The organism is Enterobacter cloacae complex sp. 402C9 (assembly GCF_050030745.1).
Taxonomy (GTDB): Bacteria; Pseudomonadota; Gammaproteobacteria; order Enterobacterales; family Enterobacteriaceae; genus Enterobacter; species Enterobacter intestinihominis.
This window is the reverse complement of the sequence record NZ_JBLGUW010000001.1, coordinates 1,782,249-2,006,525: the sequence shown is the minus strand read 5'-3', so window position 1 is coordinate 2,006,525 and position 224,277 is coordinate 1,782,249. Positions and strand designations below refer to the sequence as shown.

224 protein-coding genes, 2 tRNA genes, 1 other RNA gene, 5 pseudogenes and 1 other annotated feature (2 of these 233 running past the window's edge) are annotated in these 224,277 nt (G+C 55.0%); of the genes and pseudogenes, 95 read left to right on the top strand and 137 right to left on the bottom strand.

What is annotated here, in order from left to right:
• Positions 1-371, top strand: the 3' portion of a protein-coding gene (gene gloA, locus ACQG1K_RS09620; RefSeq protein WP_022647898.1) for a lactoylglutathione lyase. The gene continues 37 nt to the left of window position 1, outside the view; only the last 371 of its 408 coding nucleotides appear in the window; its start codon lies off the left edge, out of view; it ends in the stop codon at positions 369-371.
• 96 nt (positions 372-467) lie between these two features.
• Entirely contained in the window at positions 468-1,127 is a 660-nt protein-coding gene (gene rnt, locus ACQG1K_RS09615) for a ribonuclease T (RefSeq protein ID WP_003857625.1), read from the top strand.
• Between the two features lie 78 nt (positions 1,128-1,205).
• Here the strand turns inward: rnt and grxD are convergent, their stop codons facing one another.
• Positions 1,206-1,553, bottom strand: coding sequence for a monothiol glutaredoxin 4 (gene grxD / locus ACQG1K_RS09610; RefSeq protein ID WP_003832760.1), 348 nt, complete (start codon positions 1,551-1,553; stop codon positions 1,206-1,208).
• A gap of 338 nt (positions 1,554-1,891) precedes the next feature.
• Between grxD and ACQG1K_RS09605 the strand changes: the two genes are divergently transcribed.
• Together ACQG1K_RS09605 and sodB are read left to right on the top strand one after the other, a co-directional pair.
• Entirely contained in the window at positions 1,892-2,650 is a 759-nt protein-coding gene (locus tag ACQG1K_RS09605) for a C40 family peptidase (RefSeq protein WP_023299947.1), read from the top strand.
• Between the two features lie 122 nt (positions 2,651-2,772).
• Positions 2,773-3,354, top strand: a complete 582-nt coding sequence (sodB, locus tag ACQG1K_RS09600; protein ID WP_017693553.1) for a superoxide dismutase [Fe] — start codon at positions 2,773-2,775, stop codon at positions 3,352-3,354.
• A gap of 37 nt (positions 3,355-3,391) precedes the next feature.
• Here sodB and ACQG1K_RS09595 read toward each other — a convergent pair whose 3' ends face one another.
• Together ACQG1K_RS09595 and ACQG1K_RS09590 are read right to left on the bottom strand one after the other, a co-directional pair.
• Positions 3,392-4,558 carry an MFS transporter gene (locus tag ACQG1K_RS09595; protein WP_022647896.1) on the bottom strand — a complete coding sequence of 389 codons (1,167 nt, stop codon included), beginning with the start codon at positions 4,556-4,558 and terminating at the stop codon, positions 3,392-3,394.
• 161 nt (positions 4,559-4,719) lie between these two features.
• The gene (locus ACQG1K_RS09590; RefSeq protein ID WP_003857632.1) at positions 4,720-4,809 is read right to left on the bottom strand and encodes a YnhF family membrane protein; all 90 of its coding nucleotides are present in this window, start codon (positions 4,807-4,809) and stop codon (positions 4,720-4,722) included.
• 297 nt (positions 4,810-5,106) lie between these two features.
• On the opposite strand from ACQG1K_RS09590, the gene purR reads away from it, so the two are divergent.
• Positions 5,107-6,132, top strand: a complete 1,026-nt coding sequence (purR, locus tag ACQG1K_RS09585) for an HTH-type transcriptional repressor PurR (RefSeq protein ID WP_006809011.1) — start codon at positions 5,107-5,109, stop codon at positions 6,130-6,132.
• Between the two features lie 17 nt (positions 6,133-6,149).
• On the opposite strand, the gene punR is transcribed toward purR, so the two are convergent.
• Positions 6,150-7,061, bottom strand: coding sequence for a DNA-binding transcriptional activator PunR (gene punR / locus ACQG1K_RS09580; protein ID WP_022647895.1), 912 nt, complete (start codon positions 7,059-7,061; stop codon positions 6,150-6,152).
• A 112-nt stretch (positions 7,062-7,173) separates the two neighbouring features.
• On the opposite strand from punR, the gene punC reads away from it, so the two are divergent.
• Complete coding sequence (punC, locus tag ACQG1K_RS09575; protein ID WP_023299943.1) at positions 7,174-8,373, top strand: purine nucleoside transporter PunC; 1,200 nt, start codon at positions 7,174-7,176, stop codon at positions 8,371-8,373.
• A 298-nt stretch (positions 8,374-8,671) separates the two neighbouring features.
• Positions 8,672-9,820 carry a cyclopropane fatty acyl phospholipid synthase gene (gene cfa / locus ACQG1K_RS09570; RefSeq protein WP_022647893.1) on the top strand — a complete coding sequence of 383 codons (1,149 nt, stop codon included), beginning with the start codon at positions 8,672-8,674 and terminating at the stop codon, positions 9,818-9,820.
• Positions 9,821-9,850: 30 nt separating this feature from the next.
• Here cfa and ACQG1K_RS09565 read toward each other — a convergent pair whose 3' ends face one another.
• On the bottom strand, positions 9,851-10,492 hold the full coding sequence (locus ACQG1K_RS09565) for a riboflavin synthase subunit alpha (RefSeq protein WP_367075233.1): 642 nt from the start codon (positions 10,490-10,492) through the stop codon (positions 9,851-9,853).
• Between the two features lie 225 nt (positions 10,493-10,717).
• Between ACQG1K_RS09565 and mdtK the strand changes: the two genes are divergently transcribed.
• The 3 genes from mdtK (at position 10,718) to ACQG1K_RS09550 (ending at position 12,402) form a co-directional block, all read left to right on the top strand.
• Entirely contained in the window at positions 10,718-12,091 is a 1,374-nt protein-coding gene (mdtK, locus tag ACQG1K_RS09560) for an MdtK family multidrug efflux MATE transporter (RefSeq protein ID WP_032622176.1), read from the top strand.
• Between the two features lie 153 nt (positions 12,092-12,244).
• Positions 12,245-12,321 (top strand) — tRNA-Val (locus ACQG1K_RS09555).
• A 4-nt stretch (positions 12,322-12,325) separates the two neighbouring features.
• Positions 12,326-12,402, top strand: a tRNA-Val gene (locus tag ACQG1K_RS09550).
• A 303-nt stretch (positions 12,403-12,705) separates the two neighbouring features.
• On the opposite strand, the gene ACQG1K_RS09545 is transcribed toward ACQG1K_RS09550, so the two are convergent.
• The 13 genes and pseudogenes from ACQG1K_RS09545 to tssB all read right to left on the bottom strand — a co-directional run bounded on the left by ACQG1K_RS09545 (position 12,706) and on the right by tssB (position 22,015).
• The gene (locus tag ACQG1K_RS09545) at positions 12,706-13,176 is read right to left on the bottom strand and encodes an Hsp20 family protein (protein ID WP_026080712.1); all 471 of its coding nucleotides are present in this window, start codon (positions 13,174-13,176) and stop codon (positions 12,706-12,708) included.
• Positions 13,177-13,348: 172 nt separating this feature from the next.
• Positions 13,349-13,549: a cell surface composition regulator GlgS gene (gene glgS, locus ACQG1K_RS09540; protein WP_026080713.1), complete on the bottom strand. Its 201-nt coding sequence runs from the start codon at positions 13,547-13,549 to the stop codon at positions 13,349-13,351.
• A gap of 179 nt (positions 13,550-13,728) precedes the next feature.
• The gene (locus ACQG1K_RS09535; protein WP_254909560.1) at positions 13,729-13,851 is read right to left on the bottom strand and encodes a hypothetical protein; all 123 of its coding nucleotides are present in this window, start codon (positions 13,849-13,851) and stop codon (positions 13,729-13,731) included.
• 54 nt (positions 13,852-13,905) lie between these two features.
• A complete protein-coding gene (locus ACQG1K_RS09530; RefSeq protein WP_426721001.1) occupies positions 13,906-14,307 on the bottom strand; it encodes a hypothetical protein in 402 nt (133 codons plus the stop codon).
• A 322-nt stretch (positions 14,308-14,629) separates the two neighbouring features.
• Positions 14,630-15,073 (bottom strand): type VI secretion system baseplate subunit TssE, encoded by a 444-nt coding sequence (tssE, locus tag ACQG1K_RS09525; RefSeq protein ID WP_367075276.1) that lies wholly within the window; start codon positions 15,071-15,073, stop codon positions 14,630-14,632.
• The gene (gene tssJ / locus ACQG1K_RS09520; RefSeq protein WP_176587439.1) at positions 15,073-15,597 is read right to left on the bottom strand and encodes a type VI secretion system lipoprotein TssJ; all 525 of its coding nucleotides are present in this window, start codon (positions 15,595-15,597) and stop codon (positions 15,073-15,075) included. The genes tssE and tssJ overlap by 1 nt, the downstream gene beginning before the upstream one ends.
• A pseudogene (locus ACQG1K_RS09515) lies at positions 15,578-16,051 on the bottom strand (type VI secretion system baseplate subunit TssG); the annotation flags it as partial. The pseudogene ACQG1K_RS09515 and the gene tssJ, both read right to left, overlap by 20 nt.
• Positions 16,050-17,012, bottom strand: a pseudogene (gene tssF, locus ACQG1K_RS09510) (type VI secretion system baseplate subunit TssF); the annotation flags it as partial. The pseudogenes tssF and ACQG1K_RS09515, both read right to left, overlap by 2 nt.
• Before the next feature lie 13 nt (positions 17,013-17,025).
• Positions 17,026-17,766, bottom strand: coding sequence for a hypothetical protein (locus ACQG1K_RS09505; protein ID WP_320683836.1), 741 nt, complete (start codon positions 17,764-17,766; stop codon positions 17,026-17,028).
• 56 nt (positions 17,767-17,822) lie between these two features.
• Positions 17,823-18,003 (bottom strand): annotated as a pseudogene (locus ACQG1K_RS09500) (type VI secretion system protein TssA); the annotation flags it as partial.
• Between the two features lie 37 nt (positions 18,004-18,040).
• Positions 18,041-20,644: pseudogene (locus ACQG1K_RS09495) on the bottom strand (ImcF-related family protein); the annotation flags it as partial.
• A gap of 20 nt (positions 20,645-20,664) precedes the next feature.
• Positions 20,665-21,489: pseudogene (gene tssC, locus ACQG1K_RS09490) on the bottom strand (type VI secretion system contractile sheath large subunit); the annotation flags it as partial.
• 34 nt (positions 21,490-21,523) lie between these two features.
• A complete protein-coding gene (tssB, locus tag ACQG1K_RS09485) occupies positions 21,524-22,015 on the bottom strand; it encodes a type VI secretion system contractile sheath small subunit (protein ID WP_023300236.1) in 492 nt (163 codons plus the stop codon).
• Between the two features lie 595 nt (positions 22,016-22,610).
• Here tssB and ACQG1K_RS09480 point away from each other — a divergent pair.
• Positions 22,611-24,206, top strand: coding sequence for an FAD-NAD(P)-binding protein (locus ACQG1K_RS09480; protein WP_317578995.1), 1,596 nt, complete (start codon positions 22,611-22,613; stop codon positions 24,204-24,206).
• 28 nt (positions 24,207-24,234) lie between these two features.
• Here ACQG1K_RS09480 and ACQG1K_RS09475 read toward each other — a convergent pair whose 3' ends face one another.
• Both ACQG1K_RS09475 and ACQG1K_RS09470 read right to left on the bottom strand, forming a co-directional pair.
• On the bottom strand, positions 24,235-24,870 hold the full coding sequence (locus ACQG1K_RS09475; protein WP_022647889.1) for a carbonic anhydrase: 636 nt from the start codon (positions 24,868-24,870) through the stop codon (positions 24,235-24,237).
• Positions 24,871-24,942: 72 nt separating this feature from the next.
• On the bottom strand, positions 24,943-25,725 hold the full coding sequence (locus tag ACQG1K_RS09470) for an MBL fold metallo-hydrolase (protein WP_045622819.1): 783 nt from the start codon (positions 25,723-25,725) through the stop codon (positions 24,943-24,945).
• A gap of 125 nt (positions 25,726-25,850) precedes the next feature.
• Here ACQG1K_RS09470 and ACQG1K_RS09465 point away from each other — a divergent pair, with 125 nt between their 5' ends.
• On the top strand, positions 25,851-25,991 hold the full coding sequence (locus ACQG1K_RS09465; protein ID WP_003857665.1) for a hypothetical protein: 141 nt from the start codon (positions 25,851-25,853) through the stop codon (positions 25,989-25,991).
• Between the two features lie 56 nt (positions 25,992-26,047).
• Here ACQG1K_RS09465 and ACQG1K_RS09460 read toward each other — a convergent pair whose 3' ends face one another.
• From ACQG1K_RS09460 to ACQG1K_RS09435, 6 genes are all read right to left on the bottom strand, one after another.
• A complete protein-coding gene (locus ACQG1K_RS09460; RefSeq protein WP_063200881.1) occupies positions 26,048-27,454 on the bottom strand; it encodes a DUF1996 domain-containing protein in 1,407 nt (468 codons plus the stop codon).
• Positions 27,455-27,598: 144 nt separating this feature from the next.
• Positions 27,599-27,766 (bottom strand): hypothetical protein, encoded by a 168-nt coding sequence (locus ACQG1K_RS09455; protein ID WP_022647883.1) that lies wholly within the window; start codon positions 27,764-27,766, stop codon positions 27,599-27,601.
• A gap of 117 nt (positions 27,767-27,883) precedes the next feature.
• Complete coding sequence (fumD, locus tag ACQG1K_RS09450) at positions 27,884-28,093, bottom strand: fumarate hydratase FumD (RefSeq protein WP_003857676.1); 210 nt, start codon at positions 28,091-28,093, stop codon at positions 27,884-27,886.
• 108 nt (positions 28,094-28,201) lie between these two features.
• Positions 28,202-29,014 (bottom strand): MetQ/NlpA family ABC transporter substrate-binding protein, encoded by an 813-nt coding sequence (locus ACQG1K_RS09445; protein WP_367075238.1) that lies wholly within the window; start codon positions 29,012-29,014, stop codon positions 28,202-28,204.
• Between the two features lie 23 nt (positions 29,015-29,037).
• Positions 29,038-29,706: a methionine ABC transporter permease gene (locus tag ACQG1K_RS09440; protein WP_017384621.1), complete on the bottom strand. Its 669-nt coding sequence runs from the start codon at positions 29,704-29,706 to the stop codon at positions 29,038-29,040.
• Positions 29,699-30,721: a methionine ABC transporter ATP-binding protein gene (locus tag ACQG1K_RS09435; protein ID WP_023299939.1), complete on the bottom strand. Its 1,023-nt coding sequence runs from the start codon at positions 30,719-30,721 to the stop codon at positions 29,699-29,701. The genes ACQG1K_RS09440 and ACQG1K_RS09435 overlap by 8 nt, the downstream gene beginning before the upstream one ends.
• A gap of 400 nt (positions 30,722-31,121) precedes the next feature.
• Between ACQG1K_RS09435 and ACQG1K_RS09430 the strand changes: the two genes are divergently transcribed.
• From ACQG1K_RS09430 to lpp, 5 genes are all read left to right on the top strand, one after another.
• The gene (locus tag ACQG1K_RS09430; protein WP_324286375.1) at positions 31,122-32,492 is read left to right on the top strand and encodes a cystathionine beta-synthase; all 1,371 of its coding nucleotides are present in this window, start codon (positions 31,122-31,124) and stop codon (positions 32,490-32,492) included.
• A 12-nt stretch (positions 32,493-32,504) separates the two neighbouring features.
• Positions 32,505-33,650, top strand: a complete 1,146-nt coding sequence (locus ACQG1K_RS09425) for a trans-sulfuration enzyme family protein (protein ID WP_426760320.1) — start codon at positions 32,505-32,507, stop codon at positions 33,648-33,650.
• An 88-nt stretch (positions 33,651-33,738) separates the two neighbouring features.
• Positions 33,739-34,020 (top strand): hypothetical protein, encoded by a 282-nt coding sequence (locus tag ACQG1K_RS09420; protein WP_419394464.1) that lies wholly within the window; start codon positions 33,739-33,741, stop codon positions 34,018-34,020.
• Positions 34,021-34,027: 7 nt separating this feature from the next.
• Positions 34,028-35,449, top strand: coding sequence for a pyruvate kinase PykF (gene pykF / locus ACQG1K_RS09415; RefSeq protein WP_015570703.1), 1,422 nt, complete (start codon positions 34,028-34,030; stop codon positions 35,447-35,449).
• Between the two features lie 312 nt (positions 35,450-35,761).
• A complete protein-coding gene (lpp, locus tag ACQG1K_RS09410; RefSeq protein WP_001082307.1) occupies positions 35,762-35,998 on the top strand; it encodes a murein lipoprotein Lpp in 237 nt (78 codons plus the stop codon).
• Between the two features lie 60 nt (positions 35,999-36,058).
• Here the strand turns inward: lpp and ldtE are convergent, their stop codons facing one another.
• The 7 genes from ldtE to sufA form a co-directional block, all read right to left on the bottom strand.
• Positions 36,059-37,072 carry a L,D-transpeptidase LdtE gene (ldtE, locus tag ACQG1K_RS09405; protein WP_276170378.1) on the bottom strand — a complete coding sequence of 338 codons (1,014 nt, stop codon included), beginning with the start codon at positions 37,070-37,072 and terminating at the stop codon, positions 36,059-36,061.
• A 97-nt stretch (positions 37,073-37,169) separates the two neighbouring features.
• Complete coding sequence (sufE, locus tag ACQG1K_RS09400) at positions 37,170-37,586, bottom strand: cysteine desulfuration protein SufE (RefSeq protein WP_154051183.1); 417 nt, start codon at positions 37,584-37,586, stop codon at positions 37,170-37,172.
• A gap of 14 nt (positions 37,587-37,600) precedes the next feature.
• A complete protein-coding gene (gene sufS, locus ACQG1K_RS09395; RefSeq protein ID WP_045622808.1) occupies positions 37,601-38,821 on the bottom strand; it encodes a cysteine desulfurase SufS in 1,221 nt (406 codons plus the stop codon).
• Positions 38,818-40,089: a Fe-S cluster assembly protein SufD gene (gene sufD / locus ACQG1K_RS09390; protein WP_155025352.1), complete on the bottom strand. Its 1,272-nt coding sequence runs from the start codon at positions 40,087-40,089 to the stop codon at positions 38,818-38,820. Before sufD ends, sufS begins: the two co-directional genes overlap by 4 nt.
• Entirely contained in the window at positions 40,064-40,810 is a 747-nt protein-coding gene (gene sufC / locus ACQG1K_RS09385; RefSeq protein ID WP_022647874.1) for a Fe-S cluster assembly ATPase SufC, read from the bottom strand. The genes sufD and sufC overlap by 26 nt, the downstream gene beginning before the upstream one ends.
• 9 nt (positions 40,811-40,819) lie before the next feature.
• Positions 40,820-42,310: a Fe-S cluster assembly protein SufB gene (sufB, locus tag ACQG1K_RS09380; RefSeq protein ID WP_003857739.1), complete on the bottom strand. Its 1,491-nt coding sequence runs from the start codon at positions 42,308-42,310 to the stop codon at positions 40,820-40,822.
• Between the two features lie 8 nt (positions 42,311-42,318).
• Positions 42,319-42,687 carry a Fe-S cluster assembly scaffold SufA gene (gene sufA / locus ACQG1K_RS09375; protein ID WP_022647873.1) on the bottom strand — a complete coding sequence of 123 codons (369 nt, stop codon included), beginning with the start codon at positions 42,685-42,687 and terminating at the stop codon, positions 42,319-42,321.
• Positions 42,688-43,183: 496 nt separating this feature from the next.
• Between sufA and ACQG1K_RS09370 the strand changes: the two genes are divergently transcribed.
• Positions 43,184-43,777, top strand: coding sequence for a DUF3828 domain-containing protein (locus ACQG1K_RS09370; RefSeq protein ID WP_367075246.1), 594 nt, complete (start codon positions 43,184-43,186; stop codon positions 43,775-43,777).
• Between the two features lie 110 nt (positions 43,778-43,887).
• Here the strand turns inward: ACQG1K_RS09370 and ACQG1K_RS09365 are convergent, their stop codons facing one another.
• Complete coding sequence (locus ACQG1K_RS09365) at positions 43,888-44,616, bottom strand: MerR family transcriptional regulator (protein ID WP_320680237.1); 729 nt, start codon at positions 44,614-44,616, stop codon at positions 43,888-43,890.
• Between the two features lie 188 nt (positions 44,617-44,804).
• A complete protein-coding gene (locus ACQG1K_RS09360; RefSeq protein WP_367075248.1) occupies positions 44,805-46,025 on the bottom strand; it encodes a diguanylate phosphodiesterase in 1,221 nt (406 codons plus the stop codon).
• Positions 46,026-46,364: 339 nt separating this feature from the next.
• Between ACQG1K_RS09360 and ycgZ the strand changes: the two genes are divergently transcribed.
• The 4 genes from ycgZ to fdhF all read left to right on the top strand — a co-directional run bounded on the left by ycgZ (position 46,365) and on the right by fdhF (position 49,581).
• Positions 46,365-46,604 carry a regulatory protein YcgZ gene (gene ycgZ, locus ACQG1K_RS09355; RefSeq protein ID WP_058677990.1) on the top strand — a complete coding sequence of 80 codons (240 nt, stop codon included), beginning with the start codon at positions 46,365-46,367 and terminating at the stop codon, positions 46,602-46,604.
• 4 nt (positions 46,605-46,608) lie between these two features.
• Complete coding sequence (locus ACQG1K_RS09350) at positions 46,609-46,929, top strand: hypothetical protein (RefSeq protein WP_058677989.1); 321 nt, start codon at positions 46,609-46,611, stop codon at positions 46,927-46,929.
• A 29-nt stretch (positions 46,930-46,958) separates the two neighbouring features.
• Positions 46,959-47,237 (top strand): biofilm/acid-resistance regulator YmgB/AriR, encoded by a 279-nt coding sequence (locus tag ACQG1K_RS09345; protein WP_022647868.1) that lies wholly within the window; start codon positions 46,959-46,961, stop codon positions 47,235-47,237.
• 193 nt (positions 47,238-47,430) lie between these two features.
• A complete protein-coding gene (gene fdhF, locus ACQG1K_RS09340) occupies positions 47,431-49,581 on the top strand; it encodes a formate dehydrogenase subunit alpha (RefSeq protein ID WP_367075251.1) in 2,151 nt (716 codons plus the stop codon).
• 52 nt (positions 49,582-49,633) lie between these two features.
• Here fdhF and ACQG1K_RS09335 read toward each other — a convergent pair whose 3' ends face one another.
• Genes ACQG1K_RS09335 through ACQG1K_RS09310 form a run of 6 tightly spaced genes read right to left on the bottom strand, consistent with a single transcriptional unit; the run spans position 49,634 to position 55,638 of the window.
• Entirely contained in the window at positions 49,634-50,287 is a 654-nt protein-coding gene (locus tag ACQG1K_RS09335; RefSeq protein ID WP_032624380.1) for a helix-turn-helix transcriptional regulator, read from the bottom strand.
• A gap of 41 nt (positions 50,288-50,328) precedes the next feature.
• The gene (locus tag ACQG1K_RS09330) at positions 50,329-50,841 is read right to left on the bottom strand and encodes a fimbrial protein (RefSeq protein ID WP_022647865.1); all 513 of its coding nucleotides are present in this window, start codon (positions 50,839-50,841) and stop codon (positions 50,329-50,331) included.
• Positions 50,842-50,852: 11 nt separating this feature from the next.
• Positions 50,853-51,800, bottom strand: a complete 948-nt coding sequence (locus tag ACQG1K_RS09325; RefSeq protein WP_058677986.1) for a fimbrial protein — start codon at positions 51,798-51,800, stop codon at positions 50,853-50,855.
• A gap of 1 nt (position 51,801) precedes the next feature.
• The gene (locus tag ACQG1K_RS09320) at positions 51,802-54,345 is read right to left on the bottom strand and encodes a fimbria/pilus outer membrane usher protein (RefSeq protein ID WP_367075253.1); all 2,544 of its coding nucleotides are present in this window, start codon (positions 54,343-54,345) and stop codon (positions 51,802-51,804) included.
• Between the two features lie 27 nt (positions 54,346-54,372).
• Positions 54,373-55,050 (bottom strand): fimbrial biogenesis chaperone, encoded by a 678-nt coding sequence (locus tag ACQG1K_RS09315; RefSeq protein ID WP_058677984.1) that lies wholly within the window; start codon positions 55,048-55,050, stop codon positions 54,373-54,375.
• Positions 55,051-55,107: 57 nt separating this feature from the next.
• Complete coding sequence (locus ACQG1K_RS09310) at positions 55,108-55,638, bottom strand: fimbrial protein (RefSeq protein ID WP_367075255.1); 531 nt, start codon at positions 55,636-55,638, stop codon at positions 55,108-55,110.
• 354 nt (positions 55,639-55,992) lie between these two features.
• Here ACQG1K_RS09310 and ACQG1K_RS09305 point away from each other — a divergent pair, with 354 nt between their 5' ends.
• Both ACQG1K_RS09305 and ACQG1K_RS09300 read left to right on the top strand, forming a co-directional pair.
• A complete protein-coding gene (locus ACQG1K_RS09305; protein ID WP_022647860.1) occupies positions 55,993-56,652 on the top strand; it encodes a winged helix-turn-helix transcriptional regulator in 660 nt (219 codons plus the stop codon).
• Positions 56,653-56,729: 77 nt separating this feature from the next.
• Positions 56,730-57,359: a helix-turn-helix domain-containing protein gene (locus ACQG1K_RS09300; RefSeq protein WP_023299922.1), complete on the top strand. Its 630-nt coding sequence runs from the start codon at positions 56,730-56,732 to the stop codon at positions 57,357-57,359.
• A gap of 46 nt (positions 57,360-57,405) precedes the next feature.
• Here ACQG1K_RS09300 and ACQG1K_RS09295 read toward each other — a convergent pair whose 3' ends face one another.
• The 3 genes from ACQG1K_RS09295 to ydiJ form a co-directional block, all read right to left on the bottom strand.
• Positions 57,406-57,600, bottom strand: coding sequence for a YdiH family protein (locus ACQG1K_RS09295; protein ID WP_003857766.1), 195 nt, complete (start codon positions 57,598-57,600; stop codon positions 57,406-57,408).
• Between the two features lie 85 nt (positions 57,601-57,685).
• The gene (gene menI / locus ACQG1K_RS09290) at positions 57,686-58,096 is read right to left on the bottom strand and encodes a 1,4-dihydroxy-2-naphthoyl-CoA hydrolase (RefSeq protein WP_023305978.1); all 411 of its coding nucleotides are present in this window, start codon (positions 58,094-58,096) and stop codon (positions 57,686-57,688) included.
• Positions 58,093-61,149 carry a D-2-hydroxyglutarate dehydrogenase YdiJ gene (gene ydiJ, locus ACQG1K_RS09285; RefSeq protein WP_426720874.1) on the bottom strand — a complete coding sequence of 1,019 codons (3,057 nt, stop codon included), beginning with the start codon at positions 61,147-61,149 and terminating at the stop codon, positions 58,093-58,095. The genes menI and ydiJ overlap by 4 nt, the downstream gene beginning before the upstream one ends.
• Before the next feature lie 199 nt (positions 61,150-61,348).
• On the opposite strand from ydiJ, the gene ydiK reads away from it, so the two are divergent.
• Both ydiK and rprA read left to right on the top strand, forming a co-directional pair.
• Positions 61,349-62,464 (top strand): AI-2E family transporter YdiK, encoded by a 1,116-nt coding sequence (ydiK, locus tag ACQG1K_RS09280; RefSeq protein ID WP_022647856.1) that lies wholly within the window; start codon positions 61,349-61,351, stop codon positions 62,462-62,464.
• Positions 62,465-62,673: 209 nt separating this feature from the next.
• Positions 62,674-62,781: antisense sRNA RprA (rprA, locus tag ACQG1K_RS09275), an RNA gene on the top strand.
• A 401-nt stretch (positions 62,782-63,182) separates the two neighbouring features.
• On the opposite strand, the gene ACQG1K_RS09270 is transcribed toward rprA, so the two are convergent.
• From ACQG1K_RS09270 to ppsA, 4 genes are all read right to left on the bottom strand, one after another.
• Positions 63,183-63,389: a hypothetical protein gene (locus ACQG1K_RS09270; protein WP_022647855.1), complete on the bottom strand. Its 207-nt coding sequence runs from the start codon at positions 63,387-63,389 to the stop codon at positions 63,183-63,185.
• 358 nt (positions 63,390-63,747) lie between these two features.
• Positions 63,748-66,123: a glycoside hydrolase family 3 N-terminal domain-containing protein gene (locus tag ACQG1K_RS09265; RefSeq protein ID WP_367075257.1), complete on the bottom strand. Its 2,376-nt coding sequence runs from the start codon at positions 66,121-66,123 to the stop codon at positions 63,748-63,750.
• Between the two features lie 3 nt (positions 66,124-66,126).
• Positions 66,127-67,527 (bottom strand): MFS transporter, encoded by a 1,401-nt coding sequence (locus tag ACQG1K_RS09260; RefSeq protein ID WP_032624388.1) that lies wholly within the window; start codon positions 67,525-67,527, stop codon positions 66,127-66,129.
• 234 nt (positions 67,528-67,761) lie between these two features.
• Positions 67,762-70,140, bottom strand: a complete 2,379-nt coding sequence (gene ppsA, locus ACQG1K_RS09255) for a phosphoenolpyruvate synthase (RefSeq protein WP_046620285.1) — start codon at positions 70,138-70,140, stop codon at positions 67,762-67,764.
• Between the two features lie 335 nt (positions 70,141-70,475).
• On the opposite strand from ppsA, the gene ppsR reads away from it, so the two are divergent.
• The 8 genes from ppsR (at position 70,476) to ACQG1K_RS09215 (ending at position 78,606) form a co-directional block, all read left to right on the top strand.
• Complete coding sequence (gene ppsR / locus ACQG1K_RS09250) at positions 70,476-71,309, top strand: posphoenolpyruvate synthetase regulatory kinase/phosphorylase PpsR (RefSeq protein ID WP_017384644.1); 834 nt, start codon at positions 70,476-70,478, stop codon at positions 71,307-71,309.
• 150 nt (positions 71,310-71,459) lie between these two features.
• Positions 71,460-72,506, top strand: a complete 1,047-nt coding sequence (gene aroH / locus ACQG1K_RS09245) for a 3-deoxy-7-phosphoheptulonate synthase AroH (protein WP_023299917.1) — start codon at positions 71,460-71,462, stop codon at positions 72,504-72,506.
• Between the two features lie 209 nt (positions 72,507-72,715).
• Positions 72,716-72,904 carry a hemin uptake protein HemP gene (gene hemP / locus ACQG1K_RS09240; protein ID WP_022647850.1) on the top strand — a complete coding sequence of 63 codons (189 nt, stop codon included), beginning with the start codon at positions 72,716-72,718 and terminating at the stop codon, positions 72,902-72,904.
• A 76-nt stretch (positions 72,905-72,980) separates the two neighbouring features.
• Positions 72,981-74,963 (top strand): TonB-dependent hemoglobin/transferrin/lactoferrin family receptor, encoded by a 1,983-nt coding sequence (locus ACQG1K_RS09235; protein WP_367075261.1) that lies wholly within the window; start codon positions 72,981-72,983, stop codon positions 74,961-74,963.
• Positions 74,964-74,998: 35 nt separating this feature from the next.
• Complete coding sequence (gene chuS / locus ACQG1K_RS09230; RefSeq protein ID WP_367075263.1) at positions 74,999-76,027, top strand: hematinate-forming heme oxygenase ChuS; 1,029 nt, start codon at positions 74,999-75,001, stop codon at positions 76,025-76,027.
• A complete protein-coding gene (locus ACQG1K_RS09225; protein WP_032624390.1) occupies positions 76,024-76,842 on the top strand; it encodes a heme/hemin ABC transporter substrate-binding protein in 819 nt (272 codons plus the stop codon). Before chuS ends, ACQG1K_RS09225 begins: the two co-directional genes overlap by 4 nt.
• Positions 76,842-77,834, top strand: coding sequence for a FecCD family ABC transporter permease (locus ACQG1K_RS09220; RefSeq protein ID WP_023299913.1), 993 nt, complete (start codon positions 76,842-76,844; stop codon positions 77,832-77,834). The genes ACQG1K_RS09225 and ACQG1K_RS09220 overlap by 1 nt, the downstream gene beginning before the upstream one ends.
• Positions 77,827-78,606, top strand: a complete 780-nt coding sequence (locus ACQG1K_RS09215; RefSeq protein WP_063150472.1) for a heme ABC transporter ATP-binding protein — start codon at positions 77,827-77,829, stop codon at positions 78,604-78,606. The genes ACQG1K_RS09220 and ACQG1K_RS09215 overlap by 8 nt, the downstream gene beginning before the upstream one ends.
• Here the strand turns inward: ACQG1K_RS09215 and selO are convergent.
• From selO to thrS, 14 genes are all read right to left on the bottom strand, one after another.
• On the bottom strand, positions 78,603-80,045 hold the full coding sequence (selO, locus tag ACQG1K_RS09210; RefSeq protein ID WP_063150471.1) for a protein adenylyltransferase SelO: 1,443 nt from the start codon (positions 80,043-80,045) through the stop codon (positions 78,603-78,605). The two genes, ACQG1K_RS09215 and selO, sit on opposite strands and share 4 nt — an antisense overlap.
• Before the next feature lie 61 nt (positions 80,046-80,106).
• On the bottom strand, positions 80,107-80,820 hold the full coding sequence (locus ACQG1K_RS09205) for a cyclic di-GMP regulator CdgR (protein WP_063149520.1): 714 nt from the start codon (positions 80,818-80,820) through the stop codon (positions 80,107-80,109).
• A gap of 292 nt (positions 80,821-81,112) precedes the next feature.
• A complete protein-coding gene (locus ACQG1K_RS09200) occupies positions 81,113-81,577 on the bottom strand; it encodes an NlpC/P60 family protein (RefSeq protein ID WP_015570730.1) in 465 nt (154 codons plus the stop codon).
• Between the two features lie 72 nt (positions 81,578-81,649).
• A complete protein-coding gene (gene btuD / locus ACQG1K_RS09195; protein ID WP_367075267.1) occupies positions 81,650-82,405 on the bottom strand; it encodes a vitamin B12 ABC transporter ATP-binding protein BtuD in 756 nt (251 codons plus the stop codon).
• Positions 82,405-82,956, bottom strand: a complete 552-nt coding sequence (locus tag ACQG1K_RS09190) for a glutathione peroxidase (RefSeq protein WP_022650905.1) — start codon at positions 82,954-82,956, stop codon at positions 82,405-82,407. The genes btuD and ACQG1K_RS09190 overlap by 1 nt, the downstream gene beginning before the upstream one ends.
• Before the next feature lie 33 nt (positions 82,957-82,989).
• Positions 82,990-83,970, bottom strand: coding sequence for a vitamin B12 ABC transporter permease BtuC (btuC, locus tag ACQG1K_RS09185; RefSeq protein WP_200521107.1), 981 nt, complete (start codon positions 83,968-83,970; stop codon positions 82,990-82,992).
• A 103-nt stretch (positions 83,971-84,073) separates the two neighbouring features.
• Positions 84,074-84,373, bottom strand: coding sequence for an integration host factor subunit alpha (ihfA, locus tag ACQG1K_RS09180; RefSeq protein ID WP_003857805.1), 300 nt, complete (start codon positions 84,371-84,373; stop codon positions 84,074-84,076).
• Positions 84,374-84,377: 4 nt separating this feature from the next.
• The gene (pheT, locus tag ACQG1K_RS09175) at positions 84,378-86,765 is read right to left on the bottom strand and encodes a phenylalanine--tRNA ligase subunit beta (protein ID WP_038415896.1); all 2,388 of its coding nucleotides are present in this window, start codon (positions 86,763-86,765) and stop codon (positions 84,378-84,380) included.
• Positions 86,766-86,780: 15 nt separating this feature from the next.
• Positions 86,781-87,764: a phenylalanine--tRNA ligase subunit alpha gene (gene pheS, locus ACQG1K_RS09170; protein WP_022647837.1), complete on the bottom strand. Its 984-nt coding sequence runs from the start codon at positions 87,762-87,764 to the stop codon at positions 86,781-86,783.
• 62 nt (positions 87,765-87,826) lie between these two features.
• Positions 87,827-87,951, bottom strand: a sequence feature (Phe leader region).
• Positions 87,902-87,946 (bottom strand): pheST operon leader peptide PheM, encoded by a 45-nt coding sequence (gene pheM, locus ACQG1K_RS09165; RefSeq protein WP_001386830.1) that lies wholly within the window; start codon positions 87,944-87,946, stop codon positions 87,902-87,904. Its footprint overlaps the feature before it by 45 nt.
• Before the next feature lie 117 nt (positions 87,952-88,068).
• On the bottom strand, positions 88,069-88,425 hold the full coding sequence (rplT, locus tag ACQG1K_RS09160) for a 50S ribosomal protein L20 (RefSeq protein ID WP_000124850.1): 357 nt from the start codon (positions 88,423-88,425) through the stop codon (positions 88,069-88,071).
• A 50-nt stretch (positions 88,426-88,475) separates the two neighbouring features.
• The gene (gene rpmI / locus ACQG1K_RS09155) at positions 88,476-88,673 is read right to left on the bottom strand and encodes a 50S ribosomal protein L35 (protein ID WP_001124225.1); all 198 of its coding nucleotides are present in this window, start codon (positions 88,671-88,673) and stop codon (positions 88,476-88,478) included.
• A gap of 97 nt (positions 88,674-88,770) precedes the next feature.
• The gene (infC, locus tag ACQG1K_RS09150; RefSeq protein ID WP_059443439.1) at positions 88,771-89,313 is read right to left on the bottom strand and encodes a translation initiation factor IF-3; all 543 of its coding nucleotides are present in this window, start codon (positions 89,311-89,313) and stop codon (positions 88,771-88,773) included.
• Between the two features lie 3 nt (positions 89,314-89,316).
• Positions 89,317-91,245 (bottom strand): threonine--tRNA ligase, encoded by a 1,929-nt coding sequence (thrS, locus tag ACQG1K_RS09145; protein ID WP_367075269.1) that lies wholly within the window; start codon positions 91,243-91,245, stop codon positions 89,317-89,319.
• A gap of 323 nt (positions 91,246-91,568) precedes the next feature.
• On the opposite strand from thrS, the gene yncL (ACQG1K_RS09140) reads away from it, so the two are divergent.
• The gene (gene yncL, locus ACQG1K_RS09140; protein ID WP_071785204.1) at positions 91,569-91,661 is read left to right on the top strand and encodes a stress response membrane protein YncL; all 93 of its coding nucleotides are present in this window, start codon (positions 91,569-91,571) and stop codon (positions 91,659-91,661) included.
• A 98-nt stretch (positions 91,662-91,759) separates the two neighbouring features.
• Positions 91,760-91,867, top strand: a complete 108-nt coding sequence (gene yniD, locus ACQG1K_RS09135) for a small membrane protein YniD (RefSeq protein ID WP_003857815.1) — start codon at positions 91,760-91,762, stop codon at positions 91,865-91,867.
• Between the two features lie 149 nt (positions 91,868-92,016).
• On the opposite strand, the gene ACQG1K_RS09130 is transcribed toward yniD, so the two are convergent.
• The 3 genes from ACQG1K_RS09130 to ACQG1K_RS09120 form a co-directional block, all read right to left on the bottom strand.
• Entirely contained in the window at positions 92,017-92,250 is a 234-nt protein-coding gene (locus ACQG1K_RS09130) for a hypothetical protein (protein ID WP_032622263.1), read from the bottom strand.
• A 264-nt stretch (positions 92,251-92,514) separates the two neighbouring features.
• Positions 92,515-93,273 carry a DUF481 domain-containing protein gene (locus ACQG1K_RS09125; RefSeq protein WP_022647833.1) on the bottom strand — a complete coding sequence of 253 codons (759 nt, stop codon included), beginning with the start codon at positions 93,271-93,273 and terminating at the stop codon, positions 92,515-92,517.
• A 5-nt stretch (positions 93,274-93,278) separates the two neighbouring features.
• The gene (locus tag ACQG1K_RS09120; RefSeq protein WP_022647832.1) at positions 93,279-93,551 is read right to left on the bottom strand and encodes a hypothetical protein; all 273 of its coding nucleotides are present in this window, start codon (positions 93,549-93,551) and stop codon (positions 93,279-93,281) included.
• A gap of 17 nt (positions 93,552-93,568) precedes the next feature.
• On the opposite strand from ACQG1K_RS09120, the gene pfkB reads away from it, so the two are divergent.
• The 3 genes from pfkB (at position 93,569) to ACQG1K_RS09105 (ending at position 95,849) form a co-directional block, all read left to right on the top strand.
• The gene (gene pfkB / locus ACQG1K_RS09115; protein ID WP_022647831.1) at positions 93,569-94,501 is read left to right on the top strand and encodes a 6-phosphofructokinase II; all 933 of its coding nucleotides are present in this window, start codon (positions 93,569-93,571) and stop codon (positions 94,499-94,501) included.
• A 91-nt stretch (positions 94,502-94,592) separates the two neighbouring features.
• Entirely contained in the window at positions 94,593-94,883 is a 291-nt protein-coding gene (ghoS, locus tag ACQG1K_RS09110) for a type V toxin-antitoxin system endoribonuclease antitoxin GhoS (protein WP_426720875.1), read from the top strand.
• Positions 94,884-94,988: 105 nt separating this feature from the next.
• A complete protein-coding gene (locus ACQG1K_RS09105; RefSeq protein ID WP_022647830.1) occupies positions 94,989-95,849 on the top strand; it encodes a fructosamine kinase family protein in 861 nt (286 codons plus the stop codon).
• A 32-nt stretch (positions 95,850-95,881) separates the two neighbouring features.
• On the opposite strand, the gene ACQG1K_RS09100 is transcribed toward ACQG1K_RS09105, so the two are convergent.
• Positions 95,882-96,418 carry a YniB family protein gene (locus ACQG1K_RS09100; protein WP_015570741.1) on the bottom strand — a complete coding sequence of 179 codons (537 nt, stop codon included), beginning with the start codon at positions 96,416-96,418 and terminating at the stop codon, positions 95,882-95,884.
• Positions 96,419-96,559: 141 nt separating this feature from the next.
• Between ACQG1K_RS09100 and hxpB the strand changes: the two genes are divergently transcribed.
• The 4 genes from hxpB to tcyP all read left to right on the top strand — a co-directional run bounded on the left by hxpB (position 96,560) and on the right by tcyP (position 100,326).
• Complete coding sequence (gene hxpB, locus ACQG1K_RS09095) at positions 96,560-97,231, top strand: hexitol phosphatase HxpB (RefSeq protein WP_022647828.1); 672 nt, start codon at positions 96,560-96,562, stop codon at positions 97,229-97,231.
• Positions 97,232-97,359: 128 nt separating this feature from the next.
• Positions 97,360-98,121, top strand: a complete 762-nt coding sequence (gene kduD, locus ACQG1K_RS09090; protein ID WP_426720876.1) for a 2-dehydro-3-deoxy-D-gluconate 5-dehydrogenase KduD — start codon at positions 97,360-97,362, stop codon at positions 98,119-98,121.
• Positions 98,122-98,216: 95 nt separating this feature from the next.
• Complete coding sequence (locus ACQG1K_RS09085) at positions 98,217-98,807, top strand: metal-dependent hydrolase (RefSeq protein WP_015570742.1); 591 nt, start codon at positions 98,217-98,219, stop codon at positions 98,805-98,807.
• A 127-nt stretch (positions 98,808-98,934) separates the two neighbouring features.
• Complete coding sequence (tcyP, locus tag ACQG1K_RS09080; protein ID WP_022647826.1) at positions 98,935-100,326, top strand: cystine/sulfocysteine:cation symporter; 1,392 nt, start codon at positions 98,935-98,937, stop codon at positions 100,324-100,326.
• 48 nt (positions 100,327-100,374) lie between these two features.
• Here the strand turns inward: tcyP and cedA are convergent, their stop codons facing one another.
• On the bottom strand, positions 100,375-100,614 hold the full coding sequence (cedA, locus tag ACQG1K_RS09075) for a cell division activator CedA (protein ID WP_022647825.1): 240 nt from the start codon (positions 100,612-100,614) through the stop codon (positions 100,375-100,377).
• 201 nt (positions 100,615-100,815) lie between these two features.
• Here cedA and katE point away from each other — a divergent pair, with 201 nt between their 5' ends.
• Both katE and ACQG1K_RS09065 read left to right on the top strand, forming a co-directional pair.
• Positions 100,816-103,065, top strand: a complete 2,250-nt coding sequence (katE, locus tag ACQG1K_RS09070) for a catalase HPII (protein ID WP_022647824.1) — start codon at positions 100,816-100,818, stop codon at positions 103,063-103,065.
• Between the two features lie 102 nt (positions 103,066-103,167).
• The gene (locus ACQG1K_RS09065) at positions 103,168-104,325 is read left to right on the top strand and encodes a DDE-type integrase/transposase/recombinase (RefSeq protein ID WP_023305267.1); all 1,158 of its coding nucleotides are present in this window, start codon (positions 103,168-103,170) and stop codon (positions 104,323-104,325) included.
• A 130-nt stretch (positions 104,326-104,455) separates the two neighbouring features.
• Here the strand turns inward: ACQG1K_RS09065 and chbG are convergent, their stop codons facing one another.
• The 7 genes from chbG to osmE form a co-directional block, all read right to left on the bottom strand.
• Positions 104,456-105,205, bottom strand: coding sequence for a chitin disaccharide deacetylase (gene chbG, locus ACQG1K_RS09060; RefSeq protein WP_038415892.1), 750 nt, complete (start codon positions 105,203-105,205; stop codon positions 104,456-104,458).
• 11 nt (positions 105,206-105,216) lie between these two features.
• A complete protein-coding gene (locus ACQG1K_RS09055) occupies positions 105,217-106,572 on the bottom strand; it encodes a 6-phospho-beta-glucosidase (protein WP_022647822.1) in 1,356 nt (451 codons plus the stop codon).
• A gap of 108 nt (positions 106,573-106,680) precedes the next feature.
• Positions 106,681-107,526, bottom strand: coding sequence for a transcriptional regulator ChbR (gene chbR, locus ACQG1K_RS09050; RefSeq protein WP_255248587.1), 846 nt, complete (start codon positions 107,524-107,526; stop codon positions 106,681-106,683).
• Between the two features lie 2 nt (positions 107,527-107,528).
• A complete protein-coding gene (chbA, locus tag ACQG1K_RS09045; protein ID WP_022647820.1) occupies positions 107,529-107,876 on the bottom strand; it encodes a PTS N,N'-diacetylchitobiose transporter subunit IIA in 348 nt (115 codons plus the stop codon).
• 47 nt (positions 107,877-107,923) lie between these two features.
• Positions 107,924-109,282, bottom strand: a complete 1,359-nt coding sequence (gene chbC, locus ACQG1K_RS09040) for a PTS N,N'-diacetylchitobiose transporter subunit IIC (RefSeq protein ID WP_017384664.1) — start codon at positions 109,280-109,282, stop codon at positions 107,924-107,926.
• A gap of 80 nt (positions 109,283-109,362) precedes the next feature.
• A complete protein-coding gene (gene chbB / locus ACQG1K_RS09035; protein WP_225303350.1) occupies positions 109,363-109,686 on the bottom strand; it encodes a PTS N,N'-diacetylchitobiose transporter subunit IIB in 324 nt (107 codons plus the stop codon).
• 275 nt (positions 109,687-109,961) lie between these two features.
• Positions 109,962-110,306, bottom strand: a complete 345-nt coding sequence (gene osmE / locus ACQG1K_RS09030) for an osmotically-inducible lipoprotein OsmE (protein ID WP_022647818.1) — start codon at positions 110,304-110,306, stop codon at positions 109,962-109,964.
• Between the two features lie 231 nt (positions 110,307-110,537).
• Here osmE and nadE point away from each other — a divergent pair, with 231 nt between their 5' ends.
• Positions 110,538-111,365, top strand: coding sequence for an ammonia-dependent NAD(+) synthetase (gene nadE, locus ACQG1K_RS09025; RefSeq protein ID WP_022647817.1), 828 nt, complete (start codon positions 110,538-110,540; stop codon positions 111,363-111,365).
• A gap of 115 nt (positions 111,366-111,480) precedes the next feature.
• On the top strand, positions 111,481-112,359 hold the full coding sequence (gene cho, locus ACQG1K_RS09020) for an excinuclease Cho (RefSeq protein ID WP_032624399.1): 879 nt from the start codon (positions 111,481-111,483) through the stop codon (positions 112,357-112,359).
• Here cho and ves read toward each other — a convergent pair.
• The 7 genes from ves to astC all read right to left on the bottom strand — a co-directional run bounded on the left by ves (position 112,337) and on the right by astC (position 119,915).
• Positions 112,337-112,894 carry an environmental stress-induced protein Ves gene (ves, locus tag ACQG1K_RS09015; RefSeq protein ID WP_022647815.1) on the bottom strand — a complete coding sequence of 186 codons (558 nt, stop codon included), beginning with the start codon at positions 112,892-112,894 and terminating at the stop codon, positions 112,337-112,339. The two genes, cho and ves, sit on opposite strands and share 23 nt — an antisense overlap.
• Before the next feature lie 166 nt (positions 112,895-113,060).
• Positions 113,061-113,555, bottom strand: coding sequence for an ATP-independent periplasmic protein-refolding chaperone Spy (gene spy / locus ACQG1K_RS09010; protein WP_206227710.1), 495 nt, complete (start codon positions 113,553-113,555; stop codon positions 113,061-113,063).
• 337 nt (positions 113,556-113,892) lie between these two features.
• Positions 113,893-114,858, bottom strand: coding sequence for a succinylglutamate desuccinylase (gene astE / locus ACQG1K_RS09005; protein ID WP_206227711.1), 966 nt, complete (start codon positions 114,856-114,858; stop codon positions 113,893-113,895).
• A gap of 9 nt (positions 114,859-114,867) precedes the next feature.
• On the bottom strand, positions 114,868-116,193 hold the full coding sequence (gene astB / locus ACQG1K_RS09000) for an N-succinylarginine dihydrolase (protein ID WP_146877105.1): 1,326 nt from the start codon (positions 116,191-116,193) through the stop codon (positions 114,868-114,870).
• On the bottom strand, positions 116,180-117,667 hold the full coding sequence (gene astD / locus ACQG1K_RS08995; protein ID WP_045307970.1) for a succinylglutamate-semialdehyde dehydrogenase: 1,488 nt from the start codon (positions 117,665-117,667) through the stop codon (positions 116,180-116,182). The genes astB and astD overlap by 14 nt, the downstream gene beginning before the upstream one ends.
• Entirely contained in the window at positions 117,664-118,698 is a 1,035-nt protein-coding gene (astA, locus tag ACQG1K_RS08990; RefSeq protein WP_367076272.1) for an arginine N-succinyltransferase, read from the bottom strand. The genes astD and astA overlap by 4 nt, the downstream gene beginning before the upstream one ends.
• Positions 118,695-119,915 (bottom strand): succinylornithine/acetylornithine transaminase, encoded by a 1,221-nt coding sequence (gene astC / locus ACQG1K_RS08985; protein ID WP_032624403.1) that lies wholly within the window; start codon positions 119,913-119,915, stop codon positions 118,695-118,697. The genes astA and astC overlap by 4 nt, the downstream gene beginning before the upstream one ends.
• Before the next feature lie 433 nt (positions 119,916-120,348).
• On the opposite strand from astC, the gene xthA reads away from it, so the two are divergent.
• From xthA to ACQG1K_RS08955, 6 genes are all read left to right on the top strand, one after another.
• Positions 120,349-121,155 (top strand): exodeoxyribonuclease III, encoded by an 807-nt coding sequence (gene xthA / locus ACQG1K_RS08980; RefSeq protein WP_023299900.1) that lies wholly within the window; start codon positions 120,349-120,351, stop codon positions 121,153-121,155.
• 6 nt (positions 121,156-121,161) lie between these two features.
• Positions 121,162-121,845, top strand: coding sequence for a TVP38/TMEM64 family protein (locus ACQG1K_RS08975; RefSeq protein WP_032624404.1), 684 nt, complete (start codon positions 121,162-121,164; stop codon positions 121,843-121,845).
• A gap of 6 nt (positions 121,846-121,851) precedes the next feature.
• Positions 121,852-123,021 (top strand): ABC transporter substrate-binding protein, encoded by a 1,170-nt coding sequence (locus tag ACQG1K_RS08970; protein WP_426720877.1) that lies wholly within the window; start codon positions 121,852-121,854, stop codon positions 123,019-123,021.
• A complete protein-coding gene (locus tag ACQG1K_RS08965) occupies positions 122,994-124,523 on the top strand; it encodes a thiamine ABC transporter permease (protein ID WP_426720878.1) in 1,530 nt (509 codons plus the stop codon). The genes ACQG1K_RS08970 and ACQG1K_RS08965 overlap by 28 nt, the downstream gene beginning before the upstream one ends.
• Positions 124,523-125,143 (top strand): ATP-binding cassette domain-containing protein, encoded by a 621-nt coding sequence (locus ACQG1K_RS08960; RefSeq protein ID WP_063137549.1) that lies wholly within the window; start codon positions 124,523-124,525, stop codon positions 125,141-125,143. Before ACQG1K_RS08965 ends, ACQG1K_RS08960 begins: the two co-directional genes overlap by 1 nt.
• Positions 125,144-125,216: 73 nt before the next feature.
• Positions 125,217-126,524 (top strand): sulfurtransferase, encoded by a 1,308-nt coding sequence (locus tag ACQG1K_RS08955; protein WP_367076267.1) that lies wholly within the window; start codon positions 125,217-125,219, stop codon positions 126,522-126,524.
• Here the strand turns inward: ACQG1K_RS08955 and ACQG1K_RS08950 are convergent.
• Positions 126,521-127,138, bottom strand: a complete 618-nt coding sequence (locus ACQG1K_RS08950; protein WP_063163249.1) for a CDP-alcohol phosphatidyltransferase family protein — start codon at positions 127,136-127,138, stop codon at positions 126,521-126,523. The two genes, ACQG1K_RS08955 and ACQG1K_RS08950, sit on opposite strands and share 4 nt — an antisense overlap.
• On the bottom strand, positions 127,128-127,700 hold the full coding sequence (locus ACQG1K_RS08945) for a carboxymuconolactone decarboxylase family protein (RefSeq protein WP_038415879.1): 573 nt from the start codon (positions 127,698-127,700) through the stop codon (positions 127,128-127,130). The genes ACQG1K_RS08950 and ACQG1K_RS08945 overlap by 11 nt, the downstream gene beginning before the upstream one ends.
• A 75-nt stretch (positions 127,701-127,775) precedes the next feature.
• On the opposite strand from ACQG1K_RS08945, the gene ACQG1K_RS08940 reads away from it, so the two are divergent.
• Positions 127,776-128,192 (top strand): pyrimidine (deoxy)nucleoside triphosphate diphosphatase, encoded by a 417-nt coding sequence (locus ACQG1K_RS08940; RefSeq protein ID WP_022647800.1) that lies wholly within the window; start codon positions 127,776-127,778, stop codon positions 128,190-128,192.
• On the opposite strand, the gene ACQG1K_RS08935 is transcribed toward ACQG1K_RS08940, so the two are convergent.
• Positions 128,152-128,424 (bottom strand): YnjH family protein, encoded by a 273-nt coding sequence (locus ACQG1K_RS08935; RefSeq protein WP_022647799.1) that lies wholly within the window; start codon positions 128,422-128,424, stop codon positions 128,152-128,154. The genes ACQG1K_RS08940 and ACQG1K_RS08935 overlap by 41 nt on opposite strands.
• Before the next feature lie 225 nt (positions 128,425-128,649).
• On the opposite strand from ACQG1K_RS08935, the gene gdhA reads away from it, so the two are divergent.
• Positions 128,650-129,993, top strand: a complete 1,344-nt coding sequence (gene gdhA, locus ACQG1K_RS08930; RefSeq protein WP_022647798.1) for an NADP-specific glutamate dehydrogenase — start codon at positions 128,650-128,652, stop codon at positions 129,991-129,993.
• 115 nt (positions 129,994-130,108) lie between these two features.
• Here gdhA and ACQG1K_RS08925 read toward each other — a convergent pair whose 3' ends face one another.
• From ACQG1K_RS08925 to ACQG1K_RS08915, 3 genes are all read right to left on the bottom strand, one after another.
• A complete protein-coding gene (locus tag ACQG1K_RS08925; RefSeq protein ID WP_150312602.1) occupies positions 130,109-132,031 on the bottom strand; it encodes a DNA topoisomerase III in 1,923 nt (640 codons plus the stop codon).
• Positions 132,032-132,035: 4 nt separating this feature from the next.
• Positions 132,036-133,079, bottom strand: coding sequence for a selenide, water dikinase SelD (selD, locus tag ACQG1K_RS08920; RefSeq protein WP_022647796.1), 1,044 nt, complete (start codon positions 133,077-133,079; stop codon positions 132,036-132,038).
• A gap of 116 nt (positions 133,080-133,195) precedes the next feature.
• Positions 133,196-133,747 carry an NAD(P)H nitroreductase gene (locus ACQG1K_RS08915; RefSeq protein WP_367076265.1) on the bottom strand — a complete coding sequence of 184 codons (552 nt, stop codon included), beginning with the start codon at positions 133,745-133,747 and terminating at the stop codon, positions 133,196-133,198.
• 167 nt (positions 133,748-133,914) lie between these two features.
• Between ACQG1K_RS08915 and sppA the strand changes: the two genes are divergently transcribed.
• From sppA to ACQG1K_RS08895, 4 genes are all read left to right on the top strand, one after another.
• Complete coding sequence (gene sppA, locus ACQG1K_RS08910; RefSeq protein WP_023299888.1) at positions 133,915-135,771, top strand: signal peptide peptidase SppA; 1,857 nt, start codon at positions 133,915-133,917, stop codon at positions 135,769-135,771.
• 62 nt (positions 135,772-135,833) lie between these two features.
• Positions 135,834-136,850 carry an asparaginase gene (gene ansA, locus ACQG1K_RS08905; protein ID WP_023305945.1) on the top strand — a complete coding sequence of 339 codons (1,017 nt, stop codon included), beginning with the start codon at positions 135,834-135,836 and terminating at the stop codon, positions 136,848-136,850.
• 9 nt (positions 136,851-136,859) lie between these two features.
• Positions 136,860-137,501 (top strand): bifunctional nicotinamidase/pyrazinamidase, encoded by a 642-nt coding sequence (pncA, locus tag ACQG1K_RS08900; protein WP_023305944.1) that lies wholly within the window; start codon positions 136,860-136,862, stop codon positions 137,499-137,501.
• Positions 137,502-137,725: 224 nt separating this feature from the next.
• Complete coding sequence (locus ACQG1K_RS08895) at positions 137,726-138,979, top strand: glycoside hydrolase family 18 protein (RefSeq protein WP_022647792.1); 1,254 nt, start codon at positions 137,726-137,728, stop codon at positions 138,977-138,979.
• A gap of 51 nt (positions 138,980-139,030) precedes the next feature.
• Here ACQG1K_RS08895 and ACQG1K_RS08890 read toward each other — a convergent pair whose 3' ends face one another.
• Positions 139,031-139,303: a YeaC family protein gene (locus tag ACQG1K_RS08890; protein WP_165715758.1), complete on the bottom strand. Its 273-nt coding sequence runs from the start codon at positions 139,301-139,303 to the stop codon at positions 139,031-139,033.
• Positions 139,304-139,344: 41 nt separating this feature from the next.
• Positions 139,345-139,758, bottom strand: a complete 414-nt coding sequence (gene msrB / locus ACQG1K_RS08885) for a peptide-methionine (R)-S-oxide reductase MsrB (RefSeq protein ID WP_022647790.1) — start codon at positions 139,756-139,758, stop codon at positions 139,345-139,347.
• Positions 139,759-140,099: 341 nt separating this feature from the next.
• Here msrB and gapA point away from each other — a divergent pair, with 341 nt between their 5' ends.
• Together gapA and ACQG1K_RS08875 are read left to right on the top strand one after the other, a co-directional pair.
• Positions 140,100-141,095, top strand: a complete 996-nt coding sequence (gene gapA / locus ACQG1K_RS08880) for a glyceraldehyde-3-phosphate dehydrogenase (RefSeq protein WP_006809136.1) — start codon at positions 140,100-140,102, stop codon at positions 141,093-141,095.
• A 74-nt stretch (positions 141,096-141,169) separates the two neighbouring features.
• Complete coding sequence (locus tag ACQG1K_RS08875; protein WP_022647789.1) at positions 141,170-142,054, top strand: D-hexose-6-phosphate mutarotase; 885 nt, start codon at positions 141,170-141,172, stop codon at positions 142,052-142,054.
• Between the two features lie 66 nt (positions 142,055-142,120).
• Here the strand turns inward: ACQG1K_RS08875 and ACQG1K_RS08870 are convergent, their stop codons facing one another.
• Entirely contained in the window at positions 142,121-142,867 is a 747-nt protein-coding gene (locus ACQG1K_RS08870) for a MipA/OmpV family protein (protein WP_023299885.1), read from the bottom strand.
• A 432-nt stretch (positions 142,868-143,299) separates the two neighbouring features.
• Here ACQG1K_RS08870 and yeaG point away from each other — a divergent pair, with 432 nt between their 5' ends.
• The 3 genes from yeaG (at position 143,300) to ACQG1K_RS08855 (ending at position 147,207) form a co-directional block, all read left to right on the top strand.
• Complete coding sequence (yeaG, locus tag ACQG1K_RS08865) at positions 143,300-145,234, top strand: protein kinase YeaG (RefSeq protein WP_006809140.1); 1,935 nt, start codon at positions 143,300-143,302, stop codon at positions 145,232-145,234.
• An 89-nt stretch (positions 145,235-145,323) separates the two neighbouring features.
• Positions 145,324-146,607 (top strand): YeaH/YhbH family protein, encoded by a 1,284-nt coding sequence (locus ACQG1K_RS08860; protein WP_017384692.1) that lies wholly within the window; start codon positions 145,324-145,326, stop codon positions 146,605-146,607.
• Between the two features lie 99 nt (positions 146,608-146,706).
• Positions 146,707-147,207, top strand: coding sequence for a YbaK/prolyl-tRNA synthetase associated domain-containing protein (locus ACQG1K_RS08855; protein WP_022647787.1), 501 nt, complete (start codon positions 146,707-146,709; stop codon positions 147,205-147,207).
• A 20-nt stretch (positions 147,208-147,227) separates the two neighbouring features.
• Here ACQG1K_RS08855 and yoaI read toward each other — a convergent pair whose 3' ends face one another.
• On the bottom strand, positions 147,228-147,329 hold the full coding sequence (gene yoaI, locus ACQG1K_RS08850) for a small membrane protein YoaI (RefSeq protein ID WP_017384693.1): 102 nt from the start codon (positions 147,327-147,329) through the stop codon (positions 147,228-147,230).
• Between the two features lie 285 nt (positions 147,330-147,614).
• On the opposite strand from yoaI, the gene ACQG1K_RS08845 reads away from it, so the two are divergent.
• The 3 genes from ACQG1K_RS08845 to ACQG1K_RS08835 all read left to right on the top strand — a co-directional run bounded on the left by ACQG1K_RS08845 (position 147,615) and on the right by ACQG1K_RS08835 (position 151,551).
• Positions 147,615-148,946: a glycoside-pentoside-hexuronide (GPH):cation symporter gene (locus tag ACQG1K_RS08845; protein WP_023305891.1), complete on the top strand. Its 1,332-nt coding sequence runs from the start codon at positions 147,615-147,617 to the stop codon at positions 148,944-148,946.
• Positions 148,947-148,961: 15 nt separating this feature from the next.
• Positions 148,962-150,998 (top strand): glycoside hydrolase family 31 protein, encoded by a 2,037-nt coding sequence (locus tag ACQG1K_RS08840; RefSeq protein ID WP_367076258.1) that lies wholly within the window; start codon positions 148,962-148,964, stop codon positions 150,996-150,998.
• 106 nt (positions 150,999-151,104) lie between these two features.
• Complete coding sequence (locus tag ACQG1K_RS08835; RefSeq protein WP_003857881.1) at positions 151,105-151,551, top strand: DUF441 domain-containing protein; 447 nt, start codon at positions 151,105-151,107, stop codon at positions 151,549-151,551.
• Here ACQG1K_RS08835 and ACQG1K_RS08830 read toward each other — a convergent pair.
• Positions 151,535-152,326: an AraC family transcriptional regulator gene (locus ACQG1K_RS08830; protein WP_367076255.1), complete on the bottom strand. Its 792-nt coding sequence runs from the start codon at positions 152,324-152,326 to the stop codon at positions 151,535-151,537. The genes ACQG1K_RS08835 and ACQG1K_RS08830 overlap by 17 nt on opposite strands.
• A gap of 99 nt (positions 152,327-152,425) precedes the next feature.
• On the opposite strand from ACQG1K_RS08830, the gene ACQG1K_RS08825 reads away from it, so the two are divergent.
• Positions 152,426-153,613 (top strand): CynX/NimT family MFS transporter, encoded by a 1,188-nt coding sequence (locus ACQG1K_RS08825; protein WP_367076253.1) that lies wholly within the window; start codon positions 152,426-152,428, stop codon positions 153,611-153,613.
• Between the two features lie 31 nt (positions 153,614-153,644).
• Here ACQG1K_RS08825 and ACQG1K_RS08820 read toward each other — a convergent pair whose 3' ends face one another.
• A complete protein-coding gene (locus ACQG1K_RS08820) occupies positions 153,645-154,352 on the bottom strand; it encodes a CTP synthase C-terminal region-related (seleno)protein (RefSeq protein WP_032624456.1) in 708 nt (235 codons plus the stop codon).
• Between the two features lie 150 nt (positions 154,353-154,502).
• Here ACQG1K_RS08820 and ACQG1K_RS08815 point away from each other — a divergent pair, with 150 nt between their 5' ends.
• Positions 154,503-154,847: a DUF488 domain-containing protein gene (locus tag ACQG1K_RS08815; RefSeq protein WP_045621401.1), complete on the top strand. Its 345-nt coding sequence runs from the start codon at positions 154,503-154,505 to the stop codon at positions 154,845-154,847.
• On the opposite strand, the gene ACQG1K_RS08810 is transcribed toward ACQG1K_RS08815, so the two are convergent.
• Positions 154,848-155,153 (bottom strand): hypothetical protein, encoded by a 306-nt coding sequence (locus ACQG1K_RS08810; RefSeq protein ID WP_022647778.1) that lies wholly within the window; start codon positions 155,151-155,153, stop codon positions 154,848-154,850. It abuts the gene before it with no gap.
• 80 nt (positions 155,154-155,233) lie between these two features.
• On the bottom strand, positions 155,234-155,488 hold the full coding sequence (locus ACQG1K_RS08805) for a putative hemolysin (RefSeq protein WP_022647777.1): 255 nt from the start codon (positions 155,486-155,488) through the stop codon (positions 155,234-155,236).
• A 312-nt stretch (positions 155,489-155,800) separates the two neighbouring features.
• Between ACQG1K_RS08805 and ACQG1K_RS08800 the strand changes: the two genes are divergently transcribed.
• From ACQG1K_RS08800 to yoaJ, 3 genes are read left to right on the top strand one after another with little or no spacing between them, the layout of a single operon-like run.
• Positions 155,801-156,829: a sensor domain-containing diguanylate cyclase gene (locus tag ACQG1K_RS08800; protein WP_367076251.1), complete on the top strand. Its 1,029-nt coding sequence runs from the start codon at positions 155,801-155,803 to the stop codon at positions 156,827-156,829.
• A gap of 45 nt (positions 156,830-156,874) precedes the next feature.
• Complete coding sequence (locus tag ACQG1K_RS08795; protein ID WP_015570793.1) at positions 156,875-156,973, top strand: YoaK family small membrane protein; 99 nt, start codon at positions 156,875-156,877, stop codon at positions 156,971-156,973.
• Positions 156,974-157,048, top strand: a complete 75-nt coding sequence (yoaJ, locus tag ACQG1K_RS08790; RefSeq protein ID WP_071785224.1) for a protein YoaJ — start codon at positions 156,974-156,976, stop codon at positions 157,046-157,048.
• A 53-nt stretch (positions 157,049-157,101) separates the two neighbouring features.
• On the opposite strand, the gene ACQG1K_RS08785 is transcribed toward yoaJ, so the two are convergent.
• Complete coding sequence (locus ACQG1K_RS08785) at positions 157,102-157,350, bottom strand: GlsB/YeaQ/YmgE family stress response membrane protein (RefSeq protein WP_022647775.1); 249 nt, start codon at positions 157,348-157,350, stop codon at positions 157,102-157,104.
• A 370-nt stretch (positions 157,351-157,720) separates the two neighbouring features.
• Here ACQG1K_RS08785 and yncL (ACQG1K_RS08780) point away from each other — a divergent pair, with 370 nt between their 5' ends.
• Together yncL (ACQG1K_RS08780) and ACQG1K_RS08775 are read left to right on the top strand one after the other, a co-directional pair.
• Positions 157,721-157,813 carry a stress response membrane protein YncL gene (gene yncL / locus ACQG1K_RS08780; protein WP_071524166.1) on the top strand — a complete coding sequence of 31 codons (93 nt, stop codon included), beginning with the start codon at positions 157,721-157,723 and terminating at the stop codon, positions 157,811-157,813.
• 123 nt (positions 157,814-157,936) lie between these two features.
• Positions 157,937-159,436 carry an EAL domain-containing protein gene (locus ACQG1K_RS08775; protein WP_023305887.1) on the top strand — a complete coding sequence of 500 codons (1,500 nt, stop codon included), beginning with the start codon at positions 157,937-157,939 and terminating at the stop codon, positions 159,434-159,436.
• 4 nt (positions 159,437-159,440) lie between these two features.
• Here ACQG1K_RS08775 and ACQG1K_RS08770 read toward each other — a convergent pair whose 3' ends face one another.
• A complete protein-coding gene (locus tag ACQG1K_RS08770) occupies positions 159,441-159,686 on the bottom strand; it encodes a DUF2543 family protein (RefSeq protein ID WP_022647773.1) in 246 nt (81 codons plus the stop codon).
• 76 nt (positions 159,687-159,762) lie between these two features.
• Positions 159,763-161,013 (bottom strand): NADP-dependent isocitrate dehydrogenase, encoded by a 1,251-nt coding sequence (icd, locus tag ACQG1K_RS08765; RefSeq protein ID WP_003857898.1) that lies wholly within the window; start codon positions 161,011-161,013, stop codon positions 159,763-159,765.
• A 117-nt stretch (positions 161,014-161,130) separates the two neighbouring features.
• Between icd and rluE the strand changes: the two genes are divergently transcribed.
• Genes rluE through purB form a run of 5 tightly spaced genes read left to right on the top strand, consistent with a single transcriptional unit; the run spans position 161,131 to position 165,466 of the window.
• On the top strand, positions 161,131-161,793 hold the full coding sequence (rluE, locus tag ACQG1K_RS08760; RefSeq protein WP_022650805.1) for a 23S rRNA pseudouridine(2457) synthase RluE: 663 nt from the start codon (positions 161,131-161,133) through the stop codon (positions 161,791-161,793).
• Positions 161,793-162,266 carry an NUDIX hydrolase gene (locus ACQG1K_RS08755; RefSeq protein ID WP_367076246.1) on the top strand — a complete coding sequence of 158 codons (474 nt, stop codon included), beginning with the start codon at positions 161,793-161,795 and terminating at the stop codon, positions 162,264-162,266. The genes rluE and ACQG1K_RS08755 overlap by 1 nt, the downstream gene beginning before the upstream one ends.
• 40 nt (positions 162,267-162,306) lie before the next feature.
• Positions 162,307-163,419 carry a tRNA 2-thiouridine(34) synthase MnmA gene (gene mnmA, locus ACQG1K_RS08750; protein ID WP_032103856.1) on the top strand — a complete coding sequence of 371 codons (1,113 nt, stop codon included), beginning with the start codon at positions 162,307-162,309 and terminating at the stop codon, positions 163,417-163,419.
• Between the two features lie 27 nt (positions 163,420-163,446).
• Positions 163,447-164,076, top strand: coding sequence for a high frequency lysogenization protein HflD (hflD, locus tag ACQG1K_RS08745; RefSeq protein ID WP_006809213.1), 630 nt, complete (start codon positions 163,447-163,449; stop codon positions 164,074-164,076).
• Positions 164,077-164,095: 19 nt separating this feature from the next.
• Positions 164,096-165,466 (top strand): adenylosuccinate lyase, encoded by a 1,371-nt coding sequence (gene purB, locus ACQG1K_RS08740; protein WP_105322650.1) that lies wholly within the window; start codon positions 164,096-164,098, stop codon positions 165,464-165,466.
• An 84-nt stretch (positions 165,467-165,550) separates the two neighbouring features.
• Here the strand turns inward: purB and ACQG1K_RS08735 are convergent, their stop codons facing one another.
• A complete protein-coding gene (locus ACQG1K_RS08735) occupies positions 165,551-165,943 on the bottom strand; it encodes a hypothetical protein (protein ID WP_022647769.1) in 393 nt (130 codons plus the stop codon).
• Positions 165,944-166,418: 475 nt separating this feature from the next.
• Here ACQG1K_RS08735 and phoP point away from each other — a divergent pair, with 475 nt between their 5' ends.
• From phoP to ACQG1K_RS08720, 3 genes are all read left to right on the top strand, one after another.
• Positions 166,419-167,090, top strand: a complete 672-nt coding sequence (gene phoP / locus ACQG1K_RS08730) for a two-component system response regulator PhoP (protein ID WP_026094318.1) — start codon at positions 166,419-166,421, stop codon at positions 167,088-167,090.
• The gene (gene phoQ / locus ACQG1K_RS08725; RefSeq protein ID WP_023299812.1) at positions 167,091-168,554 is read left to right on the top strand and encodes a two-component system sensor histidine kinase PhoQ; all 1,464 of its coding nucleotides are present in this window, start codon (positions 167,091-167,093) and stop codon (positions 168,552-168,554) included.
• Positions 168,555-168,645: 91 nt separating this feature from the next.
• The gene (locus tag ACQG1K_RS08720) at positions 168,646-169,767 is read left to right on the top strand and encodes a cupin domain-containing protein (protein WP_022647767.1); all 1,122 of its coding nucleotides are present in this window, start codon (positions 168,646-168,648) and stop codon (positions 169,765-169,767) included.
• A gap of 92 nt (positions 169,768-169,859) precedes the next feature.
• Here the strand turns inward: ACQG1K_RS08720 and ACQG1K_RS08715 are convergent, their stop codons facing one another.
• Both ACQG1K_RS08715 and pepT read right to left on the bottom strand, forming a co-directional pair.
• On the bottom strand, positions 169,860-170,351 hold the full coding sequence (locus ACQG1K_RS08715; protein WP_022647766.1) for an REP-associated tyrosine transposase: 492 nt from the start codon (positions 170,349-170,351) through the stop codon (positions 169,860-169,862).
• Between the two features lie 97 nt (positions 170,352-170,448).
• Positions 170,449-171,672, bottom strand: coding sequence for a peptidase T (gene pepT / locus ACQG1K_RS08710; RefSeq protein ID WP_023305881.1), 1,224 nt, complete (start codon positions 171,670-171,672; stop codon positions 170,449-170,451).
• A gap of 237 nt (positions 171,673-171,909) precedes the next feature.
• Here pepT and potA point away from each other — a divergent pair, with 237 nt between their 5' ends.
• From potA to potD, 4 genes are read left to right on the top strand one after another with little or no spacing between them, the layout of a single operon-like run.
• Positions 171,910-173,058, top strand: a complete 1,149-nt coding sequence (gene potA / locus ACQG1K_RS08705; protein ID WP_165838634.1) for a spermidine/putrescine ABC transporter ATP-binding protein PotA — start codon at positions 171,910-171,912, stop codon at positions 173,056-173,058.
• Positions 173,042-173,899, top strand: coding sequence for a spermidine/putrescine ABC transporter permease PotB (potB, locus tag ACQG1K_RS08700; RefSeq protein WP_022647763.1), 858 nt, complete (start codon positions 173,042-173,044; stop codon positions 173,897-173,899). Before potA ends, potB begins: the two co-directional genes overlap by 17 nt.
• On the top strand, positions 173,896-174,687 hold the full coding sequence (potC, locus tag ACQG1K_RS08695) for a spermidine/putrescine ABC transporter permease PotC (protein WP_015570805.1): 792 nt from the start codon (positions 173,896-173,898) through the stop codon (positions 174,685-174,687). The genes potB and potC overlap by 4 nt, the downstream gene beginning before the upstream one ends.
• Positions 174,684-175,718, top strand: coding sequence for a spermidine/putrescine ABC transporter substrate-binding protein PotD (potD, locus tag ACQG1K_RS08690; RefSeq protein ID WP_022647761.1), 1,035 nt, complete (start codon positions 174,684-174,686; stop codon positions 175,716-175,718). The genes potC and potD overlap by 4 nt, the downstream gene beginning before the upstream one ends.
• Before the next feature lie 34 nt (positions 175,719-175,752).
• Here the strand turns inward: potD and cobB are convergent, their stop codons facing one another.
• Genes cobB through lolC form a run of 5 tightly spaced genes read right to left on the bottom strand, consistent with a single transcriptional unit; the run spans position 175,753 to position 180,691 of the window.
• Positions 175,753-176,574: a Sir2 family NAD+-dependent deacetylase gene (gene cobB, locus ACQG1K_RS08685; RefSeq protein WP_022647760.1), complete on the bottom strand. Its 822-nt coding sequence runs from the start codon at positions 176,572-176,574 to the stop codon at positions 175,753-175,755.
• Positions 176,575-176,588: 14 nt separating this feature from the next.
• Entirely contained in the window at positions 176,589-177,500 is a 912-nt protein-coding gene (gene nagK, locus ACQG1K_RS08680) for an N-acetylglucosamine kinase (RefSeq protein WP_045622612.1), read from the bottom strand.
• A gap of 53 nt (positions 177,501-177,553) precedes the next feature.
• Positions 177,554-178,798: a lipoprotein-releasing ABC transporter permease subunit LolE gene (gene lolE, locus ACQG1K_RS08675; protein WP_367076240.1), complete on the bottom strand. Its 1,245-nt coding sequence runs from the start codon at positions 178,796-178,798 to the stop codon at positions 177,554-177,556.
• The gene (lolD, locus tag ACQG1K_RS08670) at positions 178,798-179,499 is read right to left on the bottom strand and encodes a lipoprotein-releasing ABC transporter ATP-binding protein LolD (protein ID WP_022647757.1); all 702 of its coding nucleotides are present in this window, start codon (positions 179,497-179,499) and stop codon (positions 178,798-178,800) included. Before lolD ends, lolE begins: the two co-directional genes overlap by 1 nt.
• Complete coding sequence (gene lolC, locus ACQG1K_RS08665) at positions 179,492-180,691, bottom strand: lipoprotein-releasing ABC transporter permease subunit LolC (RefSeq protein WP_017384712.1); 1,200 nt, start codon at positions 180,689-180,691, stop codon at positions 179,492-179,494. Before lolC ends, lolD begins: the two co-directional genes overlap by 8 nt.
• Positions 180,692-180,947: 256 nt before the next feature.
• Here lolC and ACQG1K_RS08660 point away from each other — a divergent pair, with 256 nt between their 5' ends.
• From ACQG1K_RS08660 to ldtC, 3 genes are all read left to right on the top strand, one after another.
• On the top strand, positions 180,948-182,021 hold the full coding sequence (locus ACQG1K_RS08660) for an acyltransferase family protein (RefSeq protein WP_022647756.1): 1,074 nt from the start codon (positions 180,948-180,950) through the stop codon (positions 182,019-182,021).
• A gap of 145 nt (positions 182,022-182,166) precedes the next feature.
• A complete protein-coding gene (gene mfd, locus ACQG1K_RS08655) occupies positions 182,167-185,613 on the top strand; it encodes a transcription-repair coupling factor (protein WP_063199438.1) in 3,447 nt (1,148 codons plus the stop codon).
• 144 nt (positions 185,614-185,757) lie between these two features.
• A complete protein-coding gene (gene ldtC / locus ACQG1K_RS08650) occupies positions 185,758-186,723 on the top strand; it encodes a L,D-transpeptidase LdtC (protein WP_022650791.1) in 966 nt (321 codons plus the stop codon).
• Between the two features lie 76 nt (positions 186,724-186,799).
• On the opposite strand, the gene bhsA is transcribed toward ldtC, so the two are convergent.
• On the bottom strand, positions 186,800-187,057 hold the full coding sequence (bhsA, locus tag ACQG1K_RS08645; protein ID WP_006809234.1) for a multiple stress resistance protein BhsA: 258 nt from the start codon (positions 187,055-187,057) through the stop codon (positions 186,800-186,802).
• Positions 187,058-187,302: 245 nt separating this feature from the next.
• Between bhsA and comR the strand changes: the two genes are divergently transcribed.
• Positions 187,303-187,938, top strand: a complete 636-nt coding sequence (gene comR / locus ACQG1K_RS08640) for a TetR family copper-responsive transcriptional repressor ComR (protein ID WP_022647753.1) — start codon at positions 187,303-187,305, stop codon at positions 187,936-187,938.
• Positions 187,939-187,997: 59 nt separating this feature from the next.
• On the opposite strand, the gene ACQG1K_RS08635 is transcribed toward comR, so the two are convergent.
• From ACQG1K_RS08635 to hinT, 8 genes are all read right to left on the bottom strand, one after another.
• Positions 187,998-188,537 carry a glycine zipper 2TM domain-containing protein gene (locus ACQG1K_RS08635; RefSeq protein ID WP_017384715.1) on the bottom strand — a complete coding sequence of 180 codons (540 nt, stop codon included), beginning with the start codon at positions 188,535-188,537 and terminating at the stop codon, positions 187,998-188,000.
• 194 nt (positions 188,538-188,731) lie between these two features.
• Positions 188,732-190,036: an NAD(P)/FAD-dependent oxidoreductase gene (locus ACQG1K_RS08630; protein ID WP_017693633.1), complete on the bottom strand. Its 1,305-nt coding sequence runs from the start codon at positions 190,034-190,036 to the stop codon at positions 188,732-188,734.
• A gap of 236 nt (positions 190,037-190,272) precedes the next feature.
• Positions 190,273-190,815 (bottom strand): alpha/beta hydrolase YcfP, encoded by a 543-nt coding sequence (ycfP, locus tag ACQG1K_RS08625; RefSeq protein ID WP_367076235.1) that lies wholly within the window; start codon positions 190,813-190,815, stop codon positions 190,273-190,275.
• 31 nt (positions 190,816-190,846) lie between these two features.
• Positions 190,847-191,872, bottom strand: coding sequence for a beta-N-acetylhexosaminidase (gene nagZ / locus ACQG1K_RS08620; RefSeq protein ID WP_367076233.1), 1,026 nt, complete (start codon positions 191,870-191,872; stop codon positions 190,847-190,849).
• A gap of 11 nt (positions 191,873-191,883) precedes the next feature.
• On the bottom strand, positions 191,884-192,708 hold the full coding sequence (gene thiK, locus ACQG1K_RS08615) for a thiamine kinase (protein ID WP_048966196.1): 825 nt from the start codon (positions 192,706-192,708) through the stop codon (positions 191,884-191,886).
• Positions 192,689-193,333, bottom strand: coding sequence for a penicillin-binding protein activator LpoB (gene lpoB, locus ACQG1K_RS08610; RefSeq protein ID WP_085929697.1), 645 nt, complete (start codon positions 193,331-193,333; stop codon positions 192,689-192,691). The genes thiK and lpoB overlap by 20 nt, the downstream gene beginning before the upstream one ends.
• Before the next feature lie 13 nt (positions 193,334-193,346).
• Positions 193,347-193,721, bottom strand: coding sequence for a YcfL family protein (locus ACQG1K_RS08605; protein WP_022647747.1), 375 nt, complete (start codon positions 193,719-193,721; stop codon positions 193,347-193,349).
• 1 nt (position 193,722) lies between these two features.
• Complete coding sequence (gene hinT, locus ACQG1K_RS08600) at positions 193,723-194,082, bottom strand: purine nucleoside phosphoramidase (protein ID WP_006809243.1); 360 nt, start codon at positions 194,080-194,082, stop codon at positions 193,723-193,725.
• A 353-nt stretch (positions 194,083-194,435) separates the two neighbouring features.
• Between hinT and fhuE the strand changes: the two genes are divergently transcribed.
• Entirely contained in the window at positions 194,436-196,625 is a 2,190-nt protein-coding gene (gene fhuE, locus ACQG1K_RS08595) for a ferric-rhodotorulic acid/ferric-coprogen receptor FhuE (RefSeq protein ID WP_426721003.1), read from the top strand.
• 103 nt (positions 196,626-196,728) lie between these two features.
• A complete protein-coding gene (locus ACQG1K_RS08590; RefSeq protein WP_023305267.1) occupies positions 196,729-197,886 on the top strand; it encodes a DDE-type integrase/transposase/recombinase in 1,158 nt (385 codons plus the stop codon).
• Positions 197,887-198,060: 174 nt separating this feature from the next.
• Here ACQG1K_RS08590 and ptsG read toward each other — a convergent pair whose 3' ends face one another.
• From ptsG to yceD, 14 genes are all read right to left on the bottom strand, one after another.
• A complete protein-coding gene (gene ptsG, locus ACQG1K_RS08585) occupies positions 198,061-199,494 on the bottom strand; it encodes a PTS glucose transporter subunit IIBC (RefSeq protein ID WP_006809245.1) in 1,434 nt (477 codons plus the stop codon).
• Positions 199,495-199,792: 298 nt separating this feature from the next.
• Complete coding sequence (locus tag ACQG1K_RS08580; protein WP_367076496.1) at positions 199,793-200,587, bottom strand: metal-dependent hydrolase; 795 nt, start codon at positions 200,585-200,587, stop codon at positions 199,793-199,795.
• Positions 200,588-200,597: 10 nt separating this feature from the next.
• The gene (holB, locus tag ACQG1K_RS08575; RefSeq protein ID WP_367076498.1) at positions 200,598-201,602 is read right to left on the bottom strand and encodes a DNA polymerase III subunit delta'; all 1,005 of its coding nucleotides are present in this window, start codon (positions 201,600-201,602) and stop codon (positions 200,598-200,600) included.
• Positions 201,599-202,240, bottom strand: coding sequence for a dTMP kinase (gene tmk / locus ACQG1K_RS08570; RefSeq protein ID WP_045622620.1), 642 nt, complete (start codon positions 202,238-202,240; stop codon positions 201,599-201,601). Before tmk ends, holB begins: the two co-directional genes overlap by 4 nt.
• The gene (gene yceG, locus ACQG1K_RS08565) at positions 202,230-203,252 is read right to left on the bottom strand and encodes a cell division protein YceG (RefSeq protein ID WP_367076500.1); all 1,023 of its coding nucleotides are present in this window, start codon (positions 203,250-203,252) and stop codon (positions 202,230-202,232) included. The genes tmk and yceG overlap by 11 nt, the downstream gene beginning before the upstream one ends.
• A gap of 2 nt (positions 203,253-203,254) precedes the next feature.
• Complete coding sequence (gene pabC / locus ACQG1K_RS08560) at positions 203,255-204,064, bottom strand: aminodeoxychorismate lyase (RefSeq protein WP_193132080.1); 810 nt, start codon at positions 204,062-204,064, stop codon at positions 203,255-203,257.
• A 120-nt stretch (positions 204,065-204,184) separates the two neighbouring features.
• Positions 204,185-205,426, bottom strand: coding sequence for a beta-ketoacyl-ACP synthase II (fabF, locus tag ACQG1K_RS08555; protein WP_022647740.1), 1,242 nt, complete (start codon positions 205,424-205,426; stop codon positions 204,185-204,187).
• A gap of 91 nt (positions 205,427-205,517) precedes the next feature.
• Positions 205,518-205,754 carry an acyl carrier protein gene (gene acpP, locus ACQG1K_RS08550; RefSeq protein ID WP_003857954.1) on the bottom strand — a complete coding sequence of 79 codons (237 nt, stop codon included), beginning with the start codon at positions 205,752-205,754 and terminating at the stop codon, positions 205,518-205,520.
• 154 nt (positions 205,755-205,908) lie between these two features.
• Positions 205,909-206,643 carry a 3-oxoacyl-ACP reductase FabG gene (gene fabG / locus ACQG1K_RS08545; protein WP_022647739.1) on the bottom strand — a complete coding sequence of 245 codons (735 nt, stop codon included), beginning with the start codon at positions 206,641-206,643 and terminating at the stop codon, positions 205,909-205,911.
• 12 nt (positions 206,644-206,655) lie between these two features.
• Positions 206,656-207,585 carry an ACP S-malonyltransferase gene (fabD, locus tag ACQG1K_RS08540; RefSeq protein ID WP_022647738.1) on the bottom strand — a complete coding sequence of 310 codons (930 nt, stop codon included), beginning with the start codon at positions 207,583-207,585 and terminating at the stop codon, positions 206,656-206,658.
• Between the two features lie 15 nt (positions 207,586-207,600).
• Positions 207,601-208,554, bottom strand: a complete 954-nt coding sequence (locus ACQG1K_RS08535; protein WP_003857960.1) for a beta-ketoacyl-ACP synthase III — start codon at positions 208,552-208,554, stop codon at positions 207,601-207,603.
• A gap of 6 nt (positions 208,555-208,560) precedes the next feature.
• Positions 208,561-209,595, bottom strand: coding sequence for a phosphate acyltransferase PlsX (gene plsX / locus ACQG1K_RS08530; protein WP_152811225.1), 1,035 nt, complete (start codon positions 209,593-209,595; stop codon positions 208,561-208,563).
• 81 nt (positions 209,596-209,676) lie between these two features.
• Positions 209,677-209,850: a 50S ribosomal protein L32 gene (rpmF, locus tag ACQG1K_RS08525; RefSeq protein ID WP_003857964.1), complete on the bottom strand. Its 174-nt coding sequence runs from the start codon at positions 209,848-209,850 to the stop codon at positions 209,677-209,679.
• Positions 209,851-209,866: 16 nt separating this feature from the next.
• Positions 209,867-210,388, bottom strand: coding sequence for a 23S rRNA accumulation protein YceD (gene yceD, locus ACQG1K_RS08520; RefSeq protein ID WP_003857966.1), 522 nt, complete (start codon positions 210,386-210,388; stop codon positions 209,867-209,869).
• Positions 210,389-210,528: 140 nt separating this feature from the next.
• On the opposite strand from yceD, the gene ACQG1K_RS08515 reads away from it, so the two are divergent.
• Positions 210,529-211,113, top strand: coding sequence for a Maf family protein (locus tag ACQG1K_RS08515; RefSeq protein WP_032622147.1), 585 nt, complete (start codon positions 210,529-210,531; stop codon positions 211,111-211,113).
• 79 nt (positions 211,114-211,192) lie between these two features.
• Here the strand turns inward: ACQG1K_RS08515 and rluC are convergent, their stop codons facing one another.
• Positions 211,193-212,140, bottom strand: coding sequence for a 23S rRNA pseudouridine(955/2504/2580) synthase RluC (gene rluC, locus ACQG1K_RS08510; RefSeq protein ID WP_302214984.1), 948 nt, complete (start codon positions 212,138-212,140; stop codon positions 211,193-211,195).
• A gap of 570 nt (positions 212,141-212,710) precedes the next feature.
• Here rluC and rne point away from each other — a divergent pair.
• Positions 212,711-215,818: a ribonuclease E gene (rne, locus tag ACQG1K_RS08505; protein WP_023299794.1), complete on the top strand. Its 3,108-nt coding sequence runs from the start codon at positions 212,711-212,713 to the stop codon at positions 215,816-215,818.
• A 40-nt stretch (positions 215,819-215,858) separates the two neighbouring features.
• Here rne and ACQG1K_RS08500 read toward each other — a convergent pair whose 3' ends face one another.
• A complete protein-coding gene (locus tag ACQG1K_RS08500; RefSeq protein WP_280005152.1) occupies positions 215,859-216,797 on the bottom strand; it encodes a LysR family transcriptional regulator in 939 nt (312 codons plus the stop codon).
• A gap of 109 nt (positions 216,798-216,906) precedes the next feature.
• Between ACQG1K_RS08500 and ACQG1K_RS08495 the strand changes: the two genes are divergently transcribed.
• The gene (locus tag ACQG1K_RS08495; RefSeq protein ID WP_367076506.1) at positions 216,907-218,118 is read left to right on the top strand and encodes an MFS transporter; all 1,212 of its coding nucleotides are present in this window, start codon (positions 216,907-216,909) and stop codon (positions 218,116-218,118) included.
• A 75-nt stretch (positions 218,119-218,193) separates the two neighbouring features.
• On the opposite strand, the gene flgL is transcribed toward ACQG1K_RS08495, so the two are convergent.
• The 6 genes from flgL to flgG form a co-directional block, all read right to left on the bottom strand.
• On the bottom strand, positions 218,194-219,147 hold the full coding sequence (gene flgL, locus ACQG1K_RS08490) for a flagellar hook-associated protein FlgL (protein ID WP_023299791.1): 954 nt from the start codon (positions 219,145-219,147) through the stop codon (positions 218,194-218,196).
• Positions 219,148-219,163: 16 nt separating this feature from the next.
• Positions 219,164-220,804: a flagellar hook-associated protein FlgK gene (flgK, locus tag ACQG1K_RS08485; RefSeq protein WP_367076508.1), complete on the bottom strand. Its 1,641-nt coding sequence runs from the start codon at positions 220,802-220,804 to the stop codon at positions 219,164-219,166.
• Between the two features lie 75 nt (positions 220,805-220,879).
• Complete coding sequence (gene flgJ / locus ACQG1K_RS08480) at positions 220,880-221,833, bottom strand: flagellar assembly peptidoglycan hydrolase FlgJ (protein WP_426720879.1); 954 nt, start codon at positions 221,831-221,833, stop codon at positions 220,880-220,882.
• On the bottom strand, positions 221,834-222,931 hold the full coding sequence (locus ACQG1K_RS08475) for a flagellar basal body P-ring protein FlgI (protein ID WP_426720880.1): 1,098 nt from the start codon (positions 222,929-222,931) through the stop codon (positions 221,834-221,836).
• A 12-nt stretch (positions 222,932-222,943) separates the two neighbouring features.
• Positions 222,944-223,642 (bottom strand): flagellar basal body L-ring protein FlgH, encoded by a 699-nt coding sequence (gene flgH / locus ACQG1K_RS08470; RefSeq protein ID WP_023299788.1) that lies wholly within the window; start codon positions 223,640-223,642, stop codon positions 222,944-222,946.
• A gap of 57 nt (positions 223,643-223,699) precedes the next feature.
• Positions 223,700-224,277 carry the 3' portion of a flagellar basal-body rod protein FlgG gene (gene flgG / locus ACQG1K_RS08465; RefSeq protein ID WP_000625853.1) on the bottom strand. The gene runs 205 nt beyond the window's last position, so the window shows 578 of its 783 coding nt (coding positions 206-783); its start codon lies beyond the right edge, outside the window; its stop codon occupies positions 223,700-223,702.

The following is a 224,277-nucleotide window of genomic DNA, read 5'->3' as shown; positions in this document are numbered from 1 at the left end:
TGCAACGTTCCATCGATTTCTACACTAACGTTCTGGGCATGAAGCTGCTGCGCACCAGCGAAAATCCGGAATATAAATACTCTCTGGCGTTTGTCGGTTACGGCCCGGAATCTGAAGAAGCGGTCATCGAGCTGACCTACAACTGGGGCGTGGACAGCTACGAGCTGGGTACGGCTTACGGCCACATCGCGCTGGAAGTGGATAATGCGGCTGAAGCCTGCGAACGTATCCGCAGCAATGGCGGTAACGTCACCCGTGAAGCCGGTCCGGTTAAAGGCGGCACCACCGTGATTGCGTTTGTTGAAGATCCGGACGGGTATAAAATCGAACTGATCGAAGCTAAAGACGCTGGTCGCGGTCTGGGCAATTGATCCCGCAGGGCGCACTATGCGCCCGTTGTTTTGCTGCATCCCCTCTCAAAATTTGCCATAATGCGCACTGCTTTTTCCCCCTTGTAAGAGACCCTGATGTCCGATAACGCTCAATTTACCGGTCTGTGCGACCGTTTTCGTGGTTTTTATCCCGTTGTCATTGATGTAGAAACAGCCGGATTTAACGCTAAAACCGATGCGCTGCTTGAAATTGCCGCCATCACGCTGAAGATGGATGAACAGGGCTGGCTTGTACCGGACACCACGCTGCATTTCCACGTTGAACCCTTTGAAGGGGCAAACTTACAGCCAGAGGCGCTGGCCTTTAACGGTATCGATCCGACAAACCCGCTGCGCGGGGCGGTAAGCGAATACGAGGCGCTGCACGCCATTTTCAAAATGGTGCGCAAAGGCATGAAAGAGAATGACTGTAGCCGCGCCATCATGGTGGCCCACAACGCTACGTTCGATCACAGCTTCACCATGGCTGCCGCCGAGCGCGCCTCGCTAAAGCGTAATCCATTCCATCCGTTTGTGACCTTCGACACCGCCGCGCTGAGCGGCCTGGCGCTGGGGCAAACCGTGCTCTCTAAAGCCTGCATCACGGCGGGTATTGCGTTTGACGGCACTCAGGCGCATTCCGCGTTATACGATACCGAGCGTACGGCGGAGCTGTTCTGTGAGATCGTCAACCGCTGGAAACGTCTGGGTGGCTGGCCGCTGCCGATGGGCGACGAGGCCGATCTTCAATCGTAGACTGGGTAATCAACAGCCCCACAGGACAAAAAAAAGCGACCAACATAATGTGGTCGCTTTTTTATATCCGCAGAAAACTTATTCTGCGTCCGGCTCTTCGGTTTTATACTTCGCCGCAGTCTCTTTGATCAGCTGTTGCAGTTCGCCGCGCTGATACATTTCAATCAGAATATCACAGCCGCCAACCAGTTCACCGTCAACCCACAGCTGTGGGAAGGTCGGCCAGTTTGCGTATTTTGGCAGCTCAGCGCGGATGTCCGGGTTTTGCAGGATATCAACGTAAGCAAAACGCTCACCACAGGCGGACAGCGCCTGAACCGCTTGCGCGGAGAAGCCGCAGCTTGGCAGCTTCGGAGAACCTTTCATGTACAGGAGAATCGGGTTTTCAGCGATCTGGCGCTGAATTTTTTCAATAGTGGTGCTCATGTCTTGCTTCCTTTAACTTCTGTTACGGCATCAGTCTGACATTGTAGCGGGTCAGGCCGACATCGGAAAATAACATTTTTGTCACGTCTCATTATTTTATCCGCTATCGCGTAAAGTTGCATTGATAATGACGTTTAAGGCTGCGCGCCTTGCGGTTTTGCTTAAGGAGCGAACAAGACTGCGACAGAATGGTGAATTTTTTTGCACTTGCTAACGAAACACAATTTTTGAATGAAAAATGCTATTAACTTATTCCGATTTTATGGATTAGAATCGACTGGTTTTGTAAATCTCATGCGGGTATGTATTTTGGCTCGCACTTATCAGGGGACTGCCCAGTGGCGCGGATAACTAAAATCTCGATGACGCTCTGTGCTTTACTGTTTACCACACTCTCATTTACGCCAGCGGCGAACGCCTCCGAACAGGCGCGGCATTCTGCTGTACAAAAAACGCATCTGGCAAAAACCACAGAACGTAAGAAAAAAACCACCAGCAAAACAGTAAAGAAGAAAACCACCGCTCACACCAAAAAGACCGCCTCCAGTAAAACCAAAACTCTCCGTTCCGGCACGCACAAAACCACTCGCACGACCGCCAGCCTGGTGAATGATAAATGCACCGTGCGCAAAGGCCATAAAACGAAATGCGCCAAAGTGACGAAGCTGGCTGACGTGCATAAAGCGCGTATGCAGAAAGCGCAAAAAACGGCGATGAATAAACTGATGGGGCAAATAGGTAAACCATATCGCTGGGGTGGCACCTCTCCGCGCACCGGTTTTGACTGTAGTGGGCTGGTTTATTATGCCTATAAAGATCTGGTGAAGTTTCGCATTCCACGCACCGCCAATGAGATGTACCATCTGCGCGACGCCGCGCCTGTAAACCGTGGCGAACTGCAAAATGGCGACCTGGTGTTCTTCCGCACCCAGGGACGCGGCACGGCCGATCACGTTGGGGTGTATGTGGGTAACGGTAAATTTATCCAGTCACCGCGCAGCGGTCAGGACATTCAGATCACCTCCCTCAGTGAAGATTACTGGGTGCGCCACTATGTGGGTGCGCGCCGAGTGATGACGCCAAAAACCATTCGCTAGACCCTGCCCTGCCGCCTCCGTGGCGGGGTAAGTTCCTCTTTTGCATACCCTTTCAATTTGCTATTCTGTCCTTGTTGTCTGTAGGGTTATTGGCAACGTATAAAACTATAAGGAGAGTAGCAATGTCGTTCGAATTACCTGCACTACCGTATGCAAAAGACGCCCTGGCTCCGCACATTTCTGCGGAAACCCTGGAGTACCATTACGGCAAGCATCACCAGACCTATGTCACCAACCTGAATAACCTGATCAAGGGCACCGATTTTGAAGGCAAAACGCTGGAAGAGATTGTGCGCAGTTCAGACGGTGGCGTATTCAACAACGCCGCTCAGGTGTGGAACCACACCTTCTACTGGCACTGCCTGGCTCCAAATGCAGGCGGAGAACCTACCGGTGAGCTGGCCGCAGCGATTAACGCCGCGTTCGGCAGTTTCGCGGATTTCAAAGCGAAATTTACTGACGCAGCCGTTAAAAACTTTGGCTCCGGCTGGACCTGGCTGGTAAAAGAGGCTGATGGCAAACTGGCTATCGTTTCCACTTCTAATGCGGGTACCCCTCTGACCACCAGCGCAACGCCGCTGATGACCGTGGACGTATGGGAACACGCCTATTACATTGATTACCGTAATGCGCGCCCGAACTACCTGGAACATTTCTGGGCACTGGTTAACTGGGAATTTGTTGCGAAGAACTTCGCCGCATAAGGGACACGCAGAAGGGGCAACCCTTCTGCGTTTTTATTTATTCCGCCGTACACACCGCTTCTGGCTGTTTACGCCCGGACATCAACACCAGCAGCAAGCCGAGTGCGGCAATGATCGCCCCCATCACCGGCACAAAGCTGTAACCCAAACCACCCGAAATCACCGCCCCACCCGCTGCGGCTCCCAGCGCATTTCCCAGGTTAAACGCACCGATATTCACGGATGATGAGAGCCCCGGCGCCTCATGCGCAACACGCATCACGCGCATCTGCAACGGCGGCACCACGGCAAAGGTTGCGGCGCCCCACACCACCATGGCAATCGCGGCACCCACTTCGTTACGTGCCAGCCACGGGATCGCCACCATGATGACAATGAGCAGAGTTAAAAAACCTTTCAGCGTCCCGCTGACGGAGCGGTCGGCAAATTTCCCGCCGAGATAGTTGCCAATCGAGAACCCGACACCAATCAGCACCAGCATCGCGGTAACAAAGAGTGGCGTTGCGTGGGTTATGTCGTGCAGCACCGGGGAGATATAGGTGTAGAGCGTAAACATCGCCCCTGCCCCCAGCACCGTGGTGAGCAGCGCGGACAACACCTGAGGACGCATCAGCACCGCCAGCTCTTTACGTACTTCCGGACGTTCTCCCGCACTTCCTTTCGGCAGCGAGAAGAACAGCGCGACCATCGCGACCACGCCCAGTCCGGCGGTTGCGAGGAAAGACATACGCCAGCCGATGGCTTCTCCGAGCCAGGTGGCAGCAGGAACGCCGCCGATATTAGCGATAGTGAGGCCCATAAACATAGTGGCTACCGCGCTGGCCTGCTTATGTTTTGGCACTACGCTTGCGGCAACAACCGAGCCCAGCCCGAAGAAAGCGCCGTGGTTCAGGCTGGTCAGAATACGGGAAAGCATCAGCGTGGTGTAATCCGGCGAAATCGCGGAAAGCACATTTCCGAGAGTAAAAATTGCCATCAGGAAAATCAGCGCATTGCGTCGCGCGCGGTGCGAAAGCAGCAGCGTCATCAGCGGTGCGCCCACCATCACGCCGATCGCATAGGCGCTAATCAACATACCGGCCGCAGGGATAGAGACGTCCACACCCCGGGCGATAACAGGCAATAACCCCATCGGGGAGAATTCAGTGGTGCCAATCCCAAAGGCGCCAATCGCCAGGGCCAGCAGGGGAAAATTGATTTTCATGAAAAGACTCCGGATACCGTGCCGTTACCCGGCACAGAACAAAGAAGGCAAAAGCATGACATCAATCACAAAAAATGAGAAGTTAACATTTTGGCAAAAGATTTTTGCCGGAGAGGTAACAATAGCGGCAAGAGAGGGAGAAGACTCTCCCCCCTCCTGAATCAGTGCAGCGCAGCGGTTAAACCACCCGCAACAATCAGGGCAAGAACAACAATGGTGGTAAACAGCGAAAACTTCAGATCGGTACTCATCAATTTTTCTCCTTTTATTCACCCTACGAAAAGTGAGCTTGCTCATTTTTACACAGTTCAGGTCAAAAATCTTCCAGGATTTAAACGGATATCCACTTTACCTCTTCCCCTTTTCATCAAGATAGGACAAAATTCCACGCTAAATTTATTAGCGTACCGGCCACTGACCCCCTCCTGACGTCCTGTGTCGTTTTCCCGGCGTGTCGCAACTCATGTTTGCGTAATAAGGGTGAGAGAAGGCAAACGTTTACCTTCATTTTTTTCAGGAGCTTAGGATATGGTCTGGAGTGACATTTAATGGCAACAATTAAAGACGTAGCAAAACGCGCAAACGTTTCCACTACAACCGTATCACATGTTATTAACAAAACGCGTTTCGTCGCAGAAGAGACGCGTAATGCCGTTTGGGCGGCAATCAAAGAACTGCACTACTCGCCAAGTGCGGTCGCCCGTAGCCTGAAGGTTAATCACACCAAATCGATTGGCCTGCTGGCCACCAGCAGTGAAGCGGCTTACTTTGCTGAAATCATCGAAGCCGTTGAAAAAAACTGCTTTCAGAAAGGCTATACCCTGATTCTGGGCAACGCGTGGAACAACATTGAAAAACAGCGCGCTTACCTGTCGATGATGGCGCAAAAGCGCGTCGACGGCCTGCTGGTCATGTGTTCTGAATACCCTGAGTCGGTGCTTTCCATGCTGGAAGAGTATCGCCACATTCCGATGGTAGTGATGGACTGGGGCGAGGCGCGCGCAGACTTCACCGACTCTGTTATTGATAACGCCTTTGAAGGCGGCTACATGGCCGGGCGTTATCTGGTAGAACGCGGGCATCGTGAAATTGGCGTGATCCCGGGCCCGCTGGAGCGTAACACCGGTGCTGGCCGTCTGGCCGGTTTCATGAAAGCGATGGAGGAGGCGCTGATTACCGTGCCAGAAAACTGGATTGTCCAGGGCGATTTCGAGCCGGAGTCGGGCTATCGCGCCATGCAGCAGATCGTCTCCCAGCCGCATCGCCCTACCGCTGTGTTCTGCGGCGGCGATATCATGGCAATGGGCGCGCTCTGCGCGGCGGATGAACTCGGCCTGCGCGTTCCGCAGGACATCTCGGTGATCGGCTATGACAACGTGCGCAACGCCCGTTTCTTTACCCCGGCGCTGACCACCATTCACCAGCCGAAAGATTCGCTGGGTGAAACGGCCTTCAATATGCTGATGGACAGGATCGTCAACAAGCGAGAACAGTCCCAGTCCATTGAAGTCCACCCGCGCCTGATTGAACGCCGTTCCGTTGCCGACGGTCCGTTCCGCGACTACCGACGTTAATCTCTTTACGGGGCCAGCTACGCTGGTCCCCGCAACCACTCCCGGTTAAGCGTTTCGCTGTCTCCCAGATAATCCAGCAGCCAGGCCATGGCGGGCGAGACGTCGTTTTGCTGCCACGTCAGACAGCATGCAGCATCCGGGAAAGGATTTTCCAGCGTCAGAGCCACCCACTCTCCCGCGTCGATGCGCGGGCGCGCAAAATGCACCGGCACCATGCCAACGCACAGCCCCGCGCTCAGACAGGTGGCTGACGACTCCCAGTCCGGCGCAACCACGCGGCGCTGATTATCCAGCAGCCAGGTAATGCGCTTGGGCAGCGAGCGGGAGGTATCTTCCAGCACCAGCGAGGGCCAGTTGCGTAAGGTGTCATCACTCAGCGGCCCGTCCAGCGCCGCCAGCGGGTGATCGCGCGCGACCACGCAGGTCCAGCTCAGCATGCCCATGTCGCGAAACGCGTAGCGCCCGCCAACCGGGATCGCCTGGGTTGCACCAATCGCCATCTCCGCCCTGCCGTCCGCCAGCGCATCCCATACGCCGTTGAACACTTCCTGCGACACACGCAGTTCGACGTCGGAAAAATGACGATAGAAATCGACGATCATCTGCCGGGTCCGCTCCGGCTTAACGATGTTATCCACCGCGATAGCGAGATGTCCGCGCCAGCCGTTGGCGATCTGCTGGCACTGCTCACGGGTGATCTGCATTTTTTTGATAACAGACCGACCTTCCTTCAAAAACCACGCGCCGGCAGGCGTGAGCTCCACGTCGCGATGACGCCGCTCGAACAGCGGGACCGCCAGCCACGCCTCCAGCTGGCGCACCGTATAGCTGATAGCCGAGGGAACGCGGTGCAACTCCTGGGCGGCACCGGTAAAGCTGCCGTTACGCGCCACGGCATCAACCACTTCAAGGGAATAATCTGACCACATCTTTAGCCTGCAAATTTTTTGAATGCACCCACCAAATATTAGCGTTTCACAAGCCGCTTTGCACTCCCTACACTCTGCGCCAACGTACACCTGCCTCCTCAGGAGAAAAAAAGTGCAACCCAGGAAAGGATTTTTAGTCTGGCTCGGCGGCTTAAGCGTGCTGGGCTTTTTGGCGACCGATATGTATCTGCCCGCATTCGCCGCGATGCAGGAAGATTTGCAAACCCCTGCCGCCGCCATCAGCGCCAGTTTGAGTTTGTTCCTCGCCGGCTTTGCTTTTGCGCAACTGCTCTGGGGGCCGCTCTCTGATCGTTTTGGCCGTAAGCCCGTCCTGTTGCTGGGACTGGCGATTTTTGCCGTAGGCTGTCTGGGCATGCTGTGGGTCCGCGATGCCGCCTGGTTACTGGTGTTGCGCTTTATTCAGGCGGTCGGCGTCTGTGCCGCAGCGGTCACCTGGCAGGCGCTGGTGACCGATTACTACCCCGCCTCACGCACTAACCGCATTTTCGCCACCATCATGCCGCTGGTCGGCCTGTCTCCGGCGCTCGCTCCGCTGCTGGGCAGCTGGATCCTGGCGCATTTCGACTGGCAGGCCATTTTCGCCACGCTCTTTGCGATCACGCTGGTCCTGATGCTGCCCGCGTTCGGGCTTAAACCTGCGCATAAAAAAGAGACGCATCCGGACGCGAAGCCCATCACCTTTACCTCTTTACTGCGGTCGAAAGCCTATCGCGGTAACGTGCTGATTTATGCCGCCTGCTCTGCCAGCTTCTTTGCCTGGCTGACCGGTTCGCCGTTCATTTTGCATGACATGGGCTACAGCCCGGCGGCTATCGGCCTGAGCTATGTACCACAGACCATCGCCTTCCTGGTGGGTGGCTATGGCTGTCGCGCCGCGCTGCAAAAATGGGAAGGCCAGCAGATGCTGCCCTGGCTGCTGGTGCTGTATGCGCTAAGCGTGATTGCGACCTGGGCTGTCGGCTTTATTCCCGGCGCCGGGCTTGCAGAAATTTTGATTCCGTTCTGCGTCATGGCGATCGCTAACGGGGCCATTTACCCTATTGTTGTAGCCCAGGCGCTGCGTCCATTCCCTCAGGCGACAGGCCGCGCTGCCGCGCTGCAAAATACCCTGCAACTTGGCCTGTGCTTCCTGGCAAGTCTCGTGGTCTCTGCATTGATTGCAACCCCGCTGCTCACCACCACCAGCGTGATGCTGGTCACCGTTGTGCTGGCAGGATTGGGTTATCGCATGCAGTCCTCCGCCCATCGCGAGCAGAGTGAAAACGCGCAGACAGAAACGTCGCACGCCTGATTACGCGGGAAACTATGTTAAAAACCAGTGATTAGGTTGCTAACAATTTTCTGTTGAATCACCAAATTTTGCGGCCTATACTGAATTTGGTTCGATTAAATACGATAAATATTAAGTGTTAACGGGAGCCGGAGCGCTCCCGTTTTACCATGGAAGGCATTTCGGCAAGGGTTATCTCCCTTCCTCTGTTCTACGTCGGATATTAGCCTCGCGGGCATTTACCGTGAGATTTCTCACAAACCAAAAAAGCGTCTACGCTGTTTTAAGGTTCTGATCACAGCAAGGTGATGGAGAAGCTATGAGTTCATCGTGTATAGAAGAAGTCAGCGTTCCGGACGATAACTGGTCCCGGATCGTCAGTGAACTGTTGGGACGTGCGGGCATTACGATTAATGGCTCATCCCCCTCCGATCCCCAGATTAAACATCCCGATTTTTTCAAACGCGTGTTACAGGAGGGATCGTTAGGGCTGGGTGAAAGCTATATGGACGGCTGGTGGGAGTGTGAGCGGCTGGATATGTTCTTCTCCAGCGTTTTACGCGCCGGTCTTGAAAATCAGCTCCCTCGTCATTTCAAAGATACGTTACGTATCGCTTCCGCCCGCCTGTTCAATCTGCAAAGTAAAAAGCGCGCGTGGATCGTCGGTAAAGAGCATTATGACCTGGGCAACGATCTTTTCAGCCGTATGCTCGACCCGTTAATGCAGTATTCCTGCGGATACTGGAAAAAAGCGACAACCCTGGAAGAGGCGCAGCAGGATAAGCTACAGCTGATTTGCGATAAGTTGCAGTTGCAGCCCGGCATGCGCGTGCTGGACATCGGCTGTGGTTGGGGCGGCCTTGCCTGGTTTATGGCGAAACATTACGGTGTCAGCGTAGTCGGCGTCACGATTTCAGCTGAACAGCAGAAGATGGCACAGGAACGGTGTCTGGGTCTGGATGTCGATATTCGGCTTCAGGATTACCGCGACCTGAATGAGCAGTTCGATCGGATTGTTTCCGTGGGTATGTTCGAGCACGTGGGGCCAAAGAACTACAAGACTTATTTCGACGTCGCCGACCATAACCTGAAGCCTGACGGAATTTTCCTGCTACACACCATCGGCTCTAAACGCACCGATAACAATGTGGATCCCTGGATCAACAAATATATCTTCCCGAATGGTTGTTTACCCTCTGTTCGCCAGATTGCGAACGCCAGCGAACCGCATTTTATTGTGGAAGACTGGCATAACTTCGGCGCAGATTACGACACCACGCTGATGGCCTGGCATGAACGTTTCCAGGCTGCATGGCCTGAAATCGCCGACAACTATTCGGAACGATTCAAACGGATGTTTAGCTATTATCTGAATGCCTGCGCGGGTGCGTTCCGCGCGCGGGATATACAGCTGTGGCAGGTGGTGTTTAGTCGTGGGATTGAGCACGGCCTGCGCGTGGCCCGCTGAAAAATAACCCCGGGTAACCGGGGTTATTTTTTATTCTTCTTCCACGGCCTTTATTATCGCCGCCTCTTTCGCCGCCAGCACGCGCTCAACGGTATCCACGACCGCCTGGGTCTGCGGATCAATTTCGATATTTACGCGCTGCCCCAGTTTTTTTGCGCCAAGCGTAGTACGATGCAGCGTTTCAGGAATTAAATGCACGCAAAAACGCGTTGGAGTCACTTCACCGACGGTCAGACTAATCCCATCGATGCCAATAAATCCTTTATAAAGGATGTATTTCATTAATGACGGATCCTGCACTTTAAACCAGATTTGACGGTTATTTTCCGAGGTCACGATTTTCGCCACTTCTGCGGTGGTCATAATATGGCCCGACATCAGATGCCCGCCAATCTCATCGCTGAATTTCGCCGCACGTTCAACGTTGACGGTATCCCCCACCACCAGCTCACCCAGGTTAGTGATGCGCAGCGTCTCTTTCATTAAATCAAAGCTTATCTGGTTACCGTTAATTTCGGTCACCGTCAGGCAGCAGCCGTTATGCGCTATCGACGCCCCGGTTTCAATGCCGTCGAGCATATATTCAGGCAGCTCAACTACGTGAGTGCGGAAATTCGGTTTTTCATCAATGGACACCACTTTGGCAGTGCCCTGCACAATACCAGTAAACATGCTTACAGCTCCTGTTCATTCCGAACGGCGATGACACCGTATAATCCCACCACAATAACAGTTGAAAAAACAGGTTGCCAGTGATGCGCAATTTCTGGCGATTTTTTCACTAGATAATTAGTTAAACCCCGCTACAATAGCTGGCATCCCTCTGTTTTTTCTTCTTGCTGCCAGTAACGGCGGCCTTTTTAGTCTCTCAAATAACTACAATACAAAGGTGTTCACGTGCAGAAGTATATGATCGAAGCGCGTCAGTTATTGGCACTGGCCATACCGGTGATCGTCGCGCAGGTAGCCCAAACCGCAATGGGATTTGTGGATACGGTAATGGCCGGTGGTTACAGCGCCACCGATATGGCCGCCGTGGCGATCGGAACCTCAATCTGGCTCCCGGCCATTCTGTTTGGTCACGGCCTGCTGCTGGCGCTGACGCCCGTTATCGCGCAGCTTAACGGCTCCGGTCGACGCGACCGCGTAGCCCATCAGGTGCGCCAGGGCTTCTGGCTGGCCGGGGGTGTCTCCGTCCTGATTATGATCGTCCTGTGGAACGCCGGGTATATTATTCGCGCCATGCATAATATCGACCCGGCGCTGGCAGATAAAGCAGTCGGTTATCTGCGCGCCCTGCTCTGGGGCGCGCCCGGTTATCTCTTCTTCCAGGTGGCTCGTAACCAGTGTGAAGGGCTGGCAAAAACCAAGCCGGGCATGGTGATGGGCTTTATCGGCTTGCTGGTGAACATTCCCGTGAACTACATCTTCATCTACGGTCATTTTGGCATGCCGGAACTCGGCGGCGTGGGTTGTGGCGTGGCGACGGCTGCGGTGTACTGGGTGATGTTCGGCTGTATGCTCACCTACGTTAAACATGCGCGATCCATGCGCGACATTCGTAACGACACCGCCTTTAGCACGCCTGACTGGTCGATGATGAGCCGCCTTACCCAACTGGGTCTGCCCATTGCGCTGGCGCTGTTCTTTGAAGTGACGCTGTTTGCCGTTGTCGCCCTGCTGGTCTCGCCGTTAGGGATTATTGACGTGGCAGGCCACCAGATCGCCCTGAACTTCAGCTCTTTGATGTTCGTCCTGCCGATGTCCCTGGCTGCTGCGGTGACGATTCGCGTGGGCTTCCGTCTGGGGCAAGGTTCGACGCTGGATGCGCAAACGGCAGCCCGCACCGGGCTGGGCGTCGGCGTCTGCATGGCAGTCTGTACCGCGCTCTTTACCGTGCTGTTGCGTGAGCAAATTGCCCTGCTCTATAACGACAACCCGGAAGTAGTGACCCTGGCCTCGCATTTGATGCTGCTGGCGGCCATTTACCAGATCTCTGACTCCATCCAGGTAATTGGCAGCGGCGTGCTGCGTGGGTATAAAGATACGCGTTCCATCTTCTTTATCACCTTTATCGCTTACTGGGTTCTGGGCCTGCCGAGTGGGTATATTCTGGCGCTCACGGATCTGGTGGTGGATCGCATGGGGCCAGCCGGATTCTGGATGGGCTTTATCATCGGCTTAACGTCTGCAGCCATTATGATGATGCTGCGCATGCGCTTCCTGCAACGTCAGTCGTCTGCGGTAATTTTGCAACGCGCTGCGCGTTAATGACACAGTAGCCGCCGGCTGGCGGCTACTTTCTCTTCACTTTGCGCGGTAATGAAGCAATCGCGTGAAATCAGAGAGAAAAATGCATTTTCCCTCTTGCCACCTTGGGGCTGTGCCGCTAATATTCGTCCCCGTTGTCACCGACAACACAATGCGTTCATAGCTCAGTTGGTTAGAGCACCACCTTGACATGGTGGGGGTCGTTGGTTCGAGTCCAATTGAACGCACCATTATGCGTCTGTAGCTCAGTTGGTTAGAGCACCACCTTGACATGGTGGGGGTCGATGGTTCGAGTCCATTCAGACGCACCAATCAGTTTCCTCGCACATTTCATTCCCGTTCAGCCTCGTGCAGGGGCAGCAAACTCTTTAAACACATCGAAATTAACCTCCAGCCCGCGCGTGCCGGGAAAAGCGGAATGGCATATGACATTTTTTATCCGTCCAGGCAAAGCATTGACGACTTCAAAAAATGGAGCTGGAGGCGGTCCTGGTGCAGCAGCAAGAAACCGTTACAGCATTCGCGACTTAAATAGCCAGTAGCCAGAAAAGCGCCCCATCAGGTTAGCAAAACGCCCGGCGTTTGCCGGGCGTGAAAACAACATCAGTCAACGATTACGGCTTATGTTCAATCGCCGGGTTGTTGTTGATGGCGATTCGCTGCGGTTTCTCTTCTTCCGGAATATCCTGGTGTAATTCAATCGCCAGCAAGCCGTTTTCCAGCGAAGCGCCGGTTACTTTCACATGTTCCGGCAGACTATAGCTGGCCCGGAAGTCGCTGCGGCTGATACCCCGATGGATCCACCCTTCTTCGCCGTTTTCGGTTTTCTCCTCTTCACGTTTACCGCTGATATTCAGCTGACCGCCAACGGTTTCAATTTCCAGTTCGCTCTCTTTCCAGCCCGGCACGCTGAGCGTCAGTTCATAGCGGTTATCACCCACCCGCCGGATATTGTAAGACGGCGTGGAGGGCAACGGCGTACTGCCGGTTAGCTGGCTAAAAAGGCGATCGATACGGTTAAAACGGTCCGCAAACAGAGAGTCGGAGAGATCGTTCAACATGGGAAAAGCTCTTAGAGTCATCATGTACCTCCTGAACAGTAAAAAAGAATATTCAAAAAGTTCATGTCTTACGGGCAGGTATTCCTTACCCGCTTTCTATATGAGGTTACCGCACAATATTTCAACCTCAGGAGCCTGCAAAATGTTGCTGGAACCTAAAAAACGCAACGGGCCGTTAAGCCCGTTGTTCGTTACATCATCGCAGTTCTATTACTCTCGCCCGCTCAGCCTGCTTTCGGTAGTGGTCGTATCGCTCCCGGAACCATGCCTGCTGTTCATTACTCATATTACCGGTCACGGCATCGATATCAACTGGCTGGCCCAGGGCGTACATACGGGCAAAACTGCGTGCCAGAAAATCAAAATTCTTTAATGCGTTTATATCTTGTCGCTTCATTAGCATATCCCTCCAGTCATTGTGATTCCTGTTCAAGGTCATATGCTTTTCTAATCTCAGTATCCGCCTGAAAAAGATCGTTTTTTGAGCGATGTGTGCGCATCACTCTGCCAGTGTTCACATTTCAGGAACGACAAAACTCTTCAGCCCTGGTCATGATTTTCCCTCCCTTTTATCACTCACGCAGAAAACATAAACGCCAGCCATGCAGTAAGTTCGCCATGTAGCCGGAAGGTGCGAACGGCGTGCTTTAATGCCAGACGCTGTAACAGGTCGCCCAGCGCGTTCAGGTGGGTTTCCACCTGCAAGCGTCTTATCAGTTCGAATAACAGACAAAGGACGTTTACACTGGCGGATTAATACTGATTTCCTGAACAAATGGGTAAATGGGTGAATCCGGGCTTGTTGGCCATATAGAGAGGGGCGCATGTAGGTTGCCGCGGTTGTGTATCGAACTGCGCATTGTTATCTACAACACGCTGCTCCTGGCCTTGCACGGCTATTCTTTTTTTCGTCTGCGCTTTCCTGGCGGAGGGGGAGGGTTTTACCTGTCGCGGCAGTTCGGAGGCACCATAACCTGAACAGAATCGCTTCGACTGACTCAGACTTCCGTCATTGCAGACAAAACGGCCATCCGATGTACAGTGTGCTATGCCACCTTTTGAGCCAGAGCAGGGCTGTCTTCCACGGGCGGCATCAGCCTGCATGTTAAAAAGTACACTTACCGTAAGAAGGAAAATTTTCATATCTGTATCCATGATTGACGTCAACATACTCAGGGTATATCCCCTCAGCCATTGACCTTTTTGCCAGATAAAATGTAATGATTCACGGCTAAGAAATAAATTATTAATATTTCAGTACCCGCCACAGCACAAGTGCTAAATCAATCCACTGAAAAATAACTCTTTAATGTATCTTTTCTGACCAGGATAAAATAAATGTCCGGTCGTTCATGTTGCCTGCCCGCCCAATTTACCTGAAGTGGATATTTTCGCAGGCGAAACTCTGCAATAGGCATCCTTACGATGTCGGTAAAAGATGCGGAGGTGGTTTTGCGTGCTGAATTTCAAAATTGGCTCACACTCTGGCGGTATTATCCAGATACTGCTGTTGTTTCAGATGACGGATTAATACCCTGCCCTCGGGCATAAATTCCGTGCCGTAGCGCACCAGCCCCACCCCCTTCAGCTCCGCATCAATGGCGTAGCGGAGTTCTCCGGGCTGAATCTGTTCCTGCATCACCACGTTAATCCGGCTCAGGCGCGGCTCATATTTCAGCAGCACGGCCGACAGTGTGGTAATCAGCTGGTGGGCGGTCCCGGGCATTTCCTGGAGGATTTTTGTCATATCCGGCAGGCCGTAGTCCGGCAGGTGGGTCAGCGTACCGGCGCGACAGTTGAGGATATGCTGCATGTTATCCAGCACCGACATAATCAGCTGGTTCTCCTCGCTTACGCTGTGCAGGTCAAGCCCGCCGGCGAAGTTGCCGTACAGCATGTCATACAGGGACGGACGCGGCATCATTCCCCCTCCAGCGGTTTCAGCGTCAGGCGGTTATTACTGACTTCAATAACCCGCGCCTTATCCGGGTCAAGGTCGTCACGGGTCAGGGTAATACGCCAGGTATCGTTTACCTGATCCGGTGCCATAAACATCCCCGCCACCGCCACAACCTGCGCGCTCTCTTCCATCGGCATATCCAGCGTCACCGATTCGCCAGGGCGCAGGCGAATATCCTTTTCCGCCACCAGGTCGGCTTTAATAGCCTGACTGTCACTCGCGAACAGTGACGGATAATCAGTACTGTCAAACGCCTTACGCTCTTTAAGCTGGTAAATACGCACCACCGTTGCCAGCGACGCCCCTTTCGCGTTGTTGTTCACCCCTTCGCGCGTCTGAATATCCAGATGCAGGGTTTTCACCTGTCTGTAAAAAATGGACTTCGTGACGGCGACGGTGCCGTCCGTCACTTTCTGCGTCAGCCCGCAGCCGGTTAACAGGGTCGCCAGCGTGAGAGCCAGAGTCTTACCAGCGGTAATCGCCATCTTCATCGTTCTTCCTTCGCTGAATGTTTTCACGGACGCGCTGAAAGCGTCCCAGGTGAATGGTGATAATGTTGTTTCTGTTCTGTTGCGCATTAAGGGGACGCAGCACCGCCGTGCGCCCGACCTGCGCGGTCTGTTCCGCATTGCAGGACAGCCGCGCATCCGGCAGCAAATGTCGGGCAACGCATAACTGCATCCGTACATCCAGGTGCGCCCCCAGCCACACATGTAGCAGCGCCATCAGGTCGGCATGCAGGTCACCGCCCGGCAGCCAGCCCCGGACCTCTTCAGGGTTGTCGGTGGAGAGACGCAGCAGCACCTGGCCGTTCACATCCGTGGCGTGCGTGCCCATCACCGGTCGGTGCTTCAGGCTGACCAGCTGGCATGTACTCATCGCAACCGGCTGCTTCAGCGGGATACGGCAGCGGTCGTGGTGGTACACCGTTGCGCGGGTATTCACTCTCCAGCCCGCTAATGGTCAGCGGGTCAGCTTCCAGGGTGAACAGGTTTATCACCGGCACGCAGTGCAGGCGCAGGCTGCTGTCTGTTACCGGTAAATCGCTCTGCCATACCTGGCTGAACACCACCTCGATATCGAAGTACGCCGTACCCGCCGGGAGCGTGATATTTTCCAGCCCGTTAAGATGGACGAACATAAACTTTTCGCGAAAGGTGAAATACTCCAGCAGCAACTGGTAACCGCTGAAGGCGCTGTCGCCCTTCGGCCACAGCCGGTCTTCCTCAGCAAAACCGCCCGGGGAGAAATAACCATCCAGTGCGATCCGCTCCGTCTGCCCCGGCAGGCGAATGTACAGCGCCGCCTGACGTTTTGTCAGCCAGAGGTGCAGGCTGCTGCCCGTCACCCTATCTTCGCCAAGATACAACGGCAGATGCCGGAGGTCAGTCTGCGGCCAGTCCGCCTGCGTACTACAGGCAAAACGCACCCGCAGGAGCGAACGCCCGTCAGGCTCCGTGGTCATAATGACCTTCTCCACCGCGAGCGGATTAAGCGTCAGATCCCGGGTGGTGCGGTAGCGGCAGACAGTGTTTTTAGGACCGACCGGGCGGGAGCTGATTTCCAGCCCGGCGGACAACGTTTCCGCCATTTTCATCGCCGGCACATCCGGCGACAGCACCACCACCGACAGGGACGGGATGGTACGCAGGTAGTGCGGCCACAGCATGCTCACCAGACTTTCGGTCAACTCCGGCAGGTCGTCATCTATCTTTTCGCGCAGACGTCCCATGGAGAAGGCGAAGCCCTCAAACAGCCGTTCAACATACGGGTCAGGTGTGCCCGCCTTGTCCAGGTCGAGCATTGCCGCCCGGTCGGGGTGCGTCTGCGCGAACTCTTTCGCCGCCTCGCGCAGGTAGCGCATTTCAGCGTCAAAATAACGCAGGGTTAAATCTTCCATAATTTTCCGGCTATTAATGTACAGGAGGATGGGTGATGAGCCCTAATACACGCAGTGATATTGGGAAAAATACAATATCCGCAACGGCCGTGAAGGGTGTTAACACGATGTTTGTTGCCAGTCGCAGAGGATGAAAGTAAGTTGAGTCTTCTGTAGAATAAAATTCCACATTATGTTTTTTAACCAATTTCTCGCTATTATTAAACAGACTGTCGTTCTTATCTCTGGGAATAATTACCCCTTCCAGGCGTATTTGCTTAACATACCTTCCACCCTCATTCCAGAACCCCGTTTTTTTAAGGTCATCAATATCCTGAGTGGTAAGGTTGCTGTCGCTTTCATTAACCTGCAGTACAAGCGCATCGGAAAAATGCATGACAAGGTCATTTCCATGCGGCATATCCAGTTTTAGCCTTAAACCATCAAATTTCTCATAACCGGTAACCAGCGTTACCTGTGTGGATAGTTTATCCAGCGCAAGTAACTCTTTTGCCCCTGTCGTTAATATATAGATGTTTTTTTCTCCCTTGAAAGCGACACCATCCCGAGGTATTTCTACCCTGACCTGTGTCTTTCCCTGAATAGCCGAAGCAGAGAGATTTTCATAATAAAACGCAGCGGTAACCTCGTCTGAAATCAAAGTACGTTCTTTTATCTTTGTGTCAGCAACACTGTTTTCTCCCCAAAGAATTGCTGTACAGCCTGAAAGCTGAATAAATATAACCGACAATATTATTTTCATAATCAAATGCATGATTGTTGTATATCCCTAATAATAATTTTTTTGTTACGTTTGTTTAATTATCCGCACTACACGGTAGCTCTGGCAGCGTCAGTTGCAATCAGCCCCGCCAGCAGATGTTCCATCTCCGGATTCAGGCGTGCTTTATATGTTTTATTACGTCCGGCCCTTCATACGGAGCAGCTTCAGGCGGTGGGCTTTGACCTCAAACAGCAGTTCTGGCGCCCACTGCGTGAGCGTGATGGCGCGGCCTGGCAGGCTGTAATCAGTGTATGAACGGATGCCATCAGTACGTTTCCGTGGGGTCGGGGTCATCAGCCAGGGGGTCAGCGGCAGGCTCGCTGACGGTGAATATCTGCAACGGCAGGTTGAAGTTTCGCAGCTTCAGCAGGGCCAGCGGGCCCTCTCCCGCCTCAGTGCGCAGGGTGTAGTTTAGCGGTCTGCCATCCTGCGCCTGCCACGTGAGACTGTAACTGCTGCCCGTGCCGGGGTAAGCGCTGACTGACGCCTTGTCCAGCAACCTTATCCATCCCCATGTCCCGGACATATCTGCATACTGCCGGGTGCCGGCCTGGGTGCTTATCCAGCTTAATGCCGCACCCGGCGCTTCGGTGTCCGCAGGCCAGTTAAAACGCTTCCAGGCAGGCATCTGGTTCATATAAGTCAGCTTCTGGCTGTCGATAACCAGCCGCGTCTCCATGATGCCATCCGCCGTTCCCGGGCGCAGCTCAAAGGACAACCCCGCCTCCCCGCGGGTGAACACCACATCGGAAATATGGCTCAGGGTATCAACCGCCCTGAGGAAAGCCGGATTGAAAGTCAGCCCCTGGGCGTTGATGCTGTCCGGCACCCAGTGACTCCCCTCCCTGTGCAGCACGCCGTTAAGACGAGTCTGCAGAAACCGGGTGATGCGCCCGGAATCGGCATTGAGGTATCTGGCCAGCAACGGCAGGGAGACCTCGCTGCTGACATCTTTAAACGGATACCGCCCGCCAAAGGCGCTGTTCCAGTCATCCACCACGGCGGTCTGCCACTGTGCATTCAGGCTTTCAGCGGCGGGTTGCAGCACCTGCTGCCAGGCCTGCTCCATGGGCCGCACAAACATCGTCTGCCCGAAACCGCTCCATTCCTGCCCGAGCCCCGCTGCCACCAGACTGCCGTAGTCGCGGGTCTCGGTTAAGTCTACCGCCTTTCCCTGAAACACCGTCTGCGCCAGCGCCTGGGTCATGGCCTGCGGATCAGCGGCGTTGGTCACCTGCTGTAGCCGCAGGCGCACCTGGGTGACGCGGGTCAGAAACGTCTGCAGGCTCAGGTCGGTATTTCCGCCGCCTTTCTGCTGGCTGTTAATCAACGCCAGTGCCGGGCCGAAGGTCGCCTCCAGCGGACCGCGCGCGCCGCCGCTCTGGTCAATGGCCGGCTGTTTATCGCCACCGAGCAGATTTTTTGCCGATTTCACCAGCGAATCGGATATCGCCTCGCCGGTCTCACCGGTACGCCCCTGGATATTCAGGGTGTTCATCAGTGCCACCAGCGGTGACTGGCGCACATCCGCCATCAGGGTGAGCTGGTCAATGGCGTCGGACAGGGTCACTGCCCGTTGCCAGCGCAGACTGTTGAGAAAATCGAGCCAGGCGGTACTGAAGTCGGCAAAATAACGTGCGGTGAGTCGCTGCTTCAGGGCTTCCGGCGAGGTCTGCTGCTTGGCGGGCTGTCTGCTGTCGCTCAGCACCCAGTCCATCTCCTCGCGACGTTCATTCACCACCTTATCAATGGCAGGCTGTACCGCCTCCTCCCACGCCTGACGGGTGAACATCCCCGGCACCACCTCATCGGTGCTGAACAGGCTTGCGGCGTCGGTGTCGCCGGTCATGTCCGTCAGGCGCATATCGGCATACTGGTTCGACACTTGTGAGAGCATTTTCTGATAGAGTGTGGATTCACTGTTTCGCACCCCCATCTGGCGAACCAGCAGCGTACGCGTCTGACTGACCAGCATATCGTCAGCATGTAAGCGCCACTGCGGGTGTGACACCAGGCTCGCGGCATAAAAAGCGTATAGTGCCGGGCCGCTGCCCTGCCAGAGACCGTTTGCCACACCAGCACGCCGTGGCCAGTCGCGCATCAGCGTGGCGGAAAACCAGGCCGCATCCATTTTCTCCGGCCGCGAGAGCATCAGGTAGAGCCTGAGCCGGTCGTAAACCGATTTTGCCATGCGCTCACGTAACGGACTGTCCGGTGGCAGCTGTACAAAGGCCTGGAGCTGTTGAGTGAGGTGTTCCGCCGCCGCATCGCGCAACAGCGGCAAGGCGCTTTCACTATAGCGCGGGAAGAGCGCCGCCAGCAGGGCATCGTTCTGGCTTAAGCCGCCGCGTACGTACCAGGGCACGCCGTGTTGTGTACGGTACTGTAAACGAGCAAGGGTTTTCTGGAGTTCAGACAGAGCGTGCAGACGCTTGCTCAGCGGCTGTTTCTCTGACACAGACTGCTGAACCTGCTCCTGCGCCGTCGTCACCAGGTCACGGTTGGCGACAAAGGAGACGGCCATGGATATGCCCCACAGCGCCATCAGCGCCGCCACGCCCACGCCCGCCATCTGCGTCCAGCTGATTCCGGGTTTACGCGGGCGCAGACCTGCCGGTAAGGCCTGTGTAGACGCCGGGATGGCATCCCAGCGGTTGTCTTTGCCCCAGTGATGAGCAACACTGCGACCTGCCCCTGCTGAAGGCGGGCTGAACACCACGCCAGCCAGAGGCAGCGGGCGGTACGGGTTAAGTAATACTGATAAGGGTCCGGTCAGCGATTGCGGCTCGCGGATTAGCTGGTCAGCCAGGGTGAGTAAAAAATTCTGCTGTGGTTTGTCGCAAATCTGCTGAATACCCTGCGCGGTGAGGGGCGGGATCAGGTCGGTTAGCTGTCCGGGCCATACGGCAGACGCCCCAGCACGCGCGGCATCACGAGGCCGATGTAGCGGGCGTCGTCGGTGTCGCGGAAAGATTTCCACTTGATGTACTCGGCGCGGTCGAAGTAGTTGCCGATATCCTTAATCGCAGCAACCTCTTCCATAGAGTCTTTCAGGAAGAATTTCGGCCCGACAGAGCCAATAAACGGCATGTGTGCGGCGGCAGACACTTTCGAGATGTTGCGCAGCAGCGCCACATCCTGCGGACTGGCGTCAAATTCATAGGATGAAATCACTGAGCCAATCGGCTCGCCGCCCGGGGTGTCGTATTCGGCGGTATAGGTGTGCCAGTAGAGGCCGCTCTGGATCAGTTCCGGTGCATCCTCAAAATCCTGGCGCAGGTCATCCTTGGAGACGTCCAGAATTTCGGTTTTCACATTCTGGCGGTAGTCGGTGTTGTCCACCAGCTGCTTCAGGCCGCGCCACATGGACTCCACCTTCTGGAACGCCTGGTGATGCATTACGGCATCCAGCTGACGGCTGATCTGGAAATCCAGTTCGGCGATATGGTGGTCAATCAGCGTTTTGTCGAGCTTCTCCACGGGCTGACCGGATTTGCGGATGCAGTCCATAAACACCTGCATCGCCGCCGTCAGGCGTTCACCCGCCGGCGCGTCAGAAAGCGCGGCATCATCCAGAAACGCATTGATATCACCCAGGCTCGAGGCCGGAGTCAGGTTGATTTTTTCAAACAGGGAGGCGTAAACGCCCTCTTTTTCCAGTACGATGGTCTGCCCCTGCGCGGAGGCGGTTTCACTATTCACAGACATCAGCATATTCCCGGTTAATCCATTAAATTACACATGCCGCTTATTTCGGGGCCAGTGCACTCATTTCGTCGCGTAATTCCTGAGACAGCGCCGGGTCCTTAAGAATTTTCTCGAGTTCTTTTCTGAAAGTGGCGTTATCAAGAAGATTGGATTTGAGGTCGCGTAATAAATTACGCATGGCCAGCATGGCGCGGAGCTGAGGGATCTGGCGGGCAACCTGTTCAGGTTCGAAATCCTTAATATCGGAGAAATTCAGTTTTATACTTTCCTCCGAACCATCGACAGCCATGGTGTTAGGCACCGTCAGATTAACCTCCGGGTTAAATTCCGAAAGTACGCTATTAAAGTTATTTTTGTTGACGTTGATTTTCTTCCTTTCGGACAATGGACGATTCTCTTTTCCATTACTGAAATCACCGACGGTGAGAAGTTTAAGCGGCAGTTCGACTTTCTTCTGCGCGCCGCCTGTATGCAGCGCCAGCTTTAAATTTATGCGTGCCTTGGGCACCTCATTCTGAAATGAATCGGCCATAGCAGTCCCTTTCTTTGCAAGAAATACGAGTTAAGTGAGTGACGGGTCTTTACAAAACCATATTAGAGCAAAAGCCCATTCATGATCAACTTTTCAGATCAAAGATCTGCATATGGATTTTTCTTAAGAATTTTCTACTGATAAGGGTAAAAAAGAGCGCCACGCAGCACTTGCCTAAACGTCCTCACGACCCTTTTGTGAGTCTCACAGAAAGTTGTTTTAAAAGCTGGAAATCAGATTATTTTGTTACTTTATAGAAAGCATGGAATAGTCCAATTCTGGACTATTCCATCACTCGCCATTATAAAAACACGAATAATATTGGCTCGCCATATATTCAAAAATCTATCTCTTGTTAAAATCCCCGGCCTGCATATTATCGATAAGCCTGGAACCAAAACAATCTTTCCTTTCACCATATCAGGCAGAATTATATCTACTCAACCAGGCGATAACAGCATATAACTTCCCCCTAAGTTCAGGAGGGGGTACGCCATGCCCTCTTCAAAACGTCTTAATTACTCCCTTAATTAAACGGCTTAACCTTTCTCCTGCTACGCTTGTTGTATGGTTCAGAAACGCAGGAACGCTTTCGATGAAAAAAATCGCCATTATCGGCTCAGGCCCAACAGGGATTTACACCTTTTACTCACTTCTTAACAACGCAGCACCGCTGTCGGTCACCGTGTTCGAAAAAGCAGACCAACCCGGCGTAGGGATGCCCTACAGCGACGAGGATAACTCCCGGCTGATGCTGGCGAATATCGCCAGTATCGAAATCCCGCCCATTTTTATCACCTACCTCGACTGGCTCAAACAGCAGAGTGAAGCCCATCTTGCCCGCTATAACGTCGACAAAGACAGACTGAATGACCGGCAGTTTCTGCCGCGTATTCTGCTGGGTGAATATTTTCACGACCGCTTTCTCGCCGTCGTTGCCGAGGCGAAAAAGGCTGGGTTTCATATCGAGGTTCATCCCAACGCAGAAGTAACGGATATCAAAGCAGATGCAGACGGCGTGGCCCTGTCAGTGAACGATGCGCCTTTCTCCAGAAGATTTGACCTTGCCGTGGTCGCCACCGGTCACGTCTGGCCTGATGAAGATGAATCCACCCGCGACTATTTCCCAAGCCCATGGTCGGGACTGATGGACGCGGATATCCGAGCCTGTGAGGTGGGGATTATGGGTACCTCCCTCAGCGGACTGGACGCTGCTATGGCGGTAGTAATGCAGCATGGTCGGTTTAGCGGGGAGCAGTTCGTTGTCAATAAAGGTAGTGAGGGGCTAAACATCACGTTGATGTCCCGCTCGGGCGTTCTTCCGGAGGCCGACTTTTACTGCCCTATCCCTTATGAACCGCTGTCGGTGTTAACGGAGTCTGTGGCAGAAAGCGAAATTGCCAAAGGCCCTGACGGGCTGCTTGACCGCATCTTTGCACTGATGGTGAAAGAGCTTGAGCTGGCCGATCCGCGCTGGTGCCAGGCGATAACGATCGGCACGCTGAATGCTGACACGCTTCGTGATGTCTGGTTTGAGGATCGTAAAAAGCATGGTCCTTTCACCTGGGCCGAAGCGAATCTGAAAGAAGTGGAGCGCAATAAGTGCGAGAAACGCACCGTTGCCTGGCGCTATACCGTGCTTCGTCTGCATGAAGTAGTTCAGGCCATTGTCCCTTCACTCAATGAACGTGACAGAGAACGGTTTAAATCCGGGCTGGAGCGTGTGTTTATTGATAACTATGCCGCCATTCCACCGCAGTCTATCCGCCGGTTACTGGCACTGCGCGAGGCAGGGATCATTAGCGTAGTCGCACTCGGTGATGATTACGACCTGGATATCGGCAGCGATCAGACCGTCATCACCACGAAAGAAAAGCGTTATCGCTTCGACGTCTTTATCGATGCCCGCGGGCAGAAACCGCTCAGAAATAAGGATATTCCCTTCCCGACGCTGCGCAAACAGCTTGAGGAAACGGGGGATGAAATACCGGACGTGGGGGAAGACTACACGTTGCTGTCACCTGCGTCTCTGCGCGGACGTATCGCTTTTGGGGCGATCCCCTGGCTGATGCACGATCATCCGTTTGTTCAGGGGTTGTCTGAGTGCGCTGAAATTGGTAAAGCGATGGCGAAAGCGGCGGGGAATCCTGCATCTGGCGTGCGACGGAAGTTACCTTACACGGAGTTTTAACAGGGCTTCCCTGCCCTGCGGTGTCGGATTACTCGAAGAAGACTTCCGGGTTTTCCGACAACGACACGAAGGATTTAGTGTTCTTGTCCAGGGCAAGGATTTTGCCGCTTTCGATGTCATATACCCAGCCGTGCAGGCGAATGGCGTTGTTGCGCAGGCCTACCGCCACCGACGGATGGGTCTTGATGTTGCTCAGCTGAGCAAAGACGTTCTCCTGCACCATCGCATTCACTTTATCGATTGGCTGATCCCAGGTTTTCTTCTCAACCACCGCTTTTGCCGCATCAGAATAGCGCAGCCAGTGGGAAACGGCTGGCATCGGCTCCAGATCGGCGTTGTCAGCAATCGCCTTCATCGCGCCGCAGTTGGAGTGGCCGCAAATAACAATATCGGTCACGCCAAGGGCCACTACCGCGTATTCGATGGTTGCAGAGACACCGCCAGGCTCCGGCCCGAACGGTGGCACAATGTTGCCCGCGTTTCGAATGACAAAGAGCTGTCCTGGCTCCTGCTGCGTGACCAGTTCCGGAACCAGACGGCTGTCGGAGCAGGAGATAAACAGCGCTTTGGGATTCTGACTGGACGCTAAACTACGAAAAAGCTCTTTACGTTGCGGGAAAATCTCTTTTTGAAAGCTGAGAAAACCTTCAATGATATGTTGCATAGCCATTTCTCTTTTATCTGTTTTAGTTTAGGTATGATCGCGATCACACTCGTAAAATTTAACCACCGTGCCTTAGCGGAGACAAGCAATATATTTCTGGCCCGACCGCTGCACAATCTCATCTGCGTTCGCCGGGATGTTTTGCCCTTCAAAGGCCCCGTACAGTCGCTGGTACGTTTTCCCGGTCAGTCGACCGATCACCGCCTCAACGGTGCGGGCAGGCAGCGGCAGCATATTCGGATAACTCCACATAAACGACACGGCGTCCTTACCAGGCGTAACCTGCAAAATATCACCGGCCAGCAGCACGCCGTCGCCTGACTGCCAGTGCAGCACCGTGCCGCCTGCAAAATGCCCGCCCAGACGCAGCAGCGTCACCGACGGCATAATCTCCAGGGCGTCCTCCTCCCAGAAGCGTATCGCCGGACTGTCACGCATCACCCACTGCCGATCGCTGGCGTGCAGATAGATCGGCGCGTTAAACGCGGCGGCCCACTCCTGCATGGTGGTGTAGTAATGCGGGTGCGAAATCGCGATCGCGCTGATGCCCCCGAGCGCGTCAACTAACGCTCTGGTCGCCGGATCGAGGTTGGCGATGCAGTCCCACAGAACATTGCCCTGCGGCGTACGCAGCAGAAGCGCCCGCTGGTTGATGGCAAAAGCGGGAACGGTTTTGATGCTGAACAGCTGCGGCTCCAGCTGTTGCCATTTGTTGGTGTGCGTGGTCGTAAGGCTGTCGAAGTCCGTCCATGCCTGGCCCGTCACCGGGACATACTGGCGCTCATCGTCGCAAATCGGGCAGTTTTTGGGCTGTTCATCGTAAGCGGTACCGCAGGTTTTACAGAGTGTAATCATCGGCTTTCCTCAGCAATAAAGCACTGAGTATGGCAGGGATTATCCATATGTGCTGAGGGGTGCCTGGCCCGCTTTTTTTGACTTATACTGTGCCAGTATCAAAAACTGAATAACGCAGGTGGCACATGGAAATTGATCTCGATAACTTAGTCTTTAACGGGCTGGATGAAGCAGAAGAGCGCAACGCGGAACGTCTCGACGATGCGGATAAAAAAGCCCAGGCGATTGTCGCCGATGACGACTGCGGCGATGCCTGCAAGATCTGAAGAAAAAGCACCGGGCTCCCCGGTGCTTTTTTTATGAATACATTTGCTACCCGCTATCAGATCTCCGGCGTTTTGCTAAACCCGGTCAGCATCAGGATCAGGCTTTGTTGAGATGACCCCGTCTCAAACTGATAGTGATTTCCCTGACGATCGCCACCGATATACCACGAAATTTCGGTTTTCCCTTCTGCCAGCGCCTTGCGCACCGCTTTATCCACGTCCACCATCCGGTATTCGCGGGAGTGGTTCAGGTAAAGCACCGCATCCGAGCGATAGTTGCAGGGCGGCCGTGAATGCCAGCTCACGGTGGCCGGATCCCAGTCGTTGCTCGCCGGATAGAAGAAGATTTGATCCGCGCCGTTGGTTTCCACTTTCCCGCCATAAATTCTCACGCGGTATTTAAACTGGGCAGGATCCTGTCCGGCAGGCAGCGGAGGAATGTTGAACTTCACCAGCGACAATGTTTCGCTGTTTTTCGTGCGTCCACCGTTCTTCCAGTTATCCTGCACCAGTAAGACCTGGGGATCGGGCTGTGAAAGTGCGGGTTCCATGCTGCTGAGCCAGACGTTGGCCTTCGCTTTTGAATAACCATACGGCACGGTGGTGCCGCAATCCATTCCGCGGTTCATGCACAGGTCGGTCATAAAGCGCGCGGCATCTTCCGTCCAGCCGTTCATGAAGTCAGCATGCGCCGTATACAGGCTCCCCCATCGCTCTTCACGTTCACTGCCATGCATGGTGGGGTCGAGGGAAAGCTGGACTTTACTGGTATCCAGAGAGCTAATTGTCGGAAGCACGTACGCAATATTCATGTTCACCGTCGGGATCTTCACCGGGAAGGCGGACGGACACTGTCCTTTCGTATCGTAGGTGGCGTTAGCCAGGCCGTGGGCGGGCTTCAGGTTGACCCCGTCCCAGCAGTTCGGGAACTGAACGCCGATATTAAACTGCACGGCATCCTTCGCCTTGCGTAAGCCGCAGACTTCACCCGTTCTGGTGGTGTAGCCCTTGCCGTTGGCGCATAAAAAGGTGATATGTGGATTTGGCGCGGTGCCGTGATGATCGCCTGCCAGCAGCGACAGCCCCGCCGGGAACGGGTGCAGCGGCCAGGCGTCAACGTTCGATGCCTGATAATAGGTTTTTTGATAGGCGGGTTTGACCACCGTTCCGTCCGGTAATTTTAGCGACGGAGCCCAGTAGGCCGAGCTGTCTGCTTTGTTATCGCAGGTGGTCTTTTCCTGGGTACGCAGCGATTCACGGCTGGAGTAAGCATCCGTTTGCACGTTACCAAAAAAATCGTGCAGCATGGCCTCGTTGGGCATGCCGTACATCATAATGGCATCATCGCCGAGGGTATGGGAATAACTGCATACAACATGCGCCTGTGGACCAGCGTGTGCCGCCTGCATGGCAAGCAATAGCACGGTGGCAGAAAGCGCGGGGGTTAATACTGTCCGTTTCATTATCATCTCCAGCTGAGAAAGGAGATAGTGGTAACAAAACGGCTATCGTTTACCGAGGATTAGCCAGGGCATTTTTCCCTTCATTCTCACTTTACACGCATCACGCACAGCTCATTCCAGTACATTTCGCGCGTCCGGCGAAGTTCAGCGTGACGTTTTAACATAGAACCACTCCGGGTCGATGTTGGCTACGTCCACGCCATAGAGGCTGGCGACAGGCAGTATTGACTCAAGAACACGTTGCGCGCTGTTCTCCGCATTCGCTGGTCGGGGCGCAAAAAACCGCCGTAACGTGCTTATCCATTTTTTCATCGTCATTACCCTTCTCGCTTAACCTGGACTCAGTTAAACACGCCTTCATCATGAAGAGGAAATAACAATAATGACTGTTGATATGCGGGATCTGAAAAACTCGCGAGACGCTTCGTCCTAACCGGCCAGCGCTTTAACCACCGTTTCCATCGCTTTGGTGGTCAACTCACTGCGCTTAACGCGCTGGTTCGCCAGCGCGGTACGTAGTACCCCAGCAATCACGATATGCTTGGGCTCCTGCCCTAAGTCACGCATCTCCAGAACGACCTTGCCTACCACCCGACACATCTCCTGGTACAGCGCTTCGTCTTTGGTCACATTGCCCATTGCCATCACTCCGTTGCCCTAAACCGTCAGCTTAAATCATTCGTCGGCTGGATACAAAAAAGAAGCCCGGCGTGTTGTTCGCCGGGCTTCGTCTGGAAAATCAGGCGATTAGTTGTTTACCGGGATGACCGCGCCTTTGTATTTGGTGCGGATCCAGTCCTGAATCTCTTTGGAGTGCAGCACGTTCACCAGCGCGACGATATCCCTCTTCTTCTCATCACCGCGATGAACGGTAATGATGTTGGCGTACGGGTTATTCTCACCGCTTTCAACCGCAATTGGATCGTGGACCGGATCCAGACCAGCATCAATTGCGTAGTTGGCGTTGATCACCACCGCAGCACCTTCGTCGTTGTTGTACATCTGCGGCAGCAGAGATGCCTCGACGTTAGGGGTGAATTGCAGCTTTTTCGGGTTCTCCACAATATCACTGATGCGCGCGGTCACTTTATCGATGCCTGGCTTCAGCTTGATCACGCCCTCTTTTTCGAAGATGGACAGAATACGCCCTTCCTCGGAAACCGCATCACGCATGATGATTTTGCCGCCTTCCGGCAGATCCTTCAGCGATTTGTATTTTTTTGAATAGATACCGATCGGCTCAATGTGGATTGCGCCTGCACTGACAAAATCATAATCCTTATCGCCCGCATGATCTTTAAGCACGCTGTTCAGGTAAGGGATGTGCTGGAAATAGTTGGCATCAATATCATGCCCTGCCAGCGCCGTGTTTGGCAGAATGTAGTCCTGGAACGGTTTAATCTCCAGATCAATACCCTGCTTCGCCAGAATCGGCTTAGCCTGCTCCAGAATTTCCGCGTGCGGGGTGTTGGACGCCCCCACGGTGAGCGTGTCCGCCCAGGAGGCAAAGCTCAGGGCGCTCAGGGTGGCTGCGGCGATCAGTGTCAGTGTCTTTTTCATGATGTGGTTCCTGTGTGTATTTATTAGCGTTTATCTAACAGTGAAGTAATGGCATCGCCGCAGAACTGGATAATGAACACGATGATCAGAATGGTCACCGTTGCCACCAGCGTGACGTCACCATGGTTGCGCTGGAATCCTTCCAGATAAGCCAGATTTCCCAAACCGCCGGCACCTATCACCCCCGCCATTGCGCTGTAGCTCACCAGCGCAATCAGCGTCACCGTCATACCTGAAACCAGTGCGGGTGAAGATTCCGGCAGTAAAACCCGAAACACTAACGTGCTCAGCCGTGCGCCCATCGAACGCGTGGCTTCAATTACCCCTTTATCCACTTCCCGCAGGGCAATCTCGACCAGACGGGCGTAGAACGGCGCGGCGCCCACAATCAGGGCGGGCAGCGCAGCGTTAGCGCCGAGAATGGTCCCCACAACGGTCTTGGTGAACGGGATCAGCAGAACAATGAGAATGATGAACGGAATCGAGCGGAACACGTTCACCACAATCGACATCACGCTGTAGACCGTGCGGTTGTGGAATAACCCGCCGCGGGCGGTTAAAAACAGCGCCAGACCGAGCGCGATCCCCAGAACAAACGTCGCCACGCCGGAAAGCGCGGTCATGTAGAGCGTCTCCTGGGTTGCAGCCCAAAGTTGATCCCACTTCAGGTGCGGAAAGAGTTCTTCAGCCATGCTTGATTACCTCGCCTTCAATATCGCTTTGCTTCAGGTCGGCGAGGATATTGTTCAGTTGTTCATCCGATGCCACCACGTGCACCCAGAGCTGCCCGAAAACACCGTGGGCGGTTTGCGTCATTTTGCCGTGCAGGATGTTAAACGGCAGGCCGTAGCGCAGGGTCAGTTCACCGACGATCGGCCTGTGCGTGCTGTGCCCGGTGAAGGTGAGCTTGATGACCGCGCCCTCCAGCTCATTTGCCAGTTCGGTATTGAAGGTCTCTTCCTCCGCGTACTGGCTCACCTGGCGGACAAACTGCCGGGTGATCGGCTGCTGAGGATGCGTAAACACGCTCAGCACCTCCCCCTCTTCCACCACCTTGCCGTTCTCCATTACCGCCACGCGGTCGCAGATTTTGCGCACCACATGCATCTCATGCGTAATGAGTACGATGGTCAGGTTAAAACGACGGTTAATGTCCAGGAGCAGATCGAGGATCTGATCGGTGGTCTGCGGATCCAGCGCCGAGGTGGCTTCGTCACACAGCAGTACGTCCGGATGATTGGCCAGCGCGCGGGCAATGCCCACACGCTGTTTTTGCCCGCCGCTCAGCTGGGACGGGTAGGCATTCTCGCGCCCCTTCAGGCCGACCAGCTCCACCAGCTCGGCAACGCGAGCCTGAATTTGCGCTTTTGGCACACCGGCAATTTGCATTGAAAAGGCGATGTTTTCCTTCACCGTGCGCGACCAGAGCAGATTAAAGTGCTGGAACACCATGCTGATTTTCAGGCGTGCCTGACGCAGCGCTTCTCCCTTCGCGGCGGAGATATCCTGACCGTTAATGGTGACGCTGCCGGCGCTGGGCTTTTCCAGACCGTTCAGCAGACGGATAAGCGTACTTTTCCCGGCCCCGCTGTAACCAATGATCCCGTAAATCTGTCCCTGCTCTATCGTCAAATTGACGTTATCAACGGCTGTCAGCGCCAGCTTCCCGTTGTCAAAAACCTTCGAAATATTACTGAGTACGATCATTCTTATTCGTTATCCGTTACGCATATAGCGGTTTAGCAGTATGGATGTCCAAAAGATAGTAAACAGCTGTTATCAGCTTTTAAATGACCAAAAAAGAATTTCTTATAATGCGGCGGAATAAGCAGCGAACTGGCGGGTGAAAAGCATTTAGATGAATATCTGCAATAATTATCTGCCTTTTGCATATCAGGTCTCATTCATCCGACGAAATTGGTTAATTTTGCAGCACTATGTACTGATATAGCCATCCTCACATCCGGACAACTTTACGTCTTGCTGTCTTTCCACCCAAAAAACATAAGGATTATTCCTTTCTGTTCTAAAACCCAGTGAAACGTTCTTTATTGAGAAAATTTCGTGGTCCTATCATCCGGTCATCACCTCTTCACAGGACATGACCATGACGCTTTACCACTCCGTCACCGAACTAATTGGCCATACGCCACTCATCCAGCTGCACAAGCTGGATACCGGCCCCTGCTCGCTGTTTCTGAAGCTGGAAAATCAGAATCCAGGCGGCTCGATTAAAGACCGCGTCGCGCTGTCGATGATTAACGAGGCCGAGCGTATGGGGCAGCTACGGCCTGGCGGCACCATTATTGAAGCCACGGCGGGGAACACCGGCCTGGGGCTGGCGTTGATTGCGGCGCAAAAGGGATACTCGCTGATCCTGGTGGTGCCGGACAAAATGAGCCGCGAGAAGATTTTCCACCTGCGCGCGTTAGGGGCGCAGGTCGTGCTAACCCGCTCGGATGTGAATAAAGGGCATCCGGCCTACTACCAGGATTATGCCCGGCGGCTGGCGAACGAACTGCCAGGCGCGTTTTATATCGACCAGTTCAATAACGCGGCCAATCCGCTGGCGCACCGCACCACTACCGCACCGGAACTGTTTGAGCAGCTTGACGGCCAGATCGATGCCATCGTCGTCGGCGTCGGCTCCGGCGGTACGCTGGGCGGCTTACAGGCGTGGTTCGCCGAGCACTCACCGCAGACGGAATTTGTGCTTGCCGATCCGGCCGGGTCGGTGCTGGCAGATCAGGTTGAGACCGGACGCTATCACGATGCCGGATCGTGGCTTGTTGAGGGGATTGGCGAAGACTTTATTCCTCCGCTGGCGCACATCGAAGGGGTTAAACGCGCCTGGCGCATTACCGATCGCGAGGCGTTCACCACCGCCCGCGATCTGCTAAAAACGGAAGGGATCCTGGCAGGCTCCTCCACCGGCACGCTGCTGGCGGCGGCGCTGAAATATTGCCAGGCGCAGACTACGCCAAAACGTGTGGTCACCTTCGCCTGCGACAGCGGCAATAAATACCTCTCAAAGATGTTCAACGACGACTGGATGCGCCAGCAGGGGCTGATTTCACGTCCGCAGGCAGGCGATCTCTCGGACTATATTGCCCTGCGCCACGATGAAGGCGCGACGGTGACTGTCGCCCCGGACGACACGCTTTCCACCGTGCTGGCCCGCATGCGCCTGTACGACATCTCCCAGCTGCCGGTGCTCGATAACAACAATGTTGTCGGCATCATCGACGAGTGGGACCTGCTGCGGCACATCGGGGGAGATGCCGATCGCTTCTCTCTCCCCGTGACGGCGGCCATGACGCGTCAGGTCGAATATCTGGATAAGCTGGCCCCGGAGAGCGCCCTGTACACCATCTTTGACCGTGGCCTGGTGGCGATTATTTATGACGAAGACCGCTTTCTGGGTCTGATCACACGCAGTGACGTACTCACCACCTGGCGTAACCGCCTGACGAAATAAAAGGAGCAAAAGATGAAAAACCTGGCCACCCTCAGCGTTCACAGCGGTGAGTATCACGACACGCACGGCGCCGTGATGCCGCCAATTTACGCCACGTCGACGTTTGCGCAACCGGCACCGGGTGAACATACCGGCTACGAATACTCCCGGAGCGGCAACCCAACCCGCCATGCGCTGGAGACCGCCATCGCCGAACTGGAAGGCGGCACGCGCGGGTACGCCTTCGCGTCAGGGTTGGCGGCCATTTCCACCGTGCTCGAACTGCTGGATAAAGACAGCCATATCGTTGCCATTGACGACGTGTATGGCGGTACGTATCGCCTGATCGAAAACGTGCACAAGCGCAGCACCGGGTTACAGGTGAGCTGGGTTAAGCCGGACGATGTAGCCGTCCTTGAGGCCGCCATTCGCCCGGACACCCGCATGATCTGGGTGGAAACGCCGACGAACCCGCTGCTGAAACTGGCCGACCTGGAGGCCATCGCAGACATTGCCCGGCGCCATAATGCGATCAGCGTGGCGGATAATACCTTCGCCTCCCCGGTCATTCACCGGCCGCTGGAGGCGGGGTTCGACATTGTGGTTCACTCCGCCACCAAATATCTCAACGGTCATTCAGACGTGGTTGCCGGGCTGGCTGTTGTCGGGGCAAATAAGGATCTCGCGGAGCGTCTGGGCTATCTGCAAAACGCGGTTGGCGGCGTTCTGGATCCGTTCAGCAGCTTCCTGACGCTACGGGGGATTCGCACCCTCTCCCTGCGCGTTGAGAAGCACAGTGCCAACGCGCTGGCGATTGCGCAATGGCTGGAGCAGCATCCGCAGATAGAGAGCGTGCTCTATCCCGGGCTGGAGTCACACCCCCAGTATGCGCTTGCCCGCAGACAAATGGCGCTGCCGGGCGGCATGATCTCCGTTGTGATTAAAGGCGATGCGCAACGCGCGACAGAGGTGATTCGTCATCTTATGCTCTTTACCCTGGCGGAAAGCCTGGGCGGGGTGGAGAGTCTGGTGAGCCAGCCCTACAGCATGACCCACGCCTCCATTCCACTGGCGCAGCGTCTTGCAAACGGCATTGTGCCGCAGCTGATACGCCTGTCGGTGGGGATTGAGGATGCGAAGGATCTGATCGCCGACCTTCAACAGGCGCTGGAAAAGTGAGCAAAAAACGGCGGGCGTTGCGCCTGCCGTCATAAGATGACATTAGGCCTTAACGCCTTGATAACAAACTTATGTGAATCTGCACAGAATGTTTTTGAAACGCTGTTTCCATTTTCCTTTTTACTGTGAATCAGCGTATAATGCGCGCCAAATCCCTGGTGAATGGTTTCAGCGCTTGGAATACAAAAAACAACGTACAACTTCTCCTCTCATTCGTTGGGCTGGCACTCAGGCACACTTTCTTCTGCACGCTCATTTGATGTCACCTATTCTTAGTGCGTGTCATATACTCTTTCGCAACACAGGTTTGACTCCGCGGCGGTGCGCCCCCGGAGCGAGATTTCCATATCCTTCCCAACTTAAAGACTAAGACTGTCATGAAAAAGACGAAAATTGTTTGTACTATCGGCCCGAAAACCGAATCCGAAGAGATGCTGAGCAAAATGCTGGATGCCGGCATGAACGTGATGCGTCTGAACTTCTCCCACGGCGACTATGCTGAACACGGTCAGCGTATTCAGAACTTGCGCAACGTGATGAGCAAGACCGGGAAAAAAGCGGCAATCCTGCTCGACACCAAAGGTCCTGAAATCCGCACCATCAAACTGGAAGGCGGTAACGACGTTTCCCTGAAAGCGGGCCAGACCTTCACCTTCACCACCGACAAATCCGTTGTAGGTAATAACGAAATCGTTGCCGTGACCTACGAAGGCTTCACCAGCGATCTGTCCGTTGGCAACACCGTGCTGGTAGATGACGGCCTGATCGGCATGGAAGTGACCGCGATTGAAGGTAACAAGGTTATCTGTAAAGTGCTGAACAACGGCGATCTGGGCGAAAACAAAGGCGTTAACCTGCCGGGTGTGTCCATTGCTCTGCCAGCTCTGGCTGAAAAAGACAAACAAGACCTGATCTTCGGCTGCGAACAAGGTGTGGACTTCGTTGCGGCGTCCTTCATCCGTAAACGTTCTGACGTGGTTGAGATCCGTGAGCACCTGAAAGCGCACGGTGGTGAGAACATCCAGATCATCTCCAAGATCGAAAACCAGGAAGGCCTGAACAACTTCGACGAAATCCTTGAAGCGTCCGACGGTATCATGGTTGCGCGTGGTGACCTGGGCGTTGAAATCCCGGTTGAAGAAGTGATCTTCGCGCAGAAGATGATGATCGAGAAATGCGTTCGCGCGCGTAAAGTGGTTATCACCGCAACGCAGATGCTGGACTCCATGATCAAAAACCCACGCCCTACCCGCGCTGAAGCCGGCGACGTGGCGAACGCCATCCTCGACGGTACCGATGCCGTTATGCTGTCTGGCGAATCTGCAAAAGGTAAATACCCTCTGGAAGCGGTCGGCATCATGGCGACCATCTGTGAGCGTACCGACCGCGTGATGAAAAGCCGTCTGGATTACAACAACGACAGCCGTAAACTGCGCATCACCGAAGCCGTGTGCCGTGGTGCGGTAGAAACCGCTGAAAAACTGGAAGCCCCACTGATTGTCGTGGCGACCCAGGGCGGTAAATCTGCGCGTGCCGTGCGTAAATACTTCCCGGATGCAACTATCCTGGCGCTGACCACGAACGAAACCACCGCGCGTCAGCTGGTGCTGAGCAAAGGCGTGATCCCACACCTGGTGAAAGAGATTGCCTCTACCGATGATTTCTATCGTCTGGGTAAAGAAGTGGCTCTGGAACTGGTTGATTGTGGCCTGGCTCAGAAAGGCGACGTGGTGGTTATGGTTTCTGGTGCACTGGTACCAAGCGGTACAACCAACACTGCATCTGTCCACGTACTGTAATATTTCACGAACAAATTATTGTTTTGTTAAAAAGCGTCCTTCGGGGCGCTTTTTTTATTCCCGCCATTAACCAGAACTATTCAAAAAGCAAATCGGGTTTTTCTATTTAATCGCGATTTATCTAAGATGAATCCGATGAAAAATGCCTTTTTTAACATAGCTTTTTCGTCAAAATTGCCGATTTCGTTGCTTCTTTGAGCGAACGATCAAAAATAGGCGTAATCCCATCAAAAAAATATTCTCAACCCAAAAAACTTTGTGTAATACTTGTAACGCTACATGGAGATTAACTCAATCTAGAGGGTATTAATAATGAATCGTACTAAACTGGTACTGGGCGCGGTAATCCTGGGTTCTACTCTGCTGGCAGGTTGCTCCAGCAACGCTAAAATCGATCAGCTGTCTTCTGACGTTCAGACTCTGAACGCTAAAGTTGACCAGCTGAGCAACGACGTGAACGCAATGCGTTCCGACGTTCAGGCTGCTAAAGACGACGCAGCTCGCGCTAACCAGCGTCTGGACAACCAGGCTACTAAATACCGTAAGTAATAGTACCTGTTAATAAAATGGCGCACATTGTGCGCCATTTTTTTTGCCTTCGTCAAACCTCTACTGAAGCGCTTTCTCTCCCTCGCCTTCCGTCACCGCCGCTGAGACACGACTATTCTGAACCGACAGGACAGAATTGCTGGCTGACGAACCATTGCCTGCTGAAACGGCAACCGGGATCCCGGCTCTGCGCGCCAGAGCTTTGTTGATTAGCGTTTTATCGCTACCTGATTCCGCTGCGAAGGCGGTAAACGCCGCCGAGTGCGTGAACGGCACCGTCTGTGGGTTTTCGCCCTCAGCCTGCGCCAGCGGCCTGTGCACCTCGATATAACGTTTGCCGTCCGGCTCGACGGAGAACTTCACCGGCTCATTGATAATCTGCACCCGCGTGCCGACGCGCACTCGTTCAAACAACGCTTTGATATCCGGCGCGTTCATTCGCATACAGCCCGAGCTGACCCGCAGCCCTACGCTGTCCGGCGCGCTGGTGCCATGAATAAGATATTCCCCATTCCCGATGCCCAGACGCAGCGCAAAGCGCCCCAGCGGGTTATTTGGCCCTGCGGGTACCACAGGCGGCAGTTTAATGCCCTGCGCCAGTGAGCGCGCTCTGATGCCCGCTGTGGGGGTCCAGGTAGGGTTAGGGATTTTCTGACTCACACGGGTGGTGCTGACCGGTGTTTCCAGCCCAAGCTGACCAATACCCAGCGGATAGACCTGCACGATATTTTCGCCAGGCGGATAGAAGTAAAGACGCAGCTCCGCCAGATTCACCACAATGCCCTCACGCTCGGTGTCCGGGAGCAGCATCTGGGAAGGAATGGTAATGACCGTTCCTGGCGCAGGGTTTACCGGTGCAATGGTATTATTGGTTTCAAGGATAAGCTGTGCGGCGGTATTAAACCGACGAGCGATAGCCTGGAGCTTATTGTCGCCTTCCTGAATGGTGTATGTCTGATTTTGCCCAATCAGGCGGCTGCCTGCGGGCGGTAAAGGATAATCAACCGCCCTGGCTGAATTAACAGCACTGAGCGAACCAAGGAGTAATAGAGTTATTAGAGACGCGCGCTTCATGCTGAGATTCCTTATTCACTGACCAAACGTCAGAAAGCTGAAAAACCAGCGAGGTGGAAACCACCCCGCGAAACAGAATGAATGCTGTTCTGTCAGTTTAGCTAAGGATTGCGGCTTTGGCGCGTATGGCGCGGATCATCGCTTCCAGTCCCTGGGAGCGGGACGGGGTGAGGTGTTGGGTTAAGGCCATTTTTTCAAACCAAGGGCGAACGTCAAAGGCGACAATATCCTGCGCCGACATCTGGTGATAAAGAATAAATACGACGGCAATAAGCCCCTTCACAATGGCGGCATCGCTGTCACCCTGTAAATCGATTACGCCATCCTCCATCTGCTGCATCTGGATCCAGACCTGGCTCTGGCAGCCCTGAATGATGTTGTCCCGGTTATGCGCCTCTTCGCTGAGCGGCGGCAGGCGCTGACCTAGCTCGATAATATAAAGGTATTTCTCTTCCCAGTTTGCGCAACGCCCAAAGTTACGCAGCAATTTATCTCTGTCCGGCAAATCTGCCATCTCTCGCCTCTCCGTTAGCCAAGCAGCTGGTGAATACGTTTTAGTCCCGCCACCAGTCTGTCGACCTCTTCCGTTGTGTTGTACATCACCAGCGATGCGCGGCACATGGCCGGTACCTGATAATACGCCATCAGTGGCATCGCGCAGTGATGCCCGGTACGTACGGCGACGCCGTAATTATCCAGGAAACTGCCCACATCATAAGCGTGATGCTTGCCGAGGTTGAAGGCTATCACACCCAGACGGTCAGCAGGGCCATATAAGGTCAGATCCGGGACGCCGGCAAGCTCCTGCAAGGCATATTGCATCAGCAGCTGTTCGTACTCCTGAATCGCCGCCAGCCCCGTTTCAGAGACGTAGCTAATGGCCGCGCCCAGCCCGATGATCCCGCCCGTGTTTGGCGTGCCCGCCTCGAAGCGCCAGGGCGCCCGGGCGTAGGTTGTGCCTTCCGTCAGGCTGACGGTGGCAATCATTGACCCGCCCCCTTCCCACGGCGGCATGGCCTGGAGAATGTCCTCTTTCACATACAACACGCCGATGCCCGTCGGACCATACAGCTTGTGCCCGGAGAAGACGTAGAAATCGCAGTCCAGAGTCTGAACGTCAACCGCATGGTGCATCACCGCCTGGGCACCATCAATCAACACTTTCGCACCGGCCTGATGGGCTTTGTCGACGATCAGCGCCACCGGATTTTCCGTCCCCAGCACGTTTGAAACGTGGGTCACCGCTACCAGCCGCGTTCTGTCGTCAAGCAGGGCGTCCAGCTGTTCAAGCTGAAGCGTACCGTCTTCGTTTAGCGGGATCACCCGCAGTTGCGCCCCCATACGCTCACAGAGCATCTGCCAGGGCACGATGTTAGCGTGGTGCTCCATCTGGGTGATGATGATGTTATCCCCCGCGTGCACCTGCGCATTGCCCCAGCTGTTAGCCACCAGGTTGATCCCTTCGGTGGTGCCACGCACGAACACCAGCTCTTCCGGCGAACGCGCGTTGAGAAACGCCGCAACCTGCGTGCGCACGTTTTCCATGCGCTGGGTCGCCTCGGCGCTCAAGGTGTGGATCCCGCGATGGACCGCCGCATAACCGTGGCGGTAAAACTCGGCTTCCGCATCCACCACCTGATTCGGTTTTTGCGCGCTGGCCGCACTGTCGAGATAGGCCAGCGGCAGACCGTTCACTTCACGGGTCAGTACCGGAAAATCTGCCCGGACTTTCTCTACGGGAAATGTCATGCTTCGCCTCCAGGCAGCCGCTGACCGATACGGGCCAGCACCTGCTGTTTAAGTCCGCCATCGGGCAGCGCTTCCGTCAGCTCAGCCGCAAAGGCGTAAATAATCATCTTTTGCGCGGCCTGCTGGTCTATCCCGCGAGAGCGCAGGTAGAACATCTGCTCATCGTCAATACGCCCGACCGTTGCGCCGTGGCTGCATTTCACGTCGTCCGCATAGATTTCCAGCTGTGGCTTGGTGTCCACCTCTGCCAGACGTCCCAGCAAAAGGTTGTTGTTGGTCATCTGCCCGTCAGTTTTGATGGCGTGCTGCGCCACATTGATCAGGCCGTTAAACACCGCACGTCCTTTGTCGCTGACGATGGTTTTGTGCAGCTGACGGCTGTTGCAGTAGCCTTTGTTATGCTCAAGCCAGGTGCGCGTGTCGCACACTTCTGACTTCACCGGCATCGCCAGGCTGTTAATACGCAGCGTAGTGTTCTCACCGTTCAGCTGGGTGCTGGTATTGTGGCGCAGCACCGCGCCGCCAAGCAGGAAGCTGTGGCTGTACGCCGCGGCATCCTGGCCCAGCAGAATATCGTTGTGGGCGAAGTGGTGACTGAGCGGATTCTCAAACGCCAGATTGATATGGTGCAGCTGGGCGTTGGCCGCCACGTTCATCGTCAGACGCGAGCCGGTAAAATGGCGGGTGTCGTTCAGACTAACGTAATGCTCAATTACCGTCGCTTCTGCCCCTTCTGCCAGCTCGAGATGGTGGCGATAGTGGGCGGTGTTGATCTCGCCGCCCTCAACACCCTGGGTGATATGCATCAGCAGCAGCGGTTTCGCCGGGCGCTGGTTACGCTTAACGTGAATATGGGTGACAGACTGAGACAGGCTCTCTGTCAGATGCAGGAAGACTTCAGGCTGAACGGGCGCGTTCAGCGACTGACGCTCATCATTAATCGCAATATCGAACCCGCTCTCCTGTACGCTGTCGCTGAGTTCCTCACGAAACTGCCCGTCTACAAACACCAGACGCACGGCATCCACGCTCAGCGCCAGCACATCGCGCTGACCGGGGCTAACCTGCGCCAGACGGGTGACAAACTCGCCGTTCAGCAGGCCGTCCAGCGGGGTATATTTCCAGTTCTCATGCTTACGCGTCGGTAAACCGAGACGCAGCATCTGCTGGAGATGGTGCTGAGCCTGTTCAGAGCGCGCTCCACCCTGCGCTTCAAACAGCCGGTGCCACTGCTGGAGTGCATTACTGCTGTTCGGTAAGCCAGCCATAACCCTGCTCCTCCAGTTGTTTAACCAGCGTAAAGTCACCGGATTTCACAATGCGCCCCTGATAAAGCACGTGGACATAGTCCGGTTTGATGTAGTCCAGAATACGCTGGTAGTGAGTCACGATAATAAATGAGCGGTTACCGTCACGCAGAGAGTTTACGCCGTCGGCAACGATCTTCAGGGCATCAATATCCAGCCCTGAATCGGTTTCATCGAGAATGCACAGCTCCGGCTCAAGAACCGCCATTTGCAGAATATCGTTACGTTTTTTCTCACCGCCAGAAAAACCCACGTTCACCGAGCGGGTGAGCAGATCTTCGGGCATTTTCAGCAGCTTGATTTTCTCTTCCATCAGATCCTGGAAGTCAAAGCGATCCAGCGCCTCAAGTCCGCGATACTTGCGCACCGCGTTCAGCGCGGTTTGCAGGAAGAACTGGTTGCTGACGCCCGGGATTTCCACCGGATACTGGAAGGCCATAAAGATGCCCTCACCGGCACGCTCTTCAGGCGACATCTCCAGCAGATCCTTGCCGTTAAACTCAACGGAGCCGCTGGTGACCTCATAATCTTCGCGTCCTGCCAGCGTCGCTGAAAGCGTACTTTTCCCGGAGCCGTTTGGCCCCATGATGGCGTGAACTTCACCCGGTTTGACGTCAAAATTGAGCCCACGCAGGATCTCTTTCTCTTCCACGCTAACCTGTAAATCTTTAATGCTTAACATGTGCTTTCCTTAACCGACGCTGTGTTCAAGACTAATGGCGAGGAGTTTCTGGGCTTCAACGGCAAATTCCAGCGGCAGTTCAGAGAACACGTCCTTACAGAAGCCGTTAACAATCATTGAAATCGCATCTTCTTCACTGATCCCGCGTTGCAGGCAGTAGAACAGCTGATCTTCACCAATACGTGACGTAGTCGCCTCATGCTCGAGCTGGGCGCTGTTATTGCGGCATTCGACATAGGGGAAGGTATGCGCCCCGCAGTCCGCACCAATCAGCATGGAGTCGCACTGGGTAAAGTTACGTGCGTTGGTGGCTGTCGGCATGATTTTCACCAGCCCGCGATAGCTGTTCTGGCTGTGACCGGCAGAGATCCCTTTGGAGATGATGGTCGATTTGGTGTTTTTACCGATGTGGATCATCTTGGTGCCGGTATCGGCCTGCTGATGACCGCTGGTCAGTGCCACGGAGTAAAACTCACCGATGGAGTTGTCGCCGCGCAGAATACAGCTCGGGTATTTCCAGGTAATGGCGGAGCCGGTTTCTGACTGCGTCCAGGACATCTTACTGTTTTCACCTTCGCACAGCGCACGCTTGGTGACGAAGTTCAGAATACCACCGGTGTTGCCATCGCCCGGGAACCAGTTCTGTACCGTAGAGTATTTCACTTCCGCGTCTTTATGGATGATCACCTCTACCACCGCCGCGTGCAGCTGGTAGCTGTCGCGCACCGGCGCCGAACAGCCTTCGATATAGCTGACGTAGCTGCCTTCATCGGCCACCAGGATGGTGCGTTCAAACTGGCCGGTTTTTTCCGCGTTGATGCGGAAATAGGTCGAGAGCTCCATCGGGCAGCGCACACCTTTAGGCACGTAGATAAAGGTGCCGTCTGACGCCACCGCCGCATTCAGTGCCGCGAAGAAGTTATCGTTACTGGGTACCACGGTGCCAATGTACTTTTTCACCAGCTCCGGGTGATCGTGAATGGCTTCCCCAAAGGAGCAGAAAATTATCCCCTGCTCCGCCAGCTTTTCACGGTAGGTGGTTGCCACCGAGACGGAGTCAAAAATGGCGTCCACCGCCACCTCTTTACCTTCGCGCACGGGCACGCCGAGCTGATTGAAGGCCTCTTCCACCTCTTTACTCAGGAAGCTGTTCTCGGCACCGGTTTGCTGTACCGCGCCGGGCTGCGAGGCACAGGTATCATCGCAGCTGCCGCATGAGGGCGCGGAGTAATAGCTGTAATCCTGATAGTTCAGCTTATCGTAATGCGCTTTCAGCCAGTGGGGTTCTTCCATCTCCAGCCACGCGCGGAATGCGCTCAGGCGAAACTCCAGCATCCACTCCGGCTCGTTACGTTTGGCCGAAATGGCGCGCACGACCTCTTCGTTGATGCCTTTCGCCAGCTCATCAGTTTGCAGCTGCGTGAAGAAACCCTCTTTATAGTTGAGGTGTCCGCCGCTCCAGGTGTTTACATCACTCGTTGCTTCAGTATTACGAGACATAGTACCGCCTATACCCCAAAGCTTTCGCCGCAGCCGCATTCGTTCTGGGCTTTCGGGTTATGAAATTTGAATAACTGGTTTAAACCTTCCCGAACGTAGTCGACTTCGGTTCCATCGATAAACGGCATAGCCTGTAGCGCGACGTATAACTTTGCACCGTCGGTTTCAAAGACCAGATCGTCCTTTTTGGGTTCGGTTACGGTATCCAGCACGTAGCCGAATCCTGCGCAGCCCGTCTGCTTAACGCCTAAGCGTACGCCGAGGATGTCGGGATTTTTTGCCACCAGCTCATGAATATGCGCCGCCGCCGCGGGCGTCAGCGTTAAGCCACGCCAGGCAAAATCGGCCGGATTGAAGGTTTCTGAATGCAGTTCCATAGGTCCACCTCATCTGATAAGCCACCAGGGCATAACACCATGTTAGTGATAACGATTATCACTTCAACCCCCTGCGAGCAGGGGCTTTGGGCTAAACCGCCCTTTTTGGCTACTTTCATTAAGCATAGACCCTGTGACGGGATGCGGATGGGTGGGTTAGTTTTGTTCAATGCATTGATAAATAATGCATTTCATAAGAAAGGCGGTAAGGTGGCGGGCAATAATAAAAATTGTATTGAAAATACCTATTTTTGAGATAGCTAAAGTACGCACAGGCATCATATACATTTTTTACGTATGCCTCCCCCTTAAGCCAGGTTCTTTTTAATTCTTTTTTGCCTTACCTGGGCGCGCATAAAGACGTTTGATGGATAAGTTAACCATTATTTATCAGTCTGATAGTGGTTAAATTCCGATCATGATTAATTACATAAACTCGTCCCTTTTCGGCGTAATGTTTCCCTTGTTAACCATTTATTCAGTAAGGGATTAAATTATGTGGAGTGCCCATAAAGCCGCAGTTCATGCTCGCCAGCATGCAGGTCAGTGTAGCCAGAAAAGATGTGCAGAATTTGTTTCAAAATCCATTCGCGCTGGCGGTGCAAATCTACAGAACACACATTATGCTAAGGATATGAAAAGCAATTTAATTCTGGCGATCCTGCTTCTGCCCACTCTCGCATCAGCTGCACAGAAGTTACCCCCTGAGGTATCCGCTGCCCTTCAGTTTAATAAGTGGTACATCTCGCAAATTATTATCGGGAAAGAGCCCCTGAAAAACTATGAAGCGCTGAGGCCATATGTAACCCGCGAAACCATCAGCAAACTCAAAGCCATGGATAAGTTGGATCCAGATGAATATGACGTGCCTGACGTCGATATGTTCATCAAGGCTCAGGGATATGAAGATGACTGGGGCATCGTCAGTGCGCGGGCGCTGGATTACGATGCCGCCTGTATGCAGGTTTATATCTCATTCGGCAAAAAGCGGGATCACACCGTAATTGACTGCATGGTCAAGGAAGATGGCGTGTGGAAAGTTGAATCCGTGGCCAGTATGAATATTTCAGACAACCTGATGATGGAATAAACCGACGATATGACAGGGGTACTGATGCTATGCATCTTCGCGGATACCCCTGTCGTATCGCCAGAAGGCTAAAAACCCGCGCTGGCGGTTTACCGTTGGCCCCCTTAACATCAGTGATGGAACGAAACGGCGAAACCCTGTTCACGCCAGTGGTCGAGCTGCTCCTGTTGACGAGGCGTAGGCGCTTTACCGGTCCAGACGAAAATTTTTTGCCCGGGAAAGAGTTCCGGACGCGGAGAATCAATCGGCTCAGCCAGCACGTCAATATGCCAGCCCTTATAGGCAAGACGGGCAGCTTCCAGCCATAAATGCGTACGGTCGTCGCACTCCCACCCAATCAGCAGCGCATCCTTACCTGCTTTTTTTCGCGACTCACCCAGGCTTGTAACGGCAAACTCAATCAGGACACCGTCGAGCAGGCTCGCCATATGACGCACCGTATTCTGATCCTGATTCATTCGCTGACGCACAGGGGTGATGATGTTATCTATCAGAACATCCATCGCATGGTCGCGGCGGAACTCACTGATTTTGGCGCGCAGTTTTGCCGGATTGGCATAGCGCAGAACGGTTAACATCTCTTCCTGAAACGATGCCCAGTTCCCATGCGTCATCACTTCTGTATTTTCAAGAAGCGCTTTTACTTTACCGACCGAAACACCCGTTTTCATCAGGCGTTTGATCTCTTCGATACGCAGGATATCTTCATCGTCAAACTGACGATGACCCCCTTCACTTCGCTGCGGCTTCAACAATCCATAACGGCGCTGCCAGGCACGCAGCGTAACGGGGTTGATACCGCATCGTTCGGCCACTTCGCCGATACTGTAATAGGCCATTAACTCCCTCACGCACAATACTTCCATACCTAACCAAACCAACCTTATCAGATTGTACAAATCATTTGTATAACTAACTCCTCGTTCTGAGACAAGTGAATGGCTCAAAGAACCACTCACTCGTTAATATATTGTTGTATAAATTTAGCCGTACGTACAGGTCACTTTTAAGAGTTACGTACAGGTTTTTATAAATCGTACTTTTTCTCGGGCCAGGCAATCGCCGGAATGCCCCCCAGACGCGGGCTGGCGAAAAGGTGACCCTGGAACTGAGAAATCCCGGCAGATTCCAGCCACATCCACTCTTCAGCCAGCTCTACGCCTACCGCACAGAAAAGAATTTCCAGGGAGGCGCAGCATTTAATGATTGACTGAATGATTGCCTGACGCGGGCCGCTCTTGTGCACGTTAGCAATCAAATCACGGTTGATCTTGATTCTGTCCGGCTGGAACTGAGCCAGCAGTTGCAGACCGGCGAATCCCGCGCCAAAGTGATCGATGGCCACGCTGATCCCGGCGCTTTTAAGCTGTCTGACCGCGCTGGTGAACTCTTCAAAGCGCGAGATGGCCTCGCTCTCGGTGAACTCGACTACAATTTGCTCCGGCACAAAACCGTTCGCCTCAATTGCCGTCAGTAAAAAATCGACGGCGCCAGGAACATTGACCAGCGTCATCGGCAGCAGATTAATGGACAACGTTTGAGTCTGTAGGCCCAGCGCGCTGGCCATCGACAAAGCCACCTGTTTACTCTTCAGATCCGATTCGTACAGCTCCTCACGCGACAGGTTGGCAAAATAGCTTTCCGGGGACTCACCGGACGGCGTGCGGATCAGGGCTTCCCAGGAAACAACCTGCTGCATAAACGGATCGACGATAGGTTGAAACGCGAAACTACAGTCCGCTCCCTTTGCCACTACCGTCGGCTGGGAGGATAACGGCGTGTTTTCGGTGACAAACTCCCAGGCGTCAGCAGGAGGCAGCTCAAAGTAGTTGGCTTTTTCAGTGGCCTCAACGAAGGTGCGGAAAAATTGCAGGGCGCGATCGTTATAGGTCAGCTGATAGCGGCTTGTGCCTTTATCAAGAACCTGTTGCAGCACTTCGTTGGTGTCGTACTGACGAAGGTCGAAGAGCTCCATACCCACATTGCCAAAACGTCTTGAAGGCCCGTGATCGCTCAACAATTCGACCACGTTGTGATGCCGTGGGTCACGGCAAATGAGCTCATAGATCTCCTTAACGTTATCAGCGGGCCCTTCAAGTAACTGAAAAAAGTGTGTGCCGTTAAACAGCAAAATCCCCGTCACATCGAACTGGCGATTTCTACAATTTGCAGCAGCGACCATGTCTTCCAGCGCTTTCACTGGAACGTCCTCGCAGATATGACTGCGGTAAATGATGGTTGTGAGCATGCTAATCCTGAAGATTGAAGGGGTGACCACGAAAACACGTGGGGAGAACTCTGTTATAGCACATTAATTTCCCAACAAATAATTTACATCTCAACGATTTACACGGCTTCTTTGCGCCTTTCCCAAGCTTGTACAACTCTGCGACGCCGCTTTGGATTGTACAATATATTTTGTGAATCACGCAGTAAAGTGTGCGCACATAACACTATGATAAATAAAGACTTTATAAAATATATTATAAAATATTTAAAAAATTGTACATTTTAAATGTACAGATTTGAAAATTATGTATACCTTAAATGTAACGTTACTGATTACAGAATTTTACAGGAGCGAAACATGCAGCAGAACGGAAACGTCGCAGACTCAGCAACAGCGATTGCGCAGTACTTCGAAAAAGCCGCGCTTCCAACCCAACAGGAAACCCTGGGTCAGGTTGTTGTTGAAATCCTTAGCGATGGGCGGAATCTGAATCGCAAATCGCTCTGCACAAAACTGTTGAGTCGCCTTGAAAGGGCCAATGGTCCGGAAGAGGAACATCATTATCACCTGCTTCTTGGTCTGCTCTTCGAACGCTAATGTTATGAACAGCAGTGATGCGGACCGACTGATCGACCAGCTTATTGGAGAAGCCGCTCTTTCACTTTTGAAGGAGCGCGGTCCCGTGACGACCGAGGGATTGGTTCAGCGTCTGCGTAACATGCAAGCCTGTGAGACGGATCCCCAGCGGCGGGAGACATTAGCGAGGGTGATAGCTGAAATCAGCACAGGCACTGTCGCTTTTAAAGATCGCAGAACCGCACAAGGACGAATACAGAGAGAGGGATCTCTCAAAAATAATCGAGACAATGTAGTGCCGTTATTTGGAAATGGAAAACCGTCCGATCCCAAAAAGATGCATTGACTACAACTTTACAGCAACGGTGAGAACAAATGAGACAAAATATTCAGCTTCAACCCGAATACCACTCCGCCTTTTTAGATAGCGCGTTGTCGGAGTATTTCCGTCACGCAGGCGATCGCTTTGCTGAAGAGTCTGCCATTTTTTCGACTGCGGTTCGTTGTGTTCTCGCTTCTGAAGGTCATCTGACCAACAAAGCGATCATTCTCTGGCTGATCCAGACGCTGGAAACCACCGACGATGTCGTTAAGGCGGATGTGATCCGCAAGACGCTGGAAATTGTTGTCGGTTATACCATGGACGATCTTTAACGCCTCTCCCTTCCCATCCCTACGGATAGCGTGTCATCGTCAATTCTGACGAACAGACTGACGATGACACACCCTCTCTTCCCTGACGCCCTGTTAATCAAGCACGCTGAATGTGGCATGGATCCTGCTTAGTCCGCTAAGGGACTGGGCTTTCCAGTAAACATTGCTTCATTTCTTAACAGGTCTGTTATTGATGAAAAAAATCGCCAGCGTCTGCCCTTACTGCGGTGCAGGCTGCAAACTAAACCTCGTCGTTAAAAATAACCGGATTATCCGTGCCGAAGCCGCTGATGGCGTAACCAATCAGGGCACGCTTTGCCTGAAAGGATTCTACGGCTGGGACTTTCTTAACGACACACGGCTGCTTACCCCCCGTCTTACGCAGCCCATGATCCGCTACAGCAAAGGCGAGTCCTTTACCCCTGTTACCTGGGAAGAGGCCATTCGCTATACTGCTCACAGGCTTAAAAGCATCAAAGATCAGTACGGCCCTCGATCCATTATGACCACGGGGTCCTCGCGGGGAACGGGCAATGAGACCAACTATGTGATGCAAAAATTTGCCCGTGCGGTGCTGAACACTAACAACGTCGACTGCTGCGCCCGCGTCTGTCACGGTCCGTCCGTTGCCGGTTTACAGGAGACCCTCGGCAACGGTGCCATGAGCAATTCCATTAACGATATTGAAAACTCAAAATGCCTGCTGGTGTTCGGCTATAACTGCGCCGACTCTCACCCCATCGTCGCCCGACGCGTGCTTAAAGCACGTGAAAATGGCGCAAAAATCATCGTCTGCGATCCGCGTCATATTGAAACGGCACGCATTGCCGATCTTCATCTTCAGTTGAAAAACGGCAGTAACATGGCGCTGGTCAATGCCTTTGGCTATGTCCTGCTTGAAGAGGAACTGTACGACAAAAACTACGTTGCCCGCTTCACAGAAGGGCTTGAGGCTTACCGACTGACGGTAAAAGATTACGCACCCGAGCAGGTTGAACATCTGACGGGCATTCCCGCGCGGGATGTTCGTCAGGCAATGCGCATGTTCGCGGCGGCGCCTTCAGCAACGGTAATGTGGGGAATGGGCGTTACGCAGTTTGGTCAGGCGGTTGATGTGGTGAAAGGTCTCTCCAGCCTGGCGCTGCTCACCGGCAACCTGGGCCGCTCTGCCGTCGGCGTAGGTCCGGTTCGCGGGCAAAATAACGTTCAGGGTGCCTGCGATATGGGCGTTTTGCCCAATATGTTCCCCGGCTACCAGGATGTCACTGACCCGGCGGTCAGACTGAAATTTGCCGATGCGTGGAAAATCAATGTCAGCCGGATGGACGATCGCGTCGGGACGCGTATCACCGAAGTGCCGCATCTCGCGCTGGAAGGTAAGATCAAAGCCTATTACATCATGGGGGAAGATCCGCTTCAGACAGAAGCCGATCTGGGCCTGGTCCGCCGCGGCTTTGAGTCCCTCGATTTTGTGGTGGTTCAGGACATCTTTATGACCAAAACGGCAGAGGTGGCTGACGTACTGCTCCCTGCCACGTCATGGGGAGAACATGCTGGCGTGTTCACCTGTGCCGATCGCGGCTTCCAGCGTTTTGGCAAGGCCATTGAGGCCAGCGGCAACGTCAAGCGCGACTGGGAGATCATCAGCCTGCTGGCCACGGAGATGGGCTATCCCATGCATTACGAGAATAACCAGCAGATCTGGGACGAAATGCGCGAGCTGTGCCCCCTCTTCTACGGCGTGACCTACGAAAAAATGGGCGAGATGGGCCATGTCCAGTGGCCCTGCCCAACCCTTGATCATCCCGGCACACCCTATCTGTACAGGGATAATCAGTTCGACACACCCACTGGCAAAGGCCAGCTGTTTACTGCCCCCTGGCGCGCTCCGGCCGAGACACCGGATACGGATTACCCGCTGGTACTTTGCACGGTGCGCGAAGTCGGTCACTACTCCTGTCGCTCAATGACCGGGAACTGCGCGGCGCTGCAAAGCCTGGCCGACGAGCCGGGCCGGGTGCAAATGAACCCGGCCGACGCGGATGAGCGTGGGATCGCCGACGGCCAATTGGTCTGGGTACGTTCACGCCGGGGTAAAGTGATCACGCGCGCCAGCATCAGCGAGCGCATCAATGCGGGAGCAATCTATATGACCTACCAGTGGTGGATTGGCGCCTGTAATGAGCTGACGCAGGATAATCTAGACCCGATCTCCAGAACGCCTGAAACGAAATATTGCGCCGTGCAGATGGAGGCGATCGAGGACCAGCGCTGGGCGGAGGATTTTGCGGCTTCTGCGTACCAGACCATGAAGACGCGGTTGATCGCTGCGGTTAACGTTTAAATGCATTGCCGGGTGGTGGCTATCACTGCCCGGCCAGCTATCCGCTGGCGTTTTACGCTATCTGTTCTGCATAATTATTTTCAAGGTAATCGCGAAGCAGGTTCGGACGGCTCTTTTTCTCCATCAGCCTTCTCAACAGTACGATCAGCTCGTAATCGCTTCGCAGATTAAATTTTTGCATCAGCATATATTTATGGGTAAAGACCGTTTTCTGGCTCATCTCCAGCGTCTGAGCGGTCTGCACTACCGACAGCCCTCGGTAAAAATTGACCAGAATACGAATTTGTTGCCGGGATAACCCTTTATGCTGGCAGTCGAAGCAGTTATGTTTAGTCCATGTATAACCCGGTAATTGCGTCCTGAACCACGCGATAAACAGTACGCCACTGATACGATCAAGCGATGCACGGCGAGGGAGAAAAATAATGTCCTGAAAGCAGGAGGGCAACGCCGAAAAGCGCAGTTCATCGTCGACAAACCCTAGCACAATCCCTTTTTGCCGGGCGAGTAACTCGGGAAAACAGGTCAGTGTTTCACCCTGGCATAATGACAGGACAATAATATCGGCCTGACTGACGTTTTCATGGGTCAGCGCCAGGTTAAATGTGATGGCACGATGAAAGTTATGTTTAAAAAAATCCTCGAAAAATTCATGTAGCCCAGCCTGAAAAAATAGATCGGTTTCCTGAATCAGAATATTTAACATAGCTCATACCAACGTCTTTAAAAAAGGCATATCACCGGCGCTCAGTTGTACTGCATCGTCATCACCACAACTGCACTAATGCTTCCCGGCGTGACGCCACCCGTCACGGATTTAACCGAGGCCTGCATAGCCATTGTCGCGGTTCTGTCGGCACCAATAGTTTGAGTCATGCCAGAGCCTGTTCCTTTAAGCGTACCCGTTTGGGCATCGCGCATGGCTATCGCCACGTGCGTGGCCGAACCGCTGTTCATAAAATAGTCCGCGCCCGCCGCGGGATCGGGGCTGCCGGTAAAAGAGACGGTCACACTCTGCGTTCCCGTTGGGCACTGGGTGAACAGCAGACTAAATGGCACCGGATCCGATGTTGAGCCCGGCGTCGCCATATTGGTTGCCTGAATATTGCCCAGATTGACATCGAGGCTGTTACTCCCGCCATTAAATATGCACGGCGACGCAACGATATTTCCCGTCACACCGATGTTGACGCTATCAGCGGTGAAAGCCTTCCCGCTGAGTAAAGCCAGTAACAGCAGTGTCCCGTATATTATTTTCATCTTCGTACCTGCTACTGATAGGTCAAATTAAGGGTGGCGGAGGCATTTGCTGAACCTGACTCCACGCGGTTCAACGTCTGGTAATATCGGGCCGTTAACGGCAATGTCTCTTGCCCGCCGGCAGACTGCCGCAAGAATAGTCGGCTGTTCATCACCAGCGGCGCACCGTTATAGATAAGCTGCACCCCAACCCCTTTTGCGGTGCCGGCATTTCCCTGCCCGGTTAAGGCCATCACGCTGGTATTGGCGCTGTCCGGATTCTGTATTCCACTGAGCGAGACCGTAATATTGGTTCCGGCGGCGCAGGTTAAGCCCAGGTTTTGCGTGTTCTGTGCTCCCGCTGGCGTGGTGCCCACCACGGTGCCGAACGCCGAGGCGGGGATATCCCCGATCGGAAACGTCAGCTGTGACGTATTCACCGTGCACGCCATGGCATTAATGGTTCCGGCGGTGAGCTGCGTGGTCAGGCCGTCACGATAGATGCCGTCGCTCCCCTGAAGCGTCACGACGCCGATCGCCCCCGGGGTTAACGCCCCCGATGAGACCGGGCCAGTCACCACCAGCTCAATCCTCCCGCCATACCAGTCGACATAGGAGGTCTGCGCATTGTACGAGAACGTATTGCTCGGGTTTTCAAAATAGGCGTTAGAGGAAAAGCGTATGCCTATCCCGCTGACGTTAGTGTTGTAAACATGATTGCCGTAGCTGCTCAACGTGGCGCTGTTGTAGCGCATGCTGAATCCCAGCATCAGCGGATTAGCACATCCAGTAAGATAGGAACCGGTGGCTGTCGCCGCGCCGGAAAAGACCACCGTGCCGACAGGCGCATCACGCTGCACGTTAATCGTCCCCACGGACAGGGTTGACAGCTGCGGCGTGATGGTGGTGCACGTACCGGCACGGGCGAGGTTTCCCGCCGCGAGCAAACAGAGAAGCAAAATCACGATAAGCCATTTCATGTTAACGTTCCTGACGGCAGGAGGCGCGCATGTCAGCGATCCCACCGAATGTTGAGTGTGTCGGCAGGCTGAAATCAGCGCGGCATTGCTGGCTGGGCTGACTCCCCCATGTCGCGACTAACGTCCCCTCCTCGCGCATACCGGTTAAATAAACCTGACCGCGATCGCCCACAATAAAACTGCTGCTCTCATCACCGACAAGGGTGACCACCGCCCCAAACGGAACGGCGCGTTCGTTGTCGGTCAAGGTCATCAGCACCCGGCGACCTGACTTCGGCAAATAATCGGCTCTCACCACCGCTCCCCGTGTCGGCGTTACCGTGCGGGTGTTGATCTCCAGTTCGACATCCTCCGGCATATTTTCCGGATCGAGAGTGAGATCGTTTTTTCGGTAGACCGAAAGGTTGCTCACGACCGTATAACCGCGAACATCTGTCCGTACACCGGGCTGATTGCGGATATCCACGCCGTGGGCGCCAGGCGCTTTAATTAAGGCGTTGGTCTCCCCCAGCGGCTGAGAAAGCGTGATGCCATCAGCATGGGCGAGAATGCCGCCTTGTAGCCCGTAATTCAGGCGTTCACTGTTTTTGTCATAACCATACCCCGCCGTGGCTTCGCCATAGGTGCCTCTGTAGTCCGCGTTAACGCTGCCGGTATAGCCCACGCCCTCTGTGCCGTATCCCTGCTGCACGTTCCAGTTCAGGGCTCGGTTTTCGAGAGCCACCCCGTTCAGACCGATGCTGTGTGTCATCCCGTTATTCCTGCTGGCGTTCATGCCATAGTTCGCCCATGTCTGCGGCAAAAATTTATCCAGCGGAATGCTGATGTTGAACGCCAGAAGCTGGTCGTGATCAGCGTTTTTTTGGTTGTCGCGGGTTTCTGACGCTGAGCGGACATTTTTGCTGTAGGTCCATGTCAGGCCATAGCTGATGTTGTGCCAGTAGTTGCTATAGCCGACGCTCCACGAAGCCATCGACTTACCGTCATTCCAGTAATCTTCCTGCGCCGCACTGAGGGTAAGCGCGCCCAGGTTGTCCCCCAGCGTCTGGCTCATTGTCAGCTCGGCACGGTTACGTCGCCTGTCCTGAAGCGCGCTGCTGTCGCCGTACGAATCGAGGACCTCCTGCATCCCGTAATAGCCGCGGGTCGAGTAGCGATACCCGGCAATCGAAAAGTTCGTCCCGGAATTAATAAAATTCTTGCTGTATCGGGCCCGCCACGACTGACCGCTTGTTTTCGCGGCATGCTCCGGCGTTGACCAGCCCTGGGTGAGGTCTGCGGATATCGCCCCGAGAACGCCCATGTTCTTGCCCACCCCCAGAGCCGCCGACTGGTACTTATCTGCCCGCTGGACGCCGCCATAGAGCGTGAGGCCGTAAGGGAGGCCGTAGATTCCGGTCAGTTGCCCGAAGGGGGTTTTCTCCACGCTACGGTTATACGATCGATACTGCCCGGCGGTAAGGGCATATTTCAGGCGCCCCTCCCGTTGCAGGACCGGCAGCGAAGCGTACGGCAGGGTGAAATGTTGCTCACTGCCATCGGCTTCGACGATCGTGACATCAAGATCGCCCGCGCCGCCGGTGGGATACATATCCGCGATCTCAAACGCGCCCGGCGCCACATAGCTTTGGTAGATTTGATAGCCATTCTGACGCACCACGACCTGCGCGTTAGTTCGCGCAATACCGCGCACCACCGGCGCATAGCCTTTCAGGGAATCCGGTAGCATGTCGTCGTCGGACGCCAGCTGGACGCCGCGAAAAGGCATGCTGTCAAAGACATCGGCAGGGGCGGAACTGTCTCCGAGCGTAAGCTGGGCTTGCAGGGGAATAATCGCGCGCTGCATCAAGGTATAGACATTGTCCCACTTATCCTGGCCGGACGCATCGCGGGACCAGGTGGTGTAGTTGCGTAACCGCCAGGGACCGACGTTGATCCCCGGTCGCAGGTTTGCATACTGACTGTCGCTGCGGGTGCCTGCCCCGCTTCTTGCCCGGCTGTTCGCGCCGCTCAGGCTGTAGTTGAGCATGGCCGCGGTAATGCCTTCATCCCACATCTCCGGCGGAACGTAACCCCTCGCTGGCAGATCTATGGCCGCCTGTGGGATGCTGATTGCCAGACGCTGGGCGCCAAACTGGAAGTCCGCGCTGGCCTGTGGAATCGCCTTGAGATCGGCGCATTCTCCTTGCCCGGCGTCGAGCTGCGGGAAAAGCGCCGTTTTCACGCCCCACGCTTTTAACTGCCTGATACTCAGGCACGGCTGCAACGTTTCACTGCCGTTAGCATCCTTCACGGCCATGAAACGAATATCCCGCGTTTCCAGCAGCCGCTCGTCAAGAATAATATCCACGTGGTACGTCCCGGGCGCCTGCGAGCCGGATTCAAAGGCAGATAAATCCGCTTTTCCCATTCCGGGATTATCCAGTTCTACCAGTTCCGTATTAAACGTCTCACTGGCCCACAGTGTGGGAGAGAAACCCGCAAGCGCGAGGGCAATGAATATTGCCAGGCGCGCAGGCTGCACTGTATTAAATGCCGTTGTCATGACGAGCACCCGATTAATGCAAAGTGTTCACAAACTGGCCCGGTGTAATTCGCCAGGATTGCCATAATCGTTAATGACTTTAAACGTCAGCGTATTGCCATTGGTCCCATTCGGTAACGGGAAACGAACTGAGCCTGAAGGCATTACGTACGTGACATCGTCAAGTTTTTTACCCCCGACCGTTATTTCATTGAAATTGATAACGTACGGCGTAGGGTTATTTACCTGCAGAGCATTTCCCGCACGACGCCAGGTTAATTTGTTGGTTTGTTCCTCAGGGGTAGACGCACGAAGGCTCTCTGGCCGATAAATAAGTTTAATCCGCGTTTTGACGGCAATTTGCAGCGAGTTCATCTGCTTTGAGGCTGATGGAATAGCTTTAATGTTCAGCCAGAATAAACTCTCCTGCCCCTGAGGCAGCGAGCCTGTCATGACAATACGCTCAAGGTTTTTTTGCCCGCCATCCAGCCGATACAGCGGAGGCGTAATAATAAAAGGCGCTTTACCGGATTGCCCATCCTGAACATCAATCCACGACTGGATTAAATAAGGAACATCATCAGGATTGGTGATACTTATTGACGCTTCTTTTTTTGCCCCATCGAAAATAATGCGAGTGCCGCCAATAACTACTCCAGCACTGGCGGATGTTAACGTCAGCGATAACAGCGCCATCGCCAGGCCAGTTGTCGTTATAAAACGCATTTCAATACCTCATAAAACAAGGGGCCGGGAAGCCCCCTGCTAATTACTGCCAATGACTTAGTTGTAAACCACTGAGAAGTTCGCGACCGAGTTAGCCGGGCCCGCGGTTACGGACGCTGCGGTGGAGATATACTGCGCGTAGAAGTTCAGTGTATTATCAGCCGTACTGCTGAGCGCGTAGGTATAGCTGTTGCTGCTGTACAGCGGCAGATCGGCTTTATCTGCAGTCATCAGGTTAATCGCTACCCCTGTGGCCGCCCCCGCCACGGACGTATCAATCGCCAGCAGGCTGGCGTTGGTTAAATCCGGCGTACCGTCAAAACGGACTTTTGCATTAGTGACCGTCACAGGACAGTTTTTCAAAATAATATTAAACTGCGTCGCAGCCGTTCTGGCTCCCGCCGTCGGGAATTCCGTTTTATAATAATCGCCCAATACCACCACCTGGTTCTGAGATGCCACATCTACGTCGCAGGCAGAATCCAGAATATTTCCGTTAAAATTAACGGTACCTGCCGCTGCAAATGCATTGGTCATGGTGAGTACAGAACCTGCCGCTAACATTGCCATCATCAATTTTTTATTCATAATTCTCTTTCCTGTATTACTTTATTTATTACCGATATTCAGTTGCAGAAATAAAACCCCTTTCGACGAATCAAAATTTATACAACTCTTTTTCTACGCACAATCGATTTTAGGGTCTAGCTGTAGACTCTCTTTTAACAAAAACAAAACAAATTACTTTGGAAATATCTTAACAATAAAGTCCCCGGTCTACTTTTAGACCTAAGTCAAAAATGTTTCAAATTCAACTAATTAACACTCATTAATAGGCAAGTCTATAATTAGACTCGACGAAAATATTCCCTGACTAACTGTTTTTTAAGATAATTCTTTATGTCGATCAAAAAATGATCGCATCAGTGTATGAGGCCTCTTATGAACACCCGTATTGCGCCCGTTTCAGGCAATGAAATAACAACAGTGCTTGGCGCTAAGCCTCTTAAGCACATTGAAAAAATAATCGATAATGTTTTGCCGCATACGGAAAGATGCATCATGGCTAAAGGTGAAGTCATCCATTATTATTCCGGTGATATCCGCCAGTGCTTTTTACTGTTACATGGCAGCGTGGCATTGCATCGTCGAGGTGACGGTATCGTCTTAAATTCCGAATCCGCACCTTTTATACTCGGCGTGAGCAGCCAGTTTTCTTCTGAGCACCTCTACGTCAGAGCGCTGGAAACTTCAGAGGTGGCTAGCGTTACGCTGGAGCGTTTTAATCACGTAGTCGCACAACAGAATTTATGGGAGTCCTTCTCGAACCTGCTGATCTATACCGCATCGCGGGTTTACGAACATTGTGCCCAGATATCGCAGATGTCGGCTTACGACATTATCCGCTTTCAGCTGGTAGAACTGATGCAGGAGCCGGAAGCCATAAGACAAAGCATTACCGCCGCAGCCTATATCAAAAGCCGCACCTATCTTTCACGCAGCGGCATTATGCGGATCCTGGCGGAGTTGCGGACGGGGAAATACATCACTATGGAGCGCGGCGTGCTAATCGAGATCCATCACTTACCCCGCAAGTACTGAGGCTGTTTTTATCTCTGGAGAAGGTGGAAAATAAGAGCGACACTATAGAAAGTACAGTCTCTTTCCAGGTTAACGCTATGTCTTCTGACAAACCATCGCATCGCGGCTCTCCCTATGCCCAGGAACTGATTTCCCACTTACAGCCGCACTGCGCCACGTATAAAACCGATCCCGGTGAGCAACTTGATCTCCAGGTTAACGGGCAGAGTATGTGTTATTTAATTCTCGAGGGCACAATCGCGATATACAGAAGAAGCGACGACATGATGCTTACCACCGCGCGCAGTCCCGCCCTGTTTGGCCTCGCTAACCTGACGGACATATATTTTAACGATTATCTCAAAACGGTGACGCCATGCCTGATCGGCGTGCTAGCAACCGATCGGGTGGCAGAAGTTATCAAAGAGAAGGCGTTATGGGGGCTGCTTTCTAATCATCTGATGTTTGTCTATAACCGCCTTTATCACAACGTCATGCCGAAAGGTGCGCCAACGGCTTACGAGATGATTCGTCAGCAGCTCATGATGCTGATGCAGGAAGATGACAACTACCGACGCAGCGTGACGGCGGAAAGGTACATCCGGGATAAAACCCGGCTTTCCCGCAGCGGCGTAATGCGGATACTGGCTGACCTGAAAACGGGCGGGTTCATCGAAATGGAAGAAGGCCGGCTCATTAAAATTAACAAACTGCCTGCCAAATACTGAGTTTCAGACACAAAAAAGGCCGCGCGGGCGGCCTTTTCTTCACTGCTCAATGGACGTGAACGCCCAACCGCCAGGCAAAGTAGATCTCTTCTTTCAGCTCGTTTGAAGAGAGCGCCAGCAAATCCGTAAATTCCAGCTCAAGTTGTTTCAGCTTTTTCAGGTACTGCGCCGGAGACAGATTGCTTTTATCGCGACGTAAATATTCAATTGCCAGCTGTGTTGGGGTTATTTCAGTATCCATGATGTCCTCGCTTATGTTCAAAACGTGACCAGTATATCACAATCAGGCGGCTAATTTTTGACCAAAAGCAAGACATTCGAAAACTTTACACAACGGCCGTCGTCAGTCTGGATGAACAACACAGGCGATCCTGCTCGTCCAGTATATCAATCTGCCACACCTGATGACGACTTCCGGCGTGCAGTGCGCGGCAAACACCGCGCACGCGTCCGCTGCGAACGGAGCGGATGTGGTTGGCATTGACCTCCAGCCCGACCACCTTCTGCTCCCCTTCCGTACACAGGTAACCCGCGACCGACCCCAGCGTTTCGGCCAGCACGACGGACGCACCGCCGTGCAGCAGGCCAAACGGTTGATGAGTACGACTGTCTACTGGCATCGTCGCTTCAAGTTCATTATCGCCAATGCGCGTAAACTGGATATCCAGCAAACCGACCATGTTTTCCGCACCCATGGCATTTAAGGCCTGCAGAGTGACCGCACGTTTCCAGATCATCCGATAATCTCCAGTAAAGCCTGCAAGGGATGGCGAACGCCGTTACCTTCCACCCGTTTCACCTGGCTGCGGCAGGAGTAGCCCGTCGCCAGACAGCGGTTACGCGGCAGGCGCTGCATTGCCTGGTGCCACGACAGCTCGTAAATGCCGAGCGAGTTAGCGTGGTTTTTGACTTCATGACCGTAGGTTCCAGCCATACCGCAGCAACCCACGTTGACGCTTTCCAGCTTCGCGCCATAGCGGGCGAAGATAGAAGCCCACTGGGCAGGCGCCGTCGGCAGCGCGGTCACTTCAGTGCAGTGCCCAAACAGGTACCAGGATTCTCCGCTGACCTCCTGAGGGGCCGTTTGCTTCAGCACCGAAGGCAGCCACTCATGCACCAGTAAGACCTGAAAATCACCGCGCTTATCGCCGAGCGTCTGCTTATATTCATCCCGGTAACAGAGCACCAGCGCCGGATCGACGCCCACCATTGGCATATCGAGCTGCGCCACGCGATTCAGGAAATCTGAAGTTTTCTGCGCGGTTTTCGCGAAGCGGGTCAGGAAACCTTTAATGTGCTGCGCCTTGCCGTTCGGCGAGAACGGCAGTACCACCGGCTGGTAGCCAATTTTCTCTGCCAGACGGACAAAATCAGCCACCACCTGCGCATCGTAATAGCTGGTAAACGGATCCTGCACCACCAGCACCACCTTCGCTTTCTGCTCAGGGCTTAATGCTTCCAGTTGTTCCAGGGTCATGTTCGCCGAGCGGTGCCCCACCAGCCGACGCTGGAGCGATGGCACCGACAGCAGCGGCAGATCCACCATGCCGATATGTTTTTCAGACAGTTTGCGCACCAGCGGCTGATTGATAAAGAAGTTAAAGGTTTTTGGCGCACGAGCCATTAGCGGCGCGTAACTCTCCACCGTTGCCACCAGATGATCGCGCATCGGGCGCAGATAACGCGTGTGGTACAGCTGGAGGAAGCGGGAACGGAATTCCGGCACGTCAATTTTAATCGGGCACTGGGTTGAACACGCCTTGCACGCCAGGCAGCCGGACATCGCCTCTTTCACCTCATGCGAGAAATCGTATTCGCCTTTATTCGCATGCCAGCTGTTGCGGGTCCGTTCGATGAGCCCACGCAGGCTGGCGCGTTTTTCCGGCAGCTCCTGTTCCAGCTTGAGCGGGTCAATGCCGCGATCGGCCAGCAGGCGCAGCCATTCGCGCACCAGCGTCGCACGTCCTTTTGGGGAGTGGATGCGGTTGCTGGTGATTTTCATCGACGGACACATCGGGCTTTTCACATCGAAGTTGAAGCACAGCCCGTTGCCGTTGCACTCCATCGCGCCGCGCCAGGAAGCGCGAACCGCAATCGGAATTTGTCGGTCATAGGTGCCGCGCTTGACGGCGTCTACCTGCAACATCGGCGCATCAACGCCCTCTGGCGGGCAGATTTTACCCGGGTTAAGACGGTTATCAGGATCAAAAGCGGCTTTCACCTTACGCAGCTCGGCGTAGAGTTGTTCGCCAAAAAATGCCGGGCTGTACTCGGCGCGGAATCCTTTGCCATGCTCTCCCCATAACAAACCGCCATATTTGGCCGTAAGGGCCACGACCTCGTCGGAGATCTCCTTCATCAGGATCTCCTGCTGCGGATCGCACATGTCCAGCGCCGGGCGCACGTGTAGCACACCCGCGTCAACGTGCCCGAACATGCCATAGCTCAGACCATGGCTGTCGAGCAACGCACGAAACTCCACAATATAATCCGCCAGATGCTCCGGCGGCACGCAGGTATCTTCCGCAAATGGAATCGGCTTCGCCGCCCCTTTCGCGTTACCGAGCAGCCCCACCGCCTTTTTACGCATCGCGTAGATTCGCTCGATGCCGGAGAGGTCGTTACACAGCTGCCAGCCAATGACGCCGCCCTCACCCTGTGCAATCAACTCGTCCAGACGCTGGCAGAGCGTGCTCACCTGGCTCTCAATCAGCTCTGCGTCATCCCCGGCGAACTCGACGATGTTCAGACCGAGCATCTCTTTATCCGGCACGTCGGTAATCAGTTCGCTCACCGAATGCCAGACAATATCTTCCCGGGCCAGGTTCAGTACTTTTGAATCAACGGTTTCCACCGACAGCGCCCGCGCCTCCACCATAAACGGGGCATTACGCAGCGCGGAGTCAAAGGAGTTGTATTTGACGTTCACCAGACGGCGCACCTTCGGCAGCGGGGTGATATCCAGACGCGCTTCGGTGATAAAGGCCAGCGTACCTTCTGACCCGGTCAGTATGCGGGTAAGATCGAACTGGCTCAGATCGTCATTAAAGACATGGCGCAGATCGTAGCCCGTCAGGAAGCGATTGAGCTTCGGGAATTTGTCGAGGATCAGTTCGCGATTTTCACGGCAGCGCTCCAGCACGGTGCGATAAATCCGTCCGCTGGTGGTGCTCTCTTTTGCCAGCGTTTCAGCCAGTTCGACCGGCAACGGCTGGGTATCGAGAATATCGCCCCCCAGCAGCACCGCCCGCACACCCATGACGTGATCGGAGGTTTTGCCGTAGACCAGCGAGCCCTGCCCTGAGGCATCGGTGTTGATCATCCCGCCAAGGGTTGCGCGGTTACTGGTGGAAAGCTCGGGCGCAAAAAAATAGCCATACGGTTTTAAAAACTGATTCAGCTGATCTTTGATTACCCCCGCTTCCACACGCACCCACCCCTCTTCCGGGTTGATCTCAATGATGCGATTCATATAGCGGGACATATCAACGATGATGCCCTGGTTCAGCGCCTGCCCATTGGTGCCCGTCCCGCCGCCGCGCGGGGTAAAGACCAGGGAGCTGAAACGCTCCTGCGACGCCAGACGGGCGATGAGGGCCACATCGGCGGTAGAGCGCGGGAAAACGACGGCATCGGGAAGAAGCTGGTAAATACTGTTATCGGTTGCCATCGTCAGCCTGTCGGCATAATCGGTGGCGGTATCACCTGTAAAACCCTGTTGCTCCAGTGCCTGCAAAAAATTAAGCACCAGTTGAACGACGCCCGGTGCCTGAGAAATCTGTGGGATCATTGCTGTCGACCCTAATGAGAATAGTGTGAAATCGTTTGCGTTGTGTCTGGAAAGTTTTATCACATTTTTTTCTTATGTGCTTCGTAGAATTACGGGCAAAATCCGCCTGTCAAAAATTGCTGAAATCACTAATGATTAGAGAGATGCGGTTTATATTCCCATCAGCCTTGCTGGTGTTCATTTAAGGAAAGTTTCGTTTATGGTCAATCTTCGTCAGCCCAGGGATGTCGCACAGATACTGCTGTCGGTGCTGTTCTTAGCCATTATGATTATTGCGTGTCTGTGGATTGTTCGTCCTTTCGTGCTCGGATTTGCCTGGGCCGCGACCGTCGTGGTCGCAACCTGGCCTTTACTCTTACGTTTGCAGAAACTGCTGTTTGGTCGCCGCGGCCTTGCCGTGCTGGTGATGACGCTGCTGCTGTTCCTGCTGTTTATTATTCCCATTGCGCTGCTGGTTAACAGCCTGGTTGACAGCAGCGGCCCGGTTATTCGCGCGGTCACCAGCGGTGACATGACGCTGCCGGATCTCGCGTGGCTGAACAGCATTCCTGTTGTGGGCGCAAAACTATACAGCGGCTGGCACAGCCTGCTGGAGATGGGCGGTAGCGCCCTGATGGCCAAAGTGCGCCCGTACATCGGTACAACCACCACCTGGTTTGTCGGGCAGGCTGCGCATATTGGTCGCTTCATGATGCACTGTACGTTGATGCTGGTCTTCAGCGCCCTGCTGTACTGGCGCGGCGAGCAGGTTGCGCTGGGGGTACGCCATTTCGCCACCCGGCTGGCAGGTAAACGCGGCGATGCGGCCGTGCTGCTGGCAGCCCAGGCCGTTCGCGCGGTAGCGCTCGGCGTGGTGGTCACAGCGCTGGTGCAGGCTGTGCTTGGCGGCATCGGGCTGGCGGTTTCCGGCGTACCTTATGCCACCATTTTCACCGTTGTCATGCTGATGACCTGTCTGGCACAGCTTGGTCCGCTGCTGGTGCTGGTTCCCTGCATTATCTGGCTTTACTGGACGGGGGACACGACCTGGGGCACGGTGCTGCTGGTCTGGAGTTGCGTGGTGGGCACCATGGATAACGTGATTCGTCCTCTCCTCATCCGCATGGGCGCTGATCTGCCGCTGATTCTGATCCTGTCCGGGGTGATCGGGGGGTTGATTGCCTTCGGCATGATTGGCCTGTTTATCGGTCCGGTGCTGCTTGCGGTAACCTGGCGTCTCTTCTCTGCCTGGGTGCATGAAGTGCCGCCACCCGGAACCGATCCGGACCTCATCTTAAGCGAACTTGAAGAGCTGGAAGATAAGAACGCGCAGTAATAACCTTTGCCGGGTGGCGCTAACGCTTACCCGGCCTACACTCTTCGCAGGAATACTTAAACGTTGCTAAACTATTTATTCTCTGCGCACTGGTCAGACCCGCCTTTTCATGCCTAAAACCGTCATTCTCTTCAAGAAATCTTTACCTCCCTTTAACTATTGAGACGAATCCGATCGACTCATAAAGTTGGCATGCCTACTATTAAGACACGGTTATAAATCAACACCTTGATTTATAAGCATGGAAATCCCCTGAGTGAAACAACGAATTGCTGTGTGTAGTCTTTGCCCATCTCCCACGATGGGCTTTTTTTTTATTTACCTTATGCTGAGCGCACAGGATTTAGGCGTGTTTTAAACGAAAAAACCGTTCATTACAGACGGATGAATAGCGATGAAAGAGTTTTACTGTTTAGTTCCCTTCGTCATAAGCATATGCCATTTCACTATCTACTGAATATCTTTCTCGTACCGCCAGGTGTTCCTTTTACTCTGAATTATTAGTAGCCTCTGCCCGTTCATCAGCGCGAGCACGTTCACGTTGTAATGAGCATCACCACGTTTAAGGCGGCTGACCACTCCAGGAGCAGCGCCTGCACCTTTTTCTTCTGTCAACAATAGTTATGTGGGTTATTTTCCCGCCATAAGAAAAAAGATAAACATCAAGGCAAGCACAGTAAATGATATAACAGCCAAACTGGCGTTCCTAAAAACGCCATCATTTAGCTTTATCTTTTATACTTTTTTCAACCTGAGCATGAAGATTCATGCAGTTTATATACCCTTCTCTACGCGCTGCGTTGACTTCCGTAGCGTGTCTTAACTCCATTGCTAACAACTTATCTTCCATGACAGAAAGGCGATAAATCAGGGCGCACACAATCATTAAAAGAATAATGAATAACACCGAAATATCTACAACCACTTAACCTCTCCAGTTACTTATTGAATCCTGAGTTCTGACGCTATGCACTGTAGTTCTTCGTTATCCCTGCATTGCGTTGTCATGTAGCCGTTGCACAGGGAACTTAAATCAGACAGAGTCCGTATATTCATTTAAATTTCATCTTTTATAGCTCATCAAACCTATCAGGCTATCTGGCGCAGTCCTGCAACCAGCAGACGGTGAGGAGTAGCTATATCAGTTCCAGGCTCAGAGCAAGGCGGCTAAGACTATTCTTATGCGAACTATTTTTTTAAGTTATTAGTGCTTTGTAAGTTCATTTTCCTCTTTTGATTGCTTGAAAGAGGACTCGCCTTTGTGGCCAGGCGAGTCCTGAATATTAATTTTTACAAATTTCACTCCTACTCAACATCTGCCATTCCCCCTCCAGCACCCGCGTCTCCCCGGTCACCTGCACGTTCACCACCTCGCGAATATCCGCCGAGGACGCGCCAACCTGTAGCTCAAATTCACCTGGCTCGACAATTCGCTTCCCGTCCCGGCGGGTGAAATTAAACATCTCCACCGGCAGGGTAAAGGTCAGGGTGGCGGTTTCTCCCGGTGAAAGCGTAACGCGTTGAAACGCTTTCAGCTCCTGAAGCGGACGAACCTGCGTCGCGACTTTGTCACGCACGTACACCTGTATTACTTCGCTGCCGCTGCGCTCCCCGATATTGCTGACATCGACGCTTAACAACACCTCTCCGTCGACCGGGACGTGGCTTTCAGCGAGACGCGCCGCACTCCAGTGAAACTGCGTCCAGCCAAGACCGTAACCGAACGGGTAAAGTGCGCCGAAATGGAACGCAAACGGCGTGCCGCCGCTTTTCAGCTTGTGGTTATAGTAGTACGGCATCGCCCCGGCGTTTTTCGGCACGCTGACTACCAGCCTGCCCTGGGGCTCCGCGCGGCCGGTTAAGATATCGGCAATCGCCCAGCCCCCTTCCTGCCCCGGCGCCCAGGCCATCATCAGCGCGGCCACCTTCTCTTCCAGCCCCTGAAGGTTATAAGGACGCCCGCCCGTCATGACGACAATTACCGGCTTGCCGGTTGCCACCAGCTCCTCAAGCAGCTGTTGCTGCACGCCCGGCAGATTCAGCGAATCGGTATCCGATCCTTCCCCCACGGTGCCGCTCTGGAATAGCCCGGCGAGGTCGCCCACGCAGGCCACCACCACGTCACTCTCTTTTGCCGCGCTCACGGCTTCGGGGATCAAATCCGTGCGTTGTGAAACCGGCGATTGCTGCATCGGTTTACCGCCGCTGTCGCCCGGGAACACCGGCGCACCCGCCATCCGTTTTTCGATAATGTGGCACCCTTTGGCGTAACGTATCTGCGATGCACCAAGGTACTGTTCCAGCGCCGCGCGCGGGGTTGTCACCTGCGAGGTCTCTTCAACCATATCGCTGATGATCAGGTGAACCGGGAAGCTGTAGCCGCTCAGCAACGCCAGCGGATCGTCCGCCGTCGGCCCCACTACCGCTACACGGGGTTTTCCGCCGAGGGGCAAAATGCCGTTATTTTCCAGCAGCGTGATCGATTTTGTTGCCACCTCGCGCGCCACCTGCCGGGTCGCCTCATTCTGCAAATCGATTCCTTCTTCGTCGGCGTACGGTTTTTCAAACAGCCCGAGACGGAATTTTTCACTTAGCACGCGCGCCACAATCTCATCCACTTTCGCCATTGAGATAAGCCCACGCTCTACCGCTTCCGCCAGATGACGCGCGCAGTCATCCTTCGGCAATTCCACGTCCAGCCCGGCGTTAAACGCCAGCGCCGCCGATTCTGCTGGATCGTGAGAAATCCCGTGGTGCTGGTGCAGCAGGCTGACGCCGCCGTAATCCGCGACAATAATGCCGTCGAAGCCCCACTGTTCACGCAGCACGGTGGTGAGCAGGAAATGGTCGCTGTGCCCTGGCTGATTATCGATGTCATGATATGCTGGCATCACCGAACCGGCGTTGGCCAGCTTCACCGCCATCTCAAACGGTAGCAGGAAGGTATCGTTTAGCTCGCTGAAACCCAGATGGACCGGCGCATGGTTGCGCGCCCCTTCGCTGAAGGAGTGCCCCACGTAATGTTTCAGGGTCGCCAGCAGATCGCGCTTATCGCCCTGCAACCCCTTCACGTACGCCGTCGCCATCACCCCTACCAACCACGGATCTTCCCCAAAGGTCTCTTCCGTCCGTCCCCAGCGCACATCGCGCGAGACATCCAGCACCGGGGCCAGCCCCTGCTGGCACCCGACGGACCGGGCCTCGTTGCCAATCTGCTCCGCCGCGCGCTGCACCAGCGCCGGGTCCCAGGTGGAACCGTAGTTCAGCGACGACGGGAACAGGGTTGCATCTTTGCACAGCAGCCCCACCAGACACTCCTCATGAAACAGCGCCGGAATGCCGAGCCGGGTCTCCTCCATCATCATACGTTGCAGGCGGTTAGCGGCACGCACGCCGGTTTTTGCATCAACAATGTGCGTGCCGAGCGGACGGGTGATCTGCCCGACGCCCAGCTTCAGCCTTTCGCTGAGGGACGCCTGTTCGCTCACGCCGGCGAACTCATCGCTCAAATCGCTGCGCTCGCGGTGGTTGCCGTGTTCATCGAGGATCAGCCAGTACGCGTGCATCTGGGCAAATTTCTCTTCCGGCGTCATACGCGCCAGTAAATCAGCGACACGCTCGTGTACGGGACGTCCCGCGTCCTTGTAGATCACAGTCATGGTTTACTCCTGTAGTGCGGATTGGGTTACCGGGCTGAGCTGCCCCGCATCGTTTCGAATGTCTCGCTTGCTGGCCAGCTCACGGGCAATGGAATCCACCAGTCGGCTGTTGAGTTTGTAGATAGCAAGGAGCGCCACCATGCAGAGGAACAGCGCGCAGGGGATCAGGGTGAACAGGGCATTGATGGTTGCGAGGACGTGAGGCGCCTGGTTTGCCTGTCCGGGCGCGTAATCCACCATGCCCAGCACCCAACCGACTACCGCCCCACCCAGCGCCAACCCAAACTTGATGGCAAACAGGGCGGTAGAAAAGACCAGCCCGTCCAGACGGCGGCCGCTGCGGTGTTCTTCGTAGTCCACCACATCGGAGAACATGGTCCATTGCAGCGGCGTGGTCAGGTTCTGAATAAAACTAAACACAATATTCAGACCGAATATCAGCCACACCTGCGAAGGAGGAATGAAGAAAATCAACGCGCCAAAAATAACGAAAGAAATAATGGTCCACTGATAGGCGCGTACGCGATCAAATTTCCCCAGCAGGCGTTCAGATAATAATGCGCCGCTTAAGGATGCCACCATGCCGGAAACAATAAAGGCAAAGACCAGTTCAGGACGTAACAGAACATAGTTAACGTAATACATGGTCGCAGAGCCACGCGTCACGACGGCGGTTAACAGTAAAATATTAAACAGAAAAACAATTCGCCACTGGCTGTTGGCGGCCAGCAGTTTTAAATCCGTCAGCATCGAGCCGGAGGTGTCATTGCGTGGCGAGTAACGCTCCCGGGTCATAAAGAAGCAGCAGAAGAATAAAACAATACCCAGCAGCCCCATCAGGCTCATGGCATAGAAATAACCTTTTTGCACATTCCCCTGACCTAATAATGAGACCAGCGGCAGCGCGATGACCGTTACAATCAACCCGCCGATAAACGACAGGCCAAAGCGCCAGGATTGCAGCGAGTGGCGCTCGCGCGGGTCGAGCGTCAGCGCGCCGGGCATGGCGCAGTATGGAACGTTAATCGCGGAGTAGATCAGGCTCAGGATGGCATAGGTTACGCAAGCATAGACAATTTTCGCCGTCTGCCCGGCATCCGGTACGTAGAAGGTAATCAGGCAGCTCACGCCAAACGGAATGGCAAACCAGAGCAGCCAGGGACGAAAACGACCGTGGCGGGTCTGAGTGCGGTCCACCAGCGCGCCAATGCACGGATCGACAAACGCATCGATCACGCGCACCACTAAAAACATGGTGCCCATAATGGCCGCCGGCAAACCGAATACGTCCGTATAGAAATAAGCGAGAAATAACGTTGCCGTTTGCCAGACCAGCGCGCTGGCCATATCACCGAGGCCATAACCTATTTTATCTTTGGTACGTAACACAGAGGAGATTGTCATTGTTATTAGCCTTTTTATCAGGTTAAAACGTATTTCAACCAGTCGCGCATCATCCCGACGGATGTACGCGGTAAGGCTCAAGTATTAGCAACGCCCTGCCCACTAACAATTGTCTAAATTAACAGATAAATTATGATATTTGGTTTTTTGCTTTATTTGTGATGGTGAGCATATTCGCAGGAAAATAAAAAAGGCGAGGACAGATATCCTCGCCTTTTTCAGGTTATGCAGGTTTTACTTGTTCAGCTCTGCCAGGCTCAGCCAGGTTTGCACCACGGTGTCCGGGTTCAGGGAGAGGCTATCAATCCCCTCATCCATCAGCCAGGCCGCAAAGTCTTCATGGTCAGAAGGACCCTGCCCGCAGATCCCGACATATTTACCCTGTTTCTTCGCCGCACGGATAGCCATGGAGAGCAGCGCTTTCACCGCCTCGTTACGCTCATCAAACAGCTCAGAGACAACGCCGGAGTCGCGGTCCAGGCCGAGCGCCAGCTGCGTCATATCATTCGAACCAATGGAGAAGCCGTCGAAGTGCTCCAGGAACTGCTCGGCCAGCAGGGCGTTGGACGGAATTTCACACATCATGATGATCTTCAGCCCGTTCTCGCCGCGCTTCAGCCCCTGACGCGCCAGCTCATCCACCACCGCTTTCGCCTGATCCACGGTACGGACGAACGGGATCATGATTTCCACGTTGGTCAACCCCATGTCGTTGCGCACGCGTTTTACCGCTTCGCACTCCAGCGCGAAGCAGTCGCGGAAGCTTTCCGACACGTAGCGTCCGGCGCCGCGGAAGCCCAGCATCGGGTTCTCTTCTTCCGGCTCGTAGCGTTCGCCGCCCACCAGGTTAGCGTATTCGTTGGACTTAAAGTCCGACAGACGCACGATCACGCGTTTCGGGTAGAAGGCCGCGCCGAGCGTGGCGATGCCTTCCGTCAGGCGGCCGACATAGAACTCTCTCGGCGAGTCGTAACCCTTCATCATCTCGCGGATTTCGTTTTGCAGCTTCGCGTCCTGGTCGTCAAACTCCAGCAGCGCGCGCGGGTGAACGCCGATCATGCGGTTGATGATGAATTCCAGACGCGCCAGGCCCACGCCTTCGTTCGGCAGGCAGGCGAAGTCAAACGCGCGATCCGGGTTACCGACGTTCATCATGATTTTCAGCGGCAGGTCCGGCATGGTATCCACGCTGGAACTCTTCACGCTGAAGTCGAGGATATCGGCATACACGTAACCGGTATCGCCTTCGGCACAGGAGACCGTCACGTTCTGGTCGTCCTTCATGCGTTCGGTCGCGTCACCACAGCCGACTACCGCCGGGATCCCCAGCTCACGGGCAATGATAGCCGCGTGACAGGTACGGCCACCGCGGTTGGTGACGATAGCAGCCGCTTTCTTCATGATCGGCTCCCAGTCCGGGTCGGTCATGTCGGTCACCAGCACGTCGCCAGGCTGAATGCGATTCATCTCGCTGATGTCGTGGATCACTTTCACCGGACCGGCACCGATGCGGTGGCCGATTGCGCGGCCTTCCGCGACAATTTTGCCCTGCGCGTGCAGGGTGTAGCGCTCCATGACCTGACCGCGCGAACGGACGGTTTCCGGACGCGCCTGTACGATAAACAGCTTGCCGGTGTGTCCGTCTTTGGCCCACTCGATGTCCATCGGACGGCCATAGTGTTTTTCAATCTGCACCGCCTGCTTCGCCAGCTCTTCCACTTCGGCGTCGGTGAGCGAGAAGCGATCCCGCTGCTCCAGCGGCACATCTTCAATGGTGACCTGCTTGCCATGCTCTTGCGTCGGGGCATAGATCATGCGGATTTTTTTCGAGCCCATGGTGCGGCGTACCACTGCCGGACGGTTAGCCGCCAGCGTAGGCTTGTGCACGTAGAATTCGTCAGGGTTCACCGCCCCCTGCACCACCATCTCGCCCAGACCCCATGCGGAGGTGATAAACACCACCTGGTCGAAGCCGGATTCCGTGTCGATAGAGAACATCACGCCGGAAGAGCCTACGTCGGAGCGCACCATGCGCTGTACGCCTGCGGAGAGCGCGACGCCGCGGTGGTCATAGCCCTGATGCACGCGATAGGAGATGGCGCGGTCGTTGAACAGGGAAGCAAACACATGCTTCACCGCCACCAGTACCGCCTCGTAACCCTGAACGTTGAGGAAGGTTTCCTGCTGTCCGGCGAAAGAGGCATCCGGCATATCTTCCGCGGTAGCGGAAGAGCGCACGGCAAAGGAGGCCTGCGCGTCGTCAGCGGAGAGCTGGTTGTAGGCGTCATGGATGGCTTTTTCCAGTTCCGGCTGGAAAGGTGTGTCGATAATCCACTGGCGGATTTGCGCCCCGGCTTTGGCAAGCTCGGTGACATCATCAATATCCGTTTTATCCAGCAGGTCGTAAATGCGCTGGTTTACACCGCTCTGGTCTAAAAACAGGTTAAACGCATCGGCGGTTGTGGCAAACCCGTTTGGTACGGAGACACCCATACCGGACAGATTTGTAATCATTTCACCCAGGGAGGCATTTTTGCCCCCAACTCTGTCTACATCATTCATGCCGAGTTGGTTATACCAAAGCACCAGCGGTGACGAGCCATTGTTGGACATCGAAACAATCCTTTTGTGATATTTGATCGGAGTAAGAAACACCTGACTACGTATTTATACTGGCATATTTATTTCCGCTAAAAAAACGGTGAATCGTGTAAGCAATTTAAATTTTCAACTTTTCGGACAGTTTCCCCGCACTCGCTAACCCGATGATTCCTATAGATTCCGGCAAAAACCATAGAAATAACGCCGCTAATCAGAAAATGAAATCCACTTTTCAGGAAAATCAAAAACACCATTTCATTTTAAATTCAGATAAGTTCTTTGCTGTGCAATTAACTTTTTTAATTTATGCTTTCAGGCAATTACGTACGCTATTCAGGGTGGATAAAATGGATAATGCTGTCGATCGCCACGTTTTTTATATTTCTGATGGGACGGCGATTACCGCCGAGGTGCTGGGACACGCGGTGATGTCGCAGTTTCCCGTGTCGATAAACAGCATCACGCTGCCGTTCGTGGAAAACGAGAGCCGGGCCAAAGCGGTCAAGGACCAGATCGACGCCATTTACCAGCAGACCGGTGTTCGTCCGCTGGTGTTCTATTCCATTGTGATCCCTGAGATCCGCAACATCATTCTGCAAAGCGAGGGCTTCTGTCAGGATATCGTGCAGGCGCTGGTTGCACCCTTGCAAAGCGAGCTGAAGCTCGACCCGACGCCGATCGCTCACCGTACCCACGGGCTGAACCCCGGCAACCTGACCAAATACGATGCGCGTATTGCCGCCATTGATTACACCCTGGCGCACGACGACGGGATCTCGCTGCGCAATCTGGACCAGGCGCAGGTCATTTTGCTTGGCGTGTCGCGCTGCGGTAAAACCCCCACCAGCCTTTACCTGGCAATGCAGTTTGGCATTCGCGCCGCCAACTACCCCTTTATTGCCGATGATATGGACAACCTGGTGCTGCCTGCCGCGCTCAAGCCGCTTCAGCATAAGCTGTTTGGGCTAACCATCAACCCGGAACGACTGGCGGCGATCCGCGAAGAACGTCGCGAGAACAGCCGCTACGCCTCAATGCGCCAGTGCCGAATGGAAGTCTCCGAAGTCGAAGCGCTGTACCGGAAAAATCAGATCCCCTGGCTGAACAGTACCAACTATTCAGTAGAAGAAATTGCCACCAAGATCCTCGATATCATGGGACTGAATCGCCGCATGTACTAATATGCTAGTACATTAATCCTGTTTCAGTTATTATCATGCCATCCTCGGGGCGACGTGCCCCGAACTTGAAATCAGCAGGGATTGGTTTAAGGTGATGCCCATCACTTCCCGGTAGTCTGCCGATGAAGCAAAAAATTTCTGAGACATTCCATGAACAAAACCGACGAACTGCGCACCGCGCGCATTGATAGCCTGGTCACCCCGGCTGAACTGGCCCGGCTGCACCCCGTTTCCGCCGAGGTGGCGGACCATGTGACGGCCTCCCGTCGCCGCATCGAAAAAATTCTCAATGGTGAAGACAAACGTCTTCTGGTAGTAATTGGCCCCTGCTCCATCCACGACCTGGACGCGGCGATGGATTATGCACAACGCCTTCAGACGCTGCGCGGCACGTATCAGGATCGCCTGGAGATCGTGATGCGTACCTACTTTGAAAAACCGCGTACTGTCGTGGGCTGGAAAGGATTGATATCCGATCCCGATCTGAACGGTAGTTACCGGGTGAATCACGGCATTGCGCTGGCGCGTAAGCTGCTGCTACAGGTTAACGAGCTGGGCGTGCCGACCGCTACCGAATTTCTGGATATGGTGACCGGACAGTTTATTGCCGACCTCATTAGCTGGGGCGCGATTGGCGCGCGTACCACCGAAAGCCAGATCCACCGTGAAATGGCGTCGGCGCTCTCCTGTCCGGTGGGCTTCAAAAACGGTACGGACGGCAATACCCGCATCGCCGTTGATGCCATCCGCGCGTCACGCGCCAGCCATATGTTCCTCTCCCCGGATAAAAACGGCCAGATGACCATCTACCAGACCAGCGGCAACCCGTTCGGACATATCATTATGCGTGGCGGTAAAAAACCGAATTACCATGCAGAAGATATTGCCGCCGCCTGCGAAACGCTGGCGGAATTTGACCTGCCGGAGCATCTGGTGGTGGATTTCAGCCACGGCAACTGCCAGAAACAGCACCGCCGCCAGCTGGACGTCTGCGATGAAGTCTGCCAGCAGATCCGCAGCGGCTCGACCGCCATTGCAGGAATTATGGCGGAGAGCTTTATCAAAGAAGGCACGCAGAAGATCGTCGCCGGACAGCAAATGGTGTACGGCCAGTCGATTACCGACCCGTGCCTTAGCTGGGAAGACAGCGAACGGCTGCTGGAGAAGCTGGCTTCAGCCGTGGACACGCGCTTTTAAAATCCTGCCGGGTGACGCTGCGCTTACCCGGCCTACGGTACGTGCCCTTCTCCCTCTCCCCGTGGGAGAGGGTCGGGGTGAGGGCATCAGACCGCACCTCTCCCCCAAATTTGATCCCGTCACACAATTTTCATAAAAACGCTTGCCGTGAATTTGCAGTTTATTGATAATGATTATCATTGTTACATTGATTGTTATTTATAAACATTATGTCACCGACCGATAACAGCGCGGCAACGCCAGTAAAAACACACACAGCGCCGTCCCCTGCTCCCACAGATCGCCGAATCGACAGCAAAAGCCTGTTGGGTGAGGAGGGACGGGTCATTATCGAGCATGACGGCCAGCACTACCTGCTGCGCCAGACCAATGCCGGAAAACTGATCCTGACTAAATAATCCAGACAACACATTCGCCAGCCACCCAGGTGATCCCCAGGCAGCCAGCGCTTTTCAATTCTTATGGAGAGTTGCTATGCCACACCTGCAATCCGCGTCTTTACGCCCGTCTCTTCTGGCGCTGGCAATTGTCAGCACCCTGCCGGGCGTTGCGTTTGCCGCCACAGACGATATCACCGTTACCGCCACCGGCAACGCCCGCAGCGCCTTCGAAGCCCCCATGATGGTAAGCGTGATTGACGCCACCGCGCCGGAAAACCAGACCGCCAGCTCCGCCGCCGACCTGCTGCGCAAGGTGCCCGGCCTGACGCTGGACGGCACCGGGCGCACCAACGGTCAGGACGTTAACCTGCGCGGTTACGACCGACGTGGCGTGCTGGTGCTGGTGGATGGCGTACGCCAGGGCACCGATACCGGACACCTGAACAGCACGTTCCTCGATCCGGCGCTGATCAAACGTATCGAAGTGGTACGTGGCCCTTCCGCCTTGCTGTACGGCAGCGGCGCGCTGGGCGGCGTAATTTCATATGACACCGTCGACGCCAGCGATCTGCTGGACGCAGGTAAAAATAGCGGCTATCGCGTATTTGCTACCGGTGCAACAGGCGATCACAGCATCGGGATGGGCGCCAGCGCCTATGGCCGCACCGATACCCTGGACGGTGTGGTCTCCTGGTCCAGTCGCGATCGCGGCGACATTCGCCAGAGTGACGGCGCGAGGGCGCCAAACGACGAATCCATCAACAATATGCTGGCGAAAGGCAGCTGGAAAATTGATCCGGCTCAGACGCTGAGCGGCTCCCTGCGCTACTACAACAACGACGCGCAGGAGCCGAAAAACCCGCAGACCACGGATGCCAGCAGCAGTAACCCGATGACCGATCGTTCCACCATTCAGCGCGATGCCCAGCTTGGCTACCGCATTGCGCCAGCCGGAAACGACTGGCTGAACGCCGATGCGAAAATTTACTGGTCCGAAGCGCGGATCAACGCCCAGAACATCGACGCCAGCGGCGAGTTCCGTAAGCAGACCACCAAAGGCGGCAAAGTGGAAAACCGCACCCGCCTGTTCAGCGACTCCTTCGCCTCGCACCTGCTGACCTACGGCGGGGAATACTACCGTCAGGAGCAACACCCTGGCGGCGCGACCACCGGCTTCCCGGACGCTAAAATCGACTTCAGCTCCGGCTGGTTGCAGGATGAGATCACCATGCGCGACCTGCCGGTAACGCTTCTCGGCGGGACGCGTTACGACAACTACCGCGGCAGCAGCGACGGTTACGACGACGTGGATGCGGATAAATGGTCATCACGCGCCGGGTTAACCGTGAGTCCAACCGACTGGCTGATGCTGTTCGGCTCTTACGCCCAGGCCTTCCGCGCGCCAACGATGGGCGAGATGTATAACCACTCAAAGCACTTCTCTATCGGCAGCTTCTACACTAACTACTGGGTGCCGAACCCGAACCTGCGTCCGGAGACCAACGAAACCCAGGAGTTCGGTTTTGGGCTGCGTTTTGACGATCTGCTACTCGCCAACGACGCGCTGGAGTTCAAAGCCAGCTACTTCGACACCAAAGCAAAAGATTACATCTCTACCACCGTCGATTTTGCGGCGGCCACCACCATGTCCTATAACGTACCAAATGCCAAAATCTGGGGCTGGGACATGATGGCGACCTACTCGACCAGCCTGTTCAACCTCGACGTGGCCTACAACCGCACGCGCGGGAAAGATACCGACACGGGTGAATATATCTCCAGCATCAACCCGGACACCGTCACCAGCAAGCTGGATATCCCGGTGGCGCAAAGCGGCTTCTCCGTGGGCTGGATCGGCACCTTCGTCGAACGTTCAACGCACATCAGCAGCAGCTACAGCGAGCAGCCTGGCTACGCAGTAAATGATTTCTACGTCAGCTATAAAGGCCAGCAGCAGTTCAAAGGCATCACCACCACCCTCGTGCTGGGGAACGCCTTCGACAAAGCCTACTGGTCACCGCAGGGCATCCCGCAGGATGGCCGCAACGGCAAGATCTTCGTCAGTTATCAATGGTAATTCCCTTCGGGGCAACGATTCAGAAGGATAAGATTATGGGTCACTACACACGCTGGCTTGAGCTTAAAGAAGAACATGCGGGTAAGTACGCCCGTGATATCGCCGGATTAATGCACATCAGCGAAGCAGAGCTGGCATTTGCGCGCGTTGGACACGACGCCTGGCGGCTGCGCGGTGAAATCCGCGAGATTCTGGCAGCGCTGGAGTCCGTGGGGGAAACCAAATGCATCTGCCGTAACGAATACGCCGTTCACGAACAGGTTGGAGCGTTTACTCACCAGCACCTCGGCGGTCATGCCGGGCTGGTGCTGAATCCGCGCGCGCTGGATCTGCGTTTGTTCCTCAACCAGTGGGCGAGCGCGTTTCACATTAGCGAAACGACCTCCCGCGGCGAACGTCAGAGCATTCAGTTCTTCGATCATCAGGGCGACGCTTTACTGAAGGTCTACACCACGGATCACACCGACGTTGCCGCCTGGGGCGACGTCCTGACCCGTTTTATCATTGCCGATAACCCCGCTCTGGCGCTGAAGGCTGTCGAAGCCCCCGCGCATTCCGACGGTGCAGATGCAGGCTCGGTGGAGAAAGAGTGGCGCGCCATGACCGACGTGCATCAATTCTTTAGCTTATTGAAGCGCCATAACCTGAGCCGCCAGCAGGCGTTTCGTCTGGTGAGTGACGATCTGGCCTGTAAGGTGGATAACAGCGCGCTGGCACAACTGCTGGAGAGGGCGCAACAGGACGGAAACGAAATCATGATCTTCGTCGGCAACCGCGGTTGCGTGCAGATCTTCACCGGTGTGGTGGAAAATCTGACGCCCATGAAGGGCTGGCTGAACATCTTCAACCCAACCTTTACCCTGCATCTGCTGGAGGAGACTATCGCGGAGACGTGGGTTACGCGTAAGCCCACGGCAGACGGACACGTTACCAGCCTGGAGCTGTTTGCTGCGGATGGAACTCAGATCGCCCAGCTCTACGGGCAGCGTACCGAAGGCGAGCCGGAGCAGAGCCAGTGGCGCCGCCAGATTGACGCTCTGACGCCAGAAGGGCTGGCCGCATGAAAAACTGGTTTGCCCTGCTCTGCGCCCTGCCGCTGGTCGCCGTCGCCGCGCCGGAGAGAATTGTCGCCCTCGGCGGCGACGTGACGGAGATCGTCTACGCCCTCGGCGCGGAGTCTTCTCTGGTTGCGCGCGACAGTACCAGCCAGTGGCCGCAGGCGACAAACGCGCTGCCTGACGTGGGGTATCTCCGCCAGCTGAATGCGGAGGGAATTCTGTCCGTACGCCCGACGTTAGTGCTGGCAAGCGACCAGGCGCAACCCTCTCTGGCGCTGAAACAGGTTGAACAGAGCCACGTCCGGGTGGTTACCGTTCCCGGCACGCCTGACCTGCGCACGATTGACGAAAAAGTGCGGGTGATAGCCCAGGCGACGCATCATGAGGTGCAAGGGGAAACCCTGCGCAACTCGCTGCGTCAGGCGCTGGCGGCTCTGCCCTCAACACCGCTCAACAAGCGGGTGCTGTTTATCCTCAGCCACGGCGGAATGACCGCAATGGCGGCCGGGCAACAGACCGGCGCGGATGCGGCAATACGCGCCGCCGGGTTGCAGAACGCCATGCAGGGCTTTACCCGCTATCAGCCGCTCTCCCAGGAGGGGGTAATGGCCAGCCAGCCGGATCTGGTGGTGATTTCGCAGGACGGCCTTAACGCGCTGGGCGGCGAACAAAATCTGTGGAAACTGCCCGGTCTGGCGCAAACGCCAGCGGGACGAAGCAAGCAGGTGCTGGCTATTGATGACATGGCCCTGCTGGGCTTCAGCGTCCGCACGCCGAAAGCCATACAACAACTGCGTGCCAGAGCGGAGCAACTGCCCTGATGTCCCGGCGCATCACGTTATCGTTATGGCTTCTGGCGGGGTTGCTTACCGTCATGACGTTCATGGCTACCGGTTTTGGGGCGTTACGCCTGCCGGTGAACGTGCTGTGGAGCGGCAGCGATGAGACGCTACGCCAGATCTGGCTCACCATCCGTCTGCCCCGCGTGCTGCTGGCGCTGGTGATTGGCGGGTCGCTGGCGCTCGCCGGCTGCGTCATGCAGGGACTGTTCCGCAATCCGCTGGCCGACCCGGGCCTGCTCGGGATCAGCAGCGGTGCGGCGCTGGCCGTCGCCCTGTGGGTGGTGCTCCCGCTCTCGCTGCCCGCGCTGGTGATGCTTTATGCTCCGATGCTGGCGGCATTTTTTGGGGCGCTGGCAGCCACAGGCGTGATCTTCCTGCTCAGCAAGCAGCGTGACACCTCTCTGTCACGTCTGTTGCTGGTGGGTATCGCCATCAATGCCCTGTGCGGTGCGGCAGTGGGTGTGCTTTCGTGGGTCAGCAATGACGCCCAGTTGCGTCAGCTTTCACTCTGGGGAATGGGAAGTCTCGGTCAGGCGCAGTGGTCAACGCTGCTCGCCGTGATCTCGCTGATGGTGCCTGCCGCTCTGGCGATCTGGCGTTGTGCCAGCGCGTTAAATTTACTGCAACTGGGTGAAGAGGAAGCGCATTATCTCGGCGTGGACGTTGCCCTTGTACAGCGAATATTACTGTTATGCAGCGCTCTGCTGGTCGCTGCGGCTGTCGCCGTCAGCGGCGTGATTGGCTTTGTCGGACTTGTGGTGCCGCACCTGATGCGCATGTGGCTGGGCGCCGATCACCGGGCAACCCTCCCCGGCACGGTTCTCGCGGGCGCTTTTCTGCTGCTGGTGGCGGATACGGTAGCCCGCACTCTGGTCGCCCCGGCAGAAATGCCGGTCGGGTTGCTCACCAGCATCCTTGGCGCCCCCTGGTTCTTATGGCTCATTTTTCGTCGTGGAGAACAGCATGGCTGAACGTTATACGGCTGAAAATCTGACTTTTACCCGGTCTGGCCGCACGCTGACAGATAACGTTTCGCTGTCACTGTCGCAGGGAGAGCTGGTTACATTGATCGGTCCCAACGGCGCGGGGAAATCCACGCTGCTGCGACTGCTGACCGGCTACCTGAAACCCGACAGCGGTAGCTGTTCGCTGGCGGGGAAAGCGCTGGATGAATGGCACCCGGAGACGCTGTCCCGCTATCGGGCAGTGATGCGTCAGCATACTCAGCCTGGATTTGACTGGCTGGTGGAGGAGATCGTTGGAATGGGGCGTGCGCCCTGGTCGCGTCAACCTGAACCGACGATTGTGCGTGAGGTGATGCAGCTGGCCGGTTGCCTGCCGCTGGCTGGCAGACGTTACCATTCCCTCTCGGGTGGCGAGCAGCAGCGCATCCAGCTCGCCCGCGCGCTGGCGCAGCTGTGGCGTGAGGGAACGCCGCGCGGCTGGCTGTTTCTCGACGAACCCACTTCAGCGCTGGATCTCTACCACCAGCAGCATCTGCTGCGCCTGTTGAAATCGCTGACCCGGCTGGGTCATCTTCACGTCTGCGTGGTGCTGCACGATCTTAATCTCGCCGCGTTATGGTCGGACCGGATCCTGCTGTTACACAACGGCAGGATTGTTTCTCAGGGCATACCGGAGACGGTATTGCAGGCCGACGCGCTGGCGCGCTGGTACGGTGCGCAGGTGCACGTCGGCAGACATCCGGCGCACGCCGCGCCGCAGGTTTTTCTCGCCCCTTAGCTTGAGCAGCTCACTTCCAGTCGCTTGCCCCAGTCCGGCGGGCGGCTGACATAGTCATCCTCCCGGTCGGCAAACGGCGTGCGCAGGGCGATATGCAGCCGATGCAGCTCGGCATAATCCCCCTGCTCTGCCTGCTCAATAGCCCGCTGCGCCAGCCAGTTGCGCAACACCATCGCCGGGTTAACCGCCTTCATCCGCACCTGGCGGGTATCGTCATCAATCTGTTCCTGCTGTAAACGCGCCCGGTAAGTGGCAAACCAGTCATCAAACGCCTGTCGATCGATGAACTCGTCACGCAGCGGTGAAGCGGCGCTCTGCTGCGCAGTCTGGCTCAGCATACGGAAGGTTCGGGTATAGTCGCTGCCTTCACGCGCCATGATGGCAAACAGCCCATTCAGCAGCGCGTTATCGCCTTTTTCCTGCCTCATCAGCCCCAGCTTGTTGCGCATTAACAAACCATATTCCCGCAGCAAGACCTCCTGATAGGTGTCGAGCGCATCGTTCAGGGCATCGACGTCGATAAACGGCGACAGGCTTTGCGCAAGCCGCTGAAGGTTCCACAGCCCCACCGCAGGCTGGTTGTCGAAACGGTAACGCCCCTGATAGTCCGAATGGTTACAGATGTAACCCGGTTGATAGTCATCAAGGAAGCCGTACGGACCGTAGTCAAACGTCAGCCCTAACAGGGACATGTTGTCGGTATTCATCACCCCGTGGGCAAAGCCGACGGCCTGCCAGCGGGCAATCATTGAGGCGGTGCGCGCGACAATATCACGGAACCAGAGAACATAGCGGTCCGGTTCGTTTTGCAGGTGCGGCCAGTGACGTCGAAGGGCGTAATCGGCAAGCTGGCGGACTTTATCCGGCTCGCGGCGATAGTAGAAGTGTTCAAAATGACCGAAACGCAGATGGCTTTCCGCCACGCGGATCAGCATCGCCCCCTGCTCTATCGTCTCGCGGGCCACCGGCGTGTCGCTGGTGACAATGGACAGCGCGCGTGAGGTGGGGATCCCCAGGGCATGCATCGCCTCGGAAGCCAGACTCTCACGAATGGTTGAACGCAGCACCGCGCGGCCATCCCCCATGCGTGAGTACGGTGTTAACCCTGCCCCTTTCAGGTGCCAGTCGAGCGTTTCGCCATTCGGTAGAACCTGTTCACCCAGCAGGATGCCGCGACCATCGCCGAGCTGTCCCGCCCAGACGCCAAACTGATGTCCGCTGTAGACCTGAGCCAGAGGCTTCATGCCCGGAAGCAGCGTTTCGCCGCCCCAGACACCGGCGCCCTTTTCTGGCTGAAAAAGTGTCGAAGGGATGCCAAGCGAATCCGCTAATGCATCGTTATGCCAGATAAGACGCGCGTTCTGTAAAGGCGTGGGCTTAAGCGCGGTGTAAAAGCCGGGTAATTCATCGTGCCAGTGAGCAGTAAAAGACAGGGTCATAAGTCCTCCTGCTTTAAGTGTAGAGGGTTTCCCTTGACGTAAACACGGGCGAAGAAAGGGGTTATTGCTGAACGAGGGTCGTTACGCGTTCTGCCGGGACGGCAGGCCACAGGGTTCCCTGCATTGCGCCAAAATTGAAGGGCAGCACGCGTTGTAAGATGCCGTGATCGTCAATTCCCGAGACCATGACCGACTGACAATGCGGCGCGATCTGCCAGAGAATGGCGCGCATAAATGGCTCGAAAGAGAGCGCCGAGACGCGCTGATGAATAAAGTATTTATCCAGAATCACCCGTTTGAACAGACCATCATAAACCGGTTTAAGGGATGCAGCCCCTGCACCAAAGTTAGCCAGCACTAAGGGAAAATGGATCGCCATTCTTGCAAGCGTAAGATCGTCTTTCCCGTTATTTAAACCTGGATAGTTCTCATTAACAGTAAACTCAAGAAACGGATAACGATCAAGGATTGAAACAGCGTTCTCATTAGTTAATAAAAACTCAACAATTGCAGGTGTAATATTGATCCATGCAATTAACTGATGCTGAATAAAAAATAGCTTACAGGTATCGAGTAATTGCAGTTTTTCCTGAAACAGCACTAATTCATCTTCCTGAGAAAGATGAGGGATAACCAGTTCAGTCGGGATTCGTACGTCCGTACCCACGCCAGTAAAGTTAACCAAAATCTCTAAACCTTTAAGCAAACCTGCACTATCACGTGCCGGAAGGAGTAAAAGTTCAGACTGGTAAGCATTATCTAGCGTAATAATCATCGCCCTTGTCCTGCATTAAAGATGAGAGAGAACATCCTGGAGCAATTGCAGGCACAATTCCACTGTCTTGATTTTAATAAGATTAATTTCATTCTTTCCGTATTAATTTTCAGATTTTTCCCTGAATCTAAAATAATCTTATCCTGGTTATTGAATAATAGCCAGTTTTAGATAAAACAGGCACATGCTGACAAAAATAAGTGGGCAAAAATTTTACTTTAATCCACCCGCAAGAAAAGCCTGACGTCTATTTTCACCGCCAGGCCCTCCGCACTGCATCTTTATGCAGCGGTTAAATACGCCTGGCCTGCCAGAAATTTTTACGCCAGTAAACATTATCGAGAGAGGAGCGCATCACGCCGCGGCTGGTCGAGGCATGAATGAACTGATTATCGGTGTCATAAATGCCGACATGAAGGCCGCTTTCACCGGAACCTGTTTTAAAAAAGACCAGATCGCCGGGCAGGAGCTCGTCTTTATCAATTTCAGTGCCGATTTTCGCCTGCATACGCGTTTCACGCGGAAGCTGTAGGTCAAATTTATCGCGGAAAGTCATCAGCACAAATCCCGAGCAATCCACCCCGCCCCGGCTCATCCCGCCGTAGCGATAAGGGGTGCCGCGCCAGTTGCTGAGCTGATCGTTCAGGCTGGCAATGACCGTAATGGAGTCAGAAAGCCGTGGGTTAGGCGGAGGTGCACGATGGCTGCTGCATCCTGCAAGAAATAGCGCCGCAACAAGGAGAAACCAGAATCGCATTTCAGACGAATCCTCTGCTTTTTTTGTTCTTTCGGTAATTTAGCGTGCATCTATGCGGCTGTGCAAGAAAGGTTATTCCTGCGCCGTGGAAATGAGCATCTTGTGGCCTTCAATATCCAGCCTCCGGAACGACATGTGATAAGCACTCGCAAGATTGGGGGCCGTCAGCACGCTGTCGCGCGTTCCGCTGGCAATCAGTTTGCCACGCGCCAGCAACCACACCCGATGCGCGTGGCGCAACGTATGGTTTAAATCATGGCTGCTCATCACAATGGCGATGCCCTTGCGACACAGCGCGCTGAGCAGAGTATCCAGCGCTGCCTGCTGGGCAACGTCCAGTCCGCTCATCGGCTCGTCCAGCAGCAGCAACCGCCCGTGAGGATTTCCCACCGGATGAACCTGAAGGATGACGGCGGCCAGACGCACGCGCTGCCATTCGCCACCGGAAAGCTGGCTGGCCTGTCGGGTGAGCTTATCGTCTAACCCGAGCGCCGCAGCAACGTCATGGAGCAATGCTACCTGATTTTTATCAGGCAGGTGCAGCGTCAGGTAGTGCCAGACGGGCATTGCAAAGGGCGGAACCTGCTGCTGAACCAGATAGCTTCGACGGGAGGCGAGTGTAGAGGGTAGCCAGTTGACGAGCGATTGCCCGAGAAAGGTAATCTCCCCTTCCCCGCGGGTCAGCCCCGCCATGCGCGCCAGCAGCGTGCTTTTTCCGGCGCCGTTAGGCCCAACCAGGTGAAGGATTTCACCTGCGTTGACTGCGGCGGTAACAGGCTCAAGACGTCTCTTCCCGGCAACGCCTGTGAGCTGCATCAGCAGCGTCATTATTTCGCCAGCGCCAGTTTGATTGATTCCATCACGATAGGATCTTCAGGCGTCATGTCAGGCGAGAAACGCTGCACGACCTGACCGTCACGGCCAATCAGGAATTTTTCGAAGTTCCACAGAATATCGTCCGGATAGAGCGGCGCGCGACCTTTGCTCGCCATACGCTCATAGAAACCACTCTCTTCAGGCGCAACGGCGGTCGGCGCCGCGGCCACCAGTTTGGCATACAGCGGATGTCGATTCTCCCCGTTCACATCAATTTTGCTGAACATCGGGAACGTCACACCATAGGTTGTGCTGCAAAAGGTCTTAATCTCCTCTTCGCTGCCCGGCTCCTGGCCCAGGAACTGGTTGCACGGGAAGCCGAGTACGGTAAAGCCGTCTTTTTCCCAGGCTTTATGAATGTTTTCCAGCTGTTCATACTGCGGCGTAAGGCCACATTTCGATGCCACGTTCACGATGAGCAGTACCTTGCCCTTGTAGCCTTCCAGCGTGGTTTTCTCGCCGTCAATGGTAGTCACTTCGGTATTCAGAATATCAGACTGCATAGCATTCCCTCAGGTTGACTTACAGGTTGTGTTTTAACGTCCAGCTTTTAATAGTAGCCAGATAAAGACCGGTGCGCCCAGCGTTGCGGTCACCACGCCTATCGGCAACTCAGCGGCCGTCAGCGCAAGCCGGGCGATGATATCGGCAATCAGCAGCGTTGCCGCCCCGGCAACCGCCGAGGCAGGAAGCAGGGTTCGGTGGTCCGTAATACCGCACAGGCGCAGCATATGCGGGATCACCAGCCCAATAAAGCCAATCGCCCCCGCCAGCGCCACGCTTACGCCCACCATCCAGCCGATAGCGATAACCAGCACGTTGCGCCAGAAGCCAATCGGCATCCCGAGCTGGCGAGCAGACGTTTCGCCCAGCGCGAGAATATTAAGCGGCTGCGCCTGGAACACCGTCCACAGGATGACCGGGATCAGGAGCACCATCAGCCACCCCTGACGCCAGTCAACGCCACCAAATCCCCCCATCATCCAGTACATTAACTGGCGCAGATCGAAAGAGGTGGAGAAGTAGACGGCCCATGTCATCAGCGCGCTACAGATGATCCCCAACGCTACCCCGGCAAGCAGCAGCCGGCTGGTGGATAAATGGCGACGAGCAAAGCGCAGAAGGATAAGGGTTATCAACAGCGCGCCAAGGATAGCGCTGAGGCTAATCCCCCAGGCGGAGAGCTCGCCTCCCCCCAGCATCACGGCGGCGATAAGCCCGACGCCTGCGCCATTCGATACCCCGAGAAGTCCGGGTTCCGCCAGAGGGTTTTCAAATAATGCCTGCATGATCGTGCCGCACAGCGCCAGCGCAGCGCCGACTAAAAGCACAGCCAGCGTCCGTGGCAGGCGGATCTGCCAGACAAAGAGCTGTCCCTCAGGCGTAAACCAGCTTTCCGGTCCCAGCCACCGATCGCCCGCACACAGGCTGACGGTGGTGGCGACAATCATCAGCACCCCGAGCAGACACAGGCGGCGGAGATCGGAGCGGTGCTGAAGACGGGCAAGATCAAGCATAGACGATAGGTTATCCGGTTGAGATATCATTGATTTTACGGCGGGTTTAGCAAATAGCGCAAAGAAAAAAGGCCGCGTGAGCGGCCTTTTTAGTTAGTTCATATTACTCTGCTTTGGGCGTTGCGTTTTCGACACGGCTTTTTAACTTCTGTCCGGGTCTGAAGGTCACCACGCGGCGGGCTGTAATGGGAATATCTTCCCCCGTCTTCGGGTTACGGCCCGGACGTTGGTTTTTGTCTCGCAAATCAAAATTGCCAAAGCCGGAAAGTTTAACCTGCTCACCATTTTCCAGAGCACGACGGATCTCTTCGAAAAACAGCTCTACCAGCTCTTTGGCATCCCGTTTGCTAAGCCCAAGCTTATCAAACAGATATTCTGACATTTCAGCTTTTGTAAGCGCCATAGGTTCAATCCCTCAATGATGCCTGGAATCGCTCTTTTAATGCCTCTACACATTTGGCGACGGTAGCGGCAATCTCCTCTTCTTCGAGTGTACGGCTGGTATCCTGAAGGATAAGGCTAATAGCGAGGCTCTTGAAACCTTCTGCTACGCCCTTGCCGCGGTACACGTCAAATAAGTTTACGCCAACTACCTGATTTACGCCAACTTTCTTACATTCGGCCAAAATATCTGCTGCGGGCACATTTTCAGCGACCACAACCGCGATATCACGGCGGTTTGCCGGGAAGCGTGAGACGTCCTTTGCCTGAGGAATGACGCGGTCTGCAACCGGGTTCCACTCCAGCTCGAATACGATGGTACGGCCATTCAGATCCAGCTTACGTTCCAGCTCCGGGTGAACAACCCCAATAAAACCAACACGTTTGCCGTCTAAATAGATCGCCGCACTCTGGCCCGGATGCAGGGCTGGAATCGCTTCTGCGCGGAATTCAATTTCGGATAATTTACCGGTCAGATCGAGAATCGCTTCCAGATCGCCCTTCATATCGTAGAAATCAACCGTCCCTTTTGCCAGGTCCCAGTGCTCTTCATAGCGGTTACCGCTGATGGCGCCGGCCAGCATGAGATCCTGACGGATGCCTAAATTGGCCTGAGTATCCGGTACAAAGCGCAAACCGCTTTCGAAAATACGCACGCGGTTCTGCTGACGGTTCTGGTTATAAACGATAGTACCCAGCAGTCCCGTCCACAGGGACAGACGCATCGCTGACATCTCGCTGGAGATCGGGCTTGGCAGGATCAGCGCTTCCTGACCCGGGTGGATCAGCTGTTGCAGCTTAGGATCAACGAAGCTGTAGGTGATCACTTCCTGGTAGCCTTTGTCGTTCAGCATGGTTTTCACACGCTTCAGTGACAGATCGGCTTCGCGATGGCTGCCCATCACCAGACCCGCCTGCACCGGCTCGTCAGGGATATTGTTGTAGCCGTACACGCGGGCCACTTCTTCCACCAGATCTTCTTCGATCTCCATGTCGAAACGCCAGGATGGCGCAACGGCTTTCCACTCATCCTGACCTTCAGTCACTTCGCAGCCCAGACGCGTCAGAATGTCGGTCACCTGCGCATCGGCAACGTGGTGACCAATCAGACGATCCAGCTTGCTGCGGCGCAGAGTAATGGTCGCACGCTTCGGCAGCGCCGCTTGGTTGGTCACATCGATAACCGGACCCGCTTCGCCGCCGCAGATGTCGATCAGCAGGCGAGTCGCACGCTCCATCGCTTTGTATTGCAGCGCAGGATCCACGCCACGCTCATAGCGGTGAGAAGCGTCAGTGTGCAGACCGTGACGGCGTGCGCGGCCGGTGATGGAGAGCGGGCTGAAGAACGCGCATTCCAGCAGGACGTTTTGCGTCTCGTCGTTGACGCCAGAGTGCTCGCCGCCGAAGATCCCGCCCATCGCCAGCGCTTTGTTGTGATCGGCAATTACCAGGGTGTCGGCGTTCAGTTTCGCTTCGCTGCCGTCCAGCAGAACCAGGGTTTCGCCCTCTTTCGCCATGCGCACAATAATACCCCCTTCGATACGATCTTTATCGAAGGCGTGCATTGGCTGGCCCAGCTCCAGCAGAACATAGTTGGTCACGTCAACCACAGCGTCGATAGAACGGATACCACAGCGACGCAGTTTCTCTTTCATCCACAGCGGGGTTGGCGCTTTAACGTTGATGCCTTTCACCACGCGACCGAGGTAGCGCGGACATGCGTCAGGGGCGTCAACCTGAATCGGCAGCACATCACTGATGGTTGCCTCAACCGGAGCGATCTCCGGCTCGTTCAGTTCGGTCTGGTTCAGAACGGCCACGTCGCGGGCTACACCGATGATACCTAAGCAGTCGGCACGGTTTGGCGTCACGCTGATTTCGATGGTGTTGTCATCAAGCTTCAGGTATTCGCGGATATCGGTACCCACTGGTGCATCCTGCGGCAGCTCGATAATCCCGGAGTGATCGTCGGAAATGCCCAGCTCGGAGAAGGAGCACAGCATGCCTTCAGACGGCTCACCGCGCAGCTTAGCCGCTTTGATTTTGAAATCGCCCGGCAGTACCGCGCCGACGGTCGCCACGGCTACCTTCAGGCCCTGTCGGCAGTTTGGCGCACCGCAGACGATATCCAGCAGACGGTCACCGCCCACATTGACTTTTGTTACGCGCAGTTTGTCGGCGTTAGGGTGCTGGCCACACTCAACCACTTCACCTACCACGACGCCGGTAAAGGCGCCAGAAACAGGATCCACGCCATCAACTTCCAGACCCGCCATGGTGATCTGGTTAGAAAGCGCGTCGCTGTCCAGCGTGGTGTTAACCCATTCGCGTAACCACAGTTCACTGAATTTCATTGTTCTTTCCTGCCCTTATTTAAACTGTTTGAGGAAACGCAGATCGTTTTCGAAGAACGCACGTAAGTCGGTTACGCCGTAGCGCAGCATGGTAAGACGCTCCATGCCCATACCGAACGCAAAGCCGGAGTAAACTTCCGGATCGATACCTACGTTGCGCAGTACGTTTGGATGCACCATGCCGCAGCCCAGCACTTCCAGCCATTTACCGTTTTTACCCATCACGTCAACTTCCGCAGAAGGTTCAGTGAACGGGAAGTAGGACGGACGGAAACGAACCTGCAAATCTTCCTCAAAGAAGTTGTTCAGGAAATCGTGCAGTGTGCCTTTCAGGTTGGTGAAGCTGATGTTTTTATCAACAATCAGACCTTCCATCTGGTGGAACATTGGGGTGTGGGTCTGATCGTAGTCGTTACGGTATACGCGACCCGGCGCGATGATGCGGATCGGTGGAGCCTGCTCCTTCATGGTACGGATCTGAACGCCAGATGTCTGAGTACGCAGCAGACGGGTGGCGTCAAACCAGAAAGTGTCGTGGTCAGCGCGTGCCGGATGATGGCCAGGAATGTTAAGGGCATCGAAGTTGTGGTAGTCATCTTCAATTTCCGGGCCAGTCGCCACGGTAAAGCCGAGCTCACCGAAGAAACTTTCAATACGATCGATAGTACGGGTAACCGGATGCAGACCGCCGTTTTCGATACGGCGACCCGGCAGAGAAACGTCAATCGTTTCTGCCGCCAGACGCGCATTCAGTACTGCACTTTCCAGCTCAGCTTTACGTGCGTTCAGCGCCTGTTGTACCTGCTCTTTGGCTTCGTTAATCACTGCACCTGCTGCCGGGCGCTCCTCTGCTGGCAGTTCACGCAGGGTAGTCATCTGAAGGGTCAGATGCCCTTTCTTGCCCAGATATTCGACGCGGACATTGTCTAACGCGGCAACATCTGAGGCCTGGTTAATGGCGGCCGTTGCACTGGCAACCAGCTCTGCGAGATGTGACATGGTTTTCCTCATTATGTCGGTGCAGACACCGAATTGTTGGACGTAATCTCTCAAATTCAGGCACAAAAAAAGCCTCCATCGGGAGGCTTATCTGGCGCTGTTTTTCGTTTCATCTTTCACGCGCTAGCCTCCTGAAGTCAGGTGCTAAAGTAAAAGAAGAAGCGGAAAATAGCAGCATTCATGCTTGCGTTACCTTGTAGGGTAAAAACCGTTAAGACCTTATTGAAAAGCCTGGACGGGTAAATGTCAATCTTCTGATAAGGCGATATGAAAAGAGGGAGCAAAGCCCCCTCTTTCAACTGGCTTATGCCAGTGCTGCTTTCGCTTTTTCGACCAGAGCGGTGAACGCTACTTTGTCGAATACTGCGATGTCAGCCAGGATCTTACGGTCGATTTCAACAGAGGCTTTTTTCAGGCCGTTGATGAATTTGCTGTAAGAAATACCGTTCTGACGTGCTGCTGCGTTGATACGCGCAATCCACAGTTGACGGAACTGACGCTTACGCTGACGACGGTCACGGTAAGCGTACTGACCTGCTTTGATAACAGCCTGGAAGGCAACGCGGTATACGCGTGAACGCGCACCGTAGTAGCCTTTAGCTTGTTTCAAAATTTTCTTGTGACGTGCACGTGCAATTACACCACGTTTTACGCGAGCCATGTGTGCTCTCCTGTATCTATTCTAAGTTAAAAAAGTTAAACGTTAACGACTTATGCGTACGGCAGGCACGCGATGACCAGGCCCAGATCGCCTTTAGAAACCATGGCTTTTGGACGCAGGTGACGTTTACGCTTGGTAGCTTTCTTAGTCAGAATGTGACGCAGGTTAGCGTGCTTGTGCTTAAAACCACCTTTACCGGTTTTTTTGAAGCGCTTAGCAGCACCGCGTACGGTCTTAATTTTTGGCATTTTAATAACTTCCACTTCGCATTGTTAAATAAACGAAACATAGGCGAACAAAACCTATGGGGCCCGAAGGCTCCACAGATTTTGCTGCTTGAAGGCCTTACTGTTTCTTCTTAGGAGCGAGCACCATGATCATCTGGCGGCCTTCGATCTTCGTTGGGAAGGATTCGACTACTGCCAGTTCACTCAGATCTTCACGGACGCGGTTAAGCACTTCCATACCAATCTGTTGGTGGGCCATCTCACGACCGCGGAAACGCAGCGTGATCTTGGCCTTATCGCCATCTTCCAGAAAGCGAATCAGGCTGCGGAGTTTTACCTGATAATCGCCATCGTCGGTACCAGGACGGAATTTGATTTCCTTAACCTGGATAACTTTTTGCTTCTTCTTCTGTTCCTTAGAAGATTTACTCTTTTCATAAAGGAACTTGCCGTAGTCCATAATACGACAAACTGGCGGTTCGGCGTTAGGGCTGATTTCAACTAAATCTACTCCAGCTTCTTCAGCTTTTTCGATCGCTTCTCTCAGACTCACAATCCCCAGTGGTTCACCTTCAAGATCTGTTAAGCGAACTTCCTGGGCGCGAATCTCGCCATTGATACGATTCGGACGTGCCGTTTGAACTCGTTTTCCGCCTTTAATACCTTATTCCTCCAGTTGTTGAAGACTGCGGCTGCGAATCTCTTGTTGCAGCTTCTCAATCACTTCACTTACGTTCAGGCTCCCCAGGTCTTTACCACGGCGGGTGCGAACGGCAACTTTGCCTGCTTCCACCTCTTTATCACCACAGACCAACATATACGGGACACGACGTAAAGTGTGCTCGCGGATTTTAAAGCCAATCTTCTCATTTCTCAAGTCTGCTTTTACGCGAATGCCCGCATTTTGTAGTTTCTGCGTCAATTCTTTAACGTAATCCGCCTGAGAATCGGTAATGTTCATCACAACTACCTGCACTGGCGCAAGCCAGGTTGGGAAGAAGCCCGCGAACTCTTCAGTCAGGATGCCGATGAAGCGCTCCAGTGAACCGAGAATCGCACGGTGAATCATAACCGGCACCTGACGCTCGTTGTCTTCGCCAACATAAGAGGCGCTTAAACGCTGCGGCAGGGAGAAGTCCAGCTGTACCGTTCCGCACTGCCATGCGCGATCGAGGCAGTCATACAGGGTAAATTCAATTTTTGGACCGTAGAATGCGCCCTCGCCCAGCTGGTATTCGAACGGAATACCGTTCTCTTCCAGCGCCACGGCGAGATCCGCTTCTGCGCGATCCCATGTCTCATCGCTACCGATACGTTTTTCCGGACGCGTTGAGAGTTTGACCACGATCTTCTCGAAGCCAAAGGTGCTGTACATATCGTAGACCATACGAATACAGGCGTTAACTTCATCACGTACCTGATCTTCAGTACAGAAGATATGCGCATCATCCTGAGTAAAGCCACGAACACGCATCAGCCCGTGCAGCGCACCTGATGGCTCGTTACGGTGGCAGCTACCGAACTCCGCCATACGCAGCGGCAGATCGCGGTAGGATTTCAGACCCTGGTTGAAGATCTGAACGTGGCCCGGACAGTTCATTGGCTTGATGCAGTATTCACGGTTCTCAGACGAAGTGGTGAACATCGCATCTTTGTAGTTGTCCCAGTGGCCGGTTTTTTCCCACAGCACACGGTCCATCATGAACGGGCCTTTCACTTCCTGATACTGGTACTCTTTCAGCTTGGAGCGCACGAACGTTTCCAGTTCACGGAAGATTGTCCAGCCGTCGTTATGCCAGAACACCATCCCCGGCGCTTCTTCCTGCATATGATACAGGTCAAGCTGCTTACCGATTTTACGGTGGTCACGCTTAGCCGCCTCTTCCAGGCGTTGCAGGTACGCGTTCAGGGCTTTCTTATCGGCCCATGCGGTACCATAGATACGCTGCAACATTTTATTGTTGCTGTCGCCACGCCAGTAGGCGCCTGCGATTTTCATCAGTTTGAAGTGATGACAGAAGCGCATATTCGGCACGTGCGGTCCACGGCACATGTCGACATATTCTTCGTGATGGTACAAGCCAGGCTTGTCATCATGAGCGATGTTTTCATCAAGAATCGAGACTTTATAGCTCTCGCCGCGCTTCACGAAGGTTTCACGCGCTTCATGCCAGCTGACTTTCTTCTTGATGACGTCATAGTTCGTTTCGGCGAGCTCATGCATACGTTTTTCGAGCGCGTCGATATCTTCCTGTGTCAGGGTGTGGTCAAGGTCAACGTCGTAGTAGAAGCCGTTGTCGATAACCGGGCCGATCGCCATTTTGGTGTTGGGCCACAGCTGCTTAATAGCATGACCTAACAGGTGCGCACAGGAGTGACGAATGATCTCCAGACCTTCTTCGTCTTTCGCGGTGATGATCGCAAGCGTTGCATCGCTTTCAATCAGATCGGACGCGTCTACCAGCTCACCGTTTACGCGGCCTGCAATGGTTGCTTTTGCGAGTCCAGGACCGATATCCAGGGCAACATCCATTGGGCTTACAGCGTGGTCGAAATGGCGTTGGCTGCCATCAGGAAGAGTAATTACAGGCATTTTATATCCTTATTTGCAGTGATGCCCCACACATAAGAGCATATACAAAGAAAATAATCGTGATTAAACAGTAGATTACGAAACCATCTGACCAACAATCGTCAAATTGGTTCGTCATCATGCACCTGCCGATTCAGATAAATGCGGATTTACGGCAAGCAGCGTAATGGTAACACTATTAACAGGGCGAATGCACCTTCCCGCGACCGATTTGAACCGCTCATCCTTATGTCTGCGTTCATGAACTTTTGTTGACGGGGGCTCGCAATCCGAAAGTGCTGAGCTATTCTTGATCTGGTCCTTAAACATCGAAGGGGTATCACATGAATGTATCGAGCAGAACCGTTGTGATATTGAATCTACTTTCCGCTGCTGGTCTGGTATTGATACTGGCCGACAGATTCCACTGGTTTTAAGCCGAACCGCTGTTCTGGCATAACCTGTTGTCCCGGGTAAAGCGCTTTCTGGCGCAGACTTTGGTAGACTAAGGGTATCAACTGACAAGGATTGGGTTATGCCAACAAAAAGATTTGCCGTTAAGCACTGGAAAATGGTCGTGGTGTTAATCGCTATTTGCGGCGCGATGTTGCTGCTGCGCTGGGCCGCGATGATCTGGGGCTAATATTATGTCAGCGAAAACGTGCCGTGAATTTACTGAATAAATCTTAACTATCTTTACGAAAATTTATGGTCCAAAACCGGTACGTCATAATCCGGTTTTCGCCAGGCTGTGACAGCGTATATATTCCATCACATGTGGCAGTTGAAATATCAGGACCACTCACCCGCCACCAGCTTGTGTACATCAAATGCATCATTCATTGACTGGCCGGTAGACTGGGAGCCAGGGGCAATGTTGGAGCCTGCTTCAACATCAGAGGCTTTAGCGATCCCGACTGGGCTGTTAACGTCACTGGCAGGTTGCGTCATATTATCAGCAGCAAATACGCCAAATGAAAGTGCGGAAAGCACCATCGCTGCTGTAGCGGTTTTGATTTTTTTCATAATTCTGTTCTCATACTTAATTAATGCAGAAATGTCTGAGGCGAGTTTTTTGCCTGTGCCGTAAGTGTAGATCTGGATCACACTTTTGCCTAGTCAAATTATTTATCAATTCGTGTTAAATAAACTGAATAAGGCCTGGTCGCCTAATTATGGAGAAATTATGAAGACGAAGCCATGCCTATTATTTCAAAACGCCGTTTAATATAAATAAGCACAGTTTCAAAAAATAAAAAACAGGCCGAGAATAGTCCCGGCCCGAAGAAATTACATTTTATAACCTAAAGAAATCGTGGTTCGGCGATCGGTATGTTCCGGCGCGGAATCAGGCGGTGAAGAGTTCCAGGTTACGTTGTACGCCACCTTGAGTCCAAAGTGTTCGTTGATAGCCACGTTCAACGCACTTTCAGAGTTCAGCGTTGTATCTTCAGCACCAAACACCGACACACCCTGGGTGAATTTAGCGTTGTCAGTCATTTGCCATGCGTAGGTGCCCGATGCATAACCCAGCGGCTGGGTTTCATCTTCGCCGTTGGTGTACTCGTCGTAACGGACACCCGGACCGAATTCAAAACGGAGGCTGTGCACTGGTCCATTCAGGAACTGACGACCATAACCCGCAGTCATGACATCGCGCTGGCGATAGCCGTTGTAGCGGTCAGTAAGCCAACTCGCCTGCCCAAACAGGTAGTCATAATCTGTCATGTTGTAACGGCTACGCCCACCTACCGCGTATTTCTCAGAGGAGCGTTCATCGTTAGCAGACGTGTTGCTGGCATTGCCCCACAGCGACCAGGCCGTGGTGTTGCCGTACCAGGTCAGGGTGCTGTCTGCGGTCATGGAGGAGCTTTTCGTGTTACCGGATTGCGCCAGATACCCGGCATTCACGTTACCTTCAAAGGGTTTTTTGGCAGTGGAGGGATCGTCCATGACAGTAAAAACGGTATCATCGGCGGTTGCATTCAGTGACGCAAATACGCCACCCGCCAGCATCAGTGCTGCGGGTACTGTCTTCAAAAGCTTCATTTATTTTAGGAGTCCGTACAACATAAAAAGAGACCGTCACGGTCTCGGAAACTTTCTTGCGGATCAATGACAAGGCGACCATAGAAAGGTAACAAATTATAAAAAGCCGCAAATAACATAGCAATAATTTCTTCTTTCATTTTTTGAATAAGAACGATCCCAAAACGCGATTTAATGTATATACCCGGCCAAGGTTTTTTGTCAGCATTCATTTTTAAAATCATACTGTTATTTACGTTGCCTTCCTGCCAAACGGTGCCAGGCTTAAAATAACCCATGATAAAAGGAGGTCATGATGGCTTCGATTTACACGCTGACGCTCTCCCCTTCCCTCGACTCTGCGACCATGACGCCGCAAATCTATCCGGAAGGTAAGCTGCGCTGTAGCGCGCCGGTGTTTGAGCCGGGCGGCGGCGGCATTAACGTGGCGCGTGCCATTACCCATCTCGGCGGAAAAGCAACCGCCATCTTCCCCGCTGGCGGCGCCACGGGTGAGCATCTGGTTGCGTTGCTGGCAGATGAACAGGTTGCCGTAGATACCGTTGACGCCAGAGACTGGACCCGGCAAAACCTGCATGTCCATGTTGAATCCAGCGGCGAGCAATATCGTTTTGTGATGCCAGGGGCGAAGTTGAGCGATGATGAGTTTCGTCAACTGGAAGAGAAAGTGCTGACCATTGAAAGCGGCTCATTGCTGGTGATCAGCGGTAGCCTGCCGCCGGGCGTCAAAACAGAAAAGCTGACGGCACTGGTTCAGGCGGTGCTCCAGCGCGGCATCCGCTGCATTGTCGATAGCTCAGGCGATGCCCTGAAGGCGGCGTTAGAGCCCGGACAACTTGAACTTGTCAAACCTAACCAGAAAGAGCTCAGTGCGCTTGTCAATCGCGAGCTCAACCAGCCTGATGACGTGCGTACTGCCGCAGAAGAGCTGGTACGCACGGGCAAAGCGCATCGCGTTGTAGTCTCTCTCGGTCCTCAGGGTGCGCTGGCCGTCGACAAGACGGGCTGCGTGCAGGTTGTTCCACCGCCGATGAAAAGTCAGAGTACCGTGGGTGCCGGTGACAGTATGGTTGGCGCGATGGTGCTGAAGCTGGCGCAGGGCGCTTCGCTTCTGGAGATGGCACGCTATGGCGTCGCGGCAGGGAGCGCTGCCACCATCAATCAGGGAACCCGTCTGTGTTCGCTTGCGGATACTCAGAAAATTGTCGATTACCTGGCGAGAAGCTGAACGTGCTTCCCCTTCCCGTGGAGGGGGAAGTCGCCAAATATGGCTTATCGACTATGCTAAGAAAACTTTCAGGATAACAACGAGGTGAATTATGAGCAGTGGTGATATCACCCGCTACGTCGTAACCGTCAATATTCATGAAGCATCGCTGACCGAACTGAATGAACTCAACAACACTTTCACGCGGGCGAATTTTCTGCTCACGCTGACGGACGATGAGGGCAATATTCACGATCTCGGCTCGCTGGCCTTTGGCCTGATAAGCCCGCTGAGTCAGGAGGAGGTGAAGGCGCTGGCCAGTAGCCTGGTGGAAAGCGTGACTGACAAAGCCACGGAAATTGATGTGGATAGCTGGGAAAACTGGCATAAAAAAGAGCAATAAGTGCCCTGTACAAAATTAAACCGCTCAGTTGTGCGTTAGTTCCTGTTTTTTTATAGCCGTTTTGCGCTAACTTTATGATCTGGCAGACAACATGGGAGAGACATCATGTGGCAGGCTATCAGTCATCTTTTAAGTGAGCAACTGGGTGAAGGTGAAATTGAACTGCGTAACGAACTGCCAGGCGGAGAGATCCATGCCGCATGGCATTTACGTTACGCCGGGCGCGATCTCTTCGTAAAATGTGATGAGCGCGAATTGCTCCCCATTTTTACGGCCGAAGCCGATCAGCTTGAGTTGTTATCGCGCAGTAAAACAGTCAACGTTCCACAGGTTTTAGCCGTTGGCAGCGATCGTGACTACAGCTTTCTGGTGATGAACTATCTTCCGGCGCGCCCTCTGGATGCGCACAACGCCTTTATTCTCGGCCAACAGATCGCCCGTTTGCACCAGTGGAGCGATCAACCTCAGTTTGGGCTCGATTTCGATAACGACCTCTCTACCACCCCACAGCCAAACGCGTGGCAACGCCGCTGGTCGACTTTTTTCGCCGAGCAGCGCATAGGCTGGCAGCTGGAGCTGGCCGCTGAAAAGGGACTAGCGTTCGGCAACATCGACGCGATTGTTGAACACATTCAGCAGCGTCTGGCTTCGCATCAGCCTCAGGCTTCCCTTCTGCACGGTGATTTATGGTCGAACAACTGCGCGCTTGGGCCTGATGGTCCCTATATATTTGACCCGGCCTGCTACTGGGGCGACAGAGAATGTGACCTGGCGATGCTGCCGTTGCACCCTGAACAGCCGCCGCAAATTTATGATGGCTATCAGTCTGTCTCGCCGTTACCTGCGGGTTTCCTTGAACGTCAGCCGGTTTATCAGCTGTACACCTTGCTAAACCGGGCGATTTTGTTTGGCGGGAGTCATCTGGTGAATGCCCAGCGAGCGCTGGATCGTATCCTGGCGGCATAGCGGGAGGGGGCGGCAATACGCCCCCTTTGACATTACAGGAAGCCGAGCAGTGTAAAGAAGAAATACCCGGCCACAATGATAATAACCGGCAGGATATAGAGCGGGAAAAACTGCACAAAAATGGTATGACGCGGAACGACAATGCGCGATTCGATCTGCTCGCGGCTCATCCCGTCAGGGCCTTTCGCCTTCTCAAGTATCAGCTGATCTTCCACCCCTTCGCGTAAAAAGCGGGTCTGGCGACTCATGCGCGCGCCGGAGGCTTGCAACGCCATCGCGATAAAGATCAACGCATAGATTATCCAGAACCCGACATTCAGCTGGTGGTGAAAATCCGGGGTGGGCGAGTTGAACCAGAAGACGTTCAGGAATGGGGTGTTAAACCGCATCATCTCAATCATGACGTGGGCAAAATCAAGCATGACGGCATTAATGCCCGGCTGTTTTTCGCTGTGATCGTACATAAATTTAAGTACGGAGATCAGCGTTGAAATCAGGGCGGGAATGAAAATAACCCAACCAGCAATACGTTTTAAGACTGCGATGCGTCCAGCTTGTTGATACGTCATTAGTTCCTCTTCATAAAGACGCGTTATTTGTGCCTAAGTCTACCTGCTGTCGGTCATTTTCGCCCGATCTTTGAATGCAATATGCTAAATTGCTTGTGCTTAGCACCGTTCGTCTTACCCCCAAGATAAGGAGATGTTGTAATGTCGACACCGCGCCAGATACTTGCCGCTATTTTTGACATGGATGGATTGTTGATTGATTCCGAACCCCTGTGGGATCGGGCTGAACTGGACGTGATGGCCAGCCTCGGCGTCGATATCAGTCGTCGTAATGAGCTTCCCGATACCCTGGGGCTGCGCATCGATATGGTGGTTGACCTTTGGTATGCCCACCAGCCATGGGTTGGCCCGGATCGCGACGAAGTTACGGCGCGCATTATCAACCGTGCTATCTCCCTTGTAGAAGAGAATAAGCCTCTGTTACCGGGCGTACGCGACGCTATCGCCCTGTGCAAGGCGCAAGGGCTGAAAGTGGGGCTTGCCTCTGCCTCACCTCTGCATATGCTGGAAAAAGTGCTGACGATGTTCGGGCTGCGCGACAGCTTCGACGCGCTGGCCTCGGCCGAAAAGCTTCCTTACAGCAAGCCACATCCGCAGGTGTATATGGACTGCGCCGCGAAACTGGGGCTGGATCCGCTTACCTGTGTGGCGCTGGAAGATTCGGTTAACGGCATGGTGGCGTCCAAAGCCGCACGTATGCGCTCCATCGTTGTGCCGGCTGAAGAAGGCCGACACGATCCCCGCTTTGCCCTCGCGGATGTCAGGCTGACGTCTCTTGAAGAATTGACTGCCCGCCATCTGCGCGGAGAGTAACGCTCTTTCAGGCAGCTTCGGCTGCCTGTATCACAAAATCAAAACAACGTTTTACTTTATTTGCTTTTCTCATTCCAGACTCCTATCCTTACGTGCAGAATGACAATAACCTGACTTCTGAGGCGCGTATGATACTGGATGCTTTTACTCTGGCAGGAAAAGTGGCGATGGTGACCGGGTGCGATACCGGTCTGGGGCAAGGCATGGCCATTGCCCTCGCCCAGGCAGGATGCGATATCGTGGGGGTAAACCGCAAGATTCCTGACGAAACGGCAGCGCGCGTCACGGCGCTGGGACGGCGCTTTATCGCAATTCGCGCCGATCTCGGCAAGCATGAGAGTATTCAGAGCGTCGGGGATACCGCCGTCACAGAGATGGGCCGCATCGATATTCTGGTTAACAATGCCGGCACCATTCGTCGGTGCGATGCGCTGGAATTTAGCGAGAAGGACTGGGACGAGGTCATCGATCTCAATCTGAAATCGGTCTTTTTCCTCTCTCAGGCAGTAGCGAAACAGTTTATCGTGCAGGGTCAGGGCGGCAAGATCATTAACATTGCCTCCATGCTCTCCTTCCAGGGCGGCATTCGGGTGCCGTCCTATACGGCTTCGAAAAGCGGCGTCCTCGGGCTCACCCGCCTGCTGGCAAACGAATGGGCGCCGCTAGGTATTAACGTGAACGCTATCGCGCCGGGTTATATGGCGACAAATAACACCCAACAACTTCGCGATGATGAGCAGCGCAGCCAGGCGATCCTCGACCGTATTCCGGCGGGCCGCTGGGGACTTCCGGAGGATTTACAGGGTCCGGTGGTGTTTCTGGCCTCGGCGGCGTCGGATTACGTTAACGGCCATACCCTTGCCGTAGACGGTGGCTGGCTGGCGCGCTAACCGCCGGTTTGTGACAAAGAGTTACACCGTCACCTCTTTCACACACTGTATAAAAACCCTATACTGTATGGATTGACAGTTTACCGGGTTTTATCATGACGGCGGAAGGCCACCTGCTTTTTTCACTTGCCTGTGCAGTGTTTGCTAAAAACGCTGAACTGACCCCTGTGCTGGCCCAGGGGGACTGGTGGCATATTGTCCCTTCTGCCGTGCTGACCTGCCTGCTGCCGGACATCGACCATCCAAAATCATTCCTTGGTCAGCGGCTGAAGTGGATTTCAAAACCCATCGCCAGAGCCTTTGGTCATCGCGGGTTTACCCACAGCCTGCTGGCCGTATTTGGCCTGCTTACACTCTTCTATTTGAAGGTTCCCGAGAGTTGGATAGTCCCGGCGGATGCCATTCAGGGCATGGTGCTCGGCTACTTAAGCCATATCCTCGCCGATATGCTGACGCCAGCGGGCGTTCCGCTGCTCTGGCCCTGCCGCTGGCGTTTCCGCCTGCCAATCCTCGTGCCGCAAAAAGGCAACCAGCTGGAGCGCGTTCTGTGCATGGCGCTGTTTGCCTATGCCGTCTGGATGCCGCAGACATTGCCCGAAAATGGTGCAGTGCGCTGGTCATCGCAGATGATCAACTCGCTGCAATTTCAGTTCAATCGTTTTATTAATCACCAGATTGAACATTAAACCGACAATATAATCACTTTTGTCATAAACCATTCCATATGGATATAAGCGCCACATCACACTTCTGATAACCTTGCGCCAACAGGTTCGGTAAAAACCGACCGTATAATAAATCAGGAGAACGGGGATGAATTTTCCACTCATCGCGAACATTGTTGTGTTCGTCGTATTGCTATTGCTTCTCGCCCAGGCTCGCCACAAACAGTGGAGCCTGGCGAAAAAGGTACTGGTTGGTCTGGTCATGGGCGTGGTGTTTGGCCTGGCCTTACACGCTATTTACGGCTCCGACAGCCCGGTACTGAAAGATTCCATTCAGTGGTTCAACATTGTCGGTAACGGCTATGTACAGCTGCTGCAAATGATCGTTATGCCGCTGGTATTCGCCTCAATTCTGAGCGCCGTAGCCCGGCTGCATAATGCTTCTCAACTGGGTAAAATCAGTTTCCTGACCATTGGCACCCTGCTCTTCACCACGCTGATTGCGGCGCTGGTGGGTGTGCTGGTTACCAATCTGTTTGGCCTGACTGCTGAAGGTCTGGTGCAGGGTAGCGCTGAAACCGCGCGTCTGACGGCGATTGAGACCAACTACGTGGGTAAAGTGGCCGATCTGACCGTTCCGCAGATGGTGCTCTCCTTCATTCCGAAAAACCCGTTTGCTGACCTTACCGGTGCAAGCCCAACCTCCATTATCAGCGTAGTGATCTTCGCTGCGTTCCTGGGCGTGGCTGCGCTGAAGCTGCTGAAGGACGATGCGCCGAAAGGCGAGCGGGTTCTGACTGCCATCGATACCCTGCAAAGCTGGGTAATGAAGCTGGTGCGTCTGGTCATGCAGCTGACGCCGTACGGTGTCCTGGCGCTGATGACCAAAGTCGTGGCAGGTTCTAACCTGCAAGACATCATCAAGCTTGGCAGCTTTGTGATTGCCTCGTACCTCGGTCTGGGCATCATGTTTGTTGTGCACGGCATCCTGCTGGCGGTGAACGGCGTTGGCCCGCTGAAATATTTCCGCAAAGTCTGGCCGGTGCTGACCTTCGCCTTCACCAGCCGTTCCAGCGCGGCATCGATTCCGCTGAACGTGGAAGCACAGACACGTCGTCTGGGCGTACCCGAGTCTATCGCCAGCTTCTCGGCCTCCTTTGGCGCCACCATCGGGCAGAACGGCTGTGCGGGTCTCTACCCGGCGATGCTGGCCGTGATGGTTGCCCCAACCGTGGGTATTAACCCGCTGGATCCGGTCTGGATTGCGACGCTGGTCGGTATCGTGACCATTAGCTCCGCCGGTGTTGCGGGCGTGGGCGGCGGCGCGACCTTCGCTGCGCTGATCGTTCTGCCTGCGCTGGGGCTGCCGGTAACGCTGGTTGCCCTGCTGATCTCTGTTGAACCACTGATCGATATGGGTCGTACCGCGTTGAACGTGAGTGGTTCAATGACCGCCGGTACCCTGACCAGCCAGTGGCTGAAGCAGACCGACAAAACGATTCTCGACAGTGAAGATGATGCCGAACTGGCACATCGTTAATCACTGCTGAAATAAAAAAACCGCCATCGGGCGGTTTTTTTATGGCTGTTATTCTTCAACCTCTTCATCCTGGCGGGTCTGCATTGCCCATCGCTGCGCCGATTCCGGCACCGTAAACGCAGGGGAGCGACGGAAATGCTCGCCAATCAGCACGAAGGCAACGTATTTACCCCGCAGCATCCAGACATCGCGAAAACCATCCACCTTCAGGGCATGGTCTGGCGGCGCGGGCTCAACGCGGGGTACATAGCTAATAACCTGGCGGTTTTGTTGACGAAGAGGTTTCATAAGCGACGGGTTCACTAAAGCAAATTCTTAAAGCAGGAAATTTCTATCATAGCCGATTCTCCCCCCGCCCGTCGCGCCTGACGTATCGCAGATGGCTCCTTTCGCTAATCAATATCTGAAAACGCTTAGTTCGCCTGCTAATTCTTAACATTGTTCTATCCTTAATAGGGTTTTTAGGAATGAACAAAGGAGAAGCGTGCAATGTCGAACAATGATAAACCACATCAGTCACCCATTCATGGGACTGAAGAATCTCAACCGGGAATGGACTCACTTGCCCCAGCCGACGGCTCACACAAACCATCACCGGGTCCTTCCGCACCGGGTGAACAGCCTACCGCCCCGGGCAGCATGAAAGCCCCGGAAACGGAAAACGAAAAGCTGAAATCGCTCGATCCTCACCGCAAGGGCGGTGAAGGCCATGCGCTGACCACGAACCAGGGCGTTCGCATTGCCGATGATCAGAACTCCCTGCGCGCCGGAACGCGCGGCCCGACGCTGCTGGAAGATTTCATCCTGCGCGAAAAAATCACCCATTTCGACCATGAGCGTATCCCTGAGCGTATCGTCCACGCTCGCGGCTCCGCGGCGCACGGCTATTTCCAGCCGTACAAGAGCCTGAAGGAGATCACCAAAGCAGATTTCCTTTCCGATCCGAACAAAATCACACCGGTGTTTGTGCGTTTCTCTACCGTACAGGGCGGCGCGGGTTCGGCCGACACGGTGCGTGATATCCGCGGCTTCGCCACCAAATTCTATACCGAAGAGGGCATTTTCGACCTCGTCGGGAATAACACCCCGGTTTTCTTCATACAGGACGCGCATAAGTTCCCTGACTTTGTCCATGCGGTAAAACCAGAACCACACTGGGCCATACCGCAGGGACAAAGTGCGCATGACACATTCTGGGACTACGTCTCCCTGCAACCGGAAACCCTTCACAACGTGATGTGGGCGATGTCTGACCGGGGGATCCCGCGCAGCTATCGCACTATGGAAGGCTTTGGTATTCATACCTTCCGTCTGATTAACGCTGAAGGTAAAGCGACGTTTGTGCGTTTCCACTGGAAACCGGTCGCGGGGAAAGCGTCGCTGGTGTGGGATGAAGCGCAGAAGCTGACCGGACGCGATCCGGACTTCCACCGTCGCGAACTGTGGGAATCCATTGAAGCCGGTGATTTCCCGGAATACGAGCTGGGATTACAGCTGATCCCGGAAGAAGACGAGTTCAAATTCGACTTCGACCTGCTCGACCCGACCAAGCTTATTCCTGAAGAGTTGGTGCCGGTTCAGCTGGTGGGTAAAATGGTGCTTAACCGCAACCCGGACAACTTCTTCGCGGAAAATGAGCAGGCAGCGTTCCACCCGGGCCATATTGTGCCGGGGCTGGACTTCACCAACGATCCGCTGCTGCAGGGTCGTCTGTTCTCTTACACCGATACGCAGATCAGCCGTCTTGGTGGACCTAACTTCCATGAGCTCCCAATCAACCGTCCGACCTGTCCGTACCATAACTTCCAGCGTGACGGGATGCATCGCCAGGATATCGATACCAACCCGGCGAACTACGAGCCGAACTCCATTAACGATAACTGGCCGCGTGAAACCCCGCCGGGGCCAAAACGTGGCGGATTCGAGTCGTATCAGGAGCGCGTGGACGGAACAAAAATTCGCGAGCGCAGCCCGTCATTCGGCGAATATTACGCTCAGCCTCGCCTGTTCTGGAACAGCCAGACCCCGATCGAACAGCAGCACATTATCGGCGGCTTCAGCTTCGAGCTGAGCAAAGTGGTGCGTACCTACATTCGCGAGCGCGTGGTCGACCATCTGGCGCATATTGATATCCAGCTTGCTCAGGGCGTGGCGAATAATCTCGGCATTACGCTGACTGACGAGCAATGCCATGCTGCACCGCCTAAAGACGTGAACGGGCTGAAGAAGGATCCGTCCCTGAGCCTGTACGCGGTACCTGGCGGGTCGATCAAAGGCCGCGTAGTGGCTATCCTGCTGAACGATAAACCGCGCGCCAGCGACGTGCTGGGGATCATGAGGGCGCTCAAGACTCAGGGCGTACATGCCAAACTGCTTTACTCACGCATGGGTGAAGTGACGGCCGATGATGGCTCCGTCCTGCCGATTGCTGCGACCTTCGCCGGGGCACCGTCCCTGACGGTTGATGCGGTGATTATGCCGTGCGGCGACGTTGAGAGTTTGCTCGGTAACGGTGATGCCGCCTATTATCTGCTGGAAGCCTATAAGCACCTGAAGCCAATCGCCCTCGCAGGCGATGCGCGGAAGTTTAAATCGCTGCTGAAGGTACCGGATCAAGGGGAAGAAGGCATTGTCGAAGGTGATAACATTGACGATGCGTTTATGACCCGGCTGTTTGACCTGCTCGCCGCGCACCGCGTGTGGTCGCGCAGCAGCAAGATTGACCAGATACCGGCGTAAAAAAAACCGGGTGGCGCTACGGTATGAACCGGAAACATGGGTAACACTTTAGACCGGATACATGGGTAACAGTTATAACTGGCATAGAAGAGGAGACTCGCTATGCCCTGGACTGAGACGCGACCTATGCAACGCCTTGATTTCATCCGTGCCTGCCATGCAGGTACGGATTCTTTTTCTGCCCTCTGCCGTCTCTTCGGCATCAGTCGAAAAACCGGTTACAAATGGCTTCAGCGTTTTGACCCCTCTGACCTGTCATCTCTCTCTGACCGGTCGCGTGCTCCGCACTCCCACTCCCGGACAGTTCCTGATGATATCGCCGGGCAGCTTACGGCCCTGAGGCAAAAACACCCTGACTGGGGCCCCAAAAAACTGCGGATGTGGCTGCTCAATCATCACGTCGATTTTACCGTCCCCGCTGCCAGTACTATCGGCGATATCCTCAAGCGTGAAGGCCTGGTTCCGGATAAAAAGCGAAAACGCAGAACCCCGGGCAATCGCCAGCCCCTGACCATCATCAGTGAGAACAATCAGGTCTGGAGCGCTGATTTTAAAGGCAAGTTCAGGCTGCTGAGCCGGAAATACTGTCATCCCTTCACCCTCACCGACAATCACAGCCGGTATCTTCTGAGCTGCCGGGGAGCAGACCGGGAGAGCGAGCCCTTCGTCAGGCAGTGCCTGACGGATGCGTTCCTGGAGTACGGTCTGCCGGAAGTCCTGAGAACGGATAATGGTCAGCCTTTCGCAGGAACAGGTATCGCCGGGTTAAGTCGCCTTGCAGTCTGGCTGATAAAGCTGGGCATCAGACCGGAACGCATCAGAAAGGGGCATCCGGAAGAAAACGGCCGTCATGAGCGAATGCATCGTTCGCTGAAAAGTGCAGTAAAACAGGGCAACATATTTATGACGATGGAAGAACAACAGCGGTGGTTCAGTGGCTACCGGGAAGAGTTTAACTACGAAAGGCCGCATGAAGCCCTGGCGGGTGCAACGCCCGGAACGGTATGGCAACCCTCAGGCCGGCACTGGGATGGCAGGGTTCCTGAATATGCTTATCCGGAAGGAGGTACGGTCTACAGGGTGAAATCAAGGGGGACACTCTATATGGGGAAAAAGGGGACGGTGTTCCTGAGTGAAGCGCTGACTGATGAGTACATCATGCTGGAAGAACAAGATGATGGCCTGGAGGCCATCATCTTTAATGGAATAACGCTTGCGTACTACGACCGAAAAACCCAGAGTGTGCTCCGGATAGACTGAAAAGTGTTACCTATGTTCCCGGTCTGATCTGTTACCTATGTATCCGGTCATACACTACGCTTACCCGGCCTATATTTCGACTGATGTTGTAGGCCCGGTAAGGCGAAGCCGTCCCCGGGCTTTATTTTGCTCACAAATCCCTGAACGTCCCCAGACGATACCCACGCTCGGCAATCGCATACTTCAACGACGCCGACGTTAGCACGTCCAGTTCCGCCAGACGCGGCCAGCAGTAGGCGCTCTTACGTACGATGTTATCGACAAACGCCGGATGCGCCATTACCTCAAGCGAGCGCTCCCCTTTTGCGGCGGAGGCATCCAGCACCTTCAGGAACAGCGCTTCGTCGATATCGTCGCCATAAAATGCGCTGCTGAACCCCTCCGTTGACGTCACCGCAACGTCCGGCAGTCCGCGCACCTCCCGATCCACGCGCATCGCCACGCCTTTACGTTTGGCAAATTCTGCCACAAGCGGGAAAATCGCCGGGATCATATGCACATGATGATGACTGTCGATATGGGTGGGCTCGCGGCCAAACACATCCACAAAGCGGTTAAACTGGCAGTCCAGCTCGCGGGCAATCTCATCAAGCGGCAAAGCGTCCTGCTCCGCCATTTCCCAAATCCATTTACCCAGCTGCCCGTCGCGCGTCAGCCCCGGCATCGGTGAAAGGGGCAACCCAAGCGTCAGCACAAAGTGCATGCCCACGCCCAGTTCGGGCAGCTCACGGCTTAGCTGCGCCGCATGTTCCACCGCCTCACCGTTGATGAGCGCTGTTGTAGAGGTCACGACGCCCCGGCGACAGGCTTCGATAATGCCGTAGTTCTGCCCTTTTGACAGGCCGAAATCATCGGCATTGACGATCAGCAGGTTTTCCATCGCGCCTCCTCTTAACGGTGTGTGAGTTTCAGTTTCTCAACCGTTGCAGCAAAGTTTGGCAGCCATTTCTCATGCGCCAGGATCATCTCACTCGCGAGTTTTTCAGCGTCACGGTCAGAATGCACCAGCGGGCTCAGGTTCAGCGCCAGCAGCACGTCATTCAGCTCGCCGCTCAGGGCCGCATTGCTCGCCGCTACTTCAAAGCCTTTGATGGTGTGAATCAGGCCCATCACCTTATCGTCGAAGTGGGTAATGCGGGGATGCGGTTTTGCACCCTCGCGCCCAAGGATGCAGGTCATCTCTACGGCCCAGTCTGCCGGGATATTGTCGATGTGCCCATGATGCGGAACGTTCACATAGTGCTCGGCCTGCTTGTCATTGTAAATGGCGTTGATCACTTCACACGCGGCATCTGAATAGTATGCCCCACCGCGCTGCTCAAGCTCTTTCGGTTTGACGTTCAGGTTCGGATCTTTATACAAATCAAAAAGCTGCTTCTCTACTTTCTGCACAACCTGAGCCCGTGCGCCACCTTTGTAGTATTCGCCCATTTCAATCGCCAGCATCTCTTTCTGCTTGAAGTAGTAAAGCAGATACGAGCACGGCAGCAGATTCAGGGAGCGGATCAGCCCTTCGCTGAACGGCAGATCGAAGATGTTTTTCACCGAGGCCGCGGTCAGGCGACCAGAGGCAACGCCATCAAGCAGTTCCGCAAAGCGCGATTGCCCGTTCACAATCACATCTTTGATAAAGACCATGTGGTTCAGGCCGAACAGGTCAATGGACAATTCATCGTTATCGGTTAGCGCCAGCACATCGCGGATGAACATCTTCATGCCGATCGGAATATTGCAGACGCCGATAAAGCGTTTGAAACCGGTGTGACGATAGACTGCCTCGGTGACCATCCCGGCCGGGTTGGTAAAGTTAATCACCCACGCGTTCGGGCAGATCTCCTCCACGTCTTTAATGATGTCAAAAATGACCGGAATAGTACGCAGACCTTTAAACAGGCCACCAGCCCCGTTGGTTTCCTGGCCCAGATAACCGTGGCTCAGCGGAATACGCTCGTCCAGCTCACGCGCCTTCAGCTGGCCGACGCGCAGCTGGGTGGTCACGAAGTCAGCATCTTTCAGCGCCAGGCGGCGATCCAGCGTTTTATGCACGGTTAAAGGCACGCCCGCTTTTTCAACCATGCGTTTGCACAGTTCAAAAATAATATTTAGCTTCTCCTGACCTTCTTCAACATCCACCAGCCATAATTCGCTGACCGGTAATTCATGATAACGTTTCAGGAAACCTTCAAGTAATTCCGGGGTATAGCTGCTGCCGCCACCAATGGTTACGACTTTTAATTTCTTTTGCATAAACTCTCCCTTAGCTTATCAGGGTAATCGCCTGCAAGGTATAGCGTACTCTTCCCGCTATTTGGGCAAGCCATTACGTCAATATTCCTGCGGATAAACCGCCGAAAGTTAATTAATTACCGTTAAATTTTTGCGGTAACTGTTCGGTGTGAATGAAGTCATTTTCTTAAAGGTTTTAATAAACAGGCTGGGGCTGCTGTAACCCGATTCGTAAGCGATATCGGTGACAGAGTAGTTAGTAATTTCCAGCTGTTTTTTGGCAAAATTGATGCGGATTTCATTAATAATTTGAACAGGCGTTTTACGGTAATAGCGCTGCGTGGCGCGCGTTAAATATTCCTGCGATTTACCCGACAGCGCCACCATGTTTTCCAGGGCGTTATCGCTGAACTGTCCTTTATCGTGCATCAGCTCCACGGTACTGCGCAGCCACTGAGGAATATCATCCACCACCTGCTGTTCTTCACGGTGATGGCGAAGACGGTTCATGACGTAGAACGTCACGGTTTCAATAAATTCATCAAATTCATTGTCGCGGAAATTCAGCGAGGCGATAACCGTTTCAATCCAGGTCATAAACTCATTTTTAACGCGATAGACCTGTGACGCCACAAAGCAGAACGGAACCAGCGGCAGATAGTGCTTCTCGAAGAAACGCCTGCTCACCCCTACGTTAAGAATGCGCGTCGCACCAAACTCATAAAAGCTCTGGTGATAGGACCCCATCGGCAGGAAGACGAAATCGCCACGCTCAAGCAGGACGCGCTTACCGTTGATCTCCTGATAGTAGCGGCCGGTCAGAACAATCGTGAACTCGTAGTAGTCATGCTGGTGCAGACCGCTGGCGCTCTCCGTTTTGTTGTAAATCACCACGTGAAAATTCTTGCCATTAAACAGCTGCTGCTCATGTGCGGTTTTGATTTCCATCGTGCTGACCTCCTGGTGCCTGTTCAGACTTACTGCATCTTCTCGTGAAGCTCGATGAGCTCCGCTACCATCTCGCGCGCCAGCATGGAGGTCATCAGGTGATCCTGCGCATGTACCAGCACCAGACTCACTTTCATCTTTCCTTCGCCCTGGTCGCTTTCGATGAGTTTCGTCTGCACCAGATGCGCTTCGTTTAACGCCGTACGGGACTGCTCCATCATGGTTTTCGCGGCAACAAAATCGCCCTGCTTAGCCTGCTTAAGCGCCGCATACGCCAGGCTTCGCGCCTGCCCGGAATTGATGATGAGCCCCATCACCACCTCTTCCAGATCGTTCACTGCAGTTTCTTCGGCAACGATACTCTCTAAATCTAACATCTTTAAGCTCCTTTACGCTGGCGCGGGTTGCCCCGCGCCGTGCAATTTTAGAATTTCAGTGCGAGGGCGATATCCTCTTCGCTCTCTTCTTCATCGATAACCGTTGCAGCCTTGTTCGCAATCGCCACGAACGGCATGTAGAGCAGGGTTGCAATCCCGAGGTTGAATATCGCCAGCAGGAAGGCGGCCACGCTACCGTTGGTGTTGAAGAACGCGCCCAGACCAGCTGGCATCGTCCACGGCGCAATGTTGGTCACCGGCGGGATAATGCCCAGGTAATACGCCGTCAGCGTAATCGCGGCCAGCAGCGGCTGAACCAGGATGAATGGAATGAACATCACCGGGTTCATGATAATTGGCAGACCAAACAGGATCGGCTCGTTAATCTGGAAGATGCCTGACGGCAGGGCCAGCTTCGCAACCTGACGATGGTCGGCGCGGCGAGAGACAATAAAGACCGCGATGATCAGACCCAGCGTCGCCCCGGTACCGCCCAGGAAGATATAGGAGTCAAGCATCGGCTTCGCCCACACATGGAAGGTTTTACCGGCCGCCAGCGCCGCATCGACGGAGCCGTACTGCTGGTAAAGCGCGACGTTTTCCAGTGCCCACGGGGTCATAATACCGCTGTCCAGCGCCGCCAGTGCCAGTGAACCATGCACGCCGAAGAACCACAGCAGGGAGGTAAAGATGACATACGCCCAACCGACCACGCTACCCATCGACGCCAGCGGCGTTGAGATAGAGTCCATAATGATCTGGTGGAAGTTAGTCCCCCAGTGAGAGAGCGCCCAGGCAATAATCCCCATGATGGAGAGGATAATGAAGCCCGGTATCAACGCGGAAAATGAACGAGAAACAGAGGCCGGAACGCTATCCGGCAAGCGGATAACCCAGTTGCGGCGAATAATAAAGGTGAACATTTCGGCCACCACCAGTCCGATAATAATACCGGAAATAATGTTTGCCCCACCCAGCCAGTTGGCGCCCACGGCGTAAGCGTCGCCCACGCTGTACGGCGTGACGGTCATAAACGCGGCAATGGACAGTAAGCCCGCCGCCAGCGGATCCACCTTACGCTCTTCCGCCAGGGCCATTCCAATAAAGAAAGGCGCCATTAGCGACATAATACCCAACGTACCGTTGTATACGTTGCCGCCAATGGCTTTTAAACCATTAAGGGTTTCAATAGTGGAAGCATCTAACCTAATTCCTAATGAATAAAAAAAGGAACCTTCTCCAAAGCTGAGAAAAACGTTGTTAATTAAAACGAACATTGCCCCGGCTAATGTCAACGGCATTAATTTAATAAAGCCGTTCTTAATGGCATTAACGTGAGGCTGCTTTCCTATTTTAACAGCAAAAGGAAGGAGTACCTTTTCAAGTGAAGCGATGACTTTACTCATAGGAAAATACCCTTAAATGCCGCAACGACCGTTACGGCGTATTGTGTGTGAAATAACTCTTTGACGGGAAAAATAAAAAATTAATTAGCAGCTTTTTTAATCGCCGCAACAGCAGCTTTTAATACACCTAAACCATCAATCTTGCCGTATAAAACGGAATCGATCACTTCGACCGGCTTATTAGGGAGCAAACGTTGAATTTCTGGCAGCATATAAGCGATTTGCGGCCCGAGTAAAATTACATCTGCTGTCTGGCCCTTTTCGCCCGCCAGCGTTTCCGGAAACGCCTCAATCACCACAGGGACTTCATATTTTTCGGCCTGCGCGCGCATTTTTGAAACCAGCAGCGAAGTGGACATGCCCGCAGAGCAGAACAAGTAGATATGTTTCTTTTCCATGATAATTTCCCTCTTATTGGTCTGACCGCCGTCGCGCTATCACTCGACTCGCTATCCTGGCTGACGGGCAGTGTGCTGAACATTGTTTGTCGTTGAAGTGAGTATACGCAATGGTACAGGGAGGGGATAATTCTGGATAGACTCAAATTGTCTCTCATTGACCTGGCTTGTTGACTACCTTCACATTTCAGGCAAATATTTCGCGCTAAGAAATAAGATTTACGTATGCATAAAAAAACCGGCCATCAGGCCGGTTTGTTAACACTTTCAGGCAAGCGCGGTTACTGCGCCTTAGGTGCCTGTGGATCGGTGTCGTATTCAGCGCAGGTCTGGTAGCCCGAATTGATCACGTGACCGGTATCATCCAGGGCGACAAAGTAGGTTTCTGCCTTACCATTACGTTGACCCAGAATATAGGTCTGGCAGGTGCCACGCGCGTGGATCATAGTGACTTCTGAAGAAGGTTTACCGGCAATGGCTGCAACCTGGGAACGCGTCATGCCTTTTTTGACGTCTTTTACCACTGGCTGTGTGAACTGATCTGTGGTGCGATCGTAAGCTGTACACCCAGCCAGCATAGTCAGTACCGCCGCTGCGCTTAAAATTCCTGCTACGTTCTTGTTCATATTCCGTCCTCTTGTTTATCAGCGTGTTAACTAAGCATGGGATAAAAATTACTATTGTTCAACTTTGCGAGTTACGCCAGACGAATTTCGGAAAATTCTAATAAAACAACGATAAGCTGCTAAATCGCTGTAAAACAGTACACTCAAAACTGTGATCCTTGTCGTTTCCCCGACAAAGGGTTAGTTTTAACAGATCACACTTTCTGTTTGGTTCTGCATAGGGAGGGCGTAATGGCTCTGCAACAAGAAATTATTCAGGCGCTGGGCGCGAAACCTGCGATTAATGCCAATGAAGAGATCCGTCGTAGCGTTGATTTTTTGAAAGCTTACCTGTCCGCACACCCTTTCCTGAAGACGCTGGTACTGGGTATCAGCGGCGGTCAGGACTCCACTCTGGCCGGTAAACTTAGCCAGATGGCCATCACCGAGCTGCGTGACGAGACCGGTGACACCGCACTGCAATTTATTGCCGTACGTCTGCCGTATGGCGTGCAGGCCGACGAGCAGGACTGTCAGGATGCGATCGCCTTTATTCAGCCGGACCGTGTTCTTACCGTAAACATCAAAGGTTCGGTACTGGCAAGCGAGCAGGCCTTGCGTGAAGCCGGTATTGAACTGAGCGATTTTGTTCGTGGCAACGAGAAAGCCCGTGAGCGCATGAAAGCGCAGTACAGTATCGCAGGGATGACCAAAGGGGTCGTCGTCGGCACCGACCACGCCGCGGAAGCCATCACCGGTTTCTTCACCAAATACGGCGATGGCGGCACGGACATCAACCCCCTCTTCCGCCTGAACAAGCGTCAGGGTAAGCAACTGCTGGCGGCGTTGGGCTGCCCGGAGCACCTGTATAAGAAGGCGCCAACGGCAGACCTGGAAGACGATCGCCCTTCCCTGCCGGATGAAGCCGCGCTGGGTGTGACCTATGACAACATCGATGATTATCTGGAAGGCAAAACGCTCGACGAAGGTACCGCAAAAATTATTGAAGGCTGGTATCTGAAAACCGAGCACAAACGCCGTCCACCCATTACGGTGTTTGATGATTTCTGGAAAAAGTAAAAGCAAAACGGTAACTCAGTTTTGCAGGCCGGGTAAGGCGTAGCCGCCACCCGGCTCTTTTTTAACCACCAAACACCTGCTACACTGTATGCCTGAACAGTATATGGAGCAGTATGTGAGCAGGCGTCAATCCGCCCCGCGTCTTGAGTTTGAAGCGGCGGCTATCTACGAATATCCCGAGCATCTTCGCCCCTGGCTTGAGGCGCTGCCTAAACAGCCTGGCGTCTATTTCTTCCACGGCGACAGCGACACCATGCCGCTCTATATCGGCAAAAGCGTAAATATCCGCAGTCGGGTGATGTCGCACCTGCGTACGCCGGACGAAGCGTCGATGCTCAGACAGTCCCGGCGGATCACCTGGATCGAGACGGCAGGTGAACTGGGCGCGCTTCTGCTCGAAGCCCGGCTCATCAAGGAACAGCAGCCGCTGTTTAACAAACGCCTGCGCCGCAACCGCCAGCTGTGTTCCTTGCAGGTTAACGCGGGAAAACCGCAGGTCGTTTATGCCCGGGAAGTGGATTTTTCGCATGAACCGAATCTTTACGGTCTGTTTGCCAACAAACGTGCCGCACTGCAAACTCTGCAATCCCTTGCTGATGAATTACAGCTTTGTTACGGCCTGTTAGGACTGGAAGCGACTACCCGCGGTCGCGCCTGTTTCCGCTCCGCGTTGAAACGCTGCGCCGGGGCGTGCTGTGGAAAAGAGAGCGTTGAAGAACATCATGCCCGGTTTATGGCTGGCCTGGCCTCAATCAGCGTCAACTGCTGGCCGTGGGAAGGCGCGGTGGCGTTGAAAGAGACCCGCGATGCGATGACGCACTATCACGTCATCCGCAACTGGCTCTGGCTTGGCGCGGTTGAAAGTCTGGATGACGCTGCCGCCCTGCTGCGCACACCTGCCGGGTTCGATCAGGATGGCTACAAAATTCTCTGTAAGCCGCTGTTAACCGGTAAATATGAGATAGTCATGCTCAATGACCCGGCAGCCAGGTAATTTCACTGAACAGCAGCGACCCCTTCGTTTCCAGTAGACGGAGGGTATGGCTGCCCTCTTGCCAGCTGGCGCCCTGATCGGCGGTCAGTAATTTATCGCCCAGTTGCCAGGCGCCGCTTAATACGAACGCCACGCCACCGCGTGATGCGAAGGTAGTGAACGTTCGGGTAGCAACTCGCACCTTTGCCTGGCAGTGCTCCCGTCGGGTCATGACATTGAAATCCATCGACATCTGCCCCTCCGTGAGCACGGCTTTCACCGTCAAATCGCCCGCAAAGCCGTAAGGCTGATGGTGTTTCAGGGTATGGCAAAACGCCCTCCCCGCATCCAGCGTCACCTCGCCGCCTTCCAGCAGCGTAATCACCCGGTCAACGCCCGGAAACGCGGAGAATTCGCCGTTACTGGCGATGGAGGCGATGCTGGCCCGCCAGGAAAAATCCCGCGTCGCGGGAGGGAAACAGCAAATCTCACGCGTCTCGCCCGCGCCGTTACGCCAGAGACTGACGGGTATTTTACGGATATCAAAGAATTCCATGGCCACTCCTGAAGGACGCACCGTGCGCCAGGGCATTTCACAGACGTATTATCGGCAACGGTAAGGCCAGACCTTAGGCATGGGGCAAAAGAAAAACCGCCGGTCCTGTCCACAGCGTTTTCGCTTGTGTAGACAGGAGCCCGGCGGTCTTAAGAGAGTGAACCGATTATTCGGCTGGTGCAGGCATTTTACCTTCCGGCGCTGCACGTTCTGTCAGACGCTTCTCAAAATTGGCATTAAATTGCTTTTTCTGTTCCGGCGTCAGAATGTTGTAAATCTTGTTCTGGGTTTCCATGTGGGCCAGCATGCGCGCTTTATGCTGCTCGGCCATTTTGTCGATCTGCGCTTCTGCTTTTGCTTTGTCGAAGCTGTCGCTGGCAATGATGTCATGCATCGCGCGGCGCTCTTCCAGCGGAGGACGTTTCATCTGGCCACGCTGACTTTTCCTGATGTCGCGGATCTGCTGCTTCTGCGCATCGGTCAGGTTCAGATCTTTAAACATCATCATCTCATGATGCATACCCGGCTTGCCTTTATGATGCATCATCATTTTGCCTTCTGCCGGCGCGGCGGTAGTGGTCGCGGTATCGGCGGCGAACGCCATGCTGGTAGCGCCCAGAGCCAGGGTAGAGGCAACAAACAGTGCAGTTAATTTACGCATAATGTCTTTCCTTACTTTCAGTTATTCTTCGGCGCTATGCCGTGTTGACGAGATTAACTTTACGGGGTTTATCGTCAATTAGTCAGAGCAACGGTAAAACAATGAAAGTATAAAAAACACGTTTTCGCCAATTATGGAGAAATTAAGGAAAAAGCGTGGAGAGATGAAACAAAAATATTCAACAGGATGATTTTAAAGAGATTATGGAGGAGTATAGCGAAGTACCGTTTAATAATAAAGCAATTCTCCAGGAATATTCCGCAAACACTACCAGAGCGCTTTTAACGTTAAGAAATTAATTCTTTGTTTCCCCTCCGGTCTGCGCGAGGGGAGACGATCAGGGCATTTTTTCCAGCATCAACCCGGCTCGTAAACCAAACGCGACTGACGGGTTAGGAAATAAAACATATTCCGTGGGGTTCTGTACCGCATAGCGCGTCTCACCATCTTCCGCCAGCAGGACGCCCTGGCGAAACGGCGTGAAGTTCAGCGTATGGGGAGCCATATGAAGCTGGAAAGCTTCGCTTTGACGCGTGATCTGCTGTACGACCCGATAGCGCACGACGGGTTCTCGGGTGGGTTCCGGCGCAACCCCTGCGAGCAACGCCCGAAGCGCCTGATGCGTAGGGGCAAAACGCGTCAGGTCGTTTTGCCCGAACGGCAGCGCTTTTCCCAGCTCCAGCGTGCAGGACAGCGCGCCGAAATTCTCGCAGGTGAAGTGGGTAAACGTGCCGCCCGGCGTCTGGTGGAAAACCAGCGCTTCCAGTCCCGCGTCGCCAAGCCAGGTCAGAAACGCCTCATCCCACGGCTGATGGCGCTGCGGTAACACGCCAAAACGTACGTGGTACGAGGCGCGGATGGCGGTATGCAGATCGAGGTGCCAGCGCGTTTCCCCCGCCCCGGCAAAAAACGCCGTGACCACCTTCTCCAGCCATTGCGCACGTGTCGTTTCATCACTCTGTGGAAATTGCGCCCAGCGGCCACCAAACATTCGGTTGATGTCGCTCACGAGATACCGTTTGTTTTGCGCCAGCGCAGGCGGATTTCCCAGTACCACCAGCAGACGGCAGTGCAGCGTGATCTCTGCGCGATACAGCGCGCGCAGCAACAGATCGACAATCTCCACAGGCGCGGTTTCATTCCCGTGAATGCCGGTAGAAAGCAGCAGCGACAGGTTATATTGCCACGTCGGCGTCAGTTCAAGCACGCCCGACCCCAGCCATCGCCAGTGGAACGAAGGGCCTTCCCCCTCGTGCCGCTCCGGTGTCTCTTCAGCCAGCGTCAGCGCCAGAAAGTTTTCCATATCGTCTCCTTAGCGCTGGAACGGATAAACCGATCCCAGTTGCAGGATGGTCGATAATGCATCCAGCGCCTCGCGGCCTTCGCGCAGCAGCTGCGGATCAACCAGATCGGCCTGAACCAGACGGTCACGATAGTAGCGGTCCACCCAGTCATTGAGGGTATTGAACAGCGTGTCGTTCATCATCACCGACGGATTCACGGCCTGCATTTCCTCCGGCGTTAACACCACGCGCAGTCGCAGGCACGCCGGTCCCCCGCCGTTGGCCATACTTTCCCGCAGATCAAACACGCGCAGTTCATCAATCGGGTTATCCGCCTGCACCAGTTCGCTGAGATAGCGCCAGACGCCCTGATGGTTGCGGGACTCCTGCGGCAGCACCAGCATCATGCTGCCGTCATCCCGGCTCAGCAGCTGGCTGTTGAACAGATACGTTTCGACCGCATCCTGCACGCTTACCGCCTGCGTGGGCACCTGAATCGGCATAAATCCCGGCACGCGTTCGCGCAGCGTGGCCAGCAACTTTTCCTGATGGGCAAACGCCTGCTCGTGGCAGAACAGCACCTGATGGTTGGAAACGGCAATCACGTCGTTATGAAACACGCCCTGGTCGATCACCTGCGGATTTTGCTGGGCAAAAATCACCTGAGTAGGATTAACCTGGTTCAGCCGTGCAACCGCCTGGCTTGCGGCTAAGGTTTGTCTCGCCGGATAACGAACCGGCGCGGCGTGGCCGCCCTCTTCCCGTCCATAGATAAACAGCTGCAAGCCTGGATCGCCGTAATCGCCACCCAGACGGTTGTGGTTTGCCGCCCCTTCGTCGCCAAACATCGCGACCTGCGGCAGCGCTGAATGCACCTCAAAATGCGCATCATGATTAAAAATGGCGCGCAGCACGCGCCCGGTGGTCTCCGCTTCGCTGGCGCGGTGGAATTTGTTGTTCAGGTTAGCGACAGTCAGATGCACTTTGCCGTCCAGCGTATCCGCCGACGGCGCGACGGTGGCGGCATTCGCAACCCACATTGAAGAGGCTGAACTGGCCGCGGAAAGCAGCTGTGGGGACTGCGTACCGGCTTTTTCAACCACCTGTTCATCCGTACCGCTGAAGCCCAGCTGGCGCAGCACGGCCACGTTCGGCCGCTCCTGCGGCGGGATCACCGCCTGCGGGAAACCGGCATCGGACAGCGCCTTCATTTTCAATAGCCCCTGCTTGGCCGCCAGCTTCGGGTTCGAGACCTGGAAACGGTGCTTCGTCGAAGCTTCATTGCCGAACGACAGCCCGGCATAGTGGTGCGTCAACCCCACCAGTCCGTCAAAGTTAACCTCACGCGCTTTCATGGGCGTCACCCTCTGTAAAATCCAGCCCCGGATTCAGCGTCTCCGGCAGCGTCAGCGCCGGGGTTTCCAGGCTTGCCATCGGCCACGCGCAGTAATCGGCAGCATACCAGGCGCTGGCGCGATGGTTGCCCGATGCCCCTACGCCACCAAACGGCGCGGTGCTCGCCGCGCCGGTCAGCGGTTTGTTCCAGTTCACGATCCCGGCGCGCGCTTCCAGCAGCAGCTGGTCGAATTTCTCGCGATGCGGGGATATCAGGCCGCTCGACAGGCCGTAGCGGGTGTTGTTGGCCATCTCGATCGCCGATGCAAAATCGTCATAGCGCCAGACGCACAGCAGCGGGCCAAAGACCTCTTCATCCGGCACGTTGCTCGTCGCACTCATCTCAATAATCCCCGGCGTCAGCAGCGATGTGCCCGGCTGAACCAGCTTCGGCTCCAGCAGGGTTTTCGCCCCGCGCGCCACGTGCTCCTGCCACGCTTTCAGCACGTTCAGCGCCGCCTGCCCGGAGATCAGCCCGCCGATAAACGGCTGCGGCTCGGTATCCCATTTCGCGGGAACCAGACGCCCGCTCACCTCCACCAGACGCTTAAGAAACGCATCCCCCTGCGCGCCGCGTTTAACCAGCAGGCGGCGGGCGCAGGTGCAGCGCTGTCCGGCGGTAATGAATGCCGACTGAATGGTCAGGTGGACCGCAGCATCGATATCATCCGGATCTTCCACAATCAGCGGGTTGTTGCCACCCATCTCCAGCGCCAGAATTTTTTCCGGCTGCCCCGCCAACTGACGATGCAGCTGATAACCCGTTCCGGCACTGCCGGTAAACAGCAGACCGTCAATGTCGCTCAGCGCACTCAGCGCCTGACCGGTTTCACGCCCGCCCTGCACCAGATTCAGCACGCCCGGTGGCAGCCCCGCCTGCTCCCAGAGTTTTACTACTGCTTCTCCGGTTAAGGGGGTTAACTCACTCGGCTTGAAGATGACGGTATTTCCCGCCAGCAGCGCAGGCACAATATGCCCGTTCGGCAGATGCCCGGGGAAGTTGTACGGGCCAAACACCGCCAACACCCCGTGCGGACGGTGGCGCAACGTGGCGGCGCCGTCCGGCATCCCGGTATGCTGCTCACCGGTGCGGGCGTGGTACGCCTTCACCGATATACCGATTTTATTGATCATCGCCGTCACTTCGGTTGTTGCCTCCCAGCGCGGCTTGCTGGTTTCGCAGGCAATGATGCGGGTCAGCTCTGCTTTATTGGCCTCCAGCAGCGCAGCAAATTTCTCAACCAGCGCCTGGCGCTCGGAGAATGGCCGTTTCGCCCATGCCGGAAACGCGCGGCGTGCAGCCTGGCAGGCCTGCTCAACCTGCCCGGCGCTGGCGTCGCTCCCCGACCAGAGCACCTCCTGGCCGACCGGGTTAGTTTTTGTCCGCGCATCACCTTCGCCCGTTACCCAGTCACCGTTAATCCATAGAGTCATGCTGTTTTCTCCTCAGGGCAGAGCCGCACCAGGCGAACCGTGTCGCCAGCGATACATTTCAGGGCATCCAGTTGCGCAGCCGTCAGTACCAGACGCTCGCATGTTGGGTTGGTTCGCACCAGCATGGCGCGGAAGTTGGCGTAATTCTCGTTCGAGACCAGGCAGGCTGGCCACTCGCCCGGCGCGGGCTGGCCTTCTGAAACCTCAACCAGGCGGCTTTTTCGGATGGCGCGTACGCGGTCAATATCGCATTCCAGCGTCGGGCCGCCGTCAAAGATGTCGACGTAATTACGGTAGCGAAAACCCTCTTTCTCCAGCACTGCACGGGCCGGAGCGGTTTGCGGGTGAACTTCGCCGATCACCGCCTGCGCTTCCGGCGTTAAGAAATGGGTATAAATAGGATGCTTCGGCATTAACTCGGCGATAAACGCCTTCTGACCGGTACCGCACAGGTAATCCGCCCGGCTGAATTCCATGGAGAAGAAGCGTTCGCCCAGGCTCTCCCAGAACGGCGAGTAGCCCGTCTCATCAATTACGCCGCGCATCTCCGCGACCACTTTTTCGTTGAAGCGGTCGCGAAAGGCGGCCATAAACATGAAGCGCGATTTGGAGAGCAGATAACCGTTACCCTCTTTGCGCCAGTCCGGATCGAGAAACAGGGTGCAGAGTTCGCTGGCGCCGGTGTGGTCATTACAGAGAAAGAGCGTCGGCAGCGCGTTGTAGACGTTCAGCTCTTTCGAGGCGTGGACCATCGTGCCGACGCGGTAGTTGTACCACGGATCGTTAAGCCCGACGGCCACCTCGATGGCGCAAATCCCCGCCACGGTTCCCGTGTCGGTCTCTTCCAGCACGAACACATAGCCCTGTTCGCTTTTTGGCAACGTCCCCTGCCAGGTTTGCAGGGCGCGCTCAATGCGCGCCGACAGCGTTTTTTCATCGGCAGGCAGCGAGGTCAGCCCGCCCCCTGTCTTACCGGCAAGCTGCATAAGCCCGGCGAGATCGCCGTGCGCAACGGGACGGATGACCATCATGATGACACCCCGGACTTCACCTGTTCGCAGGCCAGCGCAAAACGATCTAACCCGGTTCTGACCTCTTCCTCACTGACGATCAGCGCAGGGGCAAACCGCACCACGTTAGCGCCGGCAATCAACACCATCACGCCCTGCTTTGCCGCTTCCTGTGAAATCAGCTTCGCTTTGCCAGCAAACTCAGGGGCAAGCTCACAACCTATCAACAGCCCCAGACCGCGGATCTCTTTGAACATGCCGGTCTGGTTATTGATGGCGGTAAGACGCTCAACAAACCACTGGTGACGCTGCTTCACGCCGCTAAGCACCTCAGGAGTGTTGATGATATCCAGCACCTGTCCGGCGACAGCGGTTGCCAGCGGGTTACCGCCGTAAGTGGTGCCATGGGTGCCCACGGTCATCACGCTGGCGAATGTATCGGTGGTCAGCATCGCCCCCACCGGGAAGCCGCCGCCGAGCGCTTTAGCTGTTGAGAGCACATCCGGGGTCACGCCATAGTGCATGTAGGCGTACAGCTCACCCGTACGGCCCACGCCGGTCTGGACTTCGTCAAAAATCAGGACCGCGTTATGCCGATCGCACAGCTCGCGCAGCCCTTGCAGGAACGCTTTCTGGGCGGGCATGACGCCGCCTTCCCCCTGCATGGGCTCGACAATCACCGCACAGGTGGTGTCGTCAATCAGCTCGCTGGCAGAGTGTAAATCGTTATACGCCGCATGACGGATATCCGGCGGCAGCGGCGCAAAATCCTGAGAATATGAGGGCTGACCACCCGCACTGACGGTAAACAGCGTGCGGCCATGGAAGGCATTTTTAAAGGCTACGATGCCGCTCTTGTGCGGGCCGAATTTATCGTGCGCATATTTGCGCGCCAGCTTCAGCGCCGCTTCGTTCGCTTCCGCGCCGGAGTTACAGAAAAAGACTTTTTCTGCGAAAGTGGCGTCGATCAGCTTCTTCGCCAGACGCAACACCGGTTCGTTGGTATAACCGTTGCCGGTATGCCAGAATTTCGCCGCCTGATCATTCAGCGCCTGCCGCAGCGCCGGGTTTGCATGCCCCAGCGCATTCACCGCAATCCCACCCGCAAAGTCGATATACTCTTTGCCCTGCTGATCCCACAGGCGAGAGCCTTCCCCACGTACCGGAATAAAAGCCGCCGGAGCGTATACCGGCATCATCCATTCATCAAAATTTTCACGCGTAACTGACAGAGACATAGCGACCTCATCCGGTAAATAAAAGGTTGTTTAAATGTTAAATAATTGAGTGTTTGCACTGTGAATGTAGATTGCAGCGTTCATGCCAGCCAGCGATAAAAATGCATAAACGGATTTGGGTAACAGAATATCAATGAGTTACAATATGGAGTTATTCACTGTTAATGCATAAATAGTGAATATTTTTACAGCAAGCGGCGCTTTGCCGCACGAAAACAAGAAAGAGTATGCACATGCCAAATATAATTCTGGAATTGTGATCGCTCGCGAAATTTATCGGTTCTTTACGCCCTGTTCGAGGGCAAAACGCGTCGAAATGGTGCAAATATTGCACCGTCGGCATTATCTGTCGCAGTAATTGGGCGAAGCGGATAACAGAAGACGTAAATTCTGCTACCATCCTTGCACTATTCACCTTGCATTGGCAGCGACTATGAAATTTGTCTCTTTTAATATCAACGGCCTGCGTGCCCGTCCTCACCAGCTCGAAGCGATTGTTGAGCAACATCAGCCAGATGTGATCGGCTTGCAGGAGACAAAAGTTCACGACGATATGTTCCCGCTCGAAGAGGTAGCGAAGCTGGGCTATAACGTTTTTTACCACGGTCAGAAAGGCCACTACGGCGTTGCGCTGCTGACCAAAGATACGCCGGTGTCGGTGCGTCGTGGCTTTCCGGGTGACGGTGAAGAAGCACAGCGTCGTCTCATCATGGCTGAGCTGCCTTCCCCGCTGGGTAACATCACTGTGATTAATGGTTACTTCCCGCAGGGTGAAAGCCGCGACCACCCGACCAAATTCCCGGCCAAAGCCAAATTTTATCAGGATCTGCAAAACTACCTTACGACCGAACTCAACAAAGATAATCCGGTGCTGATCATGGGGGATGTGAATATCAGCCCGACTGATCTGGACATTGGCATTGGCGAAGACAGCCGCAAGCGCTGGCTGCGCACCGGGAAATGTTCCTTCCTGCCGGAAGAGCGCGAGTGGATGCAGCGCTTGCTTGACTGGGGGCTGGTGGATACCTTCCGCACCGCTAACCCGGAGACGCAGGATCGCTTCTCGTGGTTTGACTACCGCTCTAAAGGCTTCGATGACAACCGGGGCCTGCGTATTGATCTGCTGCTGGCGAGCGCCCCCCTGGCCGAACGCTGCATCGAAACCGGTATCGACTATGATATTCGCAGCATGGAAAAACCGTCCGACCATGCGCCGGTATGGGCAACGTTCAAGCTGTAATCCTCAGTGAATATAAAAAAAATCAGTCTCCTGTGCGCCCTTCTGGGCGCATTTGTTTTAATCGTTGTTTTGCTTCCTCCGGGCATGCTCTCCCTCGACACGCTAAAAATACACCAGCAAACGTTGCTCGATCGTGTGGAGCAGGCGCCCCTTCAGAGCGCGCTGATCTATTTTGCGGTTTACGTTCTGGTCTCTGCGCTGTCGATACCCGGGGCCGCGCTTCTGACGCTGCTCGGCGGGGCGATTTTCAGCCTGTGGGAGGCGATGCTGTTGGTGTCATTGGCCTCGACGCTCGGCGCCACGCTTGCCATGCTCGTCAGCCGTTATCTGCTGCGTGACTGGGTGCAACGGCGCTTTGCCGCACAGATGAACACGATCGATGTGGGGATGGTTCGCGATGGCGCGCGCTACCTTTTTGCCCTGCGCCTGATGCCGTTGTTTCCGTTCTTTCTGGTCAATTTGCTGATGGGGCTAACACGTATCCAGGTGCGTCACTACTGGTGGGTCAGCCAGCTTGCGATGCTACCTGCCACCGTCATTTATCTGAACGCCGGACGCGAGCTGGGAAAACTCACCACGCTGCGCGATATTGTGTCGCCGGGACTGCTGTTCGCCTTTACACTATTAGGGTTATTACCGCTGGTCACTCGCTGGCTGTTTTCCCGTTACATCCCTTCGATTAAAAAGTGAGGCATTATGCGCCGGGTGCGTTTTTGCGCGTTTCTGACGAGTCTGCTGCTGGCAACCTCTGCCTTCGCCGCAGAAAGCTGGCAATCCATTCAGCAACAGGCCACCGGGCAGACCGTCTGGTTTAACGCCTGGGGCGGTGACGAGGCCGTTAACCGCTACCTCGACTGGGTGAGCGGCGAGATGAAAACGCACTATGCCATTAACCTGAAGATCGTTCATCTGGCCGATGCCGCCGATGCGGTGAAGCGGATCCAGACGGAACAGGCCGCAGGACGCAGCAGTAACGGGTCGGTGGATCTACTCTGGGTAAACGGGGAAAACTTCCGCACGCTGAAGGAGGCAAACCTGCTGCTCACCGGCTGGGCGCAAACCCTGCCCAACTGGCGTTACGTCGATACCCGTAAACCGGTCACGGAAGATTTTGCCATCCCGACCGATGGGGCGGAATCCCCATGGGGCGGCGCGCAGTTAACCTTCATCGCCCGTAAAGCGAGTATGCCGACGCCTCCGGCAGATCCCCACGCGCTGCTGGCTTACGCTCAGCAGCACCCTGGCAAGGTGAGCTATCCGCGACCGCCGGATTTTACCGGCACGGCGTTTCTTGAACAGCTTCTGCTGGCATTGACCGCCCATCCGGAGGCGTTAAAAAACGCGCCGGACGGCACCTTTGCAGAGATCACCGCGCCGCTGTGGGACTATCTTGATACCCTGCATCCCCTGCTGTGGCGCGAAGGGAACGATTTTCCACCATCGCCTGCGCGCATGGATACGCTGCTGGCCAGCGGCAACCTGAACCTGTCGCTCACCTTTAACCCCGCCCATGCGATGCAAAAGGTGGCGAGCGGTGAACTGCCTGCCGACAGCTACAGTTTCGGCTTTCTCAAAGGCATGATCGGCAACGTCCATTTTGTCGCTATCCCGGCAAATGCCAGTGCGAGCGCAGGGGCGAAAGTGGTGGCAAATTTCCTGCTGTCACCGCAGGCGCAGATCCGCAAAGCCGATCCTGCCGTCTGGGGTGACCCGAGCGTGCTGGATGGTGCCAAACTACCTGCGAAAGCGGCAAAACAGCTTCATGCCTTTACCCCTTCAGGCACGCCTGATGTGCTTCCCGAACCGCACGCCGCCTGGGTTAACGCCCTGGAGCAGGAATGGCTTCGCCGCTACGGAACCCGCTAAGCGGGCTGGTATGGGCGGCAATGGCGGTCATCTATCTGCCACTGCTTCCCGCCAGCGGCATGCTGCTGGCCCCGGCTTTTTCTCTCAGTAACTGGGCGGCGCTGTTTGCCGACCCGCAGCTGCCGCAGGCGCTGGCCGCTACGCTGGTGTCAACCCTCATCGCGACGCTGGGCTCACTGTTTATCGCCCTGAGCCTGCTTGCGCTTCTCTGGCCGGGTGATGGCTGGCAGCGCCTGAGCACCCGTCTGCCGTGGCTGTTAGCCGTGCCGCACATCGCCTTCGCCACCAGCGCGCTGCTGCTGTTTGCGGAAGGCGGTCAGTTTTACCGGATCTGTACAGTCTGTTCGCCGCAGCTTGACCGCTACGGTATCGGGCTTGGCCTGACGCTTGCGGTCAAAGAGAGCGCGTTCGTTCTGTGGGCAATCTACGCCGCGCTGCCTGAAAAGCGCCTCGCACAGCAGAAAATTGTCCTGCATACCTTCGGCTACGGACGAATGCAGGCGCTCAACTGGCTCGTCCTCCCGGCTATCGCCCCCGCGCTGGGCGCCGTGATGCTGGCGGTGCTCGCCTGGTCGCTTTCCGTGGTGGATGTGGCGATCGTGCTCGGGCCGGGCAACCCACCTACGCTGGCGATGCTGGCCTGGCAGTGGCTGACCCAGGGCGATGCGCAGCAGCAGACAAAGGGAACGTTGCTGTGTCTGGTGTTGCTCCTGCTGCTGGCCGCACTTACCGCGGTGGGATACGGCCTCTGGACGGCTTGGCGGCGCGCCCAGCCTGATGTCTCGGGGGTACGTCGCGCTTCGCATACGGCGCTGCCCGCACGGACGCTGGGCGGGTTACTGCCGCTGTGCGGCGTGCTCTGTGCGCTGGTTCTGCTGATGCTGGCACGCCGGGACGACACCGCCCCCGTCAGCGACAGCCTTTCACTGGGACTGCTGTCCAGCCTGACAGCGCTGGCCATCCTCATGATCTGGCTTGAGTGGGGACCCCAGCGCGGCGCGGTGTGGATCTGGCTGCCGCTTGCCCTCCCGGCGCTGCCCCTCGTGTCCGGGCAGTATGCCGTGGCGCTGTGGCTGGGCATCGACGGCCAGTACGCTGCGGTGCTCTGGAGCCATATGCTCTGGGTTCTCCCGTGGATGCTCCTGGTGCTGCAACCGGCCTGGCGCAGGCTCGATCCCCGGCTTATCCTCACCGCCAGAACGCTGGGCTGGCGACAGGCGAAAATTTTCTGGTTAGTGAAATGTCCCCTGATGGTTCGTCCGGCACTGCTGGCCTTTGCGACCGGCTTTTCCGTGAGCATGGCCCAGTACATGCCCACCCTCTGGCTGGGAGCGGGTCGTTTTACTACTCTGACGACGGAGGCGGTCGCCCTCAGCAGCGGCGGCAGCGTTCCGATCCTCGCCAGCCGGGCGCTGGGTCTGTTGCTGTTGACCAGCAGCGTATTTGCCCTTGCCGGGCTGCTCGCCCGGCTCGTGGGCCGTCACAGACAAGGATTACGTTAATGCTGAACGTGAAAAATCTCACCATTGCGCCACTCTTACGTGAGGTCAACTTCCGCGTCCCGGCAGGGGAGATTCTCACGCTGATGGGACCCTCCGGGAGCGGGAAATCGACCCTTTTCGCCTGGATGGTGGGCGCGTTATCCGCTGATTTTAAGGCGCACGGCGAGCTGTGGCTGAACGATCGTCGCTGCGATATGCTCCCCGTGGAAACGCGCGGGATCGGCATTCTGTTTCAGGACGCCCTGCTGTTTGACGCCTTCAGCGTGGGGCAAAACCTGATGCTGGCGTTGCCGGCGCACATTGCCGGACGCGCGCGGCGCGACGCGGTAGAGCAGGCTCTTGAATCTGCCGGGCTGGCAAACCACTATGTCAGCGATCCGGCGACCCTTTCCGGCGGCGAGCGCGCCCGGGTCAGCCTGCTGCGCGCCCTTCTCGCCCAGCCGCAGGCATTGCTGCTCGACGAACCGTTCAGCCGACTGGATAAAACGCTCCGCGCCTCATTCCGGGCGTGGGTATTCGAAACCACTCGCCAGCGCAAGATCCCGATGGTGCTGGTCACGCATGATGAGGAAGATATCCCGCCCGGCGGAGAGGTGATTGAGATTTCTCGCTGGCAATAATGTGCTAACGCAATGTTTTTGGCTTCAGGAGAGACGACAATGCCACCCTCTTTTAATGACGTCAGGTTTTTCGATGAAACGTGTTTCTCAACTGACCGCGCTGGCTCTGATCTGCGGCCTCGCCTCACTCTCCTCCATGGCGGCTGATATGCCCCACTCCCTCACGCTGGACCAACTCCAGGCGCATAACGGCGCGGTAATTGATACGCGCATCAGTGCGTTCTATAACGGCTGGCCGCAGACGCTGCGCGGAACGTCCGGGCATGAACCCGCCGCGCTTAATCTCTCTGCAGGCTGGCTTGGGGCAATGAGCGATGAACAGCTCAGCGGCTGGGCAAAACAGCATCGGATTACGCCCGACATGCCGGTTGCGCTCTATGGCCACGATGATGATAACCAGACCGTCAAAACGCGGCTGGAAAAAGCGGGTTTTACCCACGTTTCCATCCTGAGCGATGCCCTGCAACAATCCGACCGTTTGCAACGTCTGGCACATTTTGAACAGCTGGTTTATCCGCAGTGGATCCACCTGTTGCAGCAGGGCAAACCCGTTACCGCCGCACCAGCCGGAGAGTGGAAGGTGATCAAGGCTGGCTGGGGTGCGCCGAAGCTTTATCTCCTGAGCCACATTCCCGGCGCGGGCTACATCGACACCAATGAAGTGGAAAGCGAACCGCTGTGGAATAAGGTCGCTGACGAAAAGTTGAAAGCGATGCTGGCGAAGCACGGGATCCGTCACGATACCACCGTCATTCTGTACGGTCGCGACGTATATGCCGCCGCGCGCGTGGCGCAGATCATGCTCTACGCGGGCGTGAAGGATGTGCGAATTCTGGACGGCGGCTGGAAGGCATGGTCAGACGCCAGCCTGCCCGTTGAGCGCGGAACGCCTGAGAACGTGAAGCCAGCCCCTGATTTTGGCGCGCCGATCCCGGGCCAGCCCCGGCTGATGGTGGATATGGAACAGGCCCGGGGAATGCTGCACCGTCAGGATGCATCCCTGGTGAGCATTCGTTCCTGGCCAGAGTTTATCGGTGAAACCAGCGGCTACAGCTATATCAAGCCAAAAGGTGACATTGCCGGTGCGCGCTGGGGCCATGCGGGTAGCGACGCGACCCACATGGAAGATTTCCACAATCCGGATGGCACCATGCGCAGCGCCGATGACATCGCCGCCATGTGGAAGACGTGGAATATCCTGCCGGAGCAGCACGTTGCGTTTTACTGCGGCACCGGCTGGCGCGCGTCTGAAGCCTTCATGTACGCCCGCGCCATGGGCTGGCAAAACGTTGCCGTCTACGACGGCGGCTGGTACGAATGGAGCAGCCATCCGCAGAACCCGGTCTCCACCGGGGAGCGTGGACCGGAGAGTACACGCTAGCGGGGGAGTGACTTCAGCGTCACGTAACCGCTCCAGATGCGCGTTGTGGTGGTCAGCCAGCACAACGTGCCAAACGCCCAGGCAAACAGCGTGAAGTGTGCCGGAAACAGGCAGCACAGCACAAACAGCGCGATGGTCTCCGTTCCTTCAGTTAATCCTCCAATGTAATAAAGCGACTTGTGCGCGTAGCCGGGGTTGTCGATATTATGCTTGCCCGCCAGCGCGGCAAAGGCCAGGAAACTGCTGCCCGTCCCCATAAACGCGAACAGCAGCCAGGCGGCGGCGATCGCATTGTCAGCCGGAGCGGCCAGCGCGAAGCCAAACGGTACCAGCGCGTAAAACAGGAAGTCGAGGGCGATATCAAGAAATCCTCCCGCGTCCGTCAGGCCACGGCGACGCGCCAGCGCACCGTCCAGACCATCCAGCAGCCGGTTCAGCACAATGGCGACCAGCGCCGCCAGATACCAGCCCAACGCCAGAAACGGTAACGCCAGTACGCCAATCGCAAACCCGGCGAGCGTTAACCCATCAGGCGTAATAAACGGTTTATCCAGCGCGGCGGCCAGCTGATTTAACCCGGGCTTCAGCCGTGGATGCAGATGTTTATCCAGCATGCGGTTCACCTTTAAACGTGGCACACAGGCCCTGAGCCGGGATATCCAGCGCGGCGTTAAAGCGGGCGGAAAGGTTCTGAAAGGCAATCAGAGCCGTCATTTCGGTGATAGTCTCTTCGCTAAAGTGGCGCTTCAGCTGGTTTTTGATATTTTCATCCACCTGAGGCGGCGTGGCGGTGACCGCTTCCGCATAGGCCAGCGCCGCGCGCTCCTCTTCGCTGAACAGGGTGGAATTTTGCCAGTCGTTGACGGCCTGCACTTTATCCAGCGCCCCGCTCCGCTCGGCCAGACGCAGGCTGTTGGCATCAATACAAAATGCGCAGTGGCAGATCTGCGAGACCCGCGTCATTAGTAACGAACGCAGAACCGGCGTCAAACGCGCCTTGCGCCGCTCCAGATAGCCGACAAATAGCGCTACCAACCAGAAAAGACGCGGCATACGCCCCCACCAGCGCGTGGGGTTCAGCACCGCGCCGAAGTGTTTTTTCTGCATGGCAGCAATGGGCTTGAGGCTGACGGGAAGGGTTTCCATGGGCGCAACCCAGGCGGCTGTCTCTTTCACCTGATTCTCCTGATGACTGGACTCTTTGGCAGGGCACGATAATATGTCGTTTTTCGCTATTAATTATTGACGAACATGCTGAAAACACTCGATGTGGTTGCGGCCATCCTCGAAAAAGAGGGCAAGATCTTGCTGGCGCAGCGTCCCGAACATGCCGATCAGCCAGGAATGTGGGAATTTGCGGGAGGGAAGGTTGAAGCCGGTGAGACCCAGCAGGAAGCGCTGATCCGCGAACTACGCGAAGAGCTCGGCATTGAAGCCGTGCCCGCGCGGTATGTGGCAAGCCACCAGCGGGAAGTGTCGCAGCGGCTGATCCACCTCCACGCCTGGCACGTGCCGGAATTTAGCGGCGAGCTGAAGGCGCACTACCACTCGGCGCTGGTGTGGTGCACGCCAGAAGACGCGTTCACGTATGATTTAGCCCCGGCGGATATACCGCTTCTGGAAGCGTTTATTCTTTTACGCGACGCCAGACCAGCGGGTTTGTACTGAGGGTGCGTTCATCACGCTGGCACTGCAACAGCACGCCATCCGCCCTGACCACTGCGCCTTCGGAATAGTTTTGATCCTGATAGATACAGCACTGATTACACGGCTGCGCACGCTGGCCGCCAGCGCTAAAAACCTCTGGCGGCACGTTAACTTCGACATCCGGGCGAATGCGATCAGCCTGTGCCCCGGCGGACACCATCAAACATAACGCGGCCATTGCGAAACGGTTCATAGACTTAATTTCCTTTGCATCGTTTATATCTATAACGGTAGATCCTGACGGGATCTTTAATTTATCTCGTCATCGCTTTTGGTTATGACGCGCGCCTTGTCATTAATTTCCCTTTCGGCCTAAATTTCTGCTTGCCTCTCAAAGCGGTGCGGGTGGTATAGTCAAAAAAACGACACAAAACATCTCCGCCACACGCATAAATTATTATAAGAGGTTCTTATATCTATGGATCAGACACGCTCTCTGGAAAGCTTTCTTGCCCATGTTCAGCAGCGCGACCCGCACCAAAGCGAGTTTGCCCAGGCCGTTCGTGAAGTCATGACCACCCTGTGGCCCTTCCTTGAGGAAAATCCGCGCTACCGCCAGATGGCGCTGCTTGAACGTCTGGTGGAGCCGGAGCGCGTCATCCAGTTCCGCGTGGCGTGGGTGGACGATCGCAATCAGGTACAGGTCAACCGCGCGTGGCGCGTGCAGTTTAACTCCGCCATTGGGCCGTTTAAGGGCGGGATGCGCTTCCATCCCTCGGTGAACCTGTCGATTCTGAAATTCCTCGGCTTCGAGCAGACCTTTAAAAATGCGCTCACTACCCTGCCGATGGGCGGCGGTAAAGGCGGGAGTGATTTCGATCCGAAAGGCAAGAGCGAAGGCGAAGTGATGCGCTTCTGCCAGGCGCTGGTCACTGAGCTCTATCGCCACCTTGGGCCGGACACCGACGTTCCTGCCGGGGATATCGGCGTGGGTGGTCGTGAAGTGGGCTTTATGGCCGGGATGATGAAAAAGCTCTCCAACAACAGCGCCTGCGTCTTTACCGGCAAAGGTCTGTCGTTTGGCGGCAGCCTGATTCGTCCGGAAGCGACGGGTTACGGTCTGGTCTATTTCACTGAAGCGATGCTTAAGCGTCACGGGCTGAGCTTCGAGGGGATGCGCGTGGCGGTCTCCGGCTCCGGCAACGTGGCGCAGTACGCTATCGAGAAAGCGATGGAGTTTGGCGCGCGCGTAGTGACCGCCTCCGACTCCAGCGGCACCGTGGTGGATGAAGCTGGCTTCACAGCAGAAAAACTGGCGCGTCTGTGCGAAATCAAAGCCAGCCGTGACGGCCGCGTGGCGGATTATGCCCGAGAGTTTGGCCTGACCTATCTGGAAGGTAAACAGCCGTGGGGTGTGCCGGTGGATATCGCCCTGCCGTGCGCGACGCAAAACGAGCTGGACGTGGATGCCGCCCGGACGCTGATTAGCAATGGCGTGAAGGCGGTAGCGGAAGGGGCAAATATGCCCACCACCATTGAAGCGACCGATCTGTTCCTGGACGCGGGCGTACTCTTTGCGCCAGGCAAGGCGGCGAACGCGGGCGGGGTGGCAACATCCGGTCTGGAAATGGCACAAAACGCCGCGAGAATGGGCTGGAAGGCGGAGAAAGTGGATGCCCGTCTGCACCACATTATGCTTGATATTCACCATGCCTGCGTGGAGTACGGCGGTGAGGCTTCACAGACCAACTACGTGCGCGGCGCCAACATCGCCGGGTTCGTGAAGGTGGCCGATGCGATGATCGGGCAGGGTGTGATTTAGTTTCGCTGCATTCTCGCCCTTGCAGGCCCGGTAAGCGTTATCGCCACCGGGCTTTTTTACAGGCCGCAGAACTGCTTTTTGCCGGGTGGCGGCTTCGCCTTACCCGGCCTACGGTTTAAGCGGTGGTATTTTTGGCTGCGCTTTTTTTCTTTTTGAACGGTTTCTTCGCCCCGCCACCCGGGGCAACCATCCCCCGGAATCGCTTCACTGGCGTGCTGCGCGCCTGATCAATCAACTGATAAAGCGTCCCCACCAGCGGCTGCATAAAGTCCTGGTAACGGCACTGCTTTTCGCTGATCTGCGTAAGCACCGACTCCCAGTGCGCGGTCATGTCCGGTCTGGCGGCCAGCTCTGGCAAGGAGTGAATCAGTGCCCGGCCCGGCTCTGTCGAATGGATATAGCGCCCTTTTTTCTCGAGAAAACCACGCTTAAACAGCAACTCGATAATCCCCGCGCGGGTTGCTTCCGTACCCAGACCGTCGGTGGCGCGGAGGATCTTCTTCAGATCTTTATCCTGCACAAAACGGGCGATCCCGGTCATGGCCGAAAGCAGCGTCGCATCGGTGAAGTGGCGCGGCGGCTGGGTCTGACGTTCAACCACTTCGCCTTTTTCGCACAGCAGTTCATCGCCTTTGGCTACGACCGGCAGCGGCGTGCCGTCGTTCTCTTCGTCACGCTCTTTGTTGCCGAGCAGCGTGCGCCAGCCCGCTTCCGCGAGGAAACGCGCTTTGGCGATAAATTTGCCTTTGGCAATTTCCAGCTCAATAACGCACTTGCGGAAAACCGCGTCCGGGCAGAACTGCATCAGATACTGACGCGCGATCAGGTTATAGACCTTTGCTTCGTTGTCGGTCAGGTTGACGTTGCTGGTGCGCGCCGTCGGGATTATCGCGTGGTGGGCATCGACTTTTTTATCGTCCCAGCAGCGGTTATGGGTATCCGGGTTTACCGTCGGCTGCGGCAACAGATCCGGCGCATGGACACCAATGGCATTCATCACCGAGTGGCGTCCGGCGAAGTGTTCCTCCGGCAGATAGCGGCTGTCCGAACGCGGATAGGTGATCAGCTTGTGGGTTTCATAGAGCTTCTGGCAGATATCGAGCACGTTCTGCGCGCTCAGGCCAAACTTTTTCGCGGCCTCGATCTGCAACGCCGAAAGGGAGAACGGCAGCGGTGCGGGCTCTGATTCCCGTTTGTCGTTATAGCTGGTAACGATCGCGGGCTGGCCGGTAATGCGGTTAACCACGTGCTCCGCCAGCGGACGATGTAGCAGCCGCCCCTCTTCGTCCTGATATGACTCACAGGCATCGCTCGGCTGCCAGACGGCGGTAAAGCGTTCGTCTTTCGGCGTGACGATATGCGCTTTGACTTCGAAGAAGTCTTTGGCGACGAAATTTTCGATCTCTTCGTCGCGACGCACCACCAGCCCCAGCACCGGGGTTTGAACACGCCCAACAGAGAGTACGCCCTGATAGCCCGCATTGCGTCCCAGGATGGTGTAGGCGCGGGTCATGTTGATCCCGTACAGCCAGTCGGCACGCGCACGCGCCAGCGCGGAGACACACAGGGGAATAAATTCGCTGTTGGCGCGCAGGCGCGAAATCGCGCGCTCCACCGCCTGCGGGTTGAGGTCGTTAATTAAACAGCGCTGCACCTGCTGGCGCTTTTCCGGTGCCAGCTCCAGGTAGTCCAGCACTTCGTCGACAAGCAGTTGCCCTTCCCTGTCCGGGTCACCCGCGTGGACCACTTCCGTCGCCTCATGCAGGAAACGCTTAATGACGTTGAGCTGTTTGGTGACGGAAGGACGCGGTTGCAGACGCCACTTTTCCGGCACGATCGGCAGATCGTTGAGATTCCAGCGGGCGTAGCGGCTGTCGTAGACATCCGGCTGCGCCTGTTCAAGCAGGTGACCGATACACCAGGTGACCACCTGCCCGTTACCGCATTCGATAAAGCCATCACCTTTGCGATGCGGCTTGGGCAGCACGTCGGCGATGGCTCGCGCCAGACTCGGCTTTTCGGCAATAAACAACCGCATCGAATTAACGGATCTCAATCATCGGGCGGCCACCGCGGGCGGTCACCAGCTCGCCAATGGCCGTCAGGGTGATGCCAAACTCGGCCGCCGTTGCCTGAACGTCAGCTTCTGCTTCCGGCGTCACCGCCAGCAGCAGGCCGCCGGAGGTTTGCGGATCGCACAGCAGATTGCGCCACGCTTCCGGCATTTCGCCCATTAAATGGCCGTAGCTGGCGAAGTTGCGCTGCGTCCCGCCCGGAACGGCGCCCTGAGCAATGTACTCTTCCACGCCCGGCAGCTTCGGCACATCCTGATACCAGACCTGCGCCTGCACGCCCGCGCCCTGACAGACTTCAGAGAGGTGTCCCAGCAGACCAAAGCCGGTCACGTCGGTCATGGCCTTCACGCCGTCGATACTGGCGAATGCCGCACCGGCAAGGTTCATCTGGCACATCACTTCCGTTGCCAGACCAATATGCTCGGGCTTCAGCAGGGATTTTTTCTCGGCGGTTGTCAGTACGCCAATGCCCAGCGGCTTGGTGAGGAACAGCTTGCAGCCCGCCTGCGCGGTGCTGTTGCGCTTCACGCGTTCGGTCGGCACCACGCCGGTGACGGCCAGGCCGAAGATCGGCTCCGGCGCATCGATAGAGTGACCACCGGCCAGGGCAATACCCGCCTGCTGGCAGGCAAAGCGTCCGCCTTCGATGACATCGCGGGCAATCTCCGGCGGGAGGGTGTTAATCGGCCAGCCCAGAATGGCGATCGCCATAATCGGCTTACCGCCCATCGCGAAGATATCGCTGATGGCGTTGGTGGCCGCAATGCGTCCGAAGTCGAACGGGTTGTCGACAATTGGCATAAAGAAGTCAGTGGTGCTGATAATGCTGGTGCCGTTACCTAAGTCATAAACCGCTGCATCGTCACGCGTTTCGTTACCGACAAGCAGGTTCGGGTCGACAAACTTCGCCTGTTCACTGTGCAGGATGGTCTCCAGCACTTTCGGGGAAATTTTACAACCGCAACCGGCTCCGTGGCTGTATTGCGTTAAACGAATGGTTTGCTCGCTCATGGACGTCTCCTGTCATCTCAATCGCGCTATGGTAGCGCTCATTCCATAAAGAGGTAAGTATGACTGTCTGAATTATGCGGCGGATGCTCAGAATCCAGACAGTTTAGCGCGTGTAATTAAAAACGGCTGACGAAAGGCGTGGTGTCCGGCACGCTAATGGTGCTGGAGGCTTTAAGTTGCGGGGTGCCGAGATAGAGGAAGCCGACAATTTTATCGTGTTCACCGCAGGAGAAGCCTTCCCGCACGGCGGCGCTCCCGGTCAGCGGCCCGGTACGCCAGATGCCGTTAAAGCCCTGCGCGACGGCGGCCATCTGCATTGCCATTACCGCGCAACCGGCAGACATCTCCTGCTCCCAGACCGGCACTTTATGGTCGGCCTGGCATTTTGCGACTACCGCGATGATCATCGGCGCACGTAACGGCGCGTTGCGGGCTTTATCAATCCCCTTCTCATCCTGGCCTGCGGCAACCGCCCCCTGCTCCAGCAGCTGGCTGAAGCGGTCGCGCCCTTCGCCTTCAATAATAAAGAAGTGCCACGGCTGCAATGTGCCATGGTCCGGCGCACGCATTCCGGCACGCAGAATGTTTTCCAGCTGTTCGCCGACGGGGGCCGGGTCGGCCAGGCGGGAAGCGCTACGACGGTTAACAAGCAGTTCAAGTGCGTCCATTGGTTAACTCCTTTCGTGAAATTTACTCACAAAATTAACACGACAGCAGAATTTGTTACAGCGTGGCAGGCGATTCCTGCTGACAAGTGGCGGTTGGGTCATTACGATAACCGCACATTACCGTCCTGTGGCGACGGAAACAGTCCTTTTCTGGTTAGGGAGAATACATGCGAACCCTTTGGCGAATCTTTGCCGGTTTCTTTAAATGGACGTGGCGACTGCTCAACTTCGTCCGCAACCTGGTGATGAATATCTTCTTCATCTTCCTGGTCCTGGTATGCGCAGGTATCTGGATGCATCTCAGCAGCGCCAGCCAGGCGCAGAATTCGACGCGCGGCGCACTGCTCCTCGATATCACCGGTGTGATTGTTGATAAGCCATCGACCAGCAATCGTCTGGGCGTGATTGGCCGCCAGCTGTTCGGCGCGACTTCAGACCGCCTGCAGGAAAACTCCCTGTTTGATATCGTCGACACGATCCGTCAGGCCAAAGACGATCGCAACATTACCGGTATCGTGCTGGATCTGAAAGATTTTGCCGGAGCCGATCAGCCTTCGATGCAGTACATCGGGAAAGCGCTGCGGGAATTCCGCGACAGCGGTAAACCGGTCATTGCCGTCGGCGACAGCTACACCCAGGGGCAATATTATCTGGCGAGCTTTGCTAACAAAATCTGGCTCTCTCCGCAGGGCACGGTCGATCTGCATGGCTTCGCCACAAATGGTCTGTACTACAAATCGCTGCTCGACAAGCTGAAGGTCACTACCCACGTCTTCCGCGTCGGGACCTATAAATCTGCCGTGGAGCCGTTTATCCGTGATGATATGTCCCCTGCCGCCCGTGAAGCGGACAGCCGCTGGATTGGCGAGCTGTGGCAGAACTATCTCGGCACCATTGCCGCTAACCGTCAAATGACCGCTGAGCAGGTCTTCCCGGGCGCGCGCGGTGTGCTGGAGGGCCTGCGCAAAGTGGACGGCGATACAGCGAAATACGCGCTTGATAACAAACTGGTCGATCGGCTGGGTTCCAGCGCTGAAATCGAAAAAGCGCTGACCAAACAGTTCGGCTGGAGTAAAGAGGACAAGAACTACAGCGCCATCAGCATGTATGACTACGCCGCGAAAAAGCCGGATGACAGCGGTGACAGCATCGCCGTGGTGTTTGCTAACGGGGCCATTATGGACGGTGAAGAAACGCCGGGGAACGTCGGCGGGGACACCACCGCGTCGCAGATCCGCGATGCGCGTCTGGATCCGAAAGTGAAGGCGATTGTCCTGCGGGTGAACAGCCCTGGCGGCAGCGTCAGCGCCTCCGAGGTGATCCGTGCTGAGCTGGCCGCCGCGCGTGCCGCGGGCAAGCCGGTCGTGGTCTCGATGGGGGGCATGGCGGCTTCAGGCGGGTACTGGATCTCGACGCCAGCCAACTACATTGTGGCTAACCCAAGCACGCTGACCGGCTCGATTGGCATCTTCGGCGTGATCAACACCGTAGAGAACAGCCTGGATTATCTCGGCGTTCATACCGACGGCGTTTCCACCTCGCCGCTGGCGGATGTGTCCGTGACTAAATCTCTGCCGCCTGAGGTGTCCGAGATGATGCAGCTCAGCATTGAGAGTGGCTATAAGCGCTTCATCACGCTGGTGGCGGATTCCCGTAAAAAGACGCCAGACCAGATTGACCAGATCGCGCAGGGCCACGTCTGGACCGGCCAGGATGCGAAGAGCAACGGTCTGGTAGACAGCCTGGGTGACTTCGACGATGCCGTGAAGAAAGCGGCGGAACTGGCGAAGCTCAAGCAGTGGCACGTTGACTATTATCAGGACGAACCGACGTTCTTCGATATGGTCATGGACAGCATGTCCGGCTCCGTCCGCGCCATGCTGCCGGAAGCGCTTCAGGCGTATCTGCCGGCGCCGGTGGCGACGGCGGCTAAAGCCATGAAAGCGGAGAGCGATAAGCTCGCGACTTTCAACGATCCGCAAAGCCGTTACGCGTTTTGCCTGACCTGTGCGAACGTGCGTTAAAAACCGTCCCCTCTTCCCGTTAAGAGGGGATTTTTTCTTTTGAAGAACAAGAACTCATTACCATGCAGAAGAAATCAATATATGTCGCCTATACCGGCGGTACCATCGGTATGCAGCGCTCAGAAAATGGCTATATTCCGGTTTCTGGCCATTTGCAGCGCCAGCTGGCGCTGATGCCTGAATTCCACCGTCCGGAAATGCCGGACTTTACCATCCACGAATATGAGCCGCTGATGGACTCCTCCGACATGACGCCGGAAGACTGGCAGCATATTGCGGACGATATTAAAGCCCATTACGACCAGTACGACGGCTTCGTGATCCTGCACGGCACCGACACCATGGCGTTCACCGCCTCGGCGCTCTCCTTCATGCTGGAGAACCTTGGCAAGCCCGTCATCGTGACCGGTTCGCAGATCCCGCTGGCGGAACTGCGTTCAGACGGGCAGATCAACCTGCTTAACTCCCTGTACGTGGCCGCTAATTACCCGATCAACGAGGTAACGCTGTTCTTCAACAACCGACTGTACCGCGGGAACCGTACCACTAAAGCGCACGCTGACGGCTTTGACGCGTTTGCCTCACCTAACCTGCAACCGCTGCTGGAAGCGGGGATCCATATCCGTCGTCTGGGCACGCCGCCCGCGCCAAATACTGCAGGCGAGCTGATCGTTCACCCGATCACCCCGCAGCCGATTGGCGTGGTGACGATTTATCCGGGTATTTCCGCCGACGTGGTGCGCAACTTCCTGCGCCAGCCGGTGAAGGCGCTGATCCTGCGCTCCTATGGCGTGGGTAACGCCCCGCAGAACGGTGAGTTCCTGAAAGAGCTTCAGGAGGCGAGCGATCGCGGGATTGTGGTGGTGAACCTCACTCAGTGTATGTCCGGTAAGGTCAATATGGGCGGCTACGCCACCGGCAACGCCCTGGCGCACGCTGGCGTGATCAGTGGTTTCGATATGACCGTTGAGGCAACGCTGACTAAACTTCACTATTTATTGAGTCAGGATCTGGATATTGATTCCATTCGCCGCGCCATGATGCAAAACCTGCGCGGTGAACTGACGCCGGACGAATAAGGAGTTCCCATGAAGCAACGCGCCCTGTTACTGGTCGATTTGCAAAATGATTTCTGTGCGGGCGGTGCGCTGGCCGTCGCGGAAGGCGACAGCACCGTCGACGTCGCGAATTCGCTGATTGAGTGGTGTAAGGCTCGTGATGAAGCGGTGGTGGCGAGTCAGGACTGGCATCCGGCAAACCACGGCAGCTTTGCCAGCCAGCACAACGTTGAGCCTTACAGCCAGGGCGAACTGGACGGACTGGCGCAAACCTTCTGGCCCGATCACTGCGTGCAGCAGACGGAAGGCGCTGAGCTGCATCCGCTGCTGAACCAGAAGGCCATCGACGCGGTGTTCCACAAAGGTGAAAACCCAACCATCGACAGCTACAGCGCATTCTTCGATAACGGTCACCGCCAGAAGACGGCGCTGGACGCATGGTTACGCCATCATGAGATCACCGAGCTGATTGTGCTGGGCCTGGCGACGGATTACTGCGTGAAGTTCACCGTGCTGGATGCGCTCCAGCTGGGCTATACCGTGAATGTCATTACCGACGGCTGTCGCGGGGTGAATATTCAGCCGCATGACAGCGCCCAGGCGTTTATGGATATGGCCGCAGAAGGCGCAACGCTGTATACGCTGGCTGACTGGATGGAGACGCAGGCGTAAGCTTTTTTAGCCGTGTGGCGGCTTCGCCTTACCCGGCCTACTTTCTCTGGTTTTGTAGGCCGGGTAAGCATCAGCGCCACCCGGCAAAACCCCCTCCCCGATCTCCCATAAAGTGAACTCCCTCGCATCACAAGCGAAGCGGCGATGGTATTCTCTTCAGGCTGTTTTTTCGCCACGCCTTTTCTGTGGCGTGGTTATTTTTATTCAGTCAAAGAGGAACTTATATGAAACGTTTGCCCTTGCTGGCAGCATTACCCTTGCTTTGCGCGTCACTGGCTTCCGCCGCGCCCCTGATGTCCGTGGGCTACTTCAATGGCGGTGGCGATGTTACCGCCGGACCGGGTGGCGATATCAATAAACTCGATGTCCGTCAGATCACACACCTCAACTACTCGTTTGGTCTGGTCTATAACAACGAGAAAGACGAGACCAACCCTGCACTGAAAGATCCGGCAAAACTGCATCAAATCTGGTTATCACCCAAGGTGGCATCCGACCTGGCGTTACTTCCTCAGCTTCGTAAACAAAACCCGAATTTAAAAGTGCTGCTTTCCGTTGGCGGCTGGGGCGCACGTGGTTTTTCTGGCGCAGCGGCTACCAAAGAGAGCCGCGCGGTGTTTATTCGCTCCGCACAGCAGATCGTCAGTCAATACGGCCTGGACGGGATCGATCTCGACTGGGAGTTCCCGGTCAACGGCGCGTGGGGACTGGTCGAGAGCACCCCAGCCGACAGGGATAATTTCACCGCGCTGTTAAAAGAGATGCGTGACGCGTTTGGTAAGAAAAAACTGGTCACGATTGCGGTGGGCGCAAATGCAGAAAGTCCGAAAAGCTGGGTGGATGTGAAGGCCATTGCCCCCCTGCTCGATTACATCAACCTGATGACCTACGACATGGCGTACGGGACGCAGTATTTTAACGCGAATCTGTATGACTCCAGCGCCTGGCCAACGGTGGCTGCCGCAGACAAATACAGCGTTGATTTTGTGGTGAATAACTATCTGGCCGCCGGCCTTAAGCCGCAGCAAATGAACCTCGGAATCGGTTTTTACGGTCGTGTACCGAAGCGCGCCGTTGAACCGGGTATCGACTGGAGTAAACCGGACGCGCAAAACAATCCGGTCACCCAGCCCTACTTCGGGCCGCAGGAACTGGGCCTGTTCAAATCGCTTGGCTATGACCTGACCAAAGATACCTACGTGAAATACAACGATATCGTCCGCAAACTGCTAAACGATCCGCAGAAACGCTTTACCGAGCACTGGGACGAACAGGCGAAGGTGCCGTGGCTGTCGGTAAAATCCGCCGACGGGAAGGCGCTGTTTGCGATCTCCTATGAGAACCCGCGTTCCGTGGCGATTAAAGCAGATTACATCAAGGAGAAAGGTCTCGCCGGGGCGATGTTCTGGGAGTATGGCGCGGATGACAACAACCAGTTAGCGAAGCAGCTGGCGGAGTCGCTTGGGATCCCGCACTAAGGTGTAGTGTGCCGGGTGGCGGCTTCGCCTTACCCGGCCTACATGGGAGATTTATTTGAAGGTTGCAATCGGCTTCGGCGTGATGCCGAAGTCTTCTTTCAGTTCGCGCTTACTTTTCATCACCATCTGACCGTTAGTGTCGATGGTCATGTGCTGGGCGTTGGTATTGTGACGCGCCTGCCACAGCATCACCAGCTGCAAGCTGTTCTCTTTTTGCTCAGGTGTGAGCGCCACACCGTCCGGCCATTTTCCCAGCTCAACGGCCGTCACCAGGCGCTGATAAACCGCCGGGGTCATGCCTGCAATCATGTCATCAATATTCACGATCTCTCCCTTTCAAAGGAATAATTTGCTGAATCGTTTTTTCAACCCTTGGTCTGGTCGCCGTTTTCGTCATCGGTAAAGCTCATCGAAGCCGAATTTACGCAGAAACGCTCCCCCGTCGGCTGCGGGCCATCCGGGAAGACATGCCCGAGATGGGCGTCGCAATTCCCACAACGAATTTCGGTGCGCACCATGCCGTGCGAGGAGTCCGTCAGATAGCGGATCGCATCATCGCTGACAGGCTCGTAAAAGCTTGGCCAGCCGCAGCCAGAATCGTACTTAGTCTGGGAGTTAAACAGCGGTGCATCACACACCAGGCAGTGGTAGACGCCTTCCCGTTTATTGTGCAGCAAACGCCCGGTAAACGGCGGTTCCGTGCCGTGATTTTGCGTTACGTAAAACTGCATCTCTGTAAGGTTTTTTTTCAAATCGTCGGGGTTATGTTGGTTCGACATATGCTTACATCTCGCTGTTGAAACAGACATCTTTTAACCCAGATTCTAACAAAACATTAACACCCGCGCGTGCACTTTTGATCTAAACTTATGTGTCGCGAAAAGGCGGTCAGGCAATTGTGATCAATTTCACATTTTAATCCTGCGAGGCCTTTAAAATTCCGGGCGCAGCCCCCATGTGGTTGCTAGCTCAAAGGGAAAGTGAGGCGAGTCAGTCGCACAAACGTTAGTCACAGGATTGATTTGTCGCAATGATTGACACGATTCCGCTTGACGCTGCGTAAGGTTTTTGTAATTTTACAGGCAACCTTTTATTCACTAACAAATAGCTGGTGGAATATATGACTATCAAAGTAGGTATCAACGGTTTTGGCCGTATCGGCCGTATTGTTTTCCGTGCTGCTCAGAAACGTTCTGACATCGAAATCGTTGGTATCAACGATCTCCTGGACGCTGAATACATGGCGTACATGCTGAAGTACGACTCAACTCACGGTCGTTTCGACGGCACCGTTGAAGTGAAAGACGGCCACCTGGTTGTTAACGGCAAAACCATCCGCGTTACTGCTGAAAAAGACCCAGCTAACCTGAAATGGAACGAAATCGGTGTTGACGTTGTAGCTGAAGCTACCGGTATCTTCCTGACCGACGAAACTGCACGTAAACACATCACTGCGGGTGCGAAGAAAGTTGTTCTGACTGGTCCTTCCAAAGACAACACCCCAATGTTCGTTCGCGGTGCAAACTTCGAAACTTACGCTGGCCAGGACATCGTTTCCAACGCATCCTGCACCACCAACTGCCTGGCACCGCTGGCTAAAGTTATCAATGACAACTTCGGCATCATCGAAGGTCTGATGACTACCGTTCACGCTACCACCGCTACTCAGAAAACCGTTGATGGCCCGTCTCACAAAGACTGGCGCGGCGGCCGTGGCGCGGCTCAGAACATCATCCCATCTTCTACCGGTGCTGCTAAAGCAGTAGGTAAAGTACTGCCAGAACTGAATGGCAAACTGACTGGTATGGCGTTCCGCGTTCCAACTCCTAACGTATCCGTTGTTGACCTGACCGTTCGTCTGGAAAAAGCTGCTTCTTACGAAGAAATTAAGAAAGCAATCAAAGCTGCTTCCGAAGGCCCAATGAAAGGCGTTCTGGGTTACACCGAAGACGACGTTGTATCTACCGATTTCAACGGCGAAGTGTGCACTTCCGTGTTCGATGCTAAAGCAGGTATCGCACTGAACGACAACTTCGTGAAACTGGTTTCCTGGTACGATAACGAAACTGGCTACTCTAACAAAGTACTGGACCTGATCGCTCACATCTCCAAATAAGTTGAGATGAGTGCTTGATCCTAAAAGGCGACTTCGGTCGCCTTTTTTATTGTTTTCAGACAGAGGATTGCTTAATGATTAATAAAATTTTTGCACTTCCGGTAGTCGAACAACTTACCCCTGTGCTCTCCCGCCGTCAGATTGACGGCGCCGATATCATCGTCGTCGATCATCCGCGCGTTAAAGCCTCCGTAGCGCTCAATGGCGCCCACCTGCTCTCCTGGAAACCAGAAGGCGAAGAAGAAGGCCTGTGGCTGAGCGAGGCCACCTCGTTCAAAAAAGGGGCGGCGATCCGTGGCGGCGTACCGATCTGCTGGCCATGGTTTGGTCCGTCAGCGCAGCAGGGATTGCCGTCTCACGGTTTCGCCCGTAACCAGCAATGGACGCTGAAAGCCCACAACGAAGATGATAACGGCGCGGTGTTGACCTTTGAACTTCAGGCAAATGATGAAACGCGCGCCCTGTGGCCACATGAATTCACCCTCTATGCCCGCTTCAAGCTGGGTAAAACCTGCGAGATTGAACTGGAAGCGCACGGCGAATTCGAAACAACGTCCGCCCTGCACACCTATTTCAACGTAGGCGACATTCAGGCCGTTAAGGTGAGCGGACTTGGCGATACCTTTATCGACAAAGTGGACAACGCGAAAGAAGGCAGGCTGGACGACGGCGTTCAGAGCTTCCCGGACCGTACCGACCGCGTGTATCTGCACCCGGAAGCCTGTAGCGTCATCCACGACAGCGCGTTGAACCGCGGCATTGACGTGGTTCACCACCACCATAGCAACGTGGTGGGCTGGAACCCGGGCCCTGCCCTTTCCGTCAGCATGGCAGATATCCCGGATGACGGTTACAAGACCTTCGTGTGTGTGGAAACCGCGTGCGTGACCGCCCCGCAGAAAACCAGCGAAGAAAAACCGTCCCGCTTAGGCCAGACGATCAAGATTGTGAAGCGCTAATATTTATCAGGCACCATAAAAAACAAACGGGGCGCAAGCGCCCCGTTTTAATACATCACGTTCTGGTCAGAACTTGTAGGTCACACCCACGGAGAAGATGCCGGACCAGGACTTGTCGACCATCGGGCTGTCCTTCACTTCGTCGCTCAGACGGGTATAACGGCCTGTACCGTACACGTTCCAGTCACCGAGGAAGTTATACGAGGCGGTGAGTTCCAGGTACGGATCCCAGCCATCATCAGCGCTGTAGCTCTTCAGACCACTGCGGCGAGACTCAGCCTTAGACACGCCATAGTAGTAGTCATTGTAATTCTCGCTGCTGTACTGCACACCGATACCCGGCGTCAGGGTCACCGCGCCGTTGGTATAGCGATAAAGCCACGCCAGATCCCAGATGAAGCCATTGCTGTTGTCCAGGGTATCGCCCGCCAGCGCCGTGCGCAGGAAGCCATACTGGGTATTATGGACGTAAGAAAGCCCGGCCATCAGTGAGCTTCTGCGCTTGTCCAGCTGACGAAGCGCATTGCTGTCGCTGTCGCCTGGTTTAAAGTACGTTGGGTCGTAATAGGCCATGATGGAGAGCTTATCGGCCGTATCGTTCCACAGATAGTAGCCGCCGCCCAATCCACGGAACCAGAAGTTATCGCCTTCATAGGTGACAACGGGGACAGGATAAACATCGCGGTCATACTGCTTGTACGGGCTGTTGATCACGCCAGCACCCGCGCCAACAGTCCACTGGCTCTCCGCCTGTACGGTGCTCGCTGCGGTCGCGGCAAGGATGCCCAATGCCAGAAGTTTGAGTTTGGTCACAATCCATTCTTTCCTGTAGTCAAATAATCAGCGGGTGAAGTGTAACCGCCATTCCCGTACATCCCAAAATTTTTTGCGCGCGAATCCATTTGATTAACCCGTTATTTTTCATTTTTCAGATGACATCCCGCTTTCATTTATGTGACCGATAAATGAAAAACCCCCTTTTCGCTTATAACCGCAGTGGAAATTTTTGGATGAGTTATTGATATGTCATTGAAAGTAGATTTTATCCGTATGCAAGTTTTGCAATTGCCATCTACGCTTTAATTTAAGAAGAGGTTTTGCTGAACACCCTGCGGTTCATAGCCTTCGACCTGGCACACAGGTTGCTGCTCTGGCAGTGAGGTGCGAAAGATTCTCTTCCGGGAGCCTCCACTACTCATACGAACGGCTCTTATCCTGTGCTAAAAAACGAAAGGACGGCATGCCATGAATATATTCGATCACTATCGCCAGCGCTACGAAGCTGCCAAGGACGAAGAGTTCACACTGCAGGAGTTTCTTACCATTTGTCGGCAAGATCGCAGTGCCTATGCCAATGCGGCAGAACGGCTATTGATGGCTATCGGTGAGCCAAACATGGTTGATACTGCCCTGGAGCCACGGCTTTCCCGTCTTTTTTCGAATCGGGTAGTCGCCCGATACCCGGCGTTTGAAGAGTTCTATGGTATGGAAGATGCCATTGAGCAGATCGTCTCCTACCTGAAGCATGCCGCTCAGGGGCTGGAAGAGAAGAAACAGATCCTTTACCTGCTGGGTCCCGTCGGCGGGGGTAAATCCTCCCTGGCTGAACGGCTGAAAGCGCTGATGCAGCGCGTGCCGATCTATGTGCTGAGCGCCAACGGCGAGCGCAGCCCGGTCAATGACCATCCGCTGTGCCTGTTTAATCCGCAAGAGGATGCGCAAATTCTGGAAAAAGAGTTTGGCATTCCGCATCGCTATCTCGGTACGATCATGTCGCCGTGGGCGGCAAAACGCCTGCACGAGTTTGGTGGGGACATCACCAAATTCCGCGTCGTGAAAGTGTGGCCGTCTATCCTCGAGCAGATCGCCATTGCTAAAACTGAACCCGGTGACGAGAACAACCAGGACATCTCGGCGCTGGTGGGTAAAGTCGATATCCGTAAGCTGGAACATCACGCGCAAAACGACCCGGATGCCTACGGCTATTCCGGTGCGCTATGCCGCGCCAACCAGGGGATTATGGAATTCGTCGAGATGTTTAAAGCACCGATCAAAGTGCTGCATCCGCTGCTGACCGCCACCCAGGAGGGGAACTACAACGGGACGGAAGGTATTTCCGCCCTGCCGTTTAACGGGATTATCCTCGCCCACTCGAACGAATCTGAATGGGTGACCTTCCGTAACAACAAAAACAATGAGGCGTTCCTTGACCGCGTGTACATCGTCAAAGTGCCTTATTGCCTGCGGATCTCCGAGGAGATCAAGATTTACGAAAAACTGCTCAACCACAGTGAGCTGGTCCATGCCCCTTGCGCACCGGGAACGCTGGAAACGCTGTCGCGCTTCTCGATTCTGTCGCGCCTGAAAGAGCCGGAAAACTCCAGCATTTACTCCAAAATGCGCGTGTATGACGGCGAAAGCCTGAAGGATACCGACCCGAAAGCCAAATCGTACCAGGAATACCGCGATTACGCCGGGGTCGACGAAGGGATGAACGGTTTGTCGACGCGTTTCGCGTTTAAGATCCTCTCCCGCGTCTTTAACTTCGACCACGCGGAGGTGGCCGCCAACCCGGTACATCTTTTCTACGTGCTGGAACAGCAAATTGAACGTGAACAGTTCCCACAGGAGCAGGCTGAACGCTACCTGGAGTTCCTGAAAGGCTACCTGATCCCAAAATACGCCGAGTTTATCGGCAAAGAGATCCAGACCGCCTACCTGGAATCCTATTCCGAATACGGCCAGAACATTTTCGATCGGTACGTCACCTACGCTGACTTCTGGATCCAGGATCAGGAGTACCGCGACCCGGATACCGGCCAGCTGTTTGACCGTGAATCCCTGAACGCAGAGCTGGAAAAAATTGAGAAACCGGCCGGGATCAGCAACCCGAAAGACTTCCGAAACGAGATTGTGAACTTCGTGCTGCGCGCCAGAGCGCATAACAACGGCCGCAATCCAAACTGGACCAGCTACGAAAAACTGCGCACAGTTATAGAGAAGAAAATGTTCTCTAACACGGAAGAGCTGTTGCCGGTTATCTCGTTCAACGCCAAAACCTCAACCGACGAGCAGAAAAAGCACGACGATTTTGTCGACCGTATGATGGAAAAAGGCTATACGCGCAAACAGGTCCGCCTGCTTTGTGAATGGTATCTGCGCGTGCGTAAATCGTCTTAAAACAAGTGCCCGGTAACGCGCTTACCGGGCCAACAAAATGTCCGGCACATACGGACGCTGCAAGTTGGCAAATGCAGTACGGGGGATATATGACCTGGTTTATTGACCGGCGTCTTAACGGCAAAAACAAGAGCACGGTGAATCGCCAGCGCTTCTTGCGCCGTTATAAAGCGCAAATTAAACAGTCGATCTCCGAGGCCATCAACAAACGCTCGGTGACCGACGTCGACAGCGGCGAATCCGTCTCCATTCCCAACGATGACATCAGCGAACCGATGTTTCATCAGGGGCGTGGCGGTCTTCGCCATCGCGTGCACCCAGGTAATGACCACTTCGTCCAGAATGACAGAATCGAGCGGCCACAAGGCGGAGGCGGCGGTTCTGGCAGCGGTCAGGGACAAGCCAGCCAGGACGGTGAAGGCCAGGATGAGTTCGTCTTTCAGATTTCAAAAGACGAATATCTCGACCTGCTGTTTGAGGATCTGGCCCTGCCGAATCTGAGAAAGAATCAGCACCGTCAGCTCAACGAATACAAAACCCATCGCGCGGGTTATACCGCAAACGGGGTGCCCGCCAACATCAGCGTGGTGCGTTCACTGCAAAACTCGCTGGCGCGACGCACGGCGATGACGGCAGGCAAACGGCGCGAACTGCGCGAGCTGGAAACCAGCCTGAAAGTGGTGGAAAATACCGAACCGGCGCAACTACTGGAAGAGGAGCGCCTGCGAAAAGAGATCGCCGAACTGCGGGCGAAGATCGACCGGGTACCGTTTATCGACACGTTCGACCTGCGCTACAAGAACTACGAAAAACGTCCGGAGCCTTCCAGCCAGGCGGTGATGTTCTGCCTGATGGACGTGTCAGGTTCAATGGATCAGGCCACCAAGGATATGGCTAAGCGTTTTTATATTCTGCTCTATCTGTTCCTGAGCAGAACGTATAAGAACGTGGAGGTGGTCTACATCCGCCATCACACTCAGGCGAAAGAGGTGGATGAGCATGAGTTTTTCTACTCGCAGGAGACCGGTGGCACCATCGTGTCGAGCGCCCTGAAGCTGATGGATGAGGTGGTAAAGGAGCGCTACGACCCGGCGCAGTGGAACATCTACGCCGCACAGGCATCGGATGGCGATAACTGGGCGGATGACTCACCCCTGTGTCATGAAATTCTGGCGAAGAAGATCCTGCCGGTGGTGCGCTACTACAGTTACATTGAAATTACCCGTCGCGCCCACCAGACGCTGTGGCGAGAGTATGAGCATCTGCAAGCGATGTTCGATAACTTTGCGATGCAGCACATTCGAGACCAGGATGATATCTATCCGGTCTTCCGGGAACTGTTCCAGAAACAGTCTTCCACCAGCAACGCATGAATCAACAGCCAGCGCTCCCGCTGGCTGTTTTCTTTCAGCCCTCTCCCTCCCGTGCTAATGTAGCAAGCTACGTATTGGCTAATCACAGGTGAAATCGTTATGTCTGATGACGTGATCGGGACGACAACCCATCAGCAGCTAATCAGCTTATTAACCGAGCAGGAGGCGCACTTTCGTGTGGTGGCGCATGAGGCCGTAGGGAAATGCGAAGCGGTCAGTGAAATTCGCGGGACCGATCTCCGCCAGGGTGCAAAAGCGCTGGTCTGTAAGGTAAAAGGCAACGGCGTTAAGAAACATATTCTGGCAATCCTCGCCGCCGATCGGCAGGCCGATCTGAGCCTGCTGGCCAGCCATTTCGGAGGGCTTAAGGCATCTCTCGCCAGTCCGGCCGAAGTGGATGCGCTTACCGGCTGCGTTTTCGGCGCCATTCCCCCCTTCAGCTTTCACCCGGATCTGACGCTGGTCGCCGATCCGTTGCTGTTTGAGCGCTTTGACGAGATCGCCTTTAACGCCGGTCTGCTGGAAAAATCGGTGATTATGGATACCCAGGACTATCTGCGTATCGCCCGTCCTGAACTGGTGTCGTTCCGTAAACAATAAATACAGAGGCTGGCTAACGGTCAGCCGTTTTCCAGCAGCAGCACGGAAGCAATCAAAATAATCGCGATGATAAAAAACGATGAGGAGATAATCAGCGTTTCGACAAACATAGGATCGTTCATGAGGCCCTCTGCCTTGCCCATTTCCCTTTTTTTTACTCCCGCATAATGACAGTTAAATGACAATGACGCGTCCGCGAAATGACAATTTTTCGCTGAAACGATTCGCTGTTAACTCCCCTCCCCCGTATAAAGTCACTGTTTAAATACTTTATTTGTTACCGGTATCACGAAAAGAAATTTACGTAACCCCGATGCCAGATCTCGCAATTGTTAACCTTTTCATGATGGTTAACCTTGTTTACGGAGCACCTCATAAATAAACCTTACACTGGCAAGGTGAATACAATGACCGAGATAATTACCCGTAAAGAAAAAATCAGTTATGGGTTAGGCGATATGGCGAGCCATATTGGGCTGGATAACGTCATTATTTTTCTGACGTTTTACTATACGGACGTGGTGGGGTTACCTGCCGCATTCGTGGGCACTATGTTTCTTCTGGCGAGAACCGCCGATGCCATAATTGATCCGGCGATGGGCTATATCGCAGACAGGACGCGTACCCGCTGGGGAAAATTCCGCCCCTGGATGCTGTGGCTGGCGCTGCCCTTTGGCGCAAGCTGTCTGCTGACCTACGCCGTGCCGGCGTCGCTCGACCTGCACGGTAAAATGATTTTCGCCACCGTCAGCTATACCCTGATGATGCTGATGTATACCGCAATCAATATTCCCTATTGCTCCATGGGCGCGGTAATTACGCCCGACAACGATGCGCGAATTTCCCTTCAGTCTTATCGCTTTTTCCTTGCCACGCTGGGTGGCGCGTTGTCGACATTCTTTATGATGCCGCTGGCAGAGTTTTTAGGCGGCGACGATAAATTACTGGGCTACCGCTGGGCGATGGCCATTATGGCGACCGTCGCGGTCATCATGTTCTGGATCTGCTTCGCGAATACGCGTGAACGTATTAAGGCTCCCGCCACCCACAATAATTATCTTGCGGAACTACGGGATTTATTACGAAACGACCAATGGCGAGTTGTCGCCGTCCTGGTATTAACCAATATTGGTTTTGGCGTTATTCGTCTTGGCGCAATGATGTATTTCGTCACTTATTATCTCGGTAGCGCAAGCTATTTTATGTGGATGCTCGGGGCGCATATTCTCGGGAAAGCCGCAGGCAGCGCGCTGGCCAAACGTCTGACGCAGAACGTCAGCAAAGTGCAGATGTTTGGATATTGTTCCGTACTGGCGGGGGTACTCAGCATCGCCCTGTTCTTTGCGCCTAAGTCGGTGCTTATTCTGGTGCCCATGACGTTTATCGTCTCCACCCTTTACCAGGCCACCACCACGCTAATGTGGGTGATGATGGCGGATGTCGCCGATTACGGCGAATGGAAACAGGGCAAACGCATGGACGGCGTGATCTTCTCCACCTTCCTCGCCGTACTCAAGCTGGGGATGGCGATCAGCGGCGCGATTGTTGGCTGGACGCTGGGCTTAAGCGGCTATGTTGCCAATGCCCCGGAACAAACTACCACGGCCATGTACTGCATCATCGCCCTCTTCACCGTCGTACCTGGCATCTTGTCGCTCTGCGCGTTTGCCACGCTGCGCTGGTACAAGCTCGACGACAGCACAATGCAATCCATCCATCTCGCCAAACACCCTGTTTAGAAGGACGCATTATCCATGAGTGAGCTGATTCAACATTCCAACTGTATCGAATGGCGTTTTGAACGCCAGATCCTGCGCATCGAACCCTGGGGAGAAAACAGTCTTCGCGTCAGGGCCACCTGCTCCCCGGCATTTGATGACGCCTTACAGGCACTGTTACCCGCCACCCCTTGCCAGGCCGAGATTGTCGCCGAAGCGGAAAGCCTGACGCTGCGCAACGGCAATATTACCGCGACCCTGAACCTTAAAGGTCAGTTGGCCTTCTACAATCAGCGCGGCGAACTGCTGCTGGAGGAGATGTGGCGCCAGCGTTCAACGGTGGGTATCGGTGCCAGCGAGAAGAGTCAGGATAAATATGTCAGCGCTCTGAAGCTGGATGGCCGCGAATTTAAACCGCTGATGGGCGGCAAATATCAGCTCACCGTCCGGTTTGAATCGCGTCCGGATGAACGCATCTATGGCATGGGTCAGTATCAACAGCCGTGGCTGGATCTGAAAGGCTGTACGCTGGAGCTGGCTCAGCGCAACTCCCAGGCCAGCGTGCCCTTTATGCAGTCCAGCCTTGGCTATGGCCTGCTGTGGAACAACCCGGCGATTGGTGAAGCCAGCTTTGCAAAAAATCAGACGGAATGGCGCGCCCGCGTCACAGGAGAGATGGACTACTGGATCACCGCCGCTGACACGGTGGCGGAAATCACCCGCCAGTATGTGAAAGCCACCGGTACTCCGCCCCCCGCCCCGGCGTTTATCAGTGGACTGTGGCAGTGCAAATTGCGATACCGCACCCAGCAGGAGGTGCTTGAGGTTGCGCGGGAGTATCGCCGCCGTAATCTGCCGCTGTCGGTGATGGTCATCGACTTTTTCCACTGGCCGAATCAGGGCACCTGGTGCTTCGACCCCGTAGACTGGCCCGATCCTGAAGGCATGGTCGACGAGCTGCGCGAAATGGGTATTGCGCTGATGGTGTCGGTGTGGCCAACGGTAGAGGCGCGCAGCCCCCTCTACCCGCTGATGAAAGCCAAAGGCTGGCTAGTCAGCAGTGAGCGCGGCGTGCAGGTCAACCTCGATTTTATGGGCAATACCACCTTCTTTGATGCGACCCATCCAGAGGCGCGGAAATTCGTCTGGGATACGGTGAAGAAAAATTACTACGACATGGGCATTAAGCTGTTCTGGCTGGACGAAGCGGAGCCGGAATACCGCGCCTATGATTTTGACAACTATCGCTACCACGCCGGTCCGGTACTGGAAGTGGGCAATCGCTACCCGCGTGACTTTGCGCAGGGCTTTTACGATGGGCTCCAGGCAAACGGCGAAACCGACATTGTTAACCTGGTACGCTGCGCCTGGGCTGGCAGCCAACGCTTCGGCGTGCTGGCGTGGTCGGGTGATGTCCACTCCTCGTTCCATGCTTTTCGCAATCAACTCGCCGCAGGACTGAATATGGGGCTGGCGGGGATCCCATGGTGGACGACCGATATCGGCGGCTTCCAGGGAGGGAACGTTAACGACCCGGCGTTCCATGAATTGCTGATCCGTTGGTTCCAGTGGGCGGTGTTTACACCGGTACTGCGCATGCACGGCTATCGCGAACCGCAGATCCAACCTCCGGAGCGCTACCGTGACGGTATTCCTCAGTGTAACAGCGGTTCGCCTAATGAGCTGTGGAGTTACGGAGAAGAGAATTACGCCATCATGCAGCACTGGCTTACCGTGCGCGAAACCCTGCGCCCGTATATTGACGCGTTGTACCGGCAGGCTCATCTGCACGGAGACCCGCTCATGCGTCCGCTGTTCTGGCACTATCCACAGGATAAGCAGAGCTGGGCGTGTGAAGATCAGTATCTGTTTGGTGAAGATCTTCTGGTGGCGCCGGTTATGCAGGCCGGTCAGCGTGAGCGCGATGTCTGGCTGCCGACGGGCAATAGCTGGATCGCCCTCAACGGTGAGCGCTACGCCGGTGGGGAGCATATCCGGGTGCCTGCGGCGCTGGAAACCATCCCGGTGTTTATCCGCGAAGGGAGTCCGCTTATCCAGCAACTGGTGGACTGACGTCAGGCAAGTGCCCAAAAATAGACAATTTTTTCAGTAAAGCCTGCCTGCCGTCGCGTTTGCGCGTAAAGTAAGCAGGCTTACTATTTTTGGCAAGGATCCCGTCATGTTCGACCCTACACTACTCATACTTCTGGCCCTGGCTGCTCTGGGTTTTGTCAGCCACAATACCACCGTCGCGATTTCCATTCTGGTCCTGATCATCGTTCGCGTCACACCGTTGAACACCTTCTTCCCGTGGATAGAAAAACAGGGGCTTACCATCGGGATCATTATTTTGACCATCGGTGTGATGGCCCCGATTGCCAGCGGAACGCTACCGGCCTCAACGCTGCTGCACTCCTTTGTGAACTGGAAATCGCTGGTGGCGATTGCAGTGGGCGTTTTTGTCTCATGGCTTGGCGGGCGCGGCGTGACGCTGATGAGCAGCCAGCCTTCTCTGGTGGCCGGGCTGCTGGTGGGCACCGTGTTAGGCGTGGCGCTGTTTCGTGGCGTGCCGGTTGGCCCGCTGATTGCTGCCGGACTGGTTTCGCTGTTTATCGGGAAGTCGTAGTCAGGCTTGCGATATAGCGGGCGGGCGTCTGTCCCAGTCCTTTCTTGAACATGGTGATAAAGGCGGTGGTGGAGTCATACCCCAGCGCCTGCGACGCCTGCTGGACCGACTTCCCGCCGATCAAAAACTGCAATGCGACAATCAGCTGGAGCTGGTGTCGCCAGCGGCGAAAGCTTAAGCCGGTCTCTTTCACCACCAGTCGCGCCAGATTGCGCTCGCTCATGGCAAAGTGGCTGGCCCACTGCGCCAGCGTCTGCCAGGCGGCAGGTTCGTTTGCCATGGTCTCACTCATCAGACGAATTTTCGGATGCGGAGATACCGGCAGCTGGAGATGCTCCTGCGGTTGCAGGGGCAGTTCATCAAACAGGACGTCAACCAGCCTTCCGGTAGCGGGAAGAGGCAGTTCCTCCTGTGACCTGTCCGCGAGCGCCAGCACCAGCTCCCGCACCAGCGGTGATATTTTCAACGTACAGGTACGGGTCGGCAATTCGAGCGCACCGGGTTCAATAAACAGCAGGCAGAGCTGCGCGCCGGGCGTCGCCTTGTTGCTGTGCGGCGTTTGACCCGGGATCCACACCGCATACTGGGGCGGTACCATCAGCATCGCGTTCTCTACTTCACAGGTGATCGCTCCTCCCAGCGCCATAATCAGCTGCCCTTTGCGGTGCAGATGCAGCGGAATGTACTGTTCTTGTGCCACCACGCGGATGCGAAAGGCCACCGCCGCGTCGTGCTGGCTATCGGGATCGTAGCCGTCGAGTCCCAGTCCATACATAAAGTTGTCCGATATTAGCGATAAACTGTCATTTTAGCCTGATTTCAACCACGACTTAAATCGGTATGGTATGCGCTCGCCTGAACGTAAGAGACAATAATGACTACTGCTATTCAACCTTCCGGGAAACAGGGCGCGCTGCTGGTTGCAGGCATCCTGATGATCGCCACGACGCTGCGCGTCACCTTTACCGGGGTCGCCCCCCTACTCGACACCATCCGACAGGACTATGGCTTAAGCACGGCGCAAACCGGCCTGCTCACAACGCTGCCTCTGCTGGCCTTCGCCTTTATCTCTCCCCTTGCCGCAGGCGTCGCCCGGCGCATGGGCATGGAGCGCAGCCTTTTTATCGCTCTGCTGCTGATTTGCATCGGGATTGGCGTACGTTCGCTGCCGTCGGCCTCGCTGCTGTTTATCGGTACGGCGATCGTAGGCTGTGGGATTGCGCTGGGCAATGTCCTGTTACCCGGATTAATCAAACGTGATTTTCCGGGCCAGGTCGCAAAACTGACGGGGGCTTATTCGCTGACGATGGGGGCCGCCGCTGCCGCAGGGTCTGCGCTGATCGTCCCGCTGTCGCTGGGGAGTGGTGGCTGGCACGGGGCGCTGTTGATGCTGATGTTCTTCCCGCTGGTGGCGCTGCTGCTGTGGTTACCGCAATGGCGCCAGAGGCCGGCCGCCACCCTGACCGGTGCGGGCGCGTTGCACAATCGGGCAATCTGGCGCTCCGCACTCGCCTGGCAGGTGACGCTTTTTCTGGGCATTAACTCGCTGATTTACTACGTCATTATCGGCTGGTTACCCGCGATTTTACTTAGCCACGGCTACAGCGAAACGCAGGCTGGCTCCATGCACGGACTTCTCCAGCTGGCAACCGCTGTTCCCGGTCTCGCCATTCCGCTGATCCTGCACCGTCTTAACGATCAGCGTGGCATAGCCGGGCTTGTCGCTCTGATGTGCGCCGTCAGTGCGGCCGGGTTCTGGTTCGCGCCGGGGCTGGCCGTCGTCTGGACGCTGGTGTTTGGCTTTGGATCCGGCGCCACCATGATCCTCGGCCTGACGTTTATCGGACTGCGCGCCAGCTCGGCCCATCAGGCCGCCGCGCTCTCCGGCATGGCACAGTCGATTGGCTATCTGCTGGCGGCCTGTGGCCCACCGCTGATGGGGAAAATTCACGATACCGCCGGAGACTGGCGCATTCCGCTGCTGGCCTGCGCGCTGGCTGCGGTAGTGATGGCCCTGTGCGGCATGCTGGCCGGGCGTGACCGGGAGATCACACCCCGCTGACATTCAAGGCAGACCTGACGGTCTGCTTTTTTTATCCCTGCGCCGCCCGCAGCATGGCCTGCACCAGCACGACCGGGCGCCCTTGAAGCGCAGCCCGCTCATGCTGGAACAGGGTGATGACAAAGAAAGGATGGGTCAGCAGCTCTGCCGCGCGGATCTCGCCCTGCTCGTCCCAGCCCGTTACGCGCATGTCGCCCCGCTCAAGCTGGCTGGCAAACTCAGACGAGACGCCGTAATTGCAGTGATAACCTTCATGAATTTCCGGCTTGCCGTACGCTTTGGCAATCAGCGTGTTGTTCCGCAGCTCAATCGCGTCGGTTTTTTCCACCAGCGAGCAGGCCAGCGGCGCAATCACCATCCTCCCCTCGGTATCGGTTTCGGCATGGCCTGCATCGTGCCAGCCCAGCACATTACGGGCATACTCAATCAGCGCATGCTGGAACCCGCCGCAGGTGCCGAGAAAAGGGATGCTGTTTTCACGCGCGTAACGCGCGGCAATAAACGCCGCCTCGGTGTTTTTATACGGGCTTGCCGGTACCAGCCAGATGGCATCGTACCCGACCAGGTCTTCGGGGTTGGTCAGCTCAGGCGTGGCGAGCCAGTCATAATCAGCGGTGAGATCCAGAACCGCAGCGGCGTCGTCAATCGCCAGCGGGATCGCCTGGTGCGCAATAACATCGGGATTGTAATCACCAACCAGCGCAATGCGCAGCGTCGTTTTAACCGGGGAGAGTTCCATGAGAGATTCCTTATGCCGGAGGATTTTCAGATAACATAAGGAACCTCAGACTACCGATCTTTTGCAATTATCACAATACCTTAAATTGGGTGGTTAAACGCCGGGTGCTATAGTGTTCTTGCCGAACGTCGCACGGTAGGAGGAAAACGGATGATTCAATGTAAGCGCGTATATGAACAGGCAACGTCAGACGATGGTTACCGGGTGCTGGTAGACAGACTCTGGCCGCGAGGGATAAAAAAGACCGACCTCGCCTGTGATGAGTGGTGTAAAGCGCTAACGCCGTCCAGCGAACTGCGGAAAGCCTTTCACAGTGAAACGATAGATTTCACCGCGTTCAGTGAAGCCTATCGTAAAGAGCTGGCGCAGCATCAGGATGAAGGCAAACGCCTGGCGGCCCTCGCCCGACAGCAGACCGTGACGCTACTCTATGGGGCGAAAAATACGGAGCAGAATCACGCGCGGGTACTGGCGGACTGGCTGCGTAAACTGTGATTAACCGATTGCCAGCTCATCCACGTTGTGTGGCATCTCGTCGGGAGTAAGCGGCATCAAATGTTCCGGGCGAACAAACGCAAAACCGTGCTGATTATCAAAGGCGTAAACATCACCGGTGACCAGCCACAGCGCACGCGCTGATGTATCAGGTAATTGCGTCATGACGCCGTTAACCGGGTTCACAAAACGCTGGCCCGGCTGACAAAGGCCAAACAGCTCCACGGATTTACCGATATTTCGACGGCCCGCCGTCGTACGCGCACCCACAATTATCGCCATGCTGCCCGGTTTTAACTGAAACATACTTCTTCTCGCAAACGTACCGCCAGAAACTGGCTAAGAATAATCCTAAAGAGAAGTGTATCGCAGTTTTATTGCCGTTGTCATCTGGTCGGTTGCGGGTGATCGCGGCGATAGAGATCCCATTCATCGATCACTTCCCCGCCTGGCAATTTGCACTCGGTACGTACACCCTGCGGGCTTTGAACAGGGATTTGCTCTCCCCCTTTTTCCAGACAGTACACTGACGCCGGATTTGCCATACCAATAGCGTGCGGCGGTTGAGGCGCATCGGGAGGAGGTGTCTTTGTTGAGCATGCGGCCAGCGGTAAAACCAGCGCCAGGAGAAGATATTTCATTATCATGATCCTTCAGGGTGTTGAAAACGTCAGAGTAACGGGTCATCGCCGTTTTCTCCATGATTTCTCCATTAAACCTGCACGATTCATCCCTATAGTGGTGTCTGTTCTCACTCTGACCAGAGAACATCATTCCGTAATCAAGATGTTTTGCCCCGATCTCAACATCGGGGCTTTTTTTAGCCTCTCCTTCATCCGCTTTCAGAAGAATCTATAAAATTAATCCAGTTCATGTTTTACTATGACCGGAGTCTATATTTTCAGCATAACATGCAGATACAGAGGTCTTCTGCATGGGAGTCAACCTGCCTCATGTCAGATATCATTCTTGCCCGTGTTTCAGAAACCCTCTCCACCGAGCAATCTCTCGACAGTCTGGTGCGTCAGCTACTGGAAATGCTGGAAATTGTGACGGATATGGAATCAACCTACCTGACCAAAATCGATATCAACGCGCGTTTGCAGCACATTTTATATGCCCGTAACAGCAAGCAAATGCAGATCCCGGAAGGGTTCAGCGTGCCCTGGGACGAAACGCTCTGTAAGCGCGCCATGGATAGCGACACCTTGTTCAGTAACGAGGTGCCCGACCGCTGGCCGGAGTGTGAAGCGGCAAAAGCACTGGGTATTACAACCTATATGAGCGTGCCGGTTCACCTGGCTGACGGTTCTCTGTACGGCACGCTTTGCGCTGCCAGCACCGCACAGAAACAGTTCAGCGAGCGTGGCGAGCAGGTGATCAGGCTCTTTGCCGGGTTAATTGGTCAGTACATTCAGAAAGAGTCGCTTGTGCTTCAGCTTCGTGAAGCAAATGCGGCGCTCATTGCCCACTCTTACACCGACGCCCTTACCGGCCTGCGGAATCGTCGCGCCATTTTTGAAAACCTTACCACCCTGTTCTCACTGGCGCGCCATCTTAACCGCAACGTCATGATTGCCTTTATTGATCTCGATGATTTCAAGCGAATCAATGATCAGTACGGTCATGAAGCGGGCGATCGGTTCCTCGTTCAGGTCGGCAATCGACTGACTCACCAGCAAACGCAGGACGAAATTATCGGCCGGCTCGGCGGCGATGAATTTCTGGTTGCCAGCCTGAGTCACAGCGATGATGGCGACGCCAGCACAGAGGTCAACGCTATCAAAACCCGCCTCAACGGCCGTATCACGGGTGAATATGGGTTAGGTAATGTCACTATTCTCTATCCCGGTGCAAGCTATGGCGTCGTTATTGTTGATCCTCACTGCACAGATGAAGATAGTGCCCTGCGCACCGCAGACCTCGCGATGTATCAGGATAAAAAAGGAAAAAACAAAACAGGCTTTGTCGCGTTAGATTAAAACCGTACACTCTACGGCCTTATACAAACTCAAACAGGTGATGGCATGAGAATAGGGATCCTCTTTCCGGTGGTTATTTTTATCACGGCAGTCGTGTTTTTAGGCTGGTTTTTCCTTGGCGGTTACGCCGCGCCGGGGGCATAAATGAGAAAAACGACCCTCATCATGCTGATTGTCGCCATCGTGGCCGTCGCCGGTACGCAGTTAGGCTGGTGGTAACGCCCAAAGTAAAAAGGCCGCCCTCAGGCAGCCTTTTTTTACACAGGTCAGATTTAGCTTTTGATTTTTCTGTAGATAAACAGAACAACCAGCGCGCCAATCACCGCGACGACAAAGCTGCCGAAGTTGAAGCCATCAACTCTGCCAAAGCCGAACAGGGTACTGATCCAGCCACCGACGACTGCACCTACAATCCCCAGAACGATCGTGACGATGAAACCGCCGCCATCTTTGCCCGGCATAATCCACTTCGCCAGGATCCCCGCAATCAGCCCAAAGATAATCCAGGATAAAATTCCCATAGCTTTCCTCTCTGTATGGTTTTTGTCATTAAATCAACGACACAGAAAAGGATAGCACAGGATCTGAGAAAGGAAATTTGTGATAAGAATCACACGGTTCGTTTGAGTAAAATCTGAGCAATAAAAATTGCCGTTCCACACTCATCGTGGGGTTGCATCTTTTACTGAGAAAGATTATCTTTCTCATTACTGAATAGTTGAGCAAATCACTCAGGTATTCAGTACGACATTGCTCACATTGCTTCCAGTATTTCTTGCCCACTTTTTAGTGGGCTTTTTTTTGCCTCACCCCACCAAAATCTGGCGTTTTTTCCCATGAGGTGAACCGCTATTCTCTGTGGCTACTGAACAGCAAAGTGAATCTGATAACATGAACGTATCGAGCAAGTTCGTCATCTGCCTTAATCTTGTTTCTGCCAGTACGCTACTGTTACTGCTCTCAACACGGTTTGAGTGGTTCTGAGATGTAATGAGTCGGCATGGTGGCTTTCCTTTCAATTACGTGCGGGCTCAACGCGCATACTTGTAGCTTTAATGACCTGTGTTAAGATCCCTGCACCTCAGGACGTGGCGGGACAGCAGGAAAATGAACAAGGCCATTGCCGTTGCTATCATCTCAACCTTTATGGTCGTCCTGTCGCTGTATGCGGTTAACGCCATTATCGTTGAGCAGCAAAAGGACCGGCAGAGGGAGATCTCCCACACGCTCTTACGCTATTCCGAAGACTTGACGCAAAATATCGCCAGTACGCTTAAAAATACCTCCGCGAAGGGATGCGATAACGCCAGCCTGAACGTCTACCGTAATTTAAAGATGCAGAGTCTCTATTTCGCCGATGTGGGGTTTATTGAAAATGGGAAAATTACCTGCACCGCATTTTGGGGCAAGCTGGCAAATCCCATCGCCCTTCCCTCTGAGCTTCACAACACCCTGAACGGATTCAGTCTGGCGCAATTTTCACAGAAAGATTTTTTTGTAGGCAATGCGACAATTTATAACCATCTTATTATCTTCACATCACGTTCAGCCTACGATAAATTCTCTCCGGTCACCGCCAACTATTCACTTCGTTCTACCACGAAAGATTTCGACCGAACCTTTTTTACCGTTACGTCACCTACAGAAAACCTTAGCCGCTTGTCGTCACTGTTATTCACACAGACCGTGACGCAGTGCAGCACGCGCTGGGATTTGTGCGTTACCGTCACCCACCACAATGCCGGACTGGCATCGCTCTCCCGCGTAGTGATGGTACTCCTGTGCCTGTTTTTATACTTTATCTGGGTATCCCTGACGCTGTTTTCTCTTCGACTTTATGAAGATCGACTTTCTCTTGAGCGAACGCTGGTCAAGGCGGTGATAGCGAATACTATCAGCGTTCATTTTCAGCCCATAATTCGGGTTGCTGATAAGAAAATCGTCGGGGTTGAAGTGTTATCAAGATGGCAGGATAACAATCACAAAGAGGTTTCTCCTGAGCTGTTTATCCCGTTAATTAAAAAAATTGGTCTGTATAACGTTTATTATCAGAACATGATAAAGAAATCCCTGGCGGAAATTGCCGGGCTGGCGGCCGAACATCAGTTAATGATTTCACTGAACGTTGGCCGGACGGAAATTGAAGACGGCAAATTTCTGGCGGTATTACGTCATGCATGCTTAGAGAACGCTATTCCCTTATCGTTAATCAAAGTTGAGTTATCCGAGAATGGCGTTTCCACCTCGGCCATCCTTGAAGAGTTTTGTGAGGATCTTAAATCGGCAGGCGTCAAAATTTCAATAGACGATTTTGGCGTGCAAAACTCTAATCTGGCAAGGCTGTCCAATCTCAAATATGACGAAATCAAAGTGGATAAGTCGTTAGTGGATGGCATCAACGAGCATTATAAACAGGATATCCTGGTGATCTTTAGCGACGCGCTCGCTAAACTGCACAAAACCCTGGTGTTTGAGGGAGTCGAAAGCGAAACGCAATATCAGTTCATCGCGCAGAGATACCCCGATGCCCTCGTGCAAGGCTGGTACTTTTCAAAATCACTAACCCGGCACGACCTCGCCAGCCTGCTGGCTTACTCAGCGCGATGAAGCGTTATTCATTGCCCCATTGATTCAGGAAGTTCGCAATATCGTCAATGCGCGCTTCATCTATCTCCGCCTGGACAGCCATCTCCCGCTGCGCCTCTTCACTGATTTCCTCATTGTTGTATAAGCGAGTGAGCAGCAGCTGAAAATAGTGTGCCAGTGGCGTACGCTCCGCCTCTTCTGGCGGTTTTGCCGTTTCAGTCGCATACTCGTCGACGATGTCATAATACTTGAGCGGGATATCATGGGTCATAGCGTTGTTTTCCGTCTTGTGTGCATAAAAAACGGGAACCCTCAGGCTCCCGTTGTCATTTAACCCAGCGAGTGGATTACATGTTCGCGATAATCGCGTCGCCAAACTCTGAGCATTTCAGCAGTTTAGCGCCTTCCATCAGACGTTCAAAGTCATAGGTGACGGTTTTCGCGTTAATCGCGCCTTCCATACCCTTAACGATCAGGTCTGCGGCTTCGAACCATTCCATATGACGCAGCATCATCTCTGCGGACAGAATGATAGAGCCTGGGTTGACTTTGTCCTGGCCTGCATATTTCGGTGCAGTACCGTGAGTTGCTTCAAACAGGGCGCACTCGTCACCGATGTTCGCGCCCGGGGCGATACCGATACCACCGACCTGCGCTGCCAGCGCATCAGAGATGTAGTCGCCGTTCAGGTTCATACAGGCGATCACGTCATATTCAGCAGGACGCAGCAGGATCTGTTGCAGGAACGCATCGGCGATCACATCTTTAATGATGATCTCTTTACCGGTGTTCGGGTTTTTAATTTTCTGCCATGGGCCGCCGTCGATCAGTTCACCGCCGAACTCTTCGGTCGCCAGCTGGTAGCCCCAGTCTTTGAACGCGCCTTCGGTGAACTTCATGATATTGCCTTTGTGAACCAGGGTCACAGAGTCACGATCGTTGGTGATAGCGTATTCGATGGCGGCACGCACCAGACGCTTGGTCCCTTCTTCGGAGCACGGCTTGATGCCGATGCCGCAATGCTCAGGGAAGCGAATTTTCTTCACGCCCATCTCTTCGCGCAGGAATTTAATCACTTTTTCTGCATCAGCAGAATCCGCTTTCCATTCGATACCGGCGTAGATGTCTTCAGAGTTTTCACGGAAGATGACCATGTCGGTCAGTTCCGGGTGCTTAACCGGGCTTGGAGTGCCCTGGTAGTAACGCACCGGACGCAGACACACATACAGATCCAGTTCCTGACGCAGCGCCACGTTCAGGGAGCGAATGCCGCCGCCAACTGGCGTGGTCAGAGGGCCTTTGATAGCAACGCGATAGTCGCGGATCAGGTCCAGCGTTTCGGCTGGCAGCCAGACGTCCTGGCCATAAACTTGAGTCGATTTTTCACCGGTGTAAATTTCCATCCAGGAAATTTTACGCTCGCCTTTGTAGGCTTTCTCAACAGCGGCATCAACCACTTTCAGCATTGCCGGGGTAACGTCTACACCGATACCGTCACCTTCGATGAACGGGATAATCGGGTTGTGAGGAACGTTAATCTTGCCGTTTTGCAGGGTGATCTTTTTACCTTCCGCCGGAACAACTACTTTGCTTTCCATTAACCTCTCCTTCGAGCGCTTCTGGTTGTTACTGATCTTATGTTAATAAATTGTAATGAGCCTTCCGATAGTACCTGATTGTCCGACGCCATGAAAGGTCTTCGTTATTAGGCTATAATGCGGCAATTGATAACGCCTGAAAATACCATGACGAAAACTTCTTTTAGAAAACACCGGGTTGAGCGATTCAGCTCACGACAAGCCACCAGAAGAACGCCAGAACCCCAGCCAACGCGGGTCATACTGTTCAATAAACCCTACGATGTATTGCCGCAGTTTACCGACGAGGCCGGGCGCAGCACGCTGAAGGATTTTATCCCCGTTCAGGGGGTCTACGCGGCCGGGCGTCTGGATCGCGACAGCGAGGGGCTGCTGGTGCTTACCAATGACGGCGTGCTCCAGGCCAGGCTTACTCAGCCGGGCAAACGTACCGGAAAAATTTACTATGTGCAGGTTGAAGGCGAGCCGGACGACGCGTCGCTGGCAAAGCTGCGCAACGGCGTAACGCTGAACGATGGTCCTACCCTGCCAGCTGGTATTGAGCGCGTGAATGAACCCGAGTGGCTGTGGCCGCGCAACCCGCCGATTCGTGAGCGCAAATCGATTCCCACCAGCTGGCTTAAAATCACCCTTTATGAAGGCCGCAACCGACAGGTCAGGCGCATGACTGCGCATGTGGGCTTCCCTACCCTGCGACTCATTCGCTACGCCATGGGCAGCTACACGCTGGACTCGCTGGCTAACGGGGAATGGCGGGATGTTACCCCTAAGGAGAACTGATGTTTAAACCCCACGTTACGGTCGCCTGCGTGGTCCACGCGCAGGGGAAATTCCTGGTGGTGGAAGAGACCATCAACGGCAAAGCGCTTTGGAATCAGCCAGCCGGGCATCTTGAAGCCAACGAAACCTTATTGCAGGCAGCGAAACGCGAGCTCTGGGAAGAGACGGGTATCCGCGCCGAACCGCAGCACTTTATCCGTATGCATCAGTGGATAGCGCCTGACCAGACATCTTTCCTGCGCTTTTTATTCGCCGTTGAGCTTAACGAAACGTGCGCCACTGAACCGCACGACGACGATATCGATCGCTGCCTGTGGGTGACCGCAGACGAGATCCTGAACGCGCCAAACCTGCGCTCGCCGCTGGTTGCGGAAAGCATCCGCTGCTGGCAGTCTGCGGCTCGCCTGCCGCTGGATGTCATTGCAGAATTTAACTGGCCGTTTACAGAGGGTGTCAATGGTGGGGGGGCGTGATAGAATACGCCGCCTTGAAGTTCAATGTCGTGAGTATTCCATGTCAGATAACAGCCAGAAAAAAGTGATCGTCGGCATGTCCGGCGGTGTCGATTCCTCCGTTTCCGCCTACCTGTTGCAGCAACAGGGCTATAAGGTGGAGGGCCTGTTCATGAAGAACTGGGAGGAAGACGATGGCGAGGAATACTGCACTGCCGCTGCGGATCTCGCCGATGCGCAGGCCGTGTGCGATAAGCTCGGCATCGAACTGCACACCGTTAACTTTGCCGCAGAATACTGGGACAACGTTTTTGAACTCTTCCTCGAAGAGTACAAAGCGGGCCGCACGCCAAACCCGGATATCCTGTGTAACAAAGAGATCAAATTCAAAGCCTTCCTGGAATTCGCCGCGGAAGATCTGGGCGCAGACTACATTGCGACCGGCCACTACGTGCGTCGCGCGGATGTGAATGGTAAAAGCCAGCTGCTGCGCGGTCTGGATGGCAATAAAGATCAGAGCTACTTCCTCTACACGCTGAGCCATGAACAGATTGCCCAAAGTCTGTTCCCGGTCGGCGAGCTGGAAAAGCCGGAAGTACGTAAGATTGCTGAAGATTTGGATCTGATCACCGCGAAGAAAAAAGACTCCACCGGTATCTGTTTTATCGGCGAGCGTAAATTCCGCGAGTTCCTGGGGCGCTACCTGCCTGCACAGCCGGGCAAAATCGTCACCGTTGACGGTGATGAGATTGGTCAGCACCAGGGGCTGATGTACCACACTCTCGGCCAGCGTAAAGGTCTGGGTATCGGCGGCACCAAAGAGGGCAGCGAAGATCCGTGGTACGTGGTCGACAAAGATGTCGAAAACAATATTCTGGTGGTGGCTCAGGGTCACGACCATCCGCGCCTGATGTCCGTTGGACTTATCGCGCAACAGCTGCACTGGGTCGATCGCGAGCCGCTGAAAGGCACGCTGCGCTGCACCGTGAAAACGCGCTACCGCCAGACGGACATCCCTTGCACCGTCACCGCACTGGATGACGATCGCATTGACGTGCGTTTCGACGAGCCGGTTTCCGCCGTTACCCCTGGCCAGTCTGCTGTTTTCTACAGCGGCGAAATTTGCCTCGGCGGTGGGATCATTGAACAGCGCCTGCCGCTGCCTGCTGTTTAAACCGTTTGCACACATAAAGGAGACCGTGTGGCGAAGAACTATTACGACATCACCCTGGCGCTGGCGGGAATTTGCCAGTCAGCCCGTCTGGTGCAACAGCTGGCGCATCAGGGTCATTGCGATGCTGATGCCCTGCACGTTTCACTCAACAGCGTTATCGATCTTAACCCAGGCTCCACGCTGGGCGTCTTTGGCGGCAGTGAAACCAATCTTCGTCTCGGTCTTGAAACCCTGCTCGGCGTGCTCAACGCCAGCAACCGTCAGGGGTTGAACGCGGAACTGACCCGCTACACCTTAAGCCTGATGGTGCTGGAACGTAAGCTGAACGCGGCGAAAGGCGCCATGAATACCCTGGGCGATCGCATCGCCGGGCTACAGCGCCAGCTCGACCACTTTGACCTCCAGTCTGAGACCCTGCTGAGCGCGATGGCCGGTATCTACGTGGACGTAATTAGCCCGCTCGGCCCGCGTATTCAGGTCACCGGTTCGCCTGCCGTATTGCAAAGCCCACAGGTACAGGCGAAGGTACGCGCTTCGCTGCTGGCAGGCATCCGTGCCGCCGTGCTGTGGCAACAGGTCGGCGGTGGCCGCCTACAGCTCATGTTTTCTCGTCATCGCCTGACGACTCAGGCAAAACAAATTCTTGCTCATTGTTAACCTCCCGGAGTTGCGAATTATGGAATTATCCTCACTGACCGCCGTATCCCCTGTCGATGGACGCTACGGCGATAAAGTCAGCGCGCTGCGCGGGATCTTCAGCGAATATGGCCTGCTGAAGTTCCGTGTTCAGGTTGAAGTGCGCTGGCTGCAAAAGCTGGCCGCCCAGACAGCAATCAAGGAAGTTCCTGCTTTTGACGCAAAGGCAAACGATTACCTTGATAAAATCGTTGCTGAGTTCAGCGAAGAAGATGCCGCGCGTATTAAAACCATCGAACGCACCACCAACCACGACGTGAAAGCGGTTGAATACTTCCTGAAAGAGAAAGTGGCAAGCGTCCCTGCGCTGCACGCGGTATCTGAATTTATTCACTTCGCCTGTACCTCTGAAGATATTAACAACCTGTCTCACGCGCTGATGCTCTGTACTGCACGCAAAGAGGTGGTACTCCCTTACTGGCGTAAAATCATCGATGCGGTGAAAGCGCTGTCCGTGGAGTACCGCGATATTCCGCTGTTGTCCCGTACTCATGGCCAGCCAGCAACCCCATCCACCATGGGTAAAGAGATGGCGAACGTGGCGTACCGCATGGAACGCCAGTATCGTCAGCTGGAGCAGGTTGAGATCCTCGGCAAAATCAACGGCGCGGTGGGTAACTACAACGCCCACATCGCGGCGTACCCGGAAGTGGACTGGCACCAGTTCAGTGAAGAGTTCGTGACGTCTCTGGGGATCCAGTGGAACCCGTACACCACCCAGATTGAGCCGCACGACTACATCGCCGAGCTGTTTGACTGCATTGCGCGTTTCAACACCATCCTGATCGACTTCGATCGTGATGTCTGGGGCTACATCGCCCTGAACCACTTCAAGCAGAAGACCATCGCCGGGGAAATCGGTTCGTCCACCATGCCGCACAAAGTGAACCCAATCGACTTCGAAAACTCCGAAGGTAACCTGGGCCTGGCGAATGCCGTGTTGCAGCATATGGCGAGTAAGCTGCCGGTCTCCCGCTGGCAGCGCGACCTGACTGACTCCACGGTGCTGCGTAACCTGGGCGTGGGTATTGGCTACGCGCTGATCGCCTACCAGTCCACCCTGAAGGGTGTGAGCAAGCTGGAGGTGAACCGCGACCGTCTGCTGGACGAGCTGGATCACAACTGGGAAGTGCTGGCGGAGCCGATTCAGACCGTGATGCGTCGTTATGGCATCGAAAAACCGTACGAGAAACTCAAAGAGCTGACCCGCGGTAAACGCGTTGATGCTGAGGGTATGAAACAGTTTATCGATGGTCTGGCGCTGCCCGAAGAAGAAAAAGCGCGCCTGAAAGAGATGACCCCGGCAAACTATATTGGCCGCGCCATTACTATGGTTGACGAGCTGAAGTAATCACCCTCCCCCTTTCCACCCGGAAAGGGGGCTGCTTTTCATCATCGTGTCGACGTTCACACCCCGTTACAGGCTCTGCCGGGATTACAACCTGTTGTCAGGCTGGTTGTTATTTTTCGCCGTGGAATAACTTTCCGGAATATATCGTTTTAAGCCGAACGGGCAAAGCCTGAACTGGCACGGGGTCTCAACCGTGCATGGACGATCCATCTCCTGCCGGTTACCTGGACACGCGTTTTTCTGTTTGAACCCCATCCAGCCTATTGATGTATAGGGCATTGCCTGCGCTATCCATACCCTACGCCGCCGATCGTTAATCAGGATACCCTGGTTTGAGGTGGTGATGATTTCACCGGCACGAACGTAATAATCCCCTTTTAGCCAAAGGATATAATTCAGGCCATATTGTGTTTCAACTTTGCAAAAGATGGTTCCACTTTCCGGGCTCGCAATAGTCTCAACAACCTTCCATTCCATAGAATCCTCTTTACTCGCTATATTGCTGTTTTGTTGTGTAAAAATGCTGATTTTCTGGCACATCTTATGCAAATCTAATTTCGCACCATAAAATAAGCGTAGACAAAGACAGACATAGTGAGAACATCCTTACAAAAAAAAGAGCAATCTTTACAAAACTGGCGTGCCCGTTCTGTCAAAAAAGCGACTCGCCTTCAACCGTTCATAAACGGATGGATGTTTTATCCGGATTGCGGAAGCGTGCGAAAACAAGTCAGTTTATATTACCCGCGCCTTCTGGGGGCGTATGAGGCTTATGTGAGGTGGGTGGGCGATATGAAACAGGATCAGGTCAACATACTTAATAATCAGATGCCTGGCGTAATGCCACCTGTCTTCAGAAGCATGAAAAAAATCATTTAATTTCATAACGCTGGTGTCAACCTGGATAATCAGCGTTAAACTATTCATACCATTTATAAAGGGAGAAATGATGATGCGCGTACTGGTTGTTGAGGATAACGCATTGCTACGTCATCACCTGAAAGTTCAACTTCAGGAGATGGGTCATCAGGTGGACGATGCTGAAGACGCAAAAGAGGCCGATTATTATCTCAATGAACACCTGCCGGACATCGCCATTGTCGATTTAGGGCTGCCGGATGAAGACGGATTATCTCTTATCCGCCGCTGGCGTAGCCATGACGTTTCCCTGCCGGTACTGGTGCTGACTGCTCGCGAAGGCTGGCAGGACAAGGTTGAAGTGTTGAGCGCAGGCGCAGATGACTACGTGACCAAACCCTTCCATATTGAAGAAGTCGCCGCGCGTATGCAGGCGCTGCTGCGCCGCAACAGCGGGCTGGCGTCACAGGTGATCTCTCTGCCGCCGTTCCAGGTGGATCTCTCCCGCCGCGAATTTTCAATAAATGATGAAGTAATCAAGCTGACCGCATTCGAATACACCATCATGGAAACGCTGATCCGTAACAACGGTAAAGTGGTGAGCAAAGATTCACTGATGCTTCAGCTTTATCCGGATGCCGAACTGCGCGAAAGCCACACCATTGACGTGCTGATGGGCCGCCTGCGCAAAAAAATTCAGGCACAGTACCCGCACGACGTGATTACCACCGTGCGTGGTCAGGGCTACCTGTTCGAATTACGCTAAATGAAAGGGATTTTGCGCCACATTTTACCCCTTTCACTGCGGGTTCGCTTTCTGCTGGCAACCGCCGCCGTCGTGCTCGTGCTGTCCCTCTCTTACGGAATGGTGGCGTTGGTCGGGTACAGCGTAAGCTTCGATAAAACCACCTTCCGCCTGCTTCGCGGCGAAAGTAATCTGTTCTATACCCTGGCGAAATGGGAGAACAACCAAATCACCGTCGAGATGCCGGAAAACCTGAACCAGCAGAGCCCAACGCTGGCACTCATTTACGATGAAAAAGGAAAATTGCTGTGGGCGCAGCGCGACGTCCCCTGGTTGAAAAAGCGCATCCGTCCGGAATGGCTTAAAACCAATGGTTTTCACGAAATAGAAGCCGACCTCAACTCTACCAGCATCCTGCTGCGTGACGATCGGGCGTTACAGAACAAGCTCAATGAGATCCGCGCTGAAGATGACGACACGGAGATGACCCACTCGGTGGCCATCAACCTGTATCCCGCCACTCTGAACATGCCGCAGCTGACCATTGTAGTGATCGATACCATACCGGTTGAGCTAAAACGTTCGTATATGGTCTGGAACTGGTTCGTGTACGTTCTGGCTGCCAACCTGCTGCTGGTGATCCCTCTCCTGTGGGTTGCTGCGTGGTGGAGCCTCCGCCCGATTGAATCCCTTGCCAAAGAGGTGCGCGAGCTGGAGGAACATCACCGCGAGAAGCTTAACCCTGAAACTACGCGCGAACTGACCAGCCTGGTGCGCAACCTCAACCGCCTGCTGAAAAGCGAACGTGAACGTTACGACAAGTATCGCACGACGCTCACCGATCTTACGCACAGCCTGAAAACCCCGCTGGCAGTGATGCAAAGTACACTGCGTTCAATGCGCAGTTCGAAAATGAGCGTGGATGACGCCGAGCCGGTAATGCTGGAGCAAATCAGCCGTATTTCACAGCAGATTGGTTATTACCTGCACCGCGCGAGCATGCGTTCCGGAAGCGCCTTATTGAGCCGTGAACTGCACCCGGTAGCCCCGCTGCTGGATAACCTCACCTCTGCGCTGAACAAGGTTTACCAGCGTAAAGGGGTAAACATCAGTCTGGATATCTCACCGGAAATAAGCTTTGTTGGCGAGAAGAATGACTTTATGGAAGTGATGGGAAATCTGCTCGATAACGCCTGCAAATATTGTCTGGAGTTTGTCGAGGTGTCCGCGCGCGTAACGGATAACGAACTGCATATTATCGTTGAGGATGATGGTCCTGGCATTCCCCATAATAAACGCGAAGTGGTATTCGATCGCGGTCAGCGCGCCGATACGCTGCGCCCGGGCCAGGGTGTCGGATTATCCGTCGCCCGGGAAATTGTCGATCAGTACGAGGGCAAGATTGAAACCGGCGAAAGCCTGCTGGGCGGTGCCCGTATGGAAGTCATTTTTGGCCGCCAACAGCCCGGATTGAACGATAGTTAACCCGAAATGTGAAAAATACGCGGATCTCGCAGCCAGGGGTCGGTGCTTCCGTTATAATCCGTCTCAGTAAGAGCCTGCGGAATACAAAAATATGGATTATCAATTAACGCTTAACTGGCCCGAATTTATTGAACGTTACTGGCAAAAACGCCCGGTCGTTCTTAAACGCGGGATCAGCAATTTTATCGACCCTATTTCTCCTGACGAACTCGCTGGTCTGGCGATGGAAAACGAGGTAGACAGCCGTCTGGTGAGCCATCAGGACGGGAAATGGCAGGTCAGCCACGGTCCCTTTGAAAGCTACGATCACCTGGGCGAAAGCAACTGGTCTTTACTGGTGCAGGCGGTCAACAACTGGCACGAACCCACCGCAGCCTTGATGCGTCCCTTCCGCGCCCTCCCAGACTGGCGAATGGACGATCTGATGATCTCCTTCTCTGTTCCCGGTGGCGGCGTGGGTCCGCATCTTGATCAGTACGACGTGTTTATCATTCAGGGTACCGGTCGCCGTCGCTGGCGAGTGGGCGAAAAAGTGCCAATGAAGCAGCACTGCCCGCACCCGGATCTGCTTCAGGTTGATCCGTTTGAAGGGATCATTGATGAAGAGCTGGAGCCAGGCGACATTCTGTATATCCCGCCAGGCTTCCCGCATGAAGGTTATTCCCTTGAAAACTCGCTAAACTATTCGGTTGGTTTCCGCGCGCCAAGCGGCCGCGAGATGATCAGCGGATTCGCTGACTATGTTTTACAGCGCGAGCTGGGCAGCCATCGTTACAGCGATCCGGATGTTCCGGCGCGTGAGCACCCGGCCGATATTCTGCCAGAGGAGCTGGATAAGCTGCGCGGTATGATGCTGGATCTGATCAACGAACCGGAGCACTTCAGACAGTGGTTTGGCGAGTTTATCAGCCAGTCGCGTCACGAACTGGACGTCGCACCGCCAGAGCCGCCGTATCAGGCAGATGAAATTTATGATGCCCTCCAGCAGGGCGATAAGCTGGTTCGTCTGGGCGGATTACGTGTATTGCGCATTGGCGAAGAGGTATTCGTCAACGGCGAGCGCCTGGACTCTCCACACCGTCCGGCACTGGAAGCGATTGCCAGCCATATGGTGCTGTCTGCGGATACCTTTGGCGACGCGCTGGACGATCCCTCCTTCCTCGCCATGCTGGCCGCGCTGGTTAACAGCGGGTACTGGTTTTTTGAGGACTGAGTCATGATGTTTGCCGGGTGGCGGCTACGCCTTACCCGGCCTACAAAAGCCGTTCCCGTAGGCCCGGTAAGCGATGCGCCACCGGGCTTTTTTTACTTCCGCTCCCCCGCCGCAAAATCCTCAATCTCACCCGCCCAGTCTGCCGGATATAACCCCTCCCGCACGTCCCGATGAAACGTTGAATAGGGCCAGTCGACGACTTTCCCGACATAGCCATGCTTCAGCGGATTGATGTAGACGTAATCCATATGCCGCCGATAATCCTGTTCATTGCGAATAGTGTGCTCCCAGAAACGCGGCTGCCAGACGTGGCGCATCTCAATGTTGCGGCTAAACATTTTTTTGATGTCGCGCCAGCGCGCCGAAAAGTCACTGTCACCTTCCGGTAAGGTCCAGATACAGTGCATATGTTCAGGCAGGATAACCCAGGCGTTAATGGTGAAGGGCTTCGCATGCTTAACCGTGGCGGTAGCGGAACGCAGGCTGTCGATGTGGCGGGTAAGTAAATCGCTCTGGCGGTTTTGCAGATTGACGGTGAAAAACCAGGTCCCACCGGGGATGTAGTGGCGGCGGTAGTTTGACATTGGCACTCCTTGCCCATTGCCCGGTGGCGCTTCGCTTACCGGGCCTACGATCGAAATGTAGGCCGGGTAAGGCGTAGCCGCCACCCGGCATGAAACATTACCGCTTCGCGGTTAACTCTGCTATCCGCACAATCACCTGCACCGCTTTTTCCATCCCTTCCAGCGTCACGAACTCATGCTTGCCGTGGTAGTTATATCCACCGGTAAACAGGTTCGGGCACGGCAGGCCCATAAATGACAGCTGCGAACCATCGGTTCCACCACGGATCGGTTTCATCACCGGCTCGATATCACAATCGCGCATCGCCTGCTGGGCGATATCAAGAATGTGCGGATGCTCCATCACCTTCTCGCGCATATTGTAATAGCTGTCTTCGATGATGAGCTCAATATAGCAATCCGGATGCAGCCCCTTGCCGACCTTTTTCGCGATCTCCATCATCTTACGCTTGCGCGCTTCAAAGGCTTTGCGGTCAAAATCGCGGACGATATAGTGCATCTGCGCGCTGTCCACGTTCCCCTTGATGCTGGTCAGATGATAAAAACCCTCATACCCTTCCGTCATCTCCGGGCTCTCTTCGGCAGGAACTTCCGCATGAATACGCGCAGCCAGCGACAGCGCATTCACCATCACCCCTTTCGCAGAGCCCGGGTGCACGTTATTCCCGACGATTTTGATCGTCACCGATGCCGCGTTAAAGTTTTCATACTCAAGTTCACCCACGCCGCCACCGTCGACGGTGTAGGCCCACTGAGCGTTAAACGCCTCGACGTCAAAATGTTTCGCGCCTTTTCCTACCTCTTCATCCGGCGTGAAGGCCACGCGGATATCGCCATGTGGGATATTTTTGCCCTTCAGCACCGCCAGCGCCGTCATGATCTCGGCGATACCCGCTTTGTCATCGGCCCCCAGCAAGGTTTTGCCGTCGGTGGTGATTAACGTCTGCCCCAGCAGCTGATGCAGTACAGGGAACATCACCGGCGACAGCACTTCGTCGCCAATGCCCAGCGCAATATCTCCGCCGCGGTAGTTTTCAACAATCTGCGGATTAACGTGTTTACCGCTAAAATCAGGTGAGGTATCGACATGAGAAATAAAGCCAATCGCCGGGATATCTCCCTCAACGTTGGCCGGCAGCGTTCCCATCACGGTCCCTTTTTCACTGAGCGTGACATCAACCAGCCCCATGGCATCCAGCTGCTCTTTCAGCAGATTTAGCAGCTTCCACTGGCCTTCGGTGCTTGGCACCTGTCGGACCCCCGGCTTAGATTGGGTATCCAGCGAAACGTAATGTAAGAAACGCTCAAGTAGTTTATCCATGCAGTCACCCTCACTTTTTGTGACAACATTATCATTAAGCAGCAAAACGCAAATATTGCGTCAGGTCACTTTTATCCCGCAAACGAGAACTTTTTACGTTTATATCGTTCTGCGTTAATAAATGTAGCTTATGAATAAGTGAGAAGGATTGGCGATTCAATGGGTTTGCCGTAGAATGTCCGCCCTCATTACGAGTCACCAAGGTGGTTACACACAAACCCCGCTTCAGTCTGCTGCCTGAGGCGTCTATATGGGACAGCGCGAAAATTGAATACACAACCCCGTTCCCTTTCACCGCTGGTGCAACTGGAACGAATTCGTAAAAGTTTCGATGGCAAAGATGTCATTTCCGATCTTAATCTGACCATCAATGACGGTGAGTTTCTCACGCTGCTTGGCCCCTCCGGCTGCGGCAAAACCACCGTCCTGCGCCTTATTGCCGGGCTGGAAAGCGTCGATAACGGCCATATCCATCTTGAGAACCAGGACATTACCCAGGTCCCTGCCGAAGATCGCCACGTCAATACCGTCTTTCAGAGCTATGCCCTGTTCCCGCACATGACCGTGTTTGAGAACGTGGCGTTTGGCCTGCGGATGCAAAAAACACCCACCAGCGAGATCCCGCCGCGCGTTACCGAAGCCCTGCGCATGGTGCAGCTGGAGGCATTCGCCCAGCGCAAGCCGCATCAACTTTCTGGTGGTCAGCAGCAGCGTGTGGCCATTGCCCGCGCCGTGGTCAACAAACCACGCCTGCTCCTGCTGGATGAATCCCTCTCCGCGCTGGACTACAAGCTGCGCAAGCAGATGCAGAACGAGCTGAAAGCGCTTCAGCGTAAGCTCGGCATCACGTTCGTGTTTGTCACTCACGATCAGGAAGAAGCCCTGACTATGTCAGACCGTATCGTGGTGATGCGTGAGGGTAAGATTGAGCAGGACGGCACGCCGCGTGAAATTTACGAGGAGCCGAAAAACCTGTTCGTCGCCAGCTTCATTGGCGAAATCAATATTTTCAACGCCACGGTGATTGAGCGTCTGGACGAGCAGCGCGTGCGCGCCAACGTGGAAGGCCGCGAATGCAACATCACGGTGAACTTTGCCGTGGAAAAGGGACAAAGGCTCAACGTTCTGCTCCGCCCGGAAGATCTTCGCGTCGATGAGATCCACGACACGGCTGATGCCGAAGGTCTGATCGGTTACGTTCGCGAACGCAACTACAAAGGGATGACCCTCGAATCCGTTGTGGAACTGGAAAACGGCAAAATGGTGATGGTTAGTGAGTTCTTCAACGAGGACGATCCGGACTTCGACCACTCGCTGGATCAGAAGATGGTCATCAACTGGGTAGAAAGCTGGGAGGTTGTACTGGCTGATGAAGAACACAAGTAAGTTCCAGAATGTGGTGATTGCCACGATCGTCGGTTGGCTTGTGTTGTTTGTCTTTCTTCCCAACCTGATGATCATCGTAACCAGCTTCCTGACCCGCGACGACGCGAACTTCGTCGCGATGGTCTTTACGCTGGACAACTACGCACGCCTGCTCGATCCGCTCTACTTTGACGTGCTGCTGCACTCGCTCAATATGGCGCTGATTGCCACCGTTGCCTGTCTGGTGCTGGGGTATCCGTTCGCGTGGTTCCTGGCTCGCCTGCCGCAAAAAGTGCGTCCGCTGCTGCTGTTTTTACTGATTGTGCCATTCTGGACCAACTCGTTAATCCGCATATATGGGCTGAAAATCTTCCTCAGCACCAAAGGTTATCTTAACGAGTTTCTGCTGTGGCTTGGGGTTATTGATACGCCGATCCGCATTATGTTCACTCCGAGCGCGGTGATCGTCGGCCTGGTCTATATCCTGCTGCCGTTTATGGTGATGCCGCTTTACTCAAGTATTGAAAAGCTTGATAAACCACTTCTGGAAGCCGCGAGAGACCTGGGGGCCAGCAAGCTGCAAACCTTTATCCGCATCATTATCCCGCTGACCATGCCGGGCATTATTGCCGGATGTCTGCTGGTCATGTTGCCTGCGATGGGCCTGTTCTACGTGTCGGATCTGATGGGCGGGGCGAAAAACCTGCTGATCGGCAACGTGATCAAGAGCCAGTTCCTGAACATCCGCGACTGGCCGTTCGGCTCGGCCACCAGCATTACGCTGACGGTGGTAATGGGGCTGATGCTGCTGGTTTACTGGCGTGCCTCACGCCTGCTGAACAAGAAGGTGGAGCTGGAATGATCGGTCGACTGCTTCGCGGCGGTTTTATGACCGCCATTTATGCCTATCTCTATATTCCAATAATCATTTTGATCGTGAACTCCTTTAACAGTTCACGCTTCGGGATCAACTGGCAAGGGTTTACCACCAAATGGTATGGCCTGCTGATGAACAATGACAGTCTGCTACAGGCCGCTCAGCACTCGCTGACGATGGCGGTATTCTCTGCCACCTTCGCGACGCTGATTGGCTCGCTGACCGCCGTGGCGCTGTACCGCTACCGTTTTCGCGGTAAGCCGTTCGTCAGCGGTATGCTGTTTGTGGTGATGATGTCCCCGGACATCGTGATGGCCATTTCACTGCTGGTGCTGTTTATGCTGCTGGGCGTCCAGCTCGGTTTCTGGTCGCTGCTGTTTTCGCATATCACCTTCTGCCTGCCGTTTGTGGTGGTAACCGTCTACGCGCGACTGAAAGGGTTCGACGTACGCATGCTGGAAGCGGCGAAGGATCTGGGAGCCAGCGAGATGACCATTCTGCGCAAAATCATCCTGCCGCTGGCGATGCCTGCCGTGGCAGCCGGATGGCTGCTCAGCTTTACCCTGTCGATGGACGACGTGGTCGTGTCCTCCTTCGTCACCGGGCCGAGCTACGAAATTCTGCCGTTGAAGATCTACTCAATGGTGAAAGTCGGTGTTTCACCCGAAGTGAACGCGCTGGCGACTATTCTGTTGGTGTTATCGCTGGTTCTGGTGATTGCCAGCCAGGTTATTGCTCGTGATAAAACAAAATCTCAGGGGACACAGAAATGAAAAAAATGCTTGCCGCTGCGGCACTGGTGCTCGGAATGGGTGCCGCGCATGCTGATGACAGCAAAACGCTCTATTTCTACAACTGGACCGAGTATGTGCCGCCGGGCCTGCTGGAGCAGTTCACCAAAGAGACGGGCATCAAGGTGATCTATTCGACCTACGAGTCGAATGAAACCATGTACGCCAAGCTCAAAACCTATAAAGATGGCGCGTATGACCTGGTGGTGCCGTCGACCTATTTCGTCGACAAGATGCGCAAAGAAGGCATGATCCAGAAGATCGATAAAACGAAGCTAACCAATTTTTCAAACCTCGATCCTGAGATGCTAAACAAGCCATTCGACCCGAACAACGATTATTCCATTCCGTACATCTGGGGCGCGACGGCAATTGGCGTCAATAGCGATGCCGTTGATCCAAAAACGGTTTCATCCTGGGCTGACCTGTGGAAGCCGGAATACAAAAGTAGCCTGCTGTTAACCGATGATGCGCGCGAAGTGTTCCAGATTGCGCTGCGTAAACTCGGCTACTCCGGCAACACCACCGATCCGAAAGAGATCGAAGCGGCGTATAACGAACTGAAAAAGCTGATGCCAAACGTGGCGGCGTTCAACTCGGATAACCCGGCTAACCCGTATATGGAAGGTGAAGTGAATCTGGGGATGGTCTGGAACGGCTCTGCGTTTGTGGCGCGTCAGGCCGGTACGCCGCTGGAGGTGGTCTGGCCGAAAGAGGGCGGCATCTTCTGGATGGACAGCCTCGCGATCCCGGCTAATGCGAAAAACGTCGATGGCGCCCTGAAGCTGATTAACTTCCTGCTGCGCCCGGATGTGGCAAAACAGGTGGCGGAAACTATTGGTTACCCGACACCAAACCTGGCCGCGCGGAAGCTGTTAAGTCCTGAAGTGGCGAATGATAAATCGCTTTATCCGGACGCTGAAACCATCAGCAAAGGGGAATGGCAGAACGACGTCGGTGACGCGAGCCGCCTGTATGAAGAGTATTATCAGAAGCTAAAAGCAGGCCGTTAATGCACAACGGGCGACGCAAGGTCGCCCGTTACCCTTACAGCCCCTTCAGGAGTTTATCCACAAAGGCTGGCACCACCTCGCTGGCCAGACCGTAATGCTTCTCTTCAAACTCACTCCCGACCTGGCTTGGCTCCAGATTAAGCTCCACCGTATGGGCACCTTGCAGTCGCGCTTCGTGAACAAACCCCGCCGCCGGATAGACATGCCCTGAGGTACCAATGGCGATAAAGACGTCCGCCATGGCCAGGGCGCTGTAGATCTCATCCATTCCCAGCGGCATTTCGCCAAACCAGACCACATGGGGACGCAGACGCGAAGGGAACTGACAGCAGTGGCAGCGGTCTTCGTCCAGCACGTCCTCTTTCCACTCCAGCACCTGCCCACTCCATGCGCACCGCACCTTGAGCAGTTCGCCGTGCATGTGAATGATGTTGTGGTTTCCGGCTCTTTCGTGAAGATTGTCGATGTTTTGCGTCACCAGCAGAAAACGATCCCCCAGCGCCTCCTCCAGCTTTGCCAGCGCCAGGTGCGCCGCGTTTGGCGCAATCTCCGGCTGCTGAAGCTGGCGACGACGGGCGTTGTAAAACGCCTGAACCAGCGCCGGATCGCGGGCGAAACCTTCCGGCGTCGCCACATCTTCTACTCGGTGTTCTTCCCACAGCCCGTCCGCCGCGCGGAAGGTCTGAATACCGGATTCGGCGGAGATCCCCGCCCCGGTCAACACCACCACTCTGGGTTTATCCATCGCTTCTGGCATCATCCTGTCTCTGAAAAAGATCCGCTGACGCAGGCGTTCACGTAAGCGGCGTTTATTTTTGCGAAAACGGCTGAGTCGACCCTGGCGACGCGACAGCATAGTAACCTCGTAAACTAATCGGTGAGATGAAGGAATGCGGCTCCGCGCATGCCTCCTGCGTCCCCGTGTCGCGCACGCTCAATGCGCGGCACGCGGGCGACCGGCAATAAATGTCGGGGCAAACGCCCGGACAGTTGTTCCGTAATCGCAGAGAAATTTGACAGCCCTCCCCCGATCACCAGCAGATCCGGGTCGACGATGGTCAGGATATTCCCCAGACACACCGCCAGCAAATCAAGATAGCGCTCAACGTGCTCACGCGCCTGCGCGTCTCCCTGCTCCCACAGCGTAATGATTTGAGGGGCCTCAAGTTTCTGATGATAGAAGTGTTCATAAAGCCATGCAAACCCGCGCCCTGAAAGGTAACTCTCAATGCAGCCGTGCTGACCACAGCCGCAGCGGGTAAGCGGGAAATCACGACCAACGACGTCCAGCGCATCCACCGGCAGACGGATATGACCAAATTCTCCGGTAATGTAGCTGCGCCCGGTAATGGGCTTACCGTTAATGACAATCCCGCCACCGACGCCCGTTCCGAGGATCAGCCCCATCACCAACGGATAGCGACGAAACTCGTCGTCCCAGGCCTCTGAGAGAGCAAAACAGTTGGCATCGTTGTCTAAGCGCACGTCGCGCTCAAGGAGAGCAGAAAGATCGGCACGCAGGGGTTTGCCGCTGGCAGCAGGAACGTTGGCGGCATACAGCGTGCCGTCGTCGGTTTCGGGCATACCCGGTATACCAATGCCGACGCTGCCTTTGACGCCAAAGCGTTCATCCGCCTGCGCCACCAGCGCGGCAATGGCGGTTAAAAATTCATCGTAGCTATCGCGCGGCGTAGGCACGCGGGTTTCCCATTGTAGCTTAAGGTCTTTATCGAACACGCCGAGCGCAATCTTGGTGCCGCCAATATCAAATCCGTAATACATGATGCATTCCTCTGTTTGATTCAGCGGCAAAAGACCGCTAAACCATGACGAAATTACTGGCCACTTAATACCCTCGCCGGATCAATTCGGCTTGCGCGACGCGCCGGATACCAGCTTGCCAGCAGACTCAGTAAAAGTGCTGTAACCAGCACATAAATGACGTCCAGCCAGTGCAGTTCAGACGGCAGGAAGTCAATAAAATAGATATCGCCTGACAGGAATTGATGGCCGATAAGCGCCTCAATCCCGTTGATAATCGGCGTCAGCTGAAGAGACACCACCACGCCGATGACCACGCCGTAGAGGCTACCAAACAGCCCCGCCAGCAAACCGTACCAGACGAAGATGGCGCGAATAAGACCGTCTTTCGCCCCTAAGGTACGCAGCACGGCAATGTCGCCGCTCTTGTCCTTAACGGCCATGACCAGCGTAGAGACGATATTAAAGCACGCCACGCCAATCACCAGCACCATCGCCAGATACATAATCGCGCGGATCATCTGGATATCACGGTACATATACCCGTAAGTGCCGATCCAGCTTTTGATGTAGACATAGTTATTGGTCACGCTGCCAGCGTCACGCACGAGTGTATTGGCGTTGAAAACGTCGTTAACCTTAATGGCAATGCCCGTCACGCTGTCGCTCATATCCAGATACTGGCGCGCATCTTCCAGCGGCACCATCGCGAAGCTGTGATCGAGCTGGCCGCTCAGCTGCAAAATACCGGTGACGTGCAGACGCACGCGCTTAGGCTGCTGCAATTTGTGATCAGCGCTGGCGTTCGGGATCATGATCGAGACCCAGTCGCCCTGCTTCACCTTCAGTGCATCGGCAACGCCTTTGCCCATGATGATCTGCTGTTCGCCAGCCTTAAAGTTTGCCCATGCGCCATTTTGCACATAGCGAGGCAGCGCACTCAGACGCTCCTCCTGACGTGGATTCACCCCTTTCACCTGAATGGCGCGCAGGTTTACCCCGCTCTCTACCAGCCCGGTAAAGTTGATGTAAGGTGCAGCCGCCGCAATGCCGGGTACCTTTTCCACTTTGTTCAGGGCATCACGCCAGCTGGACCACGGCTGGTTAACCGGCTCGATTTCACCGTGGGGTACAACGGCCAGAATGCGGTTATTCAGTTCGCGCTCAAAGCCATTCATGGCGCTTAAGCCCACGATTAGAACCGCCACGCCCAGGGCGATACCGATGGTGGAGATCACAGAGATAAGGGAAACCATCCCGCTCCGGCGACGACCGCGGCTAAAGCGTAACCCAATGAGTAACGATAACGGTGAAGCCATTACTCCGCTCCCATCAGCGTCAGTTCTGCATTCAGACGACCGTCGCGCATTTCCAGCTGACGGCCCATCCGCTTAGCCAGTTGCAAATCGTGCGTGACCACCAGAAACGCGGTTCCCTGCGCGGCGTTCAGTTCGCCGAGAAGCTGGAAAATGCTGTCTGCGTTACGCGCATCGAGGTTACCTGTCGGCTCATCCGCCAGCACCAGGCGCGGGTTGTTGACCAGCGCACGGGCGATGGCCACACGCTGACGCTCGCCGCCGGAAAGCTCAGAAGGACGGTGATTCCCGCGATGACCCAGCCCTACCGCGTTTAGCATGTCGCTGGCGCGGGCATTAATTTCCGCGGGTTTCTTTTTACCAATCAGCAGCGGCATTGCGACGTTTTCCAGCGCCGTAAAGTCCGGCAGCAGGTGGTGGAACTGATAGATAAAACCCAGCTCACGGTTACGCAGCTCGGCTTTCGCCGTAGACGACATTTTACTCAGCGGCTGCCCGGAAAAGATCACATCGCCTTCGGTTGGCGTGTCCAGCCCGCCCAGCAGGTGCAGCAGCGTACTTTTGCCGGAGCCGGAGCTGCCAACAATCGCCATCATCTCGCCTTCGCCCACGCTAAAACTCACATTGTGCAACACGTCGGTCTGCACAGTGCCTTCCTGATAGCGTTTGGACAGGTTGTCGCACTGCAACAGGATCTTATTCATAACGTAAAGCCTCAGCGGGTTGAGTGGCGGCAGCCCGCCAGGAAGGATAAAGCGTAGAGAGCAGCGCAATAGCCATCGCGGCCAGCGCAATACCGACCACCTGGAGCGGCTCGATAGCCACCGGCAGCGCCGCACCATCAAGCAGCGCGCCGATAATCGGCATGAGATTGTTGAGCTGGCTGGCGAGCAGCGCACCCAGCGCCGCGCCGAGCAGCGCGCCGATGATGCCAGCGCTGGCGCCCTGAACCATAAATACCGCCATGATCTGGCGCGGCGTCAGCCCCTGGGTTTGCAGAATGGCGACTTCGCCTTGCTTCTCCATCACCATCAGCCCGAGCGAGGTGATGATATTAAACGCGGCAACGGCCACGATCAGGCTCAGCAGCAGCCCCATCATGTTTTTCTCCATGCGCACGGCCTGGAACAGTTCGCCTTTGCGGTCGCGCCAGTCCTGCCATTTCGTTCCTTCCGGTAGCGTCTGCTGGCTAAGGGTATCCACCTTCAGCGGCGCATCAAGCCACAGACGCCAGCCGGTGATATTTCCCGCCGGGTAGCGCATCAGACGCGAGGCGTCCTGAATGTTAACCAGCATCTGGTAACCATCGACTTCGCTGTTCGCCGCAAACGTGCCAATCACGTTGAACAGGCGCTGGCTTGGCAGACGCCCCATCGGCGTAAACTGACTGGCTGAGGGCACCATCACGCGCAGTTGATCGCCACGGTTGACCCCGAGCTGCCCGGCAAGCTGCTCGCCGAGGATGACGTTGTATTTACCCGCTTCCAGGTCGGTTTGTTTTACGTTGACCAGGAACGGCGTCAGCGGATCTTTTTGCGCCGGATCGATACCCAGCATCACCCCGACCGCCACGCTGCGGGCGCTTTGCAGCACCACATCGCCCGTCGTGAGGGGCGCAACGCGCGTGACACCCTGTAACTTCACCGCGCTTTCCGGCAGCTGTTGCGGGTTAACGGAGCCCTGAGTGGAAGAGAGAACGGCCTGCGGCATCAGCCCCAGGATATTGTTTTGCAGCTCGCGCTCGAAGCCGTTCATGACGGAAAGCACCGTCACCAGAGCCATCACGCCAAGCGTAATGCCAATAGTCGAAAGCCAGGAGACAAAGCGACCGAAGCGGTCCGCGGCGCGTCCACGCATGTAACGTAAGCCTATGAAGAGTGCGACAGGTTGATACATGAAATCCGTCTGTTTGCTGATAGCAGACCCACGAGTATATAAGCGAATCCGCTAAGCGTAAATGACTGAAACCGTAAGATTCGGTAATCATTTTTCCGAAAAATTCAGATAAATCATCATGCTACTGACTGAACTTCCGCCATACAGCCTCCACCTTTTCCGAAAATCGTCCTGATACAGACTGTTACCCGTTACATTGGGGTTTCATTTTACAACAATCGACCTTTCGTTTATGGCAACAAGGTCGTCACGCACAATGAAACAAAAAGCATTATGGATTAACCAGATAAAAGGGCTGTGCATCTGCCTGGTGGTGATTTACCACTCGGTGATCACCTTTTATCCTCACCTGGACGGGCTACAGCATCCGTTATCGGGCCTGCTCGCCAAATGCTGGGTCTATTTTAATCTTTACCTCGCCCCGTTCCGTATGCCGGTGTTTTTCTTCATCTCCGGCTATTTGATTCGTCGATATATTGACGAGGTGAACTGGCGCACCAGTCTCGACAAGCGGATCTGGAGCATTGTCTGGGTGCTGGCCCTGTGGGGCGTCCTGCAATGGCAGGCGCTGACCCATCTGAATGCCTGGCTCGCCCCCGAGCGTGAACTGGCGACAGCATCCAATGCGGCCTACGCCGATTCCGTTTCAGGGTTTGTACTGGGAATGCTCACGGCCAGCACCAGCCTGTGGTACTTGTACGCCTTAGTGGTCTACTTCACGCTCTGTAAACTGCTGAGCCGCTGGAAACTGCCGATGCTGGGGCTTCTGGCGCTGGCAAGCATCGCCATTAACTTCCTGCCTTTACCATGGTGGGGAATGAACAGCGTGGTGCGCAACATGATCTACTACAGCCTCGGCGCATGGTACGGCGCGCAGTTGATGACGTGGATGAAAGGGATGAATTTGCGCCGCAGCTGGCTGGTACTTATCGCCTCTGGCGCGGTGTCGGTAGTGCTGTGGTTCGCTAATGTTCCTCTGCCGCTCTCACTGCTGTCGATCGTGGTCATCATGAAGCTCTTTTACAGCTTCGAGCAGCGTTATGCCGTTCATCCCAATAATCTGCTGAACGTCATCGGTTCAAACACCATCGCGATTTATACCACTCACCGCATTTTAATTGAGGCGTTTAGCCTGCTCCTGATTCGCGAAATGAATGCGGCGTACTGGCCGATCTGGGCGGAGTTAACGCTGATTCTGGTCTATCCGTTCGTCAGCCTGCTCGTCTGCACGCTGGTTGGACTGGGCGCACGTAAGCTCTCGACCGCCCTCTTTGGCGACCTTTTCTTCTCCCCTCCCGCGCGTCTTACGCCACAGCTCGCCAGCCGCTAACCTACCCTGCCCCCATCCGGGGGCACTTTTCCTCTTGTGCGGTTACGATTTGCTTATGCATAACGATCGAGGATAATAAAGACATTGCGTATCAGTGATATGCCCCAATACTGTTGGTATATCCCCAAGAGACCCTGACATAGCCATGCCTGAACACTATCGTTTTTCCTTGCCTGTAAAAGCAGGTGACCAACGCCAGTTGGGCGAACTGACAGGCGCGGCCTGCGCCACGCTGGTGGCGGAAATTGCCGAGCGCCATCCGGGGCCGGTGGTGCTGGTTGCCCCGGACATGCAAAACGCCCTGCGCCTGCACGACGAAATTCGTCAGTTCACCGACAGTCTGGTATTCAGCCTGGCCGACTGGGAAACGCTTCCCTACGACAGTTTCTCTCCGCACCAGGAGATCATCTCCTCACGCCTGTCGACGCTGTATCAGCTCCCCACCATGCAGCGCGGCGTGCTGATTGTGCCGGTGAATACCCTGATGCAGCGCGTCTGTCCGCACAGCTATTTGCACGGCCATGCACTGGTGATGAAAAAAGGCCAGCGCCTGTCGCGCGATGCCCTGCGCGTGCAGCTTGACGGAGCCGGTTACCGTCATGTCGATCAGGTGATGGAGCACGGCGAATACGCGACGCGCGGTGCGCTGCTGGATCTCTATCCGATGGGCAGCGACCAGCCGTATCGTCTGGATTTCTTCGATGATGAGATCGACAGCCTGCGCGTGTTCGACGCCGACACCCAGCGCACGCTGGAGGAAGTGGACTCCATTAATCTGCTGCCCGCCCATGAGTTCCCGACGGATAAAACCGCCATCGAACTGTTCCGCAGCCAGTGGCGCGACAGGTTCGACGTGAAACGTGATGCCGAACATATCTACCAGCAGGTCAGCAAAGGCACCCTTCCGGCCGGGATCGAGTACTGGCAGCCCCTGTTCTTTAACGAACCGCTGCCAGCGCTGTTCAGCTACTTCCCGGCCAATACGCTGATTGTTAACACCGGGGATATCGACGCCAGCGCCAGCCGCTTTGAAAGCGAAACGCGCGCCCGCTTTGAAAACCGGGGCGTTGACCCGATGCGTCCGCTGCTGCCGCCGGAAATGCTGTGGCTGCGTACCGACGAGCTCAACGCCGAGCTAAAACGCTGGCCGCGTATGCAGCTCAAAACCGATTCGCTTGCCGATAAGGCGGCGAACACCAATCTCGCGTTCCGGACGCTGCCCGATCTGGCCGTCCAGGCGCAGCAGAAATCCCCACTCGATAACCTGCGCAAGTTTCTTGATTCCTTCACCGGGCCAGTGGTGTTCTCCGTTGAGAGTGAGGGTCGTCGTGAAGCGCTGGGCGAACTACTAGGACGGATCAAAGTTGCACCGAAGCGCATTCATCGCCTGAACGAAGCGACCGGAAATGGTCGTTACCTGATGATCGGCTCCGCCGAGCACGGATTTATTGATACGCTCAATAACCTGGCCTTGATTTGTGAAAGCGACCTGCTGGGCGAGCGCGTGGCGCGCCGTCGTCAGGACAGCCGTCGCACCATCAACCCGGACACCCTGATCCGCAACCTGGCCGAACTGCATCCCGGTCAGCCGATCGTTCACCTGGAACACGGTGTGGGTCGCTATCAGGGAATGACCACCCTCGAAGCAGGCGGCATCAAAGGTGAATACCTGATGCTGACCTACGCGAACGACGCCAAACTGTACGTGCCAGTGTCGTCCCTGCACCTTATCAGCCGCTACGCCGGTGGCGCGGAAGATAACGCGCCGCTGCATAAGCTGGGCGGCGACGCCTGGTCACGCGCGCGGCAGAAGGCGGCGGAAAAAGTGCGCGACGTGGCCGCCGAGCTGCTGGACATTTACGCCCAGCGTGCGGCCAAAGAGGGTTATGCGTTTAAGCATGATAAAGAGCAGTACCAGCTGTTCTGCGACAGCTTCCCGTTTGAAACTACGCCGGATCAGGCTCAGGCCATAAATGCCGTGCTGAGCGACATGTGCCAGCCGCTGGCGATGGATCGCTTAGTCTGCGGCGACGTGGGCTTCGGTAAAACCGAGGTAGCAATGCGTGCCGCTTTCCTGGCGGTGGAAAACAACAAGCAGGTGGCGGTGCTGGTGCCGACTACCCTCCTCGCCCAGCAGCACTTCGACAACTTCCGCGACCGCTTCGCCAACTGGCCGGTACGCATTGAGATGCTGTCGCGTTTCCGCAGCGCCAAAGAGCAGACGCAAATCCTGGAACAGGCAAGCGAAGGCAAAATTGACATTCTGATCGGCACCCACAAGCTGCTGCAAAGCGACGTGAAGTGGAAAGATCTGGGGCTGCTGATCGTCGATGAAGAGCACCGCTTTGGGGTGCGCCACAAAGAGCGCATCAAAGCGATGCGCGCCGACGTCGACATTCTGACCCTGACCGCCACGCCGATCCCGCGCACCCTGAATATGGCGATGAGCGGCATGCGCGATCTGTCGATTATTGCCACCCCGCCGGCGCGCCGTCTGGCGGTGAAAACCTTTGTTCGCGAGTACGACAATCTGGTGGTTCGCGAGGCGATCCTGCGTGAAGTGCTGCGCGGCGGCCAGGTATATTACCTGTATAACGACGTTGAAAACATTCAGAAAGCCGCCGACAGGCTGGCAGAGCTGGTGCCGGAAGCGCGCATCGCCATTGGTCACGGCCAGATGCGCGAGCGCGAGCTGGAGCGGGTGATGAACGACTTCCACCATCAGCGTTTCAACGTGCTGGTATGTACCACCATCATTGAGACCGGGATCGACATTCCGACGGCGAACACCATCATCATCGAACGCGCGGATCACTTCGGCCTGGCCCAACTGCATCAGCTGCGCGGGCGCGTCGGGCGTTCGCACCATCAGGCCTACGCGTGGCTGCTGACGCCGCATCCGAAGGCGATGACCACCGACGCGCAAAAGCGTCTGGAAGCTATCGCCTCGCTGGAAGATCTGGGTGCTGGTTTTGCGCTGGCGACGCACGACCTGGAGATCCGCGGCGCCGGTGAGTTGTTGGGTGAAGACCAGAGCGGCTCCATGGAAACCATCGGTTTCTCTCTGTATATGGAGCTGCTGGAAAATGCCGTCGACGCGCTTAAAGCCGGACGTGAACCGTCTCTGGAAGATCTCACCAGCCAGCAGACCGAAGTGGAACTGCGCATGCCTTCCCTGTTGCCGGATGATTTTATTCCTGACGTGAATACCCGTCTGTCGTTCTACAAACGCATTGCCAGCGCGAAACGTGAAGGCGAGCTGGAAGAGATTAAAGTCGAACTGATTGACCGTTTTGGGATATTGCCCGATGCGGCGCGCAACCTGCTGGATATTGCCCGCCTGCGTCAGCAGGCGCAAAAGCTGGGCATTCGTAAGCTTGAAGGCAACGAGAAAGGCGGCGTAATTGAGTTTGCCGAGAAGAACCACGTCGATCCGATGTGGCTGATTGGCCTTCTGCAAAAACAGCCGCAGCATTTCCGTCTTGATGGCCCGACGCGTCTGAAATTTACTCAGGATCTGACGGAACGTAAAATCCGCATGGACTGGGTGCGTAACTTTATGCGTCAGTTGGAAGAGAACGCCATCGCATAACGGTTTCCCCCGCCAGCGCCCGGCTGGTGGGGGACAATTTACAAACTCTTTGCACTTCGCCCGATCTTCCCGACCATACATTCGCCATAATTATCATTAACGCCTTATAAAACAATAACCTTATCATTTGTATGGATTATGATAATGATGATTTCTTCGCGTTTTACCCGCTGGTTAACTCTGGTTGCGCTGGCCGCGACGGTTGCCGTCGCGCTCCCTGCTCGCGCCAATACCTGGCCTCTTCCGCCCGCCGGCAGCAACGTCGTAGGTGAAAACCGCTTTCACGTGGTTGAAAACGATGGCGGTTCGCTGGAAGCGATTGCTAAAAAATATAACGTCGGGTTCCTGGCGCTGTTGCAGGCCAACCCGGGCGTAGATCCCTATGTGCCCCGGGCGGGCAGCGTACTGACGATTCCGCTGCAAACCATCCTGCCGGACGCGCCGCGTCAGGGCATTGTAATTAACCTCGCCGAACTGCGTCTGTATTACTACCCGCCGGGCAAGAACGAAGTGACCGTTTACCCTATCGGTATTGGTCAACTGGGGGGCGATACGCTGACCCCTACCATGGTCACCACCGTCTCTGATAAGCGCGCTAATCCAACCTGGACCCCGACGGCAAACATTCGCGCCCGTTATAAAGCTCAAGGTATCGACCTGCCTGCCGTGGTGCCTGCTGGCCCGGATAACCCGATGGGGCACCATGCCATTCGCCTGGCGGCCTACGGTGGGGTTTATCTTCTGCACGGAACGAATGCGGATTTTGGGATCGGGATGCGCGTCAGCTCCGGCTGCATTCGCCTGCGCGATGACGACATCAAAACGCTCTACCGCGTGATCGCCCCTGGCACGAAAGTGAATATCATCAATACGCCGATTAAAGTGTCTGAAGAGCCGGGTGGCGTCCGTCTGGTTGAGATCCACCAGCCGCTATCGAAAAACATTAATGACGATCCGCAGACGCTGCCGATTAATCTGAATGCCTCGATGGTGAGCTTTAAAACGAATGCAAACACCGATGGCGCAGTGATGGAGCGGGCGATGGAAGCGCGCTCCGGGATGCCAACCGATGTCACGCGGCATCATGAGGTTGCTCAGCAGTCAATGTAAACGGTAATAACGACAAACGCCCTGCATTAGCAGGGCGTTTTTTTTTGCAGTGGCATAACGGAGGGTTGCGTTACGCTTATTTGTAGATAACTGCGGTACCGTGCAGGGTGTTAGGACCGGTCACAGAGGTGATGCGGAATGATTTCGCACCCATTTCGTCAGCTTTTTGTGCCAGCTGATCTTCCAGAGAGCCGAGGTTAGTCCCGGCAGTGGCAGAGATGGTACCGACTTTCTGCTGGTCTGCTGGAGTGGATTGCACTTCAACAGCAGCGAAGCTTGCGAAAGAGAGTGAACTCAGAACGGCGGCAGCGATGAGGGTTTTAACGTTTTTCATGATTTTATACCTTTGGGCAGATGATGTAGTGGTCGTTAGTTATTTAGTTAACGATCGATAGGTAAATGATAGATGTGATCCAGGTCACACGTCAACCCATTTTTATAATGGTCGTTAAATTAATTTCATTTTCCTTATATTTCATAAATATAAAATTAAATTATTTTTAAGAAATCACCGCTGGTCGTCGCAGACGTTTATTTTTATAATGACTATTCAACAAAACAACAGAGGACCAACGGCACATGACAACCGATGTCACGCGTTGTGCAAAGAAAAGCCGTGGCCGACCAAAAGTGTTCGACAGGGATGCGGCGCTCGATAAGGCCATGACGCTCTTCTGGCAGCATGGGTATGAAGCCACGTCGCTCTCCGACCTGGTGGAAGCAACGGGCGCGAAAGCCCCTACCCTGTACGCAGAGTTCACCAACAAAGAAGGCTTATTCCGGGCCGTTCTGGACAGATACATCTCGCGCTTCGCGGCAAAACACGAAGCCCAGCTATTCTGTGAAGAAAAAACGGTTGAGCAGGCATTGCAGGATTATTTCTGCGCAGTCGCAACCTGCTTTACCAGTAAAGACACGCCCGCGGGCTGTTTTATGATCAACACCTCCGCGACCCTCGCGGCATCGTCGAAAGAGATTGCCAACACGGTCAAATCGCGCCATGCGATGCAGGAGGAGACGCTCAGCACGTTTCTGGCTCAACGCCAGCAGCGCGGTGAAATTCCGGCGCATTGCCGTCCGCAGGAGCTGGCCCAGTATCTGAGCTGTATTCTACAGGGGATGTCCATCAGCGCCCGTGAAGGCGCGACGCTGGAAAAACTGCAGGGGATTACGCAAACAACGCTGCGCCTGTGGCCTGAACTTCTTAAACTCTGACGCAAAAAAAAGCTCCTCAGCCTGAGCGCATGAGGAGCTAAGTTCAGAGAACATCTTTTTTACACTTTGTTATTCAGTATCAGCTGACCATTGCTGTCGAGAGGGATCTGCGTACCAGGATCTTTATCCATGCGGATTTTGCCCTGCTGATCGCCAATTTTGTAGGTTACGTCGTAGCCCAACATTTTTTCAGACTTGTCATACACGGTTTTACAGCGCTGCTGCGTTGTGGTGTAGGTATCATTTTCCTGCATCGCGCCCTGCACCTGGTTACCGGCATAACCGCCACCCAGCGCACCAACTACCGTCGCGACATCCTTACCACGGCCACCACCAAACTGATGACCAATCACCCCACCAGCAACCGCGCCCAGCACGGAGCCAGCGATACGGTTTTCATCCTGAACCGGACGACGATGGGTGACAGAAACATTACGGCACTCCTGACGAGGCGTCTTGACCGTCTCTTTAATCGGTGTAGCGGAAACCACCTGCGCATACTGCGGGCCACGATCAAGTACGTTCAGACTGGCAACGGCAGCCACACCTAACGCAGCTGCGACGCCAATCCCTATACCCGCCAACATTGATTTATTCACGGGACTTCCTCCTTTGTTGCAATTGGTAGCAATTTTGCAGCGCAATAAACACTTCGCCAATAAGATAAAGGATCAAAAAACCGCGGGATGAGCTGGGATAGCGTCTATTTAAGAGAACTCTTAAGCATCAGGAGCGAAATGCACAGCATGATGTGCTAAGAATTCCCTCCGGAGAGCCCGGAGGGAGGGAGAAATTAGTGCAGCTTCAGGCGTGGGCGGATAACGCGGTTGATGCGGCCGACCAGCATCATCAGGCCGGTTTTGAAGTAGCCGTGCAGCGCAATCTGGTGCATACGGTACAGAGAAATGTACACGAAGCGGGCGATGCGCCCTTCCACCATCATGGAGCCGCGCATCAGGTTGCCCATCAGGCTGCCCACGGTGGAAAAGTTTGAGAGCGACACCAGAGAGCCGTGGTCTTTGTAGACATAGGCTTTCATCGGTTTGCCTTTCATCTGCGCCAGGATGTTATGCAGCACGAGGCTTGCCATCTGATGCGCGGCCTGAGCGCGAGGAGGCACAAACCCGCCTTCCGGACGCGCGCAGGAGGCACAGTCGCCGATAGCGAAGATGTCCGGATCCCGCGTGGTTTGCAGCGTCGGCTCTGTCACCAGTTGGTTAATGCGGTTTGTCTCCAGCCCACCGATATCTTTCATGAAATCAGGCGCTTTGATCCCCGCAGCCCAGACCATCAGGTCGGCCTGGATGTATTCGCCATCTTTGGTATGCAGTCCACCCTCATCCGCGCTGGTCACCATGGTCTGGGTCAGCACGCGCACGCCCAGTTTGGTCAGCTCGTTGTGCGCCGCGCCGGAAATACGCGGCGGCAGCGCAGGCAGAATACGTTCACCTGCTTCCACCAGCGTCACATTCAGCGCTTCATTAGTCAGCCCTTTGTAGCCATAGCTGTGCAGCTGTTTGACCGCATTGTGCAACTCCGCCGATAATTCAACGCCCGTTGCGCCGCCGCCCACGATAGCAATGTTAACCTTGCCGTTAGCACCCATGTTGTTGGTGTACTTCAGGAACAGGTTAAGCATCTCCTGATGGAAACGACGCGCCTGATGCGGGTTATCCAGGAAGATACAGTGCTCTTTTACGCCTGGGGTGTTGAAATCATTGGACGTACTGCCCAGGGCCATCACCAGCGTGTCATAGGCCAGCTTGCGCTCAGGAACCAGCAGCTCGCCTTTATCATCACGCAGCTCAGCCAGCGTGATGGTTTTATTTTCACGGTTGATGTCCACCACCGAACCCAGCTGGAACTGGAAGTGGTGGTTACGCGCATGTGCCAGATAGCTGAGCGCATCCACGCCCTCATCCAGCGACCCGGTCGCCACTTCGTGCAGTAACGGCTTCCACAGATGGCTGTGGTTACGATCCACCAGCGTGATTTTGGCTTTCTTACCGCGACCCAGTTTCTTACCCAGCTGCGTCGCCAGCTCCAGTCCGCCAGCACCACCGCCGACAATCACTATCTTTTTCAATGGCGTAGTCAACGTGACCCCCTCAAATTATTAACCAATTGTTAATTAAAAGTTATATAAATAACCCTTAATTAACAACAGGTTACTGCGCTGAAACCATTCAGATTCATTGAGAATAGCACGTCAGGCGCATTGGTCATACCAAAATTGATATGTATCAAGTTTTGATGGTTTAAAAGTAGACAACTCCGACAAAAAAGAGGCCCGGCACGCTTTCACGTACCGGGCCTCTATCAGGTTCAGGGAGATCAGCCCAGCGTTTTGAAGGCCTTAATACGCTGCAAATGCGGGGAAATATTTTTGAACTTGTGGGTCTGCTCTTCGTCCCAGACAATTTCGTAGTAATGATGCAGAAGTTCGGCAGCGCGGGAGCTGTCCAGCGCTTCATCTTTGCGGGAGAGGATCGCCAGACACCGGTCGCGGTTCTTTTCGCGGAAATTGCTCACGCATTTTGTTGCGATATCGGCGTACTCTTCCGGACGGTCAATCTTGCCTTCCATGTTTTCGTTTGGAAACAGGTTAGGATTAAAAATGACCTGACGGATATCGCACAAAAAACCGATGCGCTCTGCCCAGTATCCCCCCAACCCCACGCCGCAGATCAGCGGACGATCGTCGATATTGAGCTGCAACATTTTGTCCACTTCTTTAAGCAGATGCTGCATGTCATGCTTCGGATGACGCGTGCTGTAACTGATTAGCCGGACATCCGGATCGATAAACTGCAATTGCAGCACTTTCTCATGATTACCAGGACTGTTTGAGTCAAAACCGTGTAAATAGATGATCATCGTCTCACCACGCTACGCCTTCCGGGATGAATTAAAGGGCTGCTTTATGTGCCTGCCAGCGCTCGTTCAGGGCTTCAAGCCGGGCGTTTACCGTTTTCCAGCGCGCCGAGTCCATCAGCTCCTGACGACTAAATGAACCTTTATGATACAATTGTGTAACACGTTCAGCATTGATCGGCGACAGGTTATCCAGCACGCTCACCGCCCCTTTACGATTATTGCAGACGAGGATCATATCGCAACCCGCATCCAGCGAAGCCTGCCCACGTTCGGCATAGCTTCCCATGATCGCCGCCCCTTCCATGGATAAATCGTCAGAGAAAATAACGCCATTGAAGCCCAACTCCTGACGCAGCACGGTTTTAAGCCAGTGCGGAGAGCCGCTGGCCGGACGCGGATCAACGTCACTGTAGATGACGTGCGCAGGCATAATAGCGTCCAGCTTGTTATCGGTAATCAGCGAGCGGAAAACAGACATATCTTTAGCGCGAATGTCTGCTTCCGGGCGCGGATCGCGCGGGGTTTCTTTATGGGAATCCGCCGTCACCGCCCCGTGGCCCGGGAAATGCTTGCCGGTGGTTTTCATGCCCGCATCGTGCATACCGTCAATGAAGCGCGTCGCCATTGCCAGCGCGATACGTGGATCGTCATGATACGAACGCTCACCTATTGCCGCACTAATGTGTCCTACGTCCAGCACCGGGGCGAAGCTGATATCGATATCCATGGCGATCATCTCGCTCGCCATCAGCCAGCCTGCGTCCTGCGCCAGTTGACCGCCCTCTTCAACACCCAGCAGCGCAGCAAAAGATTGTGCGGCGGGTAAACGGGTAAACCCTTCGCGGAAACGCTGCACGCGTCCACCTTCCTGGTCGACGGCCACCACCAGGCGATTGCGTGACGCCGCGCGGATCTGGCGAACCAGCTCGCGCAACTGCGCCGGATCGTGATAATTGCGGGTGAAAAGAATCAGCCCCCCTACCAGCGGGTGCGCCAGAATTTCGCGCTCTTCCGCATCAAGCTCAAACCCTTCAACATCCAACATTACTGGACCCACACCAACCTCTCTTATCCTTTCGTTTGTAACTGACGCCAGGCATCATTTGCCAGCGCAATAAATTGTTCGTCATCTGTCTGCTGAAGGCGCATTTCAAACCATCCCGCCATCAGCATCAGCACCCACGGACGCCAGCGCGCGACCTGCCGCGCAAGGGTGAGTACATTTATGTTGGCGTTTCGGGCATAGGCGGTTATCAGCTGCACGCGCGAAGCCTCATCAGGCATCCAGACCGCAGCGAGTTCAAGCGCCACGTCACCGTCCCCTGCATATTCCCAGTCGATAAGTTTCTCGCCCGCCGTGGTATGAACGATATTCCCCGCATGGACATCCATATGCAGCGGCGCCAGACGTAACGCCTTCGGCTCTCCCGCTTTACGCAGCCGCTTAAGCTGCGCCAGCCAGAAGGGCGTGCGTCGTCCAGGCGCAGCCTGCTGCCAATAGCTATCCAGTAATGGAAGTAACGTCACCCGCCAGCCCAGACGCGGCTGTCGATGCAGATGATACAGCATGGCTGCCAGCGTGGGCGTATCGGGAAGCTCGCTTTTGATCTCACCCGCAATAAACGCCACCGCCATCCAGTCCCTGATAAAGAGATGAGGTTTCGGGGCAAGGTCGCCGGGAAGGCGCTTCAGGGCGCGGAACTGGCGACGAAAATGGGCGGCAGGCGCGGCGGCATCGTGATGCTGACGTAAAACCAGCCGATGGTCGCCACGCTCAATAATGCAACTCGCGCCGCCAAGCCCGACGGGGGCTTGCGGCGCGATAACACGGTACTGGGGGAAATAACGCGTCTGGACATCCTGACGCGTGCGCTTATTGTTGCGTAACGGCACCTTTACCTGACCAGATAATTTCGCCGGTTTGAACCAGCATTAACTGCATCTGCAACGACGGCGTGTTCACGTTGCCTGTCGCGTTAGAATAAAGGACATACTGCGCACCAACGTTGCGGGCGATACCAATCGCTTTACTGCGCGAACCCAGGCTGTCCTGAGGCGACAGACCAAGCTGTTGCTTGGCGACCGCGAGTTGCTGGGCTGAGACCAGCGTAAATTTACCGTTGTTTGCCAGCGCGTTGCGCAGGGTTTCCGTCGCTTCTCCCGCATTCAGTGAACCGTTTGTACGGTTGTTCACGCTGTCCACCAGCAGCACACTGCCAGGCGTAACGCCCTGTGCCTGCAACATTTTGCCCACCATCGGCTGCATCGCGCCGTTCCAGTCATAGTGCCGCACTCGCGGCGCAGGCTGCGCGGTATCGTCCGGATGTTCGATCGGGCCAGGCTGCGCCGGAATAGTCGGTACAGACGGCACGGTTGGAACAGGTTGCGCCGGTGTTGTTGGCTGTTCCGTTCCCGGCTTCGCCTGATCCACCGGTGCAGGTTCTTCCGTTCGCGTCACACAGCCTGCCAGAAAGAGTGCGAACGCACTCAGGAGCGCATAACGGCTCATTGTTTTAATCAAGGTTCACTCCTTACAAATAAAGATAAAGTCTCACCTTATGTGCACCCAGATAGCTGGCGCTGCCGTAGAGCGTGACCGACGATCTTGCCGGGACCGTCACGCTACGCGGCGCCTCAAGCGGGTGCATCTCAAGACCTCTCACGTCATACCAGTAGAAGCGATAATGCACCGTCACTGGCTCTTGCCTTTCGTTATAGAGCGTAGAGGAGGCAGAAGACTGGATTTCGCTTATGGTCAACGAAGGATTTTCCGCCGTGATGCCCGCAGCAAGCACTGAGGACTCCATCACCAGCGTCTGTTCTTCACTGACCGGGATGGCGGGACGCGCGCTGCACCCAACCATAACCAGCGTCACGATCAGCGCTGCAATACGCCCAGTTAACATATTAAAGACCTTTATGTGCCAGCATCGGTCCCAGTGGACGTCCACCCAGAAGATGCATATGAATATGATAGACTTCCTGGCCGCCATGGCGATTACAGTTCATGATCAAACGGTATCCATCTTCAGCAATCCCTTCCTGCTCAGCAATTTTCGCGGCCACCGTAAGCATACGGCCCAGCGCCACTTCATGCTCGGTTTTAACGTCATTGACGGTCGGAATCAGAATATTGGGAATAATAAGGATGTGCGTCGGCGCCTGGGGAGAAATGTCGCGGAAAGCCGTGACCAGTTCATCCTGATAGACAATATCCGACGGAATTTCGCGGCGGATAATTTTACTGAAAATCGTTTCTTCAGCCATGACCTTTTCCTTTTAAGTTTAATCTGGCGTCGTGCGTCCGTTGTTAACACACATTGTCTGTTTTACTGTGTGACACAACACAAGAGTATGAGCGAGTTTCTCCTGTCCTTTCAACCTTCTCCCGTGATTTCTTTCCTGATTATCGTCCATCTGGGTGAAGAGGCATCGCTTTAGGACATTTCTTTTCTGAAACCTGATTTCAGTTCATCCCGAAACATCTGTTTACAGCGTTAATCACAATGCGTATATTTCGCATTTGCATTTTCATGCGCATTTTTAACATAGAAAACGACGTCAGCCCGTACTAGCGGGACTGTCGCGCACTACCTTCACCATTCACTAAGGGTTTGATGATGTCTTTCATTAATCACACCAGGGATGGGCAACGTCAGCCTGCCGCAACACCTTCGTTGCTGGCCGCCTGCATTACTATGGCATTGACGCCAACCACCGCTTTCGCTGCTTCAACAGCCGAAGATACCGTCGTCGTTGATGGGGGTTTTGATAACACACAGGATCTTTCTGCCAGCCAGGATCAGGATTACAGCGTAAAAACCACCACCACCGGCACCAAACTGTTGCTGGTTCCCCGCGACATCCCACAGTCCGTCAGCGTTATCAGCCAGCAACGTATGGCTGACCAGAATCTGCAATCCATCGGCCAGGTGCTGACGAACACCACGGGCATTACGGCGCAGGTGCAGGACAGCGATCGTACCGTATTTTACTCACGCGGATTTTTCGTCAGCAACTACGCCTATGACGACCTTCCAACGTCCATCAGTGAAGTGTGGAACTTTGGTGATACCGCCGCCGATACCGCAATTTATGACCGCATTGAAGTGGTCCGCGGCGCCACAGGCCTGATGTCCGGGACGGGCAACCCGGCGGCGTACGTTAATATGGTGCGCAAGCATGCGGACAGCCAGGAATTTAAAGGCAACGTTTCCGCCAGCTACGGCAGCTGGGACAAGCAGCGTTACGTGCTGGATCTCCAGGCGCCGCTAGTGGAATCAGGTAAGGTACGGGGTCGTCTGATCACGGGTTATCAGGACAACGACAGCTTCGTGGATAACTACCACTACCGGAAGAAATTCCTCTACGGCGTGATGGATGCAGATGTTACCGACAGCACGACCCTCTCGGTAGGGTATGAGTATCAGGAAAGCCATACCGCCGACCCAACCTGGGGCGGGCTGCCGACCTGGTACAGCGACGGAAGTAAGACCAACTACAATCGCAGCCAGACCGTCGCGCCTGACTGGGCCTATTCAGATAAAGACAGCACCCGCATCTTCGCTAACCTGACCCAGCGTTTCGATAATGGCTGGGAAGCGCACATCAACGGCATGCATGCTGAAACCAACTTTGACTCTAAGCTGATGTATATGTCCGGTTATCCGGATAAAGAGACCGGCGCTGGCCTGGTGGGTTACGGCGGCTGGAACCGCGGGGAACGTAAACAGGATGCGGTCGATGCCTTCCTGCGCGGCGGCTTCGATCTCTTTGGCCGTCAGCACGAGATGATGTTCGGCGGCAGCTTTAGCCGTCAGCGTAACCATTACGACAACACCATGCCGGATGCAGTATACGGCATGGTTGATGTCGGCAACTTTAAGAACTGGAACGGGAACATTGCCGATCCGCAGTGGACGCCGTGGAAACTCTACAGCAAGGATGATATTCGCCAGTCTTCAGCCTATTCCTCTGCGCGTTTCTCACTCGCCGATCCGTTGCATCTGATCCTGGGGGCGCGTTACACCCAATACAACATACGCTATAACCCCGCTGGTTCGCCGAATACCCGTCTGGAAAGCACCAAAGATGATGTCACGCCGTATGCCGGCCTGGTGTATGACATCAATGAGGACTGGTCGACCTACGTCAGCTATACCTCTATCTTCCAGCCGCAGGATAAGCGCAATGCCAGTGGACGTTATCTCGACCCTACCACGGGTAAAAGCTACGAAGCCGGGGTGAAGGCAGACTGGTTTAATACCCGCCTCACCACCTCACTGGCGATTTTCCGCATTGAGCAGGATAACGTGGCCAGCAACACGTATACCTACATGCCGAGCGGTGAGTCGATTTATGAATCGCTGGACGGGGTGGTCAGCAAAGGGGTCGAGTTTGAGCTCAACGGTGCACTAACCGATAACTGGCAGCTGACCTTTGGCGCGACGCGTTACATTGCAGAAGATAAGAATGGCAACGCTGTCAGCTCCGATCAGCCGCGCACAACCATGAAGTTGTTCACTCGTTATCAACTGCCAATGCTGCCGGAACTGACCGTGGGCGGTGGCGTAAACTGGCAGAACAAAGTGTGGACGGACGTGGAAGGCGGTCCGGCAGGACGTTCCCGCGCGGAGCAAGGCAGCTATGGGCTGGTGAACCTGTTCAGTCGCTATCAGGTCACCAAAGACTTTGCTGTTCAGGCTAACGTCAACAACCTGTTCGACAAAGAGTATTACGACTACGTCGGATCGTATGTAGTGTATGGCGCGCCACTGAACGTTTCGGTTAGCGCGAGCTACGATTTCTGAGTATTAAGCCCGGTGGCGCTGGGTATGAACCGGAAACATGGGTAACACTTTAGACCGGATACATGGGTAACAGTTATAACTGGCATAGAAGAGGAGACTCGCTATGCCCTGGACTGAGACGCGACCTATGCAACGCCTTGATTTCATCCGTGCCTGCCATGCAGGTACGGATTCTTTTTCTGCCCTCTGCCGTCTCTTCGGCATCAGTCGAAAAACCGGTTACAAATGGCTTCAGCGTTTTGACCCCTCTGACCTGTCATCTCTCTCTGACCGGTCGCGTGCTCCGCACTCCCACTCCCGGACAGTTCCTGATGATATCGCCGGGCAGCTTACGGCCCTGAGGCAAAAACACCCTGACTGGGGCCCCAAAAAACTGCGGATGTGGCTGCTCAATCATCACGTCGATTTTACCGTCCCCGCTGCCAGTACTATCGGCGATATCCTCAAGCGTGAAGGCCTGGTTCCGGATAAAAAGCGAAAACGCAGAACCCCGGGCAATCGCCAGCCCCTGACCATCATCAGTGAGAACAATCAGGTCTGGAGCGCTGATTTTAAAGGCAAGTTCAGGCTGCTGAGCCGGAAATACTGTCATCCCTTCACCCTCACCGACAATCACAGCCGGTATCTTCTGAGCTGCCGGGGAGCAGACCGGGAGAGCGAGCCCTTCGTCAGGCAGTGCCTGACGGATGCGTTCCTGGAGTACGGTCTGCCGGAAGTCCTGAGAACGGATAATGGTCAGCCTTTCGCAGGAACAGGTATCGCCGGGTTAAGTCGCCTTGCAGTCTGGCTGATAAAGCTGGGCATCAGACCGGAACGCATCAGAAAGGGGCATCCGGAAGAAAACGGCCGTCATGAGCGAATGCATCGTTCGCTGAAAAGTGCAGTAAAACAGGGCAACATATTTATGACGATGGAAGAACAACAGCGGTGGTTCAGTGGCTACCGGGAAGAGTTTAACTACGAAAGGCCGCATGAAGCCCTGGCGGGTGCAACGCCCGGAACGGTATGGCAACCCTCAGGCCGGCACTGGGATGGCAGGGTTCCTGAATATGCTTATCCGGAAGGAGGTACGGTCTACAGGGTGAAATCAAGGGGGACACTCTATATGGGGAAAAAGGGGACGGTGTTCCTGAGTGAAGCGCTGACTGATGAGTACATCATGCTGGAAGAACAAGATGATGGCCTGGAGGCCATCATCTTTAATGGAATAACGCTTGCGTACTACGACCGAAAAACCCAGAGTGTGCTCCGGATAGACTGAAAAGTGTTACCTATGTTCCCGGTCTGATCTGTTACCTATGTATCCGGTCATACACTGCGCTTACCGGGCCTACCCATCACGTAGGCCGGGTTAGGCGCAGCCGCCACCCGGCCCCCCAAACCGAGTAATAAAAAAGGCAGCCATTCGGCTGCCTTAGTCTCCCCAGATCACAGCTTAGTTGTTGCGGATGTACTCATCCATTTCGGTTTTCAGGTTATCGGATTTCGTTCCGAAGATTGCCTGAACACCAGAACCTGCAACAACGACGCCTGCTGCGCCCAGTTTTTTCAGACCCGGCTGGTCGACTTTCGCAACGTCGGCAACGCTCACACGCAGACGAGTGATACACGCGTCCAGGTTAGTGATGTTCTCTTTACCGCCGAAAGCAGCAACCAGAGCAGGTGCCATTTCGCTGGTCACACCGGCTTTGCTGTCTTCCGTTGCATCTTCACGACCCGGCGTTTTCAGGTCCAGTGCTTTGATCAGCACGCGGAAGACGGTGTAGTACACCACTGCGTAGCCCGCACCCACGATAGGGAACAGCCACAGCTTGCTGCTGTTACCGGACAGAACGATGAAGTCGATCAGGCCGTGAGAGAAGGACGTACCGTCACGCATACCCAGCAGGATACAGATTGGGAATGCCAGACCTGCCAGTACCGCGTGGATGATGTACAGGATCGGCGCAACGAACATGAAGGAGAACTCGATCGGCTCGGTGATACCGGTCAGGAACGAGGTCAGCGCTGCGGAGATCATGATACCGCCCACTTTTGCACGGTTCTCTGGTTTAGCAGAGTGCCAGATAGCAATTGCAGCGGCCGGCAGACCGTACATTTTGAACAGGAAGCCACCAGACAGTTTACCTGCCGTTGGGTCGCCCGCCATGTAGCGTGGGATGTCGCCGTGGAACACCTGACCTGCTGCGTTGGTGTATTCACCAATCTGCATCTGGAATGGAACGTTCCAGATGTGGTGCAGACCAAATGGTACCAGGCAGCGCTCAATGAAGCCGTAGATACCGAACGCCACAACCGGGTTCTGGTAAGCTGCCCACTGAGAGAAGGTCTGGATTGCCGTACCGATTGGTGGCCAGATGAAGGACAGGACCACACCGGTGAAAATCGCGGCCAGACCAGAAATGATCGGCACAAAACGTTTACCCGCGAAGAAGCCCAGATACTCAGGCAGCTTGATGCGATAGAAGCGGTTAAACATATACGCTGCAATCGCACCGGAGATGATACCACCGAGAACACCGGTGTCCGCCAGGTGCTTAGCGGCAATCTCTTCAGCAGGTAAATGCAGTACCAGCGGCGCAACCACAGCCATGGTTTTCACCATGATGCCGTAAGCAACAACGGACGCCAGGGCGGAAACACCGTCGTTATTGGTGAAGCCCAGAGCAACACCGATAGCGAAGATCAGCGGCATGTTAGCAAAAACAGAACCGCCTGCTTCGGCCATCACGTGGGAAACTACGGCTGGCAGCCAGCTGAAGTTTGCAGAACCGACACCCAGCAGGATACCTGCGATAGGCAGTACGGATACTGGCAGCATCAGCGATTTACCGACCTTTTGCAGGTTAGCAAATGCATTCTTAAACATAATTGAGAGTGCTCCTGAGTATTTGTGCTTTTTTTTACGTTTTCACGCATTGGCCCGGGGGGAGTACCGCGCCGTGGACAGGACATCTAAGCGCCCTTTATTTATTACACAGAGTAAAATAATTCCCTCTGAGTTTGTTTGACGGCTATCACGTTTCAGTTCAAGACGGCCAAAAAACTTGCAGATATTTACATAAAGCATGTCTGGATGTGTCTAAAAACGCCATCACCGCCCCGAATGAGGCGGTGAACTTTACTCGCTTTACTTATTAATTACGAGCCTAAAAATAACAGGTGTATCAGACAGATTGCAGGCGGGCGGGGTCAATATGGAACAGACTGGCGAAGTTTTCCGTTGTCACGCGAGCCAGTTCTTCAATACTGACACCTTTCAGAACGGCCATATACTCAGCGACATCCCGGGTCATCGCTGGCTGGTTCTCTTTGCCACGATGAGGCACCGGCGCCAGGTACGGGGAATCGGTTTCCACCAGAATACGATCCAGCGGAACATAGCGCGCCGCATCACGCAGTTGCTCAGCATTACGGAACGTGACAATCCCCGAGAACGAGATATAAAAGCCCAAATCAAGTAGCTTACCCGCCGTTTCTCTGTCTTCTGTGAAACAGTGTAGTACGCCACCGCAATCCGTCACCTTTTCTTCCCGCAGGATACCCAGCGTGTCGGCGCGCGCATCTCGGGTGTGAACGATAACCGGCTTATTCAGTTCCCGGCCAATGCGGATGTGGTTACGGAAGGATTCCTGCTGGCGAGGTTTCGTTTCCGGAGTGTAGAAATAGTCCAGGCCGGTCTCGCCCATCGCCACTACGCCCTCTTCTGCGGCAAGACGGCGTAAATCCTCAACGTCGTACGCTTCATCCTGATTCAGCGGATGCACGCCGCAGGAGAAGACGACATTATCGCGCTCGCCTACCAGTTCACGCATGGAGCGGTAACCCGGCAACGTGGTTGCCACGGCCAGGCAAAATTTCACATCGCGCGCGGCGGCTTTCGCCAGCACGTCGTCCACATTTTTATGCAGGGATTGATAATCCATGCCATCGAGATGGCAGTGTGAGTCGACTAAAAACATAATGTCTCTCTCAGAGGTGGGAAACCGGCGGTATGACGCCCGGTTGCAGGTAGTGTTCAATACGCAGTAACTGGTCGGTCAGTGAAAGCTCGCGATTGAGACCGGTTACCGTCAAAAGTTGTTCACGACTCTGGCAGATATCATGAAGGATAGCGTGCAGCGACTGCCCTGACAGGCGATTCGCCAGCGTGGTGACCAGCGCCCACACGTCAGGGTTAGTCAGAAGCGTAGCCCCCTGCTGAATTTTGAGCGCATCCAGCAGCAGCGCGGCCAGCCAGTGCAGCCGTTCCGGAGCCTGATCGCTGTTCAGCGCTGGCAGCACGCTCAGCCAGTCATGGCTGTCGAGGGCTGATTCAACCGCACGACACAGCGTCTCACGCTGGGACCACACTTCGGGCTGTAATAAGGCCAGCGCAGCCGCAGGCGCACCGCTGCACAGGCGCAACGCTGAGAGCGCCGCGTCTTGTGACACCGTCACTTCCCGCTCAAGCCAGGCGAGTGCCCAAGATTCCTGAGGGACAGCAAGGTGGTGAAGACGGCAGCGACTGCGCAGCGTCGCCAGCAAGCGTTCCGGCTCGCGGCAGGAGAGGAAAAACCAGGTGTTTTCTGGCGGCTCTTCCAGGGTTTTTAACAGCGCGTTGGCTGCGGCTTCCGTGAGCAGCGCGGCGTCTTTCAGCCACACCACTTTCGCCCCCCCCAGACGCGCATATTCGTACAGTTTCTCACTGACCTCACGCACCGCGTCAATACCGAGCGTATTTTTGCCCTTCTCAGGTTCGAGGGTGTAATAGTCAGGATGCGTGCCCGCCTGCATGAGCTGGCAACCCCGGCACTTACCGCAGCTTTTATGTCCTTCCGGCTGTTGGCACATCAGAAAGCGGGTTATGGCGTAAATCAACGCATCATCACCCATTCCCGGCAGCGCCTGGATCAGTAACGCATGATGCCCCCGACCAACCTGATAGCTGCCGATCAGCTGTTCAAAGTGTGGGCGCAACCATGGATACCATTTCATGCCTGCTGCTCCTGTAGCCACTGCGTAACGGTCTGCTGAATATCACATGTAACGTCTTCAAGGGATTGCGTCGCATCGATGGTACGAATGGTCTTGTCCTGCCCGGCCAGTTCCAGATAACGCGCACGGGTGCGGTTAAAGAAATCAAAAGACTCCTGTTCAATGCGGTCCAGTTCGCCGCGGGCACGGGCGCGCTTCAGGCCCACCTCAGGGGTCACGTCCAGATACAGCGTCAGGTCAGGACGGAAATCGCCCAGAACCGCGTCGCGAAGCGTAGCCAGCATGGTCTGATCGATACCCCGGCCACCGCCCTGATACGCCTGGGTTGAGAGATCGTGGCGATCGCCAATCACCCATTTACCTTCTGCCAGAGCGGGTTTGATCACCGTCTCCACCAGCTGAACGCGCGCCGCATAGAACATCAGCACTTCCGCTTTGTCGGTAATAACTTCATCGCCAACGGATTTGATATCCAGAACCAGGCTGCGCAGTTTTTCCGCCAGCTGCGTACCGCCCGGCTCGCGGGTGAAGACCATGTCGGCGACGCCAAGCGATTTCAGCGTATCCACCACCACGTTACGGGCGGTGGTTTTGCCCGCCCCTTCGAGTCCCTCAATGACAATGTATTTACTGCGCATTTTTTTCCTTAAGTGCCTTCAGATAGTCCTGAACGGAGCGATTGTGGCTGGCCAGGTTGGTATTGAACGTATGCCCCCCTTTTCCGTCAGCCACAAAATAGAGATACGGCGTTTTGGCCGGGTGCGCGGCGGCCTTCAATGATGCTTCACTCGGCGTCGCAATCGGTCCAGGCGGCAGGCCGCTAATCACGTAGGTATTATACGCCGTTGGCGTTTCCAGATCTTTTCTGGAAATCCTGCCGTTGTAGTTTTCGCCCATGCCGTAGATGACGGTAGGATCGGTTTGCAAACGCATGCCGATGCGCAGACGGTTAATAAACACCGAGGCAACCTGGTCACGTTCGGCAGCAACGGCCGTCTCTTTCTCGATGATCGAGGCCATCGTCATGAACTGGTTTTGATCTTTATAAGGCAGGCCCTCTGCTCGCCCTTTCCACGCAGCGTCTACCGCCGCGACCATTTTGTTGTGCGCTCGCTTCAGAATTGCCACATCCGTCGTGCCTGCCGTATACATCCACGTATCGGGCCAGAACCAGCCTTCCACCCACTCGGGATGTTCGAATTTTAAGGCGTCTGCCACGGTCTGGTAGCGGTCATCTTTCAGCGTATGCTTGATGTACGGCGCGTCACGCAGTTGCCTGAGATAATCGCTCAGACGCATACCTTCCACAAAACGCAATGGGAACTGGGCTTCTTTACCACTCTCCAGCAGTTGCAGCATCTCGCGCACGGTCATGCCAGGAGTGAAACGATAGGTACCGGCCTTGAAATGGGACAGGTCCGGCTGAATACGCAGCAGCCACTGGAATAAGCGTGGACGATTGATAATTTTGTCGTCATACAGCTGCTGACCAAGCGCCTGCCGCCCGGTCCCCGCTTTCAGGGTAAAAATCGTCTCGTCTTTAATCAGGATCTGACTTTCAGCCAGCTGACGAACTTTCCACACTCCCGCTCCGCCAGCGATTCCGAACGCAACGATAAGAAGGAGGACAAAGCGTAACATTTTCTTCATGACTACCTGGTTTGCTCACATAACGGGGCCAGAAACTGGAACAGCTCGCGGGATGACCAGCACTTGCGGTCATAAGCGCGAACGGGGACAACGGGCATCAGCGCATTGCAGATAACAACTTCTTCGGCAGCCAGCAGCGCCTCTTCCTTAGCGTTAACTTCGACAACGCGAAAGCCTGCGCGTGCCAGCTGTTGCAAACAAAACTGCCGCATAATGCCGTTGACTCCGGCCTGCTCCAGCGAAGGCGTGAATACGTCACTGCCCTTCCGCCAGAGTAAATTAGCCGCACAGCATTCCGTAATGTACCCTTCGCTGTCAAGAACCAGCGCCTCCCCGGCCTCCGTCTGCTCAAGATGAGTACGAATAAGCACCTGTTCAAGACGGTTAAGATGTTTTATGCCAGCGAGCATCGGGTTTCGCCCCAGACGTACCGGGCTAAGCGCCAGGACTACGCCCTCTTCACGCCAGTGCGCGTAATGGGAAGGATAATCTGAAACGGAAAGGATCCGCGCAGGATGCTGGCAGGCAGAACCGCTATAGCCCCGACCACCGCTGCCGCGGCTGATAATGACTTTCAGGACGCCGCTTGCTTTCTCTGATGCCAGCCGACGCATTTCACTTTCAAGAATGCCCCACTGCGAAAAGGGGATCAGTAATGCTTCGCAGGCTTTTTGTAAACGAAGGATATGGGCCCCGAGCAGGCACACGCCACCGTCGAGAATACGCGCGGTCGTGAAACAGCCATCGCCAAACTGGGTCGCCCTGTCGCTTGCCGGCAGCATTTCTTGCTCAAGGCCATTAATTAAAAACATAGTGGCTCCTTATGCATGGAGGCTCAGTCTGGCAGGATGTGGTTAGCCGGACAAGGGGATATCACCTAATAAAAAAGGCCCGGCAAGCGGACCTTTATTATCGTCAGCGACTAACCAGACTCAGACCTTTTTGAAGATCAGAGAACCGTTAGTCCCACCGAAGCCGAAGGAGTTACACAGGGTGTACTCCATACCGCTAACCTGGCGCGCTTCGTGGGGAACGAAGTCCAGATCACAACCTTCATCTGGATTATCCAGGTTGATGGTTGGCGGTACAGCCTGATCGCGCAGCGCGAGAATAGAGTAGATTGATTCTACTGCACCCGCCGCACCCAGGAGGTGACCGGTCATGGATTTCGTGGAGCTCACCAGTACACGGCTGGCAGATTCGCCGAAGATAGACTTAACCGCCTGCGCTTCTGCTTTATCGCCCGCAGGGGTAGATGTCCCGTGCGCGTTAACGTAGCCAATCTGTGCCGGCGTAATGCCCGCATCACGGATGGCATTTTCCATCGCCAGCGCAGCACCTGCGCCGTTCTCTGGAGGAGACGTCATGTGGTAAGCATCGCTGCTCATGCCAAAGCCAACAACTTCAGCATAAATTTTCGCGCCACGTTTTTTCGCGTGTTCGTACTCTTCCAGTACGATCATGCCTGCACCGTCACCCAGCACGAAACCATCACGGTCTTTATCCCACGGACGGCTCGCCGCCTGAGGATTATCGTTTCGGGTAGAGAGCGCTCGCGCTGCACCGAAGCCACCGACGCCCAGCGGGGTACTGGCTTTTTCAGCACCGCCCGCAACCATAGCATCTGCATCGCCGTACGCGATGATACGCGCGGCCTGGCCGATGTTATGCACGCCAGACGTACAGGCTGTCGCGATTGAGATGCTTGGGCCACGCAGGCCGAACATAATGGTCAGGTGACCTGCCACCATGTTTACAATCGTAGACGGAACGAAGAACGGGCTGATTTTACGCGGGCCGCCATTCACCAGAGATGTATGGTTTTCCTCGATCAGGCCAAGACCGCCAATCCCGGAGCCGATAGCAGCGCCGATACGGGTAGCGTTCTCTTCCGTAATCTCAAGGCCAGAATCCTGCATGGCCTGAACGCCAGCGACAATTCCATATTGAATGAAGGCATCCATCTTGCGCTGTTCTTTGCGCGAGATGATCTCTTCACAGTTAAAATCCTTTACTAAGCCAGCAAATTTCGTTGCATAGGCGCTAGTATCGAAATGGTCGATTAGGCTGATGCCGCTCTGACCGGCAAGGAGAGCTTTCCAGGTGGACTCTACGGTATTGCCGACAGGAGACAACATGCCAAGTCCGGTCACAACTACACGACGCTTAGACACGTTTGTCCTCCAGGGAGGGATAAAAAAAGAGATTCGTGGGACTACAAAAGATAAAACTCAGGCGGTCGAATGACCGCCTGGAGATGTTCACTTACGCCTGGTGACCGTTGATGTAATCAATGGCAGCCTGAACGGTGGTGATTTTCTCAGCTTCTTCGTCCGGAATCTCAGTATCAAACTCTTCTTCCAGAGCCATTACCAGCTCAACGGTGTCAAGAGAATCTGCGCCCAGGTCTTCAACAAAGGAAGCGGAGTTCACAACTTCTTCCTGCTTAACGCCCAGCTGTTCGCCGATAATTTTCTTAACGCGTTCTTCGATAGTGCTCATACTCTTAAATTTCCTATCAAAACTCGCTTTCGCGATGGTTTTCGTAGTGTATAAAATGTTGAAAAATTTGCAACTAAATCCCGGCAGGTCTTACCACGATTTTACGTTATTTTGAGGCCATTTGCCCAAATAACGCAAATATTTTCGATCGTGATTAAACCATGTACATCCCGCCGTTGACGTGGAGGGTTTCACCAGTGATGTAACCCGCTTCGTCAGAGGCTAAAAATGCAACCGCGCTGGCGATTTCTTTAGGGTCGCCAAGACGACCCGCTGGAACTGCCGCCAGCGTACCCGCACGCTGATCATCGGTCAGCGCACGCGTCATGTCCGTTTCAATAAAGCCCGGAGCAACAACGTTTACAGTAATTCCGCGGGACGCGACTTCGCGCGCCAGCGACTTACTGAAACCGATCAGACCTGCTTTCGCCGCAGCGTAGTTAGCCTGACCAGCATTTCCCATGGTACCAACCACAGAACCTACAGTGATAATACGTCCATGACGCTTTTTCATCATAGCGCGCATTACCGCTTTTGACAGACGGAATACCGATGACAGGTTGGTTTCGATAATATCGTTCCACTCATCATCTTTCATTCGCATCAACAGGTTGTCGCGAGTGATCCCGGCATTATTGACCAGAATATCCACTTCGCCAAACTCTGCGCGAATATTTTCCAGAACAGATTCGATAGATGCTGGTTCAGTCACATTCAGTACCAGACCTTTACCGTTCGCACCCAGATACTCGCTGATGGCCTGTGCGCCATTCTCGCTGGTCGCAGTCCCGATCACCGTCGCGCCGCGCGCAACCAGTGTTTCAGCAATAGCACGCCCGATACCGCGGCTTGCGCCGGTCACCAGGGCAATTTTTCCTTCAAAACTCATGGTATTCCTCTTTTATTGCGAGAGTGCCGCTTTCATTGCTTCCGGCTCGTTAATCGCCGAGGCAGTCAGGGTGTCTACAATACGTTTTGTCAGACCGGTAAGTACCTTACCTGGACCGACTTCATACAGATGTTCAACGCCCTGAGACGCCATAAATTCAACGGTTTTGGTCCACTGAACTGGGCTGTAGAGCTGGCGAACCAGCGCGTTACGGATAGCCTCCGGCGCGGTTTCGCACTTCACATCGACGTTATTCACAACGGAAATCGTCGGTGCGTTAAAGGTCATTTTTTCCAGCTCAACCGCCAGCTTATCGGCAGCGGGCTTCATCAGCGCACAATGAGACGGCACGCTCACCGGCAGCGGCAGTGCACGTTTTGCACCCGCAGCTTTACAGGCAGCGCCTGCACGCTCAACCGCTTCTTTATGACCCGCGATAACTACCTGGCCTGGCGAGTTAAAGTTTACCGGAGAAACGACCTGACCTTCAGCAGATTCTTCACAGGCTTTAGCAATAGAAGCATCATCCAGACCGATGATGGCAGACATGCCGCCCGTGCCTTCTGGCACCGCTTCCTGCATAAACTTACCACGCAATTCAACCAGACGGACCGCGTCAGCGAAGGCAATCACCCCTGCGCAGACCAGCGCAGAGTATTCACCCAGGCTATGACCCGCCATCAGCGCCGGCGTTTTGCCGCCCTGCTGCTGCCATACGCGCCACAATGCGACGGAGGCTGCCAGCAGTGCCGGTTGAGTCTGCCAGGTTTTGTTCAGCTCTTCAGCTGGGCCCTGCTGGGTCAGCGCCCACAGATCATAACCCAGCGCGTCAGAAGCTTCACGGAAAGTCTCTTCAATAACCGGATAGTTTGCTGCCATTTCAGACAACATCCCAACAGTTTGTGAGCCCTGTCCCGGGAACACAAAAGCAAATTGCGTCATTTTTTAATCCTTATCCTAGAAACGAACCAGCGCGGAACCCCAGGTGAACCCGCCACCAAAGGCTTCAAGCAAGACCAGTTGGCCCCGTTTAATTCGTCCATCGCGTACCGCTTCGTCAAATGCGCACGGTACCGATGCCGCAGAGGTGTTGCCGTGGCGATCAAGCGTCACCACAACGTTATCCATAGACATGCCCAACTTCTTCGCCGTCGCGCTGATAATACGCAGGTTAGCCTGATGCGGTACCAGCCAGTCGAGTGCGGCGCGATCCAGATTGTTCGCTTCCAGCGTCTCATCAACAATGTGAGCGAGTTCGGTCACGGCCACCTTGAACACTTCATTACCCGCCATTGTCAGGTAAATCGAACTGTCCGGATTAACGCGATCGGCGTTAGGCAGCGTTAACAGCTCGCCGTAGCGACCGTCAGCGTGCAGGTGCGTGGAGATAATGCCTGGTTCTTCGGACTGCCCCAGCAGTACCGCGCCCGCGCCATCGCCAAAAATAATGATTGTGCCGCGATCGGTTGGATCGCAGGTACGCGCCAGCACATCAGCACCGATCACCAGCGCATATTTTACGGCACCCGATTTAACATACTGATCGGCGATGCTCAGCGCATAGGTGAAACCCGCGCACGCCGCTGCAACATCAAATGCCGGGCAGCCTTTGATGCCGAGCATGTTCTGCACCTGGCACGCTGCGCTTGGGAAGGCATGCGTGGCAGATGTTGTCGCCACCACAATAAGCCCGATCTGTTCTTTATCAATGCCAGCCATCTCAAGCGCTCGCTGAGCGGCTTCGTAGCCCATGGTGGACACAGTTTCGTCTGGCGCGGCGATACGACGTTCACGGATACCTGTGCGCGTGACAATCCACTCGTCAGACGTATCTACCATTTTTTCAAGATCGGCGTTGGTACGCACTTGTTTTGGCAGGTAGCTGCCGGTACCTAAAATCTTCGTATACATGTACGCTCAGTCACTTTTAGCTAATACAGATCCCAGGCGAGCGGCAATCCTCTGAGGGACTTGTCGCTGCACCGCCTGCACTGCCTGTTCAATCGCGACGGTAAATGCTCGCTGATTGGCGGCGCCATGACTCTTAATCACGATGCCGCGCAATCCTAACAGACAGGCGCCATTATACTGGTCGGGGTTGAGGTGACTGAATCGCCGCGTCAGGCTTTTTTGTAACCAACGCTTTAATAAAATCAGCCACCAGGACCTTTTTTTACCTTCTCCCTGCGATTTCAGCAGAGAAAGGAACATTCGTACGACCCCTTCCATGGTCTTCAACGTCACGTTTCCGGTGAAGCCATCACACACTAATACATCCGTTTTGCCCGTCAGCAACTCATTGGCTTCGAGATAACCAATATAGTTGATGGAGGGAACCTGTTTGAGTATTTCCGCAGCGTCGCGGATACTGTCCAGGCCTTTGGTCTCTTCTTCACCAATATTCAATAACGCAACGCGGGGATTGGTAATCCCGACCACGTCTTCTGCCAGCACCGACCCCATCACGGCAAACTGAGCCAGCATTGTACTATCACAATCTACGTTAGCGCCCAGATCGAGCACCACCGTTTTGCCCTTCTGCTGATGCGGTAACACCGTCACCAGCGCCGGACGCTCAATGCCCTCAATCGGCTTGAGCAATAATTTCGACAGTCCCATCAGCGCGCCAGTATTTCCCGCGCTGACGCAAGCCTGCGCTCGCCCTTCTTTCACCAGCTCCAGCGCCATGCGCATAGAGCTGCCGCGGCTATTACGAATAGCCTGCGATGGCCGGGCATCACTGGCAATAACTGACTGCGCAGGAATAATCTGCAGACGCGAACGTTGTTCAAAGTCAGCTTTTGCAAGTAATGGCGTGATTGTGTCGGGATTACCGACTAAAAGAAGTGTGAGTTGCGAATTAGAATTCAGTGCCTGCAATGCTGCAGGCACTGTCACGGTAGGGCCAAAATCTCCCCCCATGACATCTAACGCCAGGGTTAGACGTGTCAAGGTATCGTCGCAGCCTGGTTCGGTAAACTCCCCGTTTTCACGGGGAAGTTCCTCACTAAGCCTAATCACGCTGACGCGTGATTACTTAGTGATAACCTTGCGGCCGCGGTAGAAACCGTCAGCGGTGATGTGGTGACGCAGGTGTTTCTCACCAGAAGTCTTGTCTACAGACAGGCTGGTAACTGCGGTCAGCGCGTCATGGGAACGACGCATGCCACGTTTGGAACGGGTTGGTTTATTCTGTTGTACGGCCATGGACCTTACTCCTCAATTACTTACGCTTTAAGCTGGCTAATACGGCAAATGGATTTGGTTTTTGCGCTTCATCAGGCAGTTCCCCAAAGACCATGTCCGCCTCGGACACTTCACAGTGTTCAGAATCATGCACCGGAACGACTGGCAGGGAGAGGATGACTTCATCTTCAACCAGCGCCAGAAGATCGATTTCACCGAATTCGTTAACCTCAATCGGTTCATACGCTTCCGGGAGTGCTTCAGCCTGTTCGTCAGAACGAACCGGACTGAAACAATACGTTGTGTGAACATGCTGTACAAACGGTTTCCCGCAGCGCTGACATTCGAGCGTTACCGTCACCTTTGCATCACCGGTTAAAACGGCGAGGCGCTGGTTGTCGATAGCGAACGACATGGAGCACTCTACATCACTGTCCACACTGACTACAGATTCGGCAATACGCTCAGCCTGATCGGAAGAATAGATTCCTTCGTAATCGAGGCGTTTTTGAGCCGTACGAACCGGATCAAGAGTCAGGGGTAATTTTACCTTTTGCATAGGGCGCGCATATTAACTTTGTAACGTCATAGAGTCAAAGAAAAAGGCAACCAGAGCTGCCTTTTGCCAATTATTCGCACACATTGCGGCCTGTAGTTTAAAATGGCTGGCATCGATACGCTATATCTGGTGATAAAAATATGCCAAATCTCGTCCTTGCTTCCACTTCACCTTATCGCCGAATGCTGCTGGAAAAGCTCGGGATCCCGTTTGAATGCGCCGCGCCGGAGGTGGATGAAACGCCACAGCCGGGCGAGTCACCGCGTCATCTGGTGACCCGTCTCGCGAAAGAGAAAGCACAGTCGCTGGCCGTACGTTACCCCGCTCATCTGATTATAGGCTCCGATCAGGTTTGTGTGCTGGACGGCGAAATCACCGGTAAACCGCATACGGAAGAAAACGCCTGCCAGCAGCTTTTGCGTGCGCGAGGCAGTATCGTGACCTTTTATACCGGCCTGGCGCTTTATAATTCGGCCTCCGGTCATCTGCAAACCGAGTGTGAGCCATTTGATGTGCACTTCCGTCATCTCAGCGAGGAGGAGATTATGGATTACGTGCGTCGGGAACGTCCTCTGAACTGCGCAGGGAGTTTCAAAAGTGAAGGGCTGGGAATTGCACTGTTCGACAAGCTGGACGGGCGGGATCCCAACACGCTGGTGGGGTTGCCGCTGATTGCGCTGTGCCAGATGTTAAGGCGAGAAGAGTGTAATCCGCTGACGATGTGATTTTTGCCCAGCGGCGCTTCGCTTGCATGGGCCTACGGATTTCGTAGGCCGGGTAAGCGCAGCGCCACCCGGCACATAATCAGCCGCGCAGAACTTTCAGGCAGCGTTTCAACTGCTCATCCAGCGGCGCTTCAATACGGATAACTTCACCGGTATTAGGATGGGTAAACTTCAGCGCTGCCGCATGCAGGAACAGACGCGACAGCCCCGTACCCGCCAACTGCTTATCAAACTCGCGATCGCCATAGCGATCGTCGAACGCAATCGGATGGCCTGCAAACTGGGTATGGACGCGAATCTGGTGAGTACGCCCCGTCACCGGACTACAGCGCACCAGCGTTGCAAATTCGTAGCGCTCTTCTACTTTAAATCGCGTCTCAGACGGTTTCCCTTCCTGATTTACACGAACAATGCGCTCACCGCTTTGCAGAATATTTTTCAGCAGCGGCGCCTGCACCACTTTCACGTGGGACTGCCACTGGCCGCGCACCAGCGCCAGATAATCTTTCTGCATCCCTTTTTCGCGCAGCTGTTCATGCAGGGAACGCAGTGCAGAACGTTTTTTCGCCACCAACAGCACGCCTGAGGTATCACGGTCAAGACGGTGAACCAGTTCGAGGAAACGCGCTTCCGGGCGCAGCGCACGTAAACCTTCGATCACGCCGAAGCTCAGACCGCTCCCCCCGTGTACCGCCGTTCCGGACGGTTTATTCAGCACCAGAATGTGGTCGTCCTCATAAAGGATAACGTCGCTCAAAGCCGCGACTTTTTGCAGCTTCGGAGAAACGACCTCTTCTTCACGCTCTGCAACACGTACCGGTGGAATGCGGACTTCATCGCCCGCCACGAGCTTGTACTCGGGCTTCACACGTTTTTTGTTCACCCGCACCTCACCCTTACGCAAGATGCGATAAATCATACTTTTTGGCACACCCTTCAATTGGGTGCGCAAAAAATTATCGATACGTTGCCCCGCCTCGTCGTCGGCGATGGCAACCATTTTTACGGCTGGAGTCTCTGTTTTCATGGTTGGCGATTCTAAATAGCGTCTGACATTAGCGCCACTCATTTTTCTATGCTTATATTTACTTTTATCCGGACCACTCCCCTTTCGCGCAATCGATTTGGTGGTTATTAAACCAATCACCCCGTTGAAGTGAAGAAACTGTGAGTAACCGGGTGATAATTGGTAAAAGTCATCTTGCTATAACCCGGCGAGCAGTGGAATAATGAATCCGTTTTCCGCGTTAAATCCGGGTTTTGTAAGGATGTCGACGGAATGACCAATTTTGTCTGACCGATCATCCACGCAGCAATGGCGTAAGACGTATTGATCTTTCAGGCAGTTAGCGGGCTGCGGGTTGCAGTACTTCCCGGTATAAGGATTGTTCTCTGGAGAGTTTTCCCAGGCAATTCCCCTGATAATTGCGCTGTGTTTCCCTATGAAATACAGGCAACCGACACTCTGCGCCTCTTAAGCGAGCGACAACCGTGAGGTTGGCGACGTGAATAGACACGAGGCCATCGGTTCATACCCCGGAAAGCGTCACCTTGCCCGCAGCTTTGTCGTCAATGTAAGAATAACGAGTAAGTTACGATGAAAAGAATGTTAATCAACGCAACTCAGCAAGAAGAGTTGCGTGTCGCCCTTGTGGATGGGCAGCGCCTGTACGATCTGGATATCGAAAGTCCTGGACACGAACAGAAAAAAGCGAACATTTACAAAGGCAAAATCACCCGCATTGAACCAAGCCTTGAAGCTGCATTTGTCGATTACGGTGCTGAGCGTCACGGTTTCCTTCCTCTCAAAGAAATCGCCCGCGAATATTTTCCTGCAAACTACAACTCCCATGGCCGTCCGAACATCAAAGATGTTCTGCGTGAAGGTCAGGAAGTTATCGTCCAGATCGATAAAGAAGAGCGTGGCAACAAAGGCGCCGCGCTGACCACCTTTATCAGTCTGGCAGGAAGCTATCTGGTATTGATGCCAAACAACCCGCGTGCGGGTGGCATCTCTCGCCGTATCGAAGGCGATGACCGTACCGAGCTGAAAGAAGCACTGGCAAGTCTTGAACTGCCAGACGGCATGGGCCTTATCGTGCGCACCGCAGGCGTTGGCAAATCTGCCGAAGCGTTGCAGTGGGACCTGAGCTTCCGCCTGAAACACTGGGAAGCCATCAAGAAAGCGGCAGAAAGCCGTGCTGCGCCGTTCCTGATCCACCAGGAAAGCAACGTCATCGTGCGTGCCTTCCGTGATTATCTGCGTCAGGACATCGGTGAAATTCTGATTGATAACCCGAAAGTGCTTGAGCTGGCTCGCCAGCACATCGCCGCACTGGGTCGCCCGGATTTCACCAGCAAAATTAAACTGTACACCGGTGAAATCCCGCTGTTCAGCCATTATCAGATTGAATCCCAGATCGAGTCTGCCTTCCAGCGTGAAGTGCGTCTGCCGTCCGGCGGTTCTATCGTTATCGATACCACCGAAGCGTTGACCGCCATCGACATCAACTCCGCGCGTGCAACCCGCGGCGGCGACATCGAAGAGACCGCCTTCAACACCAACCTTGAAGCCGCTGATGAAATCGCCCGCCAGCTCCGCCTGCGCGACCTGGGTGGTCTGATCGTTATCGACTTCATCGACATGACCCCGGTTCGCCACCAGCGTGCGGTTGAAAACCGTCTGCGTGAAGCGGTGCGCCAGGATCGCGCGCGTATCCAGATCAGCCATATTTCTCGCTTTGGCCTGCTGGAGATGTCCCGTCAGCGCCTCAGCCCGTCTCTGGGTGAGTCCAGCCATCACGTCTGCCCGCGCTGTTCCGGTACAGGTACCGTTCGTGACAATGAATCTCTCTCCCTCTCTATTCTGCGTCTGATTGAAGAAGAAGCGCTGAAAGAGAACACCAAAGAGGTTCACGCTATTGTTCCGGTGCCGATTGCCTCCTACCTGCTGAACGAAAAACGTGCAGCGGTGAGCGCAATCGAAGCGCGTCAGGGCGGCGTTCGCTGCATCATCGTGCCAAACGACGAGATGCAAACCCCGCACTATCACGTGCTGCGCGTGCGCAAAGGCGAAGAGACAAGCACCCTCAGCTACCTGCTGCCGAAGCTGCATGAAGAAGAAATGGCGCTGCCGTCTGATGAAGAGCCTGCCGAGCGTAAACTGCCTGAGCAGCCAGCTTTAGCGACCTTCATCATGCCGGAAGCACCGCCAGAAGCGACGCTGGAAAAACCAGCGGAAAAACCTGCTGTGCAGAAAGTGGCTCCTGCCGCGCCAAAAGCACAGCCTGAGCAGCCTGGTCTCCTGAGCCGCATCATCGGTGCGCTGAAAAAAATGTTTGCCGCCGAAGAAGTTCAGCCTGAGGAGCCGAAAGAAGCGCCAAAAGAAGCGAAACCAGAGCGTCAGCAGGACCGTCGTAAGCGTCAGAACAACCGTCGCGACCGCAACGACCGTGGCGATCGTAATGAGCGCCGTGATAATCGTTCCGATAACAACGAAGGCCGTGAACAGCGCGAGGACAACCGTCGCAACCGTCGCGAGAAGCAACAGCAGAACGTTGAAGATCGTGAGATTCGCCAGCAGGCGGGCGATGAGTCCGAGAAGAGCAAACAGCGTGACGAGCAGCAGCCTCGCCGCGAGCGTAACCGTCGTCGTAACGATGACAAACGCCAGGCTCAGCAGGAAGTCAAAAACCTGAATCGCGAAGCGCCTGTAGAACAGCAGGACACTGAGCAGGAAGAGCGTACTCAGGTTATGCCGCGTCGTAAGCAGCGCCAGCTGACCCAGAAAGTACGTGTGGGTGTTGTTCAGGCCGAAGAAAACGACGTTATCGCGGTTGAAGCGGTTGAAAGCACAACGGGTACTCAGGTTGCGAAAGTTGACCTGCCAGCCGTAGTTGAAAATCAGGTTGAGCAGGACGAAAGCAGCGAAAACCGTGATAACGCAGGTATGCCGCGTCGCTCCCGCCGTTCTCCACGCCATCTGCGCGTGAGCGGTCAGCGTCGCCGTCGTTATCGTGACGAGCGTTACCCGACCCAGTCTCCAATGCCAATGACCGTGGCGTGCGCGTCACCTGAGATGGCATCCGGTAAAGTCTGGATCCGTTATCCGGTTGCACGTCCGGAGCAGGCTGTTGAAGAACAGGCTGTGACCGAAGAGGTGATTGCACCAGTCGTCGCGGTGGAAGACGTCGTGACTGAAGCGGCAACTGTGGTCGAACCGCAGGTTGTTGAAACAGCGCCGCCGCAGGCTGTGGAAGTGGAAACGACCCATCCTGAAGTGATTGCTGCGCCGGTTGATGCCGCACCGCAGATCATTGCCGAAGAAGATACCGTGGTGGCTGAAGAAGTCGCGGAAGACGCTAAGCCTGTATCCGCAGCAGAAGAGCCCGCAGACGTTGCCGTCGAAACGGTGACGGAAGAGGTTGTTCAGGACGTCGAGATTCAGGTTGAACCTGTTGTCGAAGAGGTCAAAGCGCCTGAAGTGAAATCTGAGCCGGTTGAGATCGTTGAAGCTGTAGCGCCTGCTCACATTGCTACCGCGCCAATGACTCGTGCCCCGGCACCTGAGTACGTGCCTGAAGCACCACGCCATAGTGACTGGGTTCGTCCGGAATTCAACTTCGAAGGTAAAGGTGCTGCCGGTGGTCACAGTGCGACGCACATGGCTACTGCCCCAGCTACTCGTCCTCAGCCTGTTGAATAACGCACGCTAAGACTGAAAGCCGACCTTCGGGTCGGCTTTTTTATGGCTGTTGCAGCGGCTTTCTCATACCGGTGACCTCCGGCATTATCTGCCGCATCAGCTCCAGAAAACGCCGCAAGCGCGCCGGATAATAGCGTGACCAGGGATAAACCAGATGTACCGGTAGCGCTGCTGGCTGCCACTCTGGCAGTAAATGCACCAGTCGCCCTTCCCGAATATCATCCTGTACCGTCCAGCTGGATACCACCGCCACGCCTAGCCCGGTGAGTGCCGTATTGCGCGCTACATACAGGCTGTCGGTACTCAGGCGTGGCGTAATGGTAACTCTCGCCGGGGTGGGTGTTGCCTCGTGGAAGAGTTCCACATGGCGTTGATAAAAAGAGCTGATTGCAATCCAGGGGAGATGTTGCAGATCGTCCGGCGTGTTAACCGCGGGAAAACGGGCCAGGAGTGCCGGTGACGCTACCACCGAGCGCGGCACTTCAGCCAGTAGCACAGACACGGTTGCCGGATCGACTTCCACGCCCACCCGAATAGCACAGTCAAGGTTGTCGCCGAGGAAATCAACCGAGCGATCGTTAAGCATCCACTCAACAGAAAGCTGGGGATAGCGCTGCAAAAATTCGGTTAACGGTTTTAGTAGCTGATCCTGGCCAAACGCGTGAGGCGCGCGCACCCTCAGCACCCCGACCGGTTCATCTTCCGTCTGCCCCACCTCGTCTTCCAGCGCCAGCCAGCTGTCAATTACCCGTCGGGCATGCTGATAGCAACGTTCACCGTCATCGGTAAGCCGTGTGGTATGGGTTGTACGCAGTATCAGGCGCACGCCCAGCATGGTTTCAAGTGACTGCAACCGTCGGCTCACCGTGGCCTGGGTTGTTGCCAGCTGACGTGCCGCCGCAGAAAGGGACCCCGCCTCCACAATGCGAACAAAGGTTCGCATCAGTTCTACACGATCTATACGCTCAGTCCGTTTCATATCATTTGCACCTATACGCTACACGTATAAGCGTTTTACCACCGCGCCCGCTACCGTCGCAAGGCGTACTGATAAAAAATAGCCGCACACGACGAATGAGGAACATCTTATGAACACAACCACCACCCGGGCCGTAAGCCGCTGGGTAATCTTAATGCTGGCGCTCGGTGCGGGCTTCAGCGTGGCATCCATCTATTATGCCCAGCCTCTGCTGCCGCTGATGGGCTCAGACCTGCACCTGAGCATCGAAGGCATAGGCATGGTCCCGACGCTCACCCAGGCGGGTTATGCCTTAGGTATCCTGTTTCTGCTCCCGCTCGGCGATCGTTATGACCGCAGAACGTTGATCCTGATAAAAAGTGCAGCTCTGGCGCTGTTCCTGCTGGGTTGTAGCCTGACCGGACAACTGCATTCCCTGCTGCTCACCAGCCTGCTGATTGGCATGGCCGCCACCATGGCGCAGGATATTGTCCCGGCCGCAGCGATCCTCGCGCCGGAAGGCAAACAGGGAAAAACAGTCGGCACGGTGATGACCGGCCTGCTGCTGGGGATTTTGCTCTCCAGAACCGTGAGCGGCGTGGTGGGTGAAGCCTTTGGCTGGCGAGTGATGTATCAGCTGGCCGCCGCAAGCATTGCCTTTATCGGCGTGGTGATGTGGGCCGTACTTCCCCGCTTCGCCGTTCATTCCACGCTGAGCTACCCGGCACTGATGCGCTCCATGGAACACCTCTGGCGTCGCTACCCGGCGCTGCGTCGGGCTGCGCTGGCTCAGTGTTTTCTGTCGATTGCTTTTAGTGCGTTCTGGTCGACGCTGGCGGTCATGCTGCTGGAACGGTATCACCTTGGCAGCGCCGTGGCGGGTGGTTTTGGTATTGCCGGAGCCGCAGGCGCGCTGGCCGCACCGCTGGCAGGCGGTCTGGCCGATAAGCTGGGCGCCGGTAAAGTGACCCAACTGGGTGCCGCGCTGGTGACCCTCTCGTTTGCCCTGATGTTCCTGATGCCAGCCCTGGGTGTACACGGCCAGTTGCTCCTGATTGCCCTCTCCGCGGTCGGTTTCGATCTCGGTTTGCAGTCCAGCCTCGTGGCGCACCAGAACCTGGTCTACAGCCTTGAGCCGCAGGCCCGTGGGCGCCTTAACGCCCTGCTGTTTACCGTCATTTTCATCGGAATGGCGCTGGGTTCGGCATTAGGCAGCAATATCTATACGCTGGCAGGCTGGACGGGCGTGGTAGCACTGGCAACCCTGTGTGGTGCCATTGCGCTGGCTATCAGAGTGATTGAAAGCGCCCGGGTGGTGTCCGCTCAGGCAGAAAGTGTGTAAAAAAAATGCCCAACCCGGACGGGTTGGGCAGTCAAAACATGCCCAGTTTCAAGACATGTCAAACAGGTCAGAGTCTTATCTGTTCATCTGGAACAAAGACATACCCTGCATATCGCTAAAGGCTTTATACGAGGCCTGCAACGCCGCCTGCTGCATGGTGTAGGACGAAATCACCGAGTTCCAGTCTACGTCAACCAGGTCGCTCATCTGCTGAGTCTGGCCCAGCGCGCGGTCTTCACCCAGAGAATCCAGCTTGCCCAGCTCGTCCAGCTTGATGCCGAGGTCCGCGCGAACGGTCAGCACGTTGTTGAGGGAGTTGCTCAGGCCACGGTTGGCTTTATCAATAGCCGCCGTAAATGCTTCAGCCTTCGTTTCGTCATCGCCAATCGGCTTATTCAGCGCTTCAATTGCGGAATCGAGGATCTTGAACAAATTCGTTTCCGGCGCACTACCATCTGGCTCTGGCTTCGCATTGCTGGTGAAGCTATCGAAAACTTCAGTGCCCGTATGGCTGATTTGCATCGTGCGCGCAGAGTCAACCTGCTGGCTGATTGGCGTTCCGCCACCCTTATAATCACCCGTAGCCTGGTCGAAAGCCGCCGCTTCGGTTTTGTAACCGGAAAAAATATAGCGACCGTTACCGTCCGTGCTGTTAGCCAGGTTCATGAGCTGATCGCGAATACCTTGCAGGTTCGTTGCCAGCGAAGCGCGGTCATCGTCACTTAACGTACCGTTGCCCGCATTGACAATCTTTTCCTGAGCAGCCTGGATAGCGGTTGTCACTTGCGATAACACGTTTTCTTCCAGCGAGACTTTCGTCGTAGCGAAGGAGCGCGCCAGCGCATACTGGCTATTTTGCGTTTGGGCCTGAGAGAGCACAACGGCCTGCGAAGCGGCAATCGGATCGTCAGACGGACGGTTGATACGCTTCCCCGTAGACATCTGCTCGCCGTAGCTGAGCCAGAGACTTTGGGAGTTCGTCACGCCGCGCATGCTTTGCTCATACATCATTTGAGTACTAATACGCATTTTTTATGCCTCAGCCTTAGCGGATATTGATCAATGCATCAAACAGCGTGCTCGCCGTTTGCAGCACCTGCGCATTCGCCAGATAGTACTGCTGATAGCGTTGCAGGTTGCCATACTCTTCATCCAGGTTAACCCCGGAGATTGACTGCTGTTGTTTGGTCAGCTGCGTAACAACGTTAACTTTGGTTTCGCTGCTGGTTTTCAGCGACGCCGTGGTGCTGCCCACCGTACTGACCAGCGCGGCATAAGCATCGTTAAAGGTTTTGTTCCCCCCCACCAGCTTGGCGCTCTGCAAATCCAGCAGCTTTTGGCCATTGGTATTGTCGCTTTCTCCGCTTCCTTGCGCGGAAGCCATCGCCAGTTTGGATTCGTCGCTGATCGCAACGTCCATATTCACGATAACGTCATTCACCGGCTTCACGATAAAGCTGTCTTTATTATTGGCCGAGCCGCTAATGTTGACGTTGAGGCCATCAAACGACAGATTACCGCTGGTATCCGGCATAGCCGTGAAGCTGGTGTTGTCTGACAGACGCGTGATTGTCCAGTCAGTACCGTTATACTCAACTTTGTAGTTTGTCGCCTGGACCTTGGTACTGTCCGTCATCGTGGCCGTAACGGACGCGCTTCCGGAGTTCTTACCGTTACTCAGCACTGCCGGGGAGCCAAAATCAAACAGCTTGCCGCCTTTATCCCCGTTGGCATCAAAGCCCGCCTGGTGCTGGGTATTCATGGCATCCGCAAACGCCAGCGCCATCTGGTTAAGCGTATTTCGCGCCTGATCCAGATCCTGAGAACGGAACGTTAACAGCCCCCCAAGCGACCCCGTGGTGATCTGTTTTTCTGAGATCTCCACGTTGCCTGCTGCGGCATCCACATACGCAATCGTTGTACGTGCAGGGTCCGCGCTGGATTTCACCGCAGCCAGCTGGCTGGCGTTGCTGCCCTGTACCAGGGTATAGCCGTTGGCGATAGAGATGTTGTAGGTGCCGCTGTCCTGTACGGTCACGTCCACACCGACAATTTTGTTCAGTTCGCTCACCAGCTGATCGCGCTGATCGAGCAGTTCGTTCGGGGATGCGCCCGCCCCTACGCCAGTCAGCCGGGAAATCTGATCGTTAAGGTTGGCAATCTGCTTCGCATAGTTATTGATCTGATCGACGCTGGTAGAAATCGCCGTATTGACCTGCGCATCCTGATCGCGGAGATATTGATCGTTAGTTTTGAACTGGTTTACCAGACCATCTGCCTTCCCGAGTACCGTCTGGCGTGCAGCCGGATCTTCTGCGTTACTCACCAGCGTTTGCAGGCTTTTAAAGAAATCCTGGAGGTTGGCAGAAAGCGAGTTCGTGGTATCCGACAGCACGTCGTCAATTTTTGACATCTGCTGGTAGCGCGTGGTCAGGCCGCTGCTCTGGTTCTGCGCCGCGCGCAGCTGGTTGGTAATAAACGCATCATATTCACGCTGAACGCCGGAGACATAGACCCCGTTACCCACCCAGCCGCCGCCGGTCAGGGTGCTGTTTGATGCGCCCAGAATGGTAGTCTGGCGGGTATAACCTGCCACGTTGTAGCTTGAAATATTATTACTGACGGTATTGAGTGCCGACTGCGCAGCACTGAGGCCACTCATGGCGCTGTTAATCAAACTGGACATGGGGGTTCCTTTTATACGTTCAGACACGAGTCCTGATGAAGGTTATCGGCAACCTCCACCGGGACTTGAGAACTTTCAGAACAGATTTTCGAGATCTGTGCTATACGCTTTGCTGACCTTCTCAGACATGGATTTCAGCTGCTGGATCATGCTGGTCAGCTTGCGTGCATAGTTTGGATCGGTCGCGTAGCCGGCATTCTGCAATGCCTGAGCGCCCTGCTCTGGCGTGGTGGCCTGGGTCACGGCGGTGTAACGCGGATTCCGGCTCAGCAGCCCGACATAATCCGACAACGCTTCCAGATACGAGCTGTAGACGCGGAATTTGGCTTTCACCTTCACTGCCGCACCGTTCTCATATTCGGTGGTGGTAATTTCCGTGGTCGGCCCCTTCCAGCTGGAAGTGGCCTTCACGCCAAAGATGTTGAAGCTCGGCTTGCCGTTCTCCCTGCGGATCTGACGTTGCCCCCAGCCCGACTCCAGCGCCGCCTGCGCCAGAATCAGATGGTGTGGCACGCCGCTTTCTTCACTGGCAAGACGCGCCGGCAGGGAGAGCTGCGCCAGGAAGTCTTTGCTGTCGCCGGAGAGCGGCTCGTCACGCGCTTCTGTCGGCTTCGGCATCGCCTTACGCACCATCTGCGTCAGCGCCTGATTTTGATAACTGGTCACCTTTTCCAGATCAAACTTCAGCGGCACCTGCGGCGGAGCCTCTTCAGGTGGCAGCCCCTGAGCGGCTGCGGTCTGTTTCACAATCATGTCCGCCAGGCCGAGCCCCTTTCCGGTGGTCATTTGCTGGGCAATCTGCTGATCGTACATGCTGGTGTAAAGCCGTGTGGAATCGCTGCTGAACATGCCATCTTTCGGCAGGGTTTCACGCATGCTTTTCAACATCATCTGCACGAACATGCCTTCCACCTGACGGGCAACCGGGCGGATATTCGCCGCCGGATCCTTGCCCGCTTTGGTTTTCAGCTCGTTGAGCGACTGGGCATCCCAGGCGGCACTGGTCAACAGTTTGCTATCGGTCAGCATTTAGATGATTTCCAGTTTAGCGCGCAGGCAGCCTGCACTTTGCATGGATTGCAGAATGGACATCAGATCCATTGGCGTTGCACCCAGCGCGTTCAGGGCACGCACCACGCTGTTCAGGTTGGCGCTGGAGCGCACGCTCTGCAACGATCCGCCGCTCTGTCGTAAATCTATCTGCGTTTGCGGGGTCACTACCGTCTGACCGCCACCAAACGGGGTATCCGGCTGGCTGACGTTGGCCGAGCGGTTAACCGTGACGGAGAGTTTGCCCTGCGCCACGGCGCAGCTGTCCAGCGTCACTTCGCGGTTCATCACCACCGATCCGGTACGGGAGTTGATAATGACTTTTGCATCCTGCACCGACACGTTCACTTCCATATTCTGGATATCGGCCAGCATCCGCACCTGGTTGCTGCTACCGGTTGACGTGCGGATCTGCACGGTGCGGGCATCCAGCGCGGTGGCGCTGCCGTAACCCCGGCTGCGGTTGATGGTGTCAGCAATCTGCTGCGCCATCGTGAAGTCTTCGTTATTCAGTTGCAGGTTAATGGTGTTGCCGGTGCCGAACTGGGTCGGCAGCTCACGTTCGATGATCGCGCCGTTGGTAATACGTCCCCCGTTCAGCTGGTTCACCTGCACGCTGCTGCCGCCCGCCGACGCACCTGCCCCGCCAACCAGAATGTTGCCCTGCGCCAGAGCATACACCTGGCTGTCGACGCCTTTCAGCGGCGTCATCAACAACGTACCGCCGCGCAGGCTTTTGGCGTTACCCATCGACGAGACAACCACGTCGATGGTTTGCCCCTGACGCGCAAAGGCCGGATAAGACGCGGTCACCATCACCGCCGCCACGTTTTTCAGCTGCATGTTGGTCCCCGCCGGTACGGTAATACCGAGCTGAGAGAGCATGTTGTTCAGGCTCTGGGTGGTGAACGGCGTCTGGGTCGTCTGGTCACCCGTCCCATCCAGCCCCACCACCAGGCCGTAGCCAATCAGGGAGTTTTCGCGCACGCCCTGCACGCTGGTGAGATCGCGAATGCGATCGGCCTGCGCAACGGTAGCGACCAGCGACAGCGCCACGGCGAAGAGAAATTTATACATAGGTCACCTCGCTTACATCGGCGATAAGTTAAGGAAGAAGCGTTGCAGCCAGCCCATATTTTGCGCTTCGTTGATGTAGCCGTTGCCGACGTACTCAATGCGCGCATCCGCCACCTGTGTGGACGGTACGGTGTTGGTGCCGCTGATGGTGCGAGGGTTAACCACACCGGAGAAGCGAATGAATTCCGTACCCTGGTTAATGGCGATCTGTTTTTCGCCCACCACGTGCAGGTTGCCGTTCACCAGAACCTGGTCAACCGTTACCGTCAGCGTTCCGCTGAAGGTATTGCTGGCGTTCGCGCCACCTTTACCGTTAAAGGTGTTGCCGCCGGAGGCTTCCACATCCGCACGGGCGTTGCCGAAAAGCCCTTGCAGATAGCGCGGTACGGTGTCGAAGCCAAAATTGGTTTTGCCGTCGCGGCTGGCGTTCGCCGACGAGCTCTTGCTCGCGCTGACGTTTTCCTGCAACACAATGGTCAGCGTATCGCCGACGTTACGCGGACGACGGTCTTCAAACAGCGGCTGATAACCGTAGTTAATCGGCTGCGCGGTCTGGAAAATAGAGCCGTTCACCACCGGCGAGGGGCCGGGAACGGGTTGGGCGGTAGTCGCACCCTGTACCAATGGTTTAGACGGGATCCAGGCACACCCGCTGAGGGTGACAGCCAGAACAGTCAGGATCGGATAACGAAACGCCGCGTTTTTTTGCATTGCCTTCATCTTCGAAAACAGGGAGCCGGTGCGACGTATACCGCACCGGGCTACACCTTAGAGTTGCGTCAGTTTTTGCAGCATCTGGTCGGTCGTCGACACTGCTTTACTGTTAATTTCATAGGCGCGCTGGACCTGGATCATATTCACCAGTTCTTCCGCCACGTTAACGTTCGAGGTTTCCACATACCCCTGGTACAGCAGCCCCGCACCGTTCAGGCCGGGGGTACTTTCATTTGGCGTTCCGGAAGACTGCGTTTCGGTGTAGAGGTTCTCACCGATGCTTTCCAGTCCGGTATCGTTCATGAAGGTCGTCAGGTTGAGCTGACCAACCTGGACCGGCGCGGCCTGACCTTGCTGAGTGACGCTGACGATACCGTCACGGCCAATGGTGATGCTCAGCGCGTTCGCCGGGATGGTGATCGCAGGCTGAACCTGGAAGCCGCCCGCCGTCACCAGCTGACCATTCTGATCCACCTGGAACGAACCATCGCGGGTATAGGCGGAGGTCCCGTCAGGCAGTTGCACCTGGAAGAAACCCTGACCTTTGATGGCAACGTCTTTGCTGTTGTTGGTCTGGGACAGGTTGCCCTGGCTGTGCAGACGCTCGGTGGCGACAGGGCGTACGCCGGTAC

Excerpts from the sequence above, each read along its gene's own strand:
- rnt (WP_003857625.1), top strand. The coding sequence starts at position 468 with ATGTCCGATAACGCTCAATTTACCGGTCTGTGCGACCGTTTTCGTGGT.
- grxD (WP_003832760.1), bottom strand. The coding sequence starts at position 1,553 with ATGAGCACCACTATTGAAAAAATTCAGCGCCAGATCGCTGAAAACCCG.
- sodB (WP_017693553.1), top strand. The coding sequence starts at position 2,773 with ATGTCGTTCGAATTACCTGCACTACCGTATGCAAAAGACGCCCTGGCT.
- ACQG1K_RS09595 (WP_022647896.1), bottom strand. The coding sequence starts at position 4,558 with ATGAAAATCAATTTTCCCCTGCTGGCCCTGGCGATTGGCGCCTTTGGG.
- ACQG1K_RS09590 (WP_003857632.1), bottom strand. The coding sequence starts at position 4,809 with ATGAGTACCGATCTGAAGTTTTCGCTGTTTACCACCATTGTTGTTCTT.
- purR (WP_006809011.1), top strand. The coding sequence starts at position 5,107 with ATGGCAACAATTAAAGACGTAGCAAAACGCGCAAACGTTTCCACTACA.
- punR (WP_022647895.1), bottom strand. The coding sequence starts at position 7,061 with ATGTGGTCAGATTATTCCCTTGAAGTGGTTGATGCCGTGGCGCGTAAC.
- cfa (WP_022647893.1), top strand. The coding sequence starts at position 8,672 with ATGAGTTCATCGTGTATAGAAGAAGTCAGCGTTCCGGACGATAACTGG.
- ACQG1K_RS09565 (WP_367075233.1), bottom strand. The coding sequence starts at position 10,492 with ATGTTTACTGGTATTGTGCAGGGCACTGCCAAAGTGGTGTCCATTGAT.
- ACQG1K_RS09545 (WP_026080712.1), bottom strand. The coding sequence starts at position 13,176 with ATGATGACTCTAAGAGCTTTTCCCATGTTGAACGATCTCTCCGACTCT.
- glgS (WP_026080713.1), bottom strand. The coding sequence starts at position 13,549 with ATGAAGCGACAAGATATAAACGCATTAAAGAATTTTGATTTTCTGGCA.
- ACQG1K_RS09530 (WP_426721001.1), bottom strand. The coding sequence starts at position 14,307 with ATGGATACAGATATGAAAATTTTCCTTCTTACGGTAAGTGTACTTTTT.
- tssE (WP_367075276.1), bottom strand. The coding sequence starts at position 15,073 with ATGCCGCGTCCGTCCCTGTATGACATGCTGTACGGCAACTTCGCCGGC.
- tssJ (WP_176587439.1), bottom strand. The coding sequence starts at position 15,597 with ATGGCGATTACCGCTGGTAAGACTCTGGCTCTCACGCTGGCGACCCTG.
- ACQG1K_RS09505 (WP_320683836.1), bottom strand. The coding sequence starts at position 17,766 with ATGCATTTGATTATGAAAATAATATTGTCGGTTATATTTATTCAGCTT.
- tssB (WP_023300236.1), bottom strand. The coding sequence starts at position 22,015 with ATGGCCGATTCATTTCAGAATGAGGTGCCCAAGGCACGCATAAATTTA.
- ACQG1K_RS09480 (WP_317578995.1), top strand. The coding sequence starts at position 22,611 with ATGAAAAAAATCGCCATTATCGGCTCAGGCCCAACAGGGATTTACACC.
- ACQG1K_RS09475 (WP_022647889.1), bottom strand. The coding sequence starts at position 24,870 with ATGCAACATATCATTGAAGGTTTTCTCAGCTTTCAAAAAGAGATTTTC.
- ACQG1K_RS09470 (WP_045622819.1), bottom strand. The coding sequence starts at position 25,725 with ATGATTACACTCTGTAAAACCTGCGGTACCGCTTACGATGAACAGCCC.
- ACQG1K_RS09465 (WP_003857665.1), top strand. The coding sequence starts at position 25,851 with ATGGAAATTGATCTCGATAACTTAGTCTTTAACGGGCTGGATGAAGCA.
- ACQG1K_RS09460 (WP_063200881.1), bottom strand. The coding sequence starts at position 27,454 with ATGAAACGGACAGTATTAACCCCCGCGCTTTCTGCCACCGTGCTATTG.
- ACQG1K_RS09455 (WP_022647883.1), bottom strand. The coding sequence starts at position 27,766 with ATGAAAAAATGGATAAGCACGTTACGGCGGTTTTTTGCGCCCCGACCA.
- fumD (WP_003857676.1), bottom strand. The coding sequence starts at position 28,093 with ATGGGCAATGTGACCAAAGACGAAGCGCTGTACCAGGAGATGTGTCGG.
- ACQG1K_RS09445 (WP_367075238.1), bottom strand. The coding sequence starts at position 29,014 with ATGAAAAAGACACTGACACTGATCGCCGCAGCCACCCTGAGCGCCCTG.
- ACQG1K_RS09440 (WP_017384621.1), bottom strand. The coding sequence starts at position 29,706 with ATGGCTGAAGAACTCTTTCCGCACCTGAAGTGGGATCAACTTTGGGCT.
- ACQG1K_RS09435 (WP_023299939.1), bottom strand. The coding sequence starts at position 30,721 with ATGATCGTACTCAGTAATATTTCGAAGGTTTTTGACAACGGGAAGCTG.
- ACQG1K_RS09430 (WP_324286375.1), top strand. The coding sequence starts at position 31,122 with ATGACGCTTTACCACTCCGTCACCGAACTAATTGGCCATACGCCACTC.
- ACQG1K_RS09425 (WP_426760320.1), top strand. The coding sequence starts at position 32,505 with ATGAAAAACCTGGCCACCCTCAGCGTTCACAGCGGTGAGTATCACGAC.
- ACQG1K_RS09420 (WP_419394464.1), top strand. The coding sequence starts at position 33,739 with ATGTTTTTGAAACGCTGTTTCCATTTTCCTTTTTACTGTGAATCAGCG.
- pykF (WP_015570703.1), top strand. The coding sequence starts at position 34,028 with ATGAAAAAGACGAAAATTGTTTGTACTATCGGCCCGAAAACCGAATCC.
- lpp (WP_001082307.1), top strand. The coding sequence starts at position 35,762 with ATGAATCGTACTAAACTGGTACTGGGCGCGGTAATCCTGGGTTCTACT.
- ldtE (WP_276170378.1), bottom strand. The coding sequence starts at position 37,072 with ATGAAGCGCGCGTCTCTAATAACTCTATTACTCCTTGGTTCGCTCAGT.
- sufE (WP_154051183.1), bottom strand. The coding sequence starts at position 37,586 with ATGGCAGATTTGCCGGACAGAGATAAATTGCTGCGTAACTTTGGGCGT.
- sufS (WP_045622808.1), bottom strand. The coding sequence starts at position 38,821 with ATGACATTTCCCGTAGAGAAAGTCCGGGCAGATTTTCCGGTACTGACC.
- sufD (WP_155025352.1), bottom strand. The coding sequence starts at position 40,089 with ATGGCTGGCTTACCGAACAGCAGTAATGCACTCCAGCAGTGGCACCGG.
- sufC (WP_022647874.1), bottom strand. The coding sequence starts at position 40,810 with ATGTTAAGCATTAAAGATTTACAGGTTAGCGTGGAAGAGAAAGAGATC.
- sufB (WP_003857739.1), bottom strand. The coding sequence starts at position 42,310 with ATGTCTCGTAATACTGAAGCAACGAGTGATGTAAACACCTGGAGCGGC.
- sufA (WP_022647873.1), bottom strand. The coding sequence starts at position 42,687 with ATGGAACTGCATTCAGAAACCTTCAATCCGGCCGATTTTGCCTGGCGT.
- ACQG1K_RS09370 (WP_367075246.1), top strand. The coding sequence starts at position 43,184 with ATGTGGAGTGCCCATAAAGCCGCAGTTCATGCTCGCCAGCATGCAGGT.
- ACQG1K_RS09365 (WP_320680237.1), bottom strand. The coding sequence starts at position 44,616 with ATGGCCTATTACAGTATCGGCGAAGTGGCCGAACGATGCGGTATCAAC.
- ACQG1K_RS09360 (WP_367075248.1), bottom strand. The coding sequence starts at position 46,025 with ATGCTCACAACCATCATTTACCGCAGTCATATCTGCGAGGACGTTCCA.
- ycgZ (WP_058677990.1), top strand. The coding sequence starts at position 46,365 with ATGCAGCAGAACGGAAACGTCGCAGACTCAGCAACAGCGATTGCGCAG.
- ACQG1K_RS09350 (WP_058677989.1), top strand. The coding sequence starts at position 46,609 with ATGAACAGCAGTGATGCGGACCGACTGATCGACCAGCTTATTGGAGAA.
- ACQG1K_RS09345 (WP_022647868.1), top strand. The coding sequence starts at position 46,959 with ATGAGACAAAATATTCAGCTTCAACCCGAATACCACTCCGCCTTTTTA.
- fdhF (WP_367075251.1), top strand. The coding sequence starts at position 47,431 with ATGAAAAAAATCGCCAGCGTCTGCCCTTACTGCGGTGCAGGCTGCAAA.
- ACQG1K_RS09335 (WP_032624380.1), bottom strand. The coding sequence starts at position 50,287 with ATGTTAAATATTCTGATTCAGGAAACCGATCTATTTTTTCAGGCTGGG.
- ACQG1K_RS09330 (WP_022647865.1), bottom strand. The coding sequence starts at position 50,841 with ATGAAAATAATATACGGGACACTGCTGTTACTGGCTTTACTCAGCGGG.
- ACQG1K_RS09325 (WP_058677986.1), bottom strand. The coding sequence starts at position 51,800 with ATGAAATGGCTTATCGTGATTTTGCTTCTCTGTTTGCTCGCGGCGGGA.
- ACQG1K_RS09320 (WP_367075253.1), bottom strand. The coding sequence starts at position 54,345 with ATGACAACGGCATTTAATACAGTGCAGCCTGCGCGCCTGGCAATATTC.
- ACQG1K_RS09315 (WP_058677984.1), bottom strand. The coding sequence starts at position 55,050 with ATGCGTTTTATAACGACAACTGGCCTGGCGATGGCGCTGTTATCGCTG.
- ACQG1K_RS09310 (WP_367075255.1), bottom strand. The coding sequence starts at position 55,638 with ATGAATAAAAAATTGATGATGGCAATGTTAGCGGCAGGTTCTGTACTC.
- ACQG1K_RS09305 (WP_022647860.1), top strand. The coding sequence starts at position 55,993 with ATGAACACCCGTATTGCGCCCGTTTCAGGCAATGAAATAACAACAGTG.
- ACQG1K_RS09300 (WP_023299922.1), top strand. The coding sequence starts at position 56,730 with ATGTCTTCTGACAAACCATCGCATCGCGGCTCTCCCTATGCCCAGGAA.
- ACQG1K_RS09295 (WP_003857766.1), bottom strand. The coding sequence starts at position 57,600 with ATGGATACTGAAATAACCCCAACACAGCTGGCAATTGAATATTTACGT.
- menI (WP_023305978.1), bottom strand. The coding sequence starts at position 58,096 with ATGATCTGGAAACGTGCGGTCACTCTGCAGGCCTTAAATGCCATGGGT.
- ydiJ (WP_426720874.1), bottom strand. The coding sequence starts at position 61,149 with ATGATCCCACAGATTTCTCAGGCACCGGGCGTCGTTCAACTGGTGCTT.
- ydiK (WP_022647856.1), top strand. The coding sequence starts at position 61,349 with ATGGTCAATCTTCGTCAGCCCAGGGATGTCGCACAGATACTGCTGTCG.
- ACQG1K_RS09265 (WP_367075257.1), bottom strand. The coding sequence starts at position 66,123 with ATGACTGTGATCTACAAGGACGCGGGACGTCCCGTACACGAGCGTGTC.
- ACQG1K_RS09260 (WP_032624388.1), bottom strand. The coding sequence starts at position 67,527 with ATGACAATCTCCTCTGTGTTACGTACCAAAGATAAAATAGGTTATGGC.
- ppsA (WP_046620285.1), bottom strand. The coding sequence starts at position 70,140 with ATGTCCAACAATGGCTCGTCACCGCTGGTGCTTTGGTATAACCAACTC.
- ppsR (WP_017384644.1), top strand. The coding sequence starts at position 70,476 with ATGGATAATGCTGTCGATCGCCACGTTTTTTATATTTCTGATGGGACG.
- aroH (WP_023299917.1), top strand. The coding sequence starts at position 71,460 with ATGAACAAAACCGACGAACTGCGCACCGCGCGCATTGATAGCCTGGTC.
- hemP (WP_022647850.1), top strand. The coding sequence starts at position 72,716 with ATGTCACCGACCGATAACAGCGCGGCAACGCCAGTAAAAACACACACA.
- ACQG1K_RS09235 (WP_367075261.1), top strand. The coding sequence starts at position 72,981 with ATGCCACACCTGCAATCCGCGTCTTTACGCCCGTCTCTTCTGGCGCTG.
- chuS (WP_367075263.1), top strand. The coding sequence starts at position 74,999 with ATGGGTCACTACACACGCTGGCTTGAGCTTAAAGAAGAACATGCGGGT.
- ACQG1K_RS09225 (WP_032624390.1), top strand. The coding sequence starts at position 76,024 with ATGAAAAACTGGTTTGCCCTGCTCTGCGCCCTGCCGCTGGTCGCCGTC.
- ACQG1K_RS09220 (WP_023299913.1), top strand. The coding sequence starts at position 76,842 with ATGTCCCGGCGCATCACGTTATCGTTATGGCTTCTGGCGGGGTTGCTT.
- ACQG1K_RS09215 (WP_063150472.1), top strand. The coding sequence starts at position 77,827 with ATGGCTGAACGTTATACGGCTGAAAATCTGACTTTTACCCGGTCTGGC.
- selO (WP_063150471.1), bottom strand. The coding sequence starts at position 80,045 with ATGACCCTGTCTTTTACTGCTCACTGGCACGATGAATTACCCGGCTTT.
- ACQG1K_RS09205 (WP_063149520.1), bottom strand. The coding sequence starts at position 80,820 with ATGATTATTACGCTAGATAATGCTTACCAGTCTGAACTTTTACTCCTT.
- ACQG1K_RS09200 (WP_015570730.1), bottom strand. The coding sequence starts at position 81,577 with ATGCGATTCTGGTTTCTCCTTGTTGCGGCGCTATTTCTTGCAGGATGC.
- btuD (WP_367075267.1), bottom strand. The coding sequence starts at position 82,405 with ATGACGCTGCTGATGCAGCTCACAGGCGTTGCCGGGAAGAGACGTCTT.
- ACQG1K_RS09190 (WP_022650905.1), bottom strand. The coding sequence starts at position 82,956 with ATGCAGTCTGATATTCTGAATACCGAAGTGACTACCATTGACGGCGAG.
- btuC (WP_200521107.1), bottom strand. The coding sequence starts at position 83,970 with ATGCTTGATCTTGCCCGTCTTCAGCACCGCTCCGATCTCCGCCGCCTG.
- ihfA (WP_003857805.1), bottom strand. The coding sequence starts at position 84,373 with ATGGCGCTTACAAAAGCTGAAATGTCAGAATATCTGTTTGATAAGCTT.
- pheT (WP_038415896.1), bottom strand. The coding sequence starts at position 86,765 with ATGAAATTCAGTGAACTGTGGTTACGCGAATGGGTTAACACCACGCTG.
- pheS (WP_022647837.1), bottom strand. The coding sequence starts at position 87,764 with ATGTCACATCTCGCAGAGCTGGTTGCCAGTGCAACGGCCGCCATTAAC.
- rplT (WP_000124850.1), bottom strand. The coding sequence starts at position 88,425 with ATGGCTCGCGTAAAACGTGGTGTAATTGCACGTGCACGTCACAAGAAA.
- rpmI (WP_001124225.1), bottom strand. The coding sequence starts at position 88,673 with ATGCCAAAAATTAAGACCGTACGCGGTGCTGCTAAGCGCTTCAAAAAA.
- thrS (WP_367075269.1), bottom strand. The coding sequence starts at position 91,245 with ATGCCTGTAATTACTCTTCCTGATGGCAGCCAACGCCATTTCGACCAC.
- yncL (WP_071785204.1), top strand. The coding sequence starts at position 91,569 with ATGAATGTATCGAGCAGAACCGTTGTGATATTGAATCTACTTTCCGCT.
- yniD (WP_003857815.1), top strand. The coding sequence starts at position 91,760 with ATGCCAACAAAAAGATTTGCCGTTAAGCACTGGAAAATGGTCGTGGTG.
- ACQG1K_RS09130 (WP_032622263.1), bottom strand. The coding sequence starts at position 92,250 with ATGAAAAAAATCAAAACCGCTACAGCAGCGATGGTGCTTTCCGCACTT.
- ACQG1K_RS09125 (WP_022647833.1), bottom strand. The coding sequence starts at position 93,273 with ATGAAGCTTTTGAAGACAGTACCCGCAGCACTGATGCTGGCGGGTGGC.
- ACQG1K_RS09120 (WP_022647832.1), bottom strand. The coding sequence starts at position 93,551 with ATGGGTTATTTTAAGCCTGGCACCGTTTGGCAGGAAGGCAACGTAAAT.
- pfkB (WP_022647831.1), top strand. The coding sequence starts at position 93,569 with ATGGCTTCGATTTACACGCTGACGCTCTCCCCTTCCCTCGACTCTGCG.
- ghoS (WP_426720875.1), top strand. The coding sequence starts at position 94,593 with ATGAGCAGTGGTGATATCACCCGCTACGTCGTAACCGTCAATATTCAT.
- ACQG1K_RS09105 (WP_022647830.1), top strand. The coding sequence starts at position 94,989 with ATGTGGCAGGCTATCAGTCATCTTTTAAGTGAGCAACTGGGTGAAGGT.
- ACQG1K_RS09100 (WP_015570741.1), bottom strand. The coding sequence starts at position 96,418 with ATGACGTATCAACAAGCTGGACGCATCGCAGTCTTAAAACGTATTGCT.
- hxpB (WP_022647828.1), top strand. The coding sequence starts at position 96,560 with ATGTCGACACCGCGCCAGATACTTGCCGCTATTTTTGACATGGATGGA.
- kduD (WP_426720876.1), top strand. The coding sequence starts at position 97,360 with ATGATACTGGATGCTTTTACTCTGGCAGGAAAAGTGGCGATGGTGACC.
- ACQG1K_RS09085 (WP_015570742.1), top strand. The coding sequence starts at position 98,217 with ATGACGGCGGAAGGCCACCTGCTTTTTTCACTTGCCTGTGCAGTGTTT.
- tcyP (WP_022647826.1), top strand. The coding sequence starts at position 98,935 with ATGAATTTTCCACTCATCGCGAACATTGTTGTGTTCGTCGTATTGCTA.
- cedA (WP_022647825.1), bottom strand. The coding sequence starts at position 100,614 with ATGAAACCTCTTCGTCAACAAAACCGCCAGGTTATTAGCTATGTACCC.
- katE (WP_022647824.1), top strand. The coding sequence starts at position 100,816 with ATGTCGAACAATGATAAACCACATCAGTCACCCATTCATGGGACTGAA.
- ACQG1K_RS09065 (WP_023305267.1), top strand. The coding sequence starts at position 103,168 with ATGCCCTGGACTGAGACGCGACCTATGCAACGCCTTGATTTCATCCGT.
- chbG (WP_038415892.1), bottom strand. The coding sequence starts at position 105,205 with ATGGAAAACCTGCTGATCGTCAATGCCGATGATTTCGGCCTGTCAAAA.
- ACQG1K_RS09055 (WP_022647822.1), bottom strand. The coding sequence starts at position 106,572 with ATGCAAAAGAAATTAAAAGTCGTAACCATTGGTGGCGGCAGCAGCTAT.
- chbA (WP_022647820.1), bottom strand. The coding sequence starts at position 107,876 with ATGTTAGATTTAGAGAGTATCGTTGCCGAAGAAACTGCAGTGAACGAT.
- chbC (WP_017384664.1), bottom strand. The coding sequence starts at position 109,282 with ATGAGTAAAGTCATCGCTTCACTTGAAAAGGTACTCCTTCCTTTTGCT.
- osmE (WP_022647818.1), bottom strand. The coding sequence starts at position 110,306 with ATGAACAAGAACGTAGCAGGAATTTTAAGCGCAGCGGCGGTACTGACT.
- nadE (WP_022647817.1), top strand. The coding sequence starts at position 110,538 with ATGGCTCTGCAACAAGAAATTATTCAGGCGCTGGGCGCGAAACCTGCG.
- ves (WP_022647815.1), bottom strand. The coding sequence starts at position 112,894 with ATGGAATTCTTTGATATCCGTAAAATACCCGTCAGTCTCTGGCGTAAC.
- spy (WP_206227710.1), bottom strand. The coding sequence starts at position 113,555 with ATGCGTAAATTAACTGCACTGTTTGTTGCCTCTACCCTGGCTCTGGGC.
- astE (WP_206227711.1), bottom strand. The coding sequence starts at position 114,858 with ATGGAAAACTTTCTGGCGCTGACGCTGGCTGAAGAGACACCGGAGCGG.
- astB (WP_146877105.1), bottom strand. The coding sequence starts at position 116,193 with ATGAAAGCGCGTGAGGTTAACTTTGACGGACTGGTGGGGTTGACGCAC.
- astD (WP_045307970.1), bottom strand. The coding sequence starts at position 117,667 with ATGACTCTATGGATTAACGGTGACTGGGTAACGGGCGAAGGTGATGCG.
- astA (WP_367076272.1), bottom strand. The coding sequence starts at position 118,698 with ATGATGGTCATCCGTCCCGTTGCGCACGGCGATCTCGCCGGGCTTATG.
- astC (WP_032624403.1), bottom strand. The coding sequence starts at position 119,915 with ATGTCTCTGTCAGTTACGCGTGAAAATTTTGATGAATGGATGATGCCG.
- xthA (WP_023299900.1), top strand. The coding sequence starts at position 120,349 with ATGAAATTTGTCTCTTTTAATATCAACGGCCTGCGTGCCCGTCCTCAC.
- ACQG1K_RS08970 (WP_426720877.1), top strand. The coding sequence starts at position 121,852 with ATGCGCCGGGTGCGTTTTTGCGCGTTTCTGACGAGTCTGCTGCTGGCA.
- ACQG1K_RS08965 (WP_426720878.1), top strand. The coding sequence starts at position 122,994 with ATGGCTTCGCCGCTACGGAACCCGCTAAGCGGGCTGGTATGGGCGGCA.
- ACQG1K_RS08960 (WP_063137549.1), top strand. The coding sequence starts at position 124,523 with ATGCTGAACGTGAAAAATCTCACCATTGCGCCACTCTTACGTGAGGTC.
- ACQG1K_RS08955 (WP_367076267.1), top strand. The coding sequence starts at position 125,217 with ATGAAACGTGTTTCTCAACTGACCGCGCTGGCTCTGATCTGCGGCCTC.
- ACQG1K_RS08950 (WP_063163249.1), bottom strand. The coding sequence starts at position 127,138 with ATGCTGGATAAACATCTGCATCCACGGCTGAAGCCCGGGTTAAATCAG.
- ACQG1K_RS08940 (WP_022647800.1), top strand. The coding sequence starts at position 127,776 with ATGCTGAAAACACTCGATGTGGTTGCGGCCATCCTCGAAAAAGAGGGC.
- ACQG1K_RS08935 (WP_022647799.1), bottom strand. The coding sequence starts at position 128,424 with ATGAACCGTTTCGCAATGGCCGCGTTATGTTTGATGGTGTCCGCCGGG.
- gdhA (WP_022647798.1), top strand. The coding sequence starts at position 128,650 with ATGGATCAGACACGCTCTCTGGAAAGCTTTCTTGCCCATGTTCAGCAG.
- ACQG1K_RS08925 (WP_150312602.1), bottom strand. The coding sequence starts at position 132,031 with ATGCGGTTGTTTATTGCCGAAAAGCCGAGTCTGGCGCGAGCCATCGCC.
- selD (WP_022647796.1), bottom strand. The coding sequence starts at position 133,079 with ATGAGCGAGCAAACCATTCGTTTAACGCAATACAGCCACGGAGCCGGT.
- ACQG1K_RS08915 (WP_367076265.1), bottom strand. The coding sequence starts at position 133,747 with ATGGACGCACTTGAACTGCTTGTTAACCGTCGTAGCGCTTCCCGCCTG.
- sppA (WP_023299888.1), top strand. The coding sequence starts at position 133,915 with ATGCGAACCCTTTGGCGAATCTTTGCCGGTTTCTTTAAATGGACGTGG.
- ansA (WP_023305945.1), top strand. The coding sequence starts at position 135,834 with ATGCAGAAGAAATCAATATATGTCGCCTATACCGGCGGTACCATCGGT.
- pncA (WP_023305944.1), top strand. The coding sequence starts at position 136,860 with ATGAAGCAACGCGCCCTGTTACTGGTCGATTTGCAAAATGATTTCTGT.
- ACQG1K_RS08895 (WP_022647792.1), top strand. The coding sequence starts at position 137,726 with ATGAAACGTTTGCCCTTGCTGGCAGCATTACCCTTGCTTTGCGCGTCA.
- msrB (WP_022647790.1), bottom strand. The coding sequence starts at position 139,758 with ATGTCGAACCAACATAACCCCGACGATTTGAAAAAAAACCTTACAGAG.
- gapA (WP_006809136.1), top strand. The coding sequence starts at position 140,100 with ATGACTATCAAAGTAGGTATCAACGGTTTTGGCCGTATCGGCCGTATT.
- ACQG1K_RS08875 (WP_022647789.1), top strand. The coding sequence starts at position 141,170 with ATGATTAATAAAATTTTTGCACTTCCGGTAGTCGAACAACTTACCCCT.
- yeaG (WP_006809140.1), top strand. The coding sequence starts at position 143,300 with ATGAATATATTCGATCACTATCGCCAGCGCTACGAAGCTGCCAAGGAC.
- ACQG1K_RS08860 (WP_017384692.1), top strand. The coding sequence starts at position 145,324 with ATGACCTGGTTTATTGACCGGCGTCTTAACGGCAAAAACAAGAGCACG.
- ACQG1K_RS08855 (WP_022647787.1), top strand. The coding sequence starts at position 146,707 with ATGTCTGATGACGTGATCGGGACGACAACCCATCAGCAGCTAATCAGC.
- yoaI (WP_017384693.1), bottom strand. The coding sequence starts at position 147,329 with ATGAACGATCCTATGTTTGTCGAAACGCTGATTATCTCCTCATCGTTT.
- ACQG1K_RS08845 (WP_023305891.1), top strand. The coding sequence starts at position 147,615 with ATGACCGAGATAATTACCCGTAAAGAAAAAATCAGTTATGGGTTAGGC.
- ACQG1K_RS08840 (WP_367076258.1), top strand. The coding sequence starts at position 148,962 with ATGAGTGAGCTGATTCAACATTCCAACTGTATCGAATGGCGTTTTGAA.
- ACQG1K_RS08835 (WP_003857881.1), top strand. The coding sequence starts at position 151,105 with ATGTTCGACCCTACACTACTCATACTTCTGGCCCTGGCTGCTCTGGGT.
- ACQG1K_RS08830 (WP_367076255.1), bottom strand. The coding sequence starts at position 152,326 with ATGTATGGACTGGGACTCGACGGCTACGATCCCGATAGCCAGCACGAC.
- ACQG1K_RS08825 (WP_367076253.1), top strand. The coding sequence starts at position 152,426 with ATGACTACTGCTATTCAACCTTCCGGGAAACAGGGCGCGCTGCTGGTT.
- ACQG1K_RS08820 (WP_032624456.1), bottom strand. The coding sequence starts at position 154,352 with ATGGAACTCTCCCCGGTTAAAACGACGCTGCGCATTGCGCTGGTTGGT.
- ACQG1K_RS08815 (WP_045621401.1), top strand. The coding sequence starts at position 154,503 with ATGATTCAATGTAAGCGCGTATATGAACAGGCAACGTCAGACGATGGT.
- ACQG1K_RS08810 (WP_022647778.1), bottom strand. The coding sequence starts at position 155,153 with ATGTTTCAGTTAAAACCGGGCAGCATGGCGATAATTGTGGGTGCGCGT.
- ACQG1K_RS08805 (WP_022647777.1), bottom strand. The coding sequence starts at position 155,488 with ATGAAATATCTTCTCCTGGCGCTGGTTTTACCGCTGGCCGCATGCTCA.
- ACQG1K_RS08800 (WP_367076251.1), top strand. The coding sequence starts at position 155,801 with ATGTCAGATATCATTCTTGCCCGTGTTTCAGAAACCCTCTCCACCGAG.
- ACQG1K_RS08795 (WP_015570793.1), top strand. The coding sequence starts at position 156,875 with ATGAGAATAGGGATCCTCTTTCCGGTGGTTATTTTTATCACGGCAGTC.
- ACQG1K_RS08785 (WP_022647775.1), bottom strand. The coding sequence starts at position 157,350 with ATGGGAATTTTATCCTGGATTATCTTTGGGCTGATTGCGGGGATCCTG.
- yncL (WP_071524166.1), top strand. The coding sequence starts at position 157,721 with ATGAACGTATCGAGCAAGTTCGTCATCTGCCTTAATCTTGTTTCTGCC.
- ACQG1K_RS08775 (WP_023305887.1), top strand. The coding sequence starts at position 157,937 with ATGAACAAGGCCATTGCCGTTGCTATCATCTCAACCTTTATGGTCGTC.
- ACQG1K_RS08770 (WP_022647773.1), bottom strand. The coding sequence starts at position 159,686 with ATGACCCATGATATCCCGCTCAAGTATTATGACATCGTCGACGAGTAT.
- icd (WP_003857898.1), bottom strand. The coding sequence starts at position 161,013 with ATGGAAAGCAAAGTAGTTGTTCCGGCGGAAGGTAAAAAGATCACCCTG.
- rluE (WP_022650805.1), top strand. The coding sequence starts at position 161,131 with ATGCGGCAATTGATAACGCCTGAAAATACCATGACGAAAACTTCTTTT.
- ACQG1K_RS08755 (WP_367076246.1), top strand. The coding sequence starts at position 161,793 with ATGTTTAAACCCCACGTTACGGTCGCCTGCGTGGTCCACGCGCAGGGG.
- mnmA (WP_032103856.1), top strand. The coding sequence starts at position 162,307 with ATGTCAGATAACAGCCAGAAAAAAGTGATCGTCGGCATGTCCGGCGGT.
- purB (WP_105322650.1), top strand. The coding sequence starts at position 164,096 with ATGGAATTATCCTCACTGACCGCCGTATCCCCTGTCGATGGACGCTAC.
- ACQG1K_RS08735 (WP_022647769.1), bottom strand. The coding sequence starts at position 165,943 with ATGGAATGGAAGGTTGTTGAGACTATTGCGAGCCCGGAAAGTGGAACC.
- phoP (WP_026094318.1), top strand. The coding sequence starts at position 166,419 with ATGCGCGTACTGGTTGTTGAGGATAACGCATTGCTACGTCATCACCTG.
- phoQ (WP_023299812.1), top strand. The coding sequence starts at position 167,091 with ATGAAAGGGATTTTGCGCCACATTTTACCCCTTTCACTGCGGGTTCGC.
- ACQG1K_RS08720 (WP_022647767.1), top strand. The coding sequence starts at position 168,646 with ATGGATTATCAATTAACGCTTAACTGGCCCGAATTTATTGAACGTTAC.
- ACQG1K_RS08715 (WP_022647766.1), bottom strand. The coding sequence starts at position 170,351 with ATGTCAAACTACCGCCGCCACTACATCCCCGGTGGGACCTGGTTTTTC.
- pepT (WP_023305881.1), bottom strand. The coding sequence starts at position 171,672 with ATGGATAAACTACTTGAGCGTTTCTTACATTACGTTTCGCTGGATACC.
- potB (WP_022647763.1), top strand. The coding sequence starts at position 173,042 with ATGAAGAACACAAGTAAGTTCCAGAATGTGGTGATTGCCACGATCGTC.
- potC (WP_015570805.1), top strand. The coding sequence starts at position 173,896 with ATGATCGGTCGACTGCTTCGCGGCGGTTTTATGACCGCCATTTATGCC.
- potD (WP_022647761.1), top strand. The coding sequence starts at position 174,684 with ATGAAAAAAATGCTTGCCGCTGCGGCACTGGTGCTCGGAATGGGTGCC.
- cobB (WP_022647760.1), bottom strand. The coding sequence starts at position 176,574 with ATGCTGTCGCGTCGCCAGGGTCGACTCAGCCGTTTTCGCAAAAATAAA.
- nagK (WP_045622612.1), bottom strand. The coding sequence starts at position 177,500 with ATGTATTACGGATTTGATATTGGCGGCACCAAGATTGCGCTCGGCGTG.
- lolE (WP_367076240.1), bottom strand. The coding sequence starts at position 178,798 with ATGGCTTCACCGTTATCGTTACTCATTGGGTTACGCTTTAGCCGCGGT.
- lolD (WP_022647757.1), bottom strand. The coding sequence starts at position 179,499 with ATGAATAAGATCCTGTTGCAGTGCGACAACCTGTCCAAACGCTATCAG.
- lolC (WP_017384712.1), bottom strand. The coding sequence starts at position 180,691 with ATGTATCAACCTGTCGCACTCTTCATAGGCTTACGTTACATGCGTGGA.
- ACQG1K_RS08660 (WP_022647756.1), top strand. The coding sequence starts at position 180,948 with ATGAAACAAAAAGCATTATGGATTAACCAGATAAAAGGGCTGTGCATC.
- mfd (WP_063199438.1), top strand. The coding sequence starts at position 182,167 with ATGCCTGAACACTATCGTTTTTCCTTGCCTGTAAAAGCAGGTGACCAA.
- ldtC (WP_022650791.1), top strand. The coding sequence starts at position 185,758 with ATGATGATTTCTTCGCGTTTTACCCGCTGGTTAACTCTGGTTGCGCTG.
- bhsA (WP_006809234.1), bottom strand. The coding sequence starts at position 187,057 with ATGAAAAACGTTAAAACCCTCATCGCTGCCGCCGTTCTGAGTTCACTC.
- comR (WP_022647753.1), top strand. The coding sequence starts at position 187,303 with ATGACAACCGATGTCACGCGTTGTGCAAAGAAAAGCCGTGGCCGACCA.
- ycfP (WP_367076235.1), bottom strand. The coding sequence starts at position 190,815 with ATGATCATCTATTTACACGGTTTTGACTCAAACAGTCCTGGTAATCAT.
- ACQG1K_RS08605 (WP_022647747.1), bottom strand. The coding sequence starts at position 193,721 with ATGTTAACTGGGCGTATTGCAGCGCTGATCGTGACGCTGGTTATGGTT.
- hinT (WP_006809243.1), bottom strand. The coding sequence starts at position 194,082 with ATGGCTGAAGAAACGATTTTCAGTAAAATTATCCGCCGCGAAATTCCG.
- fhuE (WP_426721003.1), top strand. The coding sequence starts at position 194,436 with ATGTCTTTCATTAATCACACCAGGGATGGGCAACGTCAGCCTGCCGCA.
- ACQG1K_RS08590 (WP_023305267.1), top strand. The coding sequence starts at position 196,729 with ATGCCCTGGACTGAGACGCGACCTATGCAACGCCTTGATTTCATCCGT.
- ptsG (WP_006809245.1), bottom strand. The coding sequence starts at position 199,494 with ATGTTTAAGAATGCATTTGCTAACCTGCAAAAGGTCGGTAAATCGCTG.
- ACQG1K_RS08580 (WP_367076496.1), bottom strand. The coding sequence starts at position 200,587 with ATGTTTTTAGTCGACTCACACTGCCATCTCGATGGCATGGATTATCAA.
- holB (WP_367076498.1), bottom strand. The coding sequence starts at position 201,602 with ATGAAATGGTATCCATGGTTGCGCCCACACTTTGAACAGCTGATCGGC.
- tmk (WP_045622620.1), bottom strand. The coding sequence starts at position 202,240 with ATGCGCAGTAAATACATTGTCATTGAGGGACTCGAAGGGGCGGGCAAA.
- yceG (WP_367076500.1), bottom strand. The coding sequence starts at position 203,252 with ATGAAGAAAATGTTACGCTTTGTCCTCCTTCTTATCGTTGCGTTCGGA.
- pabC (WP_193132080.1), bottom strand. The coding sequence starts at position 204,064 with ATGTTTTTAATTAATGGCCTTGAGCAAGAAATGCTGCCGGCAAGCGAC.
- acpP (WP_003857954.1), bottom strand. The coding sequence starts at position 205,754 with ATGAGCACTATCGAAGAACGCGTTAAGAAAATTATCGGCGAACAGCTG.
- fabG (WP_022647739.1), bottom strand. The coding sequence starts at position 206,643 with ATGAGTTTTGAAGGAAAAATTGCCCTGGTGACCGGCGCAAGCCGCGGT.
- fabD (WP_022647738.1), bottom strand. The coding sequence starts at position 207,585 with ATGACGCAATTTGCTTTTGTGTTCCCGGGACAGGGCTCACAAACTGTT.
- ACQG1K_RS08535 (WP_003857960.1), bottom strand. The coding sequence starts at position 208,554 with ATGTATACGAAGATTTTAGGTACCGGCAGCTACCTGCCAAAACAAGTG.
- rpmF (WP_003857964.1), bottom strand. The coding sequence starts at position 209,850 with ATGGCCGTACAACAGAATAAACCAACCCGTTCCAAACGTGGCATGCGT.
- yceD (WP_003857966.1), bottom strand. The coding sequence starts at position 210,388 with ATGCAAAAGGTAAAATTACCCCTGACTCTTGATCCGGTTCGTACGGCT.
- ACQG1K_RS08515 (WP_032622147.1), top strand. The coding sequence starts at position 210,529 with ATGCCAAATCTCGTCCTTGCTTCCACTTCACCTTATCGCCGAATGCTG.
- rluC (WP_302214984.1), bottom strand. The coding sequence starts at position 212,140 with ATGAAAACAGAGACTCCAGCCGTAAAAATGGTTGCCATCGCCGACGAC.
- rne (WP_023299794.1), top strand. The coding sequence starts at position 212,711 with ATGAAAAGAATGTTAATCAACGCAACTCAGCAAGAAGAGTTGCGTGTC.
- ACQG1K_RS08500 (WP_280005152.1), bottom strand. The coding sequence starts at position 216,797 with ATGAAACGGACTGAGCGTATAGATCGTGTAGAACTGATGCGAACCTTT.
- ACQG1K_RS08495 (WP_367076506.1), top strand. The coding sequence starts at position 216,907 with ATGAACACAACCACCACCCGGGCCGTAAGCCGCTGGGTAATCTTAATG.
- flgL (WP_023299791.1), bottom strand. The coding sequence starts at position 219,147 with ATGCGTATTAGTACTCAAATGATGTATGAGCAAAGCATGCGCGGCGTG.
- flgK (WP_367076508.1), bottom strand. The coding sequence starts at position 220,804 with ATGTCCAGTTTGATTAACAGCGCCATGAGTGGCCTCAGTGCTGCGCAG.
- flgJ (WP_426720879.1), bottom strand. The coding sequence starts at position 221,833 with ATGCTGACCGATAGCAAACTGTTGACCAGTGCCGCCTGGGATGCCCAG.
- ACQG1K_RS08475 (WP_426720880.1), bottom strand. The coding sequence starts at position 222,931 with ATGTATAAATTTCTCTTCGCCGTGGCGCTGTCGCTGGTCGCTACCGTT.
- flgH (WP_023299788.1), bottom strand. The coding sequence starts at position 223,642 with ATGCAAAAAAACGCGGCGTTTCGTTATCCGATCCTGACTGTTCTGGCT.